Raw genomic sequence first — 230,686 nt, 5'->3', positions numbered from 1 at the left:
GCTGGCTGCAGAAAGTGAACCTTCGCCGTGCCTTTGTGCATGATGCAGTATTGTCGTTAAGTGGCGGCCAGCTTAATCAGAGCACTACTGCTGGCAAAGATAGTTATTCCGTTTACCCCAACCCTTCGCAGCCTGCCATTAAACAGTCTTCAGGCCTGGTATTTGCTGGCTATGGCATCAGTGAGCCTGGTTTGGGGTACGATGATTATCAGGGTATAGATGTGAAAGGAAAAACCGTAGTGATCATGCGCGGTGCCCCTGAAAAATTTCCTTCCTCAGTAGCTGCCCATGTAATGAACACCCGTATGTTGCTCAAAGTAGCGGCTGCCCATGGTGCCACAGGCATAGTCATTGGCAACCCTGATAGTCAGATCAGCACACTGCCAGACTTTAGCAGTGGGGTATATAGTGTGATCGATGGAATGGGAAAAGTTGTGATATCACAAAGTTACTTTTCCAGCCAAATCGGATTCCTGGCGCTGCTGAGGTATGAGGTGCTCAATTCTTTCTTTGAATCAGCAGGAAAATCCCTTACAGCAGTAATCCGGCAACTCAAAGGCGGTGAACCAAATTCCTTTCAGATTCCTCAGGTAATCAATGTATCGTTCACAACTACTTATAAGGATATCGTCAGTTATAATATCGTAGGAAAAATTACAGGATCTGACCCCGTTTTGCGGAAAGAATATGTGGTACATAGTGCGCATCTTGACCATCTGGGTATCGGCAAACCCGTAGCAGGTGATTCTTTGTACAACGGAGCGCACGACAATGCCTCTGGCGTGGCCAGCTTACTGGAAATCGCCGGTATCTATAAAGACCTTAAGGTAAAACCTAAACGCTCCGTTTTAATTGTGATGGTTACCGGAGAAGAAATGGGCACACTTGGCTCAGCTTATTTTGCATCACACCCCACTGTACCTGCAAAGAGCATGGTGGCAGATGTAAATACAGATATGCCTACGATTATTGCGCCCCTGCTTTCTATCACGGCTTTAGGGGCGGAGCATTCATCCCTGAGCAAACAGGTAAATGAAGCCGCAGCGTATCTCGGATTAAGTGTAGAACCAGACCCGGAGCCACAGCAGGCACGTTTTACCAGGAGCGATCAGTATAGTTTTGTATTGGCGGGAGTACCTGCGCTGCATATCAAATATGGCAGCAAAACACCGGATGGCAAAAACAACCTGAACGAGACTGTAGCAGTATGGCGTGCAAAATACTACCATAAGCCCCAGGACGATATCAATGGGACGTTTGATTTTGAAGCCGGAAAAAAGTATGCACAGTTAAATTTCCTGATAGGATATCTGGTTGCGCAGGAAGCCGCAAGGCCTTTTTGGAATAAGGGGGATATATTTAGGTAGTTTCACCGGAATGCCCGGCTTTATCAGAATGCCCGAGGCTTTTCTCGGGGCTTACCACATCGCGGACGATCTGTTTAAGTTCCTTGATCTCGGGGAAACGCCCTTTATCTTTCCTGTCGAAAACGGTTTCTCCGTTAATGCGGACGATAAAAGTACCGCCAGTTTCACTGGGCTGCAACATTACGCCATGAAGTTCATCAGTAAAGGTGGTAAGCAGCTCCTGGGCCATATAGGCAGAGCGGAGCATCCATCCGCATTTAGGGCAATATTCTATACTGATCGTTGGCTTTGATATGGTCATCTGCTTAATTGAATTTTACTTTGAATGAATAGATCAGTCCCTTATTTCCTGCCAGCAGTACCAGGCTGCCCTTCTTTGCTTTTTTGATCGCGTTGAAGCTCTCGTCCGAAATATGGTACCAGTTTTGTCCGCCATCCCTTGAAACATCAGTTCCGGAAGTACCAGTGGCGAAGCAGTTCTTCGCATCATACCAGATCACTCCTGAGCGGTACCCAAAAACAGGGCGTGAGGGTTTGTTCCAGGATTTTCCGCCGTCTCTGGTCAGCAATATATTATTTGTATTTTCTTTATCCTTCAGATAGTCGCCCCCCACTACAATACCCTGACCGGCATCATAAAAATCCATAGAAAATACACCTGTACTGTTCTGTCCCTGCAGGATGGGGCAGTCGTATCTGCGCCAGTTCTGCCCAAAGTCGTCAGAAGTATAGATATTCGATTTGGTACCACCTGTGGCAATCCATACTTTACCGCCGGGCAGGGTCTTGATTGTAGTTCCGCTGGCCGCAAAACCGGCTTCGCCACTGGCTGTCTGCAGTTTCAATGCCTGGCTTGATTCTTTCCAGGTATGCCCGCCATCATTGGTGATCAAAAGCTGCAGATGGTTTTGAATGGGATCGCCAAAGATGATCCCATTTTTTTCGTCCCAGAAATCCATGCCATCCAGGAATATTGCTGAATCGGCATTTTTATAATTCTCTGTCCAGCTTTTCCCGCCATCTTCGGTACTCAGGATATATGCCGGAGAACCTGCATTTACGATCACCGCACGATTGTCATCAAAGGCTTCAATATCACGGAAGTCGAGCTTCTCATAGCCCTTAGGCCTGGTCCACTTCCATTTTTTCCCTCCGTCTGTAGTTCTGCCAACAGCACCATTGCTTCCGCTTACCCAGGCGATGCTGTCAGAAACAACTGAGATACCCCTGATACTGGTATTGGCCGCCGTAGTTAAAGATCCCAGTTCATAGGTTTGTGCAAAACCGGAAAGAGGAAAGAACAGCACTAAAAAAAGGATGATCCTCATTATTTAACCCTCTTCCAAACTTCAGATCTTCCAATTAATGAAATGCCCACGTAACCCCTCATATTTAATTCTTCATTGTCCTTAATATTCATATTACAACTATAAGTTTTCCCCGACTTAGGGTCATATATTTTACCCTCCGTCCATTTGCCATCGTCATATACAAAATCCTTTAAAATTTCCATGCCTAAGATTGGCTTGCTGCGCAAACGGGCATCAGGATTTTTTAAATCCGTTTTCACAATTCCTTTTTCGTCTTTCTCTGTTTTTAACCAGACGATCTTACCGTAATACTTTACACCCTTTTTAAAAATCTCTACATGCGCTTCACCGGTAGAATTGATCCACTGCCCCAAAATAGCGTCTTTATTTTGTGCAAAACCAGTAAAAGATATCGCCGTAAACAACAATAACATTGAAATGTATCTCATAAGTTTATATTTAGTTCAGGCTAATTTAAGAAAAAAAAAGGAAGTAAGCAGACAGCAATGCCAGGGCGGCAACCTGTCTGCTTATTTTGATTTGCCTTAGAAAAAAAAAGGAAGTAAACAGACAGCAATGCCGGGGCGGCAACCTGTCTGTTTATTTTGATTTGCCTTAGAAAAAAAAAGAAAATAAACAGACAGCAATGCCGGGGCGGCAACCTGTCTGTTTATTTTGATTTGCCTTAGTATAATTCCGGTACCGGATTGAGGACGGTATCCTGTCTCTGGTGCCAATAAGGATAAACTGGTTCAGAAGCACTTGCTTCATCAAGTTTTTTCACCTGTGCTGTGCTGAGGTTCCATCCTACCGCTTCAAGGTTGTGTACCAGCTGCTCTTCGTTTCTTGCACCAATGATAATATTTGAAACTGTGGGGCGCTGCAATAGCCAGTTGATCGAAACCTGTGCGATGCTTTTTCCTGTTTCTTCTGCAACCTCGTCGAGCGCATCTACAATAGTATACAAACGTTCTTCATTTAAAGCAGGTCCGTGATGACCGCCTTTCTGGTCGCGGCTGTCGGCCGGACGAGGCTGGTTACGCCTGTATTTTCCGGAGAGCTTTCCTGATGACAAAGGGCTCCATACAATAGTGCCTATATTCTGGTCTACGCCAAGTGGCATCAGTTCCCATTCGAACTCCCTGTCCAGCAGGGAATAGTAGGCCTGGTGGGCAATATATTTGGACCATCCGTACTTTTCAGATGCAGAAAGCGACTTCATCAGGTGCCATCCTGAAAAATTTGAGCAGGCAATATAACGCACTTTACCGCTTTGGATCAGGTTGTCGAGGGTCTTCAATGTTTCTTCCACCGGAGTATTCCCATCAAAACCATGCATATGATAGATATCAATATGATCGGTTTTCAGTCTTTTCAGGCTGTCTTCACATTGCTTGATCAGCTGCAGGCGGGAAGATCCATAATCATTTGGGCCGTCGCCCATTTTAAAAGTAGCTTTAGTTGAGATCAGTACCTGGTTACGGATTCCCTCCAGTGCCTGGCCCAGGATCTCTTCAGCTGTACCGCGCGAATATACATTTGCCGTATCAAATAAGGTTACGCCGGCATCCAGGCTAATATTTACCAAACGTTTTGCCTCATCCAGTTGTGTTTCGCCCCAGGCTTTAAAAAACTCATTTCCACCTCCAAAAGTTGCGGTACCAAAACTCAATACGGGTACCTTAAGGCCCGATGCGCCTAATTGTCTGTATTCCATTCTATATAAATTTAGTAAGGTTTATTCCGGCCGGGTAGTTCAGGCCCGACCGGTAGTTCATTGTTTAGCAACCGGTTAGTTCAGGACCGGTACGCTAACTTTTTTGATCACGTCAGCAAAAATTTCATAAGAGTGCAGCCTGGCCTGGTGATCATAAATATGCGAAGTCACCATAAGCTCATCTACTTTTGTCTGCTCCATAAAAGACTGCAGGTCTTCGCGGATGGTTTCAGGGCTGCCAATAAATGAGCAGCCGAGCATCTGCCCTACGGCTTCGGCCTCCTGTGCATTCCAGATATCATCCATACTATCTACCGGCGGCTGTAAGAGCCGGCGCCTTCCGGTAACTACACCCATAAAGAATTGCAGTAAAGAAGTAACCAGCCTGTTTGCTTCAGCATCTGTATCCGCAGCAACTACATTGACACAAGAAATCACGTAAGGTTTCTGCAGCGTAGCCGAAGGTTTAAAGTTCTGACGATAGATGTTGATCGCCGTTAAAAATTGTGCCGGCGCAAAGTGGCTTGCAAAGGCATAAGGAAGCCCTTTTTCTGCGGCAAGCCTTGCGCTATCCGTGCTGGAGCCTAATATCCAGATCGGGATATCCAGTCCTTCGCCGGGTATGGCACGTACCTGACTGCTTGCGTTATCATCTGAAAAATAAGTTTTTAACTGCTCTACATCCTCGGGGAAATCATGCGCGGCATTAAAGCGGCTTCCCCTGATGGCCATAGCTGTAACCTGATCTGTACCGGGTGCCCTGCCAAGGCCAAGGTCTATCCTCCCGGGATATAAGGAAGCCAGGGTTCCAAACTGTTCTGCAATAACCAGCGGAGAATGGTTGGGAAGCATAATCCCGCCTGATCCTACCCTGATTGTTTTTGTTCCGCCTGCAATGTATCCGATCAGCACAGATGTAGCGGAACTTGCTACACTGATCATATTGTGGTGTTCTGCCAGCCAATATCTTTTATATCCCAGTTCTTCTGCATACTGAGCCAGTTCGAGACTGTGACGAAAGGTATCTTCAGGCGTTTTGCCTGCAACTACTGTTGCTAAATCTAATACTGAATATGTAATTCCGGCCATGTTATAATTTCGTTTATTTTATACTTAACCGGCAGCTGGATCCGCGGTTTTTATAAAATTAGAGAATATATAGGGTAAACATTGGCTGAAACTAAAGATTTGACTTTACGTACAGATGTTGTTTATTATAGCTCCCCCGGGTCTACAGGCCTAAGCCAGTTGCTGAAACCTGATGGACACCATCAAAAAAAAACCGCCTAATATCTTAAATATTAGACGGTTTAATGCACTTAACGTGCCCGAAGAGAGACTCGAACTCTCAAGGATCTTACTCCAACGGCTTCTGAGACCGCAACGTTTACCAATTTCGCCATCCGGGCATTGACAAACACTTAGAGCATCCTGTCGTGGCGACAAATGTAGCATTATTTCTTAAATGATGTAAAGTTTTTAAGAAAAAACCTTCGTCCAATTGATCATTAACGGCGTTCTTTACAGGAAGAACCGACTATCATCCTGAAAATTAATGAAATAACTTTAGGCCAGAGAGAAAAAACGGCACCAGAATTTTTATGAAACAAACGCCTCCCGTACACTGTTCAACGTATAATTACCGGAACTCAGCAAAAATTAATGGTAGTAATGGTGATGAATAGTTAAGTTTACATATATGAACCCTCCCATTACAAAACTACAGGCCGTAATCCAATGCAAATGTCCAAGATGCAGAAAAGGCGATATCTTTTCCGGGAAGATGTATTCCCTGTCTTTCAAAGGTCAGGTGACTAATGAATATTGCCCGCACTGCAACCTGCGCTTTGAAAGGGAACCAGGTTTCTTCTATGTATCTATGTTTATCAGCTATGCTATGAATGTAGCAGAAATGATTACGGTAAGCGTTGCTGCTTATATTTTGGGCTTGCCACTGATCTACGATAATCTGTGGTATTATGTAGGGCTGTTGTTCCTTACTGTGCTCGTTTTTTCGCCATTTAATTACCGCTACTCCAGGGTTATGCTGCTGCACTGGCTTACGCCTGATCTTGGATATGTACCCGGCAGCGGTGATCAGATCAGTCAGTAATATTTATTTTCCTCTTAAAACCTGAAAGCGATATTGCCGATAAACTGGCCCGGCGTAAATGGCGATCCATTCATGTCCCAGGCCTTTTCGCTGGTAATGTTGTTTACTTTTGCAGATAGTGTCCATTTAGGGAGGTCATAAAATATCGTAGCGTCTATCATGGTGTACGCCGGAAGAACAAATGTGTTTGCGGCATCAAAATATGATTTACCTACATAGTTTGCACCCAAACCTGCTCCAAAACCAGTTGCAGCCCCTTTAACAATCCTGTAACTGACCCATCCGTTTGCAATATCATATGGGCTCGAGGCAATATTCTTACCGGTATTGGCCGTTGCCTTCAGCAACTTATTTTGATTATGGCCATATCCGAGCACCAGGTTTAAGCCCGGGACAGGGTTGGCGATCAGATCAGCTTCATACCCCTTACTGCGCTGTTCTCCATCCTGAAAACTATATAGTCCGGCAAATCCGTCCCTGATGGCCGACTCCGTTCTGATGAGATTGGAAACTCTGATATCGTAATAGCTGAGCGTAGCATTGAGTTTATTTCCAAACAAGTCAAGTTTGGCACCTCCTTCCCATTGATTTGCCTGTTGTGGCTTAAATGAGGCTATTGTGCTATTTGGCTGCGCGACCGGCGCTATATTCTGAAAGCCGTTCATATAATTGGCGAAAATGGAGATCCTCTCTTTTAGCGGCTGGTAAATCAGTCCCAGCTTGGGCGAGAAGGAGTTCTGACTATATTTATCCGTTGGTGCAATACCATTGAGGGTAGTTCCTTTATTTACAAAACGGTCGGCCCTTACGCTGAGCATTGCATACAGCCGGTCGCTTAAACTGAGTACATCAGATACATATAGTGCGTATTGTCCCTGTACTGCCCGGGCTGAAGTCATCGGTGGCACAGCGGCTATTTTATTATATACACTGGTCAGGGAAAGGGCCGGTGTATTCCGGAGTACATTCACCGTATCGTAATCGAGTGCTTTATAATTCTGGAAAGTGGTGTTAAACAGATAGGCATCAAGCCCGGCAACCAGACGGTGCCTCACCGTTCCTGTATGAAAATCACCATTAAAGTTCTGCTGGATATTTACAGAGTTAAAGTTCCTGGGCCGCTGCAGGTTCACAGACCTGCGAATGGTGGTGTCAGTTAGCCAAAAGGCATTGATCGCACTGTAATTGTCCCAGCGGCCATTGCTAAAAGCAATCTGTGTAAGCGATTTCCATTTGTCGGTGATCTTATACTCAGCCCTGGTAAATACATTGGTGCTGTTCTGGCTGATCATGGTCTCATCTGTTGTTAAAGATTTACGGTAATCAAGTTTCAGGTCTTTGAAATTTCTGACAGTAACTGCCGCACCAAAGACGGGATAAATAGGTGTTACCCTGTTTACTTTGTAAAATTCTGCATCAAACAAAAATGAGAGACGCGAATTTACTTTATATAAAAGCGAAGGCGCTGCGGATGTACTGCGTTCAAAACCATAATCCTGAAAGCTATGCTGCTGGTGCGTTGCCGCATTTACCCTAAATAACACAGTTTTTTCTTTGTTAAGCGCTGTATTCACATCAGCGGTGAGCCGGCTGAGCCCAAAATTGCCCAGCGCATAGCTCACTTCTCCTTTTGTCTCTTCAAAAGGTGTCTTTGTTGCCCTGTTCACCAATCCGCCAAAGCTGATCAGGCTCGATCCGAACAAGGTACCGGAAGGGCCTTTCAGCACTTCGATCCTTTCAATATTCACCGGGTCAAGGCCCAGGTATTGCTGGGCAGCCAAACCATTTCGTAAATAGCTTCCGGCATAGTAGCCGCGGATCCTGATATAATTACCGCCGTTGGGAGCTGTTGTTGCAATTACGCCGGGCACATTTTTAAAAGCGCTTTTATATTCTGTAACCACCTGCTCCCGTAAAAGCTCTTTAGAAACGACTGTGTAAGCTTGTGGGTTTTCCAAGTTTTTGACCGGCAGGCGTGCAACAGATTCTGTTTCCTTTTTTGCAAACCTGTTTGGCTTGCCGCCGCTGACCTGAACTTCGAGCAGCTGATGGCTGTCTTCATAAAGGATAAAATCAACGGTGGTGGTTTTCCTTCTGTTTACAATTATCTCTTTCCTCTGTGAGACCAATCCTACTGCTGTAATACAAATGGTATAATTTCCTGGTTCTATATGAACAAATTCATATTCGCCATTGTCATTTGACAATGCGATCCGCGGTGTACCTTTCAGCATAACGGAAAGATTTACAGCAGGGCGATGATCTGAAGTAGTTACTCTTCCCCTGATCCTGCCACGATTCTGGGCAATGACAGCACAGGAAAAGAAGCAGCACAGCACGATTACCGGTAAAGATATTTTCATATGAATTACAAATGGTTAGATAGGAAATCTAATTAATAAATTTCATTATAAAACAACTGTATTCAAAATGTCGTCTAAAGAGTGCAAGTATCTACATAATCGTAGAATAAGATCGATAATGAGCCTGTTAAGCCTGCGTTCCTGGTGCCGTTAATCCTTTTTAAAAAACTGAGCAATGCGTTTTATAAATCCCTGATGTTGTGGTGCAGCAGCAAGTTTGGCCTGCACTGCAGCAATTTCTTCTTTGATCTTTTTCCGGCCGTATTGCCTGATCATTGCATATGTGTTTTCCTGATGTCGCATATCAGAGACCAGATCGCTGTCTAATAGCATATTTGCTTCAAACAAAAGCGAGTCCTCAGGCACCATTCTGCCAGACAGAAAATCATCGATCGCTTTGATCTTATTCAATGAAGTCCGCATAGTTCAGTGAGTTTTGTTTAACAGTTTCCCTAACCTTTTCGAGGCATTTATATTTTGCTACCGTTGCAGAGTGCGTACTTGAATATCCAAACACCGCCGCCAGGTTACCAACTGGCAAATGATCGTAATAACAGGCTTTCAGCAATTCCAGACACTTCTTTCCGGCAGTTTGGAGATAGCGCATTATTTTGTCCGAAGCAAGTTGTTCATCCGGTACATTTACGGCGTCAAAATCTGCCAGAGGCTGGTTCTTACTGCTCACTTTATAGCGCTGCAACCATATGTTCCTGGCAACACCCAAGAGGTAAGCTTTTTCGTTTACAATAATTTCAGGCTTTGCCGCTGATACTTTTTCATAATAGATGACCAGCGCGTCCTGGAAAATATCCTGTGCCTCTTCAAGCGTGCCGCCCATCTTTGCGATGTGGCGTGCAACGGGGGAAAAAGCCTTTATATAAAGCGCCATAAAAAATGTTTCACGCGCTTCGATACTCGAAAGGTTACTATTCATGGTTAGTGAGGGTTTACTACTATGTGTAATTTAAAGACCAAATATCACCCACGAAAGTACAAATATTTTTAAAAGCTTTTAAGGTTGTACAGGTTCAGTATAATTAGTAAATTGTGTTGCTAACATCTAATTATCAGACTGTTATTTGCTGTTCTCCATCAGAACCCCAAGCCGTATGAAAATCAAATTTTTTGTAACTACAATCTAAATCATAGGAAACATGAAAACAATCTCAAAGATTAAACCCCTGCTGATGATTTTGCTATTTATAGCAATAACAGACAGTGCAATGGCGGCAGCTCCCGCCAATCCACCATCAAACTTTAAACATGAGTATGCTACGGTAAATGGTGTAAAAATCCACTATGTGATTGGGGGCAAGGGCGAGCCATTACTATTGGTTCATGGATTTGGCCAGAACTGGTACATGTGGAACCGCTTGCTCCCTGAACTTTCCAACCACTTTACCGTGATTGCCCCTGATCTGCGCGGAGTGGGTGAATCCGAAAAAACTACGGGCGGCTATGATAAAAAGAATATGGCCCTGGACCTGCATGAACTGATGAAGAAGCTGGGCTACAGTCACATCAGCCTGGCCGGCCATGATATTGGACTGATGGTAGCTTATTGCTATGCTGCGCAGTTTCCCGCGGACGTAAAAAAACTGGCGCTGATGGATGCGCTGTTACCTGGTATTGAACCCGTATGGAGCCAGGTTAAAGCACAGGCCTGGTGGTTTGGATTTTTTGGGCAGCCCCATTCCGGAGAGCTTGTTTCGGGCAAGGTAGGGTTATTCTTTACCGATTTCTGGCCTGTTGTGGGCTTTCAGAAAAACGCTTTTACTACAGCGGAGACCGCCGAGTTTATCAGGTCTTATTCCGTACCCGGTGCAACCACAGGGGCATTCCACTGGTTTGGTTATTTTGATGAGGATGCAAAGGATAATGTTGAGTTTGCGAAACATAAGCTGCCGATGCCGGTTTTGGCAATGGGTTCAGATCATTTTGCGGCACCATTTCTGGCAACGCACACCAGACTGGTGGCAGACCACGTAGAAGAATCGGTGATCAAAGATTCCGGGCATTGGATAGTGCAGGAAAATACGCCGCAGGTTCAGAAAGACCTGCTTGATTTTTTTCTGAAATAACGCTCTGAAGTATTTCTCACTGGCATACCGGTATGTAAAACAAATAGGATATATCATTGATGATATTGAGCCTCTGAGAATTGAATATTTGAAAGCGCTCCCTTAGAGGAGTATAGGTAAGAATAGAACAAAGAGGCTGATCATACAGCCTCTTTGTTCTATTTGTTGATCATATTTATCACAGTTGCTTCGTCAAGAGAAGAGCCGGCATCACTTGCAGCTTTAAACCACAATGTTGCAGTTTTCCCCAATGGAACCGGACTTTGAACGCTTTCAGCAAGTTTTAAACCATAAATTGCGTCTTTATGCCTTAGGGATGTAGTGAATAAAGGGTCTTCGGAAAAAGTAAGTTCCGCCATCTTTCGAGTGTATCTGATCACCTGCGGACTGGCGGCCGCACTGCTTTCAATTGCTTCTATAACAGCTTCTCTATCCATGCCAAGCCTATCCGACAGGGCAAGGCCTTCTGCTAAAGCGGCAATCTGCACTGCTCCCATCAGGTTAATGATAAGCTTGTAGGCTGTGCCAGTACCTACTGCTCCAAAATATCGGATATTTTCTGATAAATCCTTAAGCACAGGTTTAACAATTTCTAAATGCTCGGCGTCGGCTCCAACTAATAGCGTTAATTTACCGTTAGCAGCAGCATCCGGTAGTCCGGTTACCGGGCAGTCTATGTAGCGAAAACCCTTTTCCTTTGCAATAGTGGAAATGCCAGCTACATGATCAGCAGATAACGTTGAACATTCAATTACGAATGCGTCGGGACGTAACGTTTCAAAAGCCCCAAATTCAGCCATCCAGACTGCAGAGGATGCTTCATCATCTGCTACCATAGAAATTACAAAAGACGCTTCAGATGCGGCTAATGCTGGAGTTTCCGCCCATATAGCTCCTCTGTTAATTAATTCTTCAGCTTTTGAATAACTACGGTTCCAAACGACTACGGTATATCCACATTGTAATAAACGGGAAGCGATTCCATATCCCATTTTTCCCAAACCTAAAACAGCAATTTTTTTCATGTGCATCTTTATTTGGCTCCAAGGTATAATTAAAAATCCCTCTCTACTCATCGTAAAGAAGGATTTAATTTACTTCGGCAGTACCGAAGTTTTTTTGAAAATTGTACCCTTATAATTTTCTAATGCCTTGTCTTTTGAATTTATCAATTAAGACCCTTATTTTTTGTTCATCAGGAACACCTATTTCAGAGATTTCAAAGGTATGAGTATACTTCTTGACATCATATTCAAGGCCTGGAAATGCACCCTTTTTTACAGGATTGAAGACCATAATTGCTTTATATAAGAAGAATTGGTCAGGTCTTTTTTCCTTTATTAAATATGAAAAAGCCAAAGGCTTTTTACGATAATAAAAATAAGATGAGTCCGGCTCTTGAACACCAGTTCTTCTATCTACGAATTTCTCTATTAAAATCCCTTTTTTCTTATCTGAAATCACGTTTATAAAGTCCACATTTTTACTTTTTACGCCATAAAAAAAGGCAGGTATTCTTAGAAAATCGTTTATTAAAGAGTCTACAAAATAGCGTTTACCTATAGAGGAAGTTGCGGAATCATAGAGTAAACCGTACTTTTCTCCTCGTCTGCAAATATAATAAGCATAAGTTGTATCTACCTTTATCTTGGTTGGCGCTTCGTTCATCCTTCCAGTGACTGATGTTTTAGTGTATGGCGAACGTAATACAACATAATCATTGTCATAAATTATATCTGGCGTTTTATGAAAAATCAAAATATCCCCGCTACTGTGCGGCACCTGAAATATAGTGGTTATATGCAATGCCTTCATTTTAGTTGTATCAGTATTAGCGGAGAAGCCATAAGAGTTTACAAAACTAAAAACCAGCTCTATTATCAAAAGTCTTTTCAAAACGATTTTCATATTTTACCCATTTATACCGCAAAAGTCTTTCTCACATCTTCAAATGGAGAAGTGGTTACTTCAAATTCAAAAGGCGCACCCCCACAATATACAGTTAATCTTACTCTAAAATTTAGTTCCACATAAGCTGCACTGACATTGAACAAACCTGCATCAGGCGCATTTATATCAGCATAGGTGAGGGTATATGCAGTGGTAGTTCCTGCTAATGTAATTGATTGATGAACCATGTCTGTCCATTGCCATGTACTACCGACCTTTTCCTGTGTCCCTAAATCAAGACTTTCATAACGCCATATACCAAGAGGCCCACTATAAGGTATCCATGTAAACTGTATTGTCCTATGAGTTGTGTCAATATCTGTAATTGAGCTTGATATTAAAGAAGTACTCGGGCCAGAACCAATTACAAGTCCTGATGCATAACCATAGCATCCGCCTCCACCTCCACCTGGATCTCCACCAGGAAACGGATCGCCACCTTATAAATGGTAATCAATTTATTAATATTTTCCTCTCAACTTTTTCTTTAAAAATGATTGTTATTGTTGGCAATAAAGTCAACTCTTGCGGAACATCGTAATATTGTATGTATGGCTTTAAAAGGGGCTTAATATCGGGATTATATTGTTCTAATTTTTTCCTGGAAGCTAAGCTGTCAGAAATCACAAAAAAGGTAATCTCGAAATTTTGTTCTGGAATTCCTGGTTTAATATTCCATTTACCACTTGACTTTTCTATAACTGCTTTTGCTGTTATAAAAAAAAGGTCATCTGGCTTAAGTAAATTATGAATAGATGTAACTTTGCCTTCATTTGAAACTGAAAAACTAACCGTAGAGAATCCAAACCTTGGATTCGCAGCTAGTATGAGTGGAACCTCTACGTGTGTAAAGAATTTGACTACTGAACTGTCTCTATTGTCGTAATAAATTTTGATCGGTTGTTGCGCTACAGCATTAAGAGTGAGTAATAACAGAAAAAAAATAAAGATTGCTTTCATAGCTTATTAATTTAAACATTTTGTGGTATATGGTGCAGGAACCTTTTTTTCAGAGACAACTTTAGCTGCGGCGTTCTCGATCGTTATGGTAAAGTTATTAGCACTATTAATAGAGTTGAGTAATGTCTCAAATGTTGGCTTAAAGTCCGGCGAAGGCACATTCCCATCAGTATATAGGGAACCAATAGCCAACTTATAATAATCTTGAAGTGATTTATTGCGCGGGCTAATGTCAGTGGATTGGACGGCTAAAGCAATTTTATCAATATAGGAGGCTAATATAGTTAAATGATCCCTCCCATTATCGTCCGCCGACTTTTTGGCAAAGTAGCTCAATCTCTCCAACAATGGCTTCGACTCATCATTTATGATCCCATAAGCAGCGAATTGTCTTACTGTATTTAAATATGCGTGAATCATCTCGTGTACCATTATACTTTGAATTAGGGCAGGAGACGACTGAATCAACATTTGTCTATTTAGATAGATCGCTGAGCTTAAGCTTTCATTTTGAAAACCAGGAACTGTTTTGCCAAACACAGTTACGCCGCTCTGCCCAGTAGGAGTCCAAGCGAGACTTGTACTGTCAAACCAATACAATTTAGGATTAACGCCTGGAGCACCTGCGGTTTCTGTAATAAATGGCAATAAGAGTTCATTCACTGCGGGGTAATGGCTCAAATCCAGAAGCATAGAATATACACAAGGAAAATTCTTTTTCAGACTATCAGGTTTAATATCCACTTTAACTGGTGAGGCAATTATTAGTCCACCGCTATTTGAGCTTTGACTAGGCGTAAAACATACTGAATACATTAAGTCCCTGGAAGTGGATATCAATTGATCTCCAACCCAATTTTCGGAAACCCACCATGTTTCAACACAGACTTGCTTCAGGGGTTCTGTCATGACTTTTCGTTCATTTTTAGGTACATCTGTTGCGATATCGGTTTCTAGCTGACTGCTTTTTTTGCAGGAATTGGAAAAAACTATAATTAATAAAAATGCCATGTACAATTTAATACAGTCGAGAGATGAGTTTAGTTTAATAGTCATATTAAGAGTTTATTTGATTAATGTCCTCAGTGTAATTTTCATTGTTCAAACATAAATTAGCTCTAATAGAAATATTAAATTCATTAAACACGAACAATTCACTCAAATTATAAATAGATTTACATTTTAAAAACTCTATTACGTGAAGCGTTTAATAACCGTTGTAAATTAATATATACTGCATGTGAAATTGGATTACAATAATCAGCGAAATTCACTAGTATTTATCTAATATTCGTTTACACCTGGCAGCAATTGATTTTCGGAAGAATCCATATTTACAATATTGTCATTGGTATCTGAAGCATTGCCAACGTCCTGATTTCTTGCTACAATCCTTTGAAACTCTTCATTCAACAATCTTTCAATATCAGCTTTTATGCTGCTGTAATTTTCGATTAAATCAGAATAGGTTACGTTATCAACGATTGGAATATCTTTGTAACTTTCCTCCTCACTAGCAATTGATTCATGACCGTTTTGAATTTCTGAATGAGACATTTTCAATGTTATCATTTGATCCGGATTGTCAGCTACAATGCCGACGAAGTCACCAGATGATAAGTCTGAAATTTTTGCAGCAGGTATCGCATAATCCAACTGGCTTGATCTGGATATTGAGGTATCAGAACTATTAATACTGGTACTTTGCCTATGCTGCAAAATTTTACCGAAATTTTCACTCAATTTTTTAGCTGTATCACCCATTGCTTGCCCACTAATCACATTTCCAACAATATTAACAATCACATCAGCTTGCTCTGCACCATAATCTTTCTTGAGTTGATCATAATGCACTGCCAGGGTGCAACTCACACGGTCTGATCTGCTAGTAGACAGAAGAGCATCCATGCCAGTAAAATAGATTGTTGGGAATTCATCAAAAATTAGACTACCCTTAAGTCGGCTTTTACGATTTACAAGCTTCATTATACGAGAAATATATAGCGAAAGAACCGCGCCATATATTTGGATTTTCTGGGGATTGTTTGCCACACAAACGATTTTCGGCTCCTCTGGATTATTAATGTCAAGAGTAAAGTCATTTCCACTTAAAACATAGTACAACTGGGGAGAAGAAAGTCAGGCCAGACCAATTTTAGCCGAGGCGAGCTGGATAATTACAGAAGCTGAGTATTGGCTAGCCCAACGTTTGCTAAGTTCTAAGAGGCCTGTGAAAGTGCGTAAAGATAAAGAATTTCCGTTGAGAGGTCTACTCAAGTGCTGGTGTGAGCAAAGCATGACCGCAGGTTGGTCTATAGGCTCTAAACAATATCATTTATATTACAGGTGTATAAAGCATACAAATGTCAATACCCCCGGTGCTAAATTGCATGAAGAGTTTGATCAATTATTGAAACAATTGAGATTTGACGAGAATCAAATAAACTTCCTAATTGAGGGGGCGAAAGCACTATTGCAAAACCGCTTCAGCAGAAAAAAGAAATAACCAATCAGAGAATAAAAGAATTAAAAAGTGTGAATGATAAGATCATAAGTTTAGAAGATAAGTCTCTAAATAACGATATTAACAGTTCAACATATCAATCGTGGCCAAAAAAACTTAAAGAGGAAAAATCCATTTTAGAATATGAATTAAAACCTCGTTCAAAAATAGTTCAAGACGACGACGAGATAGTGCTGCGGATATTACCAAACTTATCGAATCTGTTTGGGATTTATGATAAATGCAACGTCACGCAGAAACATGCTATCGTTCGCGGGGTGTTCAAAGATAATCTGGTTAACGCTGGGGGGCAGTTTAGAACTAATTATATCGACCCTACATTTCATCATAACGTACTGAATACCAACGAAAAAGGATTGCTTTTTTATGAGCAATCCTTTCAAAAGTTGAACGAAAAATCGTTAAGTACCCGAGAGCAGATTCGAACTGCCACGCCGTTGCCAGCACCAGCCCCTCAAGCTGGCGCGTCTACCAATTTCGCCACCCGGGTAGGTTTCTGCTGCAAATATATATTTATTCGGAATAGTTTTGACACCTAATTTAAAAAAACTACAACTCAATCTGCAGGCCATCATAAGCCAGCCTGATATTCGCAGGCAGTTCTGCCTCGATATCAGCGTGTTTGCCCAGATTATGGCTCATATGAGTAAAATAAGTAGTTTCTGCCCCGATATTCTCCGCAAAGGCAATTGCTTCGTCCAATGTGAAGTGAGAGATATGCTCCTCTTTCTGCAAAGCATTTACTACCAGGATCTTTGTACCCCTGATTTTATCTACAGTAGCCTGCGGAATTGTCTTGGCATCAGTGATGTAAGTGAAGTCACCAATCCTGTAGCCCAGAATAGGCAGCTTGTAGTGCATAATGTCCAGGGGGATAAACTCCGTCCTGCCGATGCAGAACTTCACTCCGGTAACGGTATGCATATTGATTTGGGGAACCCCCGGATATACCTTTTCTGCAAAAATATAGGAGAATTCTTTTTTTAAGGCTTCCTGTACACGTTCTGTAGCATAGATATCGATATTCTTTTTCAGCAGATAATTAAATGGCCTGATATCATCCAGTCCCGCTACATGGTCTTTATGTTCGTGTGTATAAACAATGGCATCAAGATCTTTCACTTTTGCCCTTAGCATCTGATACCTGAAATCAGGGCCACTGTCAATCACAATAGTTTTATCTTCAGTTTCAAGCAAAACGGAGACCCGCAGACGTTTGTCCCTGGCATCGTCTGACTGGCAAACTTCACATCCGCAGGTGATCACAGGAATCCCCTGCGATGTACCGGTACCCAGAAATGTGATTTTCAAAATGCGGAAGTTAAAGTCATAATTCCAAAATTAACAAAAAAAGGGCTAAGACAATTTGCCTCGGCCCTTTTTTATCAATTATATTTTATCAGCGAAGGTCTACTACTTCAACTCCCGGATATTTCTTGGCATCAAAGCCAAAAGTTCCGGCAGGAACCTTCACGTTGGGGACGAAAGTCTTTACCACGTACGTGTACTTATTGCCGTTTTTATCAAAGATCACCACATTGGCAATCTGGTGGGCGATCTTATCAATACCAAGCCTGATCTTAAAATACGACTTTTTAGTGTCCACAGGGGAAAGATCTATCATCTGGTAAGTCTTTGTGCCTTCCTTCTTTTCACCGGTATACAGGTATTTAAAACCCTTCTCATACAGCGTAAATATCCCTGCAGGATTCAAAGCATCACCGCTGTTGTCAACTGCAGAAACCTGTATTTCCTTATCCTTTTTAAGATAAGTCCACTGGCTCTTGCCGTCACTGATCATATCCTGCTCATTCATCACCACCTTATATTTATTGGCGGCAGACTGTACAATCAATGTTCCCTGCTGGGTATCCTTTTCTTTGTTCTGAGGATTTTCCAGGGTAAAGACAAAAGTAGCCTTTACAACATCATACGCTTTATATTTCTTACTTGCTTCCGCTAATATGGTCTTTGCTTTTGCATCGGTCTGGCTAAATCCGGAAATGTACATTCCCGATAGTGCCAGCAACACTAGGATCTTCTTCATTTGGTTCTTATTTCTTCAGATTAGTCAAGAACTGTTCCAAAGCATAATCATCGGGCAGCAATACCTCTCTGGCCTTGCTTCCTTCAAATGGCCCTACTACTCCTGCGGCTTCCAGCTGATCAATAATCCTGCCCGCCCTGTTATAGCCCAGTTTCAGCTTGCGCTGGATGAGCGACGTAGAGCCCTGCTGATGCATAACGATCAGTCGTGCAGCATCTTCGAACATGGAATCCCTGTCGTCAGGATCAAAATCAGCCTTTGCAGATTCTGCAGCCTCATCAAGATATTCGGGTAACTGGTAAGCTTCAGGGTAGCCGCGCTGGTTACCAATAAATTCGGAGATACGGTCAACCTCAGGTGTATCCACAAAAGCACACTGTAACCTGATGAGATCGTTGCCAGTAGACAATAACATGTCTCCGCGACCAATTAACTGGTCTGCACCACCACTGTCGAGGATTGTCCTGGAATCGATCTTAGACAACACCCTGAAGGCAAGCCTTGCCGGGAAGTTGGCTTTGATTGTACCTGTAATGATATTCACAGAGGGGCGCTGCGTAGCCAGCACCAGGTGGATCCCTACCGCACGTGCCAGCTGGGCCAGACGGGCAATCGGAGTTTCTACTTCCTTACCTGCCGTCATCATCAGATCGGCAAACTCATCCACTACCAGTACAATGTACGGCAGGAAACGGTGCGAGTTGTTCGGGTTCAGCTTCCGTTTAATGAACTTTTCATTGTATTCTCTCAGGTTCCTCACCTGTGCATCTTTCAGCAGGTCATAGCGCTGGTCCATTTCGATACATAGTGAATTCAAAGTATGGATTACCTTTTTGGTATCTGTGATAATTGCATCTGCCTCTCCCGGAAGTTTTGCCAGGAAATGGCGTTCAATCTTATTAAAAAGTGTAAGCTCTACCTTTTTGGGGTCAACCAGCACAAATTTGAGTTGTGAAGGATGTTTTTTATAGAGCAGGGATACAAGAATAGCATTGATACCCACCGATTTACCCTGACCTGTTGCACCCGCAACCAATAAATGGGGCATTTTTGCCAGGTCGGCGATATACACCTCATTGGAAATCGTCTTGCCCAGCGCAATAGGCAGGTCCATATCCGTCTTCTGGAATTTCTCTGTAGCCAGGATGCTGCGCATGGACACCATCTCAGGATGCATGTTCGGTACCTCGATACCAATTGTGCCTTTTCCGGGCATCGGAGCGATAATACGTATTCCAAGGGCTGCCAGGCTCAGGGCAATATCATCTTCGAGATTCTTGATCTTCGAAATCCTTACCCCCGGTGCCGGGATAATCTCATAAAGCGTAACCGTTGGCCCGATCGTGGCCTTGATCTTGTCGATCTCTATATTATAATGGTTAAGCGTCTCAACGATCTTATTTTTATTCGCTTCAAGCTCATCGGCATTGACAGAAATTTTGTTGGAGCCGTAATCCTCCAGTAAGTCTATCGATGGATATTTATAACTGGCCAGGTCCAGTGTAGGGTCATAGTTTCCAAACTGTTCTACCAGTTCCTCAGATTTTTTATCCTCATCACTTTTCTCAATCGTGAGCTGCGGTTCTGGTTTCACATCTTCGTAGATGATCTCAGAAATCGGTTCCACAATCGGCGAAAGAATAATAGGCGCATTTCCTGTCAGATTCAATACAGGTGGTACAACAGGCGGAATCAGGTCTTCCTCTTCCAGCGGTGCATTTTCAAAGCGGCTTGGGGTTAATACGATATTTTGCTGTGTCTTTTTACGCTGATTAGCGAGACGGTCATTCAGTGTAAATTCAACCTCCCCCGGATTTTTATCCAGTTCAATATTATCTGGCATGGCCGTATGTCCCCTCACCACGTGATTAGCCAGGGCTGCCTCTTCTTCCCTTTCCGCACGCTGTTCAGCAAAGCGTTCGGCAACAGCTTCGGCAGGAAAATGATTGCCCAATTCAGCAGCTTCAGGTTCTTCATCTTCCTCCTGGCGCTGTTTACGTTCAGGAAGTTTAAAGTCTATATTATAGGCTATAATTAAAATAGTTAGTCCCAGAAAGGCAATCAGCCCTCCTACTCCGGTAATACCGATCTGCGCAACCAGCAGCCTGTTGCTCCAGTAACCTACCTCACCTTCGAGGTAATGCGGTGCATCCGAGAAAAAGGAATGAAAAAATCCAAAGGTAAGCGACAGGAACAGCAGGAAAAACAAGCTGTAACCCAGCGTCTTCTCCAGTGCAAATATTTTGACCTTGAATAACAGGCGGTAGCCAATCACAAAAAAGATAAAAACAAATATAAAAGAGGCTACCCCAAACCATTCATAAATAAACTGGTGCGACAGCAAAGCACCAAATTTGCCCAGCCAGTTCTGTACAACCGTAGGGATATTGTTTTGCTGAAGTTCTTCCAGAGTTTTGAACAGGTTGCTCCATCCGCCGTTGGCATCGATCACATAGCTGTAGTCTTCCTGCCAGGTAAACAGGTAAGAAGTAAAAGCAACCAGGAAATAGATGGCGAGGATCAGAAAAAACAGGCCTGCAATTTTCAGTACACGTTCATTCTGAAAGTTCAGTGAAGGCATTCGGTCAAACAGTTCTCTGGGTGGTTTGGCCGATGTTCTTGAACCCTGCCTCTCCCCTTGTTCGTTTTTGAATGAATTAGATTTAAATTGGTTTCCCCTTACCGACATTTTGCGTAACTCTAGTATTAAACAACAAATATAAAATATATAGTTGTATGTGTCATGTTATTCTAAACTGCAGAGGAAGAATAAATATGGAACTCATCAGTATTCCTGTTACAGATCCCAAATCCGCTGCCTGATCCTTTTGATATAATGGCGTACATCCAGGATCAGCGCCGCCATGATATAAAATACAATAGGAAAGCCCACAGCCAGAAAAGAGGAATAAATAAAGAAAAGCCTAATTTTGCTGATCGACATATTAAAACGCTCTGCGATATAGGTACATACCCCAAAACTTTGTTTCTCAAAATAGGTGACGATGCTCTGAAACATAGTATTTGTCTTCATATTTTTCGGGGTAGTCAATTGATAACTCAATTATTGATCAATTTAGAGATTATTTATTGTAAAAGCAAAAACCATACCTTAATTCACGGCTTTTACAGCTATCAGATCACGGCCTATATCACAGTTTAAGCACTTCCTCAGTAAACAACTATACTTATACAGCTGCAGGACTGCCTGCGAATCCCAGGCACTGGTCAATATCAGCCCTGCTTTTTTATATGCCCTGGTAATGGCATTTTGCTCCGCAGGCATTTTTTTCAGAAAAGTGATTGCACGCTGCTGAAATTCCGGGACGCAGAAATATTCCCCGTAATGATACATCATCACGCATACGGTATTGATGATCAGATTTTCTATAGATTTTCTTCCGGGCTTTAGTTTCATCGCTTTGCAGCCCTTGTCAAAGTTAAAGTGGTCGTTCCAGTAGGGATGCACTGATGTGGGGGCAAACAACCGGATCAGCGACTGCAGGTCTGCAGCACCAAGAACATCTGAGATCGCCGGGCTATTCCCCGTAAGCATCCCTGCCAGCTGCGCTATCCTTAAAACAGGAAAATTCTGCGGGTGCATTCTCAGAAATTTCCAGATCGCATGATCGAGCGGCATCAGCTGATATTTTTTTCTGAGGAAAGCATACTCAGTTTGCAGCTGCCTTGGGTAGCTGTCTTTAAAATCCCCTTCCAGAAATCCCGCCTGTCCAAACAACAAGGCTTCGATCTGCAAAGGCTGATTTCTGTGCCGGGCCAACAGCGTAGCCGGCAAACCCGCAGCAAGAAGCTCAAATGGAACATTATTTACTTTGAAGCCGAAATTCCTGATCAGCAACTGGTGAAAAGTCTCAGTCCAGTTGTATTTATTCCGGGTCATCAGCAGTTCCAGATCAGCCGACTTTTGCTGCAAACGTTGTATAGCTGCAGTATGCATGGTATTTCTGATAACAGAGGGACCGGTTTGTCCGATCTGAGCTGCACAGGGAAAGAAGTTCCTTGCTTCGAGCAGCGCCCGGTACCGCTGCAGCATGGTTTCCGGCAAGAGGTCTTTCATTAAAAGAACAGGAATGCGGCTTCCGTTTGTACGGCAGATCTCCGCATCATTTTCATAAACGGCGTGCAGGATAACGGTGTCATATAAACTGTTTTCCTGATGCTGATGCTGGAGCCAGTCAGATGCCCTGAGATGGATTTCGACATTGCCCACCCATAATTGTCCGCCAATCCTCAGCCGTGCCGTACTAAAATCCGGTCCGGCATGCGTATTAGGTATCCCGGGATCAATGATTTCCAGTCTTGATCCGTCGGTGCAATACAGGTCAAGACTGGTCAGCAGTCTGTATTGCCAGATGTAATGTAAAAAATCTTCGTTAAGCCGCATAACGCAAACTTAATTCAAAGAAGATGTTTACTGGTAGTTAAATATTTTATTAGATCAATTCTGCTTTTTCAAGTATCTCCTCCATTTCAACCTGTAGTTTCAGCGCTTCTTCACGTGCTTTTTCTGCAAAATCTTCTCCTTTGCCCGCATATATAATCCCTCTGGCAGAATTGACCAGCAGCCCGCAATGATCGTTTAATCCAAACTCGCACACATCGGCCAAACTGCCGCCCTGTGCGCCAACTCCCGGAACAAGCAGAAAGCTATCCGGTGCCAAACGTCTGATATTGGCAAATTCAGATCCCCTGGTGGCACCAACAACATACATCATCCGTTCGCTGTCTGCCCATTCAGAAGAAACCCTGATCACCTCTTCATATAATCTGCCCCCCGGTGTTTCCAGCAACTGGAAATCATGGTGCCCTTCATTTGAAGTTGCAGCCAGCAGGATTACCCATTTATCTTCATATTTTAAGAAAGGGCTTACAGAATCTTTGCCCATATATGGTGCTACTGTGATCGAGTCGAAGCTCATCCCTGATTTCTCTTCATTAAAAAAAGCATCAGCATACATGGCCGAAGTATTTCCGATATCTCCCCTTTTCGCATCTGCTATCGTAAAAATATTCTGCGGAATATGGGCCCAGGTTTTCAGTAAGCTTTCCCATCCCTTTAAACCTCTCGATTCATAAAAAGCAGTGTTCGGTTTATAGGCAACACAGAGGTCTGCTGTGGCATCAATAATTTGTCTGTTGAACTCAAAAATCGGATCTTCATAATCCAAAAGATGTTGCGGAATATTTTCAAGCACCGGGTCGAGACCCACGCACAAAAATGATTTTTTAAACTTTATTTGTTCAAATAGTTGCTTTTTATTCATTTGGGCTGAGATTATGCGCAAATATGCCAAAATTTCCACAGGTTTCTGAAAGCTGATTTAACAAAACTTAAGTAAAATATTTCTAACATTTTCAAATTTTACTTGGAGTTTCAGATACAAATACATACAATTGCAACATAATTCTCAAAAGTTTATCTGATCAGTCCAGAAAATCTCACAAAATTTTGTACTATTTTTCAAATCCTAATTGCATTTTTTGCTCTGATATGTCGATAAATACGTTTATAAAAATTTCTCTACACCCACATAATGTTTAACAAAACAGAATTAAATGAAAAGCTCACGGCTGAATTGCGTGAGTTAGCAAAATCTAAGGGGATCTTAAATGCCGATGATATGCGCAAGGCCGAGCTGGTTGAAGTGATTCGCCAAATCAGCGAACAGCAGGGAGAGCCAGACGTAGTGATTCCAACAACTGAGTCAACTATCGCCGAGATCATCACTACCAACGATGCTGCAAACCAGGCTCCGGTAAAAGCTGCAAAAGCAAAAGCTCCAAAGAGCAATACCGCAGAAAAACCCCTCAGAAAAAGAACACGCATTTCCAAGGATGAAGCTGAAACAGCCCCATCTTCTAATAATAATTTTAACAGAGCCTCTTTATTTGACAATCCTGCCGCTGAGGAAGAACAGGAAACTGCTGCACAGCCTGCGGCAGAAAAAGAACAATCTGAAGTAGCTGTACCACAAGCAAAAAGAGAAGAAAATGCTCCTGTACCTGCTTCCAACCCTAACGGAGAACAAAAAAAGACAAAGCCGGTAAGAGAAGACAACAGGCCCAAGAATAACAATACAGGAAATACCAGTAACCAGAAAACGAACGAAAACAGTTATTCAAACCTGGATTTCGATAATACGATCACCAATGAAGGTGTGCTTGAGATTATGCCTGATGGCTATGGCTTCCTGAGATCTGCAGATTACAACTACCTTTCTTCTCCTGATGATATCTATGTTTCACAGTCACAGATCAAATTATTTGGTTTAAAAACTGGTGATACCGTTAAAGGAAGTATCCGCCCGCCAAAAGAAGGCGAAAAGTATTTCCCGCTGGTACGCGTGGAAACCATCAACGGACGTCTTCCGGCTGATGTGAGGGACAGGGTTCCTTTTGACTACCTTACCCCTCTTTTCCCTACTGAAAGATTAAATCTTTTCACGGAAACAAACAATTACTCTACACGGATCATCGACTTATTTACCCCGATCGGTAAAGGTCAGCGTGGTTTGATCGTTGCACAGCCTAAAACAGGTAAAACAAACCTGCTGAAAGAAGTGGCCAACGCGATCGCTAAAAACCATCCTGAAGTATACCTGATCATCCTACTGATCGATGAGCGTCCGGAAGAGGTGACAGATATGGCCAGAAGTGTACGCGCCGAGGTGATTGCATCAACATTTGATGAGCCTGCTGAACGTCACGTAAAAATTGCCAATATAGTGCTGGAAAAAGCAAAACGCCTGGTAGAATGCGGCCATGATGTAGTTATCCTGCTGGATTCTATCACCCGCCTTGCCCGTGCGTACAATACTACTGCGCCTGCTTCGGGTAAAATCCTCTCAGGTGGTGTGGATGCAAACGCACTGCACAAACCAAAACGTTTCTTCGGTGCTGCCCGTAATATCGAAAAAGGTGGTTCATTAACCATTCTGGCAACCGCATTAACAGATACAGGTTCTAAAATGGATGAGGTGATCTTTGAAGAGTTCAAAGGTACCGGTAATATGGAGCTGCAGTTAGACCGTAAATTGTCTAACAAACGTATCTTCCCTGCGATTGACATCACTGCATCAAGTACCCGCCGTGACGATCTGCTGCATGACAGAGATACTTTACAACGCGTATGGATTCTGCGTAACCACCTGGCTGATATGAATGCCCAGGAAGCTATGGAGTTTGTTCAGGCACAAATCAGGAACACCAAGACCAACGAGGAGTTCTTAATTTCAATGAACAGCTAATCCAAAATGAAGAAACACATTCCTAATGCATTAACTTGCGCCAACCTCCTTTCGGGGTGCTTTGGTGTGGTTTTTGCATTTAAAGGTAACCTCGAGGTAGCAGCTTATGCAGTGCTTGCCTCGGGTATTTTTGACTTTTTTGATGGCTTTATGGCCAGGTTCCTGGGCGTAAAATCAGCCATTGGAAAAGAACTGGACTCGCTTGCGGATATGGTAAGCTTTGGCTTCTTACCGGGAGTGGTAATGTTCCAGATGCTTACTTCGAGCGACTTCAGTTCTCCATATGTACCTTATATCGGTTTCCTGATTACCATGTTCTCGGCGCTGCGCCTGGCGAAATTCAATATTGATGAACGCCAGACAGAAGATTTCATCGGGCTGAACACACCGATGAATACCCTGTTTATTGTGTCGCTGCCATTTATTCAGCGTGACTACCCCGGCATAGGAAGTTCTACTTTGCTGCTTGTATCTATTACGGTAGTGATGAGTTTCCTGCTCACCAGTGAAATCAGGATCTTCTCCCTCAAATTTGGTTCACTGGACTGGGAACAAAATAAGCTCAAATATATTTTTCTGATCCTGTCAGCTGTGCTGATTGCCTTTCTCAAATTTGCTGCTATACCGTTTGTGCTGGTGTTATATATCGCTTTATCCATCCTCCATTTCAGACGGATAGCCAAATAATAATTTAAAAGCTAACTAGAGGCGTTTCTCCAGTTCAGCTTTTGCGTCATCCAGCTGCCTGTATAAAACCTGTACAAAATCATTGAATTCCTGGAAATTCTTTGGCATATCAGACAAATCTTTCTGGTCACGTGCACTGTTCTCAATCAGCTGCAGATGTCCGCGGGCATCCTCCCTGCCAACATATGATAGCGTGGGCTTAATCTTATGCGCAAAGCCTGCTGCTTTATCCCAGTCCTGTGCAACGATCGATTGCTCCAGATCGGCAATGTATAATGGCGTTTGTAATTTGAACATGTCGATCATCTCGATCATGAATTCGGCACTGTCGCCAGACATATCCCGTAAATAAGACAGGTCAAGAGGGCTGTTGTTTTTTTCTGCGTCTATCATTTGGGACAAAACTATATAAAATTATGAGATTTTTACCACCACTAAGTTATCCTTTAATACGGACAATAATGTCGAAATATTTTGTTTGAGTAAAGGATGAACAACTTGACCAGCAATTTCGGCCAGCGGAGCCAGTACAAACTTCCTGTCCTGCATCCTCGGATGAGGTATCTGCAGCCTTTCTCCATCAGTAATGATATCCTCACCATATAAAATGATATCAATATCGATCAGCCTGGCGCCCCAATGTTCCGCCCTTACCCGTCCCAGTTCTTCTTCAATTTTTAAAGTATTACTGAGTACCTCATGGGCACTCAGGGTGGTTTCTACGCCCGCAGCGATATTCAAAAATGAAGGCTGGTCTTCCACTCCCCATGCGGCCGTCTCATAAAAAGAAGAGATAGCCGTAATCTGCCCAACCAACTTTCCTATCCTGCCCAGCGCATTATCGATCATGGCCCTTCTGTCCCCTAAATTACTCCCAAGTAACAAATAAACTGTTTTGGTCTCTAAGTGCATATAAACCCTGATTCATTTAATATCTTTACAAATTAAATATTAATCATCCACATGAGAGAATTTTTCAAATATGTTTTTGCTACAGTAGTAGGTATCATCATTTCTACATTCCTTATCTTCCTGGTTATCATTCTTCTTGTGGTAGGCGTAGTATCCTCTATCGATGAAGATAAAAGCATCAGTGTGCTCAGTAACAGTGTGCTTTATCTTAATCTCGATCAAAACATTAAGGAACGTACACCTAATAAAACGCTGGAAAGCCTTCCTATTGTAGGTTCGGGCGGCCAGAAGAGTATCGGCTTCAATGATTTGATGAGGGCACTGAAAAGAGCTAAAACTGATGACAATATTACCTGTATCTATCTGAACGTAAGTTCTCCCGGCGCAGGTAAAGCTACCCTTAAAGAGATCAGGGACGCACTGGTTGATTTTAAGAAAAGTAAAAAGAAGATCATTGCTTACAGCGAAGTATACACACAGGATGCGTATTACCTAGCCTCTGTTGCGGATAAAGTATACCTTAACCCACAGGGCGCACTGGAATTTAAAGGCTTCAGCTCCCAGCTCACCTTTTTTAAAGGTGCCATGGAAAAGATAGGTGTGGAAGCCCAGATCATCCGGGTAGGAAATTATAAAAGTGCAGTAGAGCCTTTTATCAATGACAAGATGAGCGATTATAACCGCAAACAGGTAACAGCTTACCTGGGCGGACTGTACAATACTTTCCTTGAAGGGATATCTGCTGCCAGAAATATCCCGAAGGACAGTCTTTATCTGTACGCCAATACCTACAGGATCCAGCAGCCAAAAGATGCCCTGACCTATAAAATGGTAGACGGGCTGAAGTATAAAGACGAGGTACTGGACGAACTAAAAAAACTGAGCAGTACAGGTGCCAAAGAAACGCTTTCTACAGTTACCATTAACGATTACGCCCAAAACCAGAAAACAGAGAACAGCGACAGCAAAAATAAAATTGCCGTGATTTATGCCAATGGCGATATTACCGGCGGCGAAGGCAACGATGAGTCTATCGGTTCTGAACGTATTTCACGTGCGATCAGAAAAGCGAGGATGGACGATAAAGTTAAAGCTATTGTACTGCGCGTAAATTCTGGTGGCGGCAGTGCCCTGGCATCGGATGTGATCTGGAGAGAGATCGTTTTGAGTAAAAAGGTTAAACCTGTCATTGCATCTTTTGGTGACGTAGCTGCCTCCGGCGGTTATTATATCGGCTGTGCCGCAGACTCGATCTTTGTACAGCCCAATACCATCACCGGCTCTATCGGCGTATTCGGGATTATACCCAACTTTCAAAACCTTTTTAATACTAAACTGGGGATTACCTTCGATGGTGTTAAAACCGGCGAATATGCCGACATTATGAGTGTAAACCGCCCACTTACTGCAGGTGAAAGGTTAATTATACAGACAGATGTGAACCATGTATATGACAGTTTCATCACACGCGTAGCGGATGGCCGTAAGAAATCGAAATCATATATCGACTCCATTGGCGGCGGACATGTGTGGATTGGTACAGATGCCGTTAAAATTGGCCTGGCAGACAGACTTGGCAGCTTTAACGATGCCGTAGTTGCTGCTGGTAAAAAAGCAAAACTTAAGGAATATAAGGTAGTTGAATATCCTGAACAGGTCAGCGCCCTGAAATCCCTGCTGGATGATAGTGCAGATAATGTGAAAATGTATTATGCAAAACAGGAATTTGGTGAAAACTTCTTCCTGTACCAGCAAATGAAAAAAGCGATTGTAAACGCCGGTATCCAGGCGCGCATGCCTTTTGATATTTCGGTGCAGTAGTTATTTTTAAAGATCCCCGGCTTTGGTGATTTGATTACCGGTCATAAGGATTGAAATTTGAGTATAAATCATACTTAATCAATTCTTTATGAAAAACAAACCTTACTTCCACATTTTGCTGGCTATGTTTCTGCTGATAGCATGCGAAAAAAAGGATGGCAATTTAAATCTGCCGGGCAAAGGGGCTTCTGCTGATGGGCGGGATACCGGCGTTTTATCAATTGATTCGCCTGTTATTGTAATTTTAGGGGCATCTACTGCTTACGGTACCGGTTCCAGCCCTATTGATTCTTCCTGGGTAAACCGGCTGCGCCTGACCACAGCACAAAATCCAAAACCATTAACATATATTAATCTGGCTTTGGGAGGATACACTACCTATCAGGCAATGCCTACCGGATTTGTCAGTCCCATTCCTAACAGGCCAGCCCCGGATCCGAAAAGGAATATTACCAAAGCTATATCTCTTCATCCGGATTTGGTAATGATTACTTTTCCCAGTCATGATGTGAATCAGGGGTTTACAGGCGATGAGGTAATAAATAACTATGCCAGGATCATTAGCCTTCTTGATTCCGCAAAGGTCCCGTATATCCTATTCGGTACGCAGCCTAAAAATTTCACTGAACTTTCCAAAAGGCAGGAATTAAAAAGTATAAACGATAGGATCAGAGCGATCTATGGCGAACGCAGTAATGACTATTTCGACCAGATCAGCACTGCCGATCTGAAAATCAAGCCTGAATATGCTTACGGAGATGGCACACATCTGAACAATAAAGGCCATAAACTGATTATGAATACCGTTTTAAATCACGCCATTTTTCAAAAGGTCATCCAATAACTTATAATCTTTTCCAGTCGGGATGAACAGGCAGGTAAACCGCATTTGCCGGTCTGTGCTTAACGTGTACCGTAATTGCGGTACACGTATCCTTTTTGATATCAAAAGCAATCCCTTCGGCCACACTGTCGTAAACCATCACCGTGTCCTTTTGTGCACTTACATAACTCTCCGTTTTTTTAAGCGAAGGATAGGCCTTCAGCAGTTGCGCCAGCTTTACACCTGTACCCATTCCGTCCGCGGTCCTGAATTCCGGCGCAGCTACAGATACCTGCTTTACGGCCTTGATCACCATATTGCTGTCGCGGTAAGACGAGAAGATTACTGTCGGGTTTCTTTTATCTTTTGGTGTTCCCTCATACCAGATCCCCAGTGCACTGCCCATTGCAGCATCGCCGTCATCAGGCCGGCCGAGTATTTCAGCAACCTGCTCCATATATTGCCCAAGATATATTCTGCCAGCCTGTTTGCCGGCAATCACCAGCTTAGATGAGTCGACATTTTCTTTGCGTACTTCGCTCACCAATGTATCCTGCTTTGTAACCGCACTATCCAACTGTGCCTTATCCGATGCCGGAGATTGGCATGCTGCTGATAAACCAATCAGTACGGCACCAAAATAATTCAAACGTTTCATACCCTGCTTGTCCAAAAAACTATGCCATAAATACTTAGTTGAGGGAAAAACGCTTCTTTTTATTTATTTTAGCGCCCAATGGAAAATAAGACCATAGCCCGCAGTTTACGGCTCCTGTCTCAGCTGATGGAGTTGCATAATGAGAACCCTTTTAAAATCAAAACTGTAGCCAATGCTGCCCTGAAAGTGGATAAGCTCCCTTTTGCCATCAATACCAAAACCCGGGAGGAGATGGAACAGATCGATGGCCTTGGCAAGAGCACGGCCGCTAAAGTATGGGAGTTATTGCAGACAGGTACCATGGCTGATCTGGAAAATATCCTGCTCAAAACTCCCGAAGGAATTGTGGAGATGCTGGGCATTAAGGGTATAGGCCCCAAAAAGATTGTCATCATCTGGAAAGATCTTGGGATAGAAAATATCGGTGAGCTGTATTATGCCTGCAACGAAAACCGCCTGATCGAAGCCAAAGGCTTTGGACTGAAAACCCAGGAGGAGATAAAGAAAGTCATTGAGTTTAAAATGGCCGCACAGGGCAAATTCCTGTATGCACATTCCGAAACTCTTGTACAAAACCTTACAGCTGAGCTTCTTTTATGGCTTACCCAGCTTGAAGAAGCGCCTCTGCTGCGTGTAGCAGGTGGCTATCGCCGGTACAACGAGATTATCGAAGAGCTTGACTTTGTGATTGGCGCCGACAATGTTGCCATCACTGAACAGTTACATCTCTTTGCTGCGCTTCCCTTTGAGCAGAGCACAGCAAATATGTTTACGGCAATGAGCCCATTTGGCTTAAAAATACAGTTGCATATTTATCCCAAATCAGCGTTTTACCTGAACCTTTTCAAGCTTACCGGGAACGATGCCCATGTCAATGCTGTACTGGCATTAGCCGGCGAAGGCCCATTTGCAGATGAGCAGGAAATTTATGTTAAAGCAGGCCTGAGTTTTGTAGAACCAGAACTGCGTGAAGGACTCAATGAGGTTGAGCTTGCCAAATCAGGTAAGCTCCCAACACTGATCACTTATGATGACCTGAAAGGCAGCCTGCACAACCACTCCACCTGGAGCGACGGGGTGCATACGCTGGAAGAGATGGCCAGGTACTGTAAAGATCAGCTGAAACTGGAATACCTGGGAATCTGCGACCACTCCAAATCGGCCTTCTACGCCAAAGGATTAAACGAGCTGCGTGTTTACGCACAACATCAGGAAATTGAAGCCCTTAATCAAAAGCTGGCCCCATTTAAAATATTCAAAGGTATAGAAAGCGATATCCTCAATGATGGTTCACTGGATTACAGTGACGACATTCTAAAAACTTTTGATTTTGTAGTAGCCTCTGTACACAGCAACCTGAGAATGGATGAAGAGAAAGCTACGGCACGATTAATCAAAGCCATAGAGAACCCGTACACGACCATATTAGGCCATCCTACAGGGCGCCTGCTGCTGAGCCGTAAAGGTTATCCTATAGATTATCATAAGATAATTGATGCCTGCGCAGCAAATAATGTGGTGATTGAGATCAATGCAAACCCGCTGAGGCTGGATCTCGACTGGCGTTACCATCGCTATGCGCTGGAAAAAGGTGTCCTGTTATCGGTAAATCCTGATGCACACCGCATGGAAGGGTTCAGGGATATGCATTATGGCGTTTATATGGGTAGAAAAGGCGGACTTGAAGCAGGATCATGCCTCAATACATTTACGCTTGAGCAGATCAGCGCTTATTTTAGCTCACGAAAACAGTAGTCCCTTTTTTTCACCTATATTTGAAAATTAATCCCACAGCATGCTTGGAGAAAAACTATACAATGCACATTATAACCTTCCAAAACCGAATATCCTGGTTATAGGTGATGTGATGCTGGACCATTATATCTTTGGAAGTGCTTCGAGGCTTTCGCCCGAAGCGCCGGTGCCCATTGTAAATGTTAAAAACGAAAACAAGATCATTGGCGGCGCCGCAAATGTGGCCTGCAACCTGATCGATCTGGGTGCTACAGTTTCACTTGCCGGAATTACCGGCGATGATGCCTTCGGGGCCGAAATCAAGGAAATCCTGCAAAGCAAAAATATAGGGGCAGAACTGATCCTGAAGGACAGCTCTCGTACCACTACGGTAAAAACCCGTGTCATTGCCTCCAATCATCAGATTGTAAGGATCGATCAGGAGGATACGCATGATATTGCTGCAGATCTCGAAGACACTTTTTATACAGCCTTGCTTCCCGCTATCGAAGCGAGCGACATCGTCATCCTTTCTGATTACAACAAAGGGCTTCTTACGCCGTCATTATCCCTCAGGGTGATAAACGCTTGCCACCAGCTCCACAAAAAAGTAATCGTAGACCCTAAAGGGCTCGATTATACAAAATATAAAGGCGCATTTATCATCAAGCCTAACCGCAAGGAACTGGCAGAGGCCGCCAAAACAGACAAGATCCATAGCCAGGCAGACCTGGAAGCAGCCGCAAAGGTAATTTTTGAAGCAACTGGCACAGATTACCTGATCGTTACGCTTTCTGAAAACGGCATTGCGATCATCACGCCGTCAAACTGTACCATCCTTCCGGTTGTTGCCAACCAGGTATACGATGTAACAGGCGCAGGCGACACGGTAATTGCTACACTGGCCTATTGCGTAGGCCTTGGCTTTTCAATTGAAGAAGCCTGTACGGTTGCCAATTATGCCGCTTCGATTGTGATCAAACATATCGGCAGTGCCACCACTACAATCGACGAAATACTAACTGAACTAACAGTAAAATAATGGTTTTAGAAGAACTGAACAATCATCAGCAAACGATAGACAGGGTAATTGCCACACTTGTTCCGGCAATCGAAATAGGATGCGAAATGGTTACCGGAGTTCTTGCTGCCGGGGGCAAGATCCTGCTTGCGGGCAATGGGGGCAGTGCCGCCGATGCACAGCATATCGCCGCAGAACTGGCCGGCAGGTACGTGAAAGAACGTAAGGCATTGCCCGGTATCGCTTTAACGGTAGATACATCGGCAATGACCGCCATCAGCAATGACTATGGGTTCGACTTTGTATTTTCGAGACAATTACAGGCTTTGGCGCGTGAGAACGACTTGTTTATTGCCATTTCTACTAGTGGAAACAGCAAAAACATTATCCATGCCCTGCATACAGCTAAAGAGCTGGGCTGCAAAACCCTGGGTTTATCAGGAAGGGATGGCGGGGAAATGAACAGCCTGTGCGATCTCAATATTGTTGTGCCCGATGACACTACCGCCAGGATCCAGGAAATGCATATCCTGATCGGGCATATTTTCTGTAATGCAGTAGACCTGAATTATTAAATGATGAACCATCAGCATACATTAAACCAGAAAATTGTTTCTCCCAGTCAATTAAAGGACTTAGCAGCATCCTGGAAGGCAGAGGGGAAAAGAATAGTTTTCACAAACGGCTGTTTTGATTTGCTGCACGCCGGACATGTAGCTTACCTCTCTGAAGCGGCCGGCCTGGGCGACAAACTGATTGTAGGGCTAAATAGTGATCAGTCGGTATCATGTATCAAAGGGCCGAAGCGGCCGGTAAATAATGAAACTACACGAGCTACCCTGCTGGCCTCCATGTTTTTTATTGATGCTGTAGTTTTATTTGGCGACGATACTCCCCTTGAACTGATCAAAACGGTTTTGCCGGATGTACTCGTAAAAGGCGGTGACTATACCGTAGACACGATCGTAGGCGCACAGGAAACTATTGCCAACGGCGGCAGCGTAGAAGTGCTGAGTTTCCTGCCAGGATATTCTTCCACCTCAATTATTGAAAAGATAAGGAGCTCATCTTGAAAAGCCCAAAGAAAATATTGGTGATCAGGTTCAGTTCAATGGGTGATATCATTTACACCACACCCGTTGTCCGCTGTCTCAAAGAACAGGTTCCTGGCTGCGAGGTACACTTCCTGACCAAGGAGCAGTTTAAATACATCTACGAGGGAAATCCCTACATCAGCAAACTGCACCTCTTAAAACCAAAATTAAAAGATACGATCCGCGAGATCAAAGATGAGCAGTTTGATATGATCATCGATCTGCATAACAATCTGCGTACCTCCATCATTAAGCTGTCTACCCAAATCCCCTCATCCACCTACAAAAAAGACAGGATCAGGAAATGGCTGGCCTTAAAATTCAAATGGACCTCCCTGTTTTCCAAAGATCACCTGGTAGACCGTTATATGGAAACCCTGAAAGTGCTGGGCGTAAAAAATGACAACCGTCCAATTGATTATTACGTGCATAAGCAATACCAGGTTGCAGATTTCCTCCCTCCTTCCCATCAGGGAAAATTCATTGCTTTTATTATTGGCGCCACACATTTTACCAAGAGAATGCCCAATGAAAAGATCATAGAGATCTGCAGGGGGATTGATCTGCCCGTTGTGCTGCTTGGAGGCAATGATGTAAAAGAAAACGCCGTCGAGATCAGCAATGCCGTTGGCGCAAATGTATATTCTACCTGCGGGCTAACCAACCTTGATCAGTCTGTCTTCATCGTATCACAGGCACACAAGATCATCGGGTTTGATACTGGTCTTACACACATCGCAGAAGCTTTCAACCGGCCTATCGCTTCTGTATGGGGAGGCACCACACCAGAATTACTGGGCGTGTATCCCTATCAGGTAAAAGATTCTTTGATTGTAGGCATAGAGCTCCCCTGCAGGCCATGTTCCAAGTTTGGCCTGGAGCAATGCCCGCTCGGACATTTTAAGTGTATGAAAAACATTCCTGCGGAGGAAATTGTTAATTTCTCAAACACCTGAGTAAAACCGTAAACAAAAACGGCTACAAAAGACAACACAAGCGTGAACATCTAATCAACATCATGGCTAAACAACTTATCGTCGTGAGACACGGCAAATCAGATCAGGGTACATATGGGATGTCGGATTTTGAAAGGACATTAAATCACCGCGGGAATAAAAATGCCCATGAGATGGCAGAAAGGATCACTCAAAAGGATATTATTCCTGAGCTGATCGTGAGCAGTCCGGCAGTAAGGGCATTAACCACAGCCAGGCATTTTGCCGATGTTTTAAAGATCTCATATGATGATATCCAGCTTGAAGCATCAGTATACGAAGCCAATACCACGGCACTGCTGAAAGTAATTAACCAGCTGAATAATGATTTTGAACGTATTGCATTATTTGGGCACAATCCCGGATTAACGGAACTGGTAAACTACCTCGCTGATGCAAAAATCTATAATCTGCCAACAGCGGGAGTAGTGGTGATAGATTTCCCGTTTGATGACTGGCAAATGGTAAGTCAGCATACAGGAAGTCTGTTTTTCTTTGATTCTCCGAAAGGTCAGGAGGATTAAAAGTGGAGGTGTTTAACGGTTAATCCGTTATTGATCAGTTGTTTTAAAGAATCGATACCAATTCTCAGGTGTACTTCTACATAATTTGTAGTCACAGTGCTGTCGCTTTCTGCTGTTTTAACACCTTCAGGGATCATCGGCTGATCAGAAACCAGTAATAAGGCCCCGGTAGGTATTTTGTTTGCAAAACCAGTGGTAAAGATGGTAGCAGTTTCCATATCCACAGCCATTGCCCTCAAAGTTTTCAGGTATTTTTTAAACTCTCTGTCATGCTCCCAGACCCTGCGGTTAGTGGTGTAGCAGGTTCCTGTAAAATAATCGCGTGAATGATCACGTATAGTGGTAGAAATGGCTTTCTGCAGTGCAAAAGATGGTAATGCAGGCACTTCAGCAGGCATATAATCATTTGATGTTCCTTCTCCCCTGATCGCAGCAATCGGCAGGATCAGATCTCCCAGCTGGTTCTTCTTTTTCAAGCCGCCGCATTTTCCAAGAAACAGTACTGCCTTAGGCATGATTGCACTCAGCAGGTCCATCATCGTTGCTGCCAGCGGGCTTCCCATACCAAAGTTGATGATGGTAATGCCGTTCGCCGTTACACTCTGCATTGGCTTGTCCAGTCCCATGATCGGTGCATTGTCGTTCCATTCGGAGAACATCTGTACATACTTGCTGAAATTTGTCAGCAGGATATATTGTCCAAATTCTTCCAGCGGCCTGCCTGTATATCTCGGAAGCCAGTTTTTCACAATGTCACCTTTGGATTTTAAACCAGCTTTCACAGGCGACTCTACTTCTTTTACTTTCTTAGCTTTTGCTACGATCTCCTCATCTTTTTTTACTTCTTTTTCTTCATTCATATCTATTTATTTTAGTGTAAAAAAAATCCCCGTGGATTAGACGGGGATTAAATTTTTAAGCAGCTTTTAACTTTTTAAAGTCGGCCTTTTCAAATTTCTCAACCGCATAATCGAGCGAGATGACCAGCTCCTTTATACTGCTGTCGGAGGGGATGTCAAACATCGCGTCCAGCATAATTGCTTCACAAATGGATCGTAATCCCCTTGCACCGAGTTTATATTCCATGGCTTTATCAACGATAAAATCAAGTACCTCATCCTCAAATACAAGTTTCACTCCTTCAAATTCAAACAATTTCACATACTGGCGGAACAAAGAGTTCTTTGGTTCCGTTAAAATATTGCGCAATGCCTGTTTGTCCAGAGGGTTCAGGTGTGTTAGTACAGGAACACGTCCAATCAATTCTGGTATCAGCCCAAAAGATTTTAAATCCTGAGGAGTGATGTATTTGTACAGGTTGTCCAGATCAAGCTCTGTATCATCTTTCTTTACCTTATAACCTACTGCCTGTGTGCGCAGCCTGTTTGCGATCTTGCGTTCGATACCATCAAATGCACCACCGCAGATAAACAGGATGTTGTTTGTGTTTACCGGGATCATTTTCTGATCAGGATGTTTACGGCCGCCCTGAGGTGGAACGTTTACAACTGTACCTTCCAGGATTTTTAACAAAGCCTGTTGTACACCTTCACCGGATACATCTCTTGTTATCGAAGGATTGTCGCTTTTACGCGCAACCTTATCTACCTCATCAATGTAAACGATTCCGCGTTCTGCAGAAGCTACATCATAATCCGCAGCCTGAAGCAAACGGGTCAGGATGCTCTCTACATCTTCACCTACGTACCCTGCTTCTGTCAATACTGTAGCGTCACAGATACAGAAAGGCACATGCAATATTTTGGCGATAGTTTTGGCCAGCAGGGTTTTACCTGTACCGGTTTCGCCAACCAGCATGATATTGGATTTTTCAATCTCAACCTCATCGGCTTTGTCTACCTTCTGCCCTAAGCGCTTGTAGTGGTTATACACAGCTACCGAAAGCACCTTTTTGGCGTCATCCTGACCAATAACGTACTGGTCAATGTGAGCCTTAATCTCCATTGGTTTAAGCAGGGTAACTGAGGCGTCCAGGCCTTTCGACTGTTTATTGCCGAATTCCTGCAGCACCAGCTGATGAGCCTGGGTAACGCATTTATCACAAATGTATGCATCAAGCCCTTCAATAAGCATCAAAGTATCCTGCTTACTTGAACCGCAAAAAGAGCAACGAGATTCTTTTGTTTGTTTAGCCATTATCTATTTTTTATCCGAATTGGAACCTAATACTTCGTCAATCATTCCAAAGCTTTTGGCTTCATCAGCTTTCATCCAGTAATCACGGTCTGAAGCTTTCTCAACCCATTCATAAGTCTGGCCTGAATGATCAGAAATAATATCATATAATTCTTTTTTCAATTTCAGCATTTCTCTCAGGTTGATCTCCATATCTGAAGCAACACCCTGTGAACCTCCTGAAGGCTGATGGATCATTACGCGGGAGTGAGGTAACGCTGCGCGTTTTCCTTTAGCACCTGCAACTAACAATACTGCACCCATTGAAGCAGCCATACCTGTACAGATTGTAGCTACATCAGGGGTAATATACTGCATTGTATCATAAATACCTAATCCTGCATATACAGAACCTCCTGGTGAGTTGATATAAATCTGTATATCCCTGTTGTTATCAGTAGACTGCAGGAACAGCAATTGTGCCTGTATAATGTTTGCATTGCCATCATGGATTGCATCACCCAGGAAGATAATCCTGTCCATCATTAAACGGGAAAATACATCCATTTGGGCAACATTCAGCTGACGCTCCTCAATAATGTAAGGTGTCATGCTTTTTGGTGACATGTTGGTTTGGCCAATATAACGATCAACGTTTAAGCCGTTAATACGGTGGTGTTTAACTGCGTACTTTCTAAATTCGTCTTTATCTATATTCATTGTTATATTAATTTATTTGTCGTTTATCATTGCCAAAGTAATCAAACTAAGTTGGCAATTTATTTGGGATTTGTAAAATTTAAATTTGCGGATATAAATAAGGCGGCCTCAATTAAAGCCGCCTTATGATAAGTATTAAGAATTGATAATCTCTTTAAAAGATTAAGTCATTTCTATAAATTTATTATAAGCTATATCTTTTTGGTCTAAAGTAGCAACTGATTGAATGTATTCAAAAACTTTGATTGCTTTTACTTCTTCAAAAATGCGGTTGGCATTGTCTTTTTCCTGCAGGAAAGTGGCTGTATACTGAGCCAGCTGATCTTCAGGAAGCGGGGCCGGGCTGTACATTCTGAATTGTGCATCCAAACGTTGTTTAGCTGTAGCAAACACATCTTCGTATTTAATTTCGAGGCTGTTGTCTTTAATGATTTTGTTCTCAATTAAAGTCCACTTTAAGTTTTTTGCGAAATCTTCATATCCTTCAGCCAGTTCAGCGTCAGATAATTTTTCATTCGTTGCTTTTAACCACTTGCGCAGGAACTGATCAGGCAAGTCCATTTTTACGCTTTCAGTCAATTGAGTGTACATGTCGTTTTGCAGTTTGCGGTCGGCATCCTGTTTAAACATACCTTCAATTTCTTCTGTGATCTTTGCAGTAAAACCAGCTTCGTCAGTCACTACACCCTCACCAAATATTTTATCAAAGAACTCCTGGTTCAGATCCGATTCCTCTAAACGGTTTACATTTTTTACCGTTACCTGGAATTTCGACTTCAGATCTTTGGCTGCATCTTCTTCAATGTTCAGCAATTTTGCAATTACAGTTTCATTGTTTTCAAAAGCTTTCTGCACATCCAGTTCAAATACGTCGTCTTTTTTTCTACCGGTCAGAGATTTTAAAATCGCTTTATCTTTAACCAGGTCTAAACGGATAGAGCCAGTACTGGTGATGCCACCTTCAAAAACTGAACCATCAGGAGAAAGTTGTGCTAATTCGGCATAAAGTACATCTTCGTCTGCCGAAACTTCCGGGTTTGTCATTTTGCCATAGCTGCGGCGGATATTTTTGATACGTGAAGCAAGTGTTTCTTCATCAGCTTTCACATTGTACTGAACAAACTTATCTTTTGATGTGATTTGGATATCAACAACCGGAGCAAGACCAATTTCATAGTCGAACTCAAAGGCATCAGTACCATCCCATTTAAAATCTTTTGAATCATCTACTACCGGCACAGGCTGCCCAAGGATCTCCACTTTGTTGTCTGTTAAAAATTTGTTAAGGTTTTCACTCAACAAAGTATTAACGGTTTCTACAAGGATGCTTCTGCCATACATCTTTTTGATGTGCGCTGCAGGTACCATTCCTTTACGAAAACCCGGAAGATTGGATTTTTTGGCTTGTTCTTTTATAGACTTGTCGACCTTCTCAGTATAATCTTCAGGCGAAATGTTAATTTTTACAACTGCGTTTAAGTCGTCAATTTTTTCCTGTGTAATATTCATCTTTCTGAATCAATGTTTTAAAATGTCTTTTAATCAAAAATCCAGCCGATATGCTGCCGGATGGTTGTAGGGTGCCAAAAGTATTATTTTTTCTTGAATTAGGCATACTTAAATGTCAATTTGTCCGCCCCTGTTTCAATTACCTGCAATTTTATCCGCATCTGCGTTCTGCAGCCGCGCTTAACAAATCGTTAACATCCGGGTTAAGCCCTGCTCATCTGGAAATGATATTTTGGGCGCTTAACCCCAACAATATGAAGTACAATTTACTATTATTACTCCTTCTGCTCAGCTTTGCAGGATGTAAAAAAGATAAACAGGATCCCGCAACCGATGAAGAGTTCTTTGTGAATGAAGATGCTGCCACATTTTCACAGATCAGCTCTCTTGACATCGGGGACACAGGGGCTGCCGAGATTTCTGCCTTTGACCCTGCTACAAACCGCCTTTTTGTAGTGAACAACGGAACCGTAAACAAAATTGACGTCATCGATTTCAAAGATCCTGCAAACATGAAAGTGATCGGATCGATCCTGATGGCGCCTTATGGCGGTGCGGTAAACAGTGTATCGGTATCTGACGGAAAGCTTGCTGCTGCAATTGAGTCTACCAACAAACAGGCAAATGGCAAAGTAGCTGTTTTTAAAACGAGCGACTACACCGAGATTAAAGTGATCACTGTTGGCGCATTACCGGATATGATCACTTTCTCTCCCGACGGCAAATATATCCTGACGGCAAACGAAGGTGAACCGAATGATGCCTACACGGTTGACCCTGCAGGAACAGTTTCTATTATCTCTGTAAGTGATAACTATAGTGTAGTCACTGTTGATTTCTCTGCCCTGGCAAGTCAGCAGGCCGCCCTAACAGCAAAAGGCTTCAGGATTTTTGGGCCGGGAAAAAGCTTTGTCAATGATATTGAGCCGGAATACATCACGGTATCGGCCGATTCTAAAACGGCCTGGGTTACTCTACAGGAGAACAATGCGATCGCAAAGATTGATATCGCCTCCAAAACGGTTACCAATATCTTCCCTTTAGGATTTAAAGATTATAACCTGGATGGCAATGAGATCGATGTAAGTGACCTGGATAGCAAAACAGCGCTGGCAAAATGGAACGTGAAGGGCATTTACATGCCCGATGGAATTGCATTGCTTGAGTCTGCCGGAGTTCCATACCTGTTTACCGCCAATGAAGGTGATTCAAGAGAATACACTGGTTTTTCGGAAGTAAAAAGGGTGAGAAGCATCAAGCTGGACCCTACCCTTTTCCCAACGGCAAGTATATTACAGCTGGACGCACAGCTTGGCAGGTTAAATATGACCAACACACTTGGTGATACGGATGGAGACGGCGACTTCGACGCGATCTATTCTCTGGGCGCACGATCATTCAGCGTTTGGAATGGCAATGACGGTCTGCAGGTATTCGACAGCAAAAATGAACTGGATGTAAAAACTATTGCGGCAGGCGTTTATGATGATACCAGAAGTGATGATAAATCTGTAGAACCAGAGGGGATCACCATTGGTAAGATCGGAAATAAGAATGTTGCATTTGTGGGAATGGAGCGGGCTGACGCAGTTGCGGTTTATGATGTGACTATACCAACAAAGCCGGTTTTCCTGCAATTGCTGAAATGCGGCGACGCCCCTGAAGGCGTTCTGATTATTCCGGCAAAAGATAGCCCTACTAAAAAAAGCTTACTGGTGGTGAGCAGTGAAAATGATGGCGTGATTACGGTTTACACTCCAAAAACGGTGTGACCTGGTTGTAGCATTGGCCGTATTCCATTATACGGCCAATGTACAACATAATCAATATTTATCATCTTCTGCCAACTCAACTGCAGATGATTATAGTTGAATTTTCTTGAAATATAAGCGATTGTGATCCACAGAATTTGTTGCAGGAAGAATTTTAGCCATAAATCCGCTCGCCCCGTTATCTACCACTCCAAAGTCATCATCGTTGGAAATCACCAGAATATTTCCAGGCAGAATTGCTAAACCTTCAGCCTTATCGTGGGGGTATACGGTAGGCAGGTCCTTTAACAAATCGAGCACTACAGCTTTAGAAACAGGTGTAATTCCTGCAGCCGCCAATCCTGCTGCATCGTTAAACTGCTCTACGGTTTTGCCACTATACAGTTTGCCGTTCGTACCGTTTGCCGCGTCAGAAATATCTGCAGCATTGCTCAGATCAATTTTAAAAATCTTTTTGAAGGTTGCAGGGCTTGTGCTGTTCCCACCATAAAGGCCATCGCGCTCTACCGTTAAGAATGTAGTGGTGTTTACGGCTACAATATCACTTACACCGGTTAAAGTGATATTATCCATCACATACGCATACTGTTTGGTGGCACCTGTAGCAATATCAAAAGTGAGGATACGCAAAACTGCAGAATTTGCAGTAGCAGCTTTTGAAGGATTATACATGGGCGACTGCATCATGCCTACCAGCGTTTTGCCATCAGGCGTGATGGCAAGGCCTTCCATACCACGGTTGGCTCTGCGGGTTGCAAATACCGCCGGTATTTTACGTCCGCCGGTTCCGGTTCCGAATGGATTGATCCGCTCGATCGTACGGCCTGTGGCATCAAAATGGGCAATATGTGGTCCATATTCGTCACTTACCCAGAAAGAACCATCCGCAGCACGTACCAGTCCTTCAGAATCTATACCGTCAGCACTTGCTGCGATGATCTTGCCCGTCAGGTCATAGGCCGTTTCACCGGAAGCTCCCATTCCCTCAGGGTTCGGAAGTCCGTTGAGGTTTACTCCCGAGGCATTTTTTAATTCTATAGTTTGCTCCAATATAAGCTTACCATCTTTGAGCCTGAATTTACCGATAGCCGGAGTAAAGTCTGGTTTACCGATAATAATTGAATTTGCCAGCTGCCCGGCTACATTAGGGCCGCGGTCAGTTAACATATAAAAAACATCCGGCGAATTAGGGTCTGCGGCTACCGCTGAGCCAAAACCACCATTGTATACTTTTACACCACTGGCAGTGGTCATCAGCAATGCAGGGTCAGATGCTTCGGCCATATCCGGATAAACGATAGTGTTTTCGGTGCCATGGTCTTTTTTGCAGGCAGAAATGGTAACAGCAGCAGCTACAAGGGCACTGAGTAATTGTTTTTTCATGTGAACGCTAATTAAATTAATTTTCGCAAAATAATTTTTAGCTGTAAACCCTATGTTAAATTAAGGACATTTCCTTCCCACATCAGAAAATCGCGGACATAAATATGCTGGATACCCGGATAGGAATTTCCACTAAGATGATCACGGGTAACAACGATCTTTGGATAGTTATTCTGAACAGAAAACTGACTGAAACAAAAAAAGCAGTCGGTGAAGACTGCTTTTTTGTATTGGTTGTGCGGATGAAGGGACTCGAACCCCCACGCCGTGAAGCGCCAGATCCTAAGTCTGGTGCGGCTACCAATTACGCCACATCCGCATCTAGGAGTTGTTTAGGACTGCAAAGATAGAGATAGTTATCAATTCTCAAAAACCTTTCGTGTTTATTTTAGCAGAAGAAGGCTAATCCATTCATTTTAAGGGTTATTATTTTAGTTTTGGCTGCAACTGGAAATGATACTGCACTGCTTTCACCAATCTGCTGCCGTACCAGGAGAACATTTCACCATCAACCAGCATAATTTCGGTTCCCGGAAGAGACAGTTTTAACGCTTCCAGATGCTTTTCTCTGAAAGGATATGGTTCTGAAGACAAAAAAACCAGATCGGGCTTCAGCAGAGCAAGGTCCTGCAAGTCTGTTTCCGGATATCTGCTTTCTTTAGTGATATTGGTAAGACCGATCTTCATAAGGATATCGTTGATATAGGTTTCCCTGCCTGCCAGCATGTAGGGATCCTTCCAGATCAGGTAAGCTACTTTTTTATCGATCCCCAGCTGGAGCGCCAAGGTCTGCAGATCTGTGAAACCGGCATTGATCAAATGGTTCAGATAAGCAGCTTCGGGTTGCCTGTCTAACAGATCGCCGATCTGGCTGATGGTTTTCATCGCATCTTCCAGACTGGCAACGTCACTTACCCAAACAGGAAATTCTTCGCTTAGCAGATCAATATTGTCTTTTGTATTCTCTTCCCTGTTGCCAATGATCAGATCGGGCTGAAGACTTCTGATCAGTTCAATATCGAGTTTTTTTGTCCCCCCTACCTTGGTTTTAGACTTCACCTGCGCTGCCGGGTGTATACAAAATTTAGTGATCCCAATCACCTCATCCGTCAGCCCCAGCTCAAACAGTAGTTCTGTTTGAGAGGGCACAAGGGAAATGATCCGTTTTGGCGGATAGTTAATGATAACTTTCCTGTTGAGCTGATCAGTAAAAGTTTTGAGCATGATACAAAGATAGGTATCACACTTATCAATTTTCAGGGTTCTGTCTGTTCTTTAAGTTAATCTGTTGTGAAGATAATGTTATGAACCCGCCGCCGCAGTCATCAGGGCTTCAGGGATTCGCTCAGGTTTACATCCTCTTTGATCACACCATCCAGTAAATGAAGAATACGCGATCCATATCCTGCATTTACTTCGGAATGTGTAACCTGGATAACGGTGATATTTTCCTCTTCATTGAGCTTTTTGAACAGGTCCATAATCTGCAGTGCCTGTGCAGACTGCAGATTTCCCGTAGGTTCATCGGCCAGGATGATCGAGGGCTGTGCCGCCAGTGCACGCGCAATCCCTACCAGCTGCTGCTGGCCTCCGGAAAGCTGATTGGGAAACAGGTCTTTTTTGCCCACAATATTAAAGCGGTCAAGCATATCGGCCACGCGGCTCCTGCGTTCGGCACTGCCTATCTTTTTATATAATAAAGGCGCTTCGATATTTTCTGCAACGGTCATCTCATCGATCAGATGATAAGCCTGGAAGACAAAGCCGATATGGTTACGGTAAAGTTCAATTCTTTTTCTCTCATTCAGGGAAGTAACGTCTTCTCCCATAAACTCATAAGTACCGTACGTAGGTTCTTCCAGCATGCCCAGGATATTCAGCAGAGTAGATTTTCCTGCTCCTGAAGGGCCCATGATCGATACAAATTCGCCCTGATTAATGGTGGTGCTCACATGTCTGAGGATGTAACTTTTCAAACCTTTGGCAGCATAGTATTTTTCTATATTTTGTAATTTGATCATCTGGTATTGTTTACAATTTAAATTTAAGGTATATTTTTATGCTTTAAGAATACTATTCGTATTTCAGGGCATCAATCGGATTTGTTCTGGCCGCCCGGTATGACCTCAGGCTAACCGTCAGTAAGGTAACCAGCATAGAAATCAGCATGGCGGTTACGAAAGGCCAGATGCTCAGGTCAATTCTATAGGTATAACGTGACAGCCATTGGGATATGAAAATATAGGCAACCGGCCAGGCTACGAGGTTGGCAATAAATACCATCATGATAAAAGATGTATTCAGCATTTTCACCAGCTCAAATGTAGTTGCCCCCAGTACTTTGCGGACAGCCATTTCTTTTGTGCGTTGCGTGGCAACAAAGGAGATCAGGCCAAACAGTCCGATAAAGGCGATAAAGATAATTACCGAGGCAAAAACTTTGAAAAGGGTTCCCATGATTTGTTCACTCTCATAGTATTGGTTGATATTTTCGTCCATAAACACAGACCTGTAGACATTATCCGGGAAGTAAGAATTCCATATCTGTTCGATATTTTTCATCACCTCCGGGATCTGCCTGATATCCATTTTTACTGCCAGGGTCTGCGAATTACTTTTTCTGGAGAACAGCAGTATAGGCGAAATCGATTCCCGGAGCGTCATGTTATTAAAATCCCTGACAACCCCAACAATTGGTGCGGTGTTATGGTCCCCGAGCCTGATCATCTTTCCAATTGCTTCCTGCGGATGAACAATATTGAGTTTTTTCAGTAAGGTTTCATTGACCACATATTCCTTTATCGTATCGCTCTTGGAAAGTGCCCTGCCGGCAATCATCTGTAGCCCAAACGTTTTGAAATAATCCTGGTCGGCAGACTTGGTATTCACCTGGAAATCTGCATCTTTTGTTCCTGCATACGCAAAGTTTGTGAAGGTATTGTCTTCTGATGAAGGCGGGCTGTTGCAAAAACTGGCAGACAATACACCAGGTATATTGAGTATTCTTGTTTTAACAATATCATACTTGAGGATACTTAAACTATCTCCCGGCATATCAGGCAGGGCAATGGCAGATGAATTAAAGCCCAGCGGTTTTTCACGCATAAACTTCATCTGCTTTAAAACCACCAGCGTTCCCGTGATCAGGATGATCGTAATGGCAAACTGTACTACAACCAGTATTTTACGTAAAGCACCGCCACCAGTGTTACCAACGTTTACTTTGTTTTTAATGGCCAGGGCCGGGCTTAGTCCGGACATCACCATCGCTGGATAAAAACCGGCAAGAAAGCCTACAAAAACAACCAGGCAGATCATGAAGATTAAAATCACCGGCTGTTGTATCAGGCTGAAGGATAGCTTTTCCTTAAACAACCCTGCAAGGCCTGGCAGCGTTGCCTCAGTTATTACACAGGCAATCAGTAATGCCAGAACTGTAAGTGTGATCGTTTCTGTAAGAAACTGAAGCATGAGCTCTCTGCGCCTGCTGCCCATTACCTTTCTCACGCCCACTTCTTTTGAGCGGCTTACCGCCTGTGCAGTGGCCAGGTTTACAAAGTTAATACAGGCAGTGAGCATCAGGAAAATCCCGATGATGGCAAGGCCCCAGATCTCTTTCATGGCCGTAGTTTTACGGGAGAAATTCCCATAATGCGGATCTTTGTGGACATCAGCCAGCGGCTGGAAGAAATGATCGGCCTTTCCGGTTCCTGGTTCTACATAATATTTTTTGATAAATGCAGCTTTCGGCCCTTCAAGATCTGCAACATTCTGCCCTTCTTTTAACAGGATATAACATTCTGAATTATCAGTAACACTGCCCCAGTTTTTCTGATTTCTGTTGACATAACCTGAATAGGCAATTGCGATTTTGATCGGGTTACTGCTGTTCTCAGGAACATCGGCAAATACAGCCGTTACTTTCAGGTCGGTTTTATTGTTGTAATTGAAAGTCTGCCCTACCGCTTTATGCCAGTCGCCAAAAAACTTTACCGCCATCTCTTCGCTGAGTGCTACCGAATTTGGCGCCAACAAGTCTTTCTGAGGATCGCCCTGCAACCAGTGGTAATCAAATATTTTAAAAAACTGAGGCTCCACGTAGTAAGTGGTCTCGGTAGTTTTGAGCCTTACATTTCCGGACTGGTCTTTTATTTTGACAACTCCCCCTCCGCGCTGTAAAGCAGCAACATCATCAAGCATGGCAAAATCGTTCCGCATCGCCGGCACAAGCGGCATAGGAACACCTTTGGAGAACTCTTCACCAGCGGCGTATTTCCAGTAGGAAACGACGCGGTAGATCCTGTCTCTTTTTGCGTAATGCTGGTCGTAACTCAGCTGGTACCTGATAAAGATAAAAATCAGGATACAGCTTGCCATGCCCACAGAAAGCCCGGCAATATTGATCAGCGTATAACCTTTATTTTTCCAAAGGTTCCTCAGCGCTATTTTAAGATTGAGTTTAAACATAACTGTATTATTAAAAAAAGGTATTATATATTGAATCATAGCTGGTTTCGGCATACACCGGCTTCTTTTAATCTGTAGTGCAACATGTTGCAGACCAGACCTAAGAAGCCAACGTATGCGTTAATTAATAGAAACATCCCTATAACTATCAATCGTACACCTCCTCATACCAGTGGGTTCCCTAAAAACCCGCCTGGCCTGAATGTGATGTATATCATTATTCGTATTTCAAGGCATCAACAGGGTTGGATGTTGCTGTTTTGTAGGCCTGATAACTCACCGTCAGGAAAGCGATCAGCAATGTACCTAATGCTGCAACCGTGATGATCCACCAGGATATACTGGTGTGGAACTCGAACTTTTGCAGCCATATTCCCATACCATAATATGCCAGTGGAACAGCGATCAGTATTGCAAAGGCAATCATCTTTATAAACGAAAGCGACAGTAACTGCATGAGGCTGTACACTGAAGCGCCGAGAACCTTTCTGACACCAAACTCTTTAGTGCGCTGCTCTGCACTGTAAGCCACCAGTCCAAACAAGCCTAAACATGAGATGAACACCGCCAGCGCACCAAAAATATTTGACAGCACCCCAAGGATTTTTTCCTGCTTAAACATATCTCCATAAACAGAACTGATAAAGCTTACTTCTACCGGATAAGCCGGATTAAGCTGCTTTGTAATTCTTTCTATTGTCTCTACGTTTTCCTGCAGGCCTCTTTGTGCATTTAACCGCATCGTGATCACGTTCGGGTACTTTTTATTCAGATTAACGATCATTGGATTATTTGCCTTGTAGGGAGAATCCCATACATAATCTTCGAAAACTCCAATCACAGTTACCTTGTCTGAAAACACTTGCAGTACTTTCCCCACAGGATCGGTTAAGCCCATTGTTTTTACTGCTGATTTACTGATCAATACCGCAGCGCTATCGGAGGCGTATTTTTCTGAAAAATCTCTGCCATCAGTGAGTTTTAGTCCTGTAGTTTTGATAAAATCAACGGTGGTAAATACTTTGTTGAACAGCACGGTGTTTTCTTCTTTCATTCCCGGCCAGCGCATTCCGCTGAAGTTATTATCATGATGCGCTAAACCAGAATAGGAATAATACATACTGGTAACGGCACCGCTTTTAAGCAAACGCTCCCTGAGTTCATTGAATCTTGTTTTCAGGGCACCATCCTGTGGCATCTCAACCAGGGCATTGGCGTCGATCCCCAAAGGCCTGTTTTTTACGTATTGGATCTGTTTGTAAATCACAAGCGTGGCGATAATCAGCATAATGGTAAAGCAAAACTGCCCCACGATGAGTATTTGCCTGAATCCTATATTCAGAAATTTAGCCTTGCCTGTTTTTCGGCGGAGAGTTTCAACGGGGTTAAATGAGGAAAGATAAAATGCCGGATAACTGCCTGCAACAAAACCGGTAAAAAGAACAATACCTACGATCCATAGCAAAATGTAGCCCTGCAAGTATGGCAGGTGCATATCAGTGCCAAGCAAATTGTTGAAAGCAGGCAAGCAGAGTTCTACCAGGGCAATTGCCATTAACACACTGAATATGGTGAGTACCAGCGATTCCGTTAGAAACTGGAGGATCAATGAACTGCGGGTTGCGCCAATGGTCTTTTTTATGCCCACTTCTTTTGCGCGTTTTTCTGATTTGGCAGTCGCCATGTTCATAAAATTGATACAGGCAATAAGTAAGATACCGATGGCAAGCCCCATAAACAGCCAGATCTTTTCTATTGCGCCGCCCACACTTTTACCCTCTTCAAATTTTCCATACAGGTGCATTTTACTTAGTGGATACAGGAATTGTGCAGGATATTTCTGGTTGTCGTGTTTTTTAAGCAAGGCTGCTATTTTTGTATTTACCACATCCACATTTGCACCCGGGTTCAGCGAAACAAGCGCATTGATGGAGTAATTAGTCCAGTTGATATCTTTGGCATCAGCATCGATGGTCTGGTAAAACGACCAGGGGATCAGATAGTCAAACTGGTTAGAACTGTTTGCGGGGGGGTCTTTGATGACTCCGGTGATTTTCAGATCAAACTGGTCCCGGAAACGTATAGTCTTATTCAGAACATCCTTAGACCCGAATAAGGTCTGCGCGGTGCCCTCAGTAAGAATAATCGAATTTGGATCAGACATCGCGGTACCAGGATCTCCATAAATAAACTGGTAGTCATACATCTTCAGAAAATCAGGATCGGCAAATTTCGCCAGTTTTTTAAAGCTGTTCTGTCCGTTGGCAATCAGGTTTCTGTCGCTGCCATAATTTAACCGGGAGATATACTTCACTTCAGGTATTTCTTCCTTCAGGGCCGGAGCAAAGGCAGTGGTTGTGCCCTCAAAAGTTACCATGATCTTACCACTATTATCCCGCACATTGGTTAGTGCTGTATAAATGCTGTCAGCGTTTTTAGACTGCTTGTCAAAATTCCATTCATAAAATACATATATCAGCAACATCAAACATGCCGCAAGTCCTATTGCTAATCCAATCACATTGATGAAAGAAGACACCTTATTTTTCCAAAGGTTGCGCAGGGCGATGGTCAAATTGAGTTTAAACATTTCCGGTTAGTTTGAGGTGTTATTCATATTTCAGGGCATCAACAGGGTTTGCTTTCGCTACCTTAACGGATTGCACACTTACTGTTAAAATGGCGATGATCAGGGAGAGGCATAATGCTATCGCAAAAGGCAGCACGGAGATTGAAACCCTGAAACTGTAAGCGGACAGCCATTTGTTTACAATTACGTAGGCAATTGGAAAGGCAATCAAATCTGCTATCACCACCAGTTTGATAAAATCTTTATTGAGCAGTGTCAGGATGTTCATGTTACTTGCACCCAATACCTTTCGAATGCTGATTTCCTTTTTCCGTTGCTCAGCCATAAACAGGGCCAGTCCGAGTAATCCGAGGCAGGAAATGAAAATGGCAAAACCGCCAAACCAGTTGGCAATAATCCCCAGCAGTTTTTCATTCTGGAATTTCTCCTCAAAACTGTCATCCACAAATTTTGTATCTACAGGAAATCCCGGGTTTAGCTTTTCGGTTACTTCCTTGATTTTTTCAATGGAGGAACTTACATTGGCCCTTGCATTAAGGCGCGCCAGTACCACTTCTGTGTCTTCCATTTTATTATAAATAATCATGGGGGCAGTCTGGCTATACGGATTCTCCATCACAAAATCTTTCATCACCCCAATAATTTTAACAGGCTTATCCCAAAATTCAATAACTGATCCAACAGGGTTTTTTAATCCCATGGTTTTAACCGCAGTTTCATTCACGATCACATTTGTGCTATCAGTATATTCAGGAGAGAAATCCCTACCGCTGATCATACCGGAACCCATCGTTTTTGGAAAATCGTATCCTGTGGACCGGTAGTTAAACAACACTTCTTCTTTGGGGCTTTTGCCCTGCCAGCTCACACCAAATGTGTTATGTCCTCCTTCACTGATGCTTCTGCTAAAGAAAGTGACATCGGTAACTGCACCAGATTTTAAAAGCTGGTCCTTCAAAAGTTTCATTTTCTGTTCATTCGCCCGCATCGGTCCCTGAAGGGGAATTTCAATGAGATTATTTTTATTATACCCTATAGATTTTCCTTTGATATAGTTTAACTGCTGATAGATCACCGCTGTACAAATGATCAGGCAGGCAGCAAATACGAACTGGAAGACTACCAGCACCTGCCTGACTGAAAGAGAAGTACTTCCGGTCATTTTAAATCCTTTTAAAACCTGTAAAGGTTCAAAGGAAGAAAGATAAAAGGCTGGGTAACTTCCGGCAATACATCCCGTTACAAGTGTGAGCCCGCCGAATACTGCCCAAAACTTCCAGTCTGAATACTCAATCAGCAACTCTGTATGTAACAAACCATTAAAGTAAGGCAGGCTCATCTCTATTAAAACAAAAGCGACCATCATACCCAGGATGGAGAGCAAAAGCGATTCAAGCATAAACTGCCCCATCAACGATGCTCTGGTTGATCCGATTGCCTTACGTACACCTACTTCTTTTGCCCTTTTTTCAGACCTTGCTGTTGACAGGTTCATAAAATTCACACAGGCAATCAAAAGGATACAGAAGGCGAGGAGAAAAAAGATCCTGACCTGGTCAATCTTGCCCCCTACCGGCTTACCGTTTTGATATTCGTTGTATAAATGCCATTTTGATAATTTATGAAGAGAATAGTAGCCTGTGGCACCATTTTGATGTTTGCGTAACACCTGGCTTGCAAGTTCATTGGCTTTGCTATAGTCCTGGCCTTTTTGCAACTGGAGCAGTGTCAGACAAAAGTTATTTCCCCAGCCAGATGCTTTTATAAATGGAAGCTGCGTTTCCCAAAAGCTCCATGGCATAAGGTAGTCAAATATTATACTGCTGTTTTTTGGAATGTCAGCAATTACGCCATCCACTTTTAGTTCCTCTTTATTATTGAATTTGATTACTTTATTGATCGGGTCCTCATCTCCGAATAGATTTTTTGCCATGGTTTCGGTAAGGACTATAGAATTGACCTCACGGAGTGCACGGTCAGGGTTACCTTTCAAAAATTTATAATCCATCATCTTCAGAAACTGCGGATCGCTGTAAACACCCGGCTTTTTGAAGAAATTTTGATGGTATGTCAGCAATTGTGCCTCCGGATAACTGGAATGGGAAGCGGTAACAGCCCCCGGAACCGAGGCCGCCAGGTCCGGGGCAAGCACCCCCGGCGTCCAGGCCCAGCTCATGGTACCTGTACTGGATGGCTGGTGCTGATAAACTACATAGGTATCTGCAAAATTCTTTGATTGCCTGTCATATCCCCATTCGTAGGCTACATACAAGAGTAAAACCATACAACTGGCCAGGCCTATTGCCAGCCCCCCCACATTAATCAGTGTATAACCTTTATTCTTCCAAAGGTTTCTGAGTGCTATTTTAAAATTTAATCTAAACATGATCTTTTATTTTTTGAAGGGACGTAAACACAGCTATTATTCATATTTCAAAGCATCAACGGGATTGGCTTTTGCAGCTTTATATGCCTGATAGCTGACTGTCAGCAACGCAATGGCGATGGTACCAATGGCTGCCATCACAATAATCATCCAGCTGATCCCGGTATGGAAATCGAACTTCTTCAGCCAGCTGTTCATCATATAGTTTGCCACCGGAATGGCAATGACGATGGCCAGGACAACCATTTTGAGGAAGCCCAGAGACAGTAGCTGCATCAGATTGGCAACTGAGGCGCCCAGTACTTTCCTGACACCGATCTCTTTTGTTCTCTGCTCTGCACTGTAGGCAGCGAGGCCAAACAAACCCAAACAGGAGATAAAGATTGCCAGTCCGCCAAAAATATTAGACAGCAGCCCAAGTATTTTCTGGGACTTCAGTTTCTGGCCATAAAGCTCATCAACAAACTTAAATTCTACGGGATAGGCAGGATTGATGTCTTTTACGATCCGCTCCACTACCGCAAGGTTTGCTGATGGAGTATTTGCAGGGTTGAGGCGCAACGTCACATACCCGGTGCCCTCTTTTCTAAATGCTACCACCATTGGATCCTGTTTTCTGTAGGGAGCACCCCAGATGAAGTCCTGGAACACACCAACAACCCTGCGTAAGTCTCCCTGATATTTTACGATTTTCCCAATGGGATGAACCAGGTTCATCACCTTAACGGCAGAAACACTGAGCATCATGGCCGAGGTGTCTGAAGAAAACTGACGGGAAAAATCCCGGCCTTCTACCAGTTTTAATCCTGTAGTCTTTGCAAAATCATATGTTGTAGCAAGCTGGCTGAAAACCATATGCCTGTCGGTTTCGGTTGATCCAGGCCATTCCATGCCCCAGAAATTAGAATTGTAATCAGCCATGCTGCCCGATAACTGGCAGATCCCCTGTATCGCGCCCGACTTCATTAAACGCTCTTTTAACAGCTCGAACTTTGCCTCCAGCTGTCCATCCTGTGGCAACTCTACCAGCTGATTTACATCATAGCCAAGAGGAATATTTTTAAGGTACTGTATCTGTCTGTAGATCACTGTAGTGGAAATGATCAGGATCACTGCAAAGGTAAACTGTACCACAACCAGCACCTGCCTGAGGCTAACAGACCACATCCCGCGGCCGGACCTTCTCTTTCTCAGCACCTGCAGCGGATTAAAAGAGGACAGGTAAAAAGCAGGATAACTGCCGGCTACAACTCCTGTAAAGAGCACAATACCGATCAGGCTCATCCAGAGGTAAGGGTTAGCATATACGATATTCATCTTTATGCCAAGCAGGTTATTGAACAGCGGAAGAAAAACTTCTACCAGCACAATTGCCATCACGGCACTGCAAAGAGTGAGCACCAGCGATTCTATCAGGAACTGGCTGATGAGGCTTGCGCGTGTGGCTCCGATAGTTTTTTTAATCCCCACTTCTTTGGCACGCTTCTCTGATTTTGCGGTAGCCATATTCATAAAATTGATACAGGCAATCAGCAAGATGCCTATGGCAAGTCCCATAAATAAACGCAGTTGTTCAATTTCTCCCCCTGTACTCTTTCCCTCGGTAAATGTGCCATATAAATGCACTCTGCTGAAAGGAAAAATCATTGGGGAAGATGTGGCATCAGCTACATGTTTTTTAATCATCCCTTTTATGGAAGCATTCAGCATTTCTGCATTCGCATCAGGATTTAGCCGTACCAGGGTAGTCCAGTTATTATTGGTCCACATTGGCCGTTTAGTCCATTCGTACAGGTTTTCAAATAATGTCCAGGGCATCAGGTAATCAAGTTTGATAGAGGTATTGTCCGGAAGGTCTCTGATCACTCCGGTGATTTTAAGGTTTACCCTGTCTTCAAAGCGGACAGATCTGTTAAGCACATCTGTAGTACCAAAAAGCAGTTTTGCAGTTGATGCCGTGACTACTATATTGTTTGGTGCATTTAGTGCCGTTGCCTCGTCTCCGGCAATAAAAGTATAATCGAATATTTTGAGGATGTCTGCATCGGCAAAACGGCCAATCTTCTTAAAGCTGTTTCTGCCATTGGCAATGAGTCTGGTATCAGCATCACCAATCCGGCTTGCTGCTTTCACAGCAGGGTAAGTCTCCTTTAGGGCGGGCGCGATTGTATTTGGGGTGCTTGTACCTGTGCCGCTGATACTGCCTGCCGGGCCGTCAAAATTGATCATCACCTGATAAACGTTTTTATCATCCTTTGTCTGCTTGTTAAAGCTCCACTCATAGGAGACATACAGCAGCAGCAACATACAGGATGCCAGGCCAATAGCCAGTCCGCTGACATTGATCATCGAAGAAGTTTTATTCTTCCATAGGTTCCGCAAAGCGATAGTTAGATTTAGCTTGAACATATCATTATTCGTATTTAAGTGCATCAACAGGGTTTGCATTAGCAGCTTTATATGCCTGAAAGCTAACCGTCAGCAATGCAATTGCCAGAGTACCGAGGGCGGTACCCAGTATGATGATCCAGCTCACATTGGTGTGGAAATCAAACCCCTTCAGCCAGTTATTCATCAGATATGTGGCGATGGGAACGGAGATGATGATGGCGAAACCTACCATTTTCAGGAAGCTGAATGATAATAACTGCATCAGGCTGGAAACAGATGCGCCAAGGATCTTTCTGACGCCTATCTCTTTTGTACGCTGTTCTGCATTGTATGCGGCAAGTCCAAATAATCCAAGACAGGATATAAAGATGGCGAGGCCTCCAAAAAGGTTAGACAAAATGGCCAGTACCCGCTGTGCCTTTAGTTTTGCGGCATAAAGCTGATCTACAAAAGTCAATTCCACAGGATAAGCAGGATTAATATCTTTCACCACTTTCTCTATCGTTGCCAGGTTTTCGGCAACAGTATTTGCAGTATTCAAGCGCATCGTTACCACGCCGCCCCATCCTTTGGTAAAGGCAACCACCAGTGGTGATTCTTTAGAGCCAGGAGCATCCTGAATAAAGTCCTGAAATACACCAACTACCGTAAACTTATTGCCATGATACATTACGGGTTGCCCAATTGGGTCTGCTAAGTTCATGAGTTTCACTGCCGTGGCATTTAACAATAGAGCAGCAGAGTCTGAAGCGAAGTTCTTTGAGAAATCCCTGCCGGCAATTAATTTCAGGCCCGTGGTTTGTATAAAATCATATGTTGCAGCAATCTGTGAAAAATCAATGCTCTTATCTGCTTCTGTTGAGCCTTTCCATTCCATTCCGGAGAAAGATGAAGTATGATTGGCAATAGTTCCTGACGATTGATAAAGTGAAGTTACTGCGCCGGATCTGAGCAGCCGCTCTTTGAGTAAATCAAATTTACCGTATAGCTCGCCTTCCTGCGGCATTTGAACCAGTGTATTGATATCATAGCCAATTGGCCGGTTTTTGATAAATTGTATCTGTTTATAGATCACGATAGTAGAAATGATCAGGATAATTGCAAAGCAGAACTGTCCAACTACCAATACCTGGCGCAGGTTGATGGAAATCAATCCTGACCTGAAAGTTCTTTTCCTGAGGATCTGCACCGGGTTAAATGATGAAAGGTAAAAAGCGGGATAACTTCCGGAGATCAAACCTGTCAATAAAACAACTACAAAAAGACTGAGCCAGATAGCTATGTTGGAGTAGTTAATTTTTAAACTGGTATCAAGCAGGTTATTGAAGACTGGAATACATAATTCGATGAGCACAATTGCCAGTACGGCACTTAATAGGGTAAGCACAAGCGATTCCATCAGGAACTGACTGATCAAACTGCTTCTGGTAGCACCAATGGTTTTTTTAATACCAACTTCTTTTGCACGTTTCTCAGACTTTGCTGTGGCCATGTTCATGAAATTGATACAGGCAATCAGCAAAATCCCTATTGCTAAGCCCATAAATAACCGCAGCTGCTCGATTTTACCTCCTATACTTGCGCCATTAAGGAAGGTATCGTACAGATGCAATTTATTAAGTGGAAAAATCATCAGCTGCCCGTCTGCATATTGGTTATGGCGGTGCATAAACCCTTTGATACCAAGGTTAAACTTTTCGGGATCTGTTCCAGGATTCATCCTGACCACGGTATTATAATTAAAGTTGCCCCATGAAGGAGTTTTGATCCAGGGAGTCAGGGCCTCATCAAGCGACCAGGGCATCAGAAAATCAAAGAAAACTGAGGTATTTTTAGGCAGGTCTTTGATCACTCCGGTGATCTTCAAATCAATCTTGTCATCAAAATGAACAGACCTGTTGAGCACATCTGTAGTGCCAAACAGATCTTTCGCTGTAGATTCCGTAATAATAATACTATTGGGGGCTACCATGGCGCTTTTCGCATCGCCAGCCGTAAAATTATAATCAAAGATGTTCAGGATGTCAGGATCGGCAAAGCAAGCCGTCCTCTTGAGGCTCTTTCTTCCGTTGGCAATCAGTTTCATTCCTGCCCCGTCAATTCTCGCGGCTGCATTGACTTCGGGGTATTCACTTTTAAAAAGCGGTGCTATTGCATTGGTTGATGCCTGCCAGGTGTTTGTGATTTTCTTGTTTGCATCAACATTGTTGATCAAAACCTTATACGTATTTGAAGGATCGAAGGTTTGTCCGTCAAAGTTCCATTCATAAGCAACATAGAGCAGCAACAGCAGACAGGCCGCTAACCCTATAGCCAGGCCGCTGATATTGATCAGTGAAGAAGTTTTGTTCTTCCAGATATTTCTTAAAGCGATTTTGAAATTAAGTTTAAACATGCTCACAGGGGTTTAGGATAACTTATCTTGCTTACTATTGATCTTTATTCGTATTTTAATGCTTCTACCGGATTTGCTTTTGCAGCTTTATAAGCCTGGAAACTAACGGTGAACAGGGCGATTCCTATCGTGCCGGCCGCCGCCAACAGGATCACCACCCAGTTCACCGAAGTATGAAACTCAAAACTTTTTAACCAGTTGGACATGATATAATTTGCAACAGGTATTGAAATGATAATCGCGATGCCTACCATTTTCAGGAAGCTGAAGGACAACAACCGCATCAGACTGGACACTGATGCGCCAAGGACTTTTCTTACGCCAATTTCTTTTGTCCGCTGCTCCGCACTGTAGGATGCCAGGCCGAATAATCCGAGGCAGGAAATGAAGATGGCCAGTCCGCCGAAGAGGTTGGATAAAATGCCAAGTCTTCGCTGCTCGGTAAGCTTTTTCGCATAAAGTTCATCTACAAAAGTGACATTTACAGGATATGCAGGATTGATCTGCTTTACAATCTTTTCTATCGCAGCGATATTCTCTGCTGCAGGATGCCCAGGATTGAGTCTCATGGTAACGATCCCGCTCCATTCTTTATTGAAATGGATGATTAAAGGTTTTTCAGTGCTAAAGGGAGAACCAAGGATAAAATCTTCGAAAACGCCTACGATCACAGCTTTATCGCCATCGTGAAACACAACCTGACCGATCGGATTTTTCATATTCATTACCTTCATAGCAGAATGACTAATAAGAATGCCATTGGTATCTGACGCAAATTTTGGTGAAAAATCCCTGCCATATAACAATTTAATTCCCGTAGTTTTTACAAATCCATAGGTAGTGGCGATGGTATTAAAATTACGTAGCTTGTCATCTTCAGAAGAACCCGGCCATGCACATCTGGCAATACTGGAAAGCTCTCTGGTGATGGTCGTAGAAGATTGCAAAACAGAGGATACCGCGCCCGATTCAAGCAGTTTAGACCTTAATAGTTCAAATTTAGCATACAGCTCCCCATCCTGTTCCATTTCCACCAGGTTATTGATCTGATACCCCACCGGCCTGTTTTTAATAAACTGGATTTGCTGATATATTACGGTGGTGGCGATGATCAGTATTACGGCAAAAGAGAACTGACCAACTACCAGTACTTGTCTGAGGCTGACAGAAAGAATGCCTTTGCTCTGGCTCCTTTTCCTGAAAATCTGAACAGGATTAAACGAGGAGAGATAAAATGCGGGATAACTGCCGGCGATGAGCCCAGTAACAAGCACAACTGCAAGCAAGCCCAGCCATATAGATGCACCTGAATAATTAATACCCAGTTCAATCCCCAAAAGATGATTGAAAAATGGAAGGCACATCTCGATCAGTACAACAGCAAACACTGCCGCAAGTAATGTTAAAACAAGGGATTCCATCAGGAACTGACTGATTAAGCTGCTTCTTGTAGCACCAATGGTTTTTTTAATGCCGACCTCCTTGGCCCGCTTTTCAGATTTGGCTGTAGCCATGTTCATGAAGTTGATGCAAGCAATCAGCAAAATCCCGATAGCCAGTCCCATAAACAAACGCAACTGGGTAATGCTGCCCCCGGTACTGATACCGTTGACAAAATTGCCGTACAAATGCAATTTGCTGTAACGGAAAAGGTATGGTTCAACTTTTAACTTAAGACCGTTCTGCAGGTATAGATCTTTAATAGAGGAATTGATTTGATCTACATTAGTTTGAGGATCTATTTTTAGTAATGTGGTAAAACTATAGTTTTGCCAGTTTGGTTTCTTTGCCCAGTCAAACCGCGACTCATAAAAGGACCATGGCATCAGATAATCAAAAGATCTGGACATATTGGCCGGCAGATCCCTGATCACTCCTGTAATTTTAAGGTCCAGCGCATTCTGAAAACGGATAGATTTATTCAGCACATCCGTGGTACCGAAAAATAGCCGGGCTGTTGATTCTGTAATGATTACGCTATTTGGCGCATTCAAAGCAGTACGCTCATCACCATAAATAAATGTGTAATTAAAAATATCCAGGATACCCGGATCAGCAAATGCCCCTGTTTTCTTAAAACCGATATGATTTGCAGACACCAGATATGGCGCGGCCCAGCTTAGCCTGGCTGATGTCTTTACCCAACTGTATTTTTGCTTAAACAATGGCGCTATTACATTCGATGTACTTTGTCCCGTTTCCGTAATCTGTCCGTCTACGCCTCTGTGGTTCATCATCACCTGATAGGTATTGGCGTCGTCTTTACTCTGTTTATCAAAATTCCATTCATAAGACACATAGAGCAGCAGCATCAGGCAGGCGGCCAAACCAATTGCCAGTCCGCTGATATTGATTAGTGAAGAGGTCTTATTCTTCCAGATGTTTCTTAAGGCTATTTTAAAGTTGAGCTTGAACATAGCAACAGGGTTTATTTTTTATTTTCTCCATGACCATCAGGACCGCCAGTGCTTTGAAGACCCCCAGACGAAATCTTCAAATGCACCAGCTACCCCGAATGGTATTCCATCACCTAAATGGTATTTTATGACTAAATCAATTCTTCTGTACGGCTTTTATTGATCTTTTCTGAGATCACATGCCCATCCTTCAGATTAATGATCCGGTTGGAAAAACTGGCATCATGCGAGGAGTGGGTCACCATCACGATGGTTGTTCCCTGCTCGTTCAGTTCACAAAGCAGTTCCATTACTTCGTTACCATGTGAACTGTCCAGGTTACCTGTAGGCTCATCCGCCAGCACCAGCTTTGGCTTGGTTACCAGCGCACGCGCTACCGCAACCCGCTGCTGCTGACCGCCGGATAACTGCTGCGGAAAATGCCCGCTCCGGTTCACGATGTTCATCCTTTCAATGATCTCATTCACCAGCCGCTTCCGTTCTGTAGCCGGAACCTTATTATAGATCAGGGGCAATTCAATGTTTTCGAATACCGTCAGTTCATCGATCAGGTTAAAATTCTGGAATACAAAACCCATATTCTGCTTACGGAAATTTGAACGTTGCTTATCATTCATCGTCAGCAGTTCAGTTTCCAGGAACTTGTAACTGCCGCTTTCAGGTTTATCCAGTAAGCCCATCACATTGAGCAAGGTAGATTTACCGCAACCTGAAGGCCCCATGATGGAGACGAACTCACCGGTTTTGACATGCATATTGATCCCGTTCAATGCAGTTGTTTCTATTTCCTCCGTCTTGTATACTTTTTCCAGGTTCTCAATTTTTATCATGATATTCTTATTTATGATTTATATCTTTTTATCCTCTGTTTGCTAATTACTTATTACTGAGCAGTCACCTCTACTGATCAAATGCAGCAAATCGCTCTATTTACTCACTTCGATCACGTCGTACTGGTTAAACTGGTCATATGACGAGGTAATCACCTCCTCATTCTTTTGCAGTCCTTCCATAATTTCATAGTACTGATAGTTCTTGCGGCCGATCTTCACATTTCTTTTTTGGGCTCTGCCATCTTTCAGCACAAACACCCAGGAGCCGCCGGTGCTTTGAAAAAACTGTCCCTGGGCAAGCAGCAACGATTTACTGTTGTCAGACAGGGTAAGCTTTACCTGTAAAGATAAACCTCTGCGCAGTTCATCCGGTGATTTTCCCAGGAATACCAGTTCTACCTGAAACTGGCCTGCCGTAACCTCAGGAATTACCTTGCTCACCCGCAGCTCATATGTTTTGCCATTAAACTCGCAATTGGCAGTTTGTCCTTCCTTCACCCTGTTCACATAATATTCATCCACTCCTGCCTGCAGTTTATAACCCTGCAATACATCAATCTTGCCCAGCATTTCATTGGCGGCATAAGATTTACCCACCACTGGGTCATAGGATGATAACCTGCCTGATACCGGGGCTTTGATCGTCATGTTCTCAATATTCTCCCGGATAGATTCCAGGCTCTCATTCATGCGGCCCACAGAAAAATCAATTTGCTGCAGCTGCATTACCCGGCTTTGGTTTTCCTGTTTCACGGCCTGTTTCATGATCTCTTTCCGGCCTTTGTTATAATCATAATCCTGGCTCGAAGTATTAAATTCTTCTCTAGTAATTACCTTTTTCGCAAACAGGGCACTGTCAATCCTAAACTTGCGCCTCGCTGTGCGCAGGGCATCTTCGATCACCATCATGTCCTGTGTCATTACCCGCTGGTTCTGCTCCAGGTCTAAACGAACCTTGCGCAGCTGGTTCTGCTGCTCGATGATACCTGTTTCGCTGGTGGTGTAACCGGAAAGTGCATGCGGATTGGCAATCCTGAGCAAAGGCGTGCCTTTTGTTACACTGGCACCATTTTCTACAAAGATCTCGGCTACGGTACCGCCCTCTGATGAACTTACAATTACAGAAGTCAGCGGTACTACACTGGCATTCAATAATACTACATCCTCAAAGTCACCGTACTGTACTTTGCTGATGGTCAGTTTATCAGCATCTGCCTTATATACTTTGCTTAAGGATAATTTATAACCGTAAGCTACCAGTGTTATAAGCAATACACCGCCTATGGCCATAAATATCATTTTCTTACTAAATCTCTTTTTCTCTATAATCTTATCCATTGTTGTACCTGTAGTTCTGCTATCCCCTATGCCAAGGATATGCCAAAGAAAAAATACACAGTCAAAGCACTATATTTCAACGTTTTAAATATTTATTTTGAAAAACACCGTTCGTTATCGGACACTTGATGTACAACATCGGACATTTCAATTATTTTTGGATAAATCTTGTAAAATGACAGAAGCCAACGTTTTAGTGATTGATGACGATGACGACATCCTGCTGAGTGCCAAACTGTTTTTAAAACAGCACTTTAACCAGGTAGTCACCTGCAAATCCCCGAAGGAGATCAATGTCCTCCTCAGCCATAATGATATCGATATTATCCTGCTGGATATGAACTATCAGAAGGGCGCGAGCGACGGGCGCGAGGGCCTGTACTGGCTGGAGCATATCCTTTCTATTGACAAAGATTATGTGGTAATTCTCATGACTGCTTACGGCAACGTAGAGCTGGCCGTTCAGGCCATCAAAAAAGGAGCGATAGATTTTATACTAAAGCCCTGGGAGAACGATAAGCTTTACGCTACACTTTCAGCGGCCTCCAAACTGCGGGCTTCTACCAGGAAAGTAAAAAAACTGGAGAAGATCCACTCTTCTTTGCAAAACGATATCGCCCGCAAGTTTGAGAACATCATCGGCACATCTGGGCCCATTAAACACCTGCAGCATACGCTGACCAAGGTAGCCCCTACTGATGCCAATGTTCTGATCCTCGGAGAAAATGGTACAGGGAAACAGGTATTTGCCTATGAACTGCATAAACACTCGCTCCGCAAGAACCATATCTTCATGCACGTGGATCTTGGTTCCCTGAATGAGAACCTGTTTGAAAGCGAACTGTTTGGCTATGCGAAAGGCGCTTTTACTGATGCCAGGGACGACAGGCCGGGGAGATTTGAACTTGCCGATAACGGGACAATCTTTCTGGACGAGATCGGTAACCTGTCGCTGCCCCTGCAGTCGAAATTGCTGACCGTACTGCAGAACCGGACGGTCACCAGGCTGGGGGAAAGCAGGGAGCGTAAAGTGAATGTGCGGCTGATCACGGCCACCAATATGCCGCTGAATGAGATGGTAGGCAAAGGAACTTTCAGGCAGGACCTGCTGTTCAGGATCAACACTGTAGAACTGATGCTGCCGCCCCTGCATGAGCGTGCCGAAGATATCCTGCTGCTGGCCGATCATTTCCTGCAGACTTTCAGTACCAAATACCATAAAAGCATCAGCCGCATTAATGATAAAGCCGGCAAGACTTTGCTCAATTACCACTGGCCGGGAAATGTACGCGAACTGCAGCATGTGATAGAAAGGGCCATTATTATGGCCGACGGCCATGAGATTACCGAAACCGACCTGCAGCTGAGCCCGCAGCGGTTTGGCAGCAGCACTCCGGTAACTGCGAATATGGATCTCGAAGAAATGGAAAGGATGATGGTACAAAAGGCGATAGATAACCATAAAGGCAATATTTCGCGTGCCGCGGCAGAACTGGGACTCACACGTGCTGCATTATACCGCAGGATAGAAAAATTCGGATTATAGGCCTATGTTTTATGAGCGCTTTACCTTCAGGCTGATATTCAAACTATTGTTCATCAACATCCTGGCCATCCTGCTGGGCTACCTGATCCTGAAAACACGGCTCTGGTTTACCATTGCAGGTATTTCCTTTATTCTGCTGATGGCAGTGGTGTCGCTGTACAGCTATATCAACCAGATCAGGTCTGACATTAAACGCTTTATCCTGGCGATTAAAACACGCGACCATACCCTGAATTTTAAGAATAAAAGTACCAAAGGAAGTTTCCCTGATCTGTACAGCTCGTTTGACGACATCATCAAAACACACAAAGACATCCAGCTGGAGCAGGATGCCATGTTCCAGCTGATCAAAACGATTCTGCAGCAGGTTCCTGTGGGCGTGATTGTTGTAAAGGAAACAAAAAACAGCGCAGGACAAATAGAGATCGCTTTCTTTAATGAGGCCGCTGCAAGCCTGCTGAACGTACCTGCCTACAAATACTGGCACCGGCTAAAACAGCACCTGCCGGTTTTCACTACAGAAATTGAACAGATCCGTAAAGGGGGAAAAAGGTTTCTGGAACTGAAGATACAGGATAAACTTATCCAGCTGTCCACCGAGGTCATCCCACTCAATCTTTACGGCGCAGATTATACAATCGTATCCTTCCAGAATATTAAAGATGAGATTGAGCAGAAGGAGATTGAAGCCTGGAACCGGCTGATCGGAGTAATCTCACACGAGATCCTCAATTCCATCACCCCTATCAGTTCCCTGTCCGATACCGTAAACAGCATGGTGCTGAATAAAGACTTTCTGAGCAAGGAAGACCTTGAAGATCTTAAACCGGCCATACAAACGATCAAAAGAAGATCAGAAGGGTTGTTGGGCTTTGTAAAGGACTACAGGCTGATTGCAGAACTGCCCACACCAGAACTGGAATTTCACAGTATTGGCGGGATACTGCAGCATATCCATGTGCTGATGCAGCCCTTTGCTGCAGCAAAAAACATCAGGCTGCAGGTAGGGCAAACTTCGTCTAAGATCACGGTGAATGTAGACCTCAAGCTAGTAGAACAGGCGCTCATAAACCTGGTCACCAACAGCATCCATTCCCTTGAAGAAACAGAAAACCCGTTGATAGAGATTGATTACCGGCTTGAACAGAACAAGCTCTTTATCGATGTGGCCGATAATGGAAAAGGAATTGAACCCGATCTGCTGGAAAAGATTTTTGTCCCTTTCTTTACCACACGGAAGAACGGCTCGGGAATAGGGCTTACAATCACCAGGAATATCATGAAAATGCATTATGGAAGTCTGGAAGTAAGTTCTGTGCCACGCGAGAGAACGATCTTCTCACTGGTGTTCAATTATGTTTAAAGTAAATCGATAGATTTGCAGAATGACCACAATACAGTTCCGCATCACAGCGATTTCAAAAGAGCCCGGTGACAATGTCTTTATTCAGTTAGCTCCCCTTGATGGTAAAATGCCTTATTATGAAGCGGGACAATTTCTCACCGTATTGTTTGTGGTCAACGGAAAAGAGATCAGGCGCTCCTATTCGATCTGCAGTTCGCCGGATGTGGATGAACCCCTGAGCATTGCTGTTAAACTGGTTGAAAACGGCGAGATCTCCAAACACCTGCACCATAAAACGGCAGTCGGCGATCTCTTTACAGCCTTAGCTCCCAATGGTCTGTTTACTTATCATCCTGTGGAGGAAATCCGCCGCACGGTCTTTCTATTTGCCGCAGGGGTTGGCATCACACCCGTGTTCTCTATCCTGAAAACTGCATTGGTGAAAGAAAAATATACCAGGGTGGTATTGATCTACAGTAACAGGTCGCAGTCCAGTACTTTGTTTTTTGACGAACTTAATATCTGGCAGCAAAAATACCCCGAAAGGTTTAAACTGATATATCTGTTCAGCGATGCAAAAAGATTACAGTTTGCAAGGTTAAATAGCTTTTTGATCCAGGAACTTGTTGCAGCAAATCTTGAATTTGACCAGGCAGATGCCCTGTGTTATACCTGTGGCCCCATTGATTATATGGTCACCTGCCGGATATCGCTCCTGGCAATGGGCTACTGCCTGGATCAGATCAAAAAGGAAACCTATTTTATTCCCGACGACGAGGCGGATGATGATGATATGACTGAGAAAGAGGTCAGTGATAAAAATACGTATACGGTAGTACTTGAATATAACCAGCAGACTTACCAGCTGGAAGTGCCCTGGTATAAAAGGATTCTTCAGGTGGCACTGGAGCATGAGATCAATGTTCCATACAGCTGCAGGGCAGGCATTTGCAGTTCATGCGTGGCCACCTGTACCTCAGGCCATGTGAGAATGGATTACAATGAAATACTTACCGACCAGGAAATGGCACAGGGACGAGTGCTGATCTGTACCGGGCATCCCACAGAAAACAATACTAGAATTGTGATTTAATTAAAAAAAACACGTTTGCACGAACTAAACAAATGATCACAATTAAATTAAAGAGAAATTGAAGCAAAACAAATTATACTAATAATTAATTTAATATTAAATATATTTGCTTTAATAAATAACGAAAGTTACATTTGACATCTAATTCATTAACTATGTCAGAAATAAATCGTTACATTAACCCCTTAACAGATTTCGGATTCAAACACTTTTTTGGCAGCGAGCCCAATAAAGGAATCCTGCTAAAATTTCTAAATGCTGTTTTTGAAGGAAAAAAACAGATCGTAGATGTTGTTTTTATGCCTGCTCAAAAAAACAGGGACAACGGCAAAAGTGTGCTTTCTGAGCTGATTTGCAAAGAAAAAGATGAAACAGAGTTCCAGGTGACCATCCGGCGGCTAGATGAAGAATTTTTCAGGAACAGTTCGGGCAAGTTCAGCACCGGTTTTTTCACAGAAATGGAATCAGGTAAACAGGGGCCGGAGTTCCTGCTGAAAGAAATGTATGTGCTGATCCTGATTGATTTTACTGCCGGCGATACAGAGGATCCCTATTACCGTGAAGCGACTTTTACCAAAGTAAACAGGAAGAAAAATCCTGCCGGCAGAATGGGTGTCAAATTACTGGAAATACCTGCATTCCAAAAGGCAGGCAACGATCTGAAAACAGAACTGGACAAATGGTTCTACCTCCTGAAACATCTGCGGCATCTTGAGCAGATCCCGTCATCACTGCAGGGCGAAAGCTTTGCAAAAGTTTTTGAGGCTGCTGAGTTTGCAGCTTTAAGCCCTGAACAAAAAGATCTGTACTCCGCCGGATTGAAAAAGCGAAAAAGCATTTTTAAAATTTACAATCCCGATCAGGCCGCCGAAGAAGCCATACAGAAGGAAATGGAAAATGGCCGGCTGAACAAGGAATTAGAGGAAACTTTTCTTGAATTCTTCAAAAAAGGGTACGAAGCCGGATTTAAGGAAGGAATGCTTGAGATTGCCGCCGAACTGGGCGGCACACATTAATACCGCAGCGGGTAAAAAAAAGGAGGATGTTTGCTCAACATCCTCCGCTTTATTATTTTTTAACAGGAATTTATCCTATGACAGTACCGTTCGAAATCATGGCGCCTTTTTTCACCACTACAATACCATCTTTCACAGCATATGATTCAAAATCACCGTCGGCCATGTGCGGCCCGCCATTGATCTGTACATCATTACCTATTCTGGCATTTTTATCTACAATTGCATTCATGATCCTGCATCGGTCTCCGATACCAATCAGCGGGTTGCCTTTCCCGTTCTCCTCGGCGATTTCTCCAAGTGTCTGATAACGGTCGCTACCCATAATATAGGCATTTTCGATCGTTGTTCCGTTACCAATTCTGGAACGGATGCCGATCACAGAGTGTTTGATATAATCTGCATTCAGGATACACCCCTCAGCGATCACGGCTTTATCAAGTGAAGAGCTTAAGATCTTCGTTGGTGGCAACATGCGTGGACGTGTAAAGATACTCTGATGACTGTCAAAAAGATTAAACTTAGGAATATCATCAGTAAGCCCAAGGTTTGCCTCAAAGAAAGAACAGATATTACCTATGTCCGTCCAGTATCCTTCATATTGAAAACTCAGTACTTTCTGCTCTTTCAACATTCTTGGGATAATTTCTTTTCCAAAATCCTTTTCATCAGGATTCTCCGCAAAAATGCTCAACAACAAATCACGATTGAAAATATATATACCCATTGAAGCCAGGTAGTTCCTGCCCTCAGCCTGCATTTCAGCGCCGGTATCAGATGCCCAGTCTACCAGCAGATCGCTGCTCGGTTTTTCTATGAATGAAGTAATGATATTATTCTCATCAGCTTTCAGGATACCGAAACTCGTAGCGTCTTTTGCTGTGCTCGGGATGGTCGCCAGTGTTACTGCTGCACCACTTGCTTCATGCGCCTGCAGCATTTCATTGAAATCCATCTGATAAAGCTGATCTCCCGACAGGATCAGGACATATTCAAACTCATGTTGCAACAAATGGTGCATCGTTTGTCTCACCGCATCCGCCGTTCCCTGGAACCATGTAGGATTGTCGGGAGTCTGCTCTGCTGCAAGGATATCAACAAATGCATCACTAAAATGACTGAAGTAATAAGTGTTCTTGATATGTTTGTTCAGAGAGGCAGAGTTAAACTGCGTTAATACGAACATACGGTGTATACCGGAGTTCAGGCAATTGGAAATAGGAATATCTACCAAACGGTACTTACCCGCAATCGGAACTGCCGGCTTTGAACGCGTTTGGGTAAGTGGTGATAATCTGGAGCCCTGACCACCGCCAAGAATAACTCCTAATACTTTTTCAGTCATATAATTATTAATTTACATTTGGTATGTGTCTATATATTGTTGGGCTGCCTTATCCCAGGAATGATCCAGTTGCATTGTATATTTGAGGATCTCCTTCATTCTTTTTTTATCCTTGTACAGCTCATAAGCCCTGCCCATTGCCTGGCCAACATCCCAAACGCTTGTCTGATCGTGGCAAATTCCAAATCCGCCATCACCGATATCTGTAACAGTATCCCTTAAGCCCCCGATCCTTCTAACGATAGGTATCGTTCCATATCTCAGCGCATACATCTGGTTGAGCCCGCATGGTTCAACTCTCGATGGCATCAGCAGAAAATCTGCCCCTGCATAAATCTGGTGAGACAACTTTTCATTGTACCCTATATAAGCATTATAATTACCTGAAAACCAATGTTGAAGTTCTGATAATTTTCCTTCAACAACAGGGTCACCTGACCCTAAAACCAGAATATTAATATTTCCCCGGCTATGTGCCAGCGCATTGTGAAAAATATCCGGTAACAGATCTGCACCCTTTTCTCCTACCAGTCTTCCGATAAATGTAAAGAGAGGCTTTGATGGATCCAGGTTAAAAACAGCACATAAGGCCGCTTTGTTTGCCTTTTTACCACTGTCTACTGTCCTGAAATTGTAAGTTTTTTCAAGCATCGGGTCCTTTTTAGGGTCCCATACCTCATTGTCAATACCATTGAGGATGCCGGACGACTTTCCGCGTTCCATGCTCAGCAGGCTTTCCAGTCCGTTTGCGCGCTGGCTCAGTTCATCAAGGTAACTTGGAGAAACTGTAGTTACACGCCAGGCACATTTGATGGCCGAAGCAAGTGGGTTGATGGCATTCTTCCACTCCAGCATGCCCGATTTCCATAGGTCGAAGGCCGGCAGATAATGCAATTTATCCCATCCAAACTGTCCCTGGTACTGCGCATTGTGGATAGTGAGTATCGTAGGAATATGGTTCAGGCTTTTATAACGCTCGCAGTTGGCCGTCATAAAGGGCACAAGCCCCGTATGGTGATCGTGGCAGTGGATTACATCCGGACGGTGTTCCCACTGGCTGATCCAGTCGAGCACAGCAATCTGGTATGCAATAAACCGTTCTGTATCATCGCCATATCCATAAACCTTATCCCTGTCGGTTAGTCCGGGAATATGAACAAGGTACAGATCAAATCCAAGTTTATTTGTTTTTTCCCTGAGGATGCGAACGGGATATCCGTCACGTCCCAGGTTTACCCAGGCATCATACACTACCTCAAACTCATTTTCCCGCATAAAGGAATTGTTGTAGGCAGGCATAACCACTTTAGAAAAGTGCCCGAGCTTGTTCTGATATTTTGGCAGAGCACCAACAACATCACCCAGGCCGCCAACTTTCGCGACCGGATAACATTCTGCACTCAAATGAATTATTTCCATATAATTTTAAAGATGGGAATCAAAGAAACTGAACAAATCTGAGATTAAAATATGAGTTATAACCGGAAAAAACGACACTTTGTTTGTGAATATTTCAAAATAAATCAACAACACCCGAATTAAATAAATGACGATTTTTTTTAATTAAATAACCAGTGTAAGCACAAACAGAATTAAGTTAGAACTTAAATAATTAAACTATTAAGATTATGAAAGCTTACCTGAAAATTCTGCCGTTTTACCTGTGCATCGGATTGAGCATACTGGCAGCCTGCAAACGAAATGATCCGGCACCGGAAAAAATTGCGGACAACAAACCATCAGTCCCCACTCTGCCCGAAAAAAATTTGGTCCCTACCCAGATCGGAACGGGAAAATCAAAAATGTCTTTCAGTTATACCACAAACTATTCCCTGTCCAAAATAGAGTATGGCGATGGGACAAGTACAGTACTGGAGTTTACCCCCGGCGGCATGCCCTATGCTCTTGTGCATTATGATGGTGAGGAAATGATTGCTTACACCGAATACAGATTAGATAATGCAAACAGAGTGATCAAAGCAGCGAACTATGCCACGACTGGAAATGTGTACAAAAAGGTTGGGTCTTACGCATTCAGCTATAGCAGTGATTTGCTGATCAGCAGTATTCTTTATTACAATGGCCAGGAAATACTAACCAATACTGAAGAGCGATTTTACGAGAAAAAAGGAAACCTGATCAGGGAACAAAACTCTAATGCTGCATTTACCGCAGGCTATCTTTATGATGACAAGAATGGCCTTTTTAAAAACGCAGGATGTGCCTGGCTTTTTGTAATTGAAGAGCCGGGCAAGCTCTTCCTGTCCAGCCTGAATAATATCAGCAGCTGTACCTATCCGTCAAAGCCAGCGAACAACCAGACCTTCGTTTACACTTACAATCAGGATCAATATCCCGAGACTATTTCATCGGTAATTGCTGGTGTAAAGCTTAGTCAGAAGGTTACCTACAAAGCGGTAGAGTGACCAGGCCTCCCAACCAAGTTCCAGTTTGCTAAACACCATTCTTTAGCGCAGGGGTTTAGCAAACTGGTCTAGCTCGCTGGTCTAGCATAAGGGTATAGCACACTGGATTAGGACAGTGGTCTAGCGTAAGGAGTTAGCAAACTGGTCTATAGCACACTGGTCTAGCATAAGGATCTAGCACACTGGTTTAGTAAACTGGTTAGATGATCTCTTAGATCGTCTTCAAAAAAAATGGTGTGCTGTATGCCGGCCTAGCGTCTTTTTGCGCAGCAATACTATGCAGCCGGAATACAGCACACCATTTTTTGTTTAGCAAACTGGTCTAGCTCACTGGTCTAGCATAAGGGTTTAGCACACTGGTCTAGCATAGGGGTTTAGCACACTGGTCTAGCACACTGGTATAGCACAGTGGTCTAGCGTAAGGGGTTAACAAACTAGTATAGCATAAGGGTATAGCACACTGGTATAGCACAGTGATCTTGCATAAGGGTTTAGCAAACTGGTCTAGCACACTGGTCTAGCACAGTGGTCTAGCATAAGGGTTTAGCACACTGGTATAGCACAGTGGTCTAGTACACTGGTTTAGTACACTGGTTTAGTACACTGGTTTAGTACACTGGTTTTAGCACATTGGTTAGATGATTCCTTAGATCGTCTTCAAAAAAAATGGTGTGCTGTATGACGGCCTAGCGTCTTTTTGCGCAGCAAAATTATGCAGCCGGAATACAGCACACCATTTTTTTGTTAAGAAACATCTCAACAATAGTAATCCGCGTATTTAAAAGTTAAACCCTACAGAAATATACGGCATTGTACTTTCCTTAGAAATCCCCACTGCTGCCTGGATCAGGATCAGATCAGCAGGCACAACATAAATACCCCCTCCATAACCATAATGCCACTTATCAGAAGATTGTCCCGGATACCACACCCTGCCAACATCATTAAACCCAAGCAATCCGAATGACCCCGGCACCACATAAGACGTGAAATCGAACAGCTTCAGCCTCAGGTCAAGGCTTTCGTAAGCCATTGTCCTGCCTGTAAAACGGTTAGTATGATAGCCTCTCAGGTTATGCACCCCCCCAAGCTGCATGAGCTGGAAATATTCAGGATTACCAAAGGTCGTCCCCCCGCCCACACGGTTGGCAATTACAAAGCCACTGTTGCCCGGGTTAAAATACGCGCGGAATTCAGATTGTACTTTGCCATAACGGTCGTGGTCGCCATTGAGCTGCTGACTGCCCGAAATCCTGGTATTCCAGTATAGCCCTTTTTTGGGTATCGCAATATTGTCCCTTGAATCATAGTTGATTTCGGTAACCAGACCTGCGTACGACTGATCAGCGAATACAGATTCTTCAGGGTTGCTCAGATCAAAATCTTTCAGGAACCTTTCGTCATTTGCACTGCGGCTGCTCGTATAATACTCAGTCGTTATACCCGCCCCTACCGTCCATTTATTCAACTTTTTGTACAGCTGGAAATCGGCCGTTAGGTAATCATAGCGGTTCCTGTAATACGAAATTCCCCGGTCTTTTCCTTCTTCCTCGTTCTGATCATCCTTATCATCCTGCACAAAAGCCGTTTCATTGCCGAGGCCGAAGAAGTTACTGAGGTTATGCGGACCCAGCAGCTGCGCATTTACCCTGAAATTATAGTCGCCAATCACCTTCTTAAAATCTCCGTTATAGCTTAAAATAAAGGCTTTTCTTCCTGTTGAGTAATCCACCCAGAACTCCTGTTTGGAGGCATAGGGATATTTTCTGAAACCCTGTTTCTGCAGGATCAGCCCAATACCCGGCTGGATACCGCGGTCCACACTATAATTCAGATGGAATAAAGGGCCAAACTGGTCATAGATATAATTGAATTTATGTTTGTTCACCGCAGTATCTGTGGATAAACGCAGTTTTGCAAGCGAGGCGGGCGGCAGATCATTTTCCTCATCCAGGCGGTCGTATACATAGGTATTCACTCCACCCTTCAGATCTGGGTTCAGCTTAAATGTATCCTTATCATCCCCGCCAATCATCCTTACCTTAACAGGCGATTTAGTTTTGCCCGTCACATCGAACACATCTTCACCAGCCATACCGTACAGGCGGATCTCCTTCGTCAGCGTATGATCAAAAGTACGGTGGTAAAGTTTCCTGCCCTGTCCGCCATCCTTTTTAAGGTTACGTATTGTCAGTTCTATATCTCCGTCCTTCTGATGTTTGATCTCAAAATATTCCCTTTTGTCCGACGCTCTAACCTCAACAGTTGTCGACAAAAAGCGGTAATAGTCCAGCGCAGTCTTTTCCAGATGGTCCCTTCTGGCAATCATGATACTGAGCGTCCTTTCCCCTCCTATCGTAAAAATATTGGCAGGAATTTTTGCCATAGCCTGTCTCAGCGCTGCAGCCGTGATCTTTTCCTGTACATATTTCACCTCTTCCTTCCAATCTTTTTCCGACAAAGCATTCAGAAAATAGCGGTCAAAGTTTTGCTGGTTAAAGTTATACTGATCTATGGCCCTGATCTCCTCCTGATATGGCTGGAGGTTAGCTTTCAGCCATTGGTGTGAAAGTACCCAGGGCAGGAGGCCCGAGGTACTGTAAAATACCTTATCCCGGTCTTTGGGTACCGGGATGTAAATTTTATCTCCTTTTTTATCTTCTTCTTTCAGCCAGCGCCAGTTATCTTCATGCCGGTCCCAGTCGCCAATAATAAAATCCAGCAGCCTTGCCCGCAGCAGCAGCTTCTGGTCTGCCTGGTGGTCATTATCTTCTTCCAGCTTGCGTTCCACCTTTAGTGTATTGTCACTTTCCTCAAAACCTATCGGTGAGCGTTCTTCAATCAGGTAAACAGCATTTGCGAAGTCCTTTCTGTATTCCTTCAGCCCCGGATCATCGCCCACATATACAATTTCGGGGTGGGCATGCGGAATATTCAGCAGATCGGCGAGCGGAGGCACGATCAGTGATCCAAAAGGATGGTTTGTAGCGATCTGGTCCTGTACAATATCTTTGGCAATCGTAGCCCTGAGGTTTTCGGGCAGGCCCCTCTCCGGATATTTTTGTACGGTCCTGAGTGCCCATTCATGTCCGGCGGCATCCTGCAACTGCAGCGATCGCGTCTGATTGCCACCACCAAGCTTTAAGATTTTCATTCCGCCCTTTTCCTTTTGCAGATCAATGATCCTCAATCTCACAGGCGTTGCCCAGAGTTTACGGTAGCTTTCTCCAAAAAAGAAGCGGTGTGCTTTACTTACAGAATCATAAACAGGAGAAATAGCTATCGTGATAGAGTCCCTTGTCTGATACTGCTGGGCTACAGCCATACAAGGCAAGCCTGTATAAAAGGCCATCGCCAATAAACTAATTTTATTCTTCCTGGAAACCATGTATAATTTTATTAAGCTGTGTTGTTCATCGCCACCTCAACCCGTAATGCCTTTAATCCTTCAACGCCCTGCAATTCTTCCACATCGATATATTCTACGAGACTGGTAAGCAGGTTAATTTCCTGCAGCCGATGAATATAGCCCAAATATTCCTGGGCTTCGGTATTGTTAAAATAAACAATCGCAATTTTGCCAGGCTGGGTGAGGCGTTCTGTGCTTTCCCTGACATGTGCTTTGTCTATTCTTTTTTTCACCATCTGATACCTGATGTTATAGCTGCCTTCCACATCAAATCTTTGTTCATCCAGGCGAAAACCGATATCAATCAGCTTATCATATACAAAAATCAACTGAGTTGTTTCCAGAGGGATCGGCAGGTGCGGCGTTAGGTTTCCGGTCACCTGTGCAATTTCTGCAATTGCCCTGAGCTGTCTGTAGCGGAAATCCGTCAGGAACTGATGATTAAACTTGATATCCGGAGTGATCGACTGGCCCAGGTAAATGTCAAACTCTACCCCGTCAGTCCTGAATTTCTCGAAATAGCAGGGATACAGCTCCTGCAGTTCTGCATTAAACTCATCCAGGTGGCGGTTTAGCGCATGGTTGATCATCTGCATACTCAGTTCGTAATTGTCCCTGTTCTCAAAAATCTTACCGCCGGGCTGCGTCAGCGTAAAATACTCGTCGATCAGCTCCCGTGCTTCCGGATGTTCTTCAACCAGCATATTAAAGTAAGACGGAAGCTGGCGCTGCAGATAATCGTCAGTTTTCATGATCTCCCGATCAGACATTTCATCAAAAGTCTTGTGGTTCCAGGCAGATTTCTGTTGCGGAAAATCATCGGTAAGGTCTTTCGGTATTTTTGCCTTCAGATGATCAAGCGTCACTTCTAGCACTTCAAAATGGGCATAGAGATCCCTTCTGATCATTAGATTCCGTTCAATGCTCGAGTTTCTGATATCCACTGCCCCATAAAAGGGATGTACATCCTCAAAATAAACCGGGTCTATCGGCAGGTTTTTTTCAACTCCGCCAGATTTCATATAATCATATGCCACCTGTATAAAGCGCCATTGTACCGACCGCTGCAGGGCCGTAAACTTATCGGTGATGATCGCAGTAATCTCGTTATTAAAGTCGACTATGATATTTTGGTACAGTTGGGCAAGCAAAGGGAATGCAGCTTCAATATTAGTGAGGATGCTGCCATTAAATGCAAGCGGATCATGGGTATATACTTCCAGGCAGCCCACCAGCTTTGCATTATAATACAGAGGAAAGAGCCCGTAGGAATGGATCCCGGTATCGCCGATCAGTTTCAATAAAGGAAATTCCTCGGAGTTGATGTTGCTCACGTCGGTAAAAATCAGCCGGCGGGGATGTGCAATAAAGCCATCGGCCAGTACAGTATACTCATCCTCGGGCAGGCCGTTCAGCTTTGCCTGCTTGATGATCACACTTTCAAAGCCTTCGTGGCTGTATAAGAGTGTCTTTTTGTTCAGCTTCATGTAGGGCAGCAGGCTGAATTCTATTGCAGGCGTCCCTACAAGCGATTTTAGTGCGTTGACAATGATTGAATTATTCCATCCTTCAAGGCATTGATTGTGCTCAATAATCGTGTTTTTTATAGCTTCCAGAGCATATTCTGCTGTAACATCAGTTAGACTGACAACAGAGATCCCTTCAACCCTGAATATTTCCGGCGGAATCAGCTTGCTGAGCAATTCAATGCTCGTGCTTTCATCCTCCATGTATTCCTTAATTCGGTCCAGCGACAGTTCAGGCAGATCGCCCTTAACGGTAATTTCCATAAAGCGGGAGTCGATGTTCATCCGGTAGTAGGTGAGCAGGTGCGTGTCCTGGTCTACTATCGATTTTATCGTGTCCTGCTGTCCCCCGAGGCTGAAATTATAAAAGCGCTTGAGGATCAGATTATAAAAGTTCCTGAGCTTACTTTTTTCCATGGCTTCTTTGCTGGGCAGCGCAATGTTTTGCTTCACATGGCCGTCTTTACCCAGCAGAACTGAATAAAAAGCATCTGTACCATAATAAAAGCAGGGCGATACAGGCCGGCCAAGGGCCCAAAGTTGTTCAGCCTCTTCATTGATGATCGGTGACAAAGCCGTGTATATCAACTCGTATAAGTGATTGTACCTGGAAGTTTCATTTGCCGGAACCGGCAGCTGCAATTCAGGGTAAACCGAGAACTGTTCCAGCAGATAATTGTAAAAATTAACTTTCGCTGTTTTTTCCTCACGTTGTTTTTCGGCAAGGAAATCCATAAAAGGCCGCAATGAAAACTGAATATCAGTTCCAATTGCCTCCCCGGTACCGCAAATGGATTTATTCAAGTCTAAGATTATTGCCTGCATCTTTTAAGGTTTATTTATGTTTAAACTTCAGAATATTACCGGCAGAAAGCTCATCGCCCTCATTGGATATATATAAATTCATCTGGTTATCAAAAGCCAAACCTTCTGGTTGATTAAAAACAGAAGAATTGAGACGATGCACACTTTTCACCTTCCAGTCTGGCGTGGCCACCACCAATACTTTGTTTACCGAAGAGAGGATATACCATTCCCCGGAATGAGGGTCCCTTGTCAATGCCGAAGCCTTTAGACCCGTTTTAAGGATCTCTTCCTTCTCGATCATTTCTGAGAGGTCCATTGAGAAATCACCCGACGGGATCAGTTCTTTTTTTGCCGTATTGTATGTAAAAATAGAGCCGGACATCGCTTTGTCTTTTTTATCGCCCTTACAGTTTTTGCAAAGCAGATAAACCTGGTTGGTCTGGTTATTGGCGTAGATGCTTTCATACTCCCCTTTTGGAAGTAAATCTTTGTAAATTTTGATATCGCTTATTTCCTCCTGTACAGCTTCGGCAAAAGGGAAAACATACAATGTGCCATCGCTTTCCAGTACAATGATCGTCTCATTCAGGATAGCAAGGTCCTCATAGTCTCCCTTAGATCCAAACACGGCATGTTTTTGCTTTTTGTTCATCCAGCTCTGTCTGAACAATCTGCCGTCTTCATCCTGTATGGAATACACAGTATCACTTTTATCCTTATAAAAGGCGATCCCCGAAATTTCCAGTAAGCTCTCCGGCATATTGAATTTCTCCGGATTGTTCAGATCATATCCTGCCGGGCTTGTAAAAGCAGGTTTTTTGGGCTTGCAGCCGCTCACTGCTGTCAACAGCACAAGGGGCAGGCTAAATATCATCAATTGCTTAAAAAATCCTGTCATATTGCATTCGTTGTTTCTATGGTGCTTGTTTCCTTCAGCAGTTCATAAATGGCCTGCTGAGAACTGATACGCGGCATTTTGGCCAAATAGTTATTTTGCAGTTCTTCATTGAGCTCAACTGCCTGAACAGTATCATTCAGCTGCAAAATAAGCATTTCCAGCAATCTAGCCTTTAAGGAATCGTCATAAACAGGAAAACATACTTCAATCCTGCCATAGATATTGCGGTTCATCCAGTCGGCCGATCCCATAAAAACTTCTTTATCGCCGTTATTATGAAACACAAATATCCGTCCATGTTCCAGATATCTGTCAACTATCCGCTTCACCGTAATGTTTTCGCTTTGTCCGGCAATGCCCGGAATCAGGCAGCAGACACTCCGGATAATCATTTCGATCTTTACCCCGGCATTTGAAGCTTCATACAATTTAGAGATCAGTACCTTCTCCTCCAGGTTATTCATCTTGATGATCATCTCCGCAGGAAGTCCCTGTTTTGCATGGGCAATTTCGCGGTCGATCAGGCTGATAAATTTCTGCTGCAGATTAAACTGTGCAACCAGCAGATGTTCAAAGTTAATGGCATCTTCCAGCTGGGGCTTCTTTTTCTTTTTGCGCAGAAAGCCAAACAGCAGCTGCAGCTCCAGCAGCATCTCCTGGTTGGCGGTCATGAGAATATGATCGGTATAAAACCTTGCGGTTGATTCATTTAAATTACCCGTAGCCAGCAACCCGATATAATGACTTTCATTGCGTACCGTTCTTTTCACCAGTGCAACTTTTGCATGCACCTTCATATCGGCATTGCTATAGATCAGCTTTACGCCGGCAGCTTTCATCCGGGAAGCCCATTTGATATTATTTGCCTCATCAAAACGTGCTTTAAGTTCTACCATAACAGATACTCTCTTGCCATTTTTAGCCGCTGTGATCAGTGCGTTTACAATGCGCGAATTATCCGCTACACGGTACAGGGTAACAGAGATTTCCTCCACAAAAGTATCATTTGCCGCCTCGTTGAAAAACCTGAGGATGGGGTCATAATTCTGGTAAGGGACGTGAACCATCAGGTCTTGCTGCAGGATGAGGTCAAACAATGTTTCCTGCTTTTTTAGGAACAGCATCTGCTGCGACGGCCATTTGCTATAGCTTAAATGCGGGTCCTGCAGGGGAAAGCCATTCAGGTCCTTCATATTATGGTAAAATCCACCCTGTACGATGGATGCCTTTTCCAGGTCCAGCGTATATATAATCCTGTACAAATGCCGCAGCGGAATACCGGGCTGGCAGAGGAAACGTGTTGCAAAACCCAGGTCGCGTTTCTTTAGTTCTTTCTCCAGGGCCGCTGTAATATCCTCGTCGATCTCATCATGGAGGTTCAGCTCAGCGTTCCTGGTAATTTTAATATTGTAGACCCCTGTTATCATTTCTCCGGGAAAAAGATAAGCCAGGTTATTTTTGATAATATCATCCAGAAAAACAACATACTTGCTGCCTGATGTATTCAGTGCAAAAAGCCTGGGCAATACATCAGAGGGAACGGTGATCAGTTCCAGGCGCTCTGTACCGGCCCCGTCACTAAGCATGATCGCCTGATACAGTTTGTTGTTTTCTGCAAAAAAACCATCATCGTCTTTCTCCACAGAAAACAGCCTGATATAGGCCAGTACTTCGTTAAAAAAAATACCCGCCACCTGCTCCTGAACAGATTCGGGCAGATCTTCATTGTATAGCCAGTGAATGTTTTCTTCTTTTAGTGCGGGCAGCAGGTAATTGGCCAGCAGGTGCCCAAAGCGCTCCTGTTGCTGGTTAATCAGGAACTGCGCCTTGTAATAGGGATTGTATAACCCTGTTCTGTCGTCAAAATTATCAATAGCCATCAGAACAGGCATTCTTACCCTGTAGAATTCATCAAGGTTGGAAGAATAGATAGACAAAAACCTGATCCGTTCCAGCAGCGGGACGTTCGCATTTTCAGCTTCCATCAAAACCCTTTCATTGAAACTGAGCCAGCTCAGGTCGCGGTTGTAGAACGTATATTCTTCCATAGCAATATTAAAGTGCAACCCAGGCTGCAGCAATTACAAAAGCAAGAACCGAACCGATGATCCCAAACATGAACACATTATAGGCAATTCTCAGCAAGCGATATTTACGGCCAAGTACAACTCCCTGAGAATAAACGTCCTTGATCAGTGTGCCATATAAAAATTCACGGTCTTCCATCATCTTCTCCATCCCTGCTACATATTCCGGCAGGTCCATACGATAAAAGTTACCAAAGAATAAAAGGTTTACTTTCTTCTGCTGAATATCTTCTGCAGTAAAAGTACCTTCAGGAACCGATGGCCTTGTAGCCAGAATGGAGAACACCATAGTGACCACACAAATGATCAGCAGTATCAGTGTAGGGATAATCAGGTGCGGGTTATCTTCGAGCTTCCGCAAAAGTATACTCAGGATAACTGATAGAATAATAGAATTTGTAGAGATCATGATATGTGCCTTGTTGTCCGCCATATCGCTTAACCGCTGGTTATTTCCCGAAGTGATCCTGAACATGGTTTCGATACCTTTGTCAGGACGGTCGCTTTTTTTCTTTTTTACTTCCTTGTCTTCCTTTTTCATAATTTCCTTAGCGTCATTCAGATTTTCAGCACTGCCGTAAACCTGCAGCTCGCTGTTATCGTTATCATCTTCTTTTGAGCGATGTTTTTTTTCCTTTTCAAGCTGCTTCTCTTCCTTTTGATGCTGCTTATCTTCCTTTTCGTGCTGCTTAACTGCTTTTTTATCCTCTTTCTCAGCTTCTTTAACTGATTTATCTTTCAGTTCCTGCAGGTTTAATTGTTTTTTAGCACTTAAAAGGTCCTGGCAGTACTCGGTATGATAATGGTGGGATTCAAACAGTGAGATCGTTTTTAATCTCCAGTCATTTTTATCAATATCTTTTCCCCAGCAGGCTTCAGCTTCCCTGCGCATCAGTTTGTTTCTGTCCTTAAAGTTATCGCCCCCAAGATGGAAGAGGTCTGCATCACAAATAATCTGTTCCAGCAGGCCTACCGGATGCTGCGGCATTTTAGTGGCCAGGATACAGTTGACTACCATTTCGGTTACTTCAGGTTCTGCTCCCCTGACATTCAGGAACTGCCTGGCAGACTCTGCGCCCCTTGCCTCATGGTGTTCAAAGCTAGTGAGATACCCGATATCATGAAACCATGCTGCGGCGTTTACCACAAAAAAATCATGATCAGACAACTGATAATGATTGGCAATTTTCACTACAGATTTAACTACCTGTTCTGTGTGGAGAAGGTTATGGTAAATTAGTTTATCATCTTTTTTAGCGTGGAAAAGGCTGGCTACATGCGCCCTCACCTGATCTAACACCTCGAGGTAGTTCATCATATAAATATGGCGGTTTAATTCATTAATTCCCAATTCCTTCAATGAGCATGTCTACCAGCGCATCAAAATACTCATGGGGTTGTATTTCAGGAGGATTAATTGTAAGGGGAAAATGTAATCCGCGGAAAGCAATAATCAGTATGAGAGCTAATTTATGGATATGCGTATCAGACATGTGTTTAAATTCATCAGATGCGATACCTCCCCTGATAATCTCAGCGATCATCTCAATCTGCGTATTTTCGTATTTCAGCCGCAGCGGCATCAGCATCTTGCGGGATTCAATCATATCTTCGAACAACACCTTGTACAGGCTGCGCAATTCAAGGATAGCGGCACTCTGCTTACTCAAAAAAGCTTTTAGTTTGCTTTTCGCAGAAGAGGCAGCATCAACTGCTTCCTGCAGATTTTTGATCACCGTTTGCATTTCATCTTTAACAACGGCTTCAAATATTTCATTCTTTCCAGGAAAATAACTGTAAAGCGTATTTTTTCCTTTTCCTGATGCAGCAGAGATATCATCTATAGTGGTCTTTTTCAGCCCAAATTTCCCGAAAAGGGATTTGGCTGCTACCAATATTTCGTGAATGACAATTTCATCTTTTTCCATAAGGAAATTTCTACCGGGTTAGCACCTGTTTTTTATTAATCCCAAAAGTATTGAATATAATTGTGTAAAATAATAAGATACATAATAAAATAATGCAGGTTTTGTTTGCCGAAACTCATTTTATATTTGACTGAACAAATAAATATTCAAACAAAATAAAACAGCAAAAAGGAAATTCTGATAATGATAACGAACTGTTTTAAACATATACAATGCAGGTCTGGAAAATTTTATATTATGCACACCGGGATGATTTTGATTAATGTCAAATGCCCTTATGGAATTTTGGGAGAATGTGTATTTTAGACCTGAAAACTCATTTTAGACAAAAAAAATTCATTTATTTTTCTTAAATTATAGAGAGAGAAATGAGCAATATAAAACCAAAAGGATAATTACAACAATATCAGTAAATGGCGACGCAACTCATAAAAAAAATGCTGGGTATACACCCTCAGTCAAATGTAAAACCACTGCAGAACCTCAGCTACTATGGTTCGGAAAGGTGCGGGTATCTCGTACCTGATCATTTTCTCAATTCAGAATCCATCGTTTATTGCGTTGGCGCAGGTGAAGACATATCATTTGATACTGAGCTTAAAATGAAATTTGATTCCAGAGTATATATTTTTGATCCTTCGCCTTACGGAATTAATCATTTTGATGAAGTAAAAGCATATGTAAATAAAGGGACACCGTTAACGCTCGACAAAACACTCAACCCTTACGTCTATCATATCGGCCCGAAACAATTTAATGAAATTGAGTTTATCACCATCGGGCTCTGGGACAAAAAGGAAATCCTGAAGTTCTACGACCCTGAAAGGGAGAATTATTCTTCGCACTCTGCTTATCTGTTTACAGATTCCAAAAGTTTTATTGAAGCTCCGGTAGACCGTTTGGGCAATTTAATGAAACAGCTGGGCCATTCTCATATCGATTTACTAAAGATCGAAATTGAAGGCGCGGAGTATAAAGTAATAGACTCAATCGTTGAGGACCAGCTGGATGTAAGGGCTATACTGGTAGAATTTGATGAGATTTATAACACAAAAGATAAGGCGTTCCATTTCAGGATCAAAAACAGCTGTGACAAACTGAGAAAAGCGGGGTATGTCCTGGTACATTCTACCGTTGCGCTCAAACGCCTGTTCGTTAAAAAAGAAGTCTACGATCAGTTAAAAAAATTGGAGTTAAATGAAGAACGGAACTAAGCATATTTTTAGCGGCACAGCTCACATTCCACTGGTATACACCCTTTTTGAAGATACTGCAAAAAGTTTCCCGAAACATATTGCGGTATCTTTTGAGGGCGAACAGCTGACTTATGAATCGTTGCTGGAGAAAGTGCAGAGCTTAGGCAGCAGAATTACCGTCTCAGCATCCGGCGAAGAGCTGATTGGTGTGAGTACCAGTCGCTCCATAGACATGATCGTTGCTGTGCTGGCTGTCCTGGCAGCAGGAAAAGCTTATCTGCCGCTGGATCCCGCTTATCCTGTGCAAAGGCTTCAGCAGATCGTTGCAGATTCCGGCATCAAAACCTGTATCTCAACTGCAGCCGATGAATCATTTTTTACGGGCCTTGGCTTAAAGGGCCATGCAAGCTTGTCTCGTCCGGCACAGGCAATTCATATACCTGCGGTAAAGCAGAACCAAAATATCTATGTCTTATATACGTCTGGCTCAACAGGCATCCCCAAAGGGGTATATATGACGCAGAAGGCAATGTCTAATTTAATTTTGTGGCAGCATCAGCATTCTGTTGCAGGGCCTGACAGCAGGACACTGCAGTTTGCCCCGCTTAGCTTTGACGTTTCGTTCCAGGAGATCTTTGCCACGCTGACTACAGGGGCAACACTGGTACTGGTGGGCGACGACCTGCGGCTGGACCCGGTCAACCTGTTAAAATATATCACCGAAACCAGGATAGACCGCATATTTTTGCCTTTTGTGGCACTTCAGTTCCTGGCCGAGGCTGCAAGCAGTACACAACAGTTTCCGCAGAGCCTGAAAGAAATCATGACTGCCGGTGAGCAGCTCAAGATTACTCCGCAGGTAAAAGAGTTTTTTAAGGGCCTGGACCACTGTGCCCTTTACAACCAGTATGGCCCAACAGAATGCCATGTGGTTACACAGCTGGAACTCCGCGGAACAGCTGAAAGCTGGCCATTACTTCCAAACATTGGAACACCAATTGCAAATACTCAGATCTATATCATTGATCAAAATAAAAACCTGCTGCCGGATGGGGAAACCGGAGAGCTGGCCATCGCCGGACTTGGGCTTGCTGAAGGTTACCTCAACAGGCCTGAACTCACAGCAGAAAAATTTGTCTGGATTAGCGTAGAGGGAACAGCCACAAGAATATACCTCACAGGTGACCTGGCGGCAATCCTTCCCGATGGCAGCATTGATTTCCTGGGAAGAAGGGACGACCAGGTAAAGATCAGGGGCTACAGAATTGAACTGGGAGAAATCGAAGTGCTGCTCAATGCGATAGAAGGTGTGAAACAGGCCATTGTTATTGCTAAAAATGATCTGAGCGGACAGAGCAGGCTGCTGGCATACCTTGTTGCCGGAAATGGTCCCGAAAATACAAGCCAGGTAAGAAAATACCTGGAAGAGCAGCTCCCGGATTACATGATTCCCTCCTCCTTTATCTGGATGGAAGACCTGCCAAAAACCAGCAGTGGCAAGGTAGATAAAAAAGCACTTCCATTGCCTGAGCGCAAACGCCCGGAATTATCCGTGCTGTACACAGTACCAAGAACAGCCGGCGAAAAGAAAATTGCTGCCGCATGGGCAACCGTACTTGAACTGGATACTGTAGGTATCAATGATAACTTTTTTGAGCTGGGCGGTAATTCACTGCTGGCACTGAAAACGGTTTCTCTTTTACGCTCGCAGCACCATATTGAACTGCCCATTACGAAACTTTATCAGTTTCCAAGTATCAGTCAGATTTTAAATCATCTGAACGCGGACTCTTCCGGTAAAGTATTAAAAAGAAAATTATCTTCCGATTCATCCCAGCCTGTAGCAGTGATCGGCATGGCCGGGCGCTTTCCGGGTGCCAAAACTATTGATGAACTGTGGGAAGTACTGCGCAGCGGAAAGGAAACTACTACATTTTTTACCAGAGAAGAACTGGACAGCTCCATACCTGAAGAACTGAAAAATGATCCGGACTATGTTGGCGCCAGGGGCATTATTGAGGATGCAGAGTTATTTGATCCTTTATTTTTTGGCATTAATCCCAAACTGGCAGAAGTAATGGACCCCCAGCAGCGCATTTTCCTTGAAATCAGCAGGGATGTACTGGAGAAGTCAGGCCATCTGCCTTCGGTATATGACGGGCTTATCGGCGTGTTTGCCGGATCAGGAAATAACAGCTATTACCAGCACAACGTTGCAGGGAACGCGGCTCTTATCAGCCAGGTAGGAAATTTCCAGGTGATGACGGTGAATGAAAAAGATTATATCTCGTCGAGAACAGCCTATGAACTGGACCTGAAAGGGCCTGCAGTAAGTGTTTTTTCTGCCTGTTCAACCTCGCTCCTTGCGGTGTCGCAGGCAGTGGAGAGCCTGCGCAAAAATCAGTGCGACGTAGCAATAGCGGGCGGGGCAAGCGTGACTTCCCCGATCAAAAGCGGCCATATCTATCAGGAAGGTGCCATGCTGAGCAAAGACGGGCACTGCCGCTCATTTGACGAAAGTTCTACCGGAACTGTTTTCAGTGATGGTGCCGGGGTAGTCCTGCTGAAAACGCTCGCGGCAGCAGAGCGGGACGGCGATACCATTTATGGAGTGATCAGAGGGACAGGCGTAAATAACGACGGCAGCAACAAAGGCAGTTTTACTGCACCGAGCACCGACGGACAGGCCGCAGCAATTGCAATGGCAATCAGTGATGCAGATATTGATCCTGCAACAATTTCATATATTGAAGCACATGGTACGGGAACTCCCCTTGGAGACCCCATCGAGATTGAAGGGCTTAAACAGGCATTTGGTGAACAGTCTGCGCAGCAGTATTGCGCGATTGGCTCAATTAAGAGCAACATGGGGCATATGACAGCTGCTGCAGGTGTGGCAGGTCTCATTAAAACTACGCTTGCATTATATCATCAGGAGATCCCGCCATCCATCAATTTTGACAGGCCCAATCCCAATATTGATTTTGGTTCTTCGCCGTTCTATGTGAATCAAAAACTGAAACCCTGGGACAGTGAAGGTGTAAGGCGGGCGGGAATCAGCTCCTTTGGTGTTGGTGGTACCAATGTCCATGTAGTGATGGAAGAGTACGCACACCCTGAACCGGTAAATACGGATCAGGGAAGAACAAAACAGATTTTCAGCTTTTCTGCCAAATCTCCTGAAAGCCTGCAGAACTATAAATCCTTAATAAAAAATAATATTGATGCCAATCCGGAAATTAATCTCGCGGATATTGCATATACTTTACAGACTACCAGGGAAAACTTCAACCACCGCAGCTTTATCATTGCAGGGAACAAACAGGAACTGGAGGCCTCACTGGCCCAGCCCAGTGCTGCGGTTGAACCCCTCACAAGCCTGCCGGGAGAAACGGTCTTCCTGTTTCCCGGACAGGGCGCACAGTACCTGAATATGGGTGCCGAACTTTACCGTAACGAAGAAATCTTCAGGACGGCCATTGATGAATGTGCAGTTATTCTTACTGAATATATTGGTAGGGATATCCGTGAACTGATCTATACTGACAACAGCCCGCAGGCAGAGGCCGATATCAGCAATACAAAATATACACAGCCTGCACTTTTTGTAGTTTCCTACGCAGTTGCAAAATTATGGATCAGCTGGGGCATACAGCCCTCGATCCTTTGCGGGCATAGCATCGGTGAATATGTAGCTGCACATCTGGCCGGGGTGTTCTCGCTCAAAGACGGACTAAAGCTGATTGCAACCCGCGGAGACTTGGTGAGCAAGCTTCCCGGAGGAAGCATGCTCAGCGTTCGCGCAGCTTTCAGCAGTATCGAAAACATCCTCCCTTCAACCTTATCTCTTGCAGCGGTAAACAGTCCCAAATTATGTGTAGTTGCCGGGACAGATCTAGATATCAATGCTTTTCAGGAAAAGCTGGACGAAAAACAGGTCCTTCATAAAAAACTGCTCACCAGCCACGCTTTTCATTCATGGATGATGGACCCTGTACTGAACGAGTTCGCAGCGGTGGTTGGGGAAATCAAATTAAACAGGCCGCAAAAGCCAATTGTTTCTACCGTAACAGGTGATTTCCTTACAGACGCAGAAGCACAGGACCCGGCATACTGGACCAGCCACCTCAGAAAAACAGTGCTCTTCTCTCCTGCGATAGACACCGTACTGAAACTGGATAACCCGCTGCTGATTGAGTGCGGGCCGGGCAATACCTGTACTACCCTGGCCTGGCAGCATGGCAGCAGGACTAATTTCAATGCAGTTGCGAGTCTTGACAAGAAGGAAAGTGCAGGCGCCACCGAATCAATTTTAACAGCACTGGGAAAAGTATGGCAACTGGGCCTGAGCCCTGAATGGAAGTCCTTTTACCAGGGGCAAAAAAGACGGCGCATTGATCTCCCTACCTACAGTTACAACAGGAAAAGATTTTGGGCAGAACCAAAACAACTACCATATACGCTTAACCAACCGATAACAGAATCATATACTGCGATGAGGAAAGATACTTTAACAGAAAAAATAAAAGACATCCTGGAAAATGCCTCAGGAATTGAAATGGATGGTGTTACCCCCGAAATGAGCTTTATTGAGATCGGGCTGGATTCATTGCTCCTAACACAGGTGGCTCTTATTTTCAAAAAGGAATTTGCACTGCCCATAACCTTCAGACAGCTGAATGAGGAATACTCTACGATAGATACGCTTGCTGCATTTGTAGACCAAAGCCTGCCTGCAGAAAAATCAGCTGTGCGCACAGCGGCTGCGCCTGTGCAGAATTACGCGCCGCAGCCTGCGGCCAGCTTTACGCCGTCAGACTCTGCCCTTGGCCTGATTGCCCAGCAGCTGCAACTGCTTTCCAGGCAGGTAGAATTAATGCAGGGTACGCCACAAGCCAGTCCGGACATCAACGCAGGAATAAATTACGCTGAAAGCGCTGCTCCCTCACCCGTAAAAGTTGCACCTTCATTTTCATCGCCTAATTCAGCAGCACAGGACCTGTCTTTATCAGGCATCTCAGCAGAAGAACTCGCAGAAATAAAAAAACCATTTGGTGCTGTTGCACGCATAGAAAAGCAGGCGACATCGCTGGCCCCTGCCCAAAAGGAATTCCTTGATCAGTTAACCCTGCGCTATAATCAGAAAACTGCCGCAAGTAAGGCTTTTGCCCAAAAGAACCGGGCGCATATGGCCGATCCAAGGGTTGTATCAGGATTTAAGCCCTATACCAAAGAAATTGTTTACTCCATTGTAACCAACAAATCCCTGGGCAGTCACCTGTGGGATATCGATGGAAATGAATACATAGATGCCCTCAATGGATTTGGTTCCAATTTACTGGGCTACCAGCATCCTGCGCTTAAAGCCGCGGTACTGGACCAGGTAGAAAAAGGATATGAAATTGGCCCTCAGCATGAGCTGGCCGGAGAACTGAGCGCACTCATTTGTGAATTCACAGGCTTTGACCGTGCCGCATTGTGCAATACCGGGTCTGAAGCTGTTCTGGGAGCAATGAGGATTGCACGTACAGTAACCGGCCGTTCAATGATTGTAGCTTTCTCAGGTTCTTATCACGGCATCAATGATGAAGTGATTATCAGGGGAACAAAAAAATTGAAAAGCTTCCCCGCAGCACCCGGCATATTGCCCGAGGCTGTACAAAATATGCTGATCCTGGATTACGGTACTGATGAAAGTTTAGAGATCATCAGGGAAAGGGCACATGAACTTGCTGCAGTACTGGTTGAACCTGTGCAAAGCAGAAGGCCAGAGTTCCAGCCGGTAGATTTCTTAAAGGAAGTAAGGGAAATCACCCTGCAGTCTGAAACTGTACTGATATTCGATGAGGTGATCACCGGATTCCGTGCACACCAGGGAGGCACACAGGCGATGTTTGGTATCCAGGCCGATCTGGGCACCTACGGAAAAGTGATTGGGGGCGGCATGCCTGTGGGTGCCATCGCTGGAAAAAAACAATTTATGGATGCCCTCGATGGAGGGTTCTGGAAGTACGGAGACGATTCCTTCCCTGAGATTGGTGTAACCTATTTCGCCGGAACTTTTGTGAGGCACCCGCTGGCGCTGGCCGCGGGAAGGGCTTCCCTTCTTTATATGAAGGAAAAAGGAACAGCATTGCAGGCTACATTAAATCAGCATACCACTTATCTGGCCGGCTTATTGAACAGTACAATGGAAGAGTTTCATCTGCCCATGTATGCCGCTTATTTCGGCTCCCTGTGGAAAATCAAGTTTAAAGAAGAATACCCGTACAGTGAGCTGTTATTTACGCTCATGCGTGAAAAGGGCATCCATATCTGGGACGGTTTTCCATGTTTCCTTACAGAGGCGCATACCATGGATGAAATTGAACTGATTGCGGCGAAGTTCAGGGAAAGTATTATTGAACTGATAAGCGTAGACTTAATTCCTCTGACTGAACCTCTAACTGCAAAAAAAACTGAAGGGATTGAGGCTCCTCCTGTAGAAGGCGCCAAACTGGGCAGAGATCAGGCCGGCAACCCGGCATGGTTTATAGCAGACCCGGAGAACCCCAGCAAATACCTTCAGGTAGAGTCAAAGATTTAACAAATGACAGAGCGTAAAAATACGATAATATACAAAAAGGTCGATTTTGATCCTTTTGCCTCCGGTGAAGTGATCAATATGGCCCCGGCTACAGAACCACAAAAGGAAATCTGGACATCCTGTATGCTCGGCGGTCAGGATGCAATCAGGGGATACAACGAATCGGTATCCCTCAGGATTAAAGGCGAAATTAATGTCGGCTTTTTAAAGAAAGCGCTTGAAAGCCTGGTGCTCAGGCATGAAGCGCTGAGATCTTCCTTTAGTCAGGATGGCGCTACAATTATCGTTTACGATAATGTAAAGGACTATCTTACTTATACAGATCTCTCCGCACAAAGCCCTGAGGAACAGGAAAAGTCGTTAAGAGAATATGTACTGGGCGACGCTTTGTATTTATTTGATCTGCTGAACGGCCCCCTCTTCAAGGCGGGCATTCAGCAGCTCTCGGAAAAAGAATATCACTTTACATTTACCGGTCACCACATCATTTGTGACGGCTGGTCGCTCGGGATCCTTTTACAGGACCTGAGCAAGTTTTACTCTGCATTTGCTGCGCATCGCCAGCCACAGCTGCCCGAAGCCAAATCACTAACGGATTTTGCAAGGGAACAGCTTGAATTTGCAGGCAGCAAAGAACGCCAGGCCATAGAAGAATACTGGTTAAATCAATATCATAACGAAATCCCGGTGCTGGATGTACCTACCAGCAACCCACGTCCGGCAACAAGGACATTTAAAAGCAAAAGATTAGATTTTAAACTTGATAATACGCTGGTAAATGATTTAAAAGCCACAGGCAAGGCAGAGGGATCAAGCCTGGTGCTTACCCTGCTATCCTCATTTGAGCTTTTCCTGCACCTGATTACCGGTCAGAAGGATATCGTGGTAGGCTTACCGGCATCCGGACAATCTATTACCGGAAATTATAACCTGGTAGGGCATTGCGTCAACCTGCTGCCGCTCAGAAGCCGCCCCAATAAAAATTTTAGTTTCAAAGAGTATCTCAAAGTCAGGAAACCCGCGATATTGGATGCCTTTGATCATCAGCAGATCACCTGGGGAAATCTATTGCGCAAACTGAAGGTGGCAAGAGACCCCTCCCGGATACCCCTGGTCCCAGTAGTGTTTAACGTAGACATGGGGCTGGATGATGGTGTTTCCTTTGAAGGGCTGGATTATCAGCTCATCAGCAATCCCAGGGAATACGAAAGTTTTGAACTCTTTATCAATGCCAGCGGTTCAGAAAAGGCTTTAACACTGGAATGGTCTTTCAATACTCAGCTGTTTGACGAGCAGGCGATCCGGATGATGATGGATGGATATGAGCAGATGCTCAAATTTATGGTTGCCAATCCCGGAAACAAGATCAGCGACCTGCTGGTACCGGGTTCTGCAGACTATCTGAGGCAATCTGTATTTAAAAGAACTACAAAAGTCTCCAAAAGAAAGGAGACGAGCACTGCCGGTGAAAGAACAGAACTTGGTGATGTAACCATTCAGCAAATGTTTGAAAATGCCGCGCAGCGTTTTAAAGATAGGCCGGCGATTAGTTTCAAAGATGAATCTATCAGTTACAGCAACCTGAATATCAGGGCAGATAACCTGAGCAGGGCAATTTTACACCATGCGCCTGACGAAGAGATCATCGGCATCAGCACCACCCGCGGGCTAAACATGGTGGTGGCAGTGATAGCTATCCTGAAAGCAGGCAAAGCCTATCTGCCGCTGGATCCTACCTACCCCGAAGACAGGCTAAACCAGATCATCGATGATTCGAATCTTAAGTTCTGCATCGCCAGTGCGGTAGAAAACAAGTTCTTTAATAAACTGGAGCTGGAAACTATTGATTTTGACCGTACCTACAGCCTGCCTGAGCAGCCACTGCCTTTTGAGAACTCAAATGCCTATGTATTGTACACTTCGGGCTCTACCGGAAAACCAAAGGGCGTATATCTTACCCAGCGCGCGCTGGTAAACCTGATATTATGGCAAAACACCAATTCTATAGCTACGGCCGAAAGTAAAACATTGCAATTTGCCCCCTTAACATTTGATGTATCTTTTCAGGAGATTTTTGCCACGCTCACTAGCGGTGGCTTGCTGATCCTGATTGATGATGTGATGCGGCTCAATCCTGATAACCTGCTGGCAAAGATAGAGCGCAATAAGATCAACAGGATCTATCTCCCTTTTGTTGCCCTTCAGTTTCTGGCAGAAACAGCCGTAAGCATAGGAACCTTTCCGTCTGCGCTTCAGGAGGTAATGACCGCCGGGGAACAGCTAAAAATCACCCCACAGGTGGAAAACTTTTTCAAAGCCATTCCGGGCTGCGTATTGTACAATCAGTACGGTCCAACAGAATGTCATGTGGTTACACAACTTAAACTGAGCGGGAACTCATCGCGCTGGCCGGGCCTGCCCAATATCGGAAAACCAATAGCCAATACAGATATCTATATTACCGATGACAGCCTGGAAATCCTCAGCGAAGGGGAAATCGGGGAATTGTGCATTGCCGGTGCCAGCCTGGCCTCGGGATACCTGAACAAACCGGAGCTCACAAATCAGAAGTTTGTACAGCTGAGCTTGCAGAACGGCAGCCAGACACGTATTTACCGTACCGGAGATCTCGCCAGGATCCTCAGTGACGGCAATATTGAATTTATCGGCCGCAACGACGATCAGGTAAAAATCAGGGGATACCGTATTGAGATCGGTGAGATTGAAGTGATGCTCAACCGTGTTCCCGGAATAGCGCAGGCTGTGGTTACGGCAAGAGAAGACCACAATGGTCAGAAAAGACTCGTGGCTTATATCTCCGCAAATAACGGGCAGGAAGATACCAGTTATGTAAGAACAGAAATACAGCACCGCTTACCGGTATACATGATTCCTTCGGTATTTGTATGGCTGAAGGATTTTCCGCGGACCAGCAGCGGCAAAATCGATAAGCAGGCATTGCCGGCACCAGATCAGCTGCATTCCGGTAATCAGAGTACCTATACTGCCCCGCAAACAGAAACGGAAAAAGAGATTGTGAAAATATGGGAAGAGCTGCTCAATGTCAAAGATATCGGCATCGACGATAACTTCTTTGAGCTGGGAGGCCATTCACTTATTGCGATCCAGTTTATGATCCAGATTGAAAAGGCCAACAGTCATGGCCTGCCCCTTGCTACGCTGTTTGAATACCCAACAATCAGAACGCTGGCCAGGCTTTTCGACGGGCAAAACAGGCCAACTACGTATACGTCATTAGTGCCAATCAAACCATCGGGATCAAAAACACCTATCTATATCGTGCATGGCGGTGGTTATAACGTACTGAATTTCAGTGGAATCGGACTGCATGTAGACACAGAACAGCCTGTATTCGGGATACAGGCGCAGGGACTGGATGGTGTGGAAGAACCGATGGACAATATGGAAGATATTGCCAGGTACTATATCGACAGCATCCTGGCCCAAAATCCAACGGGGCCGTATGCACTGGCGGGCTATTCTTTTGGAGGGTATGTGGTTATCGAAATGGCCAGGCAGCTGAGGCTGATGGGCCGTGAGATCAAACTGCTGGCGATTTTTGACACCAATGCAAAAAATCTTGATTTCCATGGCAACGGCATGGACGTCTACGTGGAAAAAATAAAAAAACAATTACCCAAATTTTGGTGGATAATTAAATCAATGATGAGAAATCCGGGCAAAACGCTGAGTTATCAGGGTTACCTCCTGTCGAAAAAAGTGAATGCGATACTCGGGATCAACAAAGCCCCGGAGCAGCGCCAGGGCGCGATATATGAGATCATGCGCAGAATTGATGAAAAATACGAAATTGCCTACCAGGCTTATAAACTTGCCCCTTTCGATGAGAAGATCCATTTATTCAGGGCAACAGACAATGTTTACTTTGTAGAGGACTATAAATACCTGGGATGGCAAAAATATGCCCTTAAGGGGGTAGAGGTATATGATGTGCCGGGAGATCACAAAACCATGCTCCTGTCGCCATATGACAAATCCTTTGCCAGAAAGCTGCAGGAAGTATTGGATAACGTATCTTGACGGAATGATAATGCCTGCCCATTATTTACACTGCGAAAATGTTGACCAGCTGCCGGATGTGAGACCTGCGGATTCCAGCCCGGGCCTGATCAATATCTGGAAGCTGGACATTCTGAGCCAAAAGCCGCAGTTTTTGCAGCTGGAGCAGCTGCTGAATGCGGAAGAAAAAGCCCGTGCGGCACGTTTTCACGAGCAGAAAGATGCGCAGCAGTTTACTGTTACCCGGGCCGTACTCAAAATATTGCTGGCTGATGCAGCATCGTCAGCGCCCGAAAACATCAAGATCATGCTGTCCGAAAATAATAAACCCCTGATACCGGAAAATACGGGTGTTCATTTCAATGTATCGCATTCTGGTGATGAGGCGGTGATCGCTATTGCGAAACAGCCGGTGGGGATAGACGTTGAACAAATGCAGACGGATTTCGACTACCATTCTGTTGCTGAATACGCGTTTTCTGAGGCAGAATCTGCTCAGGTACAAAAGAGCGGGCATCCCAGGCAGGAATTTTTTCGCATATGGACCAGAAAAGAGGCCTTTCTAAAGGGTCTTGGAACCGGGCTGATCAACGATCTGAAGCTGATCAGCTGCCTGGACACACCTACCAAAATCAATCCGCTAATCAAAGGCGTAACTGCCGGCTGGAACATCAAAACCCTGGAATTTGACCAGGCGTACATGATGAGCATTGCCTGCGAATCGCTGGGCCCTGCAGTCCGGATCCATCTCTCGGCCTACAAATAAATCATTATCCCCTTAGTAACAGGTTAGGTTAGATTTTCCTTTTAGATTTTTCCCAGGCAGCACTCTGGTTCTTTTTGTAATACCTGATGATACCGGCAAGTACCGCATAATTCATCACGCAAAAATAATAAGGAATAAAGAGTGCTTTTACACGAATATTCCTGCTCTCAAAATATAGGCCTGTGAGGCTCAGTAAATAAAACAATACCTGCAGCACCAGGAATATCTGATAGAAAGCATTCTGTGTATCCAGCGCAATGATCACGTTGAGAATAAAGACCAGAAACAAAAGAAATGGAGTGATAGTCCAGCGCAATACCCGGTGACTGATATACTGAAAGGTAAATACCGGATTGTTAAAAGGGTTTGCTGCTTTTTTTAAACGCATGATGGACTGTATACCTCCGGCCGCGATCCTGATTTTTCTTTTGAGCTCTTCCTTCACATCTGCCGAAGCGGTTTCCATTGCATAAGCACCAGGTTCATAGGCGATAATAAAGCCGTTTTCTGCAATACGCATGGCAATCATATGATCGTCGATGATCGTGTCGCTTTCCACAGGCTGATAAAGGTTGGTACGGATACTGAACAGTTCGCCCGCAGCACCCACATTGGAATAGAGCTCATAATCCCATTTCTTTAGCTTGGATTCATATTTCCAGTAGAAGCCCTCACCTGCAGAACTCGCATCTGCAGTTTCTTCCACAAGTATTCTTTTTTCACCTGCTACAGCCCCTACTTTAGGGTTCTGATAATGTTTAACCAATTCCAGCAGGGCCTCTTTGTTTAAGAAGGTATTAGCATCTGTAAAAACAGTGATTTCTCCCTTGATATAAGGTATAGCCCTTTTGATGGCCGCCATCTTACCAGCGCGGATATCCTGGTGGAGAAGTGTGATGTCATCAAATCCCCTGACCTTGTCTGCCGTGCTGTCTGATGATCCGTCAGTAATAAAAATGGCCTGTACCTTGTCCTTCGGGTAGTTCAGCTGCAAGGTGTTCTCTATCTTGTCTTCGATGATATCTTCCTCGTTATAGGCAGCAATCAATACGGTAACGCTGGGCAGCGCTGCTTCTGTTTTAAATATATACGGCTTTTTAAATATTCCTTTAATCCTTACCAGGATATAAAGTACAAACCCATAACCAACAAATGTGTAAACGATCAGGAAAATGCTGATCCAAAAAATTATAATCATGAATACTTAAATTTTAAAACCGAGTACGGTACTTCCTTTTGAATGTGTGAGGTTCCATCCGATCCCGCGAAAAACCCATTTAATTAAATCTTTGCGGCCTTTCTGCAGATAGATGAGCACCTGTTTGGTACAGGCAAGGCCAATATAGTAAATACAGAAAAGCACCGTATTCAGCAGGCCCGTATTCCTGCGGATAAAGAGTATCCTGTTCCTTGTCATAAAGTAGGTCTTGATTATGCTTTCCTTGCCAACACTCATCGATTCTTTGTGATAAACTTTGGCTTTACCTGTAAACCAGATCTTCTTTCCTGCCCTTTTAAACTTCTCGCACCAGTCCAGCTCCTCATAGTATAGAAAATACTGTTCTTCCATCAGGCCCACAGACTCAAGGTCTGCAGTACGGCACATCATTGCCGCACCATGGCAAAATGCCGTTTCCCTGCTTTGCTGATCATACTGACCAGTATTCTGCTCCATACCGCCGATCACACGGTTACGGCAGGTGAGATAGTTCATTTCGGAAAATCCGGCGTACTGAACCACTTCAGGCGCATCAAAATAGAGCAGCAGCGGTGATATCAGGCCGATATCGGGACGGCTCTCCAGTTCGGCGCTGAGTGTTTCTATCAACCCGGGAGTGATTTCAGTATCGTTATTTAACAACAGCAGATAGTCGCCGCTTGCCTTTCTGATCCCGATATTGTTTCCCCCTGCAAAACCCAGGTTCTGATCAGAGCGGATGTAGATCAGTTCCGGGAATACGGACAGGAAACTTTCTTCGTGATCTTCTCTGCTTCCGTTATCTACCAGAATAACCTCCGTAGCTGAAAGATTGGCATGTAGTTGTATTGATTTTAGAAAGTCAATCGTTACTTCCGGCTGATTAAAATTAACACTAATGATGGAGGTGCGCTTCATTGAAGTAAAAGTAATTAAAATCATCTGGTATTCCATTGTTCCTGCAGCTGATAATCATTGCTTTTTATTAGTTACGGATCCCCATTCAGCCTTTTTACTCCAACAAGTGATATTGATTTATCAAAATATATTATTATGTATCAATTCTGATATCTCTAATCATATTCTAATAACTGGTTTTTATATTTGGGAGCTGCAACAGTATGGGAAAAAGAATACACAAATACGAGCACCCATTACCCAAAACTGATTTGGATCAAAAATAAAACAAAAAGATCATCAATATGTTTAATTGAAGCAATAGGCTCTCCACACCATATTTTATATAATATTTTTACCAAAACGAAACGCAATCACACTCGCTACCGGAAGTGTTTTTGTAATATTTACCCACACAATGCAGATAATTACTATATATCTTGATTAATGGCATTATATTTTCTATAATAATCAATATATTTAGGAAAAATCTACATTAACATACAATTAACACTACCAGAAAAATGCGTGTTGCCCATCTCATTCTCACTTATACAAATCCCCGGCAAACCGAAAGGATGATCCGGCAGTTAGCTCACGAAAATTTTGATTTTTATATTCATGTAGACAAAAAATTTGACATCAATCCTCATCTTTTCATGGAGGCACTGCCTAATGTTTACTTTATTAACAACAGGGTTGATGTAAAATGGGCTGGATACAGTACTGTAGTTGCCACCTTTGAATGTATCAAGGAAATTGTTGCTACAGGTATCGAATATGATTTTATCAATTTTTTAAGCGGGCAGGACTACCCGATTAAGAGCGCAGATCAGATCAACAGCTTCTTTGAAGAAAACAGGGGAAAAGAATTCCTGAGCTACCGTGACATCAAAAATGAATGGAAAGAAGGTCTGCTCAGAATGGAAAAATACTATTTATCAGGCTACGAGTTCAGGGGAAAAACCAGACTGGAGAACCTGATCAATAAGGTGATGCCAAAGAGAAAGCTCCCAAACAACCTGCACCCTTACGGGAAATCGATGTTCTGGATGCTGAGCCCTGCTACAGCAATGTATGTGGTGAACACAGTGGAAAATGATAAAAAACTAAAAGATTTCTTCTGGCTGTGCTGGGCCAGTGATGAATTCGTTTTTCAGACGATTTTACTTAATTCCCCAATAAAGGATAAAATTATCAACGATAACTTTCGGTATATCGACTGGAGTGCCGGAGGAGCTAATCCTAAAGTATTAAATGAAAGCGATGCAGAGAAGATCTCGGCGTCAAAAGACCTTTTTGCGAGAAAATTCGATATGGTTAACAGCCCCGGAATTCTTGATTATATAGATAAACACTTACTTACGCATGGCGCATATAATTAACGTACAAACTTTTAAAGATACCCGGGGAATACTTACTGTGCTTGACAGTATTGTTCCCTTTGATATTAAACGCTTATTTTACATCTATTCTGTAGATAATACCGACCGTGGAGGTCACCGCCATCACGAAACCCATCAGGCTGCCATTTGTATACAGGGATCCTGCCAGATCACCAATAACAATAGTGAAACAACTGAGATCTTTACGCTTGACAGCCCGGAAAAATGCTTAATATTACTACCTGAAGACTGGCATGTGATGCACGACTTCTCTGCTGACGCTATTTTACTGGTATTAGCTTCAACTGCATTTGATCCGAAAGATTATATTTATGAGCCTTATGATTCCATATGAAAGCCTGAAAATATTAAACCGGCCGTTTGAAGAAAAACTGAAAGGCAAACTTTCAGATTTTCTCGACAAGGGATGGTATATTTTAGGAGAGGAAGTTGCTGCCTTTGAAAAGGAATTTGCATTGTACCATGATGAACAATATTGTGTTGGTGTAGCAAACGGCCTGGATGCCTTAATTCTTGCTTTAAAATGCTGCGGTTTTAAACCGGGAGATGAAGTGATCGTACCTTCTAATACATATATTGCTACGATCCTGGCCATTATACACTGCGGCTTAACACCCGTTCTGGTAGAACCGGATCTGCGCACCTATAATATAGACCCTCTGGCTATACCGGATGCAATTAGCTCAAAAACGGTAGCCATTATGGTTGTCCATTTGTATGGACAATGCTGCGAAATGGATCCTATAATGGAGATTGCAAAAGATCATCAGTTAAAAGTAATTGAAGATTGTGCCCAGGCGCACGGTGCCAAATACAAAGGTAAACTAGCTGGAACATTCGGGGATTTCGGTGCCTTCAGCTTCTATCCTACCAAAAACCTTGGTGCACTGGGAGACGCCGGGGCAGTGATCTGTAAATCTGAAGAAGATTACCAAAAACTGCGTCAGCTGAGGAATTATGGTTCTGAAAAGAAATATCACAATGGCGTGATTGGCTACAACTCCAGGCTTGATGAGTTGCAGGCCGCTTTCCTGCGTATCAAACTACCACATCTTGATGAGATCAACCAGCATAAACGAAAACTTGCCGCGATCTATTTTGAGGTTTTGAATGATTCATTTGTGAAACCAAAGCTGGATGAAGATTACTATAACGTATATCATATCTATAATATACTTCATCCGGAAAGAGATAAATTAAAGGAATTCCTGGCCGCTCATCAGATTGCTACCGAGATACATTATCCTGTAGCGCCCCAGGACCAGGTGGCCTTGAAAGATTACCTTCAGCACTTTGATTATCCTGTTTCGGCTAACATCCACCAGAGTACCTTAAGTTTGCCCTGTTCGTTTGCACATACAGAAGCCGAGATACGTCATGTTGCTGATATCTTAAATCAATTCAGTTCATAAATTATATCAGGAAATTATATAAAGCGCTAACCAAGTATACTATTTTATGTTACACTATTTATTGAAGGAATTAGCCCCACCGATAACGTCGAGTTTAAGGTGGTACAGCTTTAAATATGGATGGAAAGGTTCGTACAAGAGCTTTGAAGAAGCGCAGGAAAAATGTGCAGGGTACGATCAGGACCATATCCTCAAACGCATCATCGACACAACGCTGAAGGTTAAAAACGGCGAGATCCCGTATGAACGCGACGGCATACCCTATGATGAAGTCCAGATGAATTTCCCACTCCTCAAAACATTGCTGTACATTGCTTCAATGAACGACAATGAGCTGACGGTTATCGACTTTGGCGGTTCGCTCGGGACTACATATTATCAAAATTATCCTTATCTCAAACACCTGAAGAAACTCAGATGGTGTATCATTGAACAGCCAAAATTTGTTGAGGCCGGAAAACAACAGTTTGAGAATGAGCATGTAAAGTTCTATCATACCATAGAAGATTGCATGAAGGAAAACGACCCTCAGCTTTTCCTGGTTTGCAATGTGCTACAGTACCTGGATGAACCCTACAGGTTGCTGGACGAGATCAGGCGAACTAACATTCCTTATCTGATGCTGGACTTTATGCATTATAATGACAAGGATGCAGACCGGATCACAATACAGCATGTGCCCCCTGTTTTTTACGGCATAGAAGCTTCCTATCCCTGCCGCTTTTTCAGCAGGATCAAAATAGAAGATAAACTGTGCGAGTCTTATGATAAAAAATATGATTACATATCGGCACATGAGAAATATTACGTTCAGTTAAAACCTTTCAGGTATGAAGGTGCCTTATGGGAACTGCGTAAATAATGATCAGGGATTTTTGATTTCGGAGGCAGGATAAATGAGGTAGGAATAAGGGTTTGGTATCGGGCTGTGATACGGGGAGTATAAACCCAGATACTTCACCGGCCTGCGCTCATCAGTTTTATTGATAAAAAAGTCTGTCGACAACAGGAAATACTTGATCAGGTCCCTCAGGCGGTCAGAATGTTCATAGTTGAGCCTCAGATAAAAGGTTGTTTTCCATTTGAGACGCGATACCATATCGTTTCCCGTAGCCTTGAAATAATCGTCAATATAACTTTCAATACTGCCGGGCACAATTTTCAGGTAATACAATTCTTTTCTGATCTGCTCCAGGGCATATTCTTTTGTTCCCGGAGCAATAAAATATAAGGATGGCGGGATCACACATAATCCTGCCCCAATTCCTGCTAATGCTAAAAAACTTCTTCTCTTCATTTAAAATGATTTGTCGGCCGATAATAAGGAAAGCGCCGATACAGTTAGTGTAGGGTTTGAAGGCCCAAAAGTGGTAAATGCCCCCGCCCCCAGAACAAACAGGTTACGGTACTGATGATGGATCATATGCTGATCTACCACCCCATGTGCTTTGTCTGTGCTCATTCTTGTGCCCCCAATGATATGGCCTTCATGTGATGCAGGGTCCAGATAGATTAACTTTTCTACCGGCAGACAGGATAATATTCCCGGCAGCTTCTGTTTCATATTTTCTACTGCCCTGAGCGTATAGTCAGAGCGTTCCTTAAAATGTACCTCGGGAACAAAGCGGTTTTCAGTGGTGGTAATATAATTGGAATCCAGCGGAAGATCCTCGAAAACCAAACGGTAACTGGCAACATTCAAATGTTTTCCGCGCTCCAGCCTGATATCATAAGGTGCATTATTGGCTTCGATCAGACAGGCTGCAAAATCCTTCCTGTGGTCGCCATCATAAAGCATATAGCCATTGGCATTTACCCAGGTGCTGCCCCCCGCATTGGTGATATTGTCTAAATAGATCAGCACCTGCATCCCCAGCTGTTCGCCAAAGCCTTTCCCTGTCAGCGGGTTTTTATCGCCAGACTGCAGCAGGATATTACTGTTAAAAAAAGGGTTTGCCCCCAGCACAACCACTTCTCCGCTTACAGACAACTCTTTGCCCTCCCGTTCAAAAAAGACTTTCTTCACCACATCGTTCTGCGTTTCCAAACGATGCACCTGCGCACCATATACCAGTTCTACCCGCGTATCTCCGTATACACCAATACCCGAATTCTCGATGGTAAACTTCGCATTAACGGGGCAGGTTTCGCAGGTACTGAATGCCATACAGCTATTTCGCTGAGCTGTTGCGTGACTTGCACGGGCTCCCGGCTGACTGATGTAATCAGTTCCATAGGTCTTATGCATGATCTTATCCACCAGGCTAAACGAATGGGGCGGCAGCGGATACTTTCCCTTCCTTGGAAATGGAGTGCCCTCAGGGCCCGAAACAGACATCAGTTCTTCTGCCTCGTAATAATAAGGATCCAGGTCGTTATAATCCAGGGGCCAGTCCTGCGCGATGCCGTATTTTGACTTCATTTTGAAATCATTGGGCATAAACCTGGGCGTACAGCCCCACCAGCAATTTGAGGAGCCTCCGTAACTGAGCGAAAAAGGCCATTCTTTTCCTTTGCTGACGTTTACAAAAGCTTCTTCAGATGGCAAGTCATATTTCTGATAAGCAGTAGGTAGATCTCTTTTGATCTTAAGCCGCTCTGCTTGGGGAAAGAAATATCCCTTCTCCAGCACCAATATCTTTTTTTCTCCTTTTACCTTTGATAAATACTTCTTTAAAAAAAAACTGGAGGCAAAACCAGTACCCACAATTACTAAATCGTAATGATCGTATTTCATCTTCGTCAATTAATCTGAATATAGAAAGGCTTTTGGTTAATAATTGTTTGCATTTTTCAGAAACCAGTACAACCATGGGATCTTCACAAACATCAGCACACAAAGCATGATCGTAAATAAGACGAGGTATACCATAAACCATTTCCTGGTATATAATTTTTCTGAGCCCTGCACAGGTGAGTCCCTCAGCAGGCCGATTTTCAGATACCATGAAAACAACAATGCAAAAAACGGAAAACTTACCAGGAGCTCAATCCTGTCCTTGATCAGAAATATTCCCAGAAAAAATGCAGAGGTAATGGCGTAAAAAAACATAGAAACCAGCAAACTGTTTTCGGTATAAAATTTAAAAGACCTTCTGTACATCCCTGCAACTGCCGGGTCTCCGATCAACCTGTATTCGGCAAATCTTTTGGTAGCCATCAGAAATGCACCGCCCATCCAGTAGGCAATGATAATGCTCACCGGAGGGAAAGTATTGATCCAGTCCAGGTCCCATTTACTTCCCGGCACGCCCAATGCCGGAGAAAAGATAAACCATCCTGCAGCAAAACGGATCGGATTATTGATAGATTCACTCAGGACATCCAAAAATACCCTGTCCTTGCTCCTGAACGGTTTTACATTATATATGACTCCCATGACCAGTAAAAACGTGGCCATCGAAAGAAATTTTATAGAAACCAGGTAGGCCAGGCCAAGCCCGGCAACTGCCAGCAAAGCATATTCAATATATACGATCACCGGATTGATCAGTGTTACCACAGCAGATCTCCTGTTTTTTAAGGGATGGTATTTATCAAAACCCTTATCCAGATATTCATTGATCACATAGTTTGCAGATGCGACCAGACAAATGCTGATCACGCCCATGATAATTTTCCACACCAGGCTGGTATTGAATGGTGTATGAAAAACCGAGAGGGCGAAGAGCATCCCTGGTACCATAAATGCATTTTTCACCCAGTTATCGGGCCGCGCTATTGCAATATATTCCTGGAGTTTTGCAGGTTGCTGCTGTAGAATGTTTGTTTCCTCATCCACAGACGGGGAATCTTTCATCGTAACTTTATCAATCATTAATAGGGTATTTAACTTTTTGAACAAATCTGCACAAACAATTCCAACATAGATTAGTAAGCCAAAACAAATGTGAGGTGATAAGAAAATATCCGCTGTTCAAAATATTAGACATAAAATTATCAAATTTTTCGATATTGCGACAATTAAGATACTAAAAATGAATAATTTAATCAGGAAGAACATTTTTGATAATAAAATACAATATAATATAATCTTATGTATCATCTTATCGCTGGGAACGGCATTCAGGTTATTTCATTTTTTCTATAACCGTTCGCTCTGGATGGACGAGGTATACCTGTCGTCAAGTTTCAGCCACCTTGGATATGCAGACCTGGCGTCCAAAATGCTCGACTATCAGCAAAAAGCCCCCCTGGGCTTTTTATGGCTGGTGAAATTATCAGTAAATCTGTTTGGTTACCATGAAATGAGCCTTCGGCTGATCCCACTGCTCGCCGGTCTGCTCTCCCTGTTCCTTTTTGCAAGTTTATGCAAATACTTTCTTCGTCCCTGGGCCCAGCTCATGGCCCTGGCCATATTTGCTTTTGCCCCTGCCCTCGTCTACCATAGTGTAGAAATCAAACAATATGCAATGGAATGCCTGGCAACGGTAGTTGCCCTCGATCTTTTCATCCGGTACAAAGACAGCCATTCCTGGAAAGATAAAATCTGCTGGGGAATTCTGGGAGCCATCACACTCTGGTTTTCTTTTTCAGTGATCTTTGTATTTGCAGGAATAGCCTGCGGCATCAGCCTGGATTACCTGATCAGAAAAGACTGGAAATCGCTGTTGACAAATGCAGTTCCTTTTATGCTCTGGCTGGGCAGTTTTCTGGTCAATTACCTGTTATTTACACATAAGCATGCGGAGTCTTCCTGGGTGGTCTATTTCTTTAAAACCTATGATAACTTCATGCCCTTTCCTCCCCATTCGCTGCAGCAGCTCAAATGGTTCCCCAGAAATTTCAATGACCTGATGGACTACCCTCTTGGATTGTCATGGAACCTTAAAGAAGTCACCAGCAGTACGATCCTTCAACTCATCAGCCTGCCGCTGGTTCCTGCCCTTCTGCTGTTCACTGGTTTTTATCACCAGTTCAAACTCAGCAAAAGAAGCTTTTACAGCCTGTTCTTTCCGGTAATATTTATGCTCATTGCCTCTGGCATATATCTGTATCCCTTACTGGAGAGATTCTGGGTTTTTATCAGTCCGGTATTTATCCTGGCCATTGCGCTAGGCTTTGAATATTTTCAGCAGAAGCTCAGGTCTGCCGCGATCGCCTGGGCACTCTTCATTATCCTGATCAGTATTCCATTGGCCCAGTCTTTATATTACCTTGGCCAGCCACAAAAATTCTATAAACACAAAAAATCATTTGAACGTGAAGGCCTGGTTTATATCAGTGACAATTTTCGCCCCGGCGATGCGGTTTACAACTACTGGAATAATGCGCCAGGATATAAGGTTTACAAAAATTTAAATCATTTGAACTATCACGCAGTGGAAGGCCATGATTTCAGAAAGCAGTCGGTTAGCCTGGCCGCGTATAATCAAAAACTGGAAACCGAGCTGGACCAGCTTAAAGGAAGCAAAAGGGTTTGGGTAATTTACAACACCCAGTTTCTCACAGATATTGGCGATCTGGCAGATGATCCCGGGTGGTATTATAAGAATAAGGTTTCGCCTGAAAGCAATCTGCTGTCAGAATTTCGCAAAATCGGAAAGCCTGTAAAAAAATGGGTAAAACCTGATGTCAGCGTTTACCTGTTGGAACTTTACTGATCAAAGATGGCATACTGGCATCAAGCGCGTCGAGCACATCGGAACTGATAGCTGTATCAAATTTCCTGGCAAAAAGCATATTGGAAGAGCGCATCTTCTCCATATCCTCTACTCCCAGAATTTTGGGATTCGCCATCCCTTCGGGAAATTCGATGTAGCGCAGGTTGTCATTAATGATGTTATCTTTCAATGGTGAATTGAGCAGGATTGTGGGGATAATAAATTCATCCGTCCCCCAGCAAAATTTCAGGAACTTATTCATTCTTGTTTCATTCACAAAAAACGTAGCTACATAAATTGCGCCTTCCTTGTTTAAGGTCCACCAGCTAGATTTGCAGCCGCCGTATAACTTCATGGCAAATGGGAATTTGCGAATGGGCAGTAATTTATTGATCAGGCCTTCGATGAATGTTTTTCCTTTGAAATTGAAATCCGTTAAATGGTAGCGCTGAAACCTGTGCACTGCATTGTCCCACCACTCTGTATTTTCAGTCTCATAATATATAAATGATTTCCCGGCATTCTGTGTCAGAAAGCTATAGATCTCCTCATTGGTCTTTAAAGGATAGTCCTGGCCGCTAAGCAGATTATAAAAACCATAATTTACGCCTGATAAAATCACTTCTTTCAGAGAACTCACCATAGCCTGTAAAGTGCTGTATCCACCCCAGTTGCAGTTGAGCCTGTTCTTGATCAGTTTTACCCCTGAGATTTCAGTGAGATAGCGGAAATCTTCGATATCAACCTTCTTATCTACATGGATGTAAAAATCAAATTGCGGATGCTGCATTTTCCTTAAAATACGTTCCAGTTGCGACGGATTCTTATGTGTAATAATAATATGGGCTATACGCATCTAAGAAATTGATTGTAAACAATACATCATAATAGTTTGAACCGAAATACTGTACCAGGTATTTTACACTAATATATATATTACGATTAGAATAACACAAAGGTTTTCAAATTATACTGAATTAAAGAAATAAAACGACGTTATTATGGTCAAAACTGCAAACCGAGTAGTTTTTTTAAGAAAAAATGCAACCTCTTTTTGACGGCGTACAGATAGTCTCCTTTTTCAAAACCATGATTGGCCTGTTCGAGAATCAAGTCGGCAACAATCAGGTTTTGCCATTTTTTAGTGACCGACCTCATAAACCCTTTTTTTGTGAGGTCATTAACATGCTGCTTAAAGAGTGCAGCGATTAATCCATCAACCAATATCTTCTGGCGCTTGCCCCAGTAATGAAAAACAAAATCTTCGGCACACCTGATCCGGGTTGTACGTTGCAAAACCAGGGAAAAGGCCAGCTGCTCGCTGATAAACCAATGGGAATTGGCGTAAAATTCATCAGTCATTCTGAGTACATCAGGCATGTACCTGCCAAAATCTTTTTGCAGGCCCAGCACACCTGAATTCCAGCTGTAGTCATCTGTGTTAAATTTCGTCTGCTGTCCGCCTATAGAGAAGGATTTGCCGGTGATATATTCGATAAAGGCTTTAGGATACTGCTCCTGGTTAAAGGAATGATACAACTCCAGTCCCTCTTTAAAATTGTACTCCCTTTTGTGCATAAAACTTGCGGAAGTATCCAGTCCGTTAAACAGCAGTACAGGATCGGCCGTAAAAAAGGTATCCGAATCAATAAAAATAACTTCCTGATCAGGAAATCGTTTGAAGGTCAAATCTATTGCACTCACCTTTATACGGTGAATAAAGTTTGTACCGGCCTGCATTTCGAGCAGGGCCTGTTCTGACAGGAAAAAATATTCTATTTCAAAGTCGCTCAGATAACCGGCAAAGAAATCCGGCTGATCTGTATAAATAATGATGCTTAGATTGGTGATCTCGTCTTCGAGCCAGGCCGAAAGGCTGAGGATACAAAACACCGCCCTCAGATACTCGGATGCCTTGCCGTATGAAAGAAAAACTAAATTTTTATTAATCACGTTTATTTAATACTTCCTGTTATGATGAACTGATCGTTTATTTTTATTGAATTGCTGTGCCAATGAAATTCATTAGGAAAAATCTGGAGGAAACTTGTATATTCGATATTAAAATTTATCATATAAAAAGCTAATTCAAGGGGATAATTCCAACAAGTAATAAAGCCTGGTACAAGCAAATTCCAAACCATTTTCATATTCCCATATTAAACATGCGCGTTGCTCATATTATCATTACGCATAAAAATTATAGCCAGGTGGCCCGGCTGATACAAACAATGCAGCATCCACAGTTCGATTTCTACATACATTCAGATGCCAGGGTACCTGCTGCTGAACTAGATAATCTGAAGGATTTGCCCAACACTTTTTTCATAAGGAAAAGGATTAAATGCAACTGGGGCGGTTATAGTTTGTTAAAAGCAATTTTCAATTCATTATCTGAAGTTCTGGCAACAGGAATTGAATACGACTTTATCAGCCTTTTAAGCGGGCAGGATTACCCCATTTCTCCCCCTCAGCAGTTCCACAAGTTCCTGATGCAGCAAAAGGGCAAAAATTTCATTTCCTACGATGAGTCACAGGAATCAGAATGGTGGCGAAAGGCTGCGGCACGATATGAGAAATATCATTTTACCGATTTCAGGTTTAAAGGCAAATTCCTGCTGGAGAGGATTGTCAATAAAATTGCCCCTGAAAGGAAGTTCCCGGAATATACCACGCTGTACGGAGGCAATACATCAACCTGGTGGACCATCTCCCGCGATTGCGCCGTATACCTGAACCAGAAATTTAATGGCAACAGCCAGCTACCAAAATTCCTGAAATTCTGCTGGGGAACAGATGAATTTGTAATTCCCACGATCATTATGAATTCTCATTTTAAAGAGCATACAATCAACAATAACCTGCGTTATATTGACTGGAGCGAAGGAAAGGACAGTCCTAAACTATTTGACCTGTCAGACTACGACAATATAAAAAATTCCAAAAAGCTGCTCGCAAGGAAATTCGACATCAATTACGACCGCCATATCCTCAATAAAATTGATCAGCAATTATTAACTAACCATCATTAACATTTTGGAATTTATCAGAAATATCCTCAGGCAGCAAATATTCAAGTTCATTATAGTGGGCGGATTTTGTGCAAGCCTGGAATTTATCACATTTAATATCTTTATTGATTTCTTCAAAATCAATTATTTGATTGCAAATGTCATCTCCATTGTTATCGCCGTCATCATCAATTACCTGCTTTCAAGAGCATTTGTATTTGAAAAAAGCAGGTATTCCAAAAGAGATGAGTTTTTATCCTTCTTTCTGTTCTCCCTGCTGGCTATAGCACTGAACCAGGTAATTTTATGGTTGCTTTATACTGTCATCAAGCTAGATATCAGGTTATGTAAAGCACTGGCTATTGCAATCGTGGCATTCTTCAACTACGTGACCAAGAAATATATTGTGTTTAAAGCTTAATACCGGTAATGGCAGCAGAAATTAAAGAAAATGAAAAAATGGTAATTGCGGCTTTTGACTTTGACGGCACGATCATCAAACGTGATTCTTTACCTTTATTTATACTTTTTGCCGCCTCTTTTCAACAGCTGCTGCTGGGCAGCATCCGTATGTCGCCCTTTCTTCTGCTTTTAAAACTGAAACTTATTCCCAATGCCAGAGCAAAAGAAAGGCTGCTGGGGATTTTCTTTGCCGGCCTTCATCTCAATGAGTTTAATTTGTTATCGGAGCGCTTCATCTCAAGGATCGAAAAGATGGTGAATCCGCTGGCCCTCGAAAAAATTAAATGGCACCAACAAATGCAGCACGAGGTAGTCATCATCAGTGCTTCTGCAGAAAACTGGATCCGTCCCTGGGCAAAAAAGAATGGCATCGATATCGTACTGGCTACCCGGTTACAGGTTACGGACGACCTGGTCACCGGCAAGCTGCTGTCGGAAAACTGTCTCGGAATAGAGAAAGTAAACCGCCTGCTGGATAAATACCCCCGGCGGGAAGACTATATTCTCTACGCTTACGGCGACAGCAATGGCGATAAAGAACTTCTTGAACTTGCAGACCACGCATTTTACCGCTGTTTTTAAAACATCGATCAGAGATTCCCTTTTTTTAGTTCTTCGGCAGCAAAATGGCTGGCCCTTGCCGTAAGTGCCATATAAGTTAATGAGGGATTCTGACTTGCCGATGAAGCCATACAACTGCCATCCGTAATAAAAACATTCTTTGCCTCATGCATTTGATTGAACTGATTTAATACAGAAGTCCTGGGATCATGCCCCATTCTGGCAGTACCCATTTCATGAACGGTAGAACCTCCCCGTTTATGATAATTAAAAGTCGCCACATCTCTAAATCCGGCCTTTTCCAGCATTTCGCCGCAGGTTGCTTCAATATCATCCATCATTTTCTTTTCATTGTCTTCAAAAGCGAAGTCAATTTTAAGCAGAGGCTGTCCCCATTTATCTTTTTGCGAATGATCCAGTGTGACCTGATTCTTATAATATGGCAAACATTCGCCCCATCCAGCCATCCATACGGTCCAGGGGCCGGGTGTGCTCAGCTGGGCCTTGAAATCTTTTCCAAATCCTGCAAGCCCGTTCACCTTGTCAGACCATTCCTGGCGTTCTCCATGTCCCTGAATATTATATCCCCTCGTAAAGCCCAGGTTTTCATGATCATGAAGGTTCCTGTAACGGGGTATCAGAAATCCGCAGGGCCGTCTTCCTTTATAATACTGATCCGCAAACTGATCGTGCGCGCCTGAGGCACCGGCCGATGCATGATGGTCCATCAGGTTATGCCCCACCTGATCGCTACCATTCCCAAAACCATTGGGGAACCTTGATGAAGTGGAATTCAGCAAGATACCTGCAGTAGCAATAGTAGAGGCATTGACAAATACAATTTTGGCATAAAACTCATGCACCTCACTGGTTATGGTGTCGATTACCCGTACGCCTTTTGCTTTTTGCTTTTGTTCATCATACAGGATTTCGGTAACAATTGAAAATGGCCGTAAAACCAGGTTCCCGGTAGCCATTGCGGCGGGAATTGTAGAACTGTTGCTGCTAAAGTAACCACCAAAGGGACATCCCCTGCTGCAGAGATTACGGTTTTGGCAGGGGCCGCGGCTATCCCAGCCCCTGGTAAGGTTTGCAACTCTTGCAATGGTCAGCAATCTGTGCTGATCATTCTTTTTAATGGATTCAGATAAGTGCCTTTCTATGCAATTGAGCTCCATTGGGGGTAAATATTCCCCATCAGGCAATTGGGATAAATTCTCTTTTTGCCCACTTACGCCTATATGTTTTTCAGCATAAGCATACCATGGGTCAATGTCCTTATACCTGATCGGCCAGTCAACACCGTTGCCATCTTTGAGATTAGCTCCAAAATCCAGATCGCTTAATCTGTAGCATTGCCTGCCCCAAGTAAGGGATCTGCCCCCAACATGATAGCCTCTGTACCAGTCGAACGGTTTTTCCTGTATATAAGGATGATCGGCATCGCTAACATAAAAATGCTTGTCTGCGGGGGTATAGGCGTTGCTTTGTACAGGATCTCTCTGCCGATCCTCCAGCGTATTGTTAAACCCCAGTTTAAAATCCCAGGGATTCAGGTTTGCTGTGGGATAATCCTGCAGGTGTTTTACATCCCTGCCCCTTTCCAGGAGCAATGTTTTTAAACCTTGTTTGCACAGCTCCATTGCCGCCCATCCACCGCTGATACCAGAGCCTATAACGATTGCATCGTAGGTATCTAGTTTTTTAGATTTGTCGCTGATATATATCATTTATTTTGTTGCCCAAGATTTCTGATTTGGTTTTAGAGGAATACATGCCTCAAATTTACCCGGGATATAATCATATGCAAGTCCCTGGGTTGCACCTGCCATAGACAGGCAATAGCCTTCTACAGTAAGGCTTTTAAGCTTAGAAAAGAAAGACTGCCCTAAAAGCTTATTGTTGATCTTATTTAGGATACGGTTGGAATACTCGGCATTTTTTGCCGAATGCTCCAGAATGGACTGCTTTTGTGAGGCATCACATTTGAGAAAATCCTTCCCGTATTGATCCTGTGCATATTTCTCGAGGTCTTCAAGCCCGTAATAGAATTTGTGCTGCTGGCGCACCGGATTACAATTTAAAATGACATTGATGATATAGGTGTGCACATTTGCATCCTTTGCGCCCGGGGTATCGGTACGAGGAATGATCATTTCCGCCATTTCGGCGATCAGCGCCTTTTTATCCCATAAGGCGGAAGCATCAATTGGTTTATTCAGGTCAAACCACTTGAATAAAGAGAAAGAAGCGGTTCCCAGTACACCAGCGGCAAATATTCCTTTTAAATACGTTCTTCTATCCACAGTTCCTATGAGTAATGATGCCTAAATATAATTAATAAGTGTAAATATATAGTGGATTCAGGGATTAACAGCAAGATATTTGCAAAACACCGGGGATTTTCTTTCTCATTCATATCTTTTTCCTATATCATAATAAAATTTAGAACACATATTATTGATTTCATCCAAAAAAATCTGCCTAAATCTCAGAAATCGGCACATTTCGATTTATAATTAGGGCACTTATGTCATATTAATGTCATATGGAAAAATAATCAGAAACATCCTTGTTACATTTAAACCGTGAAAAACATTCCCCACAACGGGGAAACCAACTTTTTGGGGAATTTCTACTCTTTTCGGGGAAATCCCACATTTTGGAGTGCCTCGTTTATCCAATTATAATGTCTATCCTTGTATTGTTAGACAGTTATTTAACGCTTCAATAATTAAAGTTATGGTAAAGAATCAAGCAATACTCGCAGTACTAATCGCATCAATCAGTTTGATGTCATGTAAAAAAGATGGCTTTAGAAAACGTCCAACTAACGAAACTACTACAACAACACCAGTTGTTACAGAACCAGTAGTAGCTGCTCCGGCATCAACATATGCAGTACCTTCAGACGCTACTATATTTGACCTGGGAACAGGATCAGGTTACCTGGTAATCGACGGTACTACTTTAAATATTCCTGCCAACTCTTTCATCCGGATTAAAGCCGGAAGCTATAAAGGGATCACTATTAAAAATATCCTTGCTACAACAGCAAAACCAGTATATATCAAAAACGTTGGTGCCGTTACGATCTCAGAATCAATGACGATTCAAAATGTAAGTAACGTGGTTGTCGATGGCGATAATACTGCAGGCATCACTTACGGTTTTGCTTTCAATAATATCAGCTACAGGGCAATCACCCTGAGCACTCAAATGACCGGCCTTGTACTGAAAAGCATGAGCTTCAAAAATGTTGACGACTATGTGATCTCAGCAGACAATAATCTTGGGACTGCACGCGCCTATGATGGTACAGCAGCTACAAGAACTGATGGTTTCAAAATATTGAATTGTTTATTTGATAATGTAGGCACAATTGCTTTGGGAGGTGCATTAAGCACAGAGACCAATGAAGATACTGGATTATTTAAAGACGTTGAGATTGCTTACAACACTTTCCAGAACTCACAGGAAGTTGGCACAGTTTGTTCTTTCACCAACGTTCAGGACTATAACATCCACCATAATGTTGTGAATAACATCAATACATCCAACGACAATCACAATGGTGTATTCTTTATGCAGGGAAATGGTAAGTTCCACGAAAATAAACTTACAAACTACCAGGGTAATGCGATCAGAATGTGGTTATATTCAAGAGGCAGCACACCTGCAACAAGTGAGATCTACGACAATACCTGCTACAATACAAGAAAATACAGCGGATTTGAGCTTCAGGGATTCACAAGGAACATGTGGTCTGGCAAATCAACTTATTCCAATGCTAAAGTGTATAACAATACAGTTGGACATATGAACACCAACAAAGACTGGGAAGGTCAGTTATTAGACTTATACAACATCAATGGTGGTTCAATTGAATACTACAACAACCTTGGATACGATCTGAACACATTAAAAGGATCTGTTACTAACATGATCAACAACATGAGTGATACAAAAATCACGGTTGAAAGCAACAATAAATATACAGCACTACAGCAAAATGCAGTAACTGACCTTGTAAACTTTGTTACTAAATTTGTAGGGATCGGTGCAGTAATCAACTAGGTTTAACTCAAAGCGTCAATCTCAATACAACTGGCGCCGCATAAATAAAAGATTACAAAAAGAAAGGGAAGTATCGATGATACTTCCCTTTCTTTTTGTATAGCATACCATGCCAGCTTTCTACTAACCGGATTTTCTTGTTCGCAGTAGTTTGTATGTCCAGCTCAGCAACTTGGCCTGAAGATAAATCGCCCTGACTGCCAGAAAAAATGGGTTTCTGCTTTCACGCCAGTTTTGACGTTCCATGGTACTGGGTTCATCTGAGGTATTTACCTGTTCAAAAACGGTATTAAACTGATCGAAAACCAGGCCTTTGCCACCATTTTTTATAAAAGACAAAGCCATTCTCGCTTCGCCTTCATCACTTCCTACGCTGGTATTATACTTGCCAAACTTTTGCAGAAAGCTGCTTCTCCTCAGATGCGGATGATCACTGTAAACATAAAATTTAATGTGATTGTTCGCAAAAGGTGAGGCTGAAAAGAGCATCTCAGAGAAGCCTTTTCCATATGGTTTGGTATACGGATATTTGAAATAAGCATAAAACCTGATAAGGTCTAATGAACTGTCGGTGTTCATGTAGGACAGCGCATCTGTGAAATGTTCAAGAAAGCCCGCAAGAGGCTCGAAATCCTCCTGAACGTATAAAGTGTATGGTGTTGTTACAGCCTGTTGTCCTTTGTTAATATTGGCCCCCAAACCCTGGTTCTTTTCTGCTGCCTCAAGCCGGAAATTAAAATCACTTTGCAGCGCTTTAATACCAGCCAGATGCTGAGGCTTACTGCCGTCATCAGAAACAACGACATCCCCAAAACTAACTTCCAAACTTTTAAAAGTGCTGAGCAACCGCTGCAGGGATTTACTTCTGTTGTAAGTAGTAACCAGTAAGGTGACTTCCGGGAAATGATTTCTTTGTTGCATGGCAATAAGGGTTCAGGTATTCTTTTAATCAGTCTGCAGGATGTTTTCTATCGCTGCAAAAATTGAGTTCTTAATTGTTTGATAAATAGCATTACTTCTTTGTATCCAATAACGTAGATACCCCAAAAACTGAACTTATGATATCTGTTTAACGGAACATAGGTGATTAAAATGGCAACAATTGTAGGAAATACACCTGCAATAGCGATAGAGTAAATCGAATGATAAATTTCAACGCCCACCACTATGGCCACCGCATACACAACCAACATCAATATTATTTTGTAAAAATTAACTTTAGGCTGATGGATCACGTCCAGAGCAAGTGCAAAGAAACGATCTGCCGGGCCCAGCAGGCCAAATACCATCAGCATACGGAAAATATTGGGAGCTTCGTTGTGAGAATTGGCCTCCCCTCCCAATAAAAGGATAATAGGTTCTGCAAATAGCAGTGCAAAAATAGTGCAGGGTATTAAAACAATGGTCATCATCCCTATCAACTTTTTCAGTGCATACATCATTTCTACATGCTCGCCGTTATTATAGTGAAATGACAGGATAGGCATCCCTGTTGCGGCAAAACTCACCATTGGAATTTCAATCACCTGCATAAACTTGCTGCCCAGATTAAAGATTGCCAAACCGGCCGGCCCAATAAAAAAGTTGATGGCAAAGGTGTTTGTAACGTTGAATAAATTTGAACCGATATTGGTGCCCATCGCATACTTTCCAAAATGGAATAACTCCCGGATAGTTTCACGGTCGGCGTATTTCACAGCAGAAATCATGGTCCATTTCAGCGTAAGTACAACGATGCTGGACAACAGGTTAGAAAGGCCGTAAGCGATAAGAACAGCATTCAAAGTGATCTTACCAAAAATTGCCAGAAGAAATATCATTAATGCAAATGATCCCTGGATCATAATTTTAAACCAGAGCAACTTGCCAAACTCTTTCTCCGCCTGTACAATACAGTTTGCCATAAAGCAGGGAAGAGTGATCAGGGAGACCAGTGAAAAATATTTCATAAACAAAACCAGGCCCTGATCAGATACGTGATCTGACAGGAAATAGGTTGGAATGTTAATCACAACAGACACGCCTGTGATTGCTAAAGCTATGCACCATGCAGAACCTGCGATCTGCCTTCCTCTTTCAAGACTGGTACCTGAATAAAATTTAACAATGGTGATTGTCAAAAATCCGGATCTTAACACATCTATCAATCCCAGTATAGCCATGAAGAAAATGTAAATACCCATTTCAACGACGGATAGTTTCCTATACAAAATTGCCAGGGTAACCATTCCAAAAACAGCCATTAGCCCATTACCCAACAAGGAGAGGAAATGTAGGTTAGTAATTACTGATATCGCTTTATTTCGGAGGTTAAACATGAAAAGGGAGTAAGTAGTACATTCAAATTACGCGCTAAATTGCGGAAATGGTCATCAGTTAATGACCAAAATCTACTTTTTAAACCTGGTATTAATGTGTATATCGTAGTTGTATTTAATTTGCCTGTATATAAGCCTGATCATAGCCAGTAAAGGATTATCACTCTGTCTCCAGTTGCTCCTGGTAACCGTGCTTGGTTCAGCAGATGAATTTTCCTGTTTGAACAAACTATCATATTGATCATAAAAGAGGCCTCTGCCCTTGTTTTGAATAAATGAAAGGCACATTTCATATTCTGTTTTATCAGATTTAATGCCTTCGCTGTATTTTCCAAAGCGGTCAAAAAATGTGCTCCTTCTGAGATGAGGGTGATCACTATAGTTGTAGATCTTATCCTTGTTCATGAACCATGGCTTATAGATCATCAGTGAATATCCTTTTTTATAGGGCGTCAGGTAAGGGTAAGGCCCGTACGCATAAAAACGGATTATATCCATATCGGCTTCATCGTTCATAATTTCCATCGCATCGGAAAAATGCGCGGGAAAAACATCCATAGGGATGAAATCCTCCTGAACATAAAGTGTATACGGAGTTTTAACTGCGAGTTGTCCTTTATTTAAGTTGTTGGCCAGCCCTTTGTTCACCGTTGCTGTAACCAGCGTAAAGCCGAGCTCTTCCTTCAGCAGCCTGAGGTGGCTCTGATGTGGCTCCTTACTGCAGTCGTCAGAGACAATGATTTCAGCAAAACTCATATTCAGCGACTTAAAAGCCTTGAGTAAACGTTCGAGGGAACTGCTCCTGTTGTAATGTGTAATCAGCAGGCTAACTTCACTATAAGTATTTTCGGCATCAATCATGCGCTTCTGGGAGTATTAATTACGGGTAATAAAATTATATTTAAATCGCTTCAGATCTTCTTTAATCCTTGATACCACAATGTTGTAAAATGATCCGTTCTGGTTTAATGTTCTCACCCCCGTCCAAACGCGGGCCTTCCGGGCTTTCATCTGTTTGACCTTGCCGTATTGCATCAGATCCATACAGAGCTGCCCGTCTTCTCCCCTTCGGTTGATCTTGATGAAACCAATCTTAAGCCCATATTCTTTCACATATCCCATACTGATCCCAAAGGTATTAAAATAGGGTTGTTTAAGGTGTCTCAAACCAGCCATGGTATCCTTAAGTTTTTCGAGAATAAGCAGCTTCCAGCGTGGAAAAGAAGGCTCACCGATAAATGAATACCGTCCATAGATACACACAACCCCTTCTTTCTTCAATACTTTCATCATCTCGTCTACCCAGCAGGCCGGGTAAAAACAATCTGCATCAGCAGTTAGGATATATTTGCCCAGCGCCTCTTCCTGGCCCCTCTGCCGGGCAGGACCCGCGCCCTGGGTAAGCTCATTGTACGATTTGATATGGAGATCGTTAATGGTATCCTGTGTTCTGTCTGTAGAGTTGTTATTGACTACGATAATCTCAAAAGGGATCTCTGTTACCATCTTTGACAAAGTAGCCACACAGCGAAGGATATTGGTTTCTTCATTCCAGGCGATCACCACAATACTCACCAAAGGTGATTTACTTTGTACCTTGTCAAGGTCCTTATTTATAGATTCAAAAACTGAAGCTGGTATTTCTTCATATTTTTCATAAGGATAGAGAAACTGGCCCAGCCAGTCGGGGTTCTTTAAATAACTCATATGCTTATACTCTTTCCCATTTGTTATTTTCGAAATTATACAGCTTCACCACTCTGGCCGGATTGCCTACTGATACGGAATATGGCGGTACATTCTTAGTGACAATGCTGCCCGCACCAATTACGGCGTGTTTACCAATAGTTACGCCGGCAGTGACCACACAATTTGCGCCAATCCATACATCATCACTGATGGTAATCTGACTGGTAATTGTTTTCTGGTCACATGGCGGTATATCAATGATTTCATATCCGTGGTTTAATCCGGAGACGACAATATTTTGTGCCATGATAACATTATTGCCTATAACCACAGGACCAATTACGGTACAGCCAATCCCAACCAGGGATTTATTACCAATGAAAACATCTCCAACACCGTTATTAATGGTTGAAAAGCTTTCGATAAGGCTGCGGTCTCCCAGTTCAAACTTATTAAAAGGGAAAACATCCATACGGGTCTGGTTCCTGATGATAGATCCCTTACCTTTTTTATGCTTAAAAGGGTTTACAAAAAGCCTGATCCACAATCTGGGCCGGAAATCATTGACCGGAATAAGCAGCCAAAGTGCTGCTTTCTTGATGAATGGATTTGCTTTGATGGTTGCAGCTAATGACATCTTTAATTTTTTATCACTTTATGAATTGCCTTGTATAATTCCCCTACACTATTCTCCCATGTATGAGAGTGGGCAAGGGCAATCCTTTTCGCAGATTTTTCAGGGTCGTTCTCTGCCATGGCCTTTTCAACAGACACGGCAAACTCAAATTTATCAGCTGCCAGATATACCTCATCGCCAAAAATACTGACAGCCGGCGTGCTGGTTGCAACAACCGGTTTTCCCATTGCCAGATACTCATCGATTTTTCTGGGATAGTTCCCGATTGTCACCTGATTCACCAGCTGAGGATTGATGCATACATCAAAAGCATGGATATAAGCAGGAAGGTCTTCCGGTTTTTGCGAACCCAGAAAATAAATATTAGGAATCTGGTGCAACACGCTCGATTTAAAAACATCATCCTCGGGCCCAACCAGAATAATATTCCATTCAGGCTTTTCACGGGCAATGTGGGCAATCAGGTCAATATCCAGCCTGATGCTCTGTAAAGCACCAACGTAACCAATTTTAGGCCCCTTAAGGCGTGTTATTTCAGCAATAGGCGGGAATGCTGCATCGCTGGTAAAGATATCAAGCTCGCAGCCCTGCCCGATATAAAATGAATCAGGGTTATATTTTTTACAGTAATCGCTCAGATAGGTAGAGTTTGCTACACATAAGTCACTTTTTCTGATCAGTTCCGGTTCTATCCTTTCACCATGTTTCTTCCAGTAATCTACAGCAAGCATAAAGTCTCTTGAGTAATATATACTGGTAGTAGGTTTTAAAAATTCCTGCAGATAAAAGCTTTTAAACATATCATTATCATTAAAAAGAATAATGTCCTTAAACTTTAATAACGAGATTGCTTTAGAAATGGATTTAGCAAAAAGGCGGTTATTTCTCTTATTAAAAAAATCGAATATTGAGGAATTGTTAATCCAGTTTACAGATTCAATCAAAACATCTGGAAAAAGCGTCCAAAGGTTATTCACTACAGGTACCAGGCCATTTTCTGAACCTTTGATTACATTCCTGCGCTTAACGATACCATCCTCGTTCCTGTTTCTCAGCAAGGTGATCCTGTCCAGCGCAGAATTAACATACAAAACCCTGTTGTTCTTTGCCAGCTCCAGAGCTATATTTTTACAATTGCTGCCAATAGCCACATCCCAGGGTTGCTGACCAACGATAACAATATCTCTATCTCTTATAATTTCTGACTCCACTGATTAAATATATACTTATGAATTGATATTGTGCTTGGTCGCTACAGATCTTTTGTTGGCTTGCTTTGCATGTACTAAAGATAATAACTGAAAATATATAAATTTGGGAATATTGACTAAAGATTTGTAAATCCTTGGGTCAGTTGCATGATTTTTCAGAGAAATGACGAAACTCAATATAAAAAGTCCAAAAGCTATTACCCAAATCAGAGAATAAATTGGAAAAATAAAGATGTTGACCAGGCAACAAAGCCCCGACAACAAAATAAATATAAATAAGGGTGGCCTCAGCAGTATGATACCGAATAAAAACTGATTCAGATTTAATTTTTTGATACCACGCAACAGGATATCAAATCCATACCCAAAGTACTTAAACCAGGTATTGATCCATCTGGAGCGCTGATTTACCAGCTGACCGGAATCAGCGGTCTTTTCATCATATACAATCGCATCTTTTGCAAAAGCAATACGCTTATCCATTCTCAGGATCTGGGCCTGCAGCACTTTATCGAACCCAGCCCCGGTAATATCCAGGTTATCAAAACACGCCTTGTAGAGCACTGTGGTAAATGCCATTCCGGAGCCCGACAGCGTTGCAGATGATCCCAGCTGGAAGAGCACCTCTCCATCATAGAAATGGTAGTAAATATCACGCGCTGCATCCAGACAGGCATAGGTTGTATTCAGATTTTTTGCAGCTCTAACCCCCTGTACGGCTTCAAATCCGGCATCAAAATAAACGTTCAGTTCGTTGAGATAATTTGGGTCAGTAAGGTTATCACTGTCAATGATCGTCAAAATTTCATGCGCTCTCCTGAAGTTTGCAATTGCATACAAATGTGAACGCGTATTACTGGCCAGAACTTTCTCAGGCTTGAGCAATATCACCCGCGGATCATTAAAGTGAAGGTCAGAGATATCGCAATTGTCGGCCACAACATAGATCAGGTAGTTGCTGTAATTTAGCTGCAGAAGCGAGCTGACCACCGCAGGGAGCAGCGCCGTCTGTTCATAAGCAGTAACAATGATCCCATAATCATATTCTTTCAGTTCTGCACGGTTAAACCTGCTTTTTTTGACCAGCGTATAAAAAATGTACAATAAAAAAGGAAGAACCAGATTGTAACCAATAATTACCTGGAAAATGATCAAAATCGACTTAAGCATAAAAACTGGTTTTAAAGGTTTCCCTCTTCTTTATTGTATTCTTCCTTGTATCTCCTGCGGCCCCTGAAAAACCCCCAGACAAAAACGATTAAACCGGGAAGCAGAAATATTTCAAATGGCATAGTTAGTTAAATCTGTTGAAGGATTGATTGCGGGTACTTTTTCATCAGCCAGCTCGGTGTCAAACTTAGGCCCCATATAAACCAGGGCAAATGATAAGCATACCACCAGCAATGAAGGCATATTGTTCATTACTTCATTACCATAGCTGCAGAAGAAAATTCCTGCAGTAGTGGACAGTAGAGCGATTAATTTTACTCTCAACTTGTTATTCCTGATCATCCAGATGATACCACAGCACTTACCGAGAATATACATCATCATACAAAACCAGATTGTTAAGCCAACAATACCGGTCATTGCCCATACTTTAACCCAGTAACTGTCTGGCTGCACGGTAGACAGCCATTTGTCAGTGTTGTAGGTAGAGTTCACTCCAAGAACCCCAAGTCCGCCCCCAAAAGGCCTGCTGCTCATGTATTCCTGCAATACCCTTTGTGTATTAAAGCGTACGATAAGTGAGGGGTCATTTGGATCCACCGAGGATCTGAAACGTTGTATCGAGTAAATTCCGCTGCCTATACTTGTAAACTTAAGGACACCGAGAAACATAGAGAGAACGATGCCGCCAAAAATCAGCGCTTTAAAGTTCTTGGTGAGGAAAATAGCAAATACCGCGGCCACAACCAATGCAAAAAATGCTCCCCTTGTGCCCGAAAGCAGCATCGCGTAACCATAGGTACCAGCGATGCAAAATAATAATAATTTATGCCATAACGTGGACGAACCTATGGCAAGTACAATAGCCATTACAATAAATGCAGCCTCAAAAGCTCCAAACTGCCCCGCGTCATAAAAAGAAAAAGCTCTCATTTTCCCAAATATCATATGCGTTGCCCCTCCGGGCCCATCAAGAAAGGCCTGCTCGCCGGGGAATAATCCGATATGAACTTGTTTTATACCATTCAATGCAGCGATTAAAGCCATTAGCAATAGCAGCTTAATCACAATATTCAAATCCTTCGTATTCCGGATGACAACAAATGTAAGAGGGATAATCAACACCGGATAGAGCGCTTCAGAGCGGATTTCTATCAACCAACCCATCACACTTGCACCAGCAGGGTTAATCACTTCAAGCACACTGATAATAAACCAAATCAGGAATAAAAGGCACATGTCATTTTTAATCGCATCCCAGTCATCTTTCTTGTAATAAACAAGAGAAGAAAGCCAGGTCAGGATCAGCAGTACCTCAATGGCAATACCGTATTGAAAGCCGCCAATCTCCCTTCCCAGAAAACCCAGGAGGAAACAATATGGAATCAGCGCATACAGTCCGATTTTGGGATTTTTGAAAACAAAGATCACAAAAACTACAGCAAAGGCAAGAATGGCTAAAATCACCGGGGCAAGCACATCAAGTGCATATGCCCCGACAATGGATAGCACCGCTATGATTATTCCAAAAACAAGGAATAAAACTTTCGATTTCTTCAAATATAGGTACGTAGACTCCTGCTGTATACTCAAACTCTTACCTCCTCAATTAATCCTGGATTTCAGACAATCTCACTTTATTGATCACCCAGCCAATAAATCCGGGTTGTTTCTTTAATAGTTGTACCATGTCTTTATCACCATCCGTTAATGACCTGCCAGCGGCAAATACAGCAATACTTTTTTCGGTAAATGACAGCCACTCTTTCGCGATATTTATATCTGTGAGGCTCTCAATATCTATAATGATGATATCAAATTGTTTTTTAAGGACGTCAAAACCGGATTTCAGGTTCCTTTCATTCTGAATCTCCAGCAGGGATTTTTGATGATCAACCTTGCTTAATTTGGTAATGAGGTCTTCCACTTTAATTTCCCTGTTAATCAGGAAGGTTTCAAAATTCTGGCTTCTCGTCAGCTGTTTGGAATCTGAAAGTACGGGGGAGGCCTGTTCGCCCCCAATTAAAAGGATTTTTTTACCGGTCATGGCGTAGGCGTAAGCCAGGTTCGCCGCAACAAAGGTTTTACCTTCACCGCCTACAAGACTGGTAATTCCAAGTATTCTGTTGTCATTTTCGGCAAGAAGATCGCTGATTTCAAACCTCAGTGACCGCAAAAGCTCTTTATGGATACTGTAATGGTTATTGGTAGAAGTATTTTCCCAGATCGTTTTGATCGTTTTATCTTCATCAGGGATAAAATTCAGACTGCCGATTACTTTTGATTTTGTAACACTTGCAAGCTGGTGCGATGTATTCACAGATCCGTCAGTAACAAACAATGCCAGCAATACAGCAAAGCAAACGGCAAGGGTTGCAATTCCGGATAATGCGGTATAAATAAGTGTTTTGGATTTATCCGGAAAACCAGGCATTCCCATCTGCGCAACCTGCAGTTTTAAGCCCATGTTTTGCTGGGTTTGTGTGGTATTGATCCTGTTTAAAGCTTCCAGGTAATCTTTTGTTGCCAAATCTGCATCACGCTGATAATTCTGAATATTGGCATCGAAGGGAACCATCGCATTGTATTTTGAATTTGCCGTGGCAAGCTCGCCGTTCAATGACTTTACACTGCCGCTTAATTGTGCTACAGTAGTCTCCAGCTGATATTTCTGTTGCAGCAATGCCTGTCTTGATACTTGTGGGTCTACCACGTATTTATCAGAGTTATTTGAAGAAATAGCAACCTGAATATTTGTCAGGGAGTCAATTCTGCGTTTATCCTCAGGTTTAAAGTTACCGTCGACATACCGCTTATTGGCAATTTCCAATTGATTCTTAATGTTCACATATGCAGAGTTATCCCTTGATACATTTTTCCCCAGATTAGGATCATCGCTTCTTAAACGGCTTTCAATCTGTGCAATTGCATTTTGGTTTGCCTGTATATTTGAAAGCACCTGGCCTTTTCTGTCTTCAGCAGCTGTAATCTGAGCATAAACTAACTGAGATTGCTTGTCAAGATTCAGGACTCCGTTTTTCATCTTAAAATCTTTCAGGGCCAGATTTTTCGCATTCATATCGCCCTCTTTCACTTTTAAAACTGAATCGAGCAATTCATTGCTTTGTCCCTGATTGAAATTTACATCTATGCCATAGTTACGGATAAAGTCGTTGGTCAATGTATTTACGACATAGGCAGATAGTAATGGATTGCTGGATGTAAATGTGACTTTTATGAAGTCACTGTTATCCGGATGATTAATATCCAGCCCCTTATTGATGGCAGTTTCTCCATAGCCCATTGAACTTACAATGTCATACAGTTTAAATTCAGCTTTATTGTCGGCAAGGCTAAGCGGTATTTTCGCATCCAGATTATGGCGGAAAAGCTTGATCACCTGCTGCCTTTGTGCTACTGTCAACGAATCAACTTTCTCACTGTAAGGTTTGAAAGCTTCAGCAGGGTTTTCGAGATCATGCAAAACAAGACGATAGCTAAGAATGGACATTATTTTTCTCATTTTCATCTTTTCAATAATATTATTGAATTCCTGAGTCATCTTAAAATAATCCATCTGTGGTGCACCCGCTACCTGCTTGGAAGGATCAACAATTCCAGTAGCGATCAGTGCTTCCGAATTATATGTTTTGGGCAACTGTTTAACAAGAAAATAAGTAGCAACTGCTGAAATCAAAGGGACCAGAATCAGGATCCATTTGTATCGGTTCAACAGTTTAAAAAATGATTTAATATCCATTATTGTTTTTTAATCTTAACTATTTAACGTCTGAAAGCTTTTGCCCTATGATTTCTTCCAATGCATCTTTAGCATTCAGATAATTCACTTCAGACTGAATCTGATCAGCTGCTGCAGAAGAAACCATCATCCTCGAAGCATTGTATAGGTCCAGTGATAATTCACCCCTTTCAAATTTATGTCTGCTGGTTTCAGAAATGCTTTTGCTATCCTGAGCACCTTGTGTTTTGATTTTAAGCTGGCTGATTGCCTGCAGATAAGCAAAATAACGGCGTTTCACTTCGCTTTCAGTAGTGAGCATCATATCTTCGTTCTGTAATTGCGCAACCCGGTAATCTGCTTTGGCTTTTTTAACCATAAAAGGTTTCTGAAGAAATAAACCAAGGTTAAAATTCAGTGAAAACTGCCATCCGTTAACTGTATAGGGATTGGTACCATTAACTACCGGCTGATCATTTGGTCTGTAGTAATATGAAGCCTGGAAGATATCAAGATAAGAAACCTGCGCGATTGCTATACCTGTTTTGGTTGAAGCAGCCTGTGCACCGGTAATCTTGATCTTGGTATAGTTCTGTTTTGCCAGCGCAATATATTTCTCCAGCGTAGGATAGTTGATATCGCCCATAATCGAAGTCTGTGCAGATGTCTGCAAAGTGAAAAGGACAATTATAAAAAATGAGAGAGCTGATATTCTTTTCATTGTATTTTAAGATTTTGTTTGTTTGGGGGTTTATGTTAATTTTTTAGACTTTTTCTTTTTGAAATAATGCGGGTACAGTCCTGAGCATGATACTGATATCAAACCACACAGAATAATTTTTGGCGTAAAAGTTATCCAGTTTTTTTCTTTCAGTATCAGACATATCGGCCTTTCCGCGCTTACTGATCTGCCACAAGCCGGTTAATCCGGATGGGCCTAAAAAGCGCATAGACCATTCATTTGAAGTTAACATTTCAGCTTCATATAAAGGCAAAGGCCTGTTGCCCACCAGAGACATGTCCCCTTTTAGTACATTAAAGAGCTGAGGGATTTCGTCAAGGCTTGAATTTCGTAAAAAGTTGCCCAGTTTGGTTACGCGCGGATCATTTTTAATCTTCACAAATGCATTGGTACCACTGCCATCATCAGCATACTGGTTTAAAGCCGAAAGGTTTTTGAGTTCTGCATCGGCACCGGTCCTCATCGAACGGAACTTGTAGAAGTCGAAAATTTTATATCCCGTGCCCACACGCTTGCTTTTATAAATAACCGGACCTTTGGAGTCCATTTTAATCATCAGCGCAATAATCAACAAAAAAGGCGAAGCCACCAGTAAAATCCCACCTGAAGACACCACGTCAAATATTCTTTTTGGTGTAGGTATCTTATAATCTTTTTCCTTCTTGATCACCGCCAGCTGTTCAATATTGGGTTTTATCAATTTGAATTTAATCAAAAAGTTAAGTCTGTCTTTCAGATGCTCCATCTCATAAGGATAGAAATACAGATCATGTATCTTTGCCTTGATCGCGCGGTCCCTTAATTGCATGTCAGGCATATGCCCAAGTAATACAATAATCAGTCCACTCGTCAGCGGGTTATTTTTGATTTTAGCGATGATGGAAAATACAAACTCCACATCATTTACCTCAATCATGATCACATCTGGTGTAGAAAACAGGGAGAGCGTGCTCAGATAAGCTTCCAGTTTAGATGCATCTCCTACGTGCACTATATTGTATTCCTGACCCAAAATTTCTGCAGATTCCTGAGAAAGTTCAGTTCCAGAATAGACCAATCTTATTCCTTTGTAATTATAATCCATTATTTAGCATATGTTTTGGCAGCATCCAGGACTCTAACGATTTCTTCTTTCAGGCTCTCAGGATTGAATGGTTTAGGAAAATACGCCTCAACCTTAAACGGCAAATTGGCTACCGTTTGAGTAAGATCTTCCGCAGCAGAAAGGATAATAACTGGGATTTCCCTGTAATAACCACTGATCTTGATGCTTTTCAAAAATGATGTCCCGTCAAAATGGGGCATGTGGAGATCTAATATAATAATATCAGGAAAATTACCATCTTCCAGCCACAAGTGAGCTTTATACCCGCTCTCCATCGCATGAATACTATATTGTTTTGACAATATGAAATTAAGCAGTTTTAAAATGCTGGGTTCATCATCAACTATTAAAACTTGTTTTCTTTTAAATGATGCACTTTCCATTTATAGAGTAGATATTTATGTATATGATATTGTTTTAATTTATATAGTTTTATAGCTCCTTTGATAATTTATTCAAATATATATCATTAAAAATACAATTTATATATGATTTTATAATTACGTATTATTATCAAAACGGGATTTATTTTAACCCTTCGAACAGATTCAAAATACTTACCAAAATTATCCGGTTCAATATTCTACCATTAAAATACGCATAATTTATTAACAATTGCTACTGCATCCTTCTTTAAAATATCTTTTTTTTATTGTTCAGGCCTCAGCAAGCATTAATCAGGCCAACCAGAGAAATTATATCCAGTATTTTATAAAATTAATTCACATGCCCTGCAACAGAACAGATCCATTTGTGGGATATCTCAATTTTTAGGGGAAGTATTTCAACTAAGTGTAAAATACCTACCCCTGTCCCACAAAATCAATTCTAATGTTTCTTTCACAAATAATTTAAAGTTTTTCAAAGAAACTTTCACAAGAAAACATATTTTTATAAAAGCGACAAGTGGCCTTCCGGTAAACCTACGATTTAGCAGTCTAAACAGGTCGCCCCTAATCAGAACAGTAGAAATGTGATGCATCCTGCAGGCGCAAAAACAAAAATAATATTCTGATCAAAGATAAAATATTGACCTGGTACTTAATATTCAGTATGTTGCACCTGATTATTAAAAGTCATGAACACGAATAAGCGCTCCTATATATTTTGCTGCATCCTGATGATCTGTTTTAGCAGCTGCGTGAGAAAACCAAGGCGCCCGTTAATGCGCGGAAAACCGCGTTTAACAAACAACAGCTATCTTTATCTGCGCAACGGGAGACCTTTTGGCATCCTGCGCGTGGAGTGCAGTGATTGCCAGATGACTTATATTGTAAATAGTGAAAGGTTTACCATCGACATCAAAGAAGGGAACGAGGACAGATTTATTTATCCAAAACAGAATTCCTTTTTAAGGACCGAGCTCAGGTCAAATGGAAATCAGATGATCAGGGTACTGGCGATCAACCCTAACGGGAAAATGGTTTCTAATGTACTGGACAGTTTTGTGATAGACCAGCACAGTAAAAATAAATATCCCATGCATTATAACAGGTTTAAAAACACCATTGTTGTAGATATATCAAAGAAAAAGCATTAGCTAAAAACTGCCTTATTTTTTTATACTGGCAATCCAAACTGCTTTGTACGGATGCAGCCATCCCTCCCGCTGAAGGTACCAGAATAATCCTTCATCTACCCTGAAGGTAAACATTCCCCGTAGAAAAGAGGCGGCATGGGTAGTTACATGGTTTTGGCGGTAACCGAAATCAGTACTGAGCATTACTTCTGTACCTTCCTTTTTCTCTCTGCTAGTTACCGTACAGGGATAAAAAGCCATTGCGTATCTGAAATCTTTATTGTTCCGCAGATCCCACCTGTTCCAAATGATATAACCGGTTTCCTTTGTCTTTACCGCCTGCTGTATACTTGGGGATTTGAGAATGGACTGATTGTAAAAAACCCGTTGTCCGTTTGCTGAGGGAAACAGCAGATAAAAATTCTCTGTCGCAGCCTCCGGAAAAGGAATAGCCTGAAAGGCGGTCATCATCAGCAGGCAGCCATATATCCCCAGCTTCTCTTTGGTGTTCAGTTCAGCTTTGTGGTTGATCCTGTTTTGTAAACTTTCTGCCCTCCGGTTATATTGCTTTAAATTAAATGGGCTGAGCACGCAGAAGAGAAACAGTCCAAGCAATAAAAATTTTACCGCCTGTCGCTTACTGTTATGAAGCAGGTAAATAATTAAGCAGGCAGAAAATGCAGCAACTAAAAGATAGCAAACGAACAGCGTATAACAAAATGTCCAGACGATCAGAAACAAATAAATAAAAACGAGAATAACTGAAAAAAGCCACAGCAGGAAAAACTTAAGGTAGTGCGTAAAAGATTTAGGTTTCATATGGATTTTTCACATCAAGGATGTTCCCGGTTTTACTATGTTTCAAATGTATAAAATTATCTCCAAATACTTCATTTTCATGAATATACTTGGATGTTATTTGAATTCTAATAAAATAGCGTATAATTTGCATAGAAAAGCGCTTAAATTTATCTCAAAACTAAACATGAAGTATCTAGTATCCAGCCTGATTATTACGATTTTATTTTCTTTAGGTATCCGTGCCCAGGATACCACGGGCCTTCCTCCTCTTGTTATTCCGGAAGAACCTGTCCATAAATTTTCAAAAACCCCGCTGGCGCTCGGGATTTCGCCAAAGGTGCAGGCAAAGATTGCAGCGATGAAAAACCCGCCCCTCAACATTGCCTTATTTGCTGTTGACAGGCGTAGCTCCAACCAGGAAGGAAATTCTGATGTAATTATGATCATCAGTATTGACCAGGTCACCAAAACAATTAAAATGTCGTCTATACTCAGAGATACCTATGTGAATATCGAAGGGAAGGGAATGGATAAGATCAACGCAGCATTTGCTATCGGAGGACCGCAACTGGCTATCAAAACTATCAACCAGAACTTTGCCATGGATATCAAGGATTATTTTAATGTGGATTTTTTTACCACTGCCAAAATGATAGATGCGCTGGGGGGAGTAGAAGTAGCCGTAAAACCCGAGGAGATACCTTATCTCAATAATTATCTGAAAGAAATTTCCATCATAGACAATATCCCTCCGGATAATGTTGCCCAGCCCGGAATGCAAAGGCTCAGCGGTAAACAGGCAGTAGCCTATACACGGATCAGGGCCGTAGGCCGCGGGGATTTTGAAAGAACAGAAAGACAAAGAACCGTATTGGTTGCCCTATTTTACAAGATGCAGGGCGGAGGTTCTGCCATGCTTCCGGTATTGCTTACACAGATCCTCCCCTACCTGGAAACCAGCATGTCCAGTTCGGAATTATTTTCAATTGGCGGAACGATCTTAAATGCGAAAAGCAAGTCTATTGAGCAGGCAAGGTTCCCCTTAGACTCATCCAGTAAAGGGGTTAGGATCAACAACATATATTACCTGTCGGCAGATATGGACAAGACCACCGCGGCCCTGCATAATTTCATATATAACGGCATTAAACCGGGTAAATAAAACCCCATCCGGGCAATAAAAATCCCACTCCCAAAAGGTGTTAAATCGGTATTTTAAAAGAAATCGTGCTGTCACATGATTGATGTGACATTTCTTTCCTGAAACTTAAAACGGCATAATATTAGTTCATTATATTATAGAACCTTAATCTATTTTATATGAACTCTCAACAACAACATTACAGCCCTTTCAGTCCTTCAGCAAGAAAATGGATGATCACTATTGGTTCAATAGCGATAGCAGTTACACTTATTTATGCCATGAGCACGGGTGTGATCTCATACCTGAACTACTAAATACTCTCACATACAGCCTATACCTGGTCCTTTCCAGCGGAAGGGAACCAGGTATCAGGGAATTCCTGCGATCAGGGCATTCCGCAGTTTTCAAAATTATTATCTTTGTTCATGCGTATTGCTAAAAATAAAGATATATCCCAGTTGCTCTACTCCTGTTACCCGGAAAAAAGCAGGCAACCGGACTCTTTTGTGAAGGAGCATGTGCTGATCCGCATTTTGTCTGGAAATATGATACTTCACAGTATTTCCGCCACTTACAATTTCACATCCGGGGATACCGTCCTGCTCAAACGGAACCAGCTGGTAAAAATGACCAGGATTCCACCCGCAAATGGTAAGTATGAGTCTGTCAGCGTATATTTTGATCAGGGCGCACTGAAGAGTTTTGCTGCGGAAAACAATATACATCCTCAGCCTATATACACCGGCAGCCCTGTTGTTTTACTTACTGCCAATACGCTTTACACCAGTTATGCTTCTTCTCTTGCCGCCTATCAGCAGGGCGAAACCAACCAGGGCTTAACAGGTTTAAAAGTTAAAGAAGGGCTGATGCTGATACTGCATCTTGATCAGGCCGCTACAGCGCTTTTGTTCGACTTTCAGGAACCGGAAAAAACAGATCTGGAGGAATATATGAATACGCATTTCAGGTTTAATACCGGGACCGAACGCCTGGCCTATCTGACAGGCAGGAGCCTTGCCACTTTTAAAAGGGATTTCACTAAGATTTTCAATACTTCTCCCGGTAAATGGCTTCAGCAGAGACGGCTCAAAGAGGCGTATCATCTGATCAGGGAGAAGAGAATGAAAGCGTCTGAAGTTTACCTGGAAGTAGGGTTTGAAGACTTGTCCCATTTTTCATTTGCCTTTAAAAATAAATTTGGGCAGCCACCTTCTCTGATTTAAAATTTCTTTTTTGCTGCGTAAAATAAAGAATTGAGCAGAAACTGGTTCTGGGCATCGCTGGAAAAGCTGGAAGAAAGGTCCCTGATGTGATGATTTTCATAATCCATATCGTTGTGCCCCATGTTGATGTACACCATACGATACTTCACATTTGTCCAGGCCACAGGATAATCCCCGCTATGCCAGATCTCGTTTTGTTTAGGCCCGGTGCCCAGAGGGAAGCTGGAAGAATCTACAGACAGCAGGATTTTAATATCAGGATTTGTTCGCAAATCATCAGACCACCTGTACCATTCATTTGGTGCAGACTTAAAGGTTTGAGGCAAATGCCTGCTCAGTGGAAGCTGCCTGTTCTCTACGCGTAACACTGCAGGTGTTGGCCTCCAGGTATTGCTGCCGTAACTACCCGATCCGAGAAACTCCTTGTGGTACCAGTCCCAATTCTGCGGAAAATCAGAAGGCGACAAAGCAAAAGCAGCAAAGTGAAAACCTATCCATCCTCCGCCGTTTTCCATATACTTCTGAAAGGCCGCACGCTGTGAAGCTTCTTCAGGCCGGGTATCCAGGAAAAGGACTACCTGGTAACGGGAAAGAAATTCTGCGTTCATGTTGCTCCAGTTAGAGGTAGAGTCATAACTAAAGTTATACTTCTGCCCCATTTTGGGAAACCATTGATTGGCCTCATGCACATAACTGATATGTGCATGGTCATTCTTTGCGGTGTAAAATGCAATAACCCTGAATTTTGGTGCTTTCTTCTGCGCAGAAAGACTGACACAGAAGAAGCACAAAAAAAATAATAAGGTAACTGAGGATAAAGCTCTTTTAAATTCCATGGCTGTATGCAGGTTGTGTTTCACAAATCTAACAGCATTCTGGTATTTATGATGATAAAGAGTGCTAATTTTAAAGCCCTGATCCCTTGAATAATTTATTTCTTTTTTAACAGGTCAAATAGCAATTCAGGCTCATTTGTGGTAATGAAATCAGCTTTTTGGCCAATCAGCCAGTTCATATCTTCTTCATTGTTAACAGTCCAGGCATTGATGGTGATCCCCAGTTCAGGAGCTTTGGCAAACCAGTCGCCTTCCTTATAAATTGTATAAAAATAATCAGCCTGTGCAATATGGTCCTCTTTTAATTTCTCCAATGGAACGTCACCTTTTAAATAGGCAAGGAATGCAGTTTTAGCAGCAGGATCTAATTCCAGTACTCTCTGTACAGCCGGGTAGCTGAAGCTGATATATTCCACCCATCTGTCTGCCTTCAGGGCCTTTACCATTTTAACTGTTGCGTCTGTCAGTGCAATTGTAGCTTCCGGCGTTTTAGCCATTTTTATTTCCAGTATCAGTTTGGTACCTTTTTGTTTCATACCTTCCTTCAGGTAACTTTCCAGTGTAGGGATCTGCTCTCCATTGGTATGCAGTTGTTTCTGAAGTTCTGCATAGGTAGAACTGGCGATCGTAAGCCCTTTGAAAACATCATCATGGTTCACTACAATAACGCTGTCTTTTGTCATATGCACATCAAACTCAGATCCATAACATTTTAAGCGTACAGCTTCTTTTAGTGAGGCTATAGAATTTTCGGGAAGGTTATTTTTCTTCCATGCTCCACGATGGGCTATCACACTGTTCCTGTTCCATTTCATTTTTTGTGCATTACCGCTGTAAGCTATAGAAAGAAGGCTAAAAAATAATAATACTGTTTTCATATCCGGCAAACCTAGTAAAAGTATGTTATTTACTCATGTAGGTTATGTTAACATAATATATCCCACAATAGTCCTAGTTCTGACCGTCAAAGGTACAAAGTATGTACTGAAGCACCATCCCACCATGGTTGCTGCACCCTTGCTGCACCGTTGGTTCACTAAATGGGTGCAGCAAGGGTGCAGCAACCACGCTACAGGCGTGTTACAATATTCCAGGACTACCGTTCCATTCCCAGTGCTTTACTTTAATGCTCATATCGCAGTACCAGCCGGTACAGGGCTGCTGTCTACTGGAACCTGTTTTAACCTACATAGAACTTTTCCCTGTATTCACTGGGCGTCATCCCTACGGTTTTTCTGAAAACTTTTCTGAATGCTTTGGGATCATTATATCCCGATTTGTAAATCACCTCGGTCATCTGCTCCACAGTCTGCTCCAGCAGTTTTTTGGCGGCCTCGATACGTGTTTGCTGCAGGTACTCTATCGGGGTGATGCCTGTTACCTGTTTAAAGCGCCGTACGATATTGCGCCGGCTTGCGGGAATATCCCTGATCATTTCTTCGATGGTGCCTGTGTTGTGATAAGCAGTTTCAATCTTTTGCTGCGCCATCGCTACCAGGTCATCATTATGGTTTCTTGATATATGGAAAGTGCTAAAATAGGATTGCTTTTGCCTGTCCATATCTATGGCAAAAAGCTTGGCAATTCTTACCGCCACTTCTTTTCCGCAATGAAGGTGGATCAGATAAAGCATCAGATGAAAACTGGAGGTGGCCCCTCCGCTGGTATATAACCTGCCATCCTGGGTAACGGTTTTTTCCGCTTCAAGCTTTACTTCGGGAAAAGCAGAGATAAAAGCCTTGCACGCATCTACGTGCGTTGTGGCAATCTTTCCGTTCAGTAATCCTGTGGCAGCCAGCAAAAATGCCCCGGTACAAAAACTGGCCAGTCCGGCACCCGCCTGATACTGCTGCCGCAGCCATAGGACTGAGGCATGATTATCATGAATGGCGCCAGAAATGTTTTCATTAAGAAAAGAAGGAATTAAAATCAGGTCCTGCGGTTCGGAATGACAGAGTTTCACCGGATGGTAACCCGGAAAAAAAGCTGTATAATCGCTGTTTTTGGCAGCATCATCATAAAAAAGACTAATCTGGAATGGCGTATCACGGCCTTCATCAAAATAAATACCATTTACCGTTTCAAATACATCCAAGATGGCTGCAACACTCAGTAATCTGTACTGGTTTGTTAAAAGGAGTCCCAGGTTTATCATTTGGTTTGGTTTTAATACTTAAATTTGCAAAAAAATAAATATCTTATGCTATCTCACCACGTTTTATTTTGGTTAAAAGGCGACACAACCGAAGATCAAAAAGCCGCATTCAGGAAAGGGCTTGACTCCCTGGAGAAAATCGAAACCGTAACTCAGTTCCATGTAGGTACTCCCGCACCTATTGAAAGAGCTGTAGTAGATGTTACCTATACTTTTTCACTGGTACTGTTCTTTGAAGACCTTGCCGGGCACGACGTTTATCAGGTTCATGAATTACATCAGGCCTTTTTAAATGAGTTCCGTATTTTATTTGAAAAAGTTGTGATCTACGACGCGCAATAATCGATAACAGCAGGGTATTCCTAACCTTGCCCTGCTGTTATATTTAATTACCAAGTTTAAGCCGGTAGGCTAACCGCAGTGCCAGATGCCTCAGATTTGAATTTCCGCAATCCTCATATACAAGGCCAGGTTCAATCCCGTTGTGCAAACTGACTCCCATTGATGCAGAGTAAAGAAAAGATACTTCATCTCTGGAATAATCGATTCTCTGCCCGATATTACCATTGGTGACTGATTGAGTATAGCCTGAAGATTTCTGACCGGCAAGAATCCCAATCTGACCGGAGAAAAATAATCTGTTTCCGATATAAGCTTTCATACCTGCCTTCAGGGGGAATGCTTTCGAGGGCCTATAATGATAGGTTTGAATATAATAAGGAATGATATCGTCTGTGTATGAGAAAGTATATTTATGCTCTTTCAATCCGGTATATGTAAATCCTGCGGATAAAATGGCTGACAATCCATCACGAAACTGCCTTTCCAGAAATACCTCCCCACCGGTAATCAGTCCATAGGGCCCCTCAAACCCAGCTCCGGCAATCCCGGCAGCGCCCAAGTACCAGTTCTCGGCATCAAGGCTAACTTTTGGCGCAGGCCTGAAGACGGAATTAAAAGCAATCCCCGCTTCCCATCCCAGCCACCTTTCTACATGACGGCCATTAGACTGGTAGTCAGATGAAAGGTCTTCTGATCTGCGAAAGCGCGTTTTATAACCATCGAGACTGCCGGTTGTATTGTAACTGTTCCATGTGGGTCCGGCAAAACAACTGATCTTCTTTCCCAAAGCAACATTGAACAGCAGCTTTGCCTGTGTCCAGCGGTCATCAAAACTTCCCGTATAGGCAAAGTGATAATCGGCAGAAGCAGCAAGATACAGCCTGTTATTCAGTATAAAATCATGTCCCAAGCCTATGCCTGCAGCGTACAGCTTTTCATCATGTGCTTCATTTGCACCCAAATGCAGCGTGGTGTAAAGATCGTGCGTGCCTGTGGCAAGAGAAATATTGGTATTTGTAAGATTATTTGCAGACAATGCGATTTTGTAAAAACCGTTCCGGATAATATTGATCAGCCCGATGCTTGCCCCTCCTGAGCTGTCTGCTACATTTACGAGCCCGATCTGTACGCCTTTGAGCTGATGTGCTTCATTGTTCAATCCGGAGATTTGCAGTCCGGATACTTGCCCATAGGCTTTATTGATAAACCCCGAGAGTTGTACTCCATCAACACTTCCCAGAGCTCTGTTATTGACCCCGGCAATCTGCCATCCTGTAACCTTACCGCCAACGAAATTAAAGATACCAGCTAGCTGTAAATATCTTGAATCGCCCTTATTGATATTAAAAAGGCCACCAATCTCCAGTCCATCTACACCGGCCGTATAACCACCGGCAATATTTATGGAGAACTTATTGACTACCTGCGCGCTCATCAGCCCATGGGTACTCAAACCAGGTGTCAGTGAAAACTGGAAGGGTTTCATCGCAAAAAAACCTGGGATATTGAGGCTCTGGACGCGCTGCCTTGCAGCAATAAAAAACCGCCCGAAAGCATCCCTCTCCACTCCTTTGCCGCTTATGGCCGACTGTTGGTAAGGGCCCGGCTGTGCACGGCCGGCAACGGATACGGAGTGCAGAAAATTAAGTGTGGCATCTTTGTAACCTATTTTACTTGCGGTAATATTCAGGATCCGGTGTTCGTCTGTTTTGAATCTGAGTTTAAAATATCCATGTTCATCCGTAAGCGTGGCGGCAAGCTGCTGTTTGGCATACACACTCACATTCATCAGGCGTTCAGCGCTTTTTTCGTCCACTACCACACCGCTGATGGAATACCAGTTCCGGTCGCTGGTGATATCGATGTTCAGCATTGACAGATGTGGCCGGGCGGCAGAAATGATCAGGTGCCCCTCCTGTTCATCGTATTCATACTGCCCATGAAAGAGTTGTTCCAATACGCTGTATACAGGCTGCCGGACAACTTTGATTGTCACCAGGCTATCTCCTGAGAGCAGCTTTCCACTATATGAAAAATAGAAACCTCCCTGCCGGCCAATCTCCTTCAGCGCATCGCCCAAGCGTACATGCTGCAGATCCAGCGAAACCTGATTATCCAGCATATTTTGGGCTTTAGCCCGATCAGGCCAGCAGCATGTACACAAAATAATCAGCAAACAAAGCCTTAGAAAGGATCTATGCATAGCCCTAAGCTCAGTATAAGATAATCAGGTTACCCTTCTTTTGAATTCTAATCTGAAACGTTTTACAGATCACCTGTAAAATATTGTCTAGTGATTCATCTTTAAAAGTAGTGTTCAGCGGCAGGTTGCCAAGGTCTTTCCTTCCTATGATAATCTGACTGCCGTAGGCTTCATTTAAAACCTGCACCATCCGCCAAAGCGGTGTATCCTCTGCTACAAACTGCTTACTGCGGTAATAATTATATAAGTGGTCTGGTATAATTTCTTTAGTCATTCTTCCGCGGCCCGGCCTAACCGAAACCTTGTCGCCCTTTTTCAGTAGTAAATGCTGCCCATTGCGGCTAACCAGAACGATACCAGCTTCTACAATAACTTCAATGATGCCCCGCTTATTTTTTACGTTAAAAGAGGTTCCTACCACTTTGATTACCGCTCTACCGGTATGGATCAGAAAAGGTTTTGTATGATCAGGGCTAATGCTGAAAAAGGCCTCTCCCCTGTTTAGCCATACCTGCCGAAGTTTTCCTTTGAATTTACGGGGGTACAGCAGCAGGCTGTTTTTATTCAGTGTGATCACTGAGCCATCTGAAAGGGTTTCAGTCTTAACCGATTCCTGCGTGATCAGTGTGGCCTGCCGGTTGCCCGCCTGGTTAGACAATAACCATCCGAGGGACGCGATAAGGAACATAACCGCCGCGATTTTTATCCACGGGTAGTTGCGGCCGCCACGGGCAATAGGCCTGGCGGAACTATTGTGCATTCTTCTTTTTTCCCTGAACCTGGACAGGGAGGCCAAAACATCAGGCTCCGTGTCCGGATGAAGTTCCAGGCTGGTATCCCAGAGCATTTTGAACTGGTTGTACCGCTGCCGGTGGCTCAGGTCTTCATTGAGCCATCCTTCAATGTGAACAACCTCATCAGTTGTAGCTTCGCCATGGAGGTAACTGATTAGTAAATCATCATTAATTCTCATATTCCCAGCGTTTAAATATCATATATAGAATAAAAACCATAGTATAAAAGGGAGGTATTCTGCCAGCTGCAGCCTTAGCTTTTTGAGCGCCTTGCCGATCTGGTTCTCAACCGTCTTCACAGAAATCCCAAGTTCAAGAGCGATCTCTGCGTATTTTAATTCCTCAAACCGGCTCATTTGAAATATCGTCCGGCACTGCTCCGGCAACTCGTTTACCGCGCGGTGCAACTGCGCCGTCAGTTCTTTATACTGCAGGCTGCCCGCGGGAGTTTCAGTATGATAGCTAATGCCCTGTTCTGTTTTTTCAATATGTACCTGCTTTACTTTCTCATGTTTAATAAAGTTTAGACATTCATTATGGACAGCCCGGTACAGATAAGATTTGAGTGAGGAACGAAGAACAAGTGGTTGGTTCCTTTCCAGCAATTTTAAAAATACCTGATGTACCATTTCTTCCGCCAGTGCATCATTGTTCAGCATCGTAAAGGCATATCTGAACAGGGCCGTATAATGGGCAATATAAATATCATCAAATACCTGCTCTCCGGCATTAAAATCCAATTGTTGATGCCCATTAAACAGTTTTTTCTTCTGCAAACCAGTTGATGTATGTATATAATTTTACGATTACTAAAATAAGACAACTCAACTGAGATTTGCCCCCACACTCAGGTAACAAAATATGTATAATAATAATTTATGATCTATTTGGAATTGTTCTAAATAATTAGATATTTGTAAATATTAGAACAGGGATTTCAATCAAACGAATAGTTTTTTATTACACAAAATTTAACCCACATGTGCAAGCCCACTGTTATAGCCCGGAAAGGAAACATTGCCGTAACGCAATGTGTAAATTGTAAGATGATAAATATCTGGAATAAAGGTGTGCTGATCAGCTTTACCTTTAGCCAGTTTAGTTCGTTTGTAGATGTAACGAATGATCTGGATTTTGACGATTATCTTGAAAGCTCGCCTGATGGGACAGAGATCGTTGTTCTGGCCACACCGTACCCTGACATCAGCCTGGTTTTCACCAGGGAGGAATGGTACAACTTCTTTTCTGCGCTTGCTGAGGCTACCTATATGCAGGAAATTTATCGAATGGTACATTCATAAGTAGTTCTATTTGTTCAGCGGCCCTTTACTTACTTCTTTGCCTGCTTTATAGACAGCTTCGATACCGCGGGTATTTTTGATATCTGTCAGCGGGTTATTTTTAAGGATAATCAGATCTGCAACTTTTCCTTTTTCAAGGGTACCATATTTTCCTGCGATCTGAAGCAACTGCGCTCCATTTTTTGTAGCAACGCTAATGGCCTGGATCGGGCTAAGCCCGGCCTGCACCATCAGTTCAAGCTCCAGGTGCTCAGAGAATCCCTGTGCACGAACCGGAGTGGCACCAGAGTCTGTACCCATGGCTACCAGTACACCGGCGAGGTATAGTTTTTTCACATTCCGCAGCGCAGTTTCATAGGCTGCTACACTGCGTGCATATGCAGGAGAGTTTTTCAGGTCATCCTGATACTTTTTGGAAGTGATCATTTCATAGACACCGGGTTCCAGTGATGCTTTAAAAAACTCATCATTAATCCATTCCGGTTTACGGGCATAGATATAGGCATATTCATCCAGTGATAATGTGGGGATGTAGGCAACCCCCTTAGCTTTCATCTGCGCGATCAGTGCATCATCGATTACACTGTCACGTATACTATGCCCCATTATATTTAATCCGTCTGCCACGAGTTTACGTGCATCGGCCAGATAGTAAAGATGTGAAGCCACCCGGATATGGTGTTTATGTGCTTCAGTAATAATTGCCTGATAAATAGCAGGGTCCATCTTTTTAAACTTACCGCCGAAATCATCAACCCACATTTTTACTACCGAAGGCTTTAGCTTTGCCAGGCTGTCCATTTCTGATGGGACCTGGGCTGCACTTGTGGGACGATAGACCTGGTCCATCCCAAAATCAACGGGTGGGGCATTCTCAGGTACACCAAAGCCATATCCTGCAGAAAACATCCTTGCGCCCGGCAGCTGCCCGTTCATAGCGGAATCCCGTAATCCGCTGCTGAATAACAGGGGGCGGTCTGTCCCCATCACCTGGATAGTTCCTACGCCATAATCTTCGTACTTTTTCAATTGGGCAAGAATATTTTCGCGGGTATAGTTTACAGATTTAGTGGTAGTGCCCTTAAGCGTGCCCACATGTACGTGAGCACTGATCAGTGCAGGCATGATGGTCTTACCTGACAGGTTTAAAACTTTAAAGCCTGCGGTATCAAGGTTCTTCCCTATTTCAGCAATTGTATCTCCCTGAATCAAAATATCAGTATGTTCCAGCGGAGCACCACCGTTCCCGTCAATCAGGGTAACGTCCTGCAGCAATATCGCGTCTGCAGAAAGGGAGGTTTTATTGCCGCTCTTACATGAAGCCAGCAAAAAAGCGGCAAGTGATACGGTTAAAAGGGAATTATACAGGCCTTTGGATGTCATAAAAATCAGATTCATTTATAATTTAACGTCTGTTTCAGCAATATTATTTTCCGGATTGCTTTAATGCTTTACCTTAAAAAACCTAGCCCCGAAAAAGAAGATCACCACATAACAGATGATCGGCAGATAGTAAGCATGTGCCACCCCGGCGCTGTCTGCTACCCTGCCCATGATAAAGGGGAAAAATGCACCGCCAACCACTCCCATAGAAATGAAAGAGGAGGCCTGCTGGGTATGAACACCCAGGTTTTTGATCCCAAGGCTGAAAATTGTAGGGAACATAATACTAAAGAAAAAGTTAATCATCAGCAACGCAATATATGACGGCCATCCCAAACCCTGCGCCACAATGATGCACATCACGATATTGGACAATGCAAAAGCAGCAAGGAGTTTATTGGGAGCAATCACACGCATTAGAAAGGTGCCCACAAAACGGCCTGTCAGCATCATTCCCATAAACAGGATCATGAAATTTCCGGCTTTTAAATCAGTAAAGCCCATTTTTTCATGCCCATAATTGATAAAGAATGCCCAGGTGCCTGCCTGCGCTGCTACATTGAAAAACTGGGCAATTACGGCCCATACAAAGTGCCGGTGCTCAAAAAGCGTCTTTTCCGGGGCGGTATCTATATTGGCTGCATCGGTATCTGCAGCAACAACATGAGGATCTGTAGTTGCCGGAACCGTAACAAAAGAAAAAGATATAGCAATGAGTGCAATGACGACACCGATTGCCGAATATAAAATCCTGACAGAAGTAAGATCTGTGCTGCCCGGGATATTGGTGCGCAATAAAAAGTATGAGCCGATAAAAGGGCCGATCATGGCGCCTACGGCATTGAAAGACTGGGCAAAATTAATCCGCTGGTCACTGCTGCGCTGATCGCCCAGAGAGGCTACAAAGGGATGGGCAACGGTTTCAAGCGTAGAAAGTCCGCAGCCCAGGATAAACAAGGCAATTCCAAAAAAACCGAAAGAAGATGTATATGCTGCAGGAACAAAGAGGAAAGCTCCAATGGCAAATAGCGTCAGACCTAACAGTACGCCCTTTTTATAGCCATATCGTTTCATGAACAGTCCTGCCGGAATGCCCATGACAAAATATGCGCCAAATACGGCAAACTGGACAAAGGCAGACTGAGATTTATTGAGGCTCAGCACATGCTGAAAATGCTTGTTGAGCACATCTGCCATTGTAATGGCTATGCCCCACAACATAAAAAGAGTAGTGACAAACACAAGGGTAATCAGGTATTTTTTATCAGTAAATGCTGCTTTTTCTGCCATGATGAATGATTTATATGCTGTTTAACTGGTATATTTTGCCTTTAAGCGTTTTAAATGAAAGTTCGTATCCTTCAGCTACTTTCTGAGATACTACGGTTGTGCCCTCAATCTTTAGCGGTACAGCAGAATGAACCCTGCATGCTGCCCCCGTCAATGATTTGATCACCGCAGTGTCCAGCTCCTGGTTCTTCCATTTCATATCTACTTCAAACCCTCCCCTGGCCCTGAGACCAGAAATATGGCCGTCGCTCCATGCTTTCGGCAAGGCCGGCAGCAGGTCGATGTAACCGAGCTGGCTTTGAAGCAGCATTTCTGCCATGCCTGCCGTACCTGCAAAATTACCATCAATCTGGAAAGGGGGATGGGCATCAAAAAAGTTGGGGTATGTTCCACCTGCGCCTGATTTGCCGCCATTGGGATCAACATATCTCATTAGGTCGCGGATCAGCTGATAGGCATGGTCACCGTCGCGCAGCCTCGCCCACCAGTTAATCTTCCATGCTTTGCTCCAGCCTGTTCCTTCGTCGCCGCGGATTTCCAGCGTGGTTTTTGCAGCCTTAAAAAACTCCGGTGTCAGCGGCGAAATCTCCTTACCGGGATATAAACCGTACAGGTGCGAGATATGGCGGTGATGCACATCTGTTTCTTCAAAATCTTTATACCATTCGAGCAGCTGCCCTTTTGTTCCTGTACGCAAGGGATACAGCTTGCTGCGCTTTGCGATCAGGGTATCCCTGAATGCCTTGTCAATATCCAGTTTTTCTGAAGCTTCAATCACATTGCTGAACAGGTCCCGAATGATAGACATATCCATTGTGGTAGCTACAGAAACCCCTTGTTCATTTCCCCGGGCATCTTTGAATTTATTTTCGGGCGAAGTTGAAGGTGCCGTAACGAGGTAGCCATCTTTATCTTCCACGAGCCAGCTGAGGGTAAATTCTGCGGCTCCTTTCATTAAGGGATAGGCTTGTTCTGCAAGAAATGCCTGATCCCCGGTATACAGGTAATGTTCGTACAGATGCCTCGTGAGCCAGTCTCCTCCCATGGCCCAGTTGGCCCAAACAGGATCGCCTGCACCCTTATCACCTACGGCATTGCTGATGGCCCAGATGTCAGAATTATGATGTGCCACCCATCCCCTGGCATGATAAAATTCCCGGGCTGTCACTTTACCGGTTTCGGACAGCGATCTGAGCCAGCTGAACAAAGGCTTGTGCATCTCAGAAAGGTTGGTTACTTCTGCCGGCCAGTAATTCATCTGGGTGTTGATATTGATGGTATAGTTGGAACTCCACGGCGCACGGAGCTCTTTGTTCCATATCCCCTGTAAGTTTGCAGGTGGACCTCCGGGGCGCGAAGAAGAAATCAGCAGGTATCTTCCATACTGGAAATACAGCGTTTCAAGGGATGGATCATTACTCCCTCCGGCATATGCCTTCAAACGTTCATCACTAGGCAATACAGCAACCGGATTATCCACTGACAGATCTTTTATACGAAAATCCACACGGTTAAAATATTTTTGATAGTCGGCCACATGACGGTTGTACAACTGCGCATATCGCTTTTTCACAGCATTGCTGATTTGTCCTGCTGCAATCTTATTTTCATCTTTTCCGTCGCGGTCAGGACAACGGTTGTAACCATTATAACTGGTAGCCGCCGCTACATATAAAATTACTTCGCTGGCATTTTTCACTTCTATTACTGACGCTTTGGTTACTTTGATGGTACCTCCGGTATGTTCTGCATGTATACGGTACTGGTAACGCATACCGTTACAGCCATCTGTATCCCCATAGGTAACCGGTTCAACACCTTTTGGGTTATAGTATGTAGGGTTTACGTTTACCGGAGCTTTTCCGGCAAGGATAATCTCATTGCTGCCGCTGGCAGACAAGGTATATTTGAGCAGGCTTTTGGCGGCTATACTGAGTGTCAATGCCCCTTTTTTACTGGCAGTGATACGAACTACCATAATATTGTCTGGTGCTGAGGTGAAGATCTCGCGGCTGTATTTTACGCCGTTGACTGTAAATTGCGTATGCGCCACAGCATCCTGCAGATCCAGGTCACGGTAATATGCTGAGGGCTTTGCACCTTTAAAGTCCTGTTTAATATGGATATCTCCCATTGGAAGGTACGACTGTGAATACAGTCCCTGCATTTTCGCAGTCAGCAGGTTTGCTTCTGTATAATTTTCATCTTTGAGCAAAGCTTCGCGTATGCGGGGAAGATAGGATGCTGCCTCCGGGTTAACATTGCCCTTCACCGGGCCTCCGCTCCACAGGCTGCTTTCGTTCAGCTGCAGTAATTCTTCATCCGGCCGTCCAAATATGATTGCGCCGATTCTGCCGTTTCCAAGCGGCAGGGCTTCTACCCAGACTGCAGCGGGTTTGTTATACCACAATTTTAAAGGGGATGTCTGCTGCGAGTATGCATAACTGCCTGTGAGTGCTAATAAGATGGCTAAAAAGATTTTCATACCTGTTGCTGAATATTCATCTGGTTCAAAACATAGTTAGACAATATTTTCTTTAAATAGAAATTTTATCAGATACGTTTTGCGAATAAATCAGTTCTGCAGTATCCCTCAGCTGTATACTTCTTTTTTGACCGCTGGCAGGCTGTATTCGGGGAGAAAATACCTGGGGGAAAGTTCAAAATATTCGGCTAGCCTGCTGATATGCTTAAGATTATATTTCGCAGGGTTTTTGCCATTTTCAACATTTCCAATAAAAGAAGAACTGGTATTTAAAATACTGGCAAGATCCTGCTGCCTCATTCTTTTATTTCTTCTTAATTTACGAACAATATCTATAACATGCTGTTCGATAGGATCGATTTTGACTTTTCCTTTCATTTTAGAAATCAATGCTGACGGTGATAATTCATTTATTCAGTATAAACAATAATACAACGTAAAGGAATACTACCAAGGTACATCCAGGCCAGGATATTTTATCCGATGTCGCAACAAAATACCCTTAGAAGACAAAATAAGAAAATTTATTTCTAAGAAGCAAGACAACTATAACATATTCTTATTATCTGCAATTCTTTTTTTATTATCCGTGTAGATGAAGTACATTACCAGAAGGGATAATAAAATGAGAATTGAATAGCTGTAACTCAGGTTGAGCTCATCCCTGGCAGGGACCAGAAAGATAATTCCATAACTCAGAAAAGATACAATCACATAGTTGATCCCACCCGTGAGCCCCCCGGCTATGCCTGCATTTTTAGGAAATTTACTGAGGCAGAATGTAAAATAGTTGTTGAACGTGAATCCGGCACCCACATGAATAATGAAAGCAAAGAAAATAAGGGAAAACAGGTTATCAATAAATGCAATACTGATGATCATTGCGATTACAAATCCTAGCTGCAGAGCCAGGTTAAGGGCCAACCTCCTAAAAAACGGCCGGTCAATTGTAGCTTTTCCAATGAAACCGCCGGTCATCCAGGCCAGGCCAAGTACAAGAGAACTGTACCCGGCGGTAACCGGAGAAAGACGAAGATGGTGTTCGATAATAAAAGGCCCGGTCATATTATATACCATGACCATGCAATAGGCAAGCCCGAGCATCACTATTCCCAGTGTAAAACTGGCCGTGCCGATCATAGCGCCATAGACTTTTGTAATAGATTTCAGGTTAAATTCGGATGCATGCTGCAGGGTTTCTCCGCTAAAAATAAATTCGAGCAGGGCAAGCACGGCTGCCAGTCCTCCAAGAAAGTAAAAGCTGGATTGCCAGCCAAAGGCATTCTGCAGGTAGCCCCCGATAAATGGTGCCACGATAGGCCCTGTAGACCAGATAATGGAAAACAGGCTCAGGTAATGTTTGAGCTTGTCACCTGTAAAGAGATCTACAAAATAGGCGCGTTTGGCTACTACAATCGCCCCCACGGTAAAGCCATGTATAATTCTCATCAGGTAAATCAGATAGATCTGATGTGTAAGTGCAATCACAACACTCGCAGCAGCAAAGATGAGCAAAGAAATTAAACTGATCCTGTACCTGCCAAAGCTGTCCAGTATACTGCCGACAAAAAGTTGCGAAACACCATAACTGATAAGGAAAAAGGTAAGCGTAAGCTGTACCTGGATGTCGCTTACCTGCATAACGGCCGACATCGTAGGCAACGACGGAATGTAAATATCGGTGGCAAAGCCTGATAAAGGGATTAATGCAAAGGCCAGAACTGTGGAAATGCCCTGGTATTTTTCTTTGATAGGTTTAGCGCGTGATGAATAGGTAATTGCAGTCATATCTTATTCCCAAACTATTGGGGCTGATCGCGCAAGGTACACAATTAAACCCCCGGCATAGCCGGATCATCGTGCAGGCATGTAAAATTTACGTTCTACTGATACCTGATATCCTCTTTTAAATGAGATGGCGTACTTACATTCTTTAGCGAACTGCCGCTTACTTTATTCAGCAGGATCACCGGCTTGCTTTCTGCACTTGTAACCACAACGTTGGCTAAATTAAGTTTGCTCACCTGATCAAATACACAGGCGGCACGGAAATCACTCTTTTGATAGCCCAGTTTGATATTTTTCATCGTCAGCCCAGCAGCATGGCGCACATACAATCCCCATGAGGGCAGTTCTCCGAACATTGAGAACTCAGGATAATCACTGATTTTCTCCGGCACCATTTCCAATGAGCCGATCCCGGAGGCGGCCGTTCCTGCCGAAGCCACTCCTTCATAGATGATCTCGATATTATTGAGGACTACATTTTCTACCGGATGTCCCGGGATCCCTGCAATGGAAGATGGAAATACATGATGGGTACCGCGCACTTCAGGGCCCTCCATAGAATAACCGGCATCGGGTTTACCTGCAGGCACTGCTACTTTGACATCACTGATATACACCCCGCGCAGGTATCCCGGGGCAACATCTGCCCGGCGCTTGCCAAGGCGGATGAAAATGGCATTTCCCGTATTTCTTGCCGTCACATTGCGGACATCAATATTTTCAATATTTCCGCCGTCAACTGTTTCAATTGCAATGGCAGAGCGGTATGTATCGTATATTTCCAGGTTCCTAACTTTTACATTCCTAAAATATCCGCGTGATGCGGTACCAATTTTAAAGCCGCTTGCGCTGGACCGTATTTTACAATTGGCAATATAAATATTCTCACATCCGCTGTTTGCGTTTGATGATTTCAGACAGATTCCGTCATCTGCAACATTCACAGAACTGTTGGTGATCTTTACGTTTTTACTGTCTGTAATATCGATGCCGTCATTGTTTAAAAAGGTATTGCTCTCGACGGTGATGCTGTCGATCACAATATCAGAACAGCCCCTGTAATCCTGTATCCAGCACAGACCATCCCTGATGGTGATGTTTTTTACAATGATATCCTGGCAGCCCGTCAGGTCAATCAGGTGGGGACGGTTATGTTCTGCCGGGCGCATCTGGTGCCAGTCGTTATATTCCTTCCATTCAGCATCTTCCAGCGTGCCGGCATTAAGCATGTGGTATATATCCTCAAGCAATGGCTTTGCCCGCCCGTCGATCGTGCCCTTTCCGGTAATTGCAATGTGCTGTACATTGGTGCCAACAATCAGTGCCGAAGCTTTTTTGCCACCATAATCAGCCCTTTTTGCCGTGGCCATTAATCTTGCCCCGGCAGCCAGGTTTAGTTCTACATTAGATTTTAAATAGAGTACGCCTGTTACAAAATCCCCTGCCGGAACCACCACCTTGCCACCGCCATTTTTTGTGGCCTCATCTATCGCTTGCTGGATGGCCACCGTGTTATTTGTTTTTCCATCAGCTACAGCACCATAGTTAATAACAGGGTAGAGTTCTTTCTGGGCATATGTGCCCATGCAAAAGCAGAGCATCAGTGAGAGTAAGGCTATCTTCATAATTTTATCAGTACTTGCAATTATTTGAGAAATATACAAAATTACAAGAAAGGATTACAGCAAAAACGGCTTAATTAAGTGATGCAAGGGGGTTCCATTGATCCCTGCCTCCGAGAACATTTTTCAGTATGTACTTTTTGGCTTCCCTGTCTGTTAATTGTTTAGACCAGGGCAGGCGAGATTGCGGGGAGGCACCGGCTCCTGTAGAACCGTACTCTGCATACATTGTAGTTTTTTCCTTATCAGGAAACATGGCATCACCTTTCCAGGGATTCCAGCCTTCAGGCAAAATCTGGCTGCCCAGTTCACAATGGAGCAGGACGGTTTTGGCATAAGGCCGCCAGGGTCGGCCCAGATATACTTTAGTTACGCCAGTATCAGCAATCAATGTGCAGCGGAGCAGTACAAAACCAAATTCCTGACGGGGGGTAGTGGAGGCCGCGGTAACAAACGAATTGGTTAAACTCTTTATCGTGCAGTGCTGAAAAACTACCGTTGCCGAGCCAAAGATAAAATCAGTTGTACCTTCAATATAACAATCCTGGTAAAACTGCCGGCTGTTCCCGCCAGTGGCATACAGCGTATCCTGGTTGCCCAGCAGGTTGCACTTGCTGATGATGCAGCGGTCACCTTCTGCATGCAGTGCTACTGCCTGCCCCAACCTGCCCGATGTGTTTTCAATGGTCAGGTTCTCTGCAATAAAATCATCGCCGCACACTAAAACCGTGAATGAGGTGTAGGTACTGAACTTGTCTTTGCCAAACGCGTCCCTGCCACCCGGAACAGGCTTGCCGGAATAATCATTATTGGTAATAATGGTATGCTCCTTTGACTCGCCTATAAGCGATATCTTTGTTTTCCATGACGGCACGATCAGCTTCTCGTGATAGGTCCCGTTCTTGACGTAAATTACCACTCTTAGCTCACCCAGGTCCCTTACAGAATTCACTGCTTCCTGTATCGTTTTATAATTACCGGTCCCATCCAGCGCAACCGTGATTTCGCGCGGATAAACTGCAACCTGGGCACTGAGCTGCAGGCATCCCGTTAAACATAATAAAAAGACGATTGCGCATTGCAACCTGAAAAACGACTTTAGCTGTTTCATAATCGGGCTTTTACTGCATTACTCAAATACAACGGTTTTATTCCTGTAAACAAATACGCGGTCTTCAAATACCAGCCTTAAGGCTTTCGCCAGAACGGAAGTTTCAATTTCCTTTCCCGCCTTCATCATATCTGCCGCAGTAAGGGAATGGTTTACAGGAATAATCTGCTGTGCAATAATCGGCCCCTCATCCAGATCATTGGTTACAAAATGTGCCGTGGCGCCAATCAGCTTTACACCTCTTTCAAAAGCTTGCCTGTAGGGATTAGCGCCAATAAATGCCGGTAAAAAAGAATGATGGATATTGATCAGCTTTGCATGGAACAGGGCAACAAAAACGGGTGATAGTATCCGCATGAATTTTGCCAGCACAATATAATCAGGGTTATAGGAACTAATTACCCCGCTCAGTTCCTGTTCAAATTCAGTTTTTGTCTGCTGCTGATGTGAAACTGCATAGAAGGGGATATTAAAGCGTCTACAGATATCGCCCAGATGACCATGATTGCCAATTACACACAAAACAGATGCTCCCAGAGTACCAAAGTAATTGCGTACCAGGATATCCGCCAGGCAATGGTACTCCTTTGTTACCAGCACTACTATTTTTTTGTGCGGAAGCGGATTGATGGTGATGATGGCATCTGCGGGCAAAATGCGCTGCAATTTTTCCTGCAGGGCATCTTCATCGGCAGTCTGGTCAACCTGCAGCCGCACAAAAAAACGGTTTTCCTGCACATCAACATGCTCGCGCATGGAAATAATATTGAGCTGATGCGCCGATAAAACGTTAGAAATTGAAGCCACCAGCCCAATCTGATCTTTACAATGGATCACTATAATCATGCACTGAAGATAATTATACGCCTGATGATTCGCAAGAGCTACTGCAAGATATCCATTCCTTCGATCCTGCGGTAGGGCTGCTTCAAAAATTCGGCAATCCTTGCATTAAACTGATCCTTTCTGTTTGTGGCGACAAAATGGCTTGTGTTAGGCGAGATCCACAAATAAGATTTCGGGATGTTTCTGTAAATCTGCACCAAATGCTCCACAGGTATACCATCGTGGTCTCCGCCAATCACAAGGGTTGGGCATTTGATTGTACGCAGCTGCCCGGACCTGAGGTGAGGCTCCCTGAGGTCGAGCTGCAAGACTTTAATACTGTTTCTGGTTTCGGCAGTGGGGGGAAGTTCTTTTAGACTATCCACCATATTTTCAAGCAGATGATACACGTGGGGCACAATTGCAGTAGTATCTGGAGTTAGATTAGGGCCGGAGACTACCAGCTTTTTTACCTTATCCGGATGTCTCATGGCCAGTACAAGCCCATTGATCCCACCGTCGCTCCAGCCCACAACGTAACAGTTTTTCAGGTGCAAATGATCAAGCAGGGCATTAAAATCATCTGCCATCATTTCGAACGAGAGCGAATCCTGTGTATCAACCGTACGCCCATGCGCCCTGCTGTCAACTGCAATTACATGGTAGTTTTTTGAAAAATAGGCGATCTGGCCCGAGAACAATTTCATTGAGCCCCCGTTAATGTGCAGCAACAGTAAAGGCTCGCCCTTTCCATAACTTTCATAATACAGTTTTATACCTCTGTTATCAAAATAATGGCCTGCTGCTTTATTGTCTCCATAGGGAACCTGTGCCTGTATGTGCAGATTAATCATCATCAGGAACAGAAAAACACGGATGCAGGTTGCGGATAAAATGGTAGAAGCTAATTGTTTCATATAATTTAAATGCCTGGACTGAACGGCCTAAGATATTTATGATCTGAAACTTTCGCCATCCCCAATTAAGGGGAAACCATCTGCTCTAATCCGTTTCTGCATTTACCTTCTCCCTGAACAGTTCTTTATCGTCCTGATCAGCTGTGGGAATATCATTTTGTGCAATCGCTTTAGGATCATACTGCAGGTTAATACACATCGGAAAATGATCAGAGCCGCAGCTGTTCATCCGGCTGATCGATGTTAAAGTAAAATCAGCGGAGCAGAAAACATGGTCGAGCGGGAAACGCAGAAAGAAATATTTAGCATTGAAACTGTTGAAGAATCCCCTGCCCTTTCTTGGGTCAAGCAGCTCACTGATTTTAGAAAACAGTTCAGTGGTATAGCTCCAGGCTACATCATTGAGATCGCCGATCACTATCGAGGGGTATCTGCTCTCTTTTGCTTTTTTGGCCACCAGCAGGATTTCTTTATCTCTTTCCGTCGACTGCGGGTTTTCCTGTGGAACAGGCGGCCTGGGATGAAGGCAGAATAATTTCAGCAGCTCTCCCGAAGGAAGCTTAACTTCTGTTTCGATAGAAGGGATATCATCTTCAACAAGATATTTCACACTGCCATCCAGGAGTTCAAGTTTGGAATACAGCAACATCCCGTAGGTATTTTCAAGAGGAATTTTTATCTGATAAGGATATTCGCTGCCTAAACTGTCCATTTTATCCTGCCACCACTGATTGGTTTCTACCATTAATATCACATCAGGACTGCACTTTTTAATCAGCTGATGGTAATCTGCATATTTTCGGTTATCCTGGAATACATTGGCAATCAACAGCTGAATATTACGCTGGCCCACAGGCAGTGTACTCTGGATCACCTGCTTGCTGGCGAGGACCGTAAAGGGAAAAATCTGCCAGCAGAGATAGATCAGGTTTAGCAACAGTAGCATCAGCAAAATATAATCCCTGGCAGTTGCAATAGGAAAACACAAAGTATACAAGAGCAGTATCAAAAAATTGAGCGTCAGTTTCTGCAACCTTGGGTATTCAAAAACCCTGAAGATCCAGAAATCATGCCTGATCAGCGGGACCAGCGAGGCTACCACTACAAATATCCCCAGATAAAAAAGAATGTCCTGATATACCTCCATCATTATAAAAGCATACCATTTAAAATTACAGCGTTGAACAAGAGCAGCAGAATAAAAGTCATAACATCAATTTAGGTGATGCGATAAACAATAATCAAACCATTCCTGCGCCGCTTCCCTATAAAATGAAAATATTTATATCGGGCTGTTATCATATGCAGCGATAAAAGCCAGCATTTCTTTGGCGAGATCATTAATCTGCTGCGGATTTAAGGTTTTAAGTCCATGTCCCTGCCCCGGATAAATGATCATCTGATGGGGAATCTGATTTTTCAGGAGTACAGCATCCAGTATCTTTGCCTGTTTGAGCGGCACGGTCTGATCGTGGTCACCATGAATTGTAAATGTGGGCACAGTATGCTCGTGGATATATTTTACCGGGGAATATAATTCTGTAAAACTGATGACCTCTTTCTTCTGGTTTTCGATATCCATTCCTGAAAACGTAGTGAGCCTGGATTGTCTGAGATTATATTTTCGTTTCAAAAATATTCTTGCGAGTCCCAATTGAAAATTGCCGAGGCTGGGCTTAAAAAGCTGGTTGAGGTCTACCGGCCCATAATTATTAAATACATAATTCACTTTTGAACTGAAAGGCCTCAGCTCTGCAGCCCCATAAAAATCTTTATCTGCAGAATAAGCAAGTAGCATGGCCATGTGCGCACCTGCCGAGGTTCCCCAGACACCAACATGATCAGGATCAAAGTGGTACAACCCCGCATTTTTATGTACCCATCTTACTGCATCTTTGCAATCAATAACCGGCGCCGGAAAATGTATATTCTCCAGGTCTGTTAAACGGTAATCAATACTTACAACAGCATATCCTTCAGCCAGCAGGGCTTTCAGCAGAAATGCCCTGTAGTCTTCATGTATTTCCGACTTATCTCCTGTAGCCCAGCCCCCTCCATGAATAAAAATCAGCACCGGGTTTTTACCTCTGCCCTTATTTTCCGGCTGGTATACATCTAATTTAAGTTCCCCGTGTTCCGGATGTTTATAGGTGATGTCAGAAAGTTTTTCAATTATTCCCATACTTATTATAGCTATATCAAAACAGAGTCCAACGCGGGCAATTTATCTGATCAATCCGACATGTACGGTAATTTGTATGTAATATAATATCAGACTTAACTGCCTTTCAGTTTGAGCACGGTAAAAGAGTAGGCGGGCAGATCAACCGGTGTTTGGTTTGAGAATTGAACTTCCGTTACTTTTTTATCTACTGTTTTATCAGCTGGTTTGCCCCACAATGTGGTTTGAACAGCACTGGCAGATCCGGTTTTTAACTGACCGGTATTAATTGTTATTGCTGCCTTTACGGGCAGCAGGTTCACAAGTTTGATCATCAGATCGCCACTGCCGCTGTCTTTTACCACAGACCAGGCAATTCTTTTGCGTACGTCTTCCTGCTGCTCAGACAGTGTAATGCTGGCCGGGATATAAGTGTCGCCCGCATTCTGCCCGTATAACTGCTGTACATAGTAACCCGTTGTAAATTTCACTTCATTGTTATCAAAATACATCAGGTCGGGGTTCCATTGTGTATGCCCCTCTTTTGCCAGCAGCGGTGCATAGGAAGCCATGCTCACTACATCGCCATTACGTTCAAGTGTAGTCATGTAAAGCGCTTCAGCAAGCGAGGTTTCCCAATTGGTTTTGTTGCCCCCGGGCAAACTGGCAGCATACTCACCCAGATAGACCCTGGCTTTGCCCCGGTCATAACGGTCGTAAAAATCCTGGTTATTGATAAACCAGCCGGGCGACTGGTAATAATGTTCGTCCAGCACCGGTACATCCAGTGCAGCGGCAATTTTCCAGCCTTCGCGGTAGTCTGTTCCTTCAAAGAAAGGCCCTGCAGTACCAATGATGGTAATTTCGGGATGGGCCTTACGCAGCGCCTTATAGATCATCGCAAACCGTTCCCTGAATACTTCAGTGATCTGGTCTTCATTGCCGATACCGATATATTTCAGGTTAAAAGACCTGGGATGCCCTGCTTCCGCACGTTTTTTTCCCCATACGGTAGAAACATCGCCATTGGCATACTCAACAAGATCGATGATATCCTGTATATAAGCGCCCATTTTATCCATGGGGATACCGCCCTGCTGTCCGCCCCCTCCCGTTCCTGAATTCTGACAGGGAACTCCGGCGGCAACTACCGGCACCGGCGCGGCACCAATATCTTCACAAAACTGAAAATATTCAAAATAGCCAAGTCCCTTGCTCTGGTGATAACCCCAGAGGTTACGTGCCCCTTTACGACCGGCCAGGGGGCCGATAGATTCTTTCCACTGATAAATATTGTCAAGGCCATCGCCATGCGCTACACAACCGCCCGGAAAACGGATAAAGCGGGGATGTATATCGGCAATAGCCTGTGCAAGATCTGTCCTGAGGCCATTTTTTCTGCCCATAAATGTTTCCCGAGGGAACAGCGATACCAGATCCAGCCCGGTACGGCCGCTGTTTAAAGGGGCCAGTTCAAGTCGCACATCAGTTGCCTCATCAGAGGGGACCAGGCTTGCCTTAACCTGTGTCCAGGATGAGGGAATGTCTATCGTGGTACGCGCCAAAATTCCGGAATGTGCACTTACCAGCCTCACTTCGATCCGTCCTTTTCCTCCCTGAAAAGCTTTTATAAAAGCTGAGAAATCATAACCGCCGCCTTTTTTCACAGAGATACCCTCATACCCCCTGTTGCTGAGTGCAGCGCCGGGTATTTTTACATCCAGTACCGCAAAATGAGGCGTATTGGCATTTACCGGTGAAATGGAATCGATGCTGAATACAGTGCCCTCTCCTTTTAAATCCCATGAATGGCGGCTGTTCCATGCAGCATCCCTGAACTGCTTATCGCCGGGCATATACTCAAAATCCCTGTTCTGGATCAGCTCTGCGTACAAACCGCCGTCAGCAGCATAATTGATATCTTCAAAGAAGACACCTGTGAGCATATTGCTGATTTGTTTTGACTTTTCAGGCTGCAGTACCATACTTGCCTTAATGTTTTTCAAACCTGAAAAACGCAGCTGGTCATCTGCAGCTCTTTCATCATTCTGTTTGCCTTTAAAACGCGACAACTCATACGTTTGACTAAGTTTATCGAGTACTGCCCATGATACGCGGTGCATCTGCCCGGTCGTACTGCCGGGCAGCATAATTGTCCTGCTCAGATTATGGTAGGCCGATGCCGGGACGCTGACCGCCGGTGTATAGTGATTAAAATCTTTGGTTATTGTGCTGTAGTACTTACCGGCAGCATCTGTATATACAATGGTATAATTATCAGATGCCTGATGATAACTGATCACCGGTTTAAGAATATTCCTGCCCTGCTTGAAATAAGGATAAGCCTGAGGGCCCCAGTTGACCAGGTCGGCAGAACCGGCATGGGCAAACTGTAAGGTATGTTCATTGAGCTGCCATACACATTCCCAAATGCCGTTTCGTCCATGGATCAGATAAGGTGAAATCATTTTCTTTTCTGTTCCCCAGCGCCCATAGTCAGACTTGATATAGGTATACCCTTCCCCTATTGGGGTCCAGTTCTTTTTATCCAGGCTCCAGGCAAAACTTAAGCCGTTGTTTCCATATGAAAAAAGGTACACTGAATCAGGTTCATTCTTCCGGTTAAATTTTGCGGATAAATTTTGATACTGAAACAAAAGTACGAGCATCACAATGCCTGAACGGAACAGAGAATTCATATCGCTATAATTGGTTTATAACAAACATAAAAAATAAGCGTCATAATAACGATTATCTTTTAACAAAATCAGCCCGCACAGCCTATGCCTTTAAAATACAAAGGCCCCTCCGCCTGGAGGGGCCTTTGCCCAATTATTTACTATTGTACGCGCTTACAAACCAAATCCACCGTCAACTGCAATGGCTTGCCCTGTTACGTGAGGCGCTGAGGCCAGGTAAACCACTAGACCGCCCATATCTTCCGGCGTTTGTGCTTCGCCCTGCGGCAGCAGGCTTTCCTGGTTTCTTTCCCATGATTGCTCTTCTGTTTCGCCCTCTTTGGCAAATGCTTTGGCCAGGCCTTTATCGCCACGCCACATTCCTGTACCTACAATCCCCGGGCATAATGCATTTACTGTAATTCCTTCTATTGCAACTTCCTTGGCAAGGGAATTTGTAAAGCCTATTACGGCAAACTTTGATGCACTGTATGCAGATACATCAGACATTCCTGTTTTACCAAGAATCGATGATACATTAATGATTGTTCCCGATTTGTTTGGAAGCATTACTTCCAGCTCTGCCTTGCTGCTTAAAAATACACCTTTGGCATTTACATTCATCACCTGATCCCATTGCTCGGGAGTCATATCTACTACTTTATGGATACCCAGTACACCGGCATTGTTCACCGCAATATCAAGCGTTCCGAAATCCGCTGCAACAGCCTGTACGGTTGCTCTCACCGTTTCAAACCGGGTGACGTCTACCTGATATGTTTTTACCTTTACACCTTCATTTTCAACAAGTTTCTTTGTCTCTTCTAAAATTTCCAGCGAAATATCCGCCAATGCAACATCGGCTCCTGCCTGTGCCAAACTGATGGCTATACCCTGGCCTATACCTCTTGATGCTCCTGTAACTAACGCAACTTTTCCTTGTAACTTCATGATATAAATATTAAATGTTTAAACTTACATCAACTACATGTTTAACCGCCGAATTGTTTCCCTGCTAACCGGATTGTGACATTGGGATCTCATTTGTTGTATAAAAAAACCATCATAATAATGATAGCAAGCCATTACTCATGTTATTTTACTAATGGAAGTTTCTGCCCTAGATTTGTCTTATAAATCAAAGACAATGAACAAAATTTTTGTAATCAACGGCGGTCAGGTGTTTGGACATTCAGGTGGCCGCTTTAACAAATCGGTCACAGATGCTACTGTCAGTTACTTCACAAAACATCCGGGCTACGAGGTAAGGTCTACAGATATCAATGCAGGCTACAACGCCAAACAGGAAGTGGAGAATTATAACTGGGCGGATGTAATCATTTACCATACGCCGGTATGGTGGTTTCAGCTGCCTCACGGGATGAAAAAATACATTGATGTGGTATTTACTGAGGGTCACGACAATGGAATTTATCACAGTGACGGCCGCTCATCCGCCAATCCGGCTATTAATTATGGCACGGGCGGTTCTATGCATGGCAAGCATTACATGCTTACGACCTCCTGGAATGCACCGAAAGAAGCATTTACGCTACCCGGAGAATTTTTCAATGAGACAAGTGTGGATGAAGGGCCTATGTTTGGTTTTCACAGAATGAATGCTTTCACGGGAATGAAGCCCCTGGAAGGGATCCATTTCCATGATGTAGAAAAAAATGCTGATGTTGTAAATGACTTGAAACGGTATCAAGAACACCTCAGCAAAATCTTCATTTAACCGCAGCAGTTTTTGCTGCTGTTACATCCGGCCAGCTATCGGTACGAAACGGTGAAGCCGGCAAACCTGCACCGTTAAACAAATTACAAACAGGGTTGTCTGCCCAGCCATATCGTACTGCGACGGGAACAGGCACATCTGCACTGCTCAGCATTACCTGGGTACCTTTAACTGTTGCCTCTGCCCAGTAGAATTTCTGATCGGCTCCTGCAACCGCAAAGCCAGTTGATGCTGCGCCGTCTTTTGTTTTCAGCCCCCCGTCAGTATTCTTAAAATTCAGGGTGACCACATTGCCGCTGATCTGTTGTGAAACAGCCAAGGGACCTGAGTAAGGTATTTTTTCTGCGTAGTTTTTTGCCAGGGCAATTAATCCAAGACGGCGGCCAACTTCCTGTTTATTTTTTGGATGGATATCTTTGGCTTCCCCTATATCAATAGTAACCGCCATGCCGGTATTTGCTAAAGAAAGCGTTTTCAACTGTGCGTCCCTGAGCTCTGCCCAGTTGGATGCTGCCGGAAGTTCAGCAGTGTTCATAAAATTTGCCAGCTGAACAAAATAGAACGGAAAATCGCCGATGTTCCATTTCTTCCGCCAGTCTGTGATCATCGCCGGAAAAAGTGCCCGGTACTGGTGTGCCCTGTCGGCATTACTTTCGCCCTGATACCAGATCACGCCTTTAATTGCGAACTGGATAAAAGGATGTATCATAGCATTATATAAAACGGTAGGCCTGTTGGGTTCCTGGCTGGATGCCGGTGCCGGCGGCACATCCTTGAAATTCAGTCCTGCTTTATATTTCCAGTCGCCATCCAGGGAAATACTTTCACCGCCGGCAGAACTGAGGGACAGCACGTTCTTCTCTCCATAGATACCGCCCCCGCCCGTCAGATCAAAGACCCTTACGGTAAGCACAAAATCCCCGGCTTTTACCTCAGCAGCAGGAATAGTATAGGAACGGTTTTCTCCGTAGCCCTTGGTTTCACCAATTCTAACACCGTCAAAAAATGTGATATCATCGTCATCGATCGTACCCAGGTTTACCTTTAGCTCTTTTCCTGCCCAGGAAGGTGGAACAGAAACTTTTTTACGGAACCAGACAACGCCGTCAAAGCCCGGAAGCGCAGCATCTTCCCAGAAAGCAGGCAGTGTAATTGTTTTCCATGATGAATCGTTATATCCCGTTGCAGTCCACACAGGCTTGCCGGACTCAAAACCTGCATCTCTGGCCAGCACTGTTTTCTGCCAGTTTTCCAGGTCGCGTGCATAGTTAAAGACCATCTTATCCTGATCCGTACGTTCTATTTTGTTTACGGCGGCAGCAAAATATGGCATTGCTTTAAGCGTGCTGCCGCTTGTCCATGCTTCAGCTATGGTACCGCCCCATGATGTATGGATCAGCCCTACAGGTATTCCTTTTTTTCTATACAGCTCTCTGGCAAAAAAATAGGCCGTAGACGAAAAACCCGATACGCTCTGGGGATTACACTCCTGCCAGCCACCGGCGGTAACTTTTGTGTCTGCCTGCGGTTGGTTAGCAGTTACATGCTCTACCTGCAATAACCTGATGGCAGGATATCTGGCATCTGCAATCTCCTTTTGGAAATCTTTGATCTTGCCCCATCCGGCCAGCGGCATTTCCATATTTGACTGGCCGGAGCACAGCCATACCTCGCCGATCAGCACATTGCTTAAAGTGAGCTCTTCGCCGTCAGAAATTGTGATTTTATATGGCCCTCCGTAGGCAGGGGTTGTGAGTATAATCTTCCAGTCGCCTTTTTGGCTTGCCTGCACGGTATATTTTTTTGAGCTCCAGGTAGTAGCCACATCTATGGTTTTGCCCGCCTCTGCCTTTCCCCATATTGCGGCACCTGTTTTTTGCTGAAGCACCATATTGTCACTAAACACGGCAGGCAATTTAACTTTGGCCTCAACAGTACATCCAATACATAATGCGATCAAAAGCAAAGTAGTTTTCGATTGTCCCATATCAATAATATCAGGTCATTTTATGAATATCAATTTTAATCAATGTTGACAGGAATAACAAACTTTCAACAAGATATCTGCATCATATTGCTGCATATGCTGTCTCTGCTTCTTTCAGTAACAAACCGACCATATTCTCCTGAATTGCCAGGGCTTCTACCTGTTCCAGGAAAGCATCATTGGAACAGAATGTAAAATCCATTCTGCCGCGAAAGGTGTGCACAACAGCAGTAGTGGGATTTTTCCAGGGAAAGGCTACCGTGGGACTGTAGAAAGTTTCCACTTCAAATGAATCATAGTGTTCGGCGATGTTGAGCCTGCCCATATTTGAAAGCGTAACATCGTGTGTGTGCTCAGCAGTTTTCAGATACTTTATTATCCCCTCTGCCGAAAAATATTCGCCCGCCAACAATGATTCACGGCCTTTAAGCGCCTCTATTTGGGTCTGTAACTGGTTCTTCAACTGCTTTACCTTTATCCAGAAACCCAGGTTCCCGGCCTCGGCAGTTACCCTTACCGTTGGTGCTACCGCAAACATCATGTCCTCCTTAATTTCCGGAACAAATCTCCTGACATCTACCGGTGTAACGGCAACGCCCCGTGCCTGGTCTCCTTTTACCAGACGGAAGGCTTCAAGAAAAGCCACACATAAAACGGCATGTACTGTTGTTCCTGTTCGTTTACAGGCCAAAGCAATAGCCGCGGTAGTTTCTGCATTTAATTTCCAGTGCAGCATATAAGCGTTTCCTTCAACAGCTTTCAGGGCCTGGGATTTGTTAAATAAAAACCATGTGGCCAGCACGGACCGTAATCTTATTTTGATCAGTTTACCAATAGAATAGGCTTCAGACAGCAGGTCCTGTATAGAATTAAAAGAAGTGTAAGCTACCAGTTCTTTTTCAGGATGATCCAGCAGCAACAAGAGTTCTTCCATTAAAGTCACTATACTTTTCCCGTCGCAGATACAATGCGGGCAGACCAGCATCAGCTCCGAAACTTCTGGCCCCTGTAACCACACGATCCTTGCGAGCGGCATATTTATTTCGCAGAATAATTTTCCCCACTCTGCCTTTGATTCTTCCTTCCAGTGATTATCTCCTTTTCTTTCGACTACCCGCACAGGAATACCGCCAATATCAGGGCTGGAAACAAAATGAGGGATCCGTTTTCCGGAACCTTTAATTGCAGAATGCAGCAAAGGATGTTTTTGCTGGATCTTTGCCAGGGCACTATGTAGCCTTTCTGACAAAACCGTTCCGCGGATTTTAACGGTAAATACACAGTTCAGCGGAGTAGAAGCATTGATATACATGATCCGTTCCCCCAGTATCATTTTTCTTTTCATCAATTTTAGCGTTGATTATGTAGTACTGATCAGGCAATTTCAATTGCCCCGATAATTTCTTCAATCTGATCCTTGATCGCCAGGGCTTCTTCGTAGGGAAGAAATCCTTCACTTCCGATAAAGGTAAAGTCCATCTGTCCGCGAAAAGTGGAGGCAACAAAACCAGTGGTCTGGCCAAAAGGCCCGATTGCGGAAGGACTGTAAATAGTTTCGACCTCAAAATCCCTGTACTGGTGCCTGATATTGATTCTTCCTAAATTTGAAAAAAGGCAGTCCTTGTCTGGTTTACTGTATCTCAGAAAATTAATGAAGTTTCCCAATGCAGCATGAGATTCTTCCATCTTCATGATCATTTTATAGGGGTCGAGGACCGCTGTTTTTTGGGCTACATCCTCCTGCATCCTTTTGGCGTCACTGATAAAGTCGAGCTGATCATTGGCGGATAGCATCACTCTGGTCACAAAAGCAAAAAGATTTTCCTCTTTGATCTGAGGCATGTATTTCCTGATATCCACGGGACAACCGATTTTATTGTGAAACTCATTTTGCCTGATCTTTTTAAAAGCACTGAGCACTGTTTTACATAAAAGCGTATTGATGGTTGCACCGCTGACTTTAGATATTTTAAGCAGGTGGTCAGACAGTTTTTGATCCAGTTTCCAGTTGATCATGTAATCACGCTTACGTTCTACCGGTGTCTTTTTTAATGGCATGAGCCAGAGCAGCATTGAAGTTACTGTGCCGTCGAGCTTAGCTTTAAGGACTTTGCGGGTATCCCTGAGCACTTCAGGCGGAACAATATCGCTGATGCTTAAGATCGGGACCTCCTGTCCAATAGCCGCGTCCCTATTATCCAGCAATAGCAGAAGATCTTCCAGAATAGACATGGCCGAGCGCCCGTCACAAACGCAATGGTGCATCACCAGAATTAGTTCTGAGCATTCTTCGCCCCTGATCCAAACCACTCTCATCAAGGGCCCTTTTTCCATATTGAAGACAGTTTCCCACTCCCGCGTCACTTCTGTTGCCCAGTCTTGATCTGTAACCCGGGGCACCATCCTCACAGGTATAGGCAATTCATTTTCACTAACGATAAACCAGGGTGCCCTTTTTTGATCAACCGCAACAAATGCCTTTAAAAATGGATGTTTATCCTGTATCCTGCCTAAGGCATAAATCAGGTTTTCAGGCGGGAATGTACCTCTGATCTTGACCGGTACAACGGCGTTAAATGCGGTATTACCGTTTCCATAGATCATTCTTTCCAAAAAAAATAGTTTTCTCCTCATTGACAACATCATTTTTAGTAGTTTACTTATTATAGTTCTCTGATAATTTCCTCAATTTTCTCCTTCACCGCCAGAGCATCCTTATAGGCAAGATAACCTTCACTTCCTACAAAAGTAAAGTCCATTCTGCCCCGAAAACTTGAAGTAATTATATTGACGGTTTTCCCTAAAGGGCCAATAGTTGAAGGGCTGTGAATTGTTTCTAACTCGAATGTTTCGTATTGATGCCTGATATTAATCTTACCCAGATTTGAAAATATACAATCATTGGAAGATTTCCCACCTTTCATAAAACCTATCAATTTTTCAAAATAGGGATGTGATTCCTCCATTTGCATAATTGTTTTATATGGATTCAGTGCAGCCATCTTTTTTTCTACGTCTTTTTGCATTCTTTCTGCATCAGGGATAAAGCCGAGCTTCTCATTCGCGGACAGGGCAACCATCGTTGCAAAGGAAAAAATGTTATTTTCTGCTATTTTTGGTATGTATTTTCTGATATCTACAGGACAAATGATCTTATTCAGGAAACTTTCTGACAAGGTTTCCCTAAAAGCGGTCAAAATAGTTTTACCCAAGAGGGTATTAATTGTAGTACCTGTTGATTTAGAGAGTTTGATTAAACGATCACTTGACTCTACATCGAGTTTCCAGTTGATCATGTAATCTTGTTTTCGATCTGTAAATGTTCTCCTTGCTGGTATCAGCCGAACGAGCAAACCAATAAATCTTCCGTGTAATCTGGCTTTAAGTTGTTTCATTCTATCACCAAGTATCTCTTGCGGAACGATATCCTTCAGGCTTAGAATGGGAATTTCCTTACCTATACTCACATTCCTGTTCTCGAGCAACATGAGCAGATCCTGCAAAATGGACATGGCAGAACGGCCATCACAGATACAATGATGCATGACCAGTATAAGCTCTGAGCATTCCTCTCCCCTGATCCATACTACTCGCATCAGCGGCCCTTGATGTACATCAAAAACAAGTCCCCATTCATCGTGAACTTCCCCCTCCCAATCAGATTGAGTAATTCTTGGAACGATACGAACCGGGATTGGGTTAGCCTCATTTTCATCCGCAATGAAACATGGCCGCCCAAATTCGTCATTCTCAACGAATGCCTTCAGCAATGGATGTTTCTCTTGTAATCTTGCTAAGCCGAAGGATAATTTCTCTTCAGAAAATACACCTTTAATCTTTACAGGCACAACTGCATTGAAGGCATCTGTGCCATTTCCATAGAGTAACCTCTCCATAAAAAAGAGCCTTTTTCTCATGAGTTATGAAGATTAGTATGAATATTATGCGGCGTATTACTGCATTCTTCCAGTAATTCTACAGCCTTTTCGTTTCCGCCGGCATCAATGAATGTTTCCCTGATCCTTTCCGCCGCTTTTCTGTAGTTACTGTTTCCAAGCAGTTCAAAAACTGCCTTGCGCATCTCGCCGCTGCGCAGCCTTTTATAGCGGATGCTGATCCCGCAGCCTGCTTTTTCAATCAGCTTTGCGGTATGAAAATGATCATAGGTGATTGGAATGATCAGCATCGGGAGGCCATTCATAAAGGTGTCATTCACTGTATTGAACCCTCCGTGACAGATAACAGCATCCATTTTTGGCATGAGTGCGGCTTGCGGCACAAAACTGCTCGCGATGAAATTCTCCGGCCAGTGTTCAAAAATCGCAGGATCTGTAGCCGCTACGATGGTTACCGGAGCGCCTGCAAAAGCTTCGATCAGTTTGCCAAAGAAATCCTTTCTGATATCTACCAGTAAAGTTCCCAGTGAAACAAAAACCACCGGCCTTGCAGCCTTTTCCAGCCTGCCCCAGTCAAACTCAGCGTTATTGGGCCTCCCCTTCACAGGGCCAACAAATTTCATGTGGGGCGAAGGGTCTTTCACACCGGCAAATTCCTGTGAGGTAAAAACAATATTCATCATTCTGGAATGTACCAGGAGATGATCGCTGTCCAATCCAAACCCTTCCTGTAGTCCCCGCACAAGGTTGTGCTGCCATTCAGTAATTTTAGGGAGGCTGCCGCCGTTGTTCAAAATCACTTCCGGAGGAACGGGAGTTGTGGTTACGCATGGTACACCTTTGATATGGGCACAAAGCGCACCTGCAAACGTGATACAGTCGTTAACGATCAGATCAGGCCCCCATTCTTCTATTGCCCTCATGAGCCCGTTCCTCATGATCCTGGCCATGGGAACATATGTTTCTTCAAAGGCGAGTTTCAGTACCTCCGGGGCCGAACAGTTTGGCCCGTCGTCCTGGCGCCTCAGCATATGCTGAAGTTCTTCCTGATAGGGCAGCAGATCTTCTTCAGGATAGATATATTCGCCTCCTTCGGGGATATGATGGCCGGCAACAGGAATGATCCCCAGCCATTTCACCTCATGTCCCCTTGATATTAAACTGGCGCCTACACTAAGCGTGGGGCTCATATGCCCGAAGAAAGGGGGCACAACGAATAAAAATTTAGACATAATTAGTGGATTTGTTTTTAGTTAAATTTACCAGCAGGCCGGCGGCAGCGGCTGTTCCCCCTGCTGCTATAAAAGAATCTCTGAGGGAGATTGCAGCAGTTTTAAACGCGGGATCATGCAGCACTTCATGTAATGCTGCCTGCAGGTGCTGTGCCTTGAAACGATTGAAATTGAGCCTTAAGCCAGCGCCTGTTTTTACGACCCTGCCGGCAACGTGCGACTGATCATAAGCGATGGGAATTACTACCAGAGGGATACCGTTTGACAAACTCTCACAGACCGTATTGTGCCCGCCATGGCACACTACGGCATCCAGGTAAGGCAGCACTTCAAGCTGCGGTATGTTTAACTGCACTATAAAATTATCCGGCCATTCCTCAAACAGTAAAGGATCGCATATCACCACCACGGTATAAGGCCCGCCGCCAAAAGCGGATATGACCTTGTCAAAAAAGCTTTTTTTGTGCTCGTGGTTAAAGGTTGTCCCGATGCTGACCAGTATCCTGGCGCCTTCGGAGGCCTCTGCAATCCTTGCCCAGTCGAATGTCGTTTTTGCCTGCCTTTTATAAATGACCGGTCCTACAAACCTGTACTGATCCGGCAGATGCACTTCACCAAAAAACTCCTTTGATGTAAATACCAGATTAAGTAAATCAGAAGAAGCCACTGACCGTTCGGCTCTCAGTCCCAGTTCCTGCTGCAGTGCAACAATCTGGTTTTGCTCCCATTCATAAACTTTTGGCAATTCGTCCATAATCTGAATGGCTGCCGGTGCCGTGACAGAGGTAACATAGGGAACACCATGTTTCAGCGCAGCGATTGCTCCGGCAAAGAGCTCATGGTCAGTGATCACCAGATCGGGCTGATACGCTTCTAATAAACGTGAGATTCCCTTGTAACAATGCCTGTTGAGGGGGATGAGTACTTCTTCGTATAAGAACTTGATACTGTCTACCCCATAAACAACTTTTTTTGTGATTACATTCAGGTATTGTCCGCTTTCGCGTTCGCTATGATCATCATCTGTATACGTGATCAGCAGGAGTTTCCCATCTGCCGGAAGCCTGGCCTCCAGAGATTCGTCTAAACTCATCCAGGCTACCTCATGTCCCGCTTCGAGCAGGGCAGCACCTACGGCAAGCGTGGGGTTAACATGGCCTGTGAGCGGTGGTACTATATATACAAATCTTGCCATACTGTTATGAGTAAGTTTGCGCCATTTGATTTTTAAAAAACATCTCCATCATATTCCCTATTCTTTCCGGTTCCTGCAAAGGGATATCATGGTCGCCATTCAGTGCAAAGAGTGCGGCACTGCTGATTTTTTCTTTCAGGTTTTCCCCGGCCTCCAGGCAGGGCGAATAGGATCCGTAGAGCAGAAGGGTCTCTTGTTTGATCTGTGCAATTTCAGTATCAATAAAGAAATCACTTTCCTGCATGAAATCCCTTTTGATCGTGGTTTCATGAAATAAATGCTCGTACAAACGGTGTTTACGATCCATCTGTCGGTTCCCGAATTTCCTTTGATTTGGGCCGTTCAGATAATGCTCCAGGGATTCCCTGCTGTAGGCATCCATTACCAGCCTGATTTTGTCGTCATTGGGATTGGGAGCTTCGATCAGCACCAGCTTTTTAATGCGCTGCGGAAAACGGGTAGCCATTTTAAGGCAGATCAGGCCTCCAAAACTATATCCGGCCAGATATGCCGAAGCAATATGAAGATATTCCATCAAATGGACCAGATCATCTGTAAGGCTGTTCAGGTCGTAACCACTGCTGATTTTCTCGCTCATGCCATGACTTTTTAAATCATACATCACTACATGAAAATGCCTGGCTAAAATCGGGGCAATCCTGAAATAGTAGATAGACAGGTTGCTGCACATTCCATGCACAAGCAAAATCGTTTCGGGTGCTGCCGTATTTAGTTCCTGAATATGGACATCCCTGTTATTTACTTTGATTATTGGCATTCCTCAATAAAGTTTACGATCATCCCCAGCTTTAATCCGATCAGCTCATCGATATCCATATTGGATAGCCAGCCGGTAAAATCTATTTTATCTCCAAAATGTGCCTTTATTTTCTCTGAAAAAGCGACGATCTCGATGCTGTCCATTTCAAGGTCTTTATTAAAAGAGCTGTCCATTGAAATGTCCATTTCTTCAACAAATTCTTCGCCTATTACTTCAGTAATAAACTGTTTCAGAAGATTGAAGATCTCATTACTGTTTAGTTTTCCTGCGGTTACGATTGTGTCCATCCGATGATATAATTATTATGTTTAATTGTTTGTATGAAAATGTCATTGATCAGGAGCTCTTCGCCCCTGATCAGGCTGATAACGTAGGCTTTGGGATTGCCCTGCAGCCCTTTCCCAAGGTATTTGCCATAGGCTTCTTTGGCTACCCAGAAACGGGTGGCCCATTCATCCAGGTTGTGGTCTTTCAGCAGGTCGCGTTCGCTCTCTGAGAACACAAGCTCATAGAACCCTTCGCTCCGCTCTTCGATACGTTCGATATCAATGCCTGCGGGGCGGTCGTACTGTGCAATGGCTACAGCATCTGTGCCTTTGTGGGCAATTGAAATGTGGATTCCTTTTGTCATCTCTCCATGCAGATATGGCCGGTGCTGTTCATCAGACCGCACTTCAAATGCAATGGGGTACCAAGCTTCTTTTTTAGTTTTGGTAAGGAGCCGCCTGACGGCATCTTTTACAGCAATCCTGCTGATCATCCACTCCTTTTTTTTATTTGGCGCCAGAGATTCATAGTAGGCTTTCTCTGTTTGTCCGAAATACCGCCTGAGCACAAAATTCCAGGAAACTACCCTGCTGTAAGCATGATGGAACATCATGATACCGGGCGCGATTTCTTCTGACAGATAGTTGTTTAAAGGCGACATAGATACCCGCCATAAAGGTTCATCAATACCCATCCTTCTGTTCTGCCAGCCGGTGATGACTGCCCAAACTTCCTGATTGCGCCTGATGAGGAAGTTGGCCGTGGCATATTCATCGTTCAGTTCTGTCAGCTGGCATGTGCATTCAAAGTCGCCCTGCTGATCAGCCATGTCGGCAAAAAAAGCGATCTCCTGTATTTTAACCGGAAAAGCAATGCGGTCATGCGGAAGGCTGAGCTGCAGCCAGAGGCCAAAAAGCTGACCTGCATTGTCCAGCAGGGAGCCTTTGCCTTTACCGCCTTCGATAACTCCCGTGATTCCTTTATCTCCTACGGCAATCAGTTTTTTTATCCCCTGATAGGCAGGGCCGTGGAACATATGTTCTTCATAAACCTGCTGCGGGCTGCGCAGGATATTGAGCAACTTACCGGTACTGAAAAGCATGACCGGCGGATTTGCCGCTGTGCCTCCGAGGCGCACGTCTGCCTCGGCAAAGCGTTCGAGGTTAAGATGTACGGTGTCCTGATTTTTCCATTCTCCCATGATGGTCTCTGTGAAGGGGCTGGCAACATTCATCCATTGAAAAACTTTCATGTTCATGATTTTCCGGACCCGCTCAGCCGGTGCCTGTTCGGCTGCCGCTTCAGCAAAGAGCTCAAAGATCATTGTCATGGGAATAACGGGGTCCATGTCCTCTACACAGGTCCATCCTGCAGGCTGCCTCATCAGGCAATGGTCTAACAGGTAGGGGCTGTTGGCCAGTGATATATCTAATTTTTTTGTAAAAGGGCGCCTTGACGGGCCAGGTGATTCTGGCGCTGAGGTTACCGGACTGGCCCCTCTGTTCTGAAATGCCTGGATCAGTTCTGACTGGATTTCTGCCATTTCTGCAATATTCTGGTTAAATGCCTGCATAAGGGAATGTCCTGCAGGCACTGAAGCCAGTACAGGGGATGAGGCCAGTTTCCTGAGCGCAGGAAAATCATCAATTAGGGGCAGTCCAAGCTGCAGCTTCATGCCCTTTGTGGATAAGGGAACATGTTTCTCATATCCCATGATTTTCATATTTACAGTTTTGCCTTCTGTGAACAATGCGGCCAGTACACGCTGTAACTGGGCTATGCCCGGGCGCAGCGGACTGGCAGAAGAAACAGTACTGATTTTTCTGCCGCGCAGCGTATCGTCTACAAAACCTGTCAATCCGCCGGAGCCTACCTGAATAAACACCCTTGCGCCCTCATCATATAGCCTTTCAGTAAGCTCCCTGAACCGCACAGGTTTAATCAGGTGCTCTATGTTGAGCTTCAAAATCGCTTCGATATCCTCAGGATAACGTTCGAGGGTAGTGGCAGACCATAAGGGAAACTCAGCCCTGTTAAACGTTAACCTGCTCATCCCGCCAAGGATTTCATCCAGCCGGCCGGCAATAAAGGGGGAATGAAAGCCCGACTGAAACGGTAGTATCTGATGGAAGATCTGCTGGCGTTTCAGAATTGGAAGCAGCTCTTCAATTGCAGCATTGCTCCCGCACAGGATGATTTGCTGCGGACAATTATCATTGCTGAGATACAAATCGGCAATCTGCAGCATAAAGGGCTGCAGCTGACTGATCCCGGCACCTACGGCGATAAACCTGGAGTCTTTTAACTCATAGGAATCCGGGTTAAGGCTGTTGAACAACTTAAGCATGGAAGACTCCTCTACCAGTCCAGACGAGCGTGATGCCAGCCATTCGCCAAGACTATGCCCCGCCAGCATATCAGGCAGTACGCCCAGTTTTTTGAGTGCCGTGTCCAGAATCGCGCTTTGATTAAAGATTTTTAAAGCATCATTTAGTAATCCATCTGTCCTGACAATATTTTCCTGAAGGATATTAAAATATGCTGCTACACTGTCGGTTTCTGCTCCAGCCAGGCCATCCAGGCCGGGAAATACAAATGCAATTTTGCCCTCTCCTTGCAAAAGCGGTTCATTGGTAAACCAGATATCCTGTTTATTACGCCAGGGAATATCTTTGGCGGCAATCTTCATGGCTTTTCTGAGCCGCTCCGTTGTGGGGTCAAAGACAGCAATCCTGTACACACCTTCACCAGGTTCATCGAAATGATGTCCCTGTGCTGCCTGCTCCAGCGCACCGGTCAATGCCTCAAGGCTATGGCGGGCAAGCAGTAAAACCTGATCAGTTTTAATCTCCTCCGGCTTTTGGTCATATCCTTCCAGTACGGCATGCGCATTGATACCGCCAAACCCGAAGGCATTTACTCCGGCTAGACGTGGCAATCCGGATAAATACCAGTCGCGCGCTTCCCTTACGGCCTCAAATCTTGTGGTCCCCATCTGGGCAACCGGCGTTTCGCAATGCAGCGTTGGGGGAATGATATTATGGTATAAGGCCAGCGCGGTTTTGATTAATCCCGCGATGCCACATGCAGGCATAGCATGCCCGATATTTGATTTTACTGTACCTATTCCTGCTTTGGGCAGCGCGGTATCATTGCCAAAAAACTGAGCCAGGGTTTCAAGCTCCGTCTGGTCGCCCAGCCTTGTTCCGGTGCCATGTGCTTCGATGTAGCCGATATCGGCCCGGCTGGTCCCTGCCTTTTCCCAGGCCATCTGCATTGCGGTAAGCTGTCCTTTTACCGAAGGGCTCATTACGCTGGTACCGCTGCCGTCACTGCTTACGCCAGTGCCTTTGATCACCGCATAGATCCTGTCGCCCGCCTCAACAGCATCTTCCAGACGTTTCAGCACGACAAAACCACAGCCTTCACCGATCAGCAGCCCATCTGCATTTTCATCAAAGGGAGTAATCTTTCCTTTTCTGGATAAAGCTCCGAGCTGGTTAAATATACTCCAGAAGGCCGCGTTCTGGCCCACATGGACTCCTCCGGCAACTACCATGTCGCAGCGGTTGCTGTTCAGCTCCTGCACGGCATGGTCTACAGCCAGCAGTGAACTGGCGCAGGCGGCGTCAAGCGTATAGGCTGCGCCCCCCAGGTTTAGCCTGTTCGCTACCAGAGAGGCTACCAGATTGGGAATAAGCCCCATTGCAGTGTCTGGGCCAAAACGTCCTTTGCGCAGCTGAAATTCTTTTTTAACCTTATCCAGATCTGCTGCCGCAAGCTGCGGCAGCAGATCTTTTAATACGTTTACGATCTGTTCACCAGTCCTTACAATTTCAATGGCACGCGTAGCTCCAGGCCCGGCATAATTTCCCTTGCCGATAATGATCCCTGTTTTATTCAGCGGGGTGTTTTTTTCAAACACGCCTGCGTCTTCAAGTGCTTTATGCACCAGGCCCAGGGTAATCAGGTGATCGGGCTCGGTGCCTTCCACTGCCAGCGGCAAAATGCCAAACTGTGCAGCATTGAACGTCATCTCGGGGATAAAACCGCCCCGGTTACAGTAAAACCGGTCTACCCCCTCAGCGCCCGGGTCAAAATGTACCTGATCAATCCTGTCAGCAGGAACATTCTGTATACTGTCTACCTGATTGATGATATTCCGCCAGAAAGTTTCTACATCCCCTGCACCGGGAAATACGCATGACATGCCAACGATGGCCACATCTGTTTTCTTCTTGGACAACTTGTTTGTCATAGATGATGAAGCTACCATTGATTACCTGCCATGATCAGTACCTGGCTTTCTTTACCATACTTCAGTTCATCAACAAATTTTTCCATTCCTTCCTGCAGCGGGATCAGGGCAATTCCCCTGCGCTCATATTCCTTCTCCAGCGTAGCGGAAACCATTCCGGCGCCTTTCCATGGCCCCCAGTTGATGGCCATCACTTTTCCGCTGATTTTTTCTTTCAGTGCCCAGGCATACCTGTCCATCACACTGTTTGCAGCTGCATAATCGGTCTGGCCCCGGTTACCGTACACGGAGGCAATACTGGAAAAAAATATCATGAACTGCGTTTCGGGCCTCAGCTGTTCTGCCAATACCCGGAGGGGAGTAACTTTGGTATCGAACACCCTTTGAAATGATTCCACACTTTTAGCATGGAACAGTTTATCTTCAAGCAAACCGGCCCCATGGATCACGCCGTCTAGTCTGCCATATTCTTCATATATTCCGGTAATCAGCCGGCTGAGCTCCTCTTCATCCCGCAGGTCCAGCGAAACATAGGAAACCGCCGAGCCGCTCTTCTGCAGCGAGCTGATAGTTTCAAGAATCTGGTTAGCTTTATCTATCCGGTTGGTTTCACGCTCTATATCCGCAGGCTTCCTGAGCTCGCCCTGCCTGATCAGGTAATCTCTGATTTCGTCCTTTGTTTTGAGGGAAGAAAACTGTTCCTGGCCATTGGCACGCGGATCAGAAGAGCGGCCTACCAGGATATAACGGCAGGGATAATCCTTTGCCAGGTGCATAACCAGGTTAGAGGTGATCCCCTGTCCGCCGCCCAAAACGAGTACAACCGCATCTTTGCCGAGCTCAACAGGAGCATCGCCGGTAGACAGTTCAGATGGGACCAGTTCTATAGTATGTCTCACATTTCCCTGGTAAACTACTTCTGCCGGTTGATCAGGGTTCAGGATTTCGTTCAGCGTAATTGCGGCAATATCCGCTGCTGAAAGCTTTTCTTTTAAACTGATGATCCTGCATTTTGTGTTTTCATATTCTTTGTCGAGGCTTTTGAATAAGCCTGCATAACCCTGAAAACGCCTCAGCAGGCCGGGGTCTGAGCTTGCATCTACCGTGCTTTGTGTATCAGAAACAAAATACACCCATTTGAACTGGTCAAAATCAAGGGCTTTGATCATTTCAATATAGTCGATCATACCACGCTGATGTTCTTCATTAAACAGGTTGAGGATAATCAATCCCTGGTAACCTTTCAGGTCTTCAGCAGCGGGCACCAGATCAGCAGTAACACCATGTTCTTCAAAAAGGCTTTTGATAGCCCTGGCACCGGCTCCCTGTTCTCCGGTGATGGCAAACCGGCTGTCTTTCAATGCCGCAGTGTTTTGGTCTCCCAGCGCCGACTGCTTTAGCTCAAACCGCAGCCTGTACAGCTGTTCGGCGGCCGGAGTACTTTCCTCAATGATCTTTTTTGCAGCTGTTACAGGTTCAAAACTTTCTGCTTCAATTTTTGCGATCAGGCTCACCAGGCCGCTTAAGGTTTTAATCGCCGCAAGCTTTTCCATAAGATCTTCGGTATCATTATCCGCTATACGGAACCCGACTTTCTCTTTCATTTCTGAAATGATCTCCATCCGCTTGATCGAATCAATGCTCAGGTCTGCCTCCATATCCAGGTCCATCCCCAGCATTTCCTGTGGATAACCGGTTTTTTCACTTACGGTATGCAGTAAAGCCGACTGGATATCCTCAACACTGAACCTGTGGGGATCTACTTTTACCGTGATCTCTGTTTGTTCCGCAGCTGCTGGTCCGCCTGCCGAAACTGCATTTTCATTAATCCAGCCCAGCAGCCCGCTTAAAGTTTTAATGCCTGAAAGCTGTTCCATAAATGCATCTTCGGTGGTGTCCGACTGGTTAAAGCCGCCGAGTGCCGTGCGCAGGGTGCCTATGATTTCCATCCTTTTAATGGAATCGATGCTAAGATCTGCTTCGAGGTCCATCTCCATGCCCAGCATTTCCTGAGGGTAACCAGTTTTATCGCTGACGATCTGCAGCAATATCTCGTTGACGTCCAGATGGATCACCGGCGCCTGAAAAGCTATTTCTATATGCTGCGCAGCAGGTTCTTTGAGCACCAGTTCGGGTGCCTGCAGCGGCTGACTGAAATGCTGCGGAAAATCCATTGGCCTTGCGGCAGGTACATGTTGTCCGAGAAACTGCAGCATCACATCCCGCTGCGCCTGGATCATCATTTTCATGCTGTTCAGATATTCCTGCATCATCAGCTCTGTACCATGGGCAGTTACACTTACCTGTTCTGTTTTCGTTTCGTTGATTTTCATTTTTACTGGTTCTACAATAGGTGGGGCACCGTATGATGGCAGCGCCCCTACCGAGGGGTAAGCATGTTGTCCGTTCACGAGCCATATGGCAGGGCTCTTTTTATATTTGGCAGTATCGTCCAGATCGAGCAGCACGCAATCGCGGCCCTCAAAGAGCCTGGCGAGTTTTATCGTTCTGCCCGAGGCCAGGTACGAAGCAATCGTACAGAGCAGGTGCGACATTTTATGGGTTCCCTGATCTTCGGTATGCAGCAGCAACTCGTCTTTGCCCAAACACGCTTTGGTTAGCGTGCTCAGTACTTTTCCGGGACCAACCTCGATGAATACCCGGGCACCATCTTCATACATCTGCATGATCTGATCTGCAAATTTTACCGGTTGTACCAGGTGGCTGCACAATCTTTCCTTCACTGCATCGGCCTGTTCAGGATATAATGTTGCCGTGGTATTTGACCAGACCGGCAGCGACAGCTGATTAAAGGAGACACCTTTCAGTACTTCCTGGTAAAGCTCGCTGGACTTTGCTACCAGCGGGCTGTGGAATGCACAGGCTACTTCAAGCGGCCTGAACGATATTCTGGAAGTTTTTAGCAGTTCGCCAAGTTTTTTTATTGCTGCCGTAGTGCCCGCAAATACAATCTGTGATGGCGAATTGTAGTTTACCGCATACACATTCTCCCAGCCTTCAATCAGTCTGAAGATATCTTCTTTGGGAGAGTTCACTGCGATCATTGCACCGGGATCTTCGCCCGTTACGGCCCCTAAAATGGCGGCAGCCCTCTGCTCGCTCAGCGGTACCAGCTGATCTTCTGCAAAGGCACCGGCAAAACATAAAGCCGGCAGTTCGCCGTAGCTGTGCCCGGCAACCATATCAGGCTCAATGCCCAGCTCTCTTAAAAAATTAGCCAGTGCGAGATCTACCATGCCCAGTAATGGCTGTGCCATGCGGGTATCTTTAATTTTCTCTTTCTGGGCTTTTAAGGCAGCGTCCTCAAATACAGCGTTGGGAAAAAGTACTTTCTCATAATCAGGGTATCTGCTCAGCAGCCTGCGCATAGCGGGGAAGATGACAAACAGATCACGGGCCATGTTGATGCGCTGGCTGCCCTGACCGGGAAACATAAAGGCCACCTTGCCATCTCTTCTTTTGGTAATAAAGGTATCATGGCTCTCCACGCCTGACAATGCGAGGTCAATCTTCATGCTCAGGTCTTCGGCACTGCTGGCCACAATCGTGAGCTGGATCTCTGAGTTGCCGCTGAGCGCCAAACTGTAAGCGATATTTTTTAAATCTATACTGTCATTTTCTTCGAGCAGTGCCTTCACCCTGCTCAGTCTGATCCTGGCCTCGTCATAGGTGCTGCCTTTAAAAACAAACAGCTCTGCCGGCCAGGATTTGATCACAGGATGCTCCGCAGAAACCACGTGGCTGCTTTCAATTACGGCATGAAAATTTGTCCCTCCAAAACCAAAGGCGCTTACGCCGGCTTTCCGGTCATCGTCCATCCACAGGCCTGCCGCAGTATGAAAAGCAAAAGGACTGGTTGAGGGATTGTAATAGTCGTTGGGAACCTTAAGGTTAATGGTGGGCGGTCTGATCCCATAGTATGCCGATAAACTGGCCTTGATCAGTCCGGCCAGACCTGCAGCGCATTTGGTATGCCCAATCTGTGTTTTCACAGAGCCGAGGTAGGTCTGACCGGCAGTGGCGCCCGATTGATTGAGCATATCGGTTAATGCGCTGAGTTCAGTTCTGTCACCTACCACAGTACCCGTCCCGTGGGCTTCAACCAGTCCCAGTGCCGACGGCGAAATTCCTGCTTGCGCATACGCACGTTCCAGCGCCTTTACCTGTCCGGACTTGCGGGGAGCAGTTAAGCCCAGGCTTTTCCCGTCACTGGAACCGCCGATCCCCTGGATCACGGAATAAATGGTGTCCCCATCCCTCAGGGCATCTTCATGTCTTTTCAGTACTACTATCGCGATACCTTCGCCAAGGGCGATCCCGTCGGCACCTGCATCAAATGTAGCGCATTTTCCTTTGCGCGACAATGCATGTGTGCTGGAGAACATCAGATAGTCGTTGATGCCATTGTGCAGATCTGCACCGCCGGTTAGGACCATATCCGATTTGCCTGACACCAGTTCCTGGCATGCCAGGTCCAGTGCCGCCAGGGAGGATGCACAGGCGGCATCTACCGTAAAGTTACGCCCGCCCAGGTTGAGCCTGTTGGTAATGCGCCCCGAAATCACATTTGCCAGGATTCCCGGAAAAGAATCTTCGGTCATTCTTGGGAGCGACTGGTCAAGTTCTGCGGGCATTTCACCAAATACCTGCTTGGTATAACACCTGTAACTATAGCTGTTCGCCAGGTCATTTCCACCTTCTGCACCGATAATTACCGATACGTTCTCGGCATTGAAGCCGCCATCCTGATAACCAGCCTTTTCAAGGGCTCTTTTCGCGACCAGCAAAGTCAGTAACTGCGTGGGCTCTATGGCAGCCAGTGATTTTGGAGGTATGCCAAATTCCAGCGGATCAAAGTCGATCAGCGGAATAAAGCCTCCCCATTTGGAATGCGACATATCGCCATCGGCTGATTCAGGATTGTAGTACAAGGATTTGTTCCAGCGTTCGTCAGGCACTTCGGTAATTGAATCTGCTCCCAGCACGATGTTACGCCAGTATTCATCAATATTCTTTGCGCCCGGAAAAATGCATTCCATTCCAATAATGGCAACATTCAGGGATTTATCCCTCGCGCCTGGGATTGGCAATAATGCCGCGTTTTCGATATAACTGTAATTACCTTCGGCTACATCTCTGTGCAAATCCTGTATCGAAATAATTGTATTGCAGATCGCAGCGACCTGTCCGATCATATACATGCCCAGCTGCAGTTGTTCTTCATCCGCTATGTTTTTAAGCTCATCGCCCCTGCGTTCTATTCCTTTTGCCGCGATGCGAAGCCGTCCTACATTGAGGGTTTCCAGTTGCGCCCAGATCTCTTTTTTGTCTATCCCCTGCCTGCTGAGTTTTTCTTTTTCGAGGTTGAAAAATTCGGCAAAAGGCGATTTGAGGCACCTGGTTTCGTGACCGGGGGCCGTCTCAAGCAATACAGTATCACTGGCCTGCATTGCCTGTTCCTGGAACCTGGCCAGGATAGCGCCGGTAGATACCGCTTCTTCCGTATACAGGTACGAGGTGCCCATCAGCACGCCCACCTTAATCCCCCTGGCGGCAAGCGGGGCAACCATTACGGCTATAAATGAAGCAGAGCGTGCATCATGGATCCCGCCTGCAAAAAAAACGCTGATCTCTTCGGGATGGTCTTCAAGCAATAAACGTTCGATTTGTTTTTCCCATAGTACCATACCGGATAAGGGGCCAACATGCCCGCCGCATTCCCGGCCTTCAAATACGAACCTGCGGGCACCCTCTTTTAAAAACATATCCAGCAGGGATACCGAAGGAACATGCAGGAACGTTTTGATCCCCAGTTTTTCAAGAGATTTTGCCTGTGAAGGGCGACCGCCTGCAATGAGTACAACCGGCGGCATGGCTTCTTTTATATATTCCATCTGCTCCTCGCGCAATTCCTGCGGTGCAAATCCAAGAATCCCTACTCCCCAGGTCTTATTGCCCGCCAGCGTTTTCGTTTCGTGGATCAGGTCTCTCGCGCGTCCACCTTTTAACAGGGAAAGTGCAATGAATGGTAATGCGCCCGCAGCCGCCACAGCATCTGCAAAGGGGGCCACGTCGCTCACACGCGTCATTGGCCCCTGGGCAATTGGAAAAGTGATATTCAGATCTTTCGCCAGGGCATTTCCCGGACTGATAATGTTCAGTGCCTTTGCCTGTTTCAGATGTCCTTGCACCGATTCATGAATGGCCGGAATAAGCCTGTCAAGTTTCTTATAACGGCTTACAAGGTCTGTCGCAATGGCAATATCTTGCCCCAATGGCATATAGCTGTTCTCCAGGTCAAAATCATGAAGGTAGTTTTCGATATCTTTTTCAGTAGCCTGGCTATCGATTGCCGGCGAATTTGGCCGTACCAATACCCGAAAATCACCAAAGAGCCGGGTTTCGTTCCCGCTTAGCTTCTCACATGCCTGCCTAACGGCTGACGGTGTGCCCGCTTCCGGGAAAAGCGCCAGCTGGCTGTCCAGCACTACCCCCCTGGCACCTAATGCCATTACTGCCGCAGCAGTGTGTATGCCCACCCCGCCCTGTACATAAACATCGATATCTTTTACTGCTACAATAATGCGCTGGAAGAGTACAAAGGAAGATTCATATCCTACTTTACCGGCACCTTCATTACCCTTCACAACAATTGCCCCCGCTCCGGCAGCCATGGCCTGCATGGCTTCATCGAGGGTATGTACCTGATAAAATAATTTCATGTTCTCGCGGGTATTCACTTTTAATCCCCATGGTAAAACAATCATACTGACCTGTGCAGGCAGCGGAACATCCTGACAGTAACCCGAAACCATACAAACCCCAAATTCGCCTGAATGGACTGAAGAGAGTTGCGTTAGTGCACTGACAGCAGTGGCATGGTCTCTACCCAAATGAAGTACAGGAAAGGCTTTAGCATTAGATAACTGGAGAGCGAGATTTACATCAGGCATTTCAAACGGAGTAATCCCGACTATAGTGGCAGCTTTCATATCGATAATTAATAGTTGTTTCTTTCAAATAATCACATAAAAAAGTTAAATTATATCAATTCATAGTTATATAACTGACTATATAAATGTCTAAACTCTATATAGTTTTATCTTAATTGTCATTAACTGATATAAAGCTATCGATTTATAATTAAATCTTTAAATGATTTTTTTTAGTCTCATAAATTTTACAATTACCTAGTAAATAAACATTTACTTGTTTAAACGACTTAAAACAGCGCTAAAACAATGAACAAAATGAATAGCGTCATTTATATCTTTTTAAAACGTTTTTCTGTATCAATTCTTAATGTTCAATTAACATTAATATAAAAGAAATTTAAACTCAAATTATTGTGTTCATTTTTATTCATTATTATTCATTTTAAAAAATAATTTCTTTACATCAAAAAATTGACACGCCATAGAATTTAAACTCAGAAAATCGGTGAAAGCTTCTTTAGACAGAGGGGCAGAACCTGGAATAAAAAAAACAGTAAACTACTATAGATGAACTTTTAAGGAAAGCAACGTACAAAAAATTGCAGTTGTCATAGATAAAAAAAATGCCCCGCCCGCATACAGCAGACAGGGCATTAATAGTTAACCACAAAGAAACAGATAAGATTTTCGAGCTAGTGTTCAGTATTCTGATCGAAATTCAGCAACCATCGTACACCGAATTTGTCTGTAAACATACCAAATAAGGCTCCCCAAAACTCAACTTTTAAAGGATGGATGTCGCTTGCGCCGGCAGAAAGCTTATCAAAATAACCCCTGATCTCCGTCTCACTGCTGCAATTTAAAGACAGCGCTGTAGCATTGCCCCTTAATAGTTCTGTTTGCATCAGCATATCCGATGCCATCAGCAGTAGATTGTCCTTTTTGAGCTCAGCATGCATAATTGCACCTGGTTTTGCTTCAGCGCATTCTCCTTCTGCCGGAGAACCTTCAACTTTATTGAGCATGAGTTCTCCGCCCAGGCATTCTTTATAGAAGTTCATCGCTTCGGCACAATTACCATCAAAGGTGAGGTATACATTAATTTGTGTCATATCTTTAGAATTTGGTTAATTTATCTTTAGCTAAGGTAAGCGGGCCGCAGTTGCGGGATGATGCCCGCACCAGTCAAGTTTAGGGGGCATACGCGACAATTGCAGGCGCGGTCCCGTCTGCTAAATCTTTATACCAAATCCTATTTCAAAACTTCCATTGTTGTTTTCATTCAATCCAGAGGTATTGACATTGTATAAGCCGTTAATCATATATTTATTGAGGTAATTTACACCGATACCAAAGGTGGCAATATCGTTACTATGGTAGAGGGCACTGAGAAAAAACTGCCTTCCGCCCAAAGACAACTGCCCCCCGGCATCCCAGACATTAGCCGTTTTATCCACCCCCCGGTAAGCAACCAAAGGTGTAAAATCAGTATTGCCTGCGGCAGAAAGGTAGATCCGATAAGATACCGCAGTATAGAACAGCTCCCTTCCATCTGATTCTACTACATCCTTCTTAAAGAATTGTTTGAGATTAAGGATGGAGCCCTGCAAGGCAAGGCTTCCCGACGTATATGCCAACAAAATATTAAATCATTGTTATTAAATTAAAGTATTGTCATAAAGTGATAAAGTAAAATGGCGCATACCACCTTATAAGTTGACGTATTCACACCCTATTGGCAAATACTCCAAATGGTAAATTTGCATAATCAGCTCTCTAAACCTAACCAAATGAATATCATTGTTAAAATCCTGATTGTACTGCTGGTCATCATCGCCATCCCCCTGATCCTTGCGCTGTTCATCAAAAAAGAATATCATGTAGAAAGACAAATCACGATCAACCGGCCCCGGAAAGCGGTATTCGATTATATCAGGTTCCTTAACAACCAGGAACATTACAGCAAATGGGTAATGATGGACCCGAACATGAAAAAGACGCTGACAGGAACGGACGGCACCGTTGGCTTCACATATGCCTGGGATGGAAATAAAGCAGCCGGAAAAGGAGAGCAGGAAATCATAAATATCAATGAAGGAGAAGGAATCGATGTGCAGGTACGTTTTATCAGACCCTTTGAGGGTATTGCATACACGCCTATCACTACTTATTTTATTTCACCTTCTCAGACCCCGTTGAAATGGGAAATGAAGGGAACGAGTCCTTACCCCCTCAATTTTACTAACCTGTTTGTGGATAATATGCTGGGAAAAGACCTTGAGAGCAGCCTTAGTACCCTAAAGGGCATTCTGGAAAAACAATAATGACAACGGAAAACCGTAATTTGCTCCCGGATTATGGAAGAACACAATACTTCGTCTCTAAAGGCGATCAGGCTTTACAATAGCAGCGAAACAGAATGTGCCTTTGAAACAGGTATAATAGCAACACAGATCAAAATTGACGTCAGCTATTTCTTTGGCCAGACAAAGGTAGATGACTATGAGAAGGTCCCTCACCCTGCCCCGCGCAAACAATATGTGGTTACGCTTAAAGGCAAACTCAGGTTTAAAGTATCTGATGGTTCAACGTTTATTGTAGAGCCGGGAATTATACTGATCGCCGAAGATACCCTCGGTGCCGGGCACAGCTGGGAAATCATTGACGGCGACCAGTGGGAGCGCATTTACATCCCACTGAACGCCGGTAACGACAATCATTTCACTAAAGATTAATAAGGTACCGGGATTAAGTTACCGGTACAATTTCTTCTTCTGTAATCTCTTCATCTGTAATCGGCTTGCGGTGCCAGTATGATGCAAGGATCGAACCCGTTACATTCATCAATGGACCGAACACGGCAGGCGCAAGACCTACTGTAGCCATTTTACCCATCTCCTTCGCCAGCCCGGATGCAAGTCCTCCGTTCTGCATACCCACCTCAATGGCCATGGTACGGCAGTCACGTTCCTTCATTTTGAATAAACGGCCCGACCAGTAGCCCAGCGTATAGCCCAGAAGGTTGTGGATCAATACCAGCAAAATCAGTTTAAAACCAATATCGAGCAGACTGTCATGACCTGCAGCGGTTATGATCACAATGATAAATGCAATTCCCGACATGGATATTAATGGCATGATCGTTTCCATCCATTTGTCCCTGCCTTTCAGGATCTTGTTTACAATCAGTCCGGCAGCAATCGGGATAATCACCATTTTAGTAATATCCAGCATCATGTGGCTCACATCTATCTTGATGAAGGCTCCGGCAAGCAGTTTCATCAGGAGTGGCGTCAATAGCGGTGCCAGCAGCGTAGAAACAGCGGTAATCGTAATTGAAAGCGCCAGATTTGCTTTTGCAAGATACGAAATCACATTTGACGCCATTCCATTTGGAGAGCATCCGATGAGGATAATTCCCGCAGCGATCTCCGGAGTAAAGCCACTGATATTGGCCAGTGTAAATCCAAGCAGTGGCATAATCAGAAAATGGCTGAATACACCAATAAAAACCCCTTTAGGCATTTTTACCACCCCCACAAAATCGCGGACGCTCATTGAAGTCCCCATTCCAAACATAATCAGCTGGATCAGTGGCGTAATCAGGACCGCAAATTTGAAACCGTTATATTCAACAAAATAAGAGGGATAGTAAAGTGCTGTGGTTACCGCAGCGAAGATGATGACAGTATATGCAAAACCTTTCAGTGTCGGGAAACCCCTGAAGCCGATGGCCAGCAGGATAAAAAAAGCAATCATAACTGGTCCTGCCTGAGCAAGACCAGTTGTAAAGAATAGTACAATTATTGTAATTACACACAAAGCCGCCAAACCCAGGGACAGCTTGTAGATGTTGAATTTGTTCACAGTAAAATTTGGTTAGATAATTTTAAACAGCCTTCGATAATACTTCCTTCACGCGGTTAACCACAATGTCAACCTCCTCAGGCTTCAACAACACGATACCCACATGCAGCGCATTTTTATTACCGTTGATCACGATGCTTGGTGTACCATCCTTCAGCGCGGTTTTTACATCTTCACCAGTGACTTTAATTTTTGATTGATCCCATGTTACCTCTAATCCCGGAAAAGCATTTGCCGGTCCCGGGCTGATTACAGTTTTAGACTTCACCGTTGGCACAGCTTCCAGGGCTTTGTTCATGCGAGCAGCACGGTCCAGCCAATCCTGCCATTCCTTTTTATGATCTCTTTCGATATAAGATTTGATGGCGGCATACATACCGAACATTTCTTCTTTATTTACCTTCATCGGTCTGCCGATAGGTGCTTCATTAGGGCTGTGGTTTGCTCGTGCTGCTTCGATCAGGTCTTTACGTCCAAACAATACACCGGCACTCTGAGGGCCTCTCATCATTTTTCCGCCAGAAAATGTAACCAGGTCAAAACCTATTTTCTGGAACCTGAACAGGTTCTCTACCGGAGGAACATCAGCGGCTGCATCAATAAATGAAGGAACTTTATGTTTTTTTGACAGTTCTACAAATTTTTCGTGACTGATCGGGTTTTTCCCCACTTCACCTGCATTGAAAAACAAAGCCATAACTGTATTTGCATTGAAAGCTTTATCCATTTCTTCTGCTCCTTCCACTTCAACGAATTTTGCCCCGGTAGTGGTAATCGCCTGGTCAAATAAATAACGGTGCGACTTCTGGATGATCACTTCAGGGCGTTCGCCAACAAAGTTTGGAAGTATTTTGATTTTTTTTGCATCTAAACCAGTGATACATGCTGCTGTACCCAGTAACATTGCACAAGCTGCGCCGGATGTAACCATTGCCGCCTCAACATGAAGCATTTCGGCAATCTTAGCTCCTACTTTATCCTGCAGTTCGTACATATTTGCAAAATGGTGACTGGTAGAGTTAATGGCATCCATTACTTCGGGCAGCATTAATGATCCTGATAAAAAGGTCATCGTAGCAGCCGCATTAATAACAGGTGTTACACCCAGCTCTTTAAAAAAATCACGTGTCGGTGCTGCTGGCTTTTCTGCTGCAAATGCAGATAATCCACTGCCGATAATACCTCCTGCCAGGGGCAGGGCTGCTAAACTTTTAACAAGTTCTCTTCTTTTCATATTATTATTAATAAAATTCAGGCTGGTTCATGGTAAAGACACTTAAATCTCACAATCAGACTAACTAAATTTACGAAATTCCAAAATAAAAGAAAGAATTCAATTTAACTGATAATATTCCAACTCAAAAATCCCCACTATAGGTGGTTATCCCAGGATAAAAAACAAAGTACTTTTGCATTTAAATTTATAACATCATGGCTATTAGCAATGCAACAATCGACGATGTACAAGAACTTAAAATTTTGGTAAACGACTGTTACCGTGGAAACAAATCAAAACAAGGCTGGACAACTGAAGCTTATATACTGGATGGAGCAAGAACCGATGAGCAAATGCTGGCTGATCAGATCAATACCCCTAACGCCGCAATTCTCAAGTATACAGACAATAAAACCAATCAGATTATTGGAGCCATTTATCATCAAATACAGGATGACAAATTATATGTGGGCATGTTAAGTGTATCCGCAGAGGTACAGGGAAAAGGCATTGGAAGAGCTCTGCTGGATCATGCTGAAGGTTACGGCCGTCAGCACAACTGCAAAGCCCTGATAGGAACGGTCATAGGCCGCCGTTCGGAACTGATAGAATGGTACATACGCTATGGATTTAAATACACCGGAAATAAGATGCCTTTCCCGGAGGATCCAAGACTTGGTATACCTAAAGTACCTCTGGAATTACTTGAAATTGAAAAAGAAATCGCAATCAGATAAGCATTTCATACATTTACCAGATGTCGGTAAAAACTATCAATAATGTATACGTAGTTGGTCTTGGAGCTTTAGGGGGCATGTACGCTTCCAAACTCCAGGACCTTAATCCCGGTATCGTTAAGATTATCGCAGATCTGCCAAGGATTGAGAAGTACAGGAACTCCGGCTTCAACGTTAATGGCACAGCGCGTGCATTCGAATATATCAGTCCGGGAGATCAGGTGCCATTTGCCGACCTGATCGTTATTACGGTAAAATTTCATGCGTTAAGCCAGGCGATACAGGATATCAAACCTTTTGTGGGGCCAGGCACGCTGGTCATCTCTTTGCTCAACGGGATCGGCAGCGAAGAGCTGATTGCAGCGGAGATCGGCAGCGAGCATCTTCTGCATGCCTATGCAGTTGGCATGGATGCCATGCGTGAAGGCACAACACTCAGTTACTCCAAAATAGGCAGAATTGTGTTTGGCGACAAAGAGAATGGCAATACCAGCGCAAAAGTACTGGCACTGAAGGATCTTTTTGAGCGCTCCGGCATCCCCTTTCTTGCCCCCGACAATATTGAACGGGCATTATGGACCAAGTTTATGATGAATGTGGGCATCAATCAGGCATCTACCATCCTTAAAGCTTCCTATGGAGAATTTCAGCACCATACGCCCGCAAGGGAACTGATGATTATGGCCGCCCGTGAAGTATTAAATCTTTCGCAGTTTTATGGGGTAAACCTTAAAGAAGAAGATATCACCGATTTCATAAAAATCATTGAAACGCTGTCAGCAGATGGCAAAACCTCGATGCTGCAGGATATAGAAGCAGAACGAAAAACTGAGGTAGAAATATTTGCCGGAGCGGTGATCGCGATGGGAAAATTACATCAGATACCTACCCCCGTTAACGAAACCTTTTACCAGATCATTAAATTTATGGAACTCTCCGCCGGTTAGGTTGCCTCATTTGCAGAAAGTTCTTGGATTATTGAAGATTTATATTTTACTTTGAATTTCAAAGTTCTTTCAATAATGCAGGAAAAAGACATCTACAACGAACTCAGTTCTATCAGGAACCTGATGGAACGCTCAACAAGGTTTATCTCCCTGAGTGGCCTATCAGGAGTTATGGCCGGTATTTATGCGCTGATTGGCGCATATATCGGATATCAGCTGGTTTATGGAGATTCCGGCGACCTGGATTACAGGCTGCATATGCTGAACGAAACGCAAATTTTATGGCAGTTATTTTTTGTGGCGGCAGCCGTATTGTTTTTTTCTTTGCTCACCTGTATCTGGCTTACGGTAAGACAAGCACGTAAAAAAGGAGAACACTTCTGGAACCCGGTGAGCAAACGCTTGTTCTTTAGCATGCTGATACCTCTCCTCACAGGTGGCCTTTTTATGTTGATCCTGTTATATCAGGGACAGTACGGGATCATTGCGCCAGCTTCTCTGATCTTTTACGGACTATCGTTGATTTCGGGGAGCCAGTACACCTTTACAGATGTAAAGTGGCTCGGCTGCTGTGAGATTATACTTGGCCTCCTTGCTGCCATGTTTCCAGGCTATGGAATCATCTTCTGGACAATTGGATTTGGCCTGCTGCATATTTTATATGGTTCCATTATGCATTTTAAATACAACCAGTGAACATCTCTCTAGAACAATTTGATAAAGCTTTTGAAAACCGGATACGGTTGCAGATCATGAGCGTGCTGGTAGCCAATGACGAATATGATTTCAATTCCCTGAAAGAATTATTGAATGTTACTGACGGCAACCTTGCGTCCCATTTAAAAGCTTTGGAAAAAGAAGAATATATCACCGTAAACAAAAGCTTCTTAGGCAGAAAACCCAATACCCGGTATGCAGCCTCGGATACAGGCCGCTTTGCATTCAAAAAACACCTGCAGGCACTCGAAAATTTAATTAAACAACAACATAAATAATTTTTTTTACGTCTACACTTTGAAACACAAAGTACTTTCAGCTAAACAAAAGAAAAAATGGACAATCAACAAACATCACCCGTAACTGCTGCCATGAACTGGTTCGGAGAATCAGTACTGTTAAAACTAGGATTTATAGGATTTATCACGCTCGTACTGCTGATCCCATCCAGCCTGATCCAGGATCTGATCAAAGAACGGCAAAACAGGCAAATTGAAGTGACCAATGAAATATCAGATAAATGGTCTGGCAAACAGCTGGTAGAAGGGCCTGTACTGGTGATCCCCTATCAGACGATGAAGAGCGAGAGGGATGCCGCGACAGGAAAAACAACCTACACTCCCCTGCTAACAAATATTTACATCCTGCCCGAAGTGCTGAACATTATGAGCCATGTAGATCCTGAAATATTGCACCGAGGAATATTCGACGCAGTGGTATATAATACAAGGATCAGGGTAAGCGGTAAATTCAGTGCCCTGGAATTAGCCAAATCAGGTATAAACCCAGCCATGGTACAGTGGGAAAAAGCAAAGGCAGTAATCGGGCTCAGCGATCTCAAAGGATTAAAGAACAACCCCGCGATAAAAATTGACCGTACTGTTCATGCGCTTGAACCCGACTTTGGTTCGGTAAACATTTTTACCAATAACCTGGTCACACTTCCGGATCTGAGCGCAGAAAAAAGCACCGCCCTGGATTTCAGCTTTGAGCTCGACCTGCGGGGAAGCTCGGAACTAACTTTTCAGCATTTGGGAAAAAGCACTAATGTTACGGTAGAAGGAAAGTGGAACAATCCAAGTTTTACCGGCCGTTATTTGCCGGAAAAAAGAAAGATCTCTGCCAAAAGTTTTACCGCAAGCTGGAAAATGGCGCATTTTAACAGGACATTGCCACAGCAGTGGACGGCAGAAAACACCAGGCTCAATACTGCCGGTAGCGATACCACTTTTGGCATAAAATTTATCCCGGGCGTAGATCAGTATCAAAAAACCATGCGCTGCGTAAAATACTCAACCCTGATTATTCTGCTAACTTTTATATCCCTGCTCTTTTCAGAACTGATGCTGAAGAGAAAAGTACATTTTCTTCAATACATCCTGATTGGGGCGGCAATGGTCATCTATTATACCCTGTTGCTTTCTTTCAGTGAGCAGGTTGGCTTTGATGCTGCCTATTTCATTGCCTCTGTTGCAACTATCGGACTGATTGGTTTATTCATCGCAGCATTGCTCAGGAGCACAAAACCGGCAATAATGTTTGGAGGAATACTCACGGTTTTTTACGGATTTATCTATGTGATCATCCAGCTGCAGGATCTGGCATTGATTTTTGGAAGCGTAGGGCTGTTTATCATTATCTCTGTAACTATGTACCTGTCGGCAAAAATCGACTGGAACAAAAAGGAAATTTCTGAATTACCACGATAATCAGAGCTAAATTGCTGAAGGCTGTATATCAGTCCTTCAGCAATTTTTTGAAAAAACTGCAAAATTCTATATTTAAATATAACCAGTTTCATTATTGTGCAGCTAATACATTTATTTACCAAAACAATAACGACAAAATAGTTCTTTTATTAATAATAATTACTAACTTTAATTATCGCAAATGAAAATAATTGTAATTACTTAAATTAATTTAGAAAAGTAGCAAAAACGTTAAACCAGAAATAGCAATTTTACGTAATACCTTTTAGACCAGCACCTACAGCTATGAAAATATTAAGAAACCGGCACCTTGTTAAGGTGCGTATGATACCGATGCATGCTATATCTTCAGATTATTTTAATAAAGTGCGTGAGTTAAATTCAGATGAGAAAAGCAGATTATTGAAGCAGGGTTTTGAAGATGGTTACGACAGATGCCTGAGAGATCTCGGAATAGAAGAAAAAGATCATCCCAGGGGCAGGCGCGAAGCCTGATTAAATATATGAGTAACCCTGTGCAGTAGTATCAAAGTCGAGCTCTTCGAACACAGGGTTTAGTGAGGCTGTACTGACACTCATATTCACAAATTGCAGGTTCCCGAAAATACTGGCGAATGCTGTATCCACTGCATCAACACCAGTGGCTATTTTTATCAGGCCGTTCAGGGGCGCCAGTTTTGTGGCATCGATCACTACCCAGTGACCGCCCAGGTAAGCTTCAAAGCAGGCATGAAAATCCTGAGGAGTAAGATGATAGGCATATCCTGTAAAATATCGCGCAGGAATTGTAAGTGCACGGCAAAGCGCAACACCTAAATGCGCAAAATCACGGCATACACCTATCTGTTCGGTGATCGTATCATAAGCCGAGGTCTGCGCAGTAGTAAATCCCCCATATTGAACATTCGTATATATCCAGTCGCGGATAGCCATCACCTTTTGATAAGCATGCTGATGACTGCCGAACTGGTGGTAGGCAAACCTGTATAACCTGTCCGACTGGCAATACCTGCTGGGATTGAGATAATTAAGAGCAGAGGCGGGCATTAAACTGATCGGCACATCATCCAGCCGCTCAGCAGGGATAATTCTGAATTCATTTTCAACTATAGCCTTATAAGTGATGCTGACATCACCGGCTTCCGGTATTTCGATAATCTTAAACCTCTTCTCTCCTGAAATGGAATTCAGTTCTTTCATCTTCAGCAAAGGATCTGTAGTAAAAGATTCATCGAGCACTACCTGTTTTGCAGATCTGAAGGGCTGTATATTTAAAATCAGTGTTGATGCCGATAAAGCTTTGTAGGCTACACTTGCCGATACCTCAAATTTCATATTTCGTTTTCATTAGATGCGTGCATTTTGCTAAAGGCAGTGTCCATCCAGTTGGTCGGGATTTTTTCCAGCGCTGTTTTCAGTTCCTCCGCCCATTGCTCTGAGATATTCTCAAGATCTTTCTTTGTGTAACGCTGCTCGATCATCTCAAAACTATTGTTCTGATACAGCACAACGTCAATAGGGAAATCAACATCATTGGCACTTACCCGTGTAGAGTCAAAAGAGAGAAAACCGCTTTTCAATGCCAGGTGCATGCTCGAATCATTGGTCAGTGTCCTGTTGAGTATTGCCTTACCATGGCCTGAATTCCCCACGATTACAAAAGGTGCTCCCTGCCCCAGTTCAACCCAGTTTCCCTCAGGGTACAGTAAAAACAGTTTATGCTCTTCATCATCCTTCAGTTGTCCGCCAATGATTGTATTGAGGTTAAATTTAAAACCTGATGCTTCGAGCGACTCTCTGTCTTCTCTTGCAACACGCTTTACCTGCTCGCCAAAGTCATTGACGGCTTTGTACAATTTATTATGTTCAATGCCCTCATCTATCCGCTCTTTAAAATATAAGACTGCCTTGTCCCTCACCGACCTTAGTCCGCTTGTCATGATAAAGAGAGAGTACTTATCCTTTTGATATAAATATATTTTCTTTTTTTCAGTGGTATCTGTACCCGAAGTGACCCTTGTATCCGCAATTGCGACCAACCCATCTTTAACTTTTATTCCTAAACAATATGTCATTTTATCCCTTTCTATTAAATATCAGGCTAAATATATCGATCAGCCCGAAATAAAATTCATTTTATTAATATAAATAATGCTTTACTCGTTTTTATAAATAATAAACTTGTTTATAACACACAAATATTCATATTTTAACAAAATAAAACGGATTACTCCAGCTCAGATTTCAAATAATTCATTAACATCCGGCAAACATGACTAAAAATACACACACAGAATTATATAATCTGCCCAGCAATACCTGGGATGAAATGTTTGATCAGCTGAAACAGGTCAGAAATGAATACAAGGTGGTGATGGACTACCTGGAACTGGAATCTACGGAAGAGCTGACCAAAAAAGAGGAGCTATCCAAAGTGCTTTTCATGAGCCAGGGGATCACCTTTACGGTATACAACAGCGGAGAAGGCATCGAAAAGATCTTCCCCTTTGATATCATTCCCAGGATCATTAATTCTGATGAATGGGAATATATAGAAAAAGGCATCAAACAAAGGGTAACAGCTTTAAACCTGTTCCTCAAAGATGTGTACAGCGATCAGTTTATCATTAAAGACGGAATTGTCCCGATCGAAATTATCTACTCCTGCCCCCACTTCCTAAGGGAAATGTGCAATGTTAAAGTGCCCCATGACATCTATATCCACATTGCCGGAATAGACCTGATCAGGGATAACGACGGAACATACTACATCCTGGAAGACAATGTGCGTACCCCTTCGGGCGTAAGTTATATGCTCGAGAACCGCGAAATTACCAAAAGGCTTTTTCCCGACCTGCTGCCGCAGTGCAAGGTAAGGAGCGTAACAGAATACCCGAATGTATTATACAACAACCTCAGGGAATTGTCGCCACGCCAGATTGACAACCCTACTATTGTCCTGCTGAGCCCTGGCAGTTTTAACTCGGCATATTTTGAACATACCACCCTTGCCCGCTTAATGGGCATCGAGCTCGTTGAAGGACCCGATCTGATTGTAGAAGACCATAAAGTATATATGAAAACTACGGCCGGCCTGCAGCAGGTGGATGTGATCTACCGCCGCGTTGACGATGAATACCTGGACCCGCTGGTGTTTAATGCCAACAGTTTACTGGGGGTTGCCGGACTGATGAATGCCTACCGTAAAGGAAATGTAACGATCGTAAATGCCGTGGGCAATGGCGTCGCAGATGATAAAGCTGTGTATGTGTATGTGCCCGATATGATCAGGTATTACCTGAACGAAGAGCCCCTGCTTAAAAATGTGCCCACTTATCAGCTGGGCAATAAGGAAGAAAGGGCACATGTTTTTGATAACATTAACAATATGGTAGTAAAGCAAACCAATGGCAGCGGTGGCTACGGCATGCTGATGGGACATGCAGCCACACCCGAAGAAATTGAAGACTATAAAAAAGAGATCATGAAAGATCCGCGGCAGTTTATCGCCCAGCCAACTATCAGCCTTTCATCGGCGCCATGTTATATGAATGGTGTGCTGCAGCCGCGCAGGGTAGATTTCAGGCCTTTCGCCGTCTGTGGCCCAAGCGGCATTACTATTGTGCCCGGCGGCTTAACGCGTGTAGCTTTGAAAGAAGGGTCACTGGTAGTGAACAGCTCGCAGGGCGGCGGCAGTAAAGATACATGGGTACTTTCTTAAATTAAATGACAGGAACAATATGTTAAGCAGAGTTGCAGAGAGTTTATATTGGATGAGCCGTTATGTAGAGCGAACGGATGGTATGCTGCGCATGCTTAAAATAAATTATGCTGCTTCGCAGGATGCAGTTTCAGAGTTTTCATGGAGCCCGGTTATCCGCATTTTTTGTGGCCCGGAACCTGAAGGAGCTGAAGGGATTGAATTTAACAGCCGTGCTGTATTACAGTTTATGGTGACAGACAGGAACAACCCAAATTCGATTATCAATATCATCACCCAGGTGCGGGAGAATGCCCGCAGCGTGCAGGACCACATTACAAAAGATGTATGGCAGTGTTTAAATGAATATTACCATACCGTAAAAGATCCCAAACTGAAAATGATGCTCAAAAAAGATGATCCGATTTCGGTGCTGGATATCCTGATCAAGCAGGGCACATTGTTTTACGGCACTACAGAAGTAACCATGCCGCGAAACGAATGCAGTAGTTTTATGCGCATCGGAAAGTACCTGGAACGCAGTATACAGTCAGTTGATGTACTGGATATTAAGTTTGGATCGGTTGATCACAATCCCGACCTGCTCACCAACACCAGTTACTGGAAACATTTGCTGTTGTCCATAGGGGGCTACGAATTGTACCTGAAAACTTACCGTCAGGGTATTGAAGCGGAAAATGTGCTGGCACAGGTAGTGCTCAACAATGAATTTCCGCGGTCGGTCATCTATTCCATGAACCAGCTGAGCAAATATTTCGACCGGTTAAAGATAGACGGGCATATCAATCCGGGCGATCTGGCTTTTCTGATCGGAAGGCTGCAAAGCAAGGTGAAGTACAGCTCAATCAAAGGATTGAAACAGGACGACCTGCATCTATTCCTTGCCGAGATCAAGTCAGAACTCTACGGCATCGGTAATGCATTTAACCAAACTTGTTTTTCATTGTCTTAAAATTTGTAAAATGCCAGAATTTAACATCAAGCATATCACCAAATACACGTATGAGTCATTGGTAAAAGACAGCGTGAACCACATCATTCTATATCCAAAAGAAGATGAGCATCAAACAGTGCTCAAACACGACCTGAAGATTTCGGGGAAACCCCGCGTAGATACATTTGTGGATTATTACGGTAATAAAGTAGGTTTTTTCACTTACAGTGAGCGCCACAGGGAACTGGAAATTTATTCTGAACTTACAGTGACCACTACCGCCAAGGAACCACCGGCAGAAACCATGTTCGGGGCTATGGAATGGGACGAAATCCAGCGCCTCCGCTACCAGGTGCCCTATATCGATTATCTAAAATGGGAAGCTTTTGACGGGCTGCCAGAACTCAGGTCGATGATCAGTGAACATATTCCGGAAATTGGCACGCCGTATCAAACTGCACTTAAGTATTGTACCTTCGTTTACGAACAGTTCAATTATATACAGGGCGTCACTACCGTTCAGACCAAACTGGATGAAATATGGCAGTTAAAAGCGGGTGTTTGCCAGGATTTTGCGCACATCCTTTCACAAATGCTGCGCATGGTAAATATACCTGCCAAGTATGTAAGCGGGTATATCTGTCCGAATAAGGACGGAATGCGCGGCGAGGGGGCTACCCACGCCTGGGTAGAGGCTTATATTCCATCCTATGGATGGCTGGGGCTTGACCCCACCAATAACTGCATAGCGAGCGAAACCTACGTAATTCTTGCCTACGGACGGAGTTTTACAGACTGTTCACCAGTAAAAGGGGTTTATAAAGGTGCATCAAGCCATAAGTTAACCGTTCAGGTTATCGTAAGTTATGATGACGGAGTTACCGAAACACTGGATCCTGTTGCTGAAGTTGTTGATCCGGAACCCGAAATTCCGGCAGGACAGGGCAACAGCTACCGCAGAAACCTGGAGCTGATGCAGCAGATCCAGCAGCAGCAGTAATACGAGCCGGATAAACGAGGAGTTTCATCCCTTTTTTATCCGGGTTTAATCAGGCAATAAAACGATAACATCAGGCTAACCTTCATTACTTTTGCTGTACTTAAATTCGTGTCACATAATTTAATCCTTAAAATGACACAATCGATAAAGAATCCTTTCCTCCTTATTTTTTTATTATTTCCGGGCATGGTAGCCCATGCCCAAAAGAAAGTACAAAAAACGGTGTTTATTATTGCCGACGGGATGTCTGCAGATGTAATAGAACGCACAGCCACCCCCAATCTGAACCTGATCGCGAAACAGGGAAAGTACCTGAGAGCACATGTTGGCGGTGATAAAGATACCTATTCTCAGACCCCTACCATTTCGGCAGTTGGATACAATAGCTTGCTTACAGGTACCTGGGTAAATAAACATAATGTATGGGACAATGATATTAAGGCACCCAACTATAACTACCCTACGATATTCAGGCTTTTTAAAGATCAGTACCCTGACAGAAAAATAGCAGTATTCTCCAGCTGGCTGGATAACCGTACCAAGTTAACCGGAGACGGCCTGTCAGCCACCAATAAATTACATGTTGATGAGCATGCTGATGGTTTTGAACTCGATACGATAAATTTCAAACACGATAAAATGCGTGATTTCATGCACCGGATTGATGAGAAAGTTGTGGAGGAAGCCGCTTTAAGTATTCGCAACAATGCCCCTGATCTTTCATGGGTTTATCTGGAATATACAGATGATATGGGCCATATGTATGGCGACAGCCCGCAATACACCCGTGCGGTAGAGCTGATGGACCAGCAAGTGGGAAAACTCTGGAAAGCCATTCAGTACAGGGAACAGCATTTTAATGAGGAATGGCTGATCTTCATTACTTCAGATCATGGCAGGGATGAAAAAACCGGTCGTAACCATGGCGGACAGTCTGCAAGACAGCGCTCAACATGGATGGTCACCAATGCGAAAAAGCTCAACGCTTATGCACAATATTATTATCCCGGAATTGTAGATATCATGCCCAGCATAGCGACTTTCATGCACATTGATATTCCGACAGACCGCAAGCGGGAAATCGATGGCATCACGCTCATCGGCCCTGTATCAGTAGCCCAGCCCGTGGCGAATTATATTCAGGGCAACCTGGATCTGAGCTGGAAAGCACTGGATAACTCTGATAAAGTTAAGATATGGGTATGCCCGGAGAACAATATCAAAGAGGGCAAACCGGATCAATACCATCTGCTGGCCGAAATGCCGGCAGGAGCAGAACATGCAACGGTATCAGTGAAAGATTTGCCCTCATCGTTTTACAAAATATGTATTGAAGGCAAATACAATACGATTAATAAATGGATAACAATCCCTTAAGCGGTACTGAGAAAATATATGCGGGGCGCCAAATCATAGCAAAGAGGCTGATACAGCCTCTTTGCTATTTTTACTTGTACCCCCTAAGGGAGCACTTTCAACTATTCAATTCTCAGAGGGCCAATATCATCAATGATACAGCTTCTTTTCCATTTTCAACCCGGTTACTATTGTTCGGTCAAACGATCCGTAATGAATGCCGCATCTTCAGGCATGCCATAGATCACGCCGGACTTACGCTTGCGGAGCCATGGGAAACCGAGAAAGAACAGGCCATTTACCGGAGATACACCTTCAACATGGACAAGGTTACCCTGTTTATCCAGCACGGGCAAATGAACCCAGTCTAAGCTGCCTGTTAAACCTGTTGCCCAGATGACCGAAGTAATTCCTGCTCCCGCAATATCAAGTTCTGTAGCAGTTTCTGCACTTGAGCCCTCAGGATCAGGCACATCTGCCTCATCAAATTCAGCCCCAGGCAGATCCATACCGTACTGGCTGATAAAGCCCTCTATCATCTGTTTGGTAGTAGCTGAGACATGGTCTGCAAACTGGATATTTTCCACTGCGTCATTTCCAAACAACAGTTTGCCATGCTCGCAGCCGAGCAGCCTTCCGAATAGCGCAACGCCTCCCCTGTGCAGCATCTGCAGGCTGATCGTATGTCCTCTTCTTCCCCGGCCCGAAACCAGGGGGTGATGTTCAGTGAAAGCTGCAGGATCAGTAATATCCGAAGTTTTAACTTCAAGCAGTCCTGCCGCTACAGTCCATGAAGCAATATCCTTACCTCTGTAACGGCGTGGAACGCGGCCCACCTTACTTGTTGCAAGATAAACCTTGCGTCCTGCGGCAGATAAGTCTTCAGCAATAGCGCTGCCTGACCTTCCGCTTCCCACAACCAGAATATTACCTTCCGGCATTTGTGCGGCATTGCGGTATCGGGAGGAATGAAACTGTTGGATATCTTTGGGTATAGCTTTGCTGACCGGAGGGATTTTTGGCTCATTGAGCATTCCGGAAGCAATAATAACTTTCCTGGCAGTCCAAACTTTCACATCGCCATTGTGATTTGTTTTTACCTCAAATAGTCCGGTATCATCAGCTTTATCCAGGGATGTGACCTGATGATACTCCATCACGGAAATCTGATTATTGCCGGCAAAGTCAACCAGTTTTTTGTGAAATTCTTTTCCTGTAAAAAATAAATCATCCTGCATATTATCCGGGCTCTGCCCCGGCAATAGGTTTGTAATTTCTGGTGAGTCAAGTGTCATGGAGTCCCAGCGCTGGTTAGACCAGGAGTCGCCGATGTTGCCACGTTCAAAGATCACATATTTGAGCTGATGCTTGTTTAAAAAATAACCGGCAGCCAGACCTGCCTGCCCGGCACCGATCACAATTACATCAACATGTTCTGAGGTTTCTAAAGACATAATGTATACTTTTTAAGATGAACACACGCTGGAATAACAGAAGAGTCAAAATCAGTATGTATATTCAAAATTGGCCAAAAAGTGAGTACCGGTAAATCCCCAAACGTGGTGAATATGTTAAAACATACTAACTTTGCATGATGAACAATGAAATTGCAGTAATCTTTGATATGGACGGTGTGATCTGCCATACCAATCCTTATCATTCGCTGGCCTTCCGTGAGTTTTTTTCGGCCAGAAACCTTGCCCCTACAGATGAAGAGTTTGCCGCGCATATGTTTGGCAAAAGCAACAGTTATATCCTTAGCCATTTTCTAAAAAGACCTGTGACGGGTGAGGAGTTTTTACAGATGGAAGAGGAGAAAGAAGGGCTGTTCAGGAAGATTTACGAACCTCATATTGAACCAATAACAGGCATTATTGAATTCATTTCGGATTTAAAAGCAAATGGTGTGAAGACTGCCGTTGCAACATCAGCTCCGCGCGCAAATCTGGACCTCATCTTAAGCAAGCTGCCATTGCGTGAACATTTTGGCTCCATACTGGCCAGTGAAGATGTCAAAAAACATAAACCTGATCCGGAAGTGTATTTACAATCTGCAGTCAACCTTGGGCAAAAACCAGAGCAATGCCTGGTTTTTGAAGATTCTTTTTCTGGCGTTTCCGCTGCGCTTAATGCCGGCATGCGGGTGGTGGGCGTACTGAGCAGCCATACCAAAGAAGAACTGCCGCCCTGTAATTTATATATAAGTGATTATACAGATCTTACATACGCTAAGCTTCAGGACATTATTTAATTCCACCAAATGCGGCAAAGCAGGCATTTTTATGTAACACATCAACATACCTGAACCCGGCAGACTTCATCAGGCGCAACTGATAGGAAACCGAACGGGGAGAATCTTCGGCATCGATATACGCCAGTACTTTTTCCCGGTAGGCTTTACCGCCAAGTTCTTCCAGATAGCTGGCATATCTTGCTTCAAAAAGCTGGTTAAGCTCCTGTGGCTCATGACTGATCAGGTCTGAGATCCAAAAACTTCCGCCTGGCTTAAGTGAACGATAGATCTTATTGAAAACCTTTTCCCAGTCGCCATCCGCTCTCAAATGATGCAGCACAGCCGCGGCAAGTACAATATCATAATGATTATCAGGCAGATCAGCCACCAGAATATCTGCCTGTATCATTTCTACCTTGCCATCTGTTACTGCCGAAACACGCTGATGTGCCCTTTGCAGCATCGGCATACTCAGGTCGATCAGTGTACAATCCAGCCCCGGAACCTTTTCCAGCATCTTTAAGGTATAATTCCCTGCCCCGCAACCAATGTCAAGCAAAGTTGTCGCAGCCGGGCTGAGCGCAGCAGCAGCACTCGTAGTCAGCTCCAATGTAAGCGGTGCATCAATCGTTGTCTGCTGTCCGGTATCGAGGTTAGCGAAGCGTTCAACATCCTGGTCAAACCGCTTTTGAATTTCTTCAACTGTAGACTTCCGTTTCAATTCATTCTTTTCCATAAGGTTAGCTTTTGTAATTATGTCCTGTTTATAATTTATTCTTCAAACGTAGACAAAATGATGATATTTGAAAAATATCAAATTTGTCAATTATTGATATCAATTAAGTATCATGGAACTTAGACACCTCCTCTATTTCAAGACCGTTGCAGAAGAACTGCATTTCAGAAAGGCAGCTTTAAAGTTATTTATTTCTCAGCCCCCCTTAAGCAGACAAATCAGGGAACTGGAGGAAGAGCTTGGTGCAAGGCTTTTTGAGCGCAATAATAAAAAGGTTTCTCTTACACCTGCAGGTGTCTATTTTAAGAAGCAGGTCGACGGCATTTTCTCACAACTGGCAGAAACTAAAAATGTGGTGAAACAGCTGCATGAAAATATGAGCGGGGAACTGAAGATTGGATATATCAGTTCTACCTATCACCGGCAACTGATGGACACACTGAAGGAGATGCGGGTTGTTTTTCCATTGTTGTCTGTAAAACTTTTTGAGATTCCCACAGTAAAACAGGTGAAAGCACTGGAAGAAGGCAAGCTTGATATTGGCATTATGCGTGCACCGGTAAATTCTGATCAGTTAACAGTGATTTCACTGTTTCACGATCCCTTTGTGATTGCAGTACCGGAGGATGCGCCCAAACTGGATGGTATCAGCCACTGCGGTAATTATTTAGCCGGGCAGCCCTTTATATTCTTTAACCGTGATTACGCACCCGTGTATCATCAGAAATTGGTAGAGATTTGTCAGCGGATGGGATTTACGCCAGAAATTACCCATGAGGCGAATAATGTACATTCTATTTTAAGGATGGTAGAACATGGAGCCGGGGTTTCTATTTTACCATCTGCCATCAAAGATCATTTCCCTGATCTAAAAATCAGATACATTGACCTGTCGGCACTGGCAATTACCTCTGAGGTAGTGCTTGCATACAAGTCACAGCAGCAAAACGAAGCAATTGATTGGTTTACGAAAAGGTATGCCAATCACTTCCAAACTACTTAACAGCTGAAAGCGTTACCGTAAAGTCAAGAACAGAATTTGCCGGGATACTGCCTACAGAAGAATTACCATAAGCGTATCCCGAAGGGATAATCATACGGATCTTACCACCATTCTGAATGTAGGGAATTCCAATCTGCCATCCTGTAATTACACCACCCAGGGCAAAAGTAATAGGCGTACCTTTTGAACTGTCAAAAACAGAACCGCTCAGCAAGCGGCCTTCGTAATCGGCAGTGATAGAAGTAGAAGCAGTATAAGTTACGCTACCAGTTCCCGGTGCGATCACCTGATAAAATACGCCCGACTTATCTTTAAGTGCAGGGATATTGTTCTCCGTAATAAATTTACGGATAGCAGTTGTGTCTGCTCTGAACTGAGCGTCTGCATCAAAATTGTCTTTTTTGGAACAGGCAGCGAAGCATCCGGCTACACCAACCAGAAGGAAAAGATATTTAATTTTATTCATTTGCTGCAAATATATCATTAAACATATTCCGTTTCAACAATTATTTAATGAAGTTATTATACAAACTGTTGACCGCTGTTTTCAGCATGTCATTAAAGCCATCGGTATAAACAGGGCTGCAGCCATTGGTAATTACTACGATCCCGAATTTCTCTTTTGGCTGAAAGAACATGGCACTGTAAAGGCCATACGCCGAGCCAGTATGCCCGGTCATCATCATGCCCGGGATCATATTGTCCACGTTCATGATCGCCAGCCCATAGCCTTCTTCTTCAGAAATCTTTTTCTGCATCAGTCTGGCGCTCTTTTCAGACATAATCCTGGTCCCGTTATAAATTCCCTTATTCATATGCATGGTCATGTATTTTGCCAGGTCAGTTGCGGAGATTTTCATCCCTCCCGTAGGAGAAAATATAGGTGTGCTGTAGCCCATTACATAGTTTTTAATTTCTTCCCTTCTGGGCGCATAGGCCATGGGCGCCGGTTTGAAACCTTTCGCCACCGAATCAAACTCATAGATGGTAGTAAAGAGGCTTGTATCCAGTGAGTCTACGCAGTAACCGCCATATAATTTAAGCGGGTCCAGTATGTGATGTTTCACATATCTGTCAAAACGCTCACCGGATTTCTTTTCTATGATCGTGCCTACCATATTATAATTTAAGTTGCAGTATTTATACCCCTTTCCGGGTTCATAGCTACTGTAACATTTGGCCCAATTTGGGTTCTTTGCAGGGTTGATGACATCGAGTGATAAATAACCTTCGCTATCATTAAGGCTTGAGGTATGTGACATAGCCATTTTGAGCGTGATCACTGTTTCAGGATAATTGGGGTTCCTAACCTTAAAACCAACCAGGTCGCTCATATCATCTTTGAGCGACAGTTTCCCGGCTTCAATCAACTGCATCACGGAGGTGGCAGAGAAAGATTTTGAGATGGATGCGATCCTAAAGATATCTTTATCAGTAAGCGGTGTATTGCTTTCTGCATCTTTTAATCCAAAAGAATGGGTATAAATGATGTTGCCCTCTTTTACCACCGCTACGGAAAGACCAATTGCATCGTGACTCTTCATGATGTCCAGCAGATCGGCTTCGGCCTTTGCGGCCTGACTATATCCGGCTTTGGATAACAGGAGAGATAGTAAAATAAAAAGGCTGGAGATGAAAAAACTGGTCCTGGTCATACAATGAGAATAAGATCTGAAGATAAGAATTATGACTAACTATCGGGGGCATTTCAAAATTAACATGGCATCAGGGAGGCCAGCTGGGAAATTGCCCGAATTTTCAGCAAGCTAAAGCTGAATCGTTTTATTTTAATATTGATACAATTACTTAATTTCCACTATATTTGGCCATTGAAAAATGCAATATGTCACGTTAAAACCATATCTTACTTTTTCGAAGCAACTACTATAACTATGATAAAAAAAACAAGCTTTAACTGGTCGGATGAGGTGGAACCGCATAAACTGCGTACAAAAACAATAATTAAAGAACATCCGGAGATTAGGGCGCTGATAGGAAGGAACCCGTATACCTTCCTGATTATCCTGTTCTGCGTAGGTATTCAGATTGCGCTGGCAGGTGTATTGCAACATCAGGCCTGGTGGTGGAGTGTTCTTGCAGCATACTTTATTGGCGCTTTTGCATGTCATACGCTGTTCATCTGTATTCACGAATGTTCGCATAACCTGGTTTTTAAAAATAAGACCTTAAATGTAATCAGCAGTATTTTAGCAAATCTGCCGCTGATCTTTCCAAGTGCAGTATCATTTACAAAATACCACATGAAACACCACTCTTACCAGGGTGTTGAGGAGCTTGATGCAGATATGCCGAACCGCTGGGAAGCAAAACTGATCAACAACTCAACTGCCGGTAAAGCAGTATGGCTGTTGTTTTACCCGATTTTTCAAGCATTGAGGCCAATGCGTTTAAAAGAAATCAATTTGTTTGACACCTGGACGGTGATCAACATTGCCGTTCAGATTTTATTTGCAACAGCAATTGTATATTTGTTTGGATGGATGGCTTTCGCCTTTTTAACGCTTAGCTTTTTCTTCTCTGTAGGTTTACACCCACTTGGGGCAAGATGGGTACAGGAGCATTTCTTAACCCATGGAGACCATCAGGAAACTAAAAGTTATTACGGCCGTCTAAACCTGGTCAATCTGAATGTTGGTTTTCATAACGAGCATCATGATTTCCCTTCAGTACCCTGGAATAAATTACCGCAGTTAAAAGCGATTGCAGACGACCATTACGAAAGCCTGGGTTATCACACTTCTTACACAAGACTATTGTTTCAATTTTTGTTTAACAGGGAGATTTCTGTGTATTCACGTACCGCAAGGTCTAACAGAGGGGGAGCCAAGAAAGCACCCGGCACATCTGCTCCGGCAATGAGCTATTCAGAAACGACCGTTAATTAGAGGATGCTCACAGCAAGTTTGGTCTGACAATGCCATAGCGCAATGTCAGACCATTGAAAACAAGTATTTCTACGTGTTTTCCAATACAGGTAATTCTACAGTTACCCAGTACCCCTATATTGAATATTTTTGATCATGACATCAAATTCCCTGTACCCATAGAAAGGCCGGAACCGAATTGATGAGCAGAGGATTAAATTATTCAATAGAGATAAGCATATGAATATCACCAAGTATAGATCTGATATTACAAAAGACAATTCGTGCAGCTACTTTTTTTTCAGCAATGACGAGGAAAATACGGAGAACAGACAAAATCAGTCCCGCAGAGAATTAAAAGAAAGCCTGAGTAAATCATTTAAGGATATTGCTACCTATTGGTGTTATGTACTGATCACAGATGATCTGCGCAGACTGGTTAATCCGGCGGTGATCAACAAAGAAACAAATGAAGCTTTTAATGGTCCGGAGACTATCTGGTTAAATGGAATTGGACTGATCAGGGCATTTTTCTCAACTGCACCGGTTTTACATTCTGAAAGTTCCGGAAACAATATTCAGCTGGTTGAGCATTACAACGCCTCCAGCGATGAATATACAGTGGTTATACCAGCACTTCCCGGCCCGGAATACAATCATATTGCCCCGCTGAACACCATCTCCGAATTTATAGGCCAAAAATTCTCATTTATTTATCTTTAGACAGCAACACATACGGACAACCTGGCGGAGCATCCTCATCTCTTCTCCACCATAGCTGTCACGCGAGCGTAACCACAAGTTTTTTCAGAAAAAACAACAATTGCTCAGCGCTTTCCCTTGTCTAAGATGACTCTCTTTTTATCATGTGCCGGCTTTATTTTCATTTTACGTGTAATCAGATCACTAACTTTTCTGAACAGGCGAAGGTCTGTCTGACCCAATGCAATGATCACCAGCATCATAAATGGTATGGTTTGCAGGACAAAACAGATAAAACTCATAACGCGCATTATTTGATCAGGAATAAAATTAACAGATAGCCCCTGTAAATTTACACGTAAATCTACCCGATTAATTAATCACGTAATTTTACCTGATTATTTTTCTTGTTTGAATTATAAATTATATATATTTAGGAAAACAAAATCCTAAATTATGTCACAAGCAGACAAATACCGTCTCCCGGTTCATACCGCGGTCGCTTATACGGCGAAATGGAGAGAACTGGAATACCTAAACCGCAAAGACCCGGCAACAAAAGTGCGGGCATTTACCGTACACCTTTCCGAACTCAAAGAGATCCTCGATGAAATAGGCGTTGAAAGGGTACGGCTCTACCTCGGTATTAATACTGAACACAAAGAAACCCTTGTCCTGGTGGGAGTGAATGAGAAAAATGAAGATATGATTGAAGCGAGGTTGAAAGAGGACGGATCTGTGGAAGAGGTGGGAACATATGACTTCTCCTATCCCTGCCCGGATACCTGTGCAGACGGAGATTCTCCCCTCAACAACGATTAGGTTTCTTCATATATCATTATACCTGAATTTATGAGCCTGCAAAGCCTGATATTCCATGCTGTTCCGTTCGCAATGATTCCCCCGCTCCTGTTGGCAATCATGCTGATCCGCGGGAGCAACCTGACGATCAGGATCTTAAGCATACATATCATGATCAGCGCTGTGGTGGAGTGCGGTTCTGCCCTGTTATGGGCAATGAAGATCAATAATATCTTCCTCCTGCATCTCTATACGCTGGAAGAATTCGCATTGCTCAGCTGGTTTTATTCCTCTTTGATCAGCGGCAGCAAATGGGCACTCTTTTTCAGGATTTCAATAGTTGTTTTTAGTATCCTCTCGATCCTGAATTCAATATTTCTGCAGGCTGTTACGGTAAACAACACTTATGCAAGGGCTCTGGAAAGCTTAATCTGTATGATCTACGCGCTGATTTGCTTTCACAAAATGATCAACTATCCTGCAGGGATGCCGAAACCCTATGTAACAGCCCTGCTCCTGATCAATTCGGGTATAATGATATATTTTACCAGTTCGAGTTTACTTTTTACGCTGAGCAATTATCTGAGAAAACCCGGCTTAACTGATGCAAGAATGACGTTATGGACTTTTCACGCATTCTTTTGTACAATTTATTATTTGCTGTTATTTATTGGCTTATGGATCATGCGGAAAGCGAAATTACATTCTTACTATTTACAGGCACCCTCGCTCTACTGATTCTTTCAGTGGGATTTACGATTATTTACGCAAGATATGTACAGAATACGGCAAAACAACAGAGAGAACTGCTCGAACTGGAAAAAAAACACAAGCAGGAGCTTCTTCAGAATATACTGGAATCCGTTGAAACAGAAAGAACAAGAATTGCAAGAGATCTGCATGACCAGATCGGAAATACCTTCTCTGTACTGTCATTAATCCTGCAGCGCTCAGAAGATGAAAAAGTGACAGAAGCAAAAGAGCTGATCAGCGCAGGACTGCACACTACCCGTGAACTCGTCTACCAGATTATGCCACCTGAGCTGGAATTGTTGGGACTCCGGTATGCACTGGAAGATATATGTTACAGAATTAATAAAACAGACAGTTTAACAGCTGAATGCACGATACAAAGTGATTTGAGTGATTACAATTCCAGGATACAGCTATCGTTGTACAGAATCGTCCAGGAACTGATCAGCAATACGATCAAACATTCAAACGCAAGTAGATTTACTTTATCCTGTCATGATCTGGGAACAGAAACCCAGGTGATATATCAGGATAACGGGACATTAAAAAATGAACGTCCGCCAGACCACAGAAAGGGTTACGGGCTAAAAAATATTGAAAGCAGGGTAGAGTTGCTGAACGGAACTTTTGATTACAATTTCAATAACGGCTTTGAATCAAGAATCCTGATTAAAAGATTTTATGAAGATTAACATAGGTATAACGGACGACCAGCTGCTTTTTCGTAAAGGCATGATTTCCCTATTGGAAAAATGCAAAGATTTTAAAGTGTTGTGGGAAGCTGCCGGCGGACTGGAGGCCGTTAGCCAGCTTAGCGGGATGGCCGCACAAACAGATATTTTATTACTGGACCTCAGTATGCCCGGAATGAATGGCATGGAGACCATGCAGCTGATCAAAGAACGGTTCCCCTCGCTGAAGGTAATCATCCTGTCCCTGCATGAAGAGGAAAGGTTTATTATCAGGTTAATAGAACTGGGAGCCAACAGCTATCTGGTAAAAAATGCCACACCTGAAGAAGTTGAGAAAACGATCAGGATTACCTTTGAAAGAGGTTTCTATTTTAATGATGATATCTCCAAAGTCCTTTATAATCACATGAGCCTGGTTAAAAAGAAAGCGGCCTTTTCTTCAGATTTCACAAAAAGAGAAAGAGAGATCCTGCAGTGTATCTGTGAAGAACTGTCAACAAAAGACATCGCAAAAAAACTATTTATCAGCGAACGAACCGTTGAAGGGCACCGCAACAGCTTGATTTTAAAGACAAATGTAAAAAATACAGCAGGTCTGGTTATCTATGCCGTAAAAAATAACCTGGTTAATCTGCAGTTTTATCTGAAATAGCAAATCCCAGATCTTGAAAGTCTCCAGAATTAATCAATCTGTGGCTTTGAAAGAATAAAAAAGCCTTTTATTCTTTCAAAGCCACAGAAATTATTTGGCCGACCAGAAAGGAGATTCGGTCCTGGCTGTTAAAAGATACTCTTCAATCTTTTTTACAACATCCGGATTTGCACTGGCAATATCATTTTTTTCTCCGAGGTCATTGTCCAGATTATAAAGTTCAAGTTTATTCCTGCGTTTAACGGCCTTCCAATTCTTGTACCGCACAGCCTGTTCAAAGCCATTTTCAAAGAATTCCCAGTACAGAAAGCGGTCACGGTTTGATTTTTTGCCAACCATATCAGGATATACACTGATGCCGTCTGTTTTGTAACCTCCTGATTTACCCGCAATTTCAGCAAACGTAGGCATCACATCAGCAAAGTAAGCTGGCACATTATTGTATTTAGGTGCGTTCTTTAAAAAAGGTGCCCAAACGATAAATGGAACACGGATACCGCCTTCGTACATATCCCTTTTGAAACCTTTCAGAGGTCCCTCTGAATCGAAGAAATCTGCAACAGCAGACAACTGCGGCGTAGGCTCAGAACGTGGGCCGTTGTCTGAACAAAAGATGACGATTGTATTTTTTGATAAGCCACTTTTAATCAGGTAATCTTTTACCTTACCCACAGACTGGTCCATGAAATAAACCATGGCAGCGTAGGTCTTCATATCTTCAGGCCAGTTTTTATCTTTGAATACGGCTTGATTGGGAACATCCAGCGGAGAATGCGGATTATTGAAGTTCAGCATCAGGAAAAATGGTTTCTTGTTGTCCTTTTGTGTAGCAAGGTATTGCAATGCCTCGTCCGTACAGATATTAGTTTCATAATATCCCTTTTTGCCATTTGTATTTTCCTCAATGGTTACCAGTTTGCCGTTACGGTAGCGTTTCTCAGGCCAGTAAGTGCTGGCATATGTAGAAGGTTGATTAATCAGCCAGCCTGTAAACTGATCAAAACCATGCTGCAGGGGCGTTGCCAGCGAATCGTAACCGTCAATATGCCATTTTCCTACCAGTGATGTTGTATATCCTGCGTCCTTCAGCAGGTTGCCGATCGTATAATCTTTATCGCTGATATTTGCGCGGTATACAACTGATTTACCTTTCTTTCCGCCAATCCCGCCATGATCGGTGGCATTCCCCCTGATCGTGGCATGTCCGGAATTTAAGCCTGTGATTAGCGAACATCTTGAAGGTGAACATACTGGTGCTCCGGCATGGAAATCAGTAAACTGAGTACCCTCCTTTGCAAGTTTATCAATATTTGGTGTGAGGATCTGTTTCTGTCCGTATACACCTACGTCCCCATATCCAAGATCGTCCGCAAGGATGAAAACAATATTAGGTTTCTGCGGGCTTTGCTGGGCGACAGCAGCGGAGCAGGTGATGAGCGCAATCCAGGCAAGTAGCAGCTTTCTTTTTATCATTTTATATCATTTAATTATTAACGTGAACAGATTAGTAGGTGTCAATAATAAAGCATTGCCCCCAATGGGTATCAAAAGATTTTCTTGAAAATGAAGAAATCTACTGAAAAAGCAGCTCGATATATTTAAATACCAATCTGTGAGAGCGCGCTTTTTCTAAAAGATGAGGGCGACACATGTTCTTTCTTTTTAAAAAATGAAGTGAAGGCAGCCTGTCCGGAAAATCCAAGTCCGTAACTGATATGGTTAATATCCCAGTTGGTCTGCACCAGTAAAGACTTTGCCTCGTAAATCAATCTTTCCTGAATATGTTCCCGTACAGTCTTGCCGGTGTGCTCCTTTACCAGGGCATTCAGGTAGTTGGGATGTACATGGAGCTGGGCGGCAAACTCTGCAGCTGTTTTGAGTTTCACTGTATTTTCAGGTCCACCCACCTGGAAAACAGATTCAAGCAGCGAAAGAAAGCCATGGATATAACCATAACTTTCAGGAACCTCAACATCTGCAAGGTTCTTTCCCGCCCTCCTGGCTTCGAGCAGGATCATTTGAAGATGCAGCAGCAGTGCCTGTTTTTTATCTTCGCTACCGGCGCGTTCCTCCTTAAGCATAGATTCAAAATGCTGGTTGACCACTCCCGACTGCTCATCTGATAATTGTACCACGGCTTTTGCAGGTTTAAAATACGGATAGTTCCGCAGCAACTGAAGTACATGGTCGGCATCATTTTCAAAGTATTTCGGATGGATGAGGCAAAAATGCCCGCCCGTGTTTTCAGATGTTGTTTGCCATGACATGATTTCATCAGGATGCAGAAATGCGATATCACCGGCGCACATCAGGTATCTATGCAGCCCTACCGTTAATATTCCGGTGCCGGAGGTCATATGGAAGATTTTATAAAACTGTCTCCTGTTGGGTGAAATATAATCGGCTACCGGATAGCTGTCCCTGTTTTCAATTGTAAAATAGCTGGCATTGAACGGATAATGCTGAACGCTTAAAAATGGTACTTTGTAATTGACTTTGGCAAATGATTCCAATTCCAGACGAGGAATATCTAACTTTTCCATAAATACTAATTTACAGGTTTCTTTTCAAACTCCTAACTATTTAGGGGGCTACATCATTATTTTCAATCCCTACCCTGTTTTTATTAATCCGGTCTTTTAAGCTTCCGAAATTGTAATTTAAGCTGATATTAAATGCGCGGAAATAATTCCGGCTTTCATATGCCTGATTGAATTGGGTGCCAAACGTGGTGTTTACATTATTTCGGTATTTGGTAAAGGGATTTTTGACACCACCACCGATACTAAACTTATCCCTGATGATATCTTTATTGAAATTGAACGCGCTGGAAAAAAACCCGTTGGTATATCCCTGCAAGCCGGTAGGGTTACGGCTGTTTAAACCCAGGTTGGCATTTAATGCCCAGCCATGGCTAAGGCGCACTACGTTAGACAGGGTGAAAGCATACATTAACAAGTTGTTATTAACAGGCTGCCCGCTATCCTGTCCACTAAGCCAGAGGTACATGGTGTTCCCGTTCAGGCTGGCACTGTAGCTGCTGGTTACCGGGTAGCTCAGGTTGAAATTAACTCCCGTACTGCTTGATTTACCGGTATTGGCATAAGTTATCCGGCTGATCTGCGAAGCGGGGTTAAAATTAACTACCTGCAGATCCAGGTTGTTCATAAATGAATAATCAAGCCCGATATTAACAGATAGCTTTTTGTTGCTGCTGTATCCAAACTGGAGATCATTTAACAGTACGGGTCTCAGGCCGGGATTGCCTGTGATTTCATAATTTGGGTTTGCCCGGTCTACATATGGGTTTAACCTGTTGATGCCCGGCCGCCTTATCCTTTGCGAAAAGCCAAAGTTGATACTGCTTCCGTTCTTGAAACCTTTCCCTATGGCTACAGAGGGGATAACATTGAAATAATTCTGCCCGGCAACTGAAACTGTACTGGAAAAGTCGGCACGTATTACGGTTTCTTCAATTCTTACACCCGCATTCATATTCCAGCTATTTAAATTCAGCTGATAGGAATTATAGGCGCTGAATACATTCTGTGTATTGCTGAAGGAATTGGAGAGTGCCTGTTCTGTTTCATAGCGGCCCACAGCGGTGTTCAATGAGCTGTAATCAAAGTCACTGCTGTTTTTCCTCAGTATCCCTTTTAACCCGGCTTCAATATTCAATTTTTTAACCGGTGTAACAAAATCCACCTGAAATGTATGCTCATTAAAGCGCTTATGATCCGTTTGCAGACAATCCGCTGCAGTAAAATTCACACGGTTATCAAAAGCAATGTTTCCATTTTTATCATTAAGATTGGTAGCAAACAGATACGAGAAGGTAAGCAGCCTGTTTTTCATTGATTTAAAACCCATTTCATAATTAATGCCCGCATCTATGCCGTAACCTGTTGCCCTACCCTTGTTTTCAAACCCATATTGCTGCAGAAGCCCATTGATGCCAGTTAACCCGGATGCCTGTGCAGCATGATCGTTAAGCCTGCTGCCGTTGTAATTTAACTGGGCGGTTAATACATTGAGGCTGTCTGCCAGGTAACTCAGTTCCGTACCAAAATATGCGGTATTGTTGGTAGAACGCTGATTGCCCTGCTGAGCCAGTAACGTTCCCCCGGCATCAGCCCGTTTATTGCTATTAAAAGTTTGCGGCGAATGATATATATTCCCGCCACCAAAAGCTGACACCCCAAAGCTGCCACTTTTGGCCGTAAACGAACCACCAACACCAGGCCCCCCAACAGGGAAGCTTTCATTAATATTTAGCGAGCCATTAAAGCCCTCATTTATTCTTTTACTGGTGATGATATTAATGATACCGGCTAAGCCCTCTGCATCATACCTGGACGGTGGAGTGGTAATCACCTCTATCCTCTCAATGGTAGATGCCGGGATACTTTTCAGCACCGCTTTCAGATTGCCCTCCAGGCTAGCTGAGGATTTGCCGTTTATGAGCACTTTAAAGCTGGAGTTACCTTTCATCAGCAAATTATCATCGCCATCTACTGAAAGGTAGGGTATTTTGCGCATCATGGTGAGAACGTTATTACTTTTGCTTTCCGGATCGGCTTTCAGATCATAAATGATCCTGTCGGCCTTGCGGTGGATGAACGCTTTGTTGCCGGTTATGGCTACTTCTTTTAAATTCTGTCCGGAGGTTGCAGGGGCCTGGCCAAAGGCTTTAAATTCTTGTGTAAACAATACGGCGCTGACGATAATCAGCCGAAGGATAGCGCATTTAAATTTCATAATTGAATGGATTAGAGGGCGAAAAAATTAGGCATGACAATCCCTGCAGGAGAATTTGTCCTTTAAAATCGGATAGAAGAAGAATGATTGTTTGTGCTGCTAAGGCAGAAAACTATAAGGTATCGCTATCCTTTTGTTTTTTTAAAAAGAGATAGTAAAGCAGGAACCCGGCACCGATAAAGATCATTTCAATACCGTATGGCGCTGGTGAATCTTCGGCACTAAAGGGTACATATTCCAGGACAACAAAACCAATACCCGCCGACAGTAAAAGCAGGCCCCATTTTACCGCTTCATTTCCTGAGCCCGATAAGCGTGCCAAAAATTTAAGGCCGGTTTCGTCCAGAGGGCCTGCGTCAATGATTCGTTTCTTTAACCTGTAATTATACAGGGCAAGGATAAATATGGCAATCAATATAAAAAAGACGATGACGATGATGAATGGCATTAAGTGTTTCATGATGTTTTGATTAAGTTATTTGCTACAGTAGTCAGCACACCTGCCATCCCGGTTGCAATTATTTAATAAATATTTTATTTCTCTATTTTGCAACCGCTAATGTACATATCTTGACTACTGTTATATGTTTGACGAGAACGAAATTGTAAACAGGATATTAAAGAACGATTTGCGGGCCTTTGAATTATTGGTTAAACAATATGAAAAGCTTGTTTTCTTTGTAATCCACAGGTTGGTTCAGGACAGGCAAAATAAAGAAGACATTTGTCAGGAAGTCTTCATCAAGATCCACCATAGCCTGCCATCGTTTCGCTTTCAGTCAAAATTATCTACCTGGATTGCAAGAATAGCTTATCTGACTGCTGTAAACCATATTAAGAATATCAAAAACAAATCCGCGTATGAGTATCCGGAAAATATTGACAACTATCATTTTACGGATGAAAATCCAGAAAACGAATTAATAAAAAAGAACACCTCAGTTTACGTTAACTACCTTATCGAACAAATGCCCCTGCAGTATAAAACAGTACTGACCTTATATCATCTCAACGAGTTTTCACTCACAGAAATAAAGGATATAACAGGTATTCCGGAAGGCACGTTGAAAAGTTATCTTTTCAGGGCACGTAAATTATTGAAAGAGAAAATTGAAAAAGATCTTAAACAGGAGAACACATGGAAGAGTTAAATGACGATGAATTGCAGGATTTTTTGGACCGTAGTATAGGCAATATTGAGCATACGTCTGGCGAAAAAGCGACAGCTGACCTTTTAGCATACCAGGATTTATTTAAAGCACTGCAGACAGAGCCGGTACAAGGGCTGCCGCTAAGTTTTGCATCAAACGTAAAGTGGAAACTTCAGAAAGGCCTTAACCGAAAAAGTGATCTCCGGTTTAATATACTGGCCGCAATCATTGTCATGCTCAGCCTGCTGCTTGCCTATGGCTTATTGCAGCTGATCAGTCAGGCCACAGCCGCTCTGGTTTTAAGTATGGTCGTAAAGTTCAAGTGGGTACTGGCATCTGTAATTTTCCTCTTCTTTTCCTTTTTGCTGATAGACCAGCGGCTGATCAAACGGGAGTACTAAAACAGTGATAACCAAAAAAGCCTTGATTTCTCTAAGGCTTTCAGGCGTACCCCCGGACGTACTAAGATCGAACCAGTTTATGGAAGATCTAGTAAAAATTGCCTTTATACCACTGTAAAATGTAGAAATATGACATCGGAAATGATAAGATAATTATGAAAAAAGCTGAGGTATCTTAAACAACAAAACTAGTGGAGAAGATTATGAGACAATGTGGCTGGATAACATAAGTTTCTCAACAAATCCATGTTTCTTTCAGAAGCACGGATTTATTGTTTAACGCTGGTACCAGATCGGTTAAGGGATATTTAAACCCTAAATCTTTCACCGGGTAAAGTTATTCCATTGCTCATCTGAAGCTTTTTTTAGCGCCGAGGCAATTACCTGATGCATATCATAATACCTGTATTCTGCTAATCTACCGCCAAAGATCACATTAGATTCTTTATCTGCAAGACATTGATATCGCTTAAGTATCTTCATATTTTTTGTATCATTAATAGGATAATAAGGTTCGTTGTTTAAAGATTCATTTATCGCATATTCCTTGGTGATGACCGTGCTTTTCTGACTTCCAAATTCAAAATGTTTATGTTCAATGATCCTGGTAAAGGCAGCTGTCAAATCGCAATAATTAACAACGGCATTACCCTGATAATCGTGGATGTCATGTATTTCATGCTCAAATTTCAGACTACGATACTCTAATTTTCCGTATTGGTATTGATAGAATTCATCAATTTTACCGGTAAATACAATTTTTTCTGCCAGCGATTCAAAAAAAGACCGGTCTTTAAAAAAATCATGTGACAAGCGCAATTCGATATTCTGAAGCATTTTGTTAACAACTAAATTATACCCGCCGATTGGTATTCCCTGATAGCGGTCATTAAAGTAGTTGTTATTGTACGTATAACGCAGGGGAAGTCTTTTTATAATAAATGCTGGAAGGCAACTGGCATCTCTTCCCCATTGTTTTTTTGTATAATGCTGTATGAATTTTTTGTAAATAGATTCGCCAACGAGGGAAAGTGCTTGTTCTTCAAGGTTTGCAGGGTTTTTAAAATTTGATGAGTTCACTTCCGCTTCAATGATACTCCGTGCTTCCGCAGGAGTCTTCACCCCCCAAAGCTGATAGAACGTGTTCATATTAAAGGGTAAATTATAGAGATTTCCTTCACTAAGGGCCAGCGGCGAGTTTATATAATGATTAAAGTCTGCAAACTGATTTATATAGTTCCAGATCTGGAGGCTATCCGTATGAAAAATATGCGCTCCATACGAATGTACATTAATACCTTCCAGGTTTTGACAATGTACATTACCACCACTATGACTCCGTCTATCAATAACTAAACATTTTTTTCCAGCCTTATTAGCCTCATACGCGAAAACGGAGCCGAAAAGCCCTGACCCAACAATCAGATAATCATATTTTACGTTTGCCATCTAATCCTTTTTGTCAACCAGTAAACGAATATTCCTGGCCAGCCGCTTAAAGAGCGAAGCATCTTCTGTTATAATTTCGGCAGTTCCTATCATCCCTGTCGTGAGCTGAATATGCCTTTGCGGAGTAATGGGCAATAACTTAATTTTAGAAAGAAATATGCTGTCCTGATATGGCGCTCCGGTCATTCTCATCATCCGGCCCCGCAAAACCCCATACTCTTCGAATGGGTAGCCGTCCAGTTTAACGAGTACTTCCTGCCCTTCTTTCACTTTTCCCATATTATATTGAGGCACTTTAGCTTCGCCAAAAAACTGCGTACTGCCGGGATCAATCCGAAATACCTCCTGGCCGACCTGAATATATTGGTTGAGCTGGATGATGCCGGTATAGGCCACGGTTCCACTTTGCCGTGCCGTCAGGATGTACTGACTTTTCCACTTTTCAATTTCACTGATCAAACTGTTTAGCGCTTCTGCAAATTTTGATTTTTCTTCTGTGATCTGATTTTCCAGATCCGCCAGTTCCTTCATTTTAGCAACATAGCTATTTTCATTTGCAAGCAATGCCGATTGAGTCTGTTGTAAAGGATGCTGTTTTGCCAGGAATACGGCTTGCTGTTCCTCATATTCCGAAGATGAAATAATTTTCTTTTTTGCCAGAGCGTCATATCTTTCAAAATTTTTTTCAGCCAGATTAAACTCGCGTTCATTCAATTTTCCCTGCTCACCAAGCTGGCTTCGTTGCATAGAAACATGCTGCAGATCATTCTTAATAAATGTCTTTCTCTTTAAATATATACCATTGCCTGTAGCAGCGCTATAGGTTAAATAAGACTGGTAAAAAGCTTGATAGCTGCTTTGCAGTTCACCCAACCGCAAACCCTTTGGTGCGTCAAGTATTATATTCATGCCTTTTCCTTCTGAATGCCCGTTCCTAATCGCATCCAGCTTATCTGCCAAATTCAGAATTTGTCTATGGTCTGCTGTAGATTCCATCCAGGCAAGAAGCTGCCCTTCAGCAACGGGGTCATTTTCTTTCACCAGAATTTTCACAATATTACCCGAAACCCGGCTGATTACAGCTTTAGGCGCATTGGCCGCATTGATCCTCACCTGGGCCTTAATAACGTCAGGATACCGGATAAACGAGGTTAATGCCAGCATACCCAGCAATACAATCAGCACCCAGGTTATTCCCCAGCGCATTAAGCTACCAGGCGGCGACCCTACTATATCCTGTATGTCTTCCGTATGCAGCTCCTCTACAGGAGCAGATACTTCATTAATCACTACCCGTTCTTGCGTAATAATAGGTCCTTCAATATTTTCCATAATTAATATATTCAATACATCGGGCATCCCGGTGCTGCGTCCGGTTAATTTCCCAGCTCCAATTGATTTTTAACCAGATTATAATATTTTCCGCGCTGCAGGGTTAAATCCCGGTGAATTCCCTGTTCAACCACCCTACCTTTATCCAACACCACAATATTATCTGCGTGGCTAACCGTACTTAAACGGTGCGCAACAATAATAGCCGTCCTGTTTTTTAAAAATTTTTTAAGGTTATCAATAATTACCCTTTCATTATTGGCATCCAGCGCATTAGTCGCTTCATCAAAAATGATGTAATGCGGGTCTTTATAAACTGCCCTGGCAATTAAGAGCCGTTGCCGCTGTCCCTGGCTGATACCTTTCCCGGCTATCCCGATTTTTGTTCTTACTCCAAAAGGCTGTTCTTCGATAAACTCCTCCAGATTAGCTATCTGTATAGCATCCTCTACCCTTTTTTGATCAGGAAATTCGTCTCCTACCGCTATATTTCTTTCAATGGTATCAGCGAAAATGAATCCATCCTGCATCACCACCCCACAGGCGCTGCGCCATGTAGCAAAGCCTATCTGTCCGATACCGGCAGAACCGATATGAATCTGTCCTCTCTCAGGTTCATAAAACCGCAGCAACAATTTAAGTATGGTCGTTTTTCCGCTACCACTCATGCCCACAATTGCCGTGGTCTTACCTTCGGGAAATAGCAGATTGATATCAGTAAGCACCGGATCATTACCTGCACCAGGATATCTGAAAGTTAAATTGCTCATATGAATACTGCGGTCTGCGGGCAATTCACGCAGCCAGTCTTTATCGACCGGCTCTTCATCCTCTTCACTGTAAATTTCATTAATCCGCTCCAGACTAATCTTTGCGTCCTGGTAGGACTGGACAAAGCTTAGGATATGCTCTATAGGATTGCTTACCATACCAACGATGTACTGGATAGCAACCATTCCTCCAAGAGAGAGATCGCCGTCAATGACTGCCTTCGCACTCATAAAAGTGATGATAATACTCTTTAGCTGATTAATTGCCATAGAACCTGCCTGCTGATATTGCGACAGTGCCAGGCTTCTCACTTTAAATTTAAACAGACGCGCCTGGATTGTTTCCCAGACCCAGCGTTTCTGTTTTTCACTGTTATTAAGCTTAATTTCCTGGATAGCACCTACCAGCTCAACAATTTGCGTTTGATTATCTGATGAGATGGAAAAACGTTTATAATCCAATGACCTTCTTTGTTTAAGAAACAACAGAATCCAGGCGGTATAACATATCGTAGTAACAACAAATACCAGGAATATACCCGTATGATAGAAAGCTAAAACAAATCCAAAAACGATCAGGTTAACGAAAGAAAAAAGTGTGCCCAGCGTAGACCCCGTCAGGAAAGATTCAATTCTTTGCTGATCAGCCATACGCTGCATAATATCACCCGAAGTCTTAGTTTCAAAAAAAATCATCGGGAGCTTCATCAGCTTGATGAGCAGATCGGTGAGAATGGAAATGTTAACCCGGGTACTGATGTGCAGTAAAATCCAGGAGCGGATAAACTCTACGCCCGTTTGCCCGATGAAAAGTGCAATCTGAGCGATCAGGATCAGGTAAATAAAGTTAATGTTGCGCGTATTGATCCCAATGTCCACAACCGATTGGGTAAGGAATGGAGTAACCAGCTGTAGAATTGTACCTACCAGTAGCCCCAAAATGAGCTGCACGAACAGCTTCTGATAAATCTGAAAGTAACGAAGCAGCTCTCCCCAGCGCAGTTTTGCACCTGCCGGTTCCCCCTGCTCTTCACTATCATAGAAATGAGGAGTGGGTGTTAACATTAACAGAATACCGTTAAACAGCTGATTATGGGCAAACCAATTGTCTAGAAATTCATCTTTTGTCAACTTGCGTTTACCACTTGCCGGATCCGCTATGAAATAAAAATTTTTGTTCACTTTATACAGGACCACAAAATGGTTCTGCCGCCAATGCAGGATACAGGGCATGGTCACATGAACAAGCTTTTCAGGGCTGACTTTTACACCCTGAGTCCGGAAGCCGATTTTCTCCGCAGCTTCACTGATCCCAAGCAGATTAACACCCGACCGGGTAAGCTGGCACAACTTGCGCAGCCAATAAATGTCCACATTGCGGCCATAATGTTTGCTTACCATTTTGATGCAGGCAGCACCACAATCCATTTGACTTCGCTGACGGTAATGATTAAAATTTTTCACGGGCGCTTATATGTTTACAAATCAAGTCTTGCTATACCGGTTTATTGTGCAGAGGCAATTACCTGATTAAAAAAGTCTGTCAAACCTTTTAAATGATAGTCGAAAGAGAAACACATTCTGTTCTCCCAGACCTGCTTTCGCTTCTGTTCCATCAATGGCTGATCATGCAGCTGTTTTGCAAGATCGTTGTAAGAGGTATATAGGACACCTATATTTAGCTGCCGCAAGATGCTTTCTGAAGCTACAATATGTCCTTTATTTGCCTTCTGGATCATGGGTAAACCAGCGACAGCCAGAGTGGCCATCCTTGCCGGCAGATTCAAATCATTCCAGTCACACCTGCTGATATCACCCTGATTTTTACTGGTAAAACAATGCAGCCATCCGGCATCATACATGGACAGTTCCTCCGCCCATTGATCAGGCTCACAATGCTCGTGCAGGTGCAGGTGGCCGGGTACTAATTCATTCACGGCTTTTACCCAATTGTGCCATTTAGTCTGATAGAATTTGCCATATAAATGGAAATGCACCCGATGTTTTGCAAGCTCAGCAATGTCATCCGGACTTATTCCATAAGGACGTCCGATCATCACCGTATGTATGCAATTCCCGTCAGCTGATAAAAGAGGCCATCGGGGTGTTGTAAACCAGTTCGCCGGCGGCAGGTCACCGTCTAAAATATACGATGGCCGCTCATGATCTCCAATAAATTGTTCAAACCAATCCCTGCACTCCTGATTTATAAAAATTCTACCGTCAGCATTATAATAAAGTTCTACCAAATCATTCCAAAGACCAGCATTACGACAAAAAAATGGCCCTTCCTTAAAATGCCAGATAAATGGTATACCAGGATTTGAAAGCATAACTGTATGAGCCAGTTTAACTGCCTGCGTATTGAGCAAAGCATAAATCAAATCCGGATTTATCTCGGCAATTTGAGATTGAAGATTGTTAAGATCCAGCTCGATGATGTTTCCAAATGCAAAGGGGCCCACCGAATTGTGGATATCCGGGTTACGGATCCATATTCCAAAGAGCTGATGTCCCTCTTCTTCCAATACTGCTAATCTTTCCGGATTAAAGCCTAATTCACCCACAACAATAATTTTCAGTTTACCGGGTGCCGCATTAATTTGATTGAGGATTACAGGTTTATTTTCATCCAGACAAACGCCATCACTATAGAATTTGAGCCTCTGATCTACACCATAATAATTTTTATAAAAATGAATGCTCCCGCCTTCTTTCTTATTAATGATCTTATGACGCTGAAAAGGATGATTAACCCATTCACAGGTAATTTTTCTGGTTGCAACAAATGCACCTTCCTGACGCAATTCGTTTAAAAACATAACATCTAAATCAACTGTTACAAGAACTTCACGTTCAGACCACCTGCAAGTCGTAGTTTTGTGCATAATCTGCACTAACTGCAGACACCGGCCCGGAACATTCCCCAGAGTATGACTGGTAGACAGACCAGTGGCATAACTATCATTGTTATGAAAACAGGCACCCGCGTAACTTAACACAGCATTTCTTGTAGCTGTAAGTTTCTCGTATAGGGACTGCAGATGATTTTTATAAATTATATCGTCTGAGGGCAAATAGCAGATGTATGTGTGTCTGGCCTGTGCTATCCCCAAATTCAGGCAATAGCCTAGTCCCTTGTTTTGTTCATTTTTAAAGTATCGTACCCGGGCGTCAGTCAGATGGCCCGCGATCACCTGTTCTGTATAGTCAGTAGATCCATCATTGATAATGATCAGTTCCCAATTTTCAAACGTCTGCTCAAATAGTCCTGTTAAGGCACCTCTTATAAACGCTCCCTGATTATAGGTTGGCATAATCACGGAAACCCCGTATTGTTCTTTAATCATATCATTTAATTAGTTGCTGTAAAACTGCCTGGGATAAATAGGCATTTGCTATGAAAAAGATACTTCAGTTTCTTAAGCATCAGCTTATAAACAGACGCATAATCGTCGTAGATTTCTGCGGTAGAAAAGCAAGGCTCCAGGGCTTTCAACAATTCCCCAAAGGATAAGGGCTCGGTTAAGAGCATGAAAATATTATGATCTAATCCATCAATTAATATTTCTTCATATCCTTTCAGGAACAGCCGGGGAATGATAGCGAGACCGTTCAGCTCTTCAAATGGTGCAAATCCGATATCCTGATTAATAGAGGATTTTGTTTCTGGAAGCCAGTCAAATGAATCTTCAATTACTGTCAGATGGGGATTTTTTTGCAGAACAGCCTTCAACTGATGATTCTTATCCTGCGCAAAGAAACCGAAGTAATTACAGGCTGAAGTTTCGATCGCTGCCAATGATGAAGCATTGATATTACACCAACTGCCAAACAATTCAGATAAGTTACGTTCATATTCAAAAATCTCATTTGCAGATACAGAATCCTGATTTTCGACCAATGTTCTATAATCTACCTCCAGATCGGCCGGTATGGTATTTCTAACAGAAGGGAATGCTCTTGCTGTTCTCGGAAAGCTTATTTCGCCCCAGGGATAATCTGCTTTCCTTTCCGTTTTATTTGAAACAGCTGCATCAGACCCAAAAATTTTGCTGTAAAAGTACTTGTGTTTATCGGGGAACAATCTGATGATTTTATGGTAATATTCGGGATACTCATTCAGTAAAATTGCACTCATCAGGTCACAAACCGCCTTATTTCTTTTTGAGCCTCCAATCAGGTGAAAATATTTTTGACCCAGAGCGATTCTGGAAAAGTCAGAAAACAAAGAAATCAGATATCCGTTATCATCAAAAGTTTCCTTGAAATAGCAGGTAACCTTTTTATTTTGCTGCTTACTTAATAAAGAGAACAACACCTGCTCGAAGAGGATATTAAAGTTGAGGTATGTAGTTTCGTCCGGCGCAAGATGTTTGTTTCGGCTAACCATTTCCAGGGCTTCATCTGCATACTGCCTAAAAAAACTAATGTCGCTCCCCCCTATGATTCCGGCATTATAGGATGAAAGCTTATTCGTATCTAATTCTTTCTGAAAGATATCTGGGATATAGGCTAACTTACTCCTCAATTCATTGAACATACTATCTGAATAATCTGTCCCCCGTTCAATATTTTGCGCAATTAAATCGGCCTGTTCAAGCTCCTCACTGAATTTATCCCATATAAAGACATCTGCATCAACATGGATGAACGGCTTTGTCTGAGCTGCATAAGTCAGGATTTTACTAATGCCCCATTGGTTTTTGTCAAATTCAATATTATCATAACATATCTCTGCCGAACTGTAAGGAAGATTAAGCTGGTCTATGAGGATAGCATAGCCGTAACTATCAGTACATAAATGCAAATCTTCATAATGTTCTCTTAATTTAAGAGAACTTAGTGCCCAGGCCATCAGGTGATATTGCGGTGACACCCATCCAAACCTGTTTTCCAATAAATTACGGTTAGAAGACCAGAAAGATTGTACAATTCTCATACGTTAAATATTAAATTTGTCCTATTTAATTTCAAATTATTAGTTCCCCCATGCTTCCCGGGCAATCAGTCCAGATGCTTCTCCAGTTGCAACTGAAAGCGTTCATCGCTTGGCCGGTAGAAGTCATCATCTATGATATTCCCCTGCTGGTCGATGAGGAGATATCTTGGAATGTTCCTGATATGGATTAGTTTAGTTAGCGGGGATTGCTTGAAATTAGCCAGTCTGTATTGAAAAGCCTTGCCATAAAGTTTGTTCTGTTTTGCTGCAGCAATCCATTTGCTAATATCCTGGTCTTTATCGATGCTAATGGTTACAAATTTTATTGGCTTCCCCTTCATGTTTTCCTCTGCCCTTTTTAGCGCCGGCATTTCCATAATGCAGGGAATACACCAGCTGGCCCAAAAATCCACGAGTGTTAATTTATAGTCATTTGAAGCTACTACCTGTTTAAAATCAGCCTTCTTTCCCGCAAAATCATAAAGCAGAATTGGTGGTAAGTACTTTGTCGGTTTAATTTTGTGATTATCGGCCTGGTTGTCTGCGTCCATTATAGATGCATAATGGCCCCCAGCATAGTTCTGTAATTTTTGCTTAGCTCCGCTGTAATCTTTAAATGTTTCAGCTAACATCCCGCTGACCTCGTAAAGTGTATCCAAAAATGGGGATTTAGAGCTTATATCAGCCAATTGCTGCCTGATCGTAATTATTTCTTTCGGAGCGTTAATATATTGAGCCTCCATCGCAGATTTTAAATAATCTTTGTAAAAGGCAGTTTCTCTGAGCACAGTATCGACCCCGGCAGCAGTGGCCCAAAAGTTGTCTTTATTTAAGTTATGATTGTTTTTTTTTGCATTATAGGACACTATCGAACCCATAATCACATTGTTATTTATCGCATCTACAGCCAGTATATCGTTAACATCAGCATACATTTCCTTATACACGCTGTCCATCACTGCAGATGAATTGATTTCCTTATTCTGTAATAAGTGTGCAATAGCAGTATATTTAATATTTTTGTTTACTTTTCTTATCCAGTCGCTTCTCAGCACTGATACATTTAACCGGTCTATACGATTTTCATTCTGGCTAAATGTATTTTCGATACTTTGTAAAAATTTTTTAATACCCGAATCCTTAACCAGTATCTGCTGCGATTTTACGTCATACCAATAAAATTCTTTAGGTAAGGTAATTAAGCTGTCAAGCAGTTTTTGGTAGCCGGAACTTTTCGTCATAGCTATCGCTCCATCATTAACTCCCTTTAACAAAACCGTATCTCCGGGAAGTAACAGCAGGGAATAGATTTTTAAGACCGGACCGGTTGGTAACACTAAAAAATTTCCATACTGCCACAATGCGGGTCTGGACAGCTTGATTTGCCTGGTGATTAAGGTATCCTTTTCTATGTAATTTTTAAATTCATATTTTCGGCTATACCTGTCAAAGCTATTGAACACCAGGCTTTCGTGGGGTTTTAAAGCGACAGAAACCACCACAGTACCGGCTTCGCAAAGTAATGGCCTGCCCGGCTTATCATGCGAAGAATACGAAATTAAAGCGCCACTTATAATCAAAAAAAAAGGAAGTTTTATATTCATAGCATAAAGTTAATGAAGGGGGCAGTTCCCCCCTTCAGATTCATTAATTGCCCCAGCCGTCACAACCACAATCGTAGGTCGTATGACCACCGCATTGTCCCTGTTGGCTGCTAGCGTAACTGCCTGCCCAGCTGCTCATATAAGAACAGCTTGCGCCACTTCCTCCTGGCCAGGTAATATTGGTAACTGTTGTACCGCTGGATGAAGTATTGGTAACGGTACAGTCTGCCCCTCCCCAAACGTTCTTCATTTGTGCCCTGGACAGGATATCTGTAGCACCTAGTCCAAGTGATTTTAATTTAAGCTTTTCCATTTCTTTAGGTATTTTGGTTAAAAAGAATTTGTTGTTTACCACTTAAGCAGGTAAGCGCTTCTGTCAAACTTTGCGTCCTGCTACAGTTTACAGATGTTATGATATTTTTCTGCCTTTGAAGGCTTAAACTATATATCTTCATCCGCTGCCCATCTCAGTTTTTTCAGATCTCCTATCTGATAGCTGCGCGGCAACTGGTATCCGTCTAAAAAAAAAGTGGGTGTAAAGCGTATTTCCATCAGGTCACACCATTCACGCATGGCCTTAATTTTACTGCCCTGCTGCTGCAGTTTGTCATGCACAGGATATTTAGCAGCAAATACGGAATAGTCTTTTGTTTCTGCGAGATACCAGTCGTCCAAAGCCTGCTTCAATAACTCTTCATCAGCACTGTCAGATACTGCCATCAGGTGACGTGCAGGAGCTGCTTTTCTGTCCCGATCATCATCAGAAGCAGTGAAAATGATTTGTATCTGCAGGTCCGGATTACCGGCTAAAATCTCATCTATCACAACATGCGCGCTTGCACACGGACCGCAGTAAGGATTGCAAACCTTAATTAACCGATGCCTTGCATCTTCGCGGCCAAGGGTAATCCCTAAACCATTAGCTGGTGAGGTAACCATAGGCTGTGTGTACAACAGCGCCTTCAACACTTGAGCATTTGACTTTAAATGCGCCAGGCTTTTTTGGTATTCTTCTCCCTCTCTCGCTTTCTTTATAACCGGTACAATAGATAGTCCCAGAACAAAAGGTATGATATAACAAGTGATCATAGGGAGAATTAAATTTTCCGGGATCAAAGCATTGAACATATCTATTTTACTATTCGAGAATAATAAACCTGCCTGCAGGATAAGAATGCCCTGGGTGTAAAGACATAACAGGCACCATTGCTTAGCAATACGCGACTGGTAATAAAGTGAAAAGGCAGTATAGATAAGGGCACATAAACTTAAAAGAGTAAAACATACAAACAGTAGACTATTCATTATACCCATTGTCAGAATCGCTAACAACGAACCGGCAAAATAGCTAAAACCAATAAGCGCCCAGCTGATACCAAAGACTGTAGAAGCCTGCGAACTTAATATAGAATCGCAATTAACCCGTTTACCCCCTGCACAAACCTGTTTCAGCAAGGCGCTTTGCCTGTCAATCTCATGCCACAGCAGCAGGCTACCCACCATTATCCCTGCCAGGGATAGTATAGTATACAGCGAAGGTATAATTGCTGCCAGCCGGTACTTGAACAGCGATAGTATGATCATGCTTACTGTTAACAACGGCAACGCCAGTATACCAAATATTATTTTCCTTTGCTGCGATTCTTCCTTTTTTTGGTCTATTGCAAACTTAGGATGCCGGGTAGTGTCATTTACCGCTCCAACCAAAACAAGTCTCTGAAAATCCTGCAAGAATACATCCTTCCTAATGCGTTGCCAACGCTGTTGTCCTGAAGGCATGTAGGTGACAGAATCATGATTAATTTCTTTTACTATAGCTAGTGACAGTCCCTCACCAGATTGCGTTCGGACAAGGAATGGTGCGGATATTTGATCCAGTTCGTCTGAAGAAACCATCGCCGCAACATTCTCTACACCAAAGCCCGAAATCGTATCACTAACAGAAAGGAGGCTATTTGCATCCGGGTGGTTCATCAATGCGCTTTTCACCGCATGTCTGCTAACCGGTACGTTTAAAAGACGCAAATACATATAAACCGTATTAACCTCGTTATCCGAAGCACAAAGTAAATTATTTAAAGCTTGCATCATCGTTTTGTACCCAGCATTTAATGTTGTTATGAATTTACTATTGCAGATTGGATTAGGGTAATAAGTTCGATCAACTCTGGTTTGACTGTTACCAATGGGCTGTAATCTCCGATTTGTTTAAAACACCTGTGAATCCGTAAAAAACCTGTTACAATACAGTTATCATGTTCCGAATATTTTTAATTTCTTAAATTTAGAATTAATAACACTTTCGAGATATGTTATTTAGCCGTGTCCCTTCGCAATTATGCAAGCTCTAAGTGTGATACATTGATGATCCAGTTGGTTTAGTTGCGAATTATATATCCTCATAAACTAACCATATAAAACCAATAGCATGAACTGTATCGTAATCGATGACGAACGTCTGGCGAGAGAGACGCTGTCGGGATATATCGAAAAAATACCGGGACTTCATCTGAACGGCGCATTTGAAAATGCATTGGAAGCGACAGATTTGATTGGGTCAGGTAAAATTGACATCATTTTTTGTGATATTCAGATGCCGGAACTGGACGGCGTATCATTTTTTAAGACATTAAAAAATCCGCCCATTTTTATATTCGTCACTGGCCATTCTGCTTTCGCGGTTGAAAGTTTTGAACTTAATGTTTTCGATTATATATTAAAACCATTTAGTATAAACCGTTTGCTTAAAACTGTCAATAAAATATATGCAGCTGCCGATGACAACAAACGCAATGGAATCGATAAAAAAAGTCTTATTATCAAGGACAGATCTTCGAACGTGATTATCCCGCATGATGAGATATTTTTTTTAAAAAGCGATAAGGATTATGTTAAAGTAGTTACCACAAACAAGGAATATTTTGTCTGGAAAAAGATATCTGATATGGAAGGTGGATTGGCCAGCACCGGACAGTTTTTGAGAGTTCAGAAGTCCTATATCGTTAACCTTAATTTCGTTAAAAAAATCACCGGCAATATGATTATAATGAACGGAAGTATAGAGGTTATACCCATTGGGGGGCAATATCGTGAGGAATTATACCGGTATTTTGGTATTAGCATAAAGAGCCGGTAAATTGGCGTCGGAAGGGAATTAAACAGTAATACTGCGAAACCAAAATTACTTGAGAAACAATTCAAAGCAGCAGCCAGATCCTTCACTAATATTTTTTTCAGTTACTCGGAATTAGACATAATCGACAAAAAATATATTGTTAGCCTAATTACACCAGTTATTAAAGATGTCACGAAAGGCACTGTATCGATAAAATTCAACAAAGTTTTGTCAAGCATTTTATATTTCAAAAGATCTCCCGAAACATTTGAAGTGCTAAGTTCAAATAACGGAATGAAAAATTTTACAGACAGAAAAGTTCCAGTTAGACGAGCGATTGCAATAATGGCAAAAAACAATATCCAGATATACGAAGATGAAGCAGCAGTAATTTTAGACCTTCTATATCGTATCTCAAAAACCTATAATCTTGATAAGATTAAAAAGAGCGCAACCTAAATAAATATCGAACAAACAAAAAACGTGATCAAAACCACCCCAAGTCCACATTTTAGACCATAATTCAAAAAGGTCTGAGAGAATTTCAGTAAAGATCGAACTAAGAATGACTGGTGGATAACAATGTGTCTATCAGACATTTTTGGTATAAAAAAAGGAAACAACCTATTAGGGTTGTTTCCTTAAGTACCCCCAGCCGCATTAAGATCGAACCGTTTTATAGAAGATTTAACAATAATAAGCTGTATTTCAGAAACATAAACCAAAGACACAGTGATGCAATAATAATCTGTTAATAATTCACCACTGTGGACATTCCGTTATATTCTAGATGAAACCACCGATTTACATCGCTTTTCATATTCTTGTATTTAAGATTCAATAATGACTGCGGGCGCTTTGATCCATGTGGTAATTTCATTTGTAGTCAATAGGTTAAATTGTGGATTTGTTCCACCCAACTGCCCGCAATATTTGCTTAAAACCACGGTGGAGATTTGATAATGGCGTATAACATAAGAACAGAGAAGACAAGGCTCCATATTTGAATATAGTGTTGCACCTCTGCAATTTCCTTTTTTGGTGATCGCATCCAAAATAGCGACAACTTCGGCATGTCGCGTAACGTCATTCAGTGTCCGGCTTTTTTCATATCCTTCGCCAATAATTTCGCCGTCTAACACCACCACAGAGCCTACTCTGTTTTCCCCTTCACTTGCTGCCAGCTGAGCAAGCGCTAAACATCGCTCTAAATAAATTGCATGGTTATTCATATATCGTTCAACTATAAATTTGTAGGCCGATGCCTGAAAGGACCTTATCGCTAAGATATACATTATTTCACATCTCTCTTAAAAACGATTGATTTATCCGAACAACTGCCTTATTAGTCCTATTCTTTGAAATCAAAGTCAGGTTACTTTGTGCCATTAAAAGAAACAATGGCTAATTAACACCCAAAACACGATGAAAAAAAACAAGATAATTTATTGGATCGCAACAAGTCTGGTCGCCTTATCGGGATTAACAGCAGGAATCATGTATTATGCCAATCCCGCCTTAGCTGTGGAATTTAAACACTTAGGATTCACGGATTATTTCAGGATGGAGTTAGGTGCCGCAAAGGTATTTGGCGCAGTCGCACTTATTTTACCATTGGTTTCCGGACGCATTAAAGAATGGGCTTATGCAGGATTCGCTATCACGTTTATTTCTGCCTGTATAGCGCATACTGCAGAAGCAGGAGTGTATGCAGCGATACCTCCATTTATGACCTTAGTCGTATTGGTTATATCTTATGTTTATTATACCAAGGTAAATACAATTAAAGCATCATAAAAATATTGGATCTGCCGGCCATTCTAGGTATCTTACTGATCTTATCAGAAGTTGTGATGTTAGTCTCTTCTCAAAAACCAATACACATTAGAACAAAGCGGGCATTGAAAAAAAAAGTAAATAATATACCGACACTTAGGGACGATGGATTTAAACTCATCATGTCTTACTATGATTCTAAGGAATACGACAAGAAGAATATCAATGATTTTTACATCCACGGACTTGCCGACGATACTTATGAAATACAAATGCCGCTTCCGTCACACAGGCAGATCCAACATTCAATTATATTAGTCACCGCGGGCGCTTTAGAAGCAAGCTCAGGCTTTGACAATTATATCATTGAAAAAAATATGATGATCGTTATACCTGCCGGTCAAATCACCAGCCTATCTTTTATGTCGGAAGATATTGAAGTTTATTACCTGCATTTTTCTGACACTTATCTATCTCACAGTAAAGTTGATCTTTCAGAATGGTTAATCCGGCCGGTCATCAAATTTGCAGATGCAGAATTGGGACACTTACTGGTATTACTCAAACGGATGCAGCAACTTAATGAAGATGAAAAAAATGCAGACGTTATCAAACTATATCTAACTACACTTCTTGCCGAGATGAAACAGTCTTCCAATTTCCGTCTGCGCATTAATTTTCCAGCGCATGAGCGATTGACGATGGAATTCAAAAAGCTTATTAATTATCATATTACTAAAGATAAATCAGTGAGCTTTTATGCAGAAAAACTGAATGTTACGCCTAACCATTTGAATAAATCAGTAAAGACTACATTAAGCAGATCTGCATCCGAATTAATAGATGAAATGCTGATCCTCGAAGCTAAAATTCTAATGCAAAAAAATAACCTGTCAATTAGCGAGATCGCTTTTAAGATAGGCTTTGAGGATCTTTCGTACTTTGGCCGTTTCTTTAAAAAACATACTGCCCATACACCGACTGAATATCGGAATATGATTGATTTATCCGAATAATTACCTTATCCGTCCTTTTCATAAAAAAGCCCGCTAATTACCTTTGTTTTATAATTAAAACGGAGAGAATTGAAGCATAAATTACTATTATTCATCATCTTGTGCCTGCAATCAGGCTTGGTGATTGCCCAGGAACAGGCCAATTCAAAAACAGAAAATATCCCCGCAGAAAGCGCACCAGTGCCGATTGAATTATTTGCAGGCAATAAAGGTTTCGCTTTTCAGCTTATCGTAAGTAAACAGTTTTCAGCAGGATCAAAATTTGGTTTTTTTAATGTGACCAACTTTGCAGGCGATTACAAACAGACCAATCAAACGACTAGTTTTTTATCGCAGTCTTTTGTGACTGCCGAAATCTGGAAGGGTATTTCAGCTGCTACAGGGATTTCTGCCATTGGTTCTTCAACTACTCCCCTTGAAGTCCGCCCAACTGCAGGATTGCAATATCTACTGGCCAGCCGGGATATTTTACTTGTTGTTATCCCACGGTTTGACTTATCCCAAACGTATAATTTTGAAACATTCGCAGTTTTGGAGTATAAACCAATGTTATCAAAAAACTGGGGGATCTATACCAGGCTTCAGGGACTTTACAATTACAATACCAAGCTGGGGTATCATGAAATAAGCGAAATCAACCTTCGCCTGGGGCTAGCCTACAAAAGCTTTCAGTTTGGCCTAGCATCAATTCATGATTTTTACGGGCCTGAAGCTATTAACGTGAACAACTACGGGCTATTTATAAAAACTAATATTTTTTAAAATCAAACAACAGAAATAATTATGAAAAAGAAATTATCTAAACTGCAATCAATAATCCTATTTACGTTTCTGGTTTCCATCGCCATGTCTGGCACAATGACTTTTGGCTTATTACTGATAAGAACAGGATGGACATCCAATTTTTTATACGTATGGTTTTTTAAATATTTTCTTGTGGAGTTATGGCTATCAATTCCTACAGGTTTCATTGTCGTTCCATTTATAAAAAAAGCAGTGGACAGTATCACAAAAGAATAAATTCTACATGGTGTATTCCGTCAAACAAACAATCGAGGAAATAATTGGAATGCAAAAGCGATGCATTCCATAACATCTTATTATTTATATTGCAGATTATTGAATCTGATAACACCTTGTTATCAGGGTGTTATGCACCCCTTACTGGACTAGAGTCGAACCGATTTAAACAAGGTTTAATTCAAATTGCTTTATTACAGTATTATAGCGCAGAATTTTAAAATTCTATCCAAAACAAATTTAACCACCTTATTTAGAATTAGATATAAGTTTGCTAGTACTAAATATAGAAAATATGCAAAATGATCAGATAACTATTTATGAAACCGAAAATGGTGAAACGAATATTGATGTAAAGCTTAAAAATGAAACTATCTGGCTCACACAAGCGCAAATAACGACACTCTTTTAAAGAGATCGAACAGTCATTACAAAACATATCAACAATATTTTTAAAGAAAACGAACTTGAGGAAAAATGCAATGTGCAAAAAATGCACATTGCTAATTCAGACAAACCGGTAACACTTTATAGTTTGGATGTTATAATTTCAGTGGGTTATCGGGTTAAATCACATGAGGAGACTCTCTTTTATCAGGCAAGTAGAAATGGTACAGATTGCTTTGAATAGCAGCGAATATAGTGCAAATTGCAATTTGTAACTTAAACATAATGACTCCTGCGATTAAATCAATTTTCAAAAGCATATCCCCTTTTACAGAAGAAGAGCTGAACTTCTTGGAGCCTTACATTAAACCTGTGGTATTAAGAAAAAATGAGACTCTGATAGCAGAAGGTCAAATTTGTAAACATATATTTTTAGTTGAGCAGGGTTGTCTCCGCAACTTTTATAACAATGATGGATCTGATGTTAACCTGAATTTTACTATGGAAGGCCAGTTTTTTACCAGCTTTGAATCTTACGCTAACCGGGAACCTTCCAAAATCATCATTCAGGCAATGGAAAAATCACTGGTGTGGATAATTAATAGCAGGGCATTTCCTAAAGAGCATGAATACTATACTACTTTTTCGACCTTCATTCGCCGCTTATTTATCCGTTTGCTGTTGACGACTGAAGAACATCACAACATGATGCGGATGAATACACCTGCCGAACGTTATGAGTATATTCTTAAAAACAAGCCCGAAATGATCCAAAGAATTCCCCTTACCCATGTCGCATCTTATATCGGCATAACCAGAGAAACACTCAGCAGAATACGCAGCAACAGCTATTAAAGTATTTTTTGATATATATCACAACTCCCGGCAACCAATCCAGGTAGATTTGCATCAGATTAATAAATATGCAACTGTCTCAAGCTTTCAGGTTACTTAAAAGTCGCAACTTTGCTTTATTTTATTGGGGCCAGCTTTTGTCGCGATTGGGCACGTGGATACAACGCACAGCTGTAATCTGGATCGTATACAGCGTAACGCACAGTGTATTTATGGTGGGCGTTACTACATTTGCTGAACAATTTCCATCATTTTTATTTTCTATAAGGGGTGGTATTATTGCCGATAAGTACAATCGTTACACCATAATATTTATTACACAAATTCTTTCTGCTGTACAGGCAATTATACTCACCATCTATACTTTCAGCGGAAATTTTAATATGGTGGTAATTCTGGCTTTAAGTGTATTTCTGGGAATTGTAAATGCCTATGATGTTCCTGTAAGGCAATCCATGATCAATGATATGATCGGAAATAAAGATGACTTGCCGAACGCCGTTGCCCTAAATTCTTCGCTCAACACTTTGGCAAGACTTGCCGGTCCGGCTTTATCAGGTATTTTACTGGCATCTTATGGGGCTGCTTTCTGTTTTCTTTCCAACGCCGTTAGCTTTCTAGCGGTTATAGCCGCAATTGCAGCGATGAAAATGCCCAAAAATGTACCTGTCCTTCTTAAAACGAAAACTAGCGGTAAATTAAAGGAAGCGATAGACTATCTTAAAAGCAATCCTCCTATCGCGGTGATTATATGGATTTCTTGCCTGTCCAATTTTTTTGTACTATCTTATGTAACGTTACTGCCGGTATATGCTAAGGATATCTTCAAAGGAGATGCGACTACCTATGGCTGGTTAAATAGTTCAGCGGGTATAGGTGCTCTGATAGGAGCTTTGTGGCTTGCTATGCTGGGCAAACAATCGGATTTCAGAAAGATCATGTGGATATCCATACTTTTAACAGGGATAAGCCTGCTGTTATTTGCTTATTGCCATAATTTATACCTGTCACTGTTCTTTTCTGCACTTTGCGGACTTGGAGCTATAGTTCAGTCGTCCATGATGGTAACGATTGTGCAAAGTGAAACCGACTCACTATTCAGGGGAAGGGTAGTTAGTTTTATCGCCATGTCGATATTTGGCATGTTACCGTTAGGTAGCCTTTTAGTAGGTTATCTGGCTCCGCATGCAGGCGCTTCATTTACACTATTTGCTGAAGGCATCATTGCCATTATCATCAGCGGATTATTTTACCAAAGGCTAATAAATACAACCATAATAAAACAATCAGACTATGGAAACTAATCGAACAGCATTGCTGATCATGGATATGCAGATGGGCTTTTTAGCCAGCCTACCAGACCAGGGAAAATTACTGAGAAGAAATATTGCAGCAGCGATAAATACCGCCCGTCAAAAACATATCCTGGTGATTTTTGTACGGCTCGGTTTTCAAAAGGGATTACCAGAAATAAGCCCCGCAAATGCAATGTTCTTCGGCTTAAAAAATCATCTTTCGAATGATGATGCGCTGGGAGCATTCATGGAAATTCCTGCCGACTTAGGGATTACTACAAGTGACATCGTGATCAACAAAAAAAGGGTGAGCGCTTTTAGCGGTAGTGAACTGGAAATGATTTTGAGAGCCAGTAATATCTCTGATTTGGTACTAACCGGAATTTCTACCGGAGGTATGGTGCTCTCAACTTTTACCGAAGCCTTTGATAAGGACTATCAACTAACTGTTTTAACCGACTGCTGTTCTGATCCAGATGAGGAACTACATCAGTTGTTGCTAAACAAAATATTTAGTAAGCGAGGTTTGGTAGTGACAGCCGCCCAATGGAATGAGTATTAAATTGAGTTTTCGACAAATAGATTTAGCTTATTTAATTGTCTTTGGGTTCATCTGCAGAGCAAAGGAACAACTAATAATTTTTACAAAAGTTAAAGTAGATTTATAAATTAATCTAATATAACATTCGATGAAAAGACAACTTAATGATATGTTATCTAACAATTTTTATCTTATACAATTCTAAGATTATCAAAGACCACATTATTACACCAATCCTGTAAATCAATTGATCTACAGGATTGGCGTTTTCTTCTCCTAATTATGTTCTGGGTTTGCACCTTCCATATTAAGGCTACAAAAAGATACCGCCTGATAACTCTATTCTTTGTCCATTGATCCACTTAGCTGCATCGCTGATTAGAAAAGCAACTACACTGCCGGATTAATATCTATAAAATCCACTGGTTCGATCTTAGAACGACTGGGTCTCCCCTGCCGGAGATCGAACCAAAAATGCCGTTTCCAAACGATAGAGGCATATTACAAAATAGACAAAAATTAAAAACCCCTCTCTAAGTACTTTAGAGAGGGGTTGTACCCCTTACCGGACTAGAGTCGAACCGCTTTGAACAAGATTTGGATCAAATAGTTCAAATACAGCCAAATAGAGCATAATTTTGGAATTCTATCTAAAACAAATTTAACCAGATTCTGTAGAATTAGGTATAAGTTTGCCTGTACTTTGTTAAAATTAGAAAAATGCAGAACCATCAAATTGTTATTTATAAAACGGAAAATGGTGAAACAGTAATTGACGTAAAGGTTGATAATAGTACCATTTGGTTAACACTAAATCAGATATCAGAATTATTTGGCAAAAATAAGTCAACTATCTCACGGCATTTAAACAATATTTATAAAGAAGAAGAACTCACACATCCTGCCTTAATTTTGCATTGCTAAACTTTAAGGCCTTTGGTACTGGATATGCATTTAACATGAAGACGTACCAAAGCAGAATTTTATATAATTACTTATAATTTGAATAATAACATCTCTTATGCACATTAACATTTTATTTGTTAATGTGCATTTTTTTTGTTAGTATCGGAGACTGTAAATCAAACTGTGTCAACTCTTGATAATCAAGAGTAAGAATAAGTAAATTAGTATAAACTTATGGACACAATGAACAGTAAAAAACC

192 protein-coding genes and 3 tRNA genes (1 of these 195 cut by a window edge) are annotated in these 230,686 nt (G+C 43.2%); 71 read left to right on the top strand and 124 right to left on the bottom strand.

What is annotated here, in order from left to right; all coding sequences use genetic code 11:
* Positions 1–1,367, top strand: partial view of a M28 family peptidase gene (locus FN831_RS15135; protein WP_142529022.1) — the 3' portion only. It extends 268 nt beyond the left edge of the window; 1,367 of the gene's 1,635 nt are visible here — the last part of the coding sequence; the start codon falls outside the window, past its left edge; the stop codon is at positions 1,365–1,367.
* On the opposite strand, the gene FN831_RS15130 is transcribed toward FN831_RS15135, so the two are convergent.
* From FN831_RS15130 to FN831_RS15105, 6 genes are all read right to left on the bottom strand, one after another.
* Positions 1,360–1,668, bottom strand: a complete 309-nt coding sequence (locus FN831_RS15130; RefSeq protein ID WP_142529021.1) for a SelT/SelW/SelH family protein — start codon at positions 1,666–1,668, stop codon at positions 1,360–1,362. The two genes, FN831_RS15135 and FN831_RS15130, sit on opposite strands and share 8 nt — an antisense overlap.
* 4 nt (positions 1,669–1,672) lie before the next feature.
* Entirely contained in the window at positions 1,673–2,695 is a 1,023-nt protein-coding gene (locus FN831_RS15125) for a WD40/YVTN/BNR-like repeat-containing protein (protein WP_142529020.1), read from the bottom strand.
* On the bottom strand, positions 2,695–3,126 hold the full coding sequence (locus FN831_RS15120; RefSeq protein WP_142529019.1) for a DUF2147 domain-containing protein: 432 nt from the start codon (positions 3,124–3,126) through the stop codon (positions 2,695–2,697). The genes FN831_RS15125 and FN831_RS15120 overlap by 1 nt, the downstream gene beginning before the upstream one ends.
* 236 nt (positions 3,127–3,362) lie before the next feature.
* Positions 3,363–4,394, bottom strand: a complete 1,032-nt coding sequence (locus FN831_RS15115) for an aldo/keto reductase (RefSeq protein WP_142529018.1) — start codon at positions 4,392–4,394, stop codon at positions 3,363–3,365.
* Between the two features lie 75 nt (positions 4,395–4,469).
* Positions 4,470–5,483, bottom strand: coding sequence for an LLM class flavin-dependent oxidoreductase (locus tag FN831_RS15110; protein WP_142529017.1), 1,014 nt, complete (start codon positions 5,481–5,483; stop codon positions 4,470–4,472).
* A 236-nt stretch (positions 5,484–5,719) separates the two neighbouring features.
* Positions 5,720–5,803 (bottom strand) — tRNA-Leu (locus tag FN831_RS15105).
* 290 nt (positions 5,804–6,093) lie between these two features.
* On the opposite strand from FN831_RS15105, the gene FN831_RS15100 reads away from it, so the two are divergent.
* Positions 6,094–6,507, top strand: coding sequence for a DUF983 domain-containing protein (locus FN831_RS15100; RefSeq protein ID WP_142529016.1), 414 nt, complete (start codon positions 6,094–6,096; stop codon positions 6,505–6,507).
* 14 nt (positions 6,508–6,521) lie between these two features.
* Here FN831_RS15100 and FN831_RS15095 read toward each other — a convergent pair whose 3' ends face one another.
* The 3 genes from FN831_RS15095 to FN831_RS15085 all read right to left on the bottom strand — a co-directional run bounded on the left by FN831_RS15095 (position 6,522) and on the right by FN831_RS15085 (position 9,804).
* Entirely contained in the window at positions 6,522–8,870 is a 2,349-nt protein-coding gene (locus FN831_RS15095) for a TonB-dependent receptor (RefSeq protein WP_142529015.1), read from the bottom strand.
* Between the two features lie 150 nt (positions 8,871–9,020).
* Complete coding sequence (locus tag FN831_RS15090; RefSeq protein ID WP_142529014.1) at positions 9,021–9,293, bottom strand: hypothetical protein; 273 nt, start codon at positions 9,291–9,293, stop codon at positions 9,021–9,023.
* On the bottom strand, positions 9,274–9,804 hold the full coding sequence (locus tag FN831_RS15085; protein ID WP_142529013.1) for an RNA polymerase sigma factor: 531 nt from the start codon (positions 9,802–9,804) through the stop codon (positions 9,274–9,276). The genes FN831_RS15090 and FN831_RS15085 overlap by 20 nt, the downstream gene beginning before the upstream one ends.
* A 220-nt stretch (positions 9,805–10,024) precedes the next feature.
* Here FN831_RS15085 and FN831_RS15080 point away from each other — a divergent pair, with 220 nt between their 5' ends.
* Positions 10,025–10,951: an alpha/beta fold hydrolase gene (locus tag FN831_RS15080; protein WP_142529012.1), complete on the top strand. Its 927-nt coding sequence runs from the start codon at positions 10,025–10,027 to the stop codon at positions 10,949–10,951.
* A gap of 158 nt (positions 10,952–11,109) precedes the next feature.
* Here FN831_RS15080 and FN831_RS15075 read toward each other — a convergent pair whose 3' ends face one another.
* From FN831_RS15075 to pyrF, 13 genes are all read right to left on the bottom strand, one after another.
* The gene (locus FN831_RS15075; RefSeq protein WP_142529011.1) at positions 11,110–12,027 is read right to left on the bottom strand and encodes an NAD(P)-dependent oxidoreductase; all 918 of its coding nucleotides are present in this window, start codon (positions 12,025–12,027) and stop codon (positions 11,110–11,112) included.
* A 58-nt stretch (positions 12,028–12,085) separates the two neighbouring features.
* Positions 12,086–12,859, bottom strand: a complete 774-nt coding sequence (locus FN831_RS15070) for a hypothetical protein (RefSeq protein WP_142529010.1) — start codon at positions 12,857–12,859, stop codon at positions 12,086–12,088.
* An 11-nt stretch (positions 12,860–12,870) separates the two neighbouring features.
* Positions 12,871–13,089, bottom strand: coding sequence for a hypothetical protein (locus FN831_RS15065; RefSeq protein WP_142529009.1), 219 nt, complete (start codon positions 13,087–13,089; stop codon positions 12,871–12,873).
* A gap of 265 nt (positions 13,090–13,354) precedes the next feature.
* On the bottom strand, positions 13,355–13,861 hold the full coding sequence (locus FN831_RS15060; RefSeq protein WP_142529008.1) for a hypothetical protein: 507 nt from the start codon (positions 13,859–13,861) through the stop codon (positions 13,355–13,357).
* Between the two features lie 6 nt (positions 13,862–13,867).
* Positions 13,868–14,872: a hypothetical protein gene (locus tag FN831_RS15055; protein ID WP_142529007.1), complete on the bottom strand. Its 1,005-nt coding sequence runs from the start codon at positions 14,870–14,872 to the stop codon at positions 13,868–13,870.
* 273 nt (positions 14,873–15,145) lie between these two features.
* A complete protein-coding gene (locus tag FN831_RS15050) occupies positions 15,146–15,985 on the bottom strand; it encodes a type IV secretory system conjugative DNA transfer family protein (RefSeq protein WP_317132088.1) in 840 nt (279 codons plus the stop codon).
* An 806-nt stretch (positions 15,986–16,791) separates the two neighbouring features.
* Positions 16,792–16,875: transfer RNA gene (locus tag FN831_RS15045), tRNA-Leu, on the bottom strand.
* A 59-nt stretch (positions 16,876–16,934) separates the two neighbouring features.
* Positions 16,935–17,696, bottom strand: coding sequence for an MBL fold metallo-hydrolase (locus FN831_RS15040; protein ID WP_142529006.1), 762 nt, complete (start codon positions 17,694–17,696; stop codon positions 16,935–16,937).
* Between the two features lie 88 nt (positions 17,697–17,784).
* A complete protein-coding gene (locus FN831_RS15035) occupies positions 17,785–18,432 on the bottom strand; it encodes a LolA family protein (protein ID WP_142529005.1) in 648 nt (215 codons plus the stop codon).
* Positions 18,433–18,439: 7 nt separating this feature from the next.
* Entirely contained in the window at positions 18,440–21,121 is a 2,682-nt protein-coding gene (locus tag FN831_RS15030; protein ID WP_142529004.1) for a DNA translocase FtsK, read from the bottom strand.
* 108 nt (positions 21,122–21,229) lie between these two features.
* Positions 21,230–21,451, bottom strand: a complete 222-nt coding sequence (locus FN831_RS15025; RefSeq protein ID WP_142529160.1) for a PspC domain-containing protein — start codon at positions 21,449–21,451, stop codon at positions 21,230–21,232.
* A gap of 93 nt (positions 21,452–21,544) precedes the next feature.
* The gene (locus tag FN831_RS15020) at positions 21,545–22,837 is read right to left on the bottom strand and encodes a DUF2851 family protein (protein ID WP_142529003.1); all 1,293 of its coding nucleotides are present in this window, start codon (positions 22,835–22,837) and stop codon (positions 21,545–21,547) included.
* A gap of 49 nt (positions 22,838–22,886) precedes the next feature.
* Positions 22,887–23,717, bottom strand: a complete 831-nt coding sequence (gene pyrF, locus FN831_RS15015) for an orotidine-5'-phosphate decarboxylase (RefSeq protein WP_142529002.1) — start codon at positions 23,715–23,717, stop codon at positions 22,887–22,889.
* Positions 23,718–23,987: 270 nt separating this feature from the next.
* On the opposite strand from pyrF, the gene rho reads away from it, so the two are divergent.
* Both rho and pssA read left to right on the top strand, forming a co-directional pair.
* Positions 23,988–25,700: a transcription termination factor Rho gene (rho, locus tag FN831_RS15010; protein WP_142529001.1), complete on the top strand. Its 1,713-nt coding sequence runs from the start codon at positions 23,988–23,990 to the stop codon at positions 25,698–25,700.
* Positions 25,701–25,706: 6 nt separating this feature from the next.
* Complete coding sequence (gene pssA, locus FN831_RS15005) at positions 25,707–26,387, top strand: CDP-diacylglycerol--serine O-phosphatidyltransferase (protein WP_142529000.1); 681 nt, start codon at positions 25,707–25,709, stop codon at positions 26,385–26,387.
* A 15-nt stretch (positions 26,388–26,402) separates the two neighbouring features.
* On the opposite strand, the gene FN831_RS15000 is transcribed toward pssA, so the two are convergent.
* Complete coding sequence (locus tag FN831_RS15000; RefSeq protein WP_142528999.1) at positions 26,403–26,780, bottom strand: Hpt domain-containing protein; 378 nt, start codon at positions 26,778–26,780, stop codon at positions 26,403–26,405.
* A 21-nt stretch (positions 26,781–26,801) separates the two neighbouring features.
* The gene (gene folK, locus FN831_RS14995; protein ID WP_142528998.1) at positions 26,802–27,299 is read right to left on the bottom strand and encodes a 2-amino-4-hydroxy-6-hydroxymethyldihydropteridine diphosphokinase; all 498 of its coding nucleotides are present in this window, start codon (positions 27,297–27,299) and stop codon (positions 26,802–26,804) included.
* 51 nt (positions 27,300–27,350) lie between these two features.
* Here folK and sppA point away from each other — a divergent pair, with 51 nt between their 5' ends.
* Both sppA and FN831_RS14985 read left to right on the top strand, forming a co-directional pair.
* Entirely contained in the window at positions 27,351–29,120 is a 1,770-nt protein-coding gene (sppA, locus tag FN831_RS14990; RefSeq protein WP_142528997.1) for a signal peptide peptidase SppA, read from the top strand.
* Between the two features lie 88 nt (positions 29,121–29,208).
* The gene (locus tag FN831_RS14985) at positions 29,209–29,964 is read left to right on the top strand and encodes an SGNH/GDSL hydrolase family protein (RefSeq protein WP_142528996.1); all 756 of its coding nucleotides are present in this window, start codon (positions 29,209–29,211) and stop codon (positions 29,962–29,964) included.
* A 1-nt stretch (position 29,965) separates the two neighbouring features.
* Here the strand turns inward: FN831_RS14985 and FN831_RS14980 are convergent, their stop codons facing one another.
* On the bottom strand, positions 29,966–30,601 hold the full coding sequence (locus FN831_RS14980) for a hypothetical protein (protein WP_142528995.1): 636 nt from the start codon (positions 30,599–30,601) through the stop codon (positions 29,966–29,968).
* 78 nt (positions 30,602–30,679) lie between these two features.
* Here FN831_RS14980 and FN831_RS14975 point away from each other — a divergent pair, with 78 nt between their 5' ends.
* The 6 genes from FN831_RS14975 (at position 30,680) to FN831_RS14950 (ending at position 35,969) form a co-directional block, all read left to right on the top strand.
* On the top strand, positions 30,680–32,356 hold the full coding sequence (locus FN831_RS14975) for a DNA polymerase/3'-5' exonuclease PolX (protein WP_142528994.1): 1,677 nt from the start codon (positions 30,680–30,682) through the stop codon (positions 32,354–32,356).
* A 40-nt stretch (positions 32,357–32,396) separates the two neighbouring features.
* Positions 32,397–33,377, top strand: a complete 981-nt coding sequence (gene rfaE1 / locus FN831_RS14970; RefSeq protein WP_142528993.1) for a D-glycero-beta-D-manno-heptose-7-phosphate kinase — start codon at positions 32,397–32,399, stop codon at positions 33,375–33,377.
* Complete coding sequence (locus FN831_RS14965) at positions 33,377–33,931, top strand: D-sedoheptulose 7-phosphate isomerase (RefSeq protein ID WP_142528992.1); 555 nt, start codon at positions 33,377–33,379, stop codon at positions 33,929–33,931. The genes rfaE1 and FN831_RS14965 overlap by 1 nt, the downstream gene beginning before the upstream one ends.
* A complete protein-coding gene (gene rfaE2 / locus FN831_RS14960) occupies positions 33,932–34,429 on the top strand; it encodes a D-glycero-beta-D-manno-heptose 1-phosphate adenylyltransferase (RefSeq protein WP_246101548.1) in 498 nt (165 codons plus the stop codon). It abuts the gene before it with no gap.
* Positions 34,426–35,406 (top strand): glycosyltransferase family 9 protein, encoded by a 981-nt coding sequence (locus FN831_RS14955; RefSeq protein WP_246101546.1) that lies wholly within the window; start codon positions 34,426–34,428, stop codon positions 35,404–35,406. Before rfaE2 ends, FN831_RS14955 begins: the two co-directional genes overlap by 4 nt.
* A gap of 62 nt (positions 35,407–35,468) precedes the next feature.
* Entirely contained in the window at positions 35,469–35,969 is a 501-nt protein-coding gene (locus FN831_RS14950) for a SixA phosphatase family protein (RefSeq protein ID WP_142528991.1), read from the top strand.
* On the opposite strand, the gene FN831_RS14945 is transcribed toward FN831_RS14950, so the two are convergent.
* The 4 genes from FN831_RS14945 to tig form a co-directional block, all read right to left on the bottom strand.
* Positions 35,966–36,829 (bottom strand): AMP nucleosidase, encoded by an 864-nt coding sequence (locus tag FN831_RS14945; protein WP_185960494.1) that lies wholly within the window; start codon positions 36,827–36,829, stop codon positions 35,966–35,968. The two genes, FN831_RS14950 and FN831_RS14945, sit on opposite strands and share 4 nt — an antisense overlap.
* A gap of 55 nt (positions 36,830–36,884) precedes the next feature.
* Positions 36,885–38,126 carry an ATP-dependent Clp protease ATP-binding subunit ClpX gene (gene clpX, locus FN831_RS14940; RefSeq protein WP_142528990.1) on the bottom strand — a complete coding sequence of 414 codons (1,242 nt, stop codon included), beginning with the start codon at positions 38,124–38,126 and terminating at the stop codon, positions 36,885–36,887.
* Between the two features lie 3 nt (positions 38,127–38,129).
* On the bottom strand, positions 38,130–38,825 hold the full coding sequence (clpP, locus tag FN831_RS14935; protein ID WP_142528989.1) for an ATP-dependent Clp endopeptidase proteolytic subunit ClpP: 696 nt from the start codon (positions 38,823–38,825) through the stop codon (positions 38,130–38,132).
* Between the two features lie 162 nt (positions 38,826–38,987).
* Positions 38,988–40,334, bottom strand: coding sequence for a trigger factor (tig, locus tag FN831_RS14930; RefSeq protein WP_142528988.1), 1,347 nt, complete (start codon positions 40,332–40,334; stop codon positions 38,988–38,990).
* 254 nt (positions 40,335–40,588) lie between these two features.
* On the opposite strand from tig, the gene FN831_RS14925 reads away from it, so the two are divergent.
* Positions 40,589–42,106: a choice-of-anchor I family protein gene (locus FN831_RS14925; protein WP_142528987.1), complete on the top strand. Its 1,518-nt coding sequence runs from the start codon at positions 40,589–40,591 to the stop codon at positions 42,104–42,106.
* Between the two features lie 90 nt (positions 42,107–42,196).
* On the opposite strand, the gene FN831_RS14920 is transcribed toward FN831_RS14925, so the two are convergent.
* The 12 genes from FN831_RS14920 to FN831_RS14865 all read right to left on the bottom strand — a co-directional run bounded on the left by FN831_RS14920 (position 42,197) and on the right by FN831_RS14865 (position 62,306).
* Entirely contained in the window at positions 42,197–43,489 is a 1,293-nt protein-coding gene (locus FN831_RS14920) for an esterase-like activity of phytase family protein (protein WP_142528986.1), read from the bottom strand.
* Positions 43,490–43,726: 237 nt separating this feature from the next.
* A tRNA-Leu gene (locus FN831_RS14915) sits at positions 43,727–43,808 on the bottom strand.
* Positions 43,809–43,915: 107 nt separating this feature from the next.
* Positions 43,916–44,713 (bottom strand): ABC transporter substrate-binding protein, encoded by a 798-nt coding sequence (locus FN831_RS14910; RefSeq protein ID WP_142528985.1) that lies wholly within the window; start codon positions 44,711–44,713, stop codon positions 43,916–43,918.
* 101 nt (positions 44,714–44,814) lie between these two features.
* The gene (locus tag FN831_RS14905) at positions 44,815–45,510 is read right to left on the bottom strand and encodes an ABC transporter ATP-binding protein (protein WP_142528984.1); all 696 of its coding nucleotides are present in this window, start codon (positions 45,508–45,510) and stop codon (positions 44,815–44,817) included.
* A 52-nt stretch (positions 45,511–45,562) separates the two neighbouring features.
* Complete coding sequence (locus FN831_RS14900) at positions 45,563–47,956, bottom strand: ABC transporter permease (protein WP_142528983.1); 2,394 nt, start codon at positions 47,954–47,956, stop codon at positions 45,563–45,565.
* Positions 47,957–48,173: 217 nt separating this feature from the next.
* Complete coding sequence (locus FN831_RS14895) at positions 48,174–50,546, bottom strand: ABC transporter permease (RefSeq protein WP_142528982.1); 2,373 nt, start codon at positions 50,544–50,546, stop codon at positions 48,174–48,176.
* Positions 50,547–50,565: 19 nt separating this feature from the next.
* Positions 50,566–52,932: an ABC transporter permease gene (locus FN831_RS14890; RefSeq protein ID WP_142528981.1), complete on the bottom strand. Its 2,367-nt coding sequence runs from the start codon at positions 52,930–52,932 to the stop codon at positions 50,566–50,568.
* A gap of 36 nt (positions 52,933–52,968) precedes the next feature.
* Positions 52,969–55,341: an ABC transporter permease gene (locus FN831_RS14885; RefSeq protein WP_185960493.1), complete on the bottom strand. Its 2,373-nt coding sequence runs from the start codon at positions 55,339–55,341 to the stop codon at positions 52,969–52,971.
* 4 nt (positions 55,342–55,345) lie between these two features.
* Positions 55,346–57,718 (bottom strand): ABC transporter permease, encoded by a 2,373-nt coding sequence (locus FN831_RS14880; protein ID WP_142528979.1) that lies wholly within the window; start codon positions 57,716–57,718, stop codon positions 55,346–55,348.
* Between the two features lie 44 nt (positions 57,719–57,762).
* A complete protein-coding gene (locus FN831_RS14875) occupies positions 57,763–60,135 on the bottom strand; it encodes an ABC transporter permease (RefSeq protein WP_142528978.1) in 2,373 nt (790 codons plus the stop codon).
* A 131-nt stretch (positions 60,136–60,266) separates the two neighbouring features.
* Positions 60,267–60,965, bottom strand: coding sequence for an ABC transporter ATP-binding protein (locus FN831_RS14870; protein ID WP_142528977.1), 699 nt, complete (start codon positions 60,963–60,965; stop codon positions 60,267–60,269).
* Positions 60,966–61,061: 96 nt separating this feature from the next.
* Positions 61,062–62,306 (bottom strand): efflux RND transporter periplasmic adaptor subunit, encoded by a 1,245-nt coding sequence (locus FN831_RS14865; protein WP_142528976.1) that lies wholly within the window; start codon positions 62,304–62,306, stop codon positions 61,062–61,064.
* A gap of 175 nt (positions 62,307–62,481) precedes the next feature.
* On the opposite strand from FN831_RS14865, the gene FN831_RS14860 reads away from it, so the two are divergent.
* The 4 genes from FN831_RS14860 (at position 62,482) to FN831_RS14845 (ending at position 67,306) form a co-directional block, all read left to right on the top strand.
* A complete protein-coding gene (locus FN831_RS14860) occupies positions 62,482–63,852 on the top strand; it encodes a sigma-54-dependent transcriptional regulator (protein WP_142528975.1) in 1,371 nt (456 codons plus the stop codon).
* A 4-nt stretch (positions 63,853–63,856) separates the two neighbouring features.
* The gene (locus FN831_RS14855) at positions 63,857–65,215 is read left to right on the top strand and encodes a sensor histidine kinase (RefSeq protein WP_142528974.1); all 1,359 of its coding nucleotides are present in this window, start codon (positions 63,857–63,859) and stop codon (positions 65,213–65,215) included.
* A 22-nt stretch (positions 65,216–65,237) separates the two neighbouring features.
* Positions 65,238–66,290 (top strand): ferredoxin--NADP reductase, encoded by a 1,053-nt coding sequence (locus FN831_RS14850; RefSeq protein ID WP_142528973.1) that lies wholly within the window; start codon positions 65,238–65,240, stop codon positions 66,288–66,290.
* Positions 66,291–66,445: 155 nt separating this feature from the next.
* Positions 66,446–67,306, top strand: coding sequence for a PD-(D/E)XK nuclease family transposase (locus FN831_RS14845; RefSeq protein WP_142528972.1), 861 nt, complete (start codon positions 66,446–66,448; stop codon positions 67,304–67,306).
* A gap of 70 nt (positions 67,307–67,376) precedes the next feature.
* On the opposite strand, the gene FN831_RS14840 is transcribed toward FN831_RS14845, so the two are convergent.
* Positions 67,377–68,651 carry a glucose-1-phosphate adenylyltransferase gene (locus FN831_RS14840; protein ID WP_142528971.1) on the bottom strand — a complete coding sequence of 425 codons (1,275 nt, stop codon included), beginning with the start codon at positions 68,649–68,651 and terminating at the stop codon, positions 67,377–67,379.
* A 12-nt stretch (positions 68,652–68,663) separates the two neighbouring features.
* Positions 68,664–70,070, bottom strand: a complete 1,407-nt coding sequence (locus FN831_RS14835; RefSeq protein WP_142528970.1) for a glycogen synthase — start codon at positions 70,068–70,070, stop codon at positions 68,664–68,666.
* A 209-nt stretch (positions 70,071–70,279) separates the two neighbouring features.
* Here FN831_RS14835 and FN831_RS14830 point away from each other — a divergent pair, with 209 nt between their 5' ends.
* Positions 70,280–71,077 carry a hypothetical protein gene (locus FN831_RS14830; protein ID WP_142528969.1) on the top strand — a complete coding sequence of 266 codons (798 nt, stop codon included), beginning with the start codon at positions 70,280–70,282 and terminating at the stop codon, positions 71,075–71,077.
* 778 nt (positions 71,078–71,855) lie between these two features.
* Here FN831_RS14830 and FN831_RS14825 read toward each other — a convergent pair.
* The 6 genes from FN831_RS14825 to FN831_RS14800 are packed head-to-tail and all read right to left on the bottom strand — an operon-like array spanning position 71,856 to position 81,732.
* A complete protein-coding gene (locus tag FN831_RS14825) occupies positions 71,856–74,429 on the bottom strand; it encodes a BamA/TamA family outer membrane protein (RefSeq protein WP_246101543.1) in 2,574 nt (857 codons plus the stop codon).
* A 47-nt stretch (positions 74,430–74,476) separates the two neighbouring features.
* The gene (locus FN831_RS14820) at positions 74,477–76,837 is read right to left on the bottom strand and encodes a GAF domain-containing protein (protein WP_142528967.1); all 2,361 of its coding nucleotides are present in this window, start codon (positions 76,835–76,837) and stop codon (positions 74,477–74,479) included.
* 10 nt (positions 76,838–76,847) lie between these two features.
* Positions 76,848–77,717: an SdiA-regulated domain-containing protein gene (locus FN831_RS14815; RefSeq protein ID WP_246101542.1), complete on the bottom strand. Its 870-nt coding sequence runs from the start codon at positions 77,715–77,717 to the stop codon at positions 76,848–76,850.
* Entirely contained in the window at positions 77,714–79,765 is a 2,052-nt protein-coding gene (ppk1, locus tag FN831_RS14810; RefSeq protein WP_142528966.1) for a polyphosphate kinase 1, read from the bottom strand. Before ppk1 ends, FN831_RS14815 begins: the two co-directional genes overlap by 4 nt.
* Before the next feature lie 7 nt (positions 79,766–79,772).
* Complete coding sequence (locus FN831_RS28140) at positions 79,773–81,119, bottom strand: Pycsar system effector family protein (RefSeq protein ID WP_142529155.1); 1,347 nt, start codon at positions 81,117–81,119, stop codon at positions 79,773–79,775.
* Positions 81,120–81,144: 25 nt separating this feature from the next.
* Positions 81,145–81,732: a TetR/AcrR family transcriptional regulator gene (locus tag FN831_RS14800; RefSeq protein ID WP_142528965.1), complete on the bottom strand. Its 588-nt coding sequence runs from the start codon at positions 81,730–81,732 to the stop codon at positions 81,145–81,147.
* A 413-nt stretch (positions 81,733–82,145) separates the two neighbouring features.
* Between FN831_RS14800 and FN831_RS14795 the strand changes: the two genes are divergently transcribed.
* The 4 genes from FN831_RS14795 to FN831_RS14780 are packed head-to-tail and all read left to right on the top strand — an operon-like array spanning position 82,146 to position 94,321.
* Complete coding sequence (locus FN831_RS14795) at positions 82,146–82,946, top strand: FkbM family methyltransferase (protein WP_142528964.1); 801 nt, start codon at positions 82,146–82,148, stop codon at positions 82,944–82,946.
* The gene (locus tag FN831_RS14790; RefSeq protein ID WP_142528963.1) at positions 82,930–89,514 is read left to right on the top strand and encodes a polyketide synthase; all 6,585 of its coding nucleotides are present in this window, start codon (positions 82,930–82,932) and stop codon (positions 89,512–89,514) included. The genes FN831_RS14795 and FN831_RS14790 overlap by 17 nt, the downstream gene beginning before the upstream one ends.
* 3 nt (positions 89,515–89,517) lie before the next feature.
* A complete protein-coding gene (locus FN831_RS14785) occupies positions 89,518–93,576 on the top strand; it encodes a non-ribosomal peptide synthetase (protein ID WP_142528962.1) in 4,059 nt (1,352 codons plus the stop codon).
* Positions 93,577–93,580: 4 nt separating this feature from the next.
* Positions 93,581–94,321: a 4'-phosphopantetheinyl transferase family protein gene (locus FN831_RS14780; RefSeq protein WP_185960492.1), complete on the top strand. Its 741-nt coding sequence runs from the start codon at positions 93,581–93,583 to the stop codon at positions 94,319–94,321.
* Between the two features lie 28 nt (positions 94,322–94,349).
* On the opposite strand, the gene FN831_RS14775 is transcribed toward FN831_RS14780, so the two are convergent.
* Both FN831_RS14775 and FN831_RS14770 read right to left on the bottom strand, forming a co-directional pair.
* Positions 94,350–95,519: a glycosyltransferase family 2 protein gene (locus FN831_RS14775; RefSeq protein ID WP_142528960.1), complete on the bottom strand. Its 1,170-nt coding sequence runs from the start codon at positions 95,517–95,519 to the stop codon at positions 94,350–94,352.
* 6 nt (positions 95,520–95,525) lie between these two features.
* Positions 95,526–96,437, bottom strand: coding sequence for a glycosyltransferase family 2 protein (locus FN831_RS14770; protein WP_142528959.1), 912 nt, complete (start codon positions 96,435–96,437; stop codon positions 95,526–95,528).
* 503 nt (positions 96,438–96,940) lie between these two features.
* Between FN831_RS14770 and FN831_RS14765 the strand changes: the two genes are divergently transcribed.
* From FN831_RS14765 to FN831_RS14750, 4 genes are read left to right on the top strand one after another with little or no spacing between them, the layout of a single operon-like run.
* Positions 96,941–97,801 carry a beta-1,6-N-acetylglucosaminyltransferase gene (locus FN831_RS14765; protein WP_142528958.1) on the top strand — a complete coding sequence of 287 codons (861 nt, stop codon included), beginning with the start codon at positions 96,941–96,943 and terminating at the stop codon, positions 97,799–97,801.
* Positions 97,785–98,156 (top strand): sugar 3,4-ketoisomerase, encoded by a 372-nt coding sequence (locus FN831_RS14760; protein WP_142528957.1) that lies wholly within the window; start codon positions 97,785–97,787, stop codon positions 98,154–98,156. Before FN831_RS14765 ends, FN831_RS14760 begins: the two co-directional genes overlap by 17 nt.
* The gene (locus FN831_RS14755) at positions 98,143–99,234 is read left to right on the top strand and encodes a DegT/DnrJ/EryC1/StrS family aminotransferase (RefSeq protein ID WP_142528956.1); all 1,092 of its coding nucleotides are present in this window, start codon (positions 98,143–98,145) and stop codon (positions 99,232–99,234) included. Before FN831_RS14760 ends, FN831_RS14755 begins: the two co-directional genes overlap by 14 nt.
* 46 nt (positions 99,235–99,280) lie before the next feature.
* Positions 99,281–100,096 (top strand): methyltransferase, TIGR04325 family, encoded by an 816-nt coding sequence (locus FN831_RS14750; protein ID WP_142528955.1) that lies wholly within the window; start codon positions 99,281–99,283, stop codon positions 100,094–100,096.
* 3 nt (positions 100,097–100,099) lie between these two features.
* Here the strand turns inward: FN831_RS14750 and FN831_RS14745 are convergent, their stop codons facing one another.
* From FN831_RS14745 to FN831_RS14735, 3 genes are read right to left on the bottom strand one after another with little or no spacing between them, the layout of a single operon-like run.
* Positions 100,100–100,531, bottom strand: a complete 432-nt coding sequence (locus tag FN831_RS14745) for a hypothetical protein (protein WP_142528954.1) — start codon at positions 100,529–100,531, stop codon at positions 100,100–100,102.
* On the bottom strand, positions 100,532–101,971 hold the full coding sequence (locus tag FN831_RS14740) for a GMC oxidoreductase (protein ID WP_142528953.1): 1,440 nt from the start codon (positions 101,969–101,971) through the stop codon (positions 100,532–100,534). It abuts the gene before it with no gap.
* 36 nt (positions 101,972–102,007) lie between these two features.
* Positions 102,008–103,051, bottom strand: a complete 1,044-nt coding sequence (locus FN831_RS14735; RefSeq protein ID WP_246101540.1) for a UbiA prenyltransferase family protein — start codon at positions 103,049–103,051, stop codon at positions 102,008–102,010.
* Positions 103,052–103,211: 160 nt separating this feature from the next.
* On the opposite strand from FN831_RS14735, the gene FN831_RS14730 reads away from it, so the two are divergent.
* Positions 103,212–104,837, top strand: a complete 1,626-nt coding sequence (locus tag FN831_RS14730) for a glycosyltransferase family 39 protein (protein ID WP_142528952.1) — start codon at positions 103,212–103,214, stop codon at positions 104,835–104,837.
* Here the strand turns inward: FN831_RS14730 and FN831_RS14725 are convergent.
* Together FN831_RS14725 and FN831_RS14720 are read right to left on the bottom strand one after the other, a co-directional pair.
* A complete protein-coding gene (locus tag FN831_RS14725) occupies positions 104,809–105,693 on the bottom strand; it encodes a beta-1,6-N-acetylglucosaminyltransferase (protein WP_142528951.1) in 885 nt (294 codons plus the stop codon). The two genes, FN831_RS14730 and FN831_RS14725, sit on opposite strands and share 29 nt — an antisense overlap.
* A 149-nt stretch (positions 105,694–105,842) precedes the next feature.
* Complete coding sequence (locus FN831_RS14720) at positions 105,843–106,790, bottom strand: hypothetical protein (RefSeq protein ID WP_142528950.1); 948 nt, start codon at positions 106,788–106,790, stop codon at positions 105,843–105,845.
* A gap of 212 nt (positions 106,791–107,002) precedes the next feature.
* Between FN831_RS14720 and FN831_RS14715 the strand changes: the two genes are divergently transcribed.
* Genes FN831_RS14715 through FN831_RS14705 form a run of 3 tightly spaced genes read left to right on the top strand, consistent with a single transcriptional unit; the run spans position 107,003 to position 108,892 of the window.
* Positions 107,003–107,869 carry a beta-1,6-N-acetylglucosaminyltransferase gene (locus tag FN831_RS14715; protein ID WP_246101538.1) on the top strand — a complete coding sequence of 289 codons (867 nt, stop codon included), beginning with the start codon at positions 107,003–107,005 and terminating at the stop codon, positions 107,867–107,869.
* Positions 107,870–107,873: 4 nt separating this feature from the next.
* On the top strand, positions 107,874–108,269 hold the full coding sequence (locus FN831_RS14710) for a GtrA family protein (RefSeq protein ID WP_185960491.1): 396 nt from the start codon (positions 107,874–107,876) through the stop codon (positions 108,267–108,269).
* Between the two features lie 8 nt (positions 108,270–108,277).
* A complete protein-coding gene (locus FN831_RS14705) occupies positions 108,278–108,892 on the top strand; it encodes an HAD-IB family hydrolase (protein WP_142528947.1) in 615 nt (204 codons plus the stop codon).
* Positions 108,893–108,900: 8 nt separating this feature from the next.
* On the opposite strand, the gene FN831_RS14700 is transcribed toward FN831_RS14705, so the two are convergent.
* Together FN831_RS14700 and FN831_RS14695 are read right to left on the bottom strand one after the other, a co-directional pair.
* The gene (locus tag FN831_RS14700; RefSeq protein WP_142528946.1) at positions 108,901–110,601 is read right to left on the bottom strand and encodes a GMC oxidoreductase; all 1,701 of its coding nucleotides are present in this window, start codon (positions 110,599–110,601) and stop codon (positions 108,901–108,903) included.
* Positions 110,602–111,177, bottom strand: a complete 576-nt coding sequence (locus FN831_RS14695) for a gluconate 2-dehydrogenase subunit 3 family protein (protein WP_142528945.1) — start codon at positions 111,175–111,177, stop codon at positions 110,602–110,604. It lies immediately after the preceding gene.
* A gap of 436 nt (positions 111,178–111,613) precedes the next feature.
* Between FN831_RS14695 and FN831_RS14690 the strand changes: the two genes are divergently transcribed.
* On the top strand, positions 111,614–112,948 hold the full coding sequence (locus FN831_RS14690) for a hypothetical protein (RefSeq protein ID WP_142528944.1): 1,335 nt from the start codon (positions 111,614–111,616) through the stop codon (positions 112,946–112,948).
* 123 nt (positions 112,949–113,071) lie between these two features.
* Here the strand turns inward: FN831_RS14690 and FN831_RS14685 are convergent, their stop codons facing one another.
* From FN831_RS14685 to FN831_RS14630, 12 genes are all read right to left on the bottom strand, one after another.
* Positions 113,072–113,869 (bottom strand): glycosyltransferase, encoded by a 798-nt coding sequence (locus FN831_RS14685; RefSeq protein WP_142528943.1) that lies wholly within the window; start codon positions 113,867–113,869, stop codon positions 113,072–113,074.
* 47 nt (positions 113,870–113,916) lie between these two features.
* Positions 113,917–115,266 carry a lipopolysaccharide biosynthesis protein gene (locus tag FN831_RS14680; protein ID WP_142528942.1) on the bottom strand — a complete coding sequence of 450 codons (1,350 nt, stop codon included), beginning with the start codon at positions 115,264–115,266 and terminating at the stop codon, positions 113,917–113,919.
* A gap of 72 nt (positions 115,267–115,338) precedes the next feature.
* Entirely contained in the window at positions 115,339–116,127 is a 789-nt protein-coding gene (locus FN831_RS14675; RefSeq protein WP_142528941.1) for a glycosyltransferase, read from the bottom strand.
* 15 nt (positions 116,128–116,142) lie between these two features.
* Entirely contained in the window at positions 116,143–116,973 is an 831-nt protein-coding gene (locus FN831_RS14670) for a glycosyltransferase family 2 protein (protein WP_142528940.1), read from the bottom strand.
* Positions 116,974–116,977: 4 nt separating this feature from the next.
* Complete coding sequence (locus FN831_RS14665) at positions 116,978–117,592, bottom strand: acyltransferase (protein WP_142528939.1); 615 nt, start codon at positions 117,590–117,592, stop codon at positions 116,978–116,980.
* A 2-nt stretch (positions 117,593–117,594) separates the two neighbouring features.
* On the bottom strand, positions 117,595–118,803 hold the full coding sequence (locus tag FN831_RS14660; RefSeq protein WP_142528938.1) for a glycosyltransferase: 1,209 nt from the start codon (positions 118,801–118,803) through the stop codon (positions 117,595–117,597).
* A 15-nt stretch (positions 118,804–118,818) separates the two neighbouring features.
* Positions 118,819–119,973 (bottom strand): glycosyltransferase, encoded by a 1,155-nt coding sequence (locus tag FN831_RS14655; RefSeq protein ID WP_142528937.1) that lies wholly within the window; start codon positions 119,971–119,973, stop codon positions 118,819–118,821.
* 111 nt (positions 119,974–120,084) lie between these two features.
* Positions 120,085–121,533, bottom strand: coding sequence for an O-antigen ligase family protein (locus FN831_RS14650; protein ID WP_246101536.1), 1,449 nt, complete (start codon positions 121,531–121,533; stop codon positions 120,085–120,087).
* Positions 121,534–121,582: 49 nt separating this feature from the next.
* The gene (locus FN831_RS14645; RefSeq protein WP_142528936.1) at positions 121,583–123,733 is read right to left on the bottom strand and encodes a nucleotide-binding protein; all 2,151 of its coding nucleotides are present in this window, start codon (positions 123,731–123,733) and stop codon (positions 121,583–121,585) included.
* A gap of 19 nt (positions 123,734–123,752) precedes the next feature.
* Positions 123,753–124,433 carry a TolC family protein gene (locus tag FN831_RS14640; protein ID WP_142528935.1) on the bottom strand — a complete coding sequence of 227 codons (681 nt, stop codon included), beginning with the start codon at positions 124,431–124,433 and terminating at the stop codon, positions 123,753–123,755.
* A 43-nt stretch (positions 124,434–124,476) separates the two neighbouring features.
* A complete protein-coding gene (locus tag FN831_RS14635; RefSeq protein ID WP_142528934.1) occupies positions 124,477–125,538 on the bottom strand; it encodes a sugar transferase in 1,062 nt (353 codons plus the stop codon).
* Positions 125,538–125,942, bottom strand: a complete 405-nt coding sequence (locus FN831_RS14630; RefSeq protein WP_142528933.1) for a response regulator — start codon at positions 125,940–125,942, stop codon at positions 125,538–125,540. Before FN831_RS14630 ends, FN831_RS14635 begins: the two co-directional genes overlap by 1 nt.
* A gap of 695 nt (positions 125,943–126,637) precedes the next feature.
* Here FN831_RS14630 and FN831_RS14625 point away from each other — a divergent pair.
* The gene (locus FN831_RS14625) at positions 126,638–127,099 is read left to right on the top strand and encodes a hypothetical protein (protein ID WP_142528932.1); all 462 of its coding nucleotides are present in this window, start codon (positions 126,638–126,640) and stop codon (positions 127,097–127,099) included.
* A 12-nt stretch (positions 127,100–127,111) separates the two neighbouring features.
* On the opposite strand, the gene FN831_RS14620 is transcribed toward FN831_RS14625, so the two are convergent.
* On the bottom strand, positions 127,112–127,897 hold the full coding sequence (locus FN831_RS14620) for a hypothetical protein (RefSeq protein ID WP_142528931.1): 786 nt from the start codon (positions 127,895–127,897) through the stop codon (positions 127,112–127,114).
* Positions 127,898–128,063: 166 nt separating this feature from the next.
* Here FN831_RS14620 and FN831_RS14615 point away from each other — a divergent pair, with 166 nt between their 5' ends.
* From FN831_RS14615 to FN831_RS14610, 3 genes are all read left to right on the top strand, one after another.
* On the top strand, positions 128,064–129,041 hold the full coding sequence (locus tag FN831_RS14615; RefSeq protein ID WP_142528930.1) for an LCP family protein: 978 nt from the start codon (positions 128,064–128,066) through the stop codon (positions 129,039–129,041).
* Positions 129,042–129,199: 158 nt separating this feature from the next.
* Positions 129,200–129,337 (top strand): hypothetical protein, encoded by a 138-nt coding sequence (locus FN831_RS27725; RefSeq protein WP_185960489.1) that lies wholly within the window; start codon positions 129,200–129,202, stop codon positions 129,335–129,337.
* 111 nt (positions 129,338–129,448) lie between these two features.
* The gene (locus FN831_RS14610) at positions 129,449–130,246 is read left to right on the top strand and encodes a helix-turn-helix domain-containing protein (RefSeq protein ID WP_142528929.1); all 798 of its coding nucleotides are present in this window, start codon (positions 129,449–129,451) and stop codon (positions 130,244–130,246) included.
* Here the strand turns inward: FN831_RS14610 and FN831_RS14605 are convergent.
* The 3 genes from FN831_RS14605 to FN831_RS14595 form a co-directional block, all read right to left on the bottom strand.
* Positions 130,243–131,082 (bottom strand): ThuA domain-containing protein, encoded by an 840-nt coding sequence (locus FN831_RS14605; protein ID WP_142528928.1) that lies wholly within the window; start codon positions 131,080–131,082, stop codon positions 130,243–130,245. The two genes, FN831_RS14610 and FN831_RS14605, sit on opposite strands and share 4 nt — an antisense overlap.
* Positions 131,083–131,177: 95 nt before the next feature.
* Entirely contained in the window at positions 131,178–131,960 is a 783-nt protein-coding gene (locus tag FN831_RS14600; RefSeq protein ID WP_142528927.1) for a glycerophosphodiester phosphodiesterase, read from the bottom strand.
* Between the two features lie 302 nt (positions 131,961–132,262).
* Positions 132,263–133,237, bottom strand: a complete 975-nt coding sequence (locus FN831_RS14595) for a GlxA family transcriptional regulator (protein ID WP_142528926.1) — start codon at positions 133,235–133,237, stop codon at positions 132,263–132,265.
* A gap of 45 nt (positions 133,238–133,282) precedes the next feature.
* On the opposite strand from FN831_RS14595, the gene FN831_RS14590 reads away from it, so the two are divergent.
* The gene (locus FN831_RS14590) at positions 133,283–133,579 is read left to right on the top strand and encodes a Dabb family protein (protein WP_142528925.1); all 297 of its coding nucleotides are present in this window, start codon (positions 133,283–133,285) and stop codon (positions 133,577–133,579) included.
* Between the two features lie 43 nt (positions 133,580–133,622).
* Here the strand turns inward: FN831_RS14590 and FN831_RS14585 are convergent, their stop codons facing one another.
* The 3 genes from FN831_RS14585 to FN831_RS14575 all read right to left on the bottom strand — a co-directional run bounded on the left by FN831_RS14585 (position 133,623) and on the right by FN831_RS14575 (position 137,352).
* Positions 133,623–135,701: a carboxypeptidase-like regulatory domain-containing protein gene (locus FN831_RS14585; protein ID WP_185960488.1), complete on the bottom strand. Its 2,079-nt coding sequence runs from the start codon at positions 135,699–135,701 to the stop codon at positions 133,623–133,625.
* 91 nt (positions 135,702–135,792) lie between these two features.
* Entirely contained in the window at positions 135,793–136,755 is a 963-nt protein-coding gene (locus FN831_RS14580) for a FecR domain-containing protein (protein WP_142528923.1), read from the bottom strand.
* A gap of 18 nt (positions 136,756–136,773) precedes the next feature.
* Entirely contained in the window at positions 136,774–137,352 is a 579-nt protein-coding gene (locus FN831_RS14575; protein WP_246101534.1) for an RNA polymerase sigma-70 factor, read from the bottom strand.
* A 270-nt stretch (positions 137,353–137,622) separates the two neighbouring features.
* On the opposite strand from FN831_RS14575, the gene FN831_RS14570 reads away from it, so the two are divergent.
* Positions 137,623–137,877, top strand: coding sequence for a hypothetical protein (locus FN831_RS14570; RefSeq protein WP_142528922.1), 255 nt, complete (start codon positions 137,623–137,625; stop codon positions 137,875–137,877).
* 6 nt (positions 137,878–137,883) lie between these two features.
* On the opposite strand, the gene FN831_RS14565 is transcribed toward FN831_RS14570, so the two are convergent.
* From FN831_RS14565 to FN831_RS14505, 13 genes are all read right to left on the bottom strand, one after another.
* The gene (locus FN831_RS14565) at positions 137,884–139,275 is read right to left on the bottom strand and encodes an amidohydrolase family protein (protein WP_246101532.1); all 1,392 of its coding nucleotides are present in this window, start codon (positions 139,273–139,275) and stop codon (positions 137,884–137,886) included.
* 45 nt (positions 139,276–139,320) lie between these two features.
* On the bottom strand, positions 139,321–140,550 hold the full coding sequence (locus FN831_RS14560) for a sugar MFS transporter (RefSeq protein WP_142528921.1): 1,230 nt from the start codon (positions 140,548–140,550) through the stop codon (positions 139,321–139,323).
* A 10-nt stretch (positions 140,551–140,560) separates the two neighbouring features.
* Positions 140,561–143,035 (bottom strand): glycoside hydrolase family 95 protein, encoded by a 2,475-nt coding sequence (locus FN831_RS14555; RefSeq protein WP_142528920.1) that lies wholly within the window; start codon positions 143,033–143,035, stop codon positions 140,561–140,563.
* A 108-nt stretch (positions 143,036–143,143) separates the two neighbouring features.
* Positions 143,144–143,413 carry a helix-turn-helix domain-containing protein gene (locus FN831_RS14550; RefSeq protein WP_142528919.1) on the bottom strand — a complete coding sequence of 90 codons (270 nt, stop codon included), beginning with the start codon at positions 143,411–143,413 and terminating at the stop codon, positions 143,144–143,146.
* A gap of 168 nt (positions 143,414–143,581) precedes the next feature.
* Positions 143,582–144,823 carry an MFS transporter gene (locus FN831_RS14545; RefSeq protein WP_142528918.1) on the bottom strand — a complete coding sequence of 414 codons (1,242 nt, stop codon included), beginning with the start codon at positions 144,821–144,823 and terminating at the stop codon, positions 143,582–143,584.
* A 95-nt stretch (positions 144,824–144,918) separates the two neighbouring features.
* Positions 144,919–146,448, bottom strand: a complete 1,530-nt coding sequence (locus tag FN831_RS14540; protein ID WP_142528917.1) for a glycoside hydrolase family 28 protein — start codon at positions 146,446–146,448, stop codon at positions 144,919–144,921.
* A gap of 70 nt (positions 146,449–146,518) precedes the next feature.
* Positions 146,519–147,556, bottom strand: a complete 1,038-nt coding sequence (locus FN831_RS14535) for a pectinesterase family protein (RefSeq protein WP_142528916.1) — start codon at positions 147,554–147,556, stop codon at positions 146,519–146,521.
* Positions 147,557–147,574: 18 nt separating this feature from the next.
* Positions 147,575–148,402, bottom strand: a complete 828-nt coding sequence (gene purU, locus FN831_RS14530; protein ID WP_142528915.1) for a formyltetrahydrofolate deformylase — start codon at positions 148,400–148,402, stop codon at positions 147,575–147,577.
* A 38-nt stretch (positions 148,403–148,440) separates the two neighbouring features.
* A complete protein-coding gene (locus FN831_RS14525) occupies positions 148,441–149,298 on the bottom strand; it encodes an alpha/beta fold hydrolase (protein ID WP_142528914.1) in 858 nt (285 codons plus the stop codon).
* Positions 149,299–149,383: 85 nt separating this feature from the next.
* A complete protein-coding gene (locus tag FN831_RS14520) occupies positions 149,384–150,448 on the bottom strand; it encodes an endonuclease/exonuclease/phosphatase family protein (RefSeq protein ID WP_246101530.1) in 1,065 nt (354 codons plus the stop codon).
* A 132-nt stretch (positions 150,449–150,580) separates the two neighbouring features.
* The gene (locus tag FN831_RS14515; protein WP_142528913.1) at positions 150,581–151,480 is read right to left on the bottom strand and encodes an alpha/beta hydrolase; all 900 of its coding nucleotides are present in this window, start codon (positions 151,478–151,480) and stop codon (positions 150,581–150,583) included.
* A 95-nt stretch (positions 151,481–151,575) separates the two neighbouring features.
* Entirely contained in the window at positions 151,576–154,158 is a 2,583-nt protein-coding gene (locus FN831_RS14510; protein WP_246101528.1) for an alpha-L-arabinofuranosidase C-terminal domain-containing protein, read from the bottom strand.
* 153 nt (positions 154,159–154,311) lie between these two features.
* Positions 154,312–155,088, bottom strand: coding sequence for an SDR family NAD(P)-dependent oxidoreductase (locus FN831_RS14505; protein WP_142528912.1), 777 nt, complete (start codon positions 155,086–155,088; stop codon positions 154,312–154,314).
* A gap of 196 nt (positions 155,089–155,284) precedes the next feature.
* Between FN831_RS14505 and FN831_RS14500 the strand changes: the two genes are divergently transcribed.
* Complete coding sequence (locus tag FN831_RS14500) at positions 155,285–155,875, top strand: NAD(P)H-dependent oxidoreductase (protein ID WP_142528911.1); 591 nt, start codon at positions 155,285–155,287, stop codon at positions 155,873–155,875.
* Here the strand turns inward: FN831_RS14500 and FN831_RS14495 are convergent.
* From FN831_RS14495 to FN831_RS14440, 12 genes are all read right to left on the bottom strand, one after another.
* Positions 155,868–157,862: a sialate O-acetylesterase gene (locus FN831_RS14495; protein ID WP_142528910.1), complete on the bottom strand. Its 1,995-nt coding sequence runs from the start codon at positions 157,860–157,862 to the stop codon at positions 155,868–155,870. The two genes, FN831_RS14500 and FN831_RS14495, sit on opposite strands and share 8 nt — an antisense overlap.
* A gap of 82 nt (positions 157,863–157,944) precedes the next feature.
* On the bottom strand, positions 157,945–159,207 hold the full coding sequence (locus tag FN831_RS14490; RefSeq protein WP_142528909.1) for a phthiocerol/phthiodiolone dimycocerosyl transferase family protein: 1,263 nt from the start codon (positions 159,205–159,207) through the stop codon (positions 157,945–157,947).
* 29 nt (positions 159,208–159,236) lie between these two features.
* Entirely contained in the window at positions 159,237–160,496 is a 1,260-nt protein-coding gene (locus FN831_RS14485; RefSeq protein ID WP_185960487.1) for a condensation domain-containing protein, read from the bottom strand.
* Between the two features lie 29 nt (positions 160,497–160,525).
* Positions 160,526–161,779, bottom strand: coding sequence for a condensation domain-containing protein (locus tag FN831_RS14480; protein ID WP_142528907.1), 1,254 nt, complete (start codon positions 161,777–161,779; stop codon positions 160,526–160,528).
* Entirely contained in the window at positions 161,776–162,990 is a 1,215-nt protein-coding gene (locus tag FN831_RS14475; RefSeq protein WP_142528906.1) for a glycosyltransferase, read from the bottom strand. The genes FN831_RS14480 and FN831_RS14475 overlap by 4 nt, the downstream gene beginning before the upstream one ends.
* The gene (locus FN831_RS14470) at positions 162,983–164,185 is read right to left on the bottom strand and encodes a glycosyltransferase (protein WP_142528905.1); all 1,203 of its coding nucleotides are present in this window, start codon (positions 164,183–164,185) and stop codon (positions 162,983–162,985) included. Before FN831_RS14470 ends, FN831_RS14475 begins: the two co-directional genes overlap by 8 nt.
* 4 nt (positions 164,186–164,189) lie before the next feature.
* Positions 164,190–164,963: an alpha/beta fold hydrolase gene (locus tag FN831_RS14465; protein ID WP_142528904.1), complete on the bottom strand. Its 774-nt coding sequence runs from the start codon at positions 164,961–164,963 to the stop codon at positions 164,190–164,192.
* Positions 164,954–165,253 (bottom strand): acyl carrier protein, encoded by a 300-nt coding sequence (locus FN831_RS14460; protein WP_142528903.1) that lies wholly within the window; start codon positions 165,251–165,253, stop codon positions 164,954–164,956. Before FN831_RS14460 ends, FN831_RS14465 begins: the two co-directional genes overlap by 10 nt.
* Positions 165,238–169,479, bottom strand: coding sequence for a type I polyketide synthase (locus tag FN831_RS14455; RefSeq protein WP_246101525.1), 4,242 nt, complete (start codon positions 169,477–169,479; stop codon positions 165,238–165,240). Before FN831_RS14455 ends, FN831_RS14460 begins: the two co-directional genes overlap by 16 nt.
* A gap of 23 nt (positions 169,480–169,502) precedes the next feature.
* Positions 169,503–176,504: a type I polyketide synthase gene (locus FN831_RS14450; protein WP_142528901.1), complete on the bottom strand. Its 7,002-nt coding sequence runs from the start codon at positions 176,502–176,504 to the stop codon at positions 169,503–169,505.
* Between the two features lie 635 nt (positions 176,505–177,139).
* On the bottom strand, positions 177,140–177,559 hold the full coding sequence (locus FN831_RS14445; RefSeq protein WP_142528900.1) for a VOC family protein: 420 nt from the start codon (positions 177,557–177,559) through the stop codon (positions 177,140–177,142).
* Positions 177,560–177,679: 120 nt separating this feature from the next.
* Positions 177,680–178,084, bottom strand: a complete 405-nt coding sequence (locus tag FN831_RS14440; RefSeq protein ID WP_185960486.1) for a type IX secretion system membrane protein PorP/SprF — start codon at positions 178,082–178,084, stop codon at positions 177,680–177,682.
* A 153-nt stretch (positions 178,085–178,237) separates the two neighbouring features.
* Between FN831_RS14440 and FN831_RS14435 the strand changes: the two genes are divergently transcribed.
* Both FN831_RS14435 and FN831_RS14430 read left to right on the top strand, forming a co-directional pair.
* Complete coding sequence (locus FN831_RS14435; protein ID WP_142528898.1) at positions 178,238–178,771, top strand: SRPBCC family protein; 534 nt, start codon at positions 178,238–178,240, stop codon at positions 178,769–178,771.
* Between the two features lie 33 nt (positions 178,772–178,804).
* Positions 178,805–179,182, top strand: coding sequence for a cupin domain-containing protein (locus tag FN831_RS14430; protein WP_142528897.1), 378 nt, complete (start codon positions 178,805–178,807; stop codon positions 179,180–179,182).
* Between the two features lie 13 nt (positions 179,183–179,195).
* Here the strand turns inward: FN831_RS14430 and FN831_RS14425 are convergent, their stop codons facing one another.
* Both FN831_RS14425 and FN831_RS14420 read right to left on the bottom strand, forming a co-directional pair.
* Positions 179,196–180,314 carry a bile acid:sodium symporter family protein gene (locus tag FN831_RS14425; protein ID WP_142528896.1) on the bottom strand — a complete coding sequence of 373 codons (1,119 nt, stop codon included), beginning with the start codon at positions 180,312–180,314 and terminating at the stop codon, positions 179,196–179,198.
* 22 nt (positions 180,315–180,336) lie between these two features.
* Positions 180,337–181,548 carry an aminotransferase class V-fold PLP-dependent enzyme gene (locus FN831_RS14420; RefSeq protein ID WP_142528895.1) on the bottom strand — a complete coding sequence of 404 codons (1,212 nt, stop codon included), beginning with the start codon at positions 181,546–181,548 and terminating at the stop codon, positions 180,337–180,339.
* A gap of 197 nt (positions 181,549–181,745) precedes the next feature.
* On the opposite strand from FN831_RS14420, the gene FN831_RS14415 reads away from it, so the two are divergent.
* The 6 genes from FN831_RS14415 to FN831_RS14390 all read left to right on the top strand — a co-directional run bounded on the left by FN831_RS14415 (position 181,746) and on the right by FN831_RS14390 (position 186,135).
* Positions 181,746–182,267: a GNAT family N-acetyltransferase gene (locus tag FN831_RS14415; RefSeq protein WP_142528894.1), complete on the top strand. Its 522-nt coding sequence runs from the start codon at positions 181,746–181,748 to the stop codon at positions 182,265–182,267.
* A 20-nt stretch (positions 182,268–182,287) separates the two neighbouring features.
* Entirely contained in the window at positions 182,288–183,214 is a 927-nt protein-coding gene (locus FN831_RS14410; protein ID WP_142528893.1) for a ketopantoate reductase family protein, read from the top strand.
* A 75-nt stretch (positions 183,215–183,289) separates the two neighbouring features.
* Positions 183,290–183,910 (top strand): hypothetical protein, encoded by a 621-nt coding sequence (locus FN831_RS14405; protein ID WP_142528892.1) that lies wholly within the window; start codon positions 183,290–183,292, stop codon positions 183,908–183,910.
* The gene (locus FN831_RS14400) at positions 183,907–184,209 is read left to right on the top strand and encodes a winged helix-turn-helix domain-containing protein (RefSeq protein WP_142528891.1); all 303 of its coding nucleotides are present in this window, start codon (positions 183,907–183,909) and stop codon (positions 184,207–184,209) included. The genes FN831_RS14405 and FN831_RS14400 overlap by 4 nt, the downstream gene beginning before the upstream one ends.
* A 57-nt stretch (positions 184,210–184,266) precedes the next feature.
* Positions 184,267–185,640: a cell envelope integrity protein CreD gene (gene creD, locus FN831_RS14395; protein ID WP_142528890.1), complete on the top strand. Its 1,374-nt coding sequence runs from the start codon at positions 184,267–184,269 to the stop codon at positions 185,638–185,640.
* Positions 185,641–185,925: 285 nt separating this feature from the next.
* Positions 185,926–186,135, top strand: a complete 210-nt coding sequence (locus FN831_RS14390) for a hypothetical protein (protein WP_142528889.1) — start codon at positions 185,926–185,928, stop codon at positions 186,133–186,135.
* On the opposite strand, the gene FN831_RS14385 is transcribed toward FN831_RS14390, so the two are convergent.
* Together FN831_RS14385 and FN831_RS14380 are read right to left on the bottom strand one after the other, a co-directional pair.
* Positions 186,136–186,975, bottom strand: a complete 840-nt coding sequence (locus FN831_RS14385) for a transglutaminase-like domain-containing protein (protein ID WP_142528888.1) — start codon at positions 186,973–186,975, stop codon at positions 186,136–186,138.
* Positions 186,972–187,715 carry a peptidase gene (locus tag FN831_RS14380; protein WP_142528887.1) on the bottom strand — a complete coding sequence of 248 codons (744 nt, stop codon included), beginning with the start codon at positions 187,713–187,715 and terminating at the stop codon, positions 186,972–186,974. Before FN831_RS14380 ends, FN831_RS14385 begins: the two co-directional genes overlap by 4 nt.
* A gap of 197 nt (positions 187,716–187,912) precedes the next feature.
* On the opposite strand from FN831_RS14380, the gene FN831_RS14375 reads away from it, so the two are divergent.
* The 4 genes from FN831_RS14375 to FN831_RS14360 all read left to right on the top strand — a co-directional run bounded on the left by FN831_RS14375 (position 187,913) and on the right by FN831_RS14360 (position 192,672).
* Complete coding sequence (locus FN831_RS14375; protein ID WP_142528886.1) at positions 187,913–189,361, top strand: circularly permuted type 2 ATP-grasp protein; 1,449 nt, start codon at positions 187,913–187,915, stop codon at positions 189,359–189,361.
* Positions 189,362–189,380: 19 nt separating this feature from the next.
* Entirely contained in the window at positions 189,381–190,313 is a 933-nt protein-coding gene (locus FN831_RS14370; RefSeq protein WP_142528885.1) for an alpha-E domain-containing protein, read from the top strand.
* A 10-nt stretch (positions 190,314–190,323) separates the two neighbouring features.
* The gene (locus FN831_RS14365) at positions 190,324–191,295 is read left to right on the top strand and encodes a transglutaminase family protein (protein WP_185960485.1); all 972 of its coding nucleotides are present in this window, start codon (positions 190,324–190,326) and stop codon (positions 191,293–191,295) included.
* Between the two features lie 132 nt (positions 191,296–191,427).
* Complete coding sequence (locus FN831_RS14360; RefSeq protein ID WP_142528883.1) at positions 191,428–192,672, top strand: alkaline phosphatase family protein; 1,245 nt, start codon at positions 191,428–191,430, stop codon at positions 192,670–192,672.
* Positions 192,673–192,839: 167 nt separating this feature from the next.
* Here the strand turns inward: FN831_RS14360 and FN831_RS14355 are convergent, their stop codons facing one another.
* Positions 192,840–194,105, bottom strand: a complete 1,266-nt coding sequence (locus FN831_RS14355; RefSeq protein WP_142528882.1) for an NAD(P)-binding domain-containing protein — start codon at positions 194,103–194,105, stop codon at positions 192,840–192,842.
* A 137-nt stretch (positions 194,106–194,242) separates the two neighbouring features.
* Here FN831_RS14355 and FN831_RS14350 point away from each other — a divergent pair, with 137 nt between their 5' ends.
* Complete coding sequence (locus FN831_RS14350) at positions 194,243–194,902, top strand: HAD family hydrolase (protein WP_246101523.1); 660 nt, start codon at positions 194,243–194,245, stop codon at positions 194,900–194,902.
* Here FN831_RS14350 and FN831_RS14345 read toward each other — a convergent pair.
* On the bottom strand, positions 194,895–195,620 hold the full coding sequence (locus FN831_RS14345; protein ID WP_142528881.1) for a class I SAM-dependent methyltransferase: 726 nt from the start codon (positions 195,618–195,620) through the stop codon (positions 194,895–194,897). The genes FN831_RS14350 and FN831_RS14345 overlap by 8 nt on opposite strands.
* Before the next feature lie 112 nt (positions 195,621–195,732).
* Between FN831_RS14345 and FN831_RS14340 the strand changes: the two genes are divergently transcribed.
* Positions 195,733–196,623: a LysR family transcriptional regulator gene (locus FN831_RS14340; protein WP_142528880.1), complete on the top strand. Its 891-nt coding sequence runs from the start codon at positions 195,733–195,735 to the stop codon at positions 196,621–196,623.
* On the opposite strand, the gene FN831_RS14335 is transcribed toward FN831_RS14340, so the two are convergent.
* Positions 196,616–197,089: an FKBP-type peptidyl-prolyl cis-trans isomerase gene (locus FN831_RS14335; protein WP_142528879.1), complete on the bottom strand. Its 474-nt coding sequence runs from the start codon at positions 197,087–197,089 to the stop codon at positions 196,616–196,618. The two genes, FN831_RS14340 and FN831_RS14335, sit on opposite strands and share 8 nt — an antisense overlap.
* Positions 197,090–197,129: 40 nt before the next feature.
* Positions 197,130–198,278 carry a serine hydrolase domain-containing protein gene (locus tag FN831_RS14330; protein ID WP_142528878.1) on the bottom strand — a complete coding sequence of 383 codons (1,149 nt, stop codon included), beginning with the start codon at positions 198,276–198,278 and terminating at the stop codon, positions 197,130–197,132.
* Positions 198,279–198,515: 237 nt separating this feature from the next.
* On the opposite strand from FN831_RS14330, the gene FN831_RS14325 reads away from it, so the two are divergent.
* Together FN831_RS14325 and FN831_RS14320 are read left to right on the top strand one after the other, a co-directional pair.
* Positions 198,516–199,529: a fatty acid desaturase gene (locus FN831_RS14325; RefSeq protein ID WP_142528877.1), complete on the top strand. Its 1,014-nt coding sequence runs from the start codon at positions 198,516–198,518 to the stop codon at positions 199,527–199,529.
* A 219-nt stretch (positions 199,530–199,748) separates the two neighbouring features.
* Positions 199,749–200,231, top strand: coding sequence for a hypothetical protein (locus FN831_RS14320; RefSeq protein WP_142528876.1), 483 nt, complete (start codon positions 199,749–199,751; stop codon positions 200,229–200,231).
* A gap of 104 nt (positions 200,232–200,335) precedes the next feature.
* On the opposite strand, the gene FN831_RS27720 is transcribed toward FN831_RS14320, so the two are convergent.
* Positions 200,336–200,512: a hypothetical protein gene (locus tag FN831_RS27720; RefSeq protein ID WP_185960484.1), complete on the bottom strand. Its 177-nt coding sequence runs from the start codon at positions 200,510–200,512 to the stop codon at positions 200,336–200,338.
* Between the two features lie 154 nt (positions 200,513–200,666).
* On the opposite strand from FN831_RS27720, the gene FN831_RS14315 reads away from it, so the two are divergent.
* The 4 genes from FN831_RS14315 to FN831_RS14300 are packed head-to-tail and all read left to right on the top strand — an operon-like array spanning position 200,667 to position 203,108.
* Entirely contained in the window at positions 200,667–201,032 is a 366-nt protein-coding gene (locus tag FN831_RS14315) for a hypothetical protein (protein ID WP_142528875.1), read from the top strand.
* A gap of 30 nt (positions 201,033–201,062) precedes the next feature.
* On the top strand, positions 201,063–201,749 hold the full coding sequence (locus FN831_RS14310) for a hypothetical protein (protein WP_142528874.1): 687 nt from the start codon (positions 201,063–201,065) through the stop codon (positions 201,747–201,749).
* A complete protein-coding gene (locus FN831_RS14305) occupies positions 201,689–202,456 on the top strand; it encodes a sensor histidine kinase (RefSeq protein WP_185960483.1) in 768 nt (255 codons plus the stop codon). Before FN831_RS14310 ends, FN831_RS14305 begins: the two co-directional genes overlap by 61 nt.
* The gene (locus FN831_RS14300; RefSeq protein ID WP_142528872.1) at positions 202,446–203,108 is read left to right on the top strand and encodes a response regulator transcription factor; all 663 of its coding nucleotides are present in this window, start codon (positions 202,446–202,448) and stop codon (positions 203,106–203,108) included. The genes FN831_RS14305 and FN831_RS14300 overlap by 11 nt, the downstream gene beginning before the upstream one ends.
* A gap of 90 nt (positions 203,109–203,198) precedes the next feature.
* Here FN831_RS14300 and FN831_RS14295 read toward each other — a convergent pair whose 3' ends face one another.
* The 4 genes from FN831_RS14295 to FN831_RS14280 all read right to left on the bottom strand — a co-directional run bounded on the left by FN831_RS14295 (position 203,199) and on the right by FN831_RS14280 (position 208,326).
* Positions 203,199–204,581, bottom strand: a complete 1,383-nt coding sequence (locus tag FN831_RS14295) for an arylsulfatase (protein WP_142528871.1) — start codon at positions 204,579–204,581, stop codon at positions 203,199–203,201.
* 125 nt (positions 204,582–204,706) lie between these two features.
* Complete coding sequence (locus FN831_RS14290) at positions 204,707–205,651, bottom strand: AraC family transcriptional regulator (protein WP_142528870.1); 945 nt, start codon at positions 205,649–205,651, stop codon at positions 204,707–204,709.
* A gap of 40 nt (positions 205,652–205,691) precedes the next feature.
* Complete coding sequence (locus tag FN831_RS14285) at positions 205,692–207,866, bottom strand: outer membrane beta-barrel family protein (RefSeq protein WP_142528869.1); 2,175 nt, start codon at positions 207,864–207,866, stop codon at positions 205,692–205,694.
* Between the two features lie 112 nt (positions 207,867–207,978).
* Entirely contained in the window at positions 207,979–208,326 is a 348-nt protein-coding gene (locus FN831_RS14280) for a hypothetical protein (RefSeq protein WP_142528868.1), read from the bottom strand.
* A 124-nt stretch (positions 208,327–208,450) separates the two neighbouring features.
* Here FN831_RS14280 and FN831_RS14275 point away from each other — a divergent pair, with 124 nt between their 5' ends.
* Together FN831_RS14275 and FN831_RS14270 are read left to right on the top strand one after the other, a co-directional pair.
* Positions 208,451–209,017, top strand: coding sequence for an RNA polymerase sigma factor (locus FN831_RS14275; RefSeq protein WP_142528867.1), 567 nt, complete (start codon positions 208,451–208,453; stop codon positions 209,015–209,017).
* Entirely contained in the window at positions 209,005–209,418 is a 414-nt protein-coding gene (locus FN831_RS14270; protein ID WP_142528866.1) for a hypothetical protein, read from the top strand. Before FN831_RS14275 ends, FN831_RS14270 begins: the two co-directional genes overlap by 13 nt.
* A 324-nt stretch (positions 209,419–209,742) precedes the next feature.
* Here FN831_RS14270 and glf read toward each other — a convergent pair whose 3' ends face one another.
* From glf to FN831_RS14230, 8 genes are all read right to left on the bottom strand, one after another.
* On the bottom strand, positions 209,743–210,867 hold the full coding sequence (gene glf / locus FN831_RS14265; protein WP_142528865.1) for a UDP-galactopyranose mutase: 1,125 nt from the start codon (positions 210,865–210,867) through the stop codon (positions 209,743–209,745).
* Positions 210,868–212,199: an HlyD family secretion protein gene (locus FN831_RS14260; RefSeq protein ID WP_185960482.1), complete on the bottom strand. Its 1,332-nt coding sequence runs from the start codon at positions 212,197–212,199 to the stop codon at positions 210,868–210,870.
* Between the two features lie 44 nt (positions 212,200–212,243).
* Complete coding sequence (locus tag FN831_RS14255) at positions 212,244–214,433, bottom strand: peptidase domain-containing ABC transporter (protein ID WP_142528863.1); 2,190 nt, start codon at positions 214,431–214,433, stop codon at positions 212,244–212,246.
* A 41-nt stretch (positions 214,434–214,474) separates the two neighbouring features.
* On the bottom strand, positions 214,475–216,319 hold the full coding sequence (locus FN831_RS14250) for a glycosyltransferase (protein ID WP_142528862.1): 1,845 nt from the start codon (positions 216,317–216,319) through the stop codon (positions 214,475–214,477).
* A gap of 5 nt (positions 216,320–216,324) precedes the next feature.
* Positions 216,325–217,911, bottom strand: a complete 1,587-nt coding sequence (locus FN831_RS14245) for a DUF6734 family protein (RefSeq protein ID WP_142528861.1) — start codon at positions 217,909–217,911, stop codon at positions 216,325–216,327.
* Between the two features lie 65 nt (positions 217,912–217,976).
* A complete protein-coding gene (locus FN831_RS14240) occupies positions 217,977–219,515 on the bottom strand; it encodes a TlpA family protein disulfide reductase (RefSeq protein WP_142528860.1) in 1,539 nt (512 codons plus the stop codon).
* Positions 219,516–219,558: 43 nt separating this feature from the next.
* On the bottom strand, positions 219,559–219,828 hold the full coding sequence (locus tag FN831_RS14235) for a hypothetical protein (RefSeq protein WP_090559617.1): 270 nt from the start codon (positions 219,826–219,828) through the stop codon (positions 219,559–219,561).
* A gap of 128 nt (positions 219,829–219,956) precedes the next feature.
* Complete coding sequence (locus tag FN831_RS14230) at positions 219,957–221,546, bottom strand: vitamin K epoxide reductase family protein (protein ID WP_185960481.1); 1,590 nt, start codon at positions 221,544–221,546, stop codon at positions 219,957–219,959.
* Between the two features lie 397 nt (positions 221,547–221,943).
* On the opposite strand from FN831_RS14230, the gene FN831_RS14225 reads away from it, so the two are divergent.
* On the top strand, positions 221,944–222,651 hold the full coding sequence (locus FN831_RS14225) for a LytR/AlgR family response regulator transcription factor (protein ID WP_142528858.1): 708 nt from the start codon (positions 221,944–221,946) through the stop codon (positions 222,649–222,651).
* A 273-nt stretch (positions 222,652–222,924) separates the two neighbouring features.
* Complete coding sequence (locus tag FN831_RS14220; protein ID WP_142528857.1) at positions 222,925–223,089, top strand: PTS sugar transporter subunit IIBC; 165 nt, start codon at positions 222,925–222,927, stop codon at positions 223,087–223,089.
* A gap of 371 nt (positions 223,090–223,460) precedes the next feature.
* Here the strand turns inward: FN831_RS14220 and FN831_RS14215 are convergent, their stop codons facing one another.
* On the bottom strand, positions 223,461–223,862 hold the full coding sequence (locus FN831_RS14215) for a nucleoside deaminase (protein WP_142528856.1): 402 nt from the start codon (positions 223,860–223,862) through the stop codon (positions 223,461–223,463).
* Positions 223,863–224,055: 193 nt separating this feature from the next.
* On the opposite strand from FN831_RS14215, the gene FN831_RS14210 reads away from it, so the two are divergent.
* The 8 genes from FN831_RS14210 (at position 224,056) to FN831_RS28430 (ending at position 230,444) form a co-directional block, all read left to right on the top strand.
* Positions 224,056–224,427, top strand: coding sequence for a DoxX family protein (locus FN831_RS14210; protein WP_142528855.1), 372 nt, complete (start codon positions 224,056–224,058; stop codon positions 224,425–224,427).
* A gap of 104 nt (positions 224,428–224,531) precedes the next feature.
* The gene (locus FN831_RS14205) at positions 224,532–225,422 is read left to right on the top strand and encodes a helix-turn-helix domain-containing protein (RefSeq protein WP_185960480.1); all 891 of its coding nucleotides are present in this window, start codon (positions 224,532–224,534) and stop codon (positions 225,420–225,422) included.
* A gap of 69 nt (positions 225,423–225,491) precedes the next feature.
* Positions 225,492–226,184 carry a hypothetical protein gene (locus tag FN831_RS14200; RefSeq protein WP_142528853.1) on the top strand — a complete coding sequence of 231 codons (693 nt, stop codon included), beginning with the start codon at positions 225,492–225,494 and terminating at the stop codon, positions 226,182–226,184.
* Positions 226,185–226,205: 21 nt separating this feature from the next.
* A complete protein-coding gene (locus FN831_RS28435) occupies positions 226,206–226,442 on the top strand; it encodes a DUF2798 domain-containing protein (RefSeq protein ID WP_142528852.1) in 237 nt (78 codons plus the stop codon).
* 672 nt (positions 226,443–227,114) lie between these two features.
* On the top strand, positions 227,115–227,684 hold the full coding sequence (locus FN831_RS14185; protein ID WP_246101558.1) for a Crp/Fnr family transcriptional regulator: 570 nt from the start codon (positions 227,115–227,117) through the stop codon (positions 227,682–227,684).
* Positions 227,685–227,752: 68 nt separating this feature from the next.
* Positions 227,753–228,988, top strand: coding sequence for an MFS transporter (locus FN831_RS14180; protein ID WP_142528850.1), 1,236 nt, complete (start codon positions 227,753–227,755; stop codon positions 228,986–228,988).
* On the top strand, positions 228,978–229,541 hold the full coding sequence (locus FN831_RS14175) for a cysteine hydrolase family protein (RefSeq protein WP_142528849.1): 564 nt from the start codon (positions 228,978–228,980) through the stop codon (positions 229,539–229,541). Before FN831_RS14180 ends, FN831_RS14175 begins: the two co-directional genes overlap by 11 nt.
* A 699-nt stretch (positions 229,542–230,240) precedes the next feature.
* Complete coding sequence (locus FN831_RS28430; RefSeq protein ID WP_142528848.1) at positions 230,241–230,444, top strand: ArsR family transcriptional regulator; 204 nt, start codon at positions 230,241–230,243, stop codon at positions 230,442–230,444.
* Positions 230,445–230,686: the final 242 nt, after the last annotated feature.

It is taken from the genome of Pedobacter westerhofensis (assembly GCF_900182595.1).
Taxonomy (GTDB): Bacteria; Bacteroidota; Bacteroidia; order Sphingobacteriales; family Sphingobacteriaceae; genus Pedobacter; species Pedobacter westerhofensis.
This window is presented reverse-complemented; position numbering and strand designations above follow the sequence as displayed.

What these genes read in the sequence shown, in the direction of transcription:
- FN831_RS14755 (WP_142528956.1), top strand. Translation starts at nt 98,143, where the DNA reads ATGATTCCATATGAAAGCCTGAAAATATTAAACCGGCCGTTTGAAGAA.
- FN831_RS14795 (WP_142528964.1), top strand. Translation starts at nt 82,146, where the DNA reads ATGGCGACGCAACTCATAAAAAAAATGCTGGGTATACACCCTCAGTCA.
- clpP (WP_142528989.1), bottom strand. Translation starts at nt 38,825, where the DNA reads ATGAATATAGATAAAGACGAATTTAGAAAGTACGCAGTTAAACACCAC.
- FN831_RS14910 (WP_142528985.1), bottom strand. Translation starts at nt 44,713, where the DNA reads ATGCTCAAAACTTTTACTGATCAGCTCAACAGGAAAGTTATCATTAAC.
- FN831_RS14480 (WP_142528907.1), bottom strand. Translation starts at nt 161,779, where the DNA reads ATGAGAAAAAGGCTCTTTTTTATGGAGAGGTTACTCTATGGAAATGGC.
- FN831_RS14670 (WP_142528940.1), bottom strand. Translation starts at nt 116,973, where the DNA reads ATGAGTTATTTAAAGAACCCCGACTGGCTGGGCCAGTTTCTCTATCCT.
- FN831_RS14245 (WP_142528861.1), bottom strand. Translation starts at nt 217,911, where the DNA reads ATGAGAATTGTACAATCTTTCTGGTCTTCTAACCGTAATTTATTGGAA.
- FN831_RS14495 (WP_142528910.1), bottom strand. Translation starts at nt 157,862, where the DNA reads ATGGGACAATCGAAAACTACTTTGCTTTTGATCGCATTATGTATTGGA.
- FN831_RS14875 (WP_142528978.1), bottom strand. Translation starts at nt 60,135, where the DNA reads ATGTTCAAGCTCAACTTTAAAATAGCCTTAAGAAACATCTGGAAGAAT.
- FN831_RS14185 (WP_246101558.1), top strand. Translation starts at nt 227,115, where the DNA reads ATGACTCCTGCGATTAAATCAATTTTCAAAAGCATATCCCCTTTTACA.
- FN831_RS14830 (WP_142528969.1), top strand. Translation starts at nt 70,280, where the DNA reads ATGAAAGCTTACCTGAAAATTCTGCCGTTTTACCTGTGCATCGGATTG.
- FN831_RS15080 (WP_142529012.1), top strand. Translation starts at nt 10,025, where the DNA reads ATGAAAACAATCTCAAAGATTAAACCCCTGCTGATGATTTTGCTATTT.
- FN831_RS15070 (WP_142529010.1), bottom strand. Translation starts at nt 12,859, where the DNA reads ATGAAAATCGTTTTGAAAAGACTTTTGATAATAGAGCTGGTTTTTAGT.
- FN831_RS14515 (WP_142528913.1), bottom strand. Translation starts at nt 151,480, where the DNA reads ATGGGAATAATTGAAAAACTTTCTGACATCACCTATAAACATCCGGAA.
- FN831_RS14590 (WP_142528925.1), top strand. Translation starts at nt 133,283, where the DNA reads ATGCTATCTCACCACGTTTTATTTTGGTTAAAAGGCGACACAACCGAA.
- FN831_RS14365 (WP_185960485.1), top strand. Translation starts at nt 190,324, where the DNA reads ATGCCAGAATTTAACATCAAGCATATCACCAAATACACGTATGAGTCA.
- FN831_RS15055 (WP_142529007.1), bottom strand. Translation starts at nt 14,872, where the DNA reads ATGGCATTTTTATTAATTATAGTTTTTTCCAATTCCTGCAAAAAAAGC.
- FN831_RS15120 (WP_142529019.1), bottom strand. Translation starts at nt 3,126, where the DNA reads ATGAGATACATTTCAATGTTATTGTTGTTTACGGCGATATCTTTTACT.
- FN831_RS14450 (WP_142528901.1), bottom strand. Translation starts at nt 176,504, where the DNA reads ATGAAAGCTGCCACTATAGTCGGGATTACTCCGTTTGAAATGCCTGAT.
- FN831_RS14280 (WP_142528868.1), bottom strand. Translation starts at nt 208,326, where the DNA reads ATGAAACACTTAATGCCATTCATCATCGTCATCGTCTTTTTTATATTG.
- FN831_RS15130 (WP_142529021.1), bottom strand. Translation starts at nt 1,668, where the DNA reads ATGACCATATCAAAGCCAACGATCAGTATAGAATATTGCCCTAAATGC.
- FN831_RS14490 (WP_142528909.1), bottom strand. Translation starts at nt 159,207, where the DNA reads ATGAAAAGAAAAATGATACTGGGGGAACGGATCATGTATATCAATGCT.
- FN831_RS14635 (WP_142528934.1), bottom strand. Translation starts at nt 125,538, where the DNA reads ATGGATTATAATTACAAAGGAATAAGATTGGTCTATTCTGGAACTGAA.
- FN831_RS14275 (WP_142528867.1), top strand. Translation starts at nt 208,451, where the DNA reads ATGTTTGACGAGAACGAAATTGTAAACAGGATATTAAAGAACGATTTG.
- FN831_RS14690 (WP_142528944.1), top strand. Translation starts at nt 111,614, where the DNA reads ATGGTAAAGAATCAAGCAATACTCGCAGTACTAATCGCATCAATCAGT.
- FN831_RS15060 (WP_142529008.1), bottom strand. Translation starts at nt 13,861, where the DNA reads ATGAAAGCAATCTTTATTTTTTTTCTGTTATTACTCACTCTTAATGCT.
- FN831_RS14465 (WP_142528904.1), bottom strand. Translation starts at nt 164,963, where the DNA reads ATGCCAATAATCAAAGTAAATAACAGGGATGTCCATATTCAGGAACTA.
- FN831_RS14975 (WP_142528994.1), top strand. Translation starts at nt 30,680, where the DNA reads ATGGAAAATAAGACCATAGCCCGCAGTTTACGGCTCCTGTCTCAGCTG.
- FN831_RS28140 (WP_142529155.1), bottom strand. Translation starts at nt 81,119, where the DNA reads ATGAACTACCTCGAGGTGTTAGATCAGGTGAGGGCGCATGTAGCCAGC.
- FN831_RS14730 (WP_142528952.1), top strand. Translation starts at nt 103,212, where the DNA reads ATGAATAATTTAATCAGGAAGAACATTTTTGATAATAAAATACAATAT.
- FN831_RS14800 (WP_142528965.1), bottom strand. Translation starts at nt 81,732, where the DNA reads ATGGAAAAAGATGAAATTGTCATTCACGAAATATTGGTAGCAGCCAAA.
- FN831_RS14235 (WP_090559617.1), bottom strand. Translation starts at nt 219,828, where the DNA reads ATGGAAAAGCTTAAATTAAAATCACTTGGACTAGGTGCTACAGATATC.
- FN831_RS14705 (WP_142528947.1), top strand. Translation starts at nt 108,278, where the DNA reads ATGGCAGCAGAAATTAAAGAAAATGAAAAAATGGTAATTGCGGCTTTT.
- FN831_RS14260 (WP_185960482.1), bottom strand. Translation starts at nt 212,199, where the DNA reads ATGGAAAATATTGAAGGACCTATTATTACGCAAGAACGGGTAGTGATT.
- FN831_RS15095 (WP_142529015.1), bottom strand. Translation starts at nt 8,870, where the DNA reads ATGAAAATATCTTTACCGGTAATCGTGCTGTGCTGCTTCTTTTCCTGT.
- FN831_RS14295 (WP_142528871.1), bottom strand. Translation starts at nt 204,581, where the DNA reads ATGATAAAAAGAAAGCTGCTACTTGCCTGGATTGCGCTCATCACCTGC.
- FN831_RS14665 (WP_142528939.1), bottom strand. Translation starts at nt 117,592, where the DNA reads ATGTCATTAGCTGCAACCATCAAAGCAAATCCATTCATCAAGAAAGCA.
- FN831_RS14825 (WP_246101543.1), bottom strand. Translation starts at nt 74,429, where the DNA reads ATGGCCTTTTATACAGGCTTGCCTTGTATGGCTGTAGCCCAGCAGTAT.
- FN831_RS14220 (WP_142528857.1), top strand. Translation starts at nt 222,925, where the DNA reads ATGAAAAATTTTACAGACAGAAAAGTTCCAGTTAGACGAGCGATTGCA.
- FN831_RS14525 (WP_142528914.1), bottom strand. Translation starts at nt 149,298, where the DNA reads ATGAAACAATTAGCTTCTACCATTTTATCCGCAACCTGCATCCGTGTT.
- FN831_RS14215 (WP_142528856.1), bottom strand. Translation starts at nt 223,862, where the DNA reads ATGAATAACCATGCAATTTATTTAGAGCGATGTTTAGCGCTTGCTCAG.
- FN831_RS14320 (WP_142528876.1), top strand. Translation starts at nt 199,749, where the DNA reads ATGAATATCACCAAGTATAGATCTGATATTACAAAAGACAATTCGTGC.
- FN831_RS15100 (WP_142529016.1), top strand. Translation starts at nt 6,094, where the DNA reads ATGAACCCTCCCATTACAAAACTACAGGCCGTAATCCAATGCAAATGT.
- FN831_RS14210 (WP_142528855.1), top strand. Translation starts at nt 224,056, where the DNA reads ATGAAAAAAAACAAGATAATTTATTGGATCGCAACAAGTCTGGTCGCC.
- FN831_RS14980 (WP_142528995.1), bottom strand. Translation starts at nt 30,601, where the DNA reads ATGAAACGTTTGAATTATTTTGGTGCCGTACTGATTGGTTTATCAGCA.
- FN831_RS15125 (WP_142529020.1), bottom strand. Translation starts at nt 2,695, where the DNA reads ATGAGGATCATCCTTTTTTTAGTGCTGTTCTTTCCTCTTTCCGGTTTT.
- FN831_RS14555 (WP_142528920.1), bottom strand. Translation starts at nt 143,035, where the DNA reads ATGAAAATCTTTTTAGCCATCTTATTAGCACTCACAGGCAGTTATGCA.
- FN831_RS14735 (WP_246101540.1), bottom strand. Translation starts at nt 103,051, where the DNA reads ATGATTGATAAAGTTACGATGAAAGATTCCCCGTCTGTGGATGAGGAA.
- FN831_RS14900 (WP_142528983.1), bottom strand. Translation starts at nt 47,956, where the DNA reads ATGTTTAAACTCAATCTTAAAATAGCGCTGAGGAACCTTTGGAAAAAT.
- FN831_RS14950 (WP_142528991.1), top strand. Translation starts at nt 35,469, where the DNA reads ATGGCTAAACAACTTATCGTCGTGAGACACGGCAAATCAGATCAGGGT.
- FN831_RS14630 (WP_142528933.1), bottom strand. Translation starts at nt 125,942, where the DNA reads ATGGAAAGTGCATCATTTAAAAGAAAACAAGTTTTAATAGTTGATGAT.
- FN831_RS14445 (WP_142528900.1), bottom strand. Translation starts at nt 177,559, where the DNA reads ATGACACAAATTAATGTATACCTCACCTTTGATGGTAATTGTGCCGAA.
- FN831_RS14895 (WP_142528982.1), bottom strand. Translation starts at nt 50,546, where the DNA reads ATGTTTAAACTCAATTTGACCATCGCCCTGCGCAACCTTTGGAAAAAT.
- FN831_RS14815 (WP_246101542.1), bottom strand. Translation starts at nt 77,717, where the DNA reads ATGACAGGATTTTTTAAGCAATTGATGATATTTAGCCTGCCCCTTGTG.
- FN831_RS14225 (WP_142528858.1), top strand. Translation starts at nt 221,944, where the DNA reads ATGAACTGTATCGTAATCGATGACGAACGTCTGGCGAGAGAGACGCTG.
- FN831_RS14780 (WP_185960492.1), top strand. Translation starts at nt 93,581, where the DNA reads ATGATAATGCCTGCCCATTATTTACACTGCGAAAATGTTGACCAGCTG.
- FN831_RS14625 (WP_142528932.1), top strand. Translation starts at nt 126,638, where the DNA reads ATGAACACGAATAAGCGCTCCTATATATTTTGCTGCATCCTGATGATC.
- FN831_RS14740 (WP_142528953.1), bottom strand. Translation starts at nt 101,971, where the DNA reads ATGAAATACGATCATTACGATTTAGTAATTGTGGGTACTGGTTTTGCC.
- pyrF (WP_142529002.1), bottom strand. Translation starts at nt 23,717, where the DNA reads ATGAATAAAAAGCAACTATTTGAACAAATAAAGTTTAAAAAATCATTT.
- rho (WP_142529001.1), top strand. Translation starts at nt 23,988, where the DNA reads ATGTTTAACAAAACAGAATTAAATGAAAAGCTCACGGCTGAATTGCGT.
- ppk1 (WP_142528966.1), bottom strand. Translation starts at nt 79,765, where the DNA reads ATGGAAGAATATACGTTCTACAACCGCGACCTGAGCTGGCTCAGTTTC.
- FN831_RS14175 (WP_142528849.1), top strand. Translation starts at nt 228,978, where the DNA reads ATGGAAACTAATCGAACAGCATTGCTGATCATGGATATGCAGATGGGC.
- rfaE1 (WP_142528993.1), top strand. Translation starts at nt 32,397, where the DNA reads ATGCTTGGAGAAAAACTATACAATGCACATTATAACCTTCCAAAACCG.
- FN831_RS14945 (WP_185960494.1), bottom strand. Translation starts at nt 36,829, where the DNA reads ATGAATGAAGAAAAAGAAGTAAAAAAAGATGAGGAGATCGTAGCAAAA.
- FN831_RS14585 (WP_185960488.1), bottom strand. Translation starts at nt 135,701, where the DNA reads ATGCTGGATAATCAGGTTTCGCTGGATCTGCAGCATGTACGCTTGGGC.
- FN831_RS14850 (WP_142528973.1), top strand. Translation starts at nt 65,238, where the DNA reads ATGACCACAATACAGTTCCGCATCACAGCGATTTCAAAAGAGCCCGGT.
- FN831_RS14770 (WP_142528959.1), bottom strand. Translation starts at nt 96,437, where the DNA reads ATGAAGCGCACCTCCATCATTAGTGTTAATTTTAATCAGCCGGAAGTA.
- FN831_RS14645 (WP_142528936.1), bottom strand. Translation starts at nt 123,733, where the DNA reads ATGGATATTAAATCATTTTTTAAACTGTTGAACCGATACAAATGGATC.
- FN831_RS14505 (WP_142528912.1), bottom strand. Translation starts at nt 155,088, where the DNA reads ATGAAGTTACAAGGAAAAGTTGCGTTAGTTACAGGAGCATCAAGAGGT.
- FN831_RS14925 (WP_142528987.1), top strand. Translation starts at nt 40,589, where the DNA reads ATGAAGTACAATTTACTATTATTACTCCTTCTGCTCAGCTTTGCAGGA.
- FN831_RS14360 (WP_142528883.1), top strand. Translation starts at nt 191,428, where the DNA reads ATGACACAATCGATAAAGAATCCTTTCCTCCTTATTTTTTTATTATTT.
- FN831_RS14640 (WP_142528935.1), bottom strand. Translation starts at nt 124,433, where the DNA reads ATGAAAAGAATATCAGCTCTCTCATTTTTTATAATTGTCCTTTTCACT.
- FN831_RS14820 (WP_142528967.1), bottom strand. Translation starts at nt 76,837, where the DNA reads ATGCAGGCAATAATCTTAGACTTGAATAAATCCATTTGCGGTACCGGG.
- FN831_RS14420 (WP_142528895.1), bottom strand. Translation starts at nt 181,548, where the DNA reads ATGAAAAGAAGAGAACTTGTTAAAAGTTTAGCAGCCCTGCCCCTGGCA.
- FN831_RS15115 (WP_142529018.1), bottom strand. Translation starts at nt 4,394, where the DNA reads ATGGAATACAGACAATTAGGCGCATCGGGCCTTAAGGTACCCGTATTG.
- FN831_RS15025 (WP_142529160.1), bottom strand. Translation starts at nt 21,451, where the DNA reads ATGTTTCAGAGCATCGTCACCTATTTTGAGAAACAAAGTTTTGGGGTA.
- FN831_RS14380 (WP_142528887.1), bottom strand. Translation starts at nt 187,715, where the DNA reads ATGACATATTGTTTAGGAATAAAAGTTAAAGATGGGTTGGTCGCAATT.
- FN831_RS14870 (WP_142528977.1), bottom strand. Translation starts at nt 60,965, where the DNA reads ATGATAAAAATTGAGAACCTGGAAAAAGTATACAAGACGGAGGAAATA.
- purU (WP_142528915.1), bottom strand. Translation starts at nt 148,402, where the DNA reads ATGATTATAGTGATCCATTGTAAAGATCAGATTGGGCTGGTGGCTTCA.
- FN831_RS14655 (WP_142528937.1), bottom strand. Translation starts at nt 119,973, where the DNA reads ATGCTTAAGTCGATTTTGATCATTTTCCAGGTAATTATTGGTTACAAT.
- FN831_RS14715 (WP_246101538.1), top strand. Translation starts at nt 107,003, where the DNA reads ATGCGCGTTGCTCATATTATCATTACGCATAAAAATTATAGCCAGGTG.
- FN831_RS14775 (WP_142528960.1), bottom strand. Translation starts at nt 95,519, where the DNA reads ATGATTATAATTTTTTGGATCAGCATTTTCCTGATCGTTTACACATTT.
- FN831_RS14620 (WP_142528931.1), bottom strand. Translation starts at nt 127,897, where the DNA reads ATGAAACCTAAATCTTTTACGCACTACCTTAAGTTTTTCCTGCTGTGG.
- glf (WP_142528865.1), bottom strand. Translation starts at nt 210,867, where the DNA reads ATGGCAAACGTAAAATATGATTATCTGATTGTTGGGTCAGGGCTTTTC.
- FN831_RS15110 (WP_142529017.1), bottom strand. Translation starts at nt 5,483, where the DNA reads ATGGCCGGAATTACATATTCAGTATTAGATTTAGCAACAGTAGTTGCA.
- FN831_RS14835 (WP_142528970.1), bottom strand. Translation starts at nt 70,070, where the DNA reads ATGGAAATAATTCATTTGAGTGCAGAATGTTATCCGGTCGCGAAAGTT.
- FN831_RS14230 (WP_185960481.1), bottom strand. Translation starts at nt 221,546, where the DNA reads ATGTATTTGCGTCTTTTAAACGTACCGGTTAGCAGACATGCGGTGAAA.
- FN831_RS14385 (WP_142528888.1), bottom strand. Translation starts at nt 186,975, where the DNA reads ATGAAATTTGAGGTATCGGCAAGTGTAGCCTACAAAGCTTTATCGGCA.
- FN831_RS15075 (WP_142529011.1), bottom strand. Translation starts at nt 12,027, where the DNA reads ATGAGTAGAGAGGGATTTTTAATTATACCTTGGAGCCAAATAAAGATG.
- FN831_RS14615 (WP_142528930.1), top strand. Translation starts at nt 128,064, where the DNA reads ATGAAGTATCTAGTATCCAGCCTGATTATTACGATTTTATTTTCTTTA.
- pssA (WP_142529000.1), top strand. Translation starts at nt 25,707, where the DNA reads ATGAAGAAACACATTCCTAATGCATTAACTTGCGCCAACCTCCTTTCG.
- creD (WP_142528890.1), top strand. Translation starts at nt 184,267, where the DNA reads ATGGACAATCAACAAACATCACCCGTAACTGCTGCCATGAACTGGTTC.
- FN831_RS14485 (WP_185960487.1), bottom strand. Translation starts at nt 160,496, where the DNA reads ATGAGGAGAAAACTATTTTTTTTGGAAAGAATGATCTATGGAAACGGT.
- FN831_RS14605 (WP_142528928.1), bottom strand. Translation starts at nt 131,082, where the DNA reads ATGGAATTTAAAAGAGCTTTATCCTCAGTTACCTTATTATTTTTTTTG.
- sppA (WP_142528997.1), top strand. Translation starts at nt 27,351, where the DNA reads ATGAGAGAATTTTTCAAATATGTTTTTGCTACAGTAGTAGGTATCATC.
- FN831_RS14845 (WP_142528972.1), top strand. Translation starts at nt 66,446, where the DNA reads ATGTCAGAAATAAATCGTTACATTAACCCCTTAACAGATTTCGGATTC.
- FN831_RS14270 (WP_142528866.1), top strand. Translation starts at nt 209,005, where the DNA reads ATGGAAGAGTTAAATGACGATGAATTGCAGGATTTTTTGGACCGTAGT.
- FN831_RS14840 (WP_142528971.1), bottom strand. Translation starts at nt 68,651, where the DNA reads ATGACTGAAAAAGTATTAGGAGTTATTCTTGGCGGTGGTCAGGGCTCC.
- FN831_RS14310 (WP_142528874.1), top strand. Translation starts at nt 201,063, where the DNA reads ATGAGCCTGCAAAGCCTGATATTCCATGCTGTTCCGTTCGCAATGATT.
- FN831_RS14335 (WP_142528879.1), bottom strand. Translation starts at nt 197,089, where the DNA reads ATGAATAAAATTAAATATCTTTTCCTTCTGGTTGGTGTAGCCGGATGC.
- FN831_RS14610 (WP_142528929.1), top strand. Translation starts at nt 129,449, where the DNA reads ATGCGTATTGCTAAAAATAAAGATATATCCCAGTTGCTCTACTCCTGT.
- FN831_RS14865 (WP_142528976.1), bottom strand. Translation starts at nt 62,306, where the DNA reads ATGGATAAGATTATAGAGAAAAAGAGATTTAGTAAGAAAATGATATTT.
- FN831_RS14985 (WP_142528996.1), top strand. Translation starts at nt 29,209, where the DNA reads ATGAAAAACAAACCTTACTTCCACATTTTGCTGGCTATGTTTCTGCTG.
- FN831_RS14390 (WP_142528889.1), top strand. Translation starts at nt 185,926, where the DNA reads ATGAAAATATTAAGAAACCGGCACCTTGTTAAGGTGCGTATGATACCG.
- FN831_RS14500 (WP_142528911.1), top strand. Translation starts at nt 155,285, where the DNA reads ATGAACAAAATTTTTGTAATCAACGGCGGTCAGGTGTTTGGACATTCA.
- FN831_RS14470 (WP_142528905.1), bottom strand. Translation starts at nt 164,185, where the DNA reads ATGGCAAGATTTGTATATATAGTACCACCGCTCACAGGCCATGTTAAC.
- FN831_RS14965 (WP_142528992.1), top strand. Translation starts at nt 33,377, where the DNA reads ATGGTTTTAGAAGAACTGAACAATCATCAGCAAACGATAGACAGGGTA.
- FN831_RS14570 (WP_142528922.1), top strand. Translation starts at nt 137,623, where the DNA reads ATGATAAATATCTGGAATAAAGGTGTGCTGATCAGCTTTACCTTTAGC.
- FN831_RS14725 (WP_142528951.1), bottom strand. Translation starts at nt 105,693, where the DNA reads ATGCGTATAGCCCATATTATTATTACACATAAGAATCCGTCGCAACTG.
- FN831_RS14435 (WP_142528898.1), top strand. Translation starts at nt 178,238, where the DNA reads ATGAATATCATTGTTAAAATCCTGATTGTACTGCTGGTCATCATCGCC.
- FN831_RS15090 (WP_142529014.1), bottom strand. Translation starts at nt 9,293, where the DNA reads ATGCGGACTTCATTGAATAAGATCAAAGCGATCGATGATTTTCTGTCT.
- FN831_RS14340 (WP_142528880.1), top strand. Translation starts at nt 195,733, where the DNA reads ATGGAACTTAGACACCTCCTCTATTTCAAGACCGTTGCAGAAGAACTG.
- clpX (WP_142528990.1), bottom strand. Translation starts at nt 38,126, where the DNA reads ATGGCTAAACAAACAAAAGAATCTCGTTGCTCTTTTTGCGGTTCAAGT.
- FN831_RS14350 (WP_246101523.1), top strand. Translation starts at nt 194,243, where the DNA reads ATGATGAACAATGAAATTGCAGTAATCTTTGATATGGACGGTGTGATC.
- FN831_RS14290 (WP_142528870.1), bottom strand. Translation starts at nt 205,651, where the DNA reads ATGGAAAAGTTAGATATTCCTCGTCTGGAATTGGAATCATTTGCCAAA.
- tig (WP_142528988.1), bottom strand. Translation starts at nt 40,334, where the DNA reads ATGAATATTACACAGGAAAAAATTGACGACTTAAACGCAGTTGTAAAA.
- FN831_RS15035 (WP_142529005.1), bottom strand. Translation starts at nt 18,432, where the DNA reads ATGAAGAAGATCCTAGTGTTGCTGGCACTATCGGGAATGTACATTTCC.
- folK (WP_142528998.1), bottom strand. Translation starts at nt 27,299, where the DNA reads ATGCACTTAGAGACCAAAACAGTTTATTTGTTACTTGGGAGTAATTTA.
- FN831_RS14305 (WP_185960483.1), top strand. Translation starts at nt 201,689, where the DNA reads ATGGATCATGCGGAAAGCGAAATTACATTCTTACTATTTACAGGCACC.
- FN831_RS14920 (WP_142528986.1), bottom strand. Translation starts at nt 43,489, where the DNA reads ATGAAAAAACAATTACTCAGTGCCCTTGTAGCTGCTGCTGTTACCATT.
- FN831_RS14410 (WP_142528893.1), top strand. Translation starts at nt 182,288, where the DNA reads ATGTCGGTAAAAACTATCAATAATGTATACGTAGTTGGTCTTGGAGCT.
- FN831_RS14325 (WP_142528877.1), top strand. Translation starts at nt 198,516, where the DNA reads ATGATAAAAAAAACAAGCTTTAACTGGTCGGATGAGGTGGAACCGCAT.
- FN831_RS14540 (WP_142528917.1), bottom strand. Translation starts at nt 146,448, where the DNA reads ATGAAGATAGCCTTACTCTCACTGATGCTCTGCTTTTGCATGGGCACA.
- FN831_RS14885 (WP_185960493.1), bottom strand. Translation starts at nt 55,341, where the DNA reads ATGTTCAAGCTAAATCTAACTATCGCTTTGCGGAACCTATGGAAGAAT.
- FN831_RS14520 (WP_246101530.1), bottom strand. Translation starts at nt 150,448, where the DNA reads ATGATGGAGGTATATCAGGACATTCTTTTTTATCTGGGGATATTTGTA.
- FN831_RS14595 (WP_142528926.1), bottom strand. Translation starts at nt 133,237, where the DNA reads ATGATAAACCTGGGACTCCTTTTAACAAACCAGTACAGATTACTGAGT.
- FN831_RS14685 (WP_142528943.1), bottom strand. Translation starts at nt 113,869, where the DNA reads ATGCAACAAAGAAATCATTTCCCGGAAGTCACCTTACTGGTTACTACT.
- FN831_RS14535 (WP_142528916.1), bottom strand. Translation starts at nt 147,556, where the DNA reads ATGAAACAGCTAAAGTCGTTTTTCAGGTTGCAATGCGCAATCGTCTTT.
- FN831_RS14370 (WP_142528885.1), top strand. Translation starts at nt 189,381, where the DNA reads ATGTTAAGCAGAGTTGCAGAGAGTTTATATTGGATGAGCCGTTATGTA.
- FN831_RS14855 (WP_142528974.1), top strand. Translation starts at nt 63,857, where the DNA reads ATGTTTTATGAGCGCTTTACCTTCAGGCTGATATTCAAACTATTGTTC.
- FN831_RS15000 (WP_142528999.1), bottom strand. Translation starts at nt 26,780, where the DNA reads ATGATAGACGCAGAAAAAAACAACAGCCCTCTTGACCTGTCTTATTTA.
- FN831_RS14680 (WP_142528942.1), bottom strand. Translation starts at nt 115,266, where the DNA reads ATGTTTAACCTCCGAAATAAAGCGATATCAGTAATTACTAACCTACAT.
- FN831_RS14700 (WP_142528946.1), bottom strand. Translation starts at nt 110,601, where the DNA reads ATGATATATATCAGCGACAAATCTAAAAAACTAGATACCTACGATGCA.
- FN831_RS27720 (WP_185960484.1), bottom strand. Translation starts at nt 200,512, where the DNA reads ATGAGTTTTATCTGTTTTGTCCTGCAAACCATACCATTTATGATGCTG.
- FN831_RS14785 (WP_142528962.1), top strand. Translation starts at nt 89,518, where the DNA reads ATGACAGAGCGTAAAAATACGATAATATACAAAAAGGTCGATTTTGAT.
- FN831_RS14745 (WP_142528954.1), bottom strand. Translation starts at nt 100,531, where the DNA reads ATGAAGAGAAGAAGTTTTTTAGCATTAGCAGGAATTGGGGCAGGATTA.
- FN831_RS15085 (WP_142529013.1), bottom strand. Translation starts at nt 9,804, where the DNA reads ATGAATAGTAACCTTTCGAGTATCGAAGCGCGTGAAACATTTTTTATG.
- FN831_RS14565 (WP_246101532.1), bottom strand. Translation starts at nt 139,275, where the DNA reads ATGAATCTGATTTTTATGACATCCAAAGGCCTGTATAATTCCCTTTTA.
- FN831_RS14285 (WP_142528869.1), bottom strand. Translation starts at nt 207,866, where the DNA reads ATGAAATTTAAATGCGCTATCCTTCGGCTGATTATCGTCAGCGCCGTA.
- FN831_RS14345 (WP_142528881.1), bottom strand. Translation starts at nt 195,620, where the DNA reads ATGGAAAAGAATGAATTGAAACGGAAGTCTACAGTTGAAGAAATTCAA.
- FN831_RS27725 (WP_185960489.1), top strand. Translation starts at nt 129,200, where the DNA reads ATGAACTCTCAACAACAACATTACAGCCCTTTCAGTCCTTCAGCAAGA.
- FN831_RS15065 (WP_142529009.1), bottom strand. Translation starts at nt 13,089, where the DNA reads ATGGTTCATCAATCAATTACATTAGCAGGAACTACCACTGCATATACC.
- FN831_RS14240 (WP_142528860.1), bottom strand. Translation starts at nt 219,515, where the DNA reads ATGAATATAAAACTTCCTTTTTTTTTGATTATAAGTGGCGCTTTAATT.
- FN831_RS14580 (WP_142528923.1), bottom strand. Translation starts at nt 136,755, where the DNA reads ATGAGAATTAATGATGATTTACTAATCAGTTACCTCCATGGCGAAGCT.
- FN831_RS14760 (WP_142528957.1), top strand. Translation starts at nt 97,785, where the DNA reads ATGGCGCATATAATTAACGTACAAACTTTTAAAGATACCCGGGGAATA.
- FN831_RS28435 (WP_142528852.1), top strand. Translation starts at nt 226,206, where the DNA reads ATGAAAAAGAAATTATCTAAACTGCAATCAATAATCCTATTTACGTTT.
- FN831_RS14315 (WP_142528875.1), top strand. Translation starts at nt 200,667, where the DNA reads ATGTCACAAGCAGACAAATACCGTCTCCCGGTTCATACCGCGGTCGCT.
- FN831_RS14675 (WP_142528941.1), bottom strand. Translation starts at nt 116,127, where the DNA reads ATGATTGATGCCGAAAATACTTATAGTGAAGTTAGCCTGCTGATTACA.
- FN831_RS14890 (WP_142528981.1), bottom strand. Translation starts at nt 52,932, where the DNA reads ATGTTTAGATTAAATTTTAAAATAGCACTCAGAAACCTTTGGAAGAAT.
- FN831_RS14475 (WP_142528906.1), bottom strand. Translation starts at nt 162,990, where the DNA reads ATGTCTAAATTTTTATTCGTTGTGCCCCCTTTCTTCGGGCATATGAGC.
- FN831_RS14860 (WP_142528975.1), top strand. Translation starts at nt 62,482, where the DNA reads ATGACAGAAGCCAACGTTTTAGTGATTGATGACGATGACGACATCCTG.
- FN831_RS14300 (WP_142528872.1), top strand. Translation starts at nt 202,446, where the DNA reads ATGAAGATTAACATAGGTATAACGGACGACCAGCTGCTTTTTCGTAAA.
- FN831_RS14790 (WP_142528963.1), top strand. Translation starts at nt 82,930, where the DNA reads ATGAAGAACGGAACTAAGCATATTTTTAGCGGCACAGCTCACATTCCA.
- FN831_RS14430 (WP_142528897.1), top strand. Translation starts at nt 178,805, where the DNA reads ATGGAAGAACACAATACTTCGTCTCTAAAGGCGATCAGGCTTTACAAT.
- FN831_RS14180 (WP_142528850.1), top strand. Translation starts at nt 227,753, where the DNA reads ATGCAACTGTCTCAAGCTTTCAGGTTACTTAAAAGTCGCAACTTTGCT.
- FN831_RS28430 (WP_142528848.1), top strand. Translation starts at nt 230,241, where the DNA reads ATGCAGAACCATCAAATTGTTATTTATAAAACGGAAAATGGTGAAACA.
- FN831_RS14545 (WP_142528918.1), bottom strand. Translation starts at nt 144,823, where the DNA reads ATGACTGCAATTACCTATTCATCACGCGCTAAACCTATCAAAGAAAAA.
- FN831_RS14460 (WP_142528903.1), bottom strand. Translation starts at nt 165,253, where the DNA reads ATGGACACAATCGTAACCGCAGGAAAACTAAACAGTAATGAGATCTTC.
- FN831_RS14905 (WP_142528984.1), bottom strand. Translation starts at nt 45,510, where the DNA reads ATGATCAAATTACAAAATATAGAAAAATACTATGCTGCCAAAGGTTTG.
- FN831_RS14405 (WP_142528892.1), top strand. Translation starts at nt 183,290, where the DNA reads ATGCAGGAAAAAGACATCTACAACGAACTCAGTTCTATCAGGAACCTG.
- FN831_RS14880 (WP_142528979.1), bottom strand. Translation starts at nt 57,718, where the DNA reads ATGTTTAAACTTAATTTCAAAATCGCTTTAAGAAATATCTGGAAGAAC.
- FN831_RS14355 (WP_142528882.1), bottom strand. Translation starts at nt 194,105, where the DNA reads ATGTCTTTAGAAACCTCAGAACATGTTGATGTAATTGTGATCGGTGCC.
- FN831_RS14600 (WP_142528927.1), bottom strand. Translation starts at nt 131,960, where the DNA reads ATGAAAACAGTATTATTATTTTTTAGCCTTCTTTCTATAGCTTACAGC.
- FN831_RS14415 (WP_142528894.1), top strand. Translation starts at nt 181,746, where the DNA reads ATGGCTATTAGCAATGCAACAATCGACGATGTACAAGAACTTAAAATT.
- FN831_RS14375 (WP_142528886.1), top strand. Translation starts at nt 187,913, where the DNA reads ATGACTAAAAATACACACACAGAATTATATAATCTGCCCAGCAATACC.
- FN831_RS14330 (WP_142528878.1), bottom strand. Translation starts at nt 198,278, where the DNA reads ATGACCAGGACCAGTTTTTTCATCTCCAGCCTTTTTATTTTACTATCT.
- FN831_RS15020 (WP_142529003.1), bottom strand. Translation starts at nt 22,837, where the DNA reads ATGCGGCTTAACGAAGATTTTTTACATTACATCTGGCAATACAGACTG.
- FN831_RS14560 (WP_142528921.1), bottom strand. Translation starts at nt 140,550, where the DNA reads ATGGCAGAAAAAGCAGCATTTACTGATAAAAAATACCTGATTACCCTT.
- rfaE2 (WP_246101548.1), top strand. Translation starts at nt 33,932, where the DNA reads ATGATGAACCATCAGCATACATTAAACCAGAAAATTGTTTCTCCCAGT.
- FN831_RS14750 (WP_142528955.1), top strand. Translation starts at nt 99,281, where the DNA reads ATGTTACACTATTTATTGAAGGAATTAGCCCCACCGATAACGTCGAGT.
- FN831_RS14550 (WP_142528919.1), bottom strand. Translation starts at nt 143,413, where the DNA reads ATGAAAGGAAAAGTCAAAATCGATCCTATCGAACAGCATGTTATAGAT.
- FN831_RS14250 (WP_142528862.1), bottom strand. Translation starts at nt 216,319, where the DNA reads ATGATTAAAGAACAATACGGGGTTTCCGTGATTATGCCAACCTATAAT.
- FN831_RS14765 (WP_142528958.1), top strand. Translation starts at nt 96,941, where the DNA reads ATGCGTGTTGCCCATCTCATTCTCACTTATACAAATCCCCGGCAAACC.
- FN831_RS15030 (WP_142529004.1), bottom strand. Translation starts at nt 21,121, where the DNA reads ATGTCGGTAAGGGGAAACCAATTTAAATCTAATTCATTCAAAAACGAA.
- FN831_RS14510 (WP_246101528.1), bottom strand. Translation starts at nt 154,158, where the DNA reads ATGAATTCTCTGTTCCGTTCAGGCATTGTGATGCTCGTACTTTTGTTT.